The organism is Megalodesulfovibrio paquesii, assembly GCF_054653055.1.
The window spans coordinates 1126367-1351448 of the sequence record NZ_BAAIGQ010000005.1; the positions used below are offsets into that span (position 1 = coordinate 1126367).

Sequence of the window (225082 nt, forward strand, 5' to 3'; positions counted from 1 at the left end):
TTCGGCAATCCCTGGGCGCCGTACCAGTCACCCCTGAGCAGACTGGAATTTCCCATGGATTCGATCTGGACCGGCCTGGCTGTGCGCGGCGAGCTCGGCCGGGTGTCCCTGGGCATGGAATTCCTGACCACGCTCGCCGATCAGGAGTCCGGCCTCATGCGGGATTCCGACTGGGATGACGACAGCATCCCCGGCCGTCTGGCCACGTTCAGCTCTTCTGCCTGCCGGATGCGGCCGAGCTATCAGTTTTCGGCCGATATTGATCTGCAGATCGCCGATCTTGTCGGCCTGCCCGAGGGGGTGCAACTCCGCCCCGTGGCTGGCTTCCGCTGGCAGCAGGTCTCCTTTACCACGCACGACGGGGTACAGAACACCTTTGACCCAACTGGCGTAGCCGACAGCTTTGACCCGCTCTTTGGTGATACCATTGATTTTGACCAAACCTGGCGGCAGTTTTTTGTCGGGGTACGCCTTGGCTACGAGTGGACAGACCTGCCGGTGCTGCACCGTCTGGCCGTGCATGCCCAGGGTGACTGGAGCCACGTGCAGGGCAACAACTTGGACCACCACCTCCTGCGCGAGGACAGAGTCACCAGGGAACGCACCTGGGGGTATGCCTGGCACGGCCTGCTGGGCGTGAGCCTGGGCCTTTCCGAACAGCTGGATCTGGATCTTGAGGCTGAGTATCTGCGTATCGAAACCACCGGTAGCCATGAGATGATCATCCGGTCCATGGATACCTATATAAACTGGAGCCATGGCGTGCGGGCCTGGTCAGAGCAGCGCACCGTATCCGCTGCTCTGGAATATCGTTTTTAGAGAATACTATGTTGGATTATTCCTGACTCAATCTGGGTATTTTCCCCCCTCTCTGGACAGGCCCTGGCAATTCCTCTACTGAGGAGCAAGCTGCTCTGTGCATTTTCCTCCAAGTCATCCTGGCTTTTGCCGGCACCTCCACCGTCGAGTTCTGCCATGCCGCTACTTCTCATTGCAGACGATTCCATGTTCCAGCGTTTCAACATCGCCAAGGTTGCCCGGGGGGTGGGGTTTGAGGTGCTGGAAGCCAAGACAGGCGCAGAGTGTCTGGAACTGCTGCAGCAGCACGCCCCGGAGGCCCTGACCCTGGATCTGAACATGCCGGACATGACGGGATTTGAGGTGCTGGAAGTGCTGGCAACCGCACCAAGTCCACCAAAAGTTGCTGTCATTACTGCAGATATCCAGAATACTACCAGGGAGCGTGTGGAAGTGCATCCCTTCGTCACCCTGTACAACAAGCCCCTGGCCGAAGCCACGCTCAAGGACTTTCTGCAACATGCCCTCGCCTGATCCTTCCACCTGTGCCGGCTCCAGCTGCCATGCCTCGGAAATGCAGCTGGATCTGTTGCGCGAACTCATCAATGTGGGCATTGGCCGGGCGGCGGCAGCCATCAACCAGCTGACCAATTCCCACGTCATCCTGAGCATTCCCCGCGTGCAGGTCCTGCGGGTGGCCGAAGTGCTGGCCGAGGCCGAAGGGATGGTCGAAGGCCATGTTTCCGTGGTGGAGTTGGGATTTGACGGACTGTTCACCGGCAGTGCCGTGCTCATTTTTGCCCCCAACGAGGCGACCCGGCTGGTGGAGATTCTGCTGGGTGATACGCCCTCTCCCGAGGAGATTCACCTCATGCACGCCGGCACCTTGCAGGAAGTGGGCAATCTGGTGCTCAACGCCGTCATGGGCAGCATCGCCAACATTCTTGGAGATAGCTTCACCTACCTGCCTCCGGACCATTTCGAAACCCCCTTTGCCGACCTGCTGCTGCACGACGCCACCGAAGCTTCCGTCATTCTCATTGCCAGAACGAGTTTTATCCTGGAAAATCACGTGGTGGAAGGCACGGTGTTGGTTATTTTCAAGCAAGGATCCTTCACCGCGCTCCTGGAGGCTGTGGACGCCACCTTACGGGCTGCCGGCATGTTGGACCACGCATAAAGGCTCTGCCCTCATGGATTTAGAACGTCAGATATTTGTGGAAAGCTGCATGGAGCATCTTGACCATGCGGAACAGGCTGTCCTGGAAGTGGAGGATGGCGGACCGTTTCAGGAGTTGCTGCAACTGGTGTATCGCAGCCTGCACACCATCAAGGGCGATGCAAAAACCTTTGGCAGTGTTCTGGCGGCCACCATGGCCCATACGCTGGAGGACGAGCTGGAAATGATTCTCCACCAAGGCCCCCCCTTGCGCAAGGAACACGCCACCATGCTGCTCACCAATCTGGACGCCCTGCGCGCGGCCATTCACACGGCATGAACACTCCTCTTTGCCACGGCGTCAGCGTCTGCTATCCCATCCTGGACCTCATGCCCCTGGGTGTGGTGGTGTTCGATGCGCAGTACACCATCCTGTTATGGAACAAGTGCATGGAGCAATGGACGGGCCGTTCCGGCAGTGAAATGCGTGGCGCCAATCTGCTGGAGCACTATCCCGCCCTGGATGACATCAAATACCGCTCCCGCATCGATCCCCTTTTTCAGGGTGGGCCGCCAACCATTTTTTCCTACCATGTGCACAAACACCTGATCCCGGCCCAGCTGCCGGACGGGACTTTGCGCCGACAGCATTGCGTGGCCAGCGGCATCCGCCTGGACCCGCACAGTCAGCCCCTGGCCGTGCTGACCCTGCAGGACATGACCGAGGTGCACCACCGCATCAATGAGATTACCGCCCTGCGTGAACATGCAGAGCAGGAGCTGGAAAAGCGCAAACAGGTGGAATGCACCCTGCTGCAAAGCCAGAAGCACCTGAAAGAGCTGGCCTCCACGGACGACCTGACCGGTGTGGCCAACCGGCGCAAGGTCATCAGCACCTTGCGCGCTGAACTAGACCGCAGCAAACGCACCCTGGCGCCCGTGAGTCTTATTGCCTTTGATGCCGACCACTTCAAGCGCATCAACGACACATATGGCCACGATGTGGGTGATATGGCCCTCTGCCTGCTGGCCAGCACCCTGGGGCAGCAGGTGCGGGAGATCGATACCGTGGGCCGGCTTGGTGGAGAGGAATTTGCCGTGGTGCTGCCGGAAACCGCCTTGCAGGACGCGCTCCTGGTGGCGGAACGCATCCGCAAGGCGGTGGAATCCACCCCGCTCTGGCACGGCGAGGAGCGCATCCCCCTCACCGTGAGTGCTGGTGTGGCTTCGATTTCTGCAGCAGAGGACCACGATGGCCCGCGCACCTTGATGAAGCTGGCGGACGACGCGTTGTATCTGGCCAAGCGCGCGGGGCGCAACCGCGTGGAAGGTCCTCCGGATCAGCCTCTGCCGCAGCCTTCGTAAGCACAGCCATCGATGCCCGGATTTCCGCCGGGGCTCTTCTGTTCCGGGGGGCGTTCAGCGCCTATACTGGCGGAGCAATGTGCACGAGCACGCGCATGTCTGTCTCGGCTTCCACCCCATGCAGTTCGGCAATGGGGCAGAGGCAATGATCGCCGGCGACTGCAGGATGTGCGCCTTCGGCAGCCAGAAAACGTCCCGTTCCATCAATCACGGTCAGGGAGACGTAGCCTTCGTCCTCGTGCTTGTGCAAGGGCAGCGCCTGGCCGGCCTTCAGATTGAATTGCAGGATCTTGACGTAGGGAGAATCAAGCAGCAGCGTCCGGGATGGGCCGGTTTCGCGAAACTCGCCCAGGGTGGTCAGTGTGGTGTATTGCATGGGAATCTCCTTTGGTGTTGTCGACTCTTGCACACAACATACGACATGCTGACGATACAGTCCTTGATGTATGTCAGGTCGCACCACAACTTGTTGTTTCGCCCCCCTCCTGCATGGGCAGCACGACATGAAAGACCGCGCCGCCAACGGGGTTTCCTGCCTTGTCAACGTGGGCGCTGGCCCAGATGCGCCCGCCATAGTGTGAGACAATCTGCCGGCAGATGGCAAGCCCCAACCCCGTGCCCCTGACCGGCTCGTCAGAGTTTGGCTCCCGCGGGCTTTGATAGAAGGTCTCGAACACCCGTTCCAGTTCTGTTTCCGGAATGCCACGGCCGGTATCGGCCACGGTGATGTGCAGTGTCCCGTCCTTCTGGGTGGCCGACAGGGCTACCGAGCCCTGGCGCGTGTTTTTGCAGGCATTGTCCAGCAGGTTCACCAGCACCTGCACCAGTCGGTCTTCATCCAGCAGCAGGCAGGGCGCCCTGGGCATGGGCCCGACTGATAACGCCACCTCGCCTTTGGCTTCAAACCTTGGCCGTACCAGCCGTACGGCCCGCGTCACCAGCGTTTCGGGCGACACGCGGGTGTCGTTCCAGGCCATCCTGCCCGACTCAATCTTAGATAAATCTAGAAAATCATTGATTATCCTTCCAAGGCGCCGCCCCTCGGATTCGATGATGTCCAGATTCTCCTTGATGCGTGCGCAGCGCCGGGCCAGATCGGCCGGCTCATGGCATACCCTTTCCACATGTGTGGTAAATTCCTTGCGAATCAGATGGATGAAGCCATACATGGCCGTGAGTGGCGTGCGTAACTCGTGCGAGACGGTATTCATGAGGGTGGACTTCATCTCCCCCAGGTCGCGCAGGGCCTGGTTGGCGGTCTCCAGCTCGCGCGCCTGCTGCGCCAGATCCCTGGTTCGCTCCTCCACCTGGCGCTCCAGATCATCGCGGGCATTGCGCAAGGCTTCTGCGGAAAGGCGTTGTTTGAGCACTTTCCAGGCCGAATCCACCAGCAGGGAGAGCCTGAGGATATCGGCATCGTCGTAGTCACTGGCCTTGCCGCCCAGGGCCACCCGGGCGATCAGCTGCCCATCGCTCTGCACGGGCACCACCAGAATACGCGTGGCTGGCGTGGCGGACTGTTCCGCGATGCACGCCTCCGGGGCGTTGTCCAACACGGGCGCATTCTGGGCCACCGCCTGCTGCCAGGCCGCACTCCGGGCCAATCGCCGCGCCTCTGCCGGCAGGGCCAGCGGCAGGCAGGGCCTGCAGGCATCCGGCTCAGGGAGATCGGTCAGACCAACGCACTCCGCATAGCCCAGGGTACTGCCGGAACAGGCCATGCCCGCATCCAGCGCCAGGGCAAGGATGGTGGCCGGTTCCCGGCCTTCATGCTGCAGCACGCGCACCAGACTGCGAAGATACAGGTCGTTGCCGCGCAGTTGGGCCTCGGCCTGTTTGAGGGCCGTGATGGCCCGGGCCTGCTGGACATTCTGATAGGCGATGTCGGAAAGTTGATTGGCCAGGGTATAGAGCACCTGGGCCACATCCCGGAACCGTTCCAAGGACATGACTGGCACATCCTGATAGGCCCGCAGGAGCTCCTCTTCGTCCACTTCGATTTCGCGGGCGTATTGCCGCAGCTGCGCTTCGGTCAGCGAATCATCCCGGGCCTGGCCGATGAGCCAGTTGCCAATATGCAAGCCACCCACGGTAATGCCTGCGCCGGCATCCCACAATCCTCCGCTCAGGCACCGCTGTATCCTCGGCCCCTCCGTGGAGGCACGGCCAAGCAGCGAGTCGGAAACCTTGCAGTTTTGCCTTCCCTTGGGCGAGTTGCGAACAATTTCGATGCAGAATTTGCAAAAATTGCTGGGGCGGGTGATAGGCGTGCCATCCGGGCGGGTGATGAGGGAAGCCACCCCCGTGGCGCGGGAGAACTCATCCTGCAGACGCTGAAGGTCTTCCAGACGAAAGAGTTCCTCAATCGCAATCTCTCCCACCTCGCCCAGTGGCCGGGTCAGGGCCATCATGCGCCGTTCCAGGGCCTCTTCGGCGCGCTTGCGGGCGGTTACGTCGCGGGCCACCCCAAGCACCCCGATGACCCGGCCTTCCGCGTTGCGCATGGGGGTTTTGACGGTTTCAAAAATGCCCTGCCTGTCAACGCCGGCAAAGGTGAGCATCTCTTCATTATGGGTGGCTTTGTCTGCCTGCAGGGCCAGGCGGTCCCGGACCTGGAAAAAATCGGCCAGGGTGGGATCGAACAAGTCATGATCCGTCCGTCCCAGAATCTGTGCCTCACTCCGGCCGACAAACGTCTCAAAGGCCGCATTGGCATACAGATACACACCGTTCACATCCTTGAGCCAGACGAGATCGGGTATGGTCGCCAGCATGGCCCGCAGCTGGCTTGCCTCGCACAAGGGCAAGCCAGCAGGGAGGGTGGCAGGTGCTGCCTGTTCCGGAGAATCGGCAGGAGCCATTGGCTGGTCATGGATGGGCATGCGCCTTCCTCTGTGATGCACTGAGATAACAGGATAGCACAACACCTCGGCATGATGGAATGGGGAAGAGGCAAATAAATCCTGAAGGGCCGATACCGCCAGGGAGGTTTCCCGCATGGCCGCCTTGCGCTGGACAAGGCCAAACTTGTATGGTTTTTATCCTAGCGAGTTCCAACACTGACAACACCTTGCCAACGGAATGGCTGCTCCATGCCAATCGCCACCCACCGAGCCTGCACTGCTCCAGCCATGGACATGAGGCGTGGCCTCATTCCCATGTTGCGGACAAGGCCCCGGCGTTGTTGGCTGGCCCTGCTGCCGGTCTGGATCTTTTTGCTGTCCACCGTGTTCCCATCCCCCGCCCTGGGGCTTCCCGAGAACCTGCGCTTCGAACGCCTGGGCCTTGAGCAGGGTCTCTCCCAGTCGTCAGTATTGTGTTCCATCAAGGATTCCCAAGGTTTTTTGTGGTTTGGAACCTATGACGGGCTGAACAGATACGATGGGCTCGATTTTCGAATTTATCGTTCCCGGGACGCCTCGGGCCGCGGGTTGTCTGATGATGGCATCCGCAGTCTGGCCATGGCTCAGGACGGCACCATCTGGGTCGCCACCAGCGCCGGCGGCATAAACCGTTACAACAACGCCCTCGACCGGTTCACCTCCTACCTGCATGATCCGGACAATCCGGACAGCTTGTCCAGCAACGAGGCGCTGGTTGTGCTGCCTGTTGCGGACACTGCCCTGCAGAAGGCTGCCTCGCCACGCGCAGACCAGGCCATCCTCTGGGTGGGCACATCTGCCGGGCTTGATTACATGCTTCCCGACGGCCGGTTTGTGCATGTGCACCCCACCCATGCCAATGGCACGCAAATCCGGCTGGAAGCCATTGGCGGGCTGGCCCGGGACAAGCAGGGCAATATCTGGGCCGGCGGGGAAGACAGTGTGATGCAGCTGAATCCGCAGGGAGAATTGCTTGCCGTCTATGGTGCGGAGGCTTCCGGTGATGTTCCCCTGACCATTGGGCCGGTGCAATGCCTGCTGGTGGATGTGGAAGGGTTTGTCTGGATAGGCGATTCCGGCAGCCTGCAACGTCTCGATCCCATCTCGGGAACAGTACGGTCCTATTTTATCGGCGATTCAGTCAAGGCGCTCCTGCAGGACAGCCAGGGCATCCTCTGGGTGTGCACGGATTCAGGCCTGGCCCGGCGCATGCCAGGAATGCACCGGGGCGAGCCGGATCGTTTTATCCGCTACAGCCATAACCCCTTTGATTTGCAAAGTCTGAGTTCCAATGACCTCAACAGCATCCTGGAAGACAACGCCGGCATCCTCTGGATAGGAACTTACACCGAAGGGCTGAACAAGATGAACCCGCGCAATCAGGAATTCCACCTGTTGCGTAGCGAACCCTGGCGCCGGGACGGCCTGCCGGACGGCAACATCAATGCCGTCATTCAGGACAAGGATGGCGTGTTGTGGCTGGGTACCACCTATGGCGGGTTGAATCGCGTGAACCTGGCCACCCGGGAGGTGCGCACGTACTGCGATGGGGATGGCACGTCTTTCCCGGCCCGGGAGGTACGCTCCCTCACCCTGGACACAGAGGGCCAGCTCTGGCTTGGCACTTCTGACGCCGGCGTGTTGCGGATGGACCGGCACACGGGGGAGTTCGTCCAGTACAGTTATGCCAGAAATAATCCGGCCAGCCTTTCCAGCAACAACGTCTATGTCATTTATGATGATCGCAAAGGCTCGCTGTGGGTGGGGCTGAGCAAGGCCGGCCTGGACCGCCTGGACATGGCCACCGGCCGTGTGGAGCATTTTGAGCCCGACCCGGGCAACCCGGACGCGCTCCAGCACAAGCGCGTGCGGGCCATTCTGGAACACGGGGGGCGGCTCTGGTTTGGCACCAGCGGCGGCTTGCATCTGCTGGATCGGGAAACAGGCCGGTTCCGGCACTGGCGCCACAACCCGGTCGATCCGTACAGCCTGCTGGATGACAAGGTCATCTCGCTACTGGGCGGTCCGGGACCGGACACACTCTGGGTTGGCACCAACAGCGGCCTGTGTCTGTTCAATTATCAGACCAACACCTTTGTCCCGTTTACCCCGGCGCATGGCTACAACTTTGCCAACAACTTTATTGCCGCCACGCTGAAAGACGAAACGGGCGATCTTTGGATCAGCACCTTCAAAGGCCTGAGCCGCTTTTCCCCGGCAAGCGGCAAGGTGCACAACTTTACCCCGCTGGAAGGCCTCCAAGGGTACGAATTCATGGAGAACAGTGCCTTCCGCAACGCCACGGGGGACATGTTCTTTGGCGGTCTTAAAGGCTTGACCTGGTTCCATCCCGGCCGGGTATCCCCAAATCCGCACACACCGCCTGTGGTGCTGACTGGCGTCACCGTCATGAACCGCCCCCTGGAGAGCGACGTCAACATCACGCTTTTGAAAGAACTGTCTCTCTCACATCGCGACGCTCTCTTCAGCTTTTCCTTTGCGGCCCTGGATTTTGCCGTCCCGGCCAAAAACGCCGTGGCCTACAAGCTGGAAGGCTTCGATATGGACTGGATCCAGGCCCAGCCCGGCTGGAGTGCTTCGTACACCAGCATCGAGCCCGGCAACTATCTGTTCCGAGTCAAAGCTGCCAACAGTGACGGCCAGTGGAGCCCCCGGGAGCTGCAACTGCCCGTTCACATTGAGCCGCCTTTCTGGCAGACTATCTGGTTTCGCCTTCTGATGGCTTTATCAATCATCTCGGGGCTGTACCTGTTCTACTGGCTGCGGGTTCGTATCATAAAACAACAAAATCAGCGTCTTGAATTACTGGCTGCCGAGCGCACCAAGAGCCTGGCCCTCATCAACGCCCAGCTGCAGGGCATCATGTTGCACGCCCCGTGCGCCATCGCCCTGAAGGATGAGAACCGCCGCTACACCCTGGTCAATCCTCGCTTTGAGCACCTGTTCCTCACCAGTCAGGAGCACCTCCGGCACAAGACCGATGCCGAGGTGTTTGATGTGGAGACGGCCACCCTGCTCCAGGCTGCAGACCAGAGCGCCTGGGAGCATGGCAAAAGCGATGTCTTTGAAATGACTGTTGCCGGACGCATGCTGCTGGTCCAACAGGTGGCTTTTCGCGGCGAAAACGACAAGCCCTATGCCCTGTGCGGCATTGCCCTGGATGTGACGGACAAGAAGCAGTTTGAGGCGGAAACCCTGCGTGCCAGCCAGCTGGCCAGCATCGGGGAGCTGGCCGCGGGTGTGGCGCATGAGATCAACAATCCCATCACCGGCATTATCAACTACACTCAGCTCCTGCACGATGGCTATACCGGCGGCATCCCGGACATCACCGGCAAGATCCTGGCACTTGCGGACCGTGTGGCGGTGATTGCCCGCGGGCTGCTTTCCTACTCCCGGGGGGATCTGGAACGCGAAAGCCCCCTGGATCTGCGCGAAGTGGTCACGGACAGCCTGTCCCTCTCCCGTTACCGCTTTGAAAAAGAGGGGTTTCGGGTGGTGGTGGAAGTGCCGGACGAGCTGCCATTGGTGATGGGACGTTTCAGGGAGCTGCAACAGGTGCTGCTGAACCTGCTCTCCAACGCCTTTCATGCCCTGCAGATGAAAAAACAACGCCTCGGCGATTCTGCAGAGGTCAACAACAATCCGGCCAAGGACATTTGGGGCGAATGCCTTATTCGGGTCTCCCTGCCGGAGGATCGGCCAGGATACGCGCGGATGGAAGTGCGCGATACTGGTATCGGGATCACCCCTGCCAATCTGGGCAAGGTCTGTCAGCCCTTTTTCACCACCAAACCCCGCAACGAGGGCACCGGGCTTGGCCTGTCCATCAGCCTGAATATCATCAACCGGCACCGCGGGGAGATGACGATTACAAGTAAGGAAAACAACTACACTTCCGTGCGTGTGGACCTGCCCCTGGCGGATTAGGACGGCGCCGCCCCCGGGGACGCCGCCACCGTGGCCCGGGAGGCATCATCCGGCACCCCGGCCTGCCCGTTGCCTGCCCTGTGCGGCGCCTGCGGCAGTTCCACCACAAAGGTGGCGCCCTGCGGACCGCCATGCCGCGGTCCTTCCACCCAGATCCGTCCGCCCATGCTCTGGACCATATGCTTGCAGATGGCCAGCCCCAGCCCGGCGCCGCCGGACCGTCTGCCCCCCTGGTCCGCAGCGCGGAAAAATCGCTCGAAGATGCGGCCGCGCAGTTCCGGCGGCACGCCCGGCCCCTCGTCGGACACGGCAAAGCGTCTTCCCTCTCCGGTCACCTCGGCTTCCACCAGAACCTGCCCGCCAGCGGGGCTGTAGCGCACGGCATTTTCCAGCAGATTGCGCAGCACTGTGGCCAGGCCTTCTTCGTCCGCAACAATCTCCATCTCCTCTTCGTCAAGCTGTGCGGCCACATGCACATTGTGTTTGGTAGCTTTGGGTTCCAGATCCTGGAGCAGCTCTTCGAGCAGCGGCTGCACAAGGATTGGCGTGGCAACAGGCACCCAGGCCCCGGCCTCAATGCGGGAAAGGGTCATCATGCTTTGCACAAAGCCGGCCATGCGCCAGGCTGCCTTGTGGATGACCCCCAGAAACCTGCGGGCCATGGCCTCATCCAGGCGGTCCTGCTCCAGGAGGGTTTCGGCATAGCCGGCAATGGTGGTCAGCGGGGTGCGCATTTCATGGGAGGCATTGGCCACAAAGTCCCGGCGTACCCGCTCCAGGCGCCGGGCTTCCGTCACATCGCGGAACACCAGCACCAGCTTGCGCACGGCCTTGGCATCGCGAAATGGCGTCAGGGAGACCTCATACTCCTTGTCTCCACGCTGCAGGGAGATTGTCGTCGGCCCCTGCGCAGGAGGCGCCCCGGCCTGCACAAGCTGCCTGGCTGCCTGGTGCAGGGCCGGCTCCATGGTCACCTCAAGAAGCTGCACGCCGCGGCGCAGCGAGGCCTCCCTGAACACCCGGGCGAAGGCATGGTTCCAGGATTCCACCGCCCCGCCGGCATCCAGGAGCAACACCCCTTCGGCCAGGCCGTTATATAGGGCTTCCCATTGTCCCTGCTGCTCCTCCAGGCCCTGGATTGTGGATTGAATCTGCGCGGCCATGGTGTTGACGGATTCCTGCAAGGGAACGAACTCCCGGCCCGGGGGAGCCTGCAGCCGGCGGGTGTAGTCGCCATTGCCAATGGCCGAGGCCGTGCGGGAAAAATCTGAGATGGAGGCCGCCAGGGAGCGCGACAGCCACAGCCCCAGCAGCAGCATGACTGCCAGACTCAAAGGAATGAGCCAGTTGATGGCCTTGAGCAACCGTTCCTGCTGGGCCTGTACTTGCGCCAGGGGGACTGCCAGGCGCAACACCCCTGGATATTGCAATAATCCTGGTGTGACCGCCTTGCCCACATACAAGAGCTCCTCACCCAGGGTGGTGCTGTGGCGCATGCTGAAGCTTTCTCCTGCAGCCTCGGCCTCACGCACCTCCGGCCGGGTGGAATGATCCTCAAGCAGCGGAATCCGCTCCTGGCTGACCTCGGAATCCGCCAGAACCCTGCCCCGCTCCATGTAGGTAATGCGAAAGCCGAAGTGGCTGCCAGCCCCTTTGAGCCAGGTATCCAGCAGGTCGGCCGTCTCAAACCGCTCCTGCTGCAGCAACCACAGCAGGGTGCCCATGTCGCGCCTGGCCCGGGCCTGCACATCCCGCGCAGCGATGCCACCCATGGAGGAGTGAAAATACAGCAAGGTGGGAGCGACGCAGACCACAGCCAGCACCCCGAAAGAAATAAACATCCGCATTCTGAATGTGAGCGACTGCATGCGCGGCTGTCCCCTGAAGCTTTCTTGTTGTGTTACAGAAATTTTTAACAATAATTCAATATGATTATGTTTCAATGGCGTCTTAATTTCGTATATTTGTCACTATTTCGTCATATTTTCTTCTCCTACGCTCGTTTTGTTACAGGTAAGCGACAAACCCTTTGACACACGACTCAGCCGCAGGTAATGCAGCGCGGTACGCGGGTCAATGCCTTCTTCACACAATGTGCAGCCAGCCCGCACGGCATGCTGCCTTCCGCACCCGGTGCCTCTCCCGGCCCTGGGATGTGTTCCGCCACTCAGCAGCCTGGACCACCAGAATGACCTTTTATGATGCCTTTTTGATCCTGACCATTGTTGCGGGCTTTCTCATGGCCTTCAACCTGGGGGCGAACGATGTTGCCAATGCCATGGCCTCTTCCGTGGGCGCCAAGGCAATCACCGTGCGCCAGGCCCTGTTCATTGCCGGCATTCTGAATTTTGCCGGGGCCGTACTGCTGGGCTCGCACGTGACCGCCACCATCAGCAAAGGGATCATCAATATTGATTTAATCAGTGATCCAAAGCTGCTTGTTGCTGGCATGTTCGCTGCGCTGCTTTCTGCCGCACTGTGGGTGCTGGCCGCCACGCTCACGGGCCTGCCTGTGTCCTCCACGCATTCCATTGTGGGCTCCATCCTGGGCTTTGGTTTGGTCGCCGGAGGTGCGGATGTAGTCAACTGGCTGAAAATGGTGGGGATTGTCATGTCCTGGATCGTGTCGCCCTTTTTTGGCGGGCTGCTGGGATTCATTGTCTTCAGCACAATACGACGAAAGATCTTCCACCAACCGCGCATCATCCCGCAGGCGCGCAAATGGGCGCCCATCTGGATTGCCGTCACGGCATCGCTCGTTGTCTTTTCCCTGATGTACAAGACCCCTGCTGGCAAGGCCCTGCAATGGGGCGCAGTCCCCAAGCTGGCTCTTTCCATCGGGATATCCGCGGTGGCGTGGTATGTGGGCCGGCATTTCGTCATCAAATGGTGCCGGACCATCGAAGCCTGCAGCGCAGGGGTGGAAACCATCTTCAGCCGCATGCAGGTCGGCACGGCCTGCTTTGTGGCCCTGACCCAGGGCGCAAATGACGTGGCCAATGCCATCGGCCCGGCCGCCGCGGTATATTGGGTATGCCGGGAAAGTTCGCTGGGATCTCAGGTGGATATCCCGATCTGGCTGCTGGTGATGGGCGGCGGCGGCATCGCCCTGGGGATTGGCCTGCTGGGGCGGCGGGTGATGGTGACCATGGGTGAAAAAATCACCGAACTGAACAACAGCCGCGGCTTTGCCGTGGAGTTTGGCGCGGCCACCACGGTGTTGACGGCCTCGGTGCTGGGGCTGCCTGTCTCCACCACCCATGCGGCAGTGGGATCTGTGGTGGGTGTGGGGCTGGCCCGGGGCTTTGGGGCCGTGGATTTCCGGATTCTGTTCAAGATTGTGCTATACTGGGTCCTGACGGTTCCCGTCTCTGCGTTTACCTGCATCGTCATTTTTCAGGTGCTTCGCTGGATGCTACTGTAACGCGTGCGACCTGATCTTGTGTAAGGAGAGAACCATGTTTTTCCGCATTCCCTTTTTCGGACTGCTTTCCACGCATTCTCCCCTGCGGCAACTGTTGGACCACTACGACAAGATCGCCGCCGGCGTGAAACTGATGGAAGAATCACTCGAATGCTACATTGGCGGTGAGGGACACTGCAAGGCGTTTGAAGTTTTGACGCATGAAGTGGATGACCTGGAAGATCAGGCAGACAAGATCAAGCGTTCCATCCGCAACCATTTGCCCAAGGGGCTGTTTTTGCCCGTGGACCGGACCGTGTTCTTCGACTACACCCGGCGCCAGGACAATATCCTGGATGAAGGGCAAAAAGCGTTGAACGTGCTCTTCATGCGGCCGCTCTCCATTCCTCTGGAGTTTCACAAGGAAATGCTGACGTTTGTGGGGGAAGTGACGGAAACGGTCAAGCTCTTGCGCCCGGCCCTGGAGTCCACGGTGGATCTGCTGCATTGGAAGCACCACGACCGTACCGCCACCAAGCAGGCCATCCGGGAAGTGCGCTCCAGCCACAAGGCGGTGTTCAAGCGCTATCACAGCATCACGTCGCACATTTACAATGCAGACGTGGGATTCAAGGATTTTCATCAGCTGTTGGAGTTCGTGGAAGAGATGTACTCCGTGAGTCACAATACCGAAGGCTGCGCGGATCTCCTGCGCGCCATGATCGCCAAGTAGGACGTTCCGTCCCCAACACCCAGGCTGCGGATGCTTCTGCAAAGGCAGGGCATCCGCAGCTTTTTTGTGAGCCCGCTTCCGAATGCCCGTACGCGACGCTGCAGCAGGGACAATGGTCGGGAGTGACGGTTTGTTCGCTGAACAGGCCCTGCACTTTTCGGCCCCGGCACCCTGGAAATCCGATGGCTTCCGCGCTATGCTATGTCATGGCGGGTGTCTCTTGGATTTCTCGTCTAGGCAACTGAAATCTAACAATTAAAGAGACACCTCGCCACTTTTTGTGCACTGCGTGGGCTAGAACGGCAACCGGTTTGCGGACATCAGCCAGAACGCCGGAGCCCACAGCCCCACCGGCACCCAGAGGATAAGCGACCAGGCGACAAGCTTGCCGCTCAACTTGCCATGGAAGGCCAGCCAGACTTCCAGCGTCAGCACGGTGTAGCCCAGGCAGGCCATGGCCAGATAGTTGCTCGGCGCGATGAGCCGCGTTCCGTCGGCCAGGATCGGCCCGCCAGTGTAAAACAGCACCATATAGATACCTGAAATCAAAGCCACAGTCAGGCTGACGTTGCCCACGGAGCGCAAGTCCTGCAGGCCGGCCAGCAAGGCGTAAGCCACGCAGCAATACAGCACGCCATGCGCAAACAGCAGCCCGGCCGTGAACGGGTCTTTGAATAACGCGGCCTGAAGCACTGCGCCAATCACAACCAGCAGGCCCACAAATCCCGTGGCAGCCCCGGTGCCCCTGGGCTCTCCCTTGCCCAGGTTCAGCAATGCCACCGGCAGCCACATGACTGAAATCAGGACCAATATTGCCGTTGTCATACAACCCTCCTGTTTGGATGGTGAAATGGCGCCTGCCGAGCCCGATGCAGCGCCAGCCCCATGGCGCCAGTCGGGTGGTCATTTTGATTCTCGTTGTCGTATCAAAATGTTGTCCAAAACCCTCTTTCGAAGTGTCCACAACAGGATAGCTGCAAATCGTCCCGGTCCTCCAGTTTTGCGCATGGGCAAATGGCTACATATTCAGTGAAATTATTCACAACTATCGGGCCGGAATGGCGATTTGTTCCATAATCTGCTCATATTTATCTGGTAATTGCCGGGGTCAATCTGATACAATGATTTGCCCAATTCTCCCCAATATGACACAGCCGCCACTGAAGCGGTTGCCCCCCCTGCATCTCGCGCCATCTTTACAATCATGACAGATCAGGCTATCAAATTTCTCCTTCATCGATTGCCCAAACACCTGCAGGAGATGCGCCATGCATCATTTCGAGTATCGCGAAGGTCAGTTGTATGCGGAAGAGATTCCCGTCGCCAGACTGGCCGAGGAATACGGCACCCCGCTGTACATTTACAGTGCGGCCACCTTTTCCCGGCATTTCACCATCTTTGATTCCGCCTTCAGCGAACTGCCGCACCTGACCTGCTATTCCGTCAAGGCCAACTCGAATCTGAGCGTGCTGAATCTGCTGGCCAGCAATGGCGCCGGCATGGACATCGTTTCCGGGGGCGAGCTCTTCCGCGCCCTGGCCGCCGGCGTGCCTGGCGAGAAGATCGTCTATTCCGGCGTGGGCAAACGTCCTGAGGAAATCAAGGAAGCGCTCGCTGCCGGCATCCTGATGTTCAACGTGGAATCCCAGGAAGAACTGCTGCGCATCAACGAAATCGCCCAGGCCCAGGGACAGACGGCGCGTATCAGCCTGCGCATCAACCCGGATGTGGATCCCCAGACCCACCCGTACATCTCCACCGGGATGAAAAAGAACAAGTTCGGGCTGGACATGGACTCTTCCATGCAGACCTATGCCCTGGCCAAGAACCTGCCGGCCATTGATCCCGTGGGCGTGGACTGCCACATCGGCTCGCAGCTGACCTCCATCGAGCCGTTTAAGGAAGCCCTGGACAAGCTCATGACTTTCCATGACAAGCTCGTGGGCGAGCTGGAATTGTCCATCAAGTACCTCGACCTCGGCGGCGGGCTGGGCATTCAGTACAACGAGGAAGAGCCCCCCCACCCCGTGGCCTTTGCCCAGGCCCTGGCTCCGGCCATCAAGGCCCGGCCGCTCACGCTCATCCTGGAGCCGGGCCGGGTCATTGCCGGCAACAGCGGCATTCTGGTGACCAAGGTGGTCTACACCAAGGAAACGCCGAGCAAGCACTTCGTCATCGTGGACGCTGCCATGAACGACCTGACCCGCCCCGCCCTGTACGGCTCCTACCATCGCATCGCCGAGGTCTGCCCGCAGCATCGCGAATCAAATATCGTGGATGTGGTTGGTCCCATCTGCGAATCCAGCGACTTCCTGGCCCGGGAGCGGACCATGTCCGCGGTGCAGTCCGGTGAACTGCTGGCCGTGTTCTCTGCCGGGGCCTATGGCTTCAGCATGAGTTCGCAATACAATTCGCGCCCCCGCGCCGCGGAACTGCTGGTGGATGGCGACAAGGTCCGCGTGGCCCGCGCCCGCGAGACGTATGAAGATTTGGTGGCGCTGGAACGGTCCGGGCTCAAATAGTCCGTGTATTCTCTTGTTCGAAATGGTACAAACCCGGAGGTCATACTTCGGGTTTGTGTCATTTTTGGGACTGCTCGGCTAAGGGTTCATTTGTGATGGACGAAACAGGATTCAAACGTGCCTTTGGGAAACGCCTTCGCTTTTTGCGGGAATTGCGGCATTTGACCCAGTCCCGCCTTGCCGAGCGCATCGGCGTGACGGAACAGTACATCAGCATGCTGGAGCGCGGGCTCTCCGCACCATCCTTTTCGCTGGTGGCCCAGCTTTCCCAAACCCTGCACACCCATCCGGCCGCCTTGTTTCTATTTCCCAAGCTTGAAGGGGGAGAATCTGCTGCACTGCCTGTGCCGACCCTGCCGGAGAACCTGAGCCAGGTGGCTCATTGCCTTATCCTGCCCGGCCAGAACCGGCAGGTCTTTTCCCCGGAACTGCTCGCCTGGCTGGAGCCTGCGGCTCCCGCACGGCAGGAGCGCCCTGTCTCGCGCAGGCCGGTGCAGCAGTCCCTGTTTGCGCATCTGTCCAGGGAGGATTCCCTGCGGGTGCAGCAGGCCTTGCAGGATGCGGCGGAAGGCCACCCTGCCCCTCTCTTTTCCTTTGCCTTGCGCACGGCCGCAGACCCCAGGCGCATCCTGGCGTACGCCACCCAGCAGCCGGACGGGTGCATCCGGGTCGTCCTCATGGACGTCACGGACCATCTACGCCTGAAGCAGACCCAGCTCGACCTGCAGGCTGCCGTGGAAGCCCTGGCCGAGGAGCGGACCCAGCAACTGCAGGAAACCGTGGCCCGGCTGGAAGAGGAAATCCGCTGCCGCCAGGAAAGCGATGAGGCACGCACCACGGCCGAGGCCCGCTGGCGCGTGCTCTTTGAACACGCGCCGGTAGGCATTTTTCAGTCCCTGCCAGAGGGGCGTTTTCAGGCTGTCAATCGGGAAGCCTTGAGCATGTTTGGGTATGACAACACCGAAGAGCTGCTGGCCCTGGATGACATTGGCAGCCAGATTTACGTTTCCCCGGAGGAACGGGCCCGGCTGCTTGAGGTCCTGGCCAGGGACGGCGCTGTGGAAGATTTTGAGACGGAGATGAAAACCAAGGATGGCCGGGTGTTTCGCGCCGCAGTCACGGCACGCCCCCTTCCGCACACTGTCCAGGCCGAGAGCCAGCCGCCATCCATTATCGGCTTCATCAAAGACCTCTCCCCTTGCCGCAAGGCACGGTCAGCGCCTGACACTGCAGCCTCGACAGATTAGTGTGATGTCCACGAAATAAGGTACCAGAAATATCATCGGATTTCGTGGAGGATCGTCAGCCGAAATGCGCGGATTTTGGCTGACTCATGGCCCCTGCGACTCCGGAGGCTGCCTGCAGCCGCTCCGGTGTTGCGTCCTTCGTGCAGTTGTATTTTGAGGGGGCAGCCCTAGCTTGAGGTTCCCTCAAGCGGCCGTTCAATCCAATCGTCCGTGCGCAGAAAGCCGTACACGCCATTGAGGTCAATCACCACCACCCACAGGTCATCCCAGTTGCTGCGGGTGGCTGGCGCGTCAATCTGAAACCGAAATCCGCAGCGTCGTTCCACCGGGCTGGTGGCATTGAACCGCCGGGCTGCGTCATCGCGCACGGTGTGCACCTGCCCGGTACCCACCAGGCGCCCCTCATAGAATGCCAGCGCATACAGTCTGCGGGCCGGCTGGGCACTGTCCAGCGCCCAGCCTTCCAGACTCACGACTGACTCCGGCCCGCCCTTGTACACGCTGTCCACCAGTCCGCGCATGCTGGGCACTTCATGCAGGCCTGCAGCCTCCAGAGTCGACTTGAGCTGGCTTTTTCTGGAAAAGCTGCCCGTGGAAAGCGCCTCCAGCCAGGAACCTTCCACCTGTTCGGCCCCTTCCAGCATGCCAATGGCCGCTGCCACGGCTTCCGCATGGGAAGACGCGGGCGGGACGACGGCAGCCTGTGTGTTGGATGGTCTTGTGTGATGTATCAGTTCAGGAGCAAGAGACTCTGTCAGCACCTCGGCAGCCAAGGTGTTGCCTGCGACGTTCCAATGGGTGTTCGTACCCAGATACAGCGTTTCGCCGGCCGCTGCCCGGGCCATGAAATGCGGTGTCAGATCCACCACCACGGACGCATCCAGTCCCTCGGCCATTGCCAGCTGACGCACCAGCTCGGCAGGGATGGTGGGATCCAGCCTGGCCTGCGCAAGCCGGGGATCCTGACGAACCACCTCCATCCACTGCGGCGAGACCCAGAAATGCGGCGGACTGATCAACACGCGCACCGCCTTGCCCCGGTTCGCCTCCAAGGCCAGAAACCGGATGGCCTCGCGACACCAGGCAATGCCGTCCAGCTGGTCCGTCAGTTGGTCGGGATCATACATGGCCGCGGCATTGCGCATGATGCGGGTGTATCGCGCAGTGTCCAGACCCGCGCTCAAGAGTGCATCATGCCCGGGGGCATCCCCGGCAGACTGCGCGGCCGGGTGTGAGGATGCGGCCAGCGTATGCGCGTAGGCATAGAGGTAGTCGAAGCTTCTCAGCAAATGCTTGTGTGGAATCCGCGTGCCCGGCCCCACGGCCACGCCGCGAGGCCGCAATGCGGCAGGCGTGACCATGGTGCCCTGCACGTCCAGAAAATCGTTGCCCACATAGATATTGAGGACCACCGCGTCATGTTCCAGCAGTCCGGCCCAGTAGGTTCCCTGGCGGACATACTCGGGAAACGAGGTGCTGGGCACGCCCAGGTTCACCACTTCCACGGTTTTTTCCGCTGCATCGCCGGCGTCCTGCGGAAGCGAGCGGACCTGCTCCTGCAGCAGCTTTTCCGAGGTGGCCGAGTAGGTCAGCGCCGGAGTGGTAACGCCATAGGCAAAGGAATCGCCCAGGCTGAGCACCCGCAGGGCGTGCGGCGCCTTTTTGCGCAACACTGGCCCACCATGATGGTGGTAGCCAAGGGCTACGAGGTCAAAGGGGTCGGGGGTGTCATCCAGTTCTGTCACGAGCCAGCGGGCTTCGTACCACCGAAAGGCCAAATCCGCCACGCCGAGGGTGACACAGAACACCGCGCCACCCAGGAGCCAGGACAACAACAGAGAGCATCGTTTCATAGATCGCCTCAAGCAAGAAGTTCCGAAGCGCCTCCCTGGGGGAGACTACCGGAACCTACTTCGGCCGAGACGCCAACGCCAAGCCCTGCTGGTGTAAATGGCTGTAAGCGAATGTAAATGCAAAAAGCAATATGTTAAGACGCGCCCAAGATGCAACCATCACCAATGCAAAGGGCCGCTTGCAGCATCTGCAAGCGGCCCTTTGGAAGGATGGTGCCGAAGAGGAGACTCGAACTCCTACGGACAGGTGTCCACTACCCCCTCAAGATAGCGTGTCTACCAATTCCACCACTTCGGCACAACCGGCTACTGCGTCTGGTTGGACGCGGCCTCCGGTGAGGTATTGGCAGGTGCAGCCTCGGAGCTTTCCTTGACGGAGAAATCCGGAGTGCCGCCCTTTTCTTCAAGCAAGAGTCCCGCAGGCGGGGTGGCGTTGGCGGTTTCCGCCGGAGCCACCAGAACGGAGTCCATCACGCTTCCGCCATCACCCTTGGGGGACTTGATCAAGTAATTGAAACCAAGGGAGGTTGTCAAGAAAATTGCTGCGGCAAAGGCAGTAATTTTCACCAGCAGCCCGCCGGCGCCCGAGCCGCCAAAGAGCGAGCTGGAGCCGCCGCCGAAAATCACGCCCATGCCTTCCTTGCCGGACTGCAACAGCACCAGCACAATGAGCACCACACAGGCGATGATATGCAAAGTGAGAACCAAGGTTTCCATCAAGAACTTCCGTATCCGTGAGTGGGCATGGAGCCCGGTGTCAGGCCAGCACGATTTTGCTGAAACTTTCCGCCTGCAAAGAGGCACCTCCTACCAAGACGCCATCCACATTGTCAAGAGAAATTATTTCTCCAGCATTGTCCGGCTTCACGCTGCCGCCGTACAGGATGCGTATCTGGGCTCCGTTGGCCAGCAGGCCCTTGAGCTGGGCCCGCACGGTGGCGTGGGCGTCCAGGATTTCCGCAGGGCCGGCCACCTTGCCTGTGCCAATGGCCCAGACAGGCTCATAGGCAATGGCCAGGTCTTCCGGGGAAACGTCCCCGGGCGAGCCGGCCAGGCCGCCTTCCAGTTGCCGGGCCAGCACGGCTTCCAGCTGGCCGGCCTCGCGCTCTTCCAGTTTTTCGCCAATGCACAGGACCACCTTCAGCCCCTGCGCCAGGGCAAAGGCGGTTTTCTGGCCCACAAAAGCATCGCTCTCGCCCAGCACGTGGCGGCGTTCGGAGTGGCCGGTCAGCACCCAGGTGGCGCCGGCATCCTTGAGCATGGCGGGAGCAATCTCGCCGGTAAAGGCACCCTCCACGGCCGGATACAGATCCTGCCCGCCCACGCTGAACCCGGCCGCACCAGCCATGCCGCCGTGTGCAGCGTCTATGGCTGTGAAGGGCGGGAACACCAGCACTTCGCGGTCTGCGGGCAGCGTGCCCACGGCCTGCCGGAGCGCAGCGGCGGTTGCGGCCGCTTCGGCACGGGTCTTGTACATTTTCCAGTTTGCCGCCATCAGCTTTTTCATGGCTTCCTCGATGTTCGTTCAGGTGAGCCGGATGTCATGCCGTTGTTGTCTGCTTCGCCTCATGTCGGGCCCTGGTCCTGTGTTTCGCGCATATCGCGCACGAGCACCAGGGCATCTTCCCCGGTATCGGGATAATAGCATTTGCGCAGGCCCACCCGGGCAAATCCCATGTCCGCATAGAGGGCCCGGGCGGCCTCGTTGGAAACGCGCACCTCAAGCACCACCTGTTCTATGCCCATTTGCCGGCCAATCTGCAAGACGAAGCCCAGCAGCCGCCGGGCCAACCCCATGCGCCGCCAGGCCGGGGCAGTGGCCAGGTTCAGGATTTCCATTTCGTCGCCGGCATGGTAAAAGGAGCAATAGGCCACCAGCTGGCTTGCCGCGCGCACTCCCACCACCCGCATGCGGGATTCGCCCAGCACCTGCGCGTATTGCTGCTCTGTCCACGGGCAGCTGAAGCAGGCGCGTTCCAGGGCGGCCAGTTGTGGGATGTCCGCCTGCCCCAGGCGAACCAGTTCCAGCTCCCCCTCCTGTGCCTGCGCACGGTTCGGATTGAGGGGATTCGATTCAATTTCAGGATCCAACACCATGGTACGCGCTCCCGTTTCCGGCATGCATTCCCCTTCCCTGCGCCCCTTGCGTCAGTCCGGCAAGCTCCCTGTGGAGCTGGTGGAGGCTGTCGATTCCCGTAACAGACCCCTGGCCGTCATGCCCCTGCAGGTGGTGCATGCGCAGCAGTTGTTCCACCGCAGTGTGCGGATCATGGTCTACAATCCCGCCGGCAAGCTGTATCTGCAAAAGCGCAGCCGGAACAAGTCCGTCTACCCTGGCCGGTGGGAGATCTCGGCCAGCGGCCATGCCCAGGCTGGCGAAAGCCAGGAGGACGCTGCCCGTCGCGAGGTGGCCGAGGAGCTGGGCATCCATGTGGAACGGCTCTCCCTGCGACTGGAAATCCCGGCCACGCCCCTGACGGCCTTTGAGTTCATTACCGTGTTCAGCGCCGGCCTGGTGCATGCGGTGCCGCGGCCCAATCCGGAAGAACTCGACGGTGGCATGTTTGTGGATGCCGACGAGATGGACTATCTGGCGCGCGAGTATCTGGACGTGCTCACACCCGGTCTGGTGCATCTGTACGAACACAAGCTGCTGTTTCCGAACACGTCCGATGGTCTGGCCAAGGCCGCGACCGTGCCCTGATCCGCTGGCAGCCAGATCCTTGCAGATGGGTCAGGCGGCAAGCAGGGTCAGCATATCCCGATGCACCCGGCCGTTGGTGGCCAGGATGGACGGGGCATCCAGGGTATATCCCGTCTGTGCAAGAAAGGGCGACACCATCCCGCCGGCTTCTTCCACCAGAAGCCAGCCTGCGGCCACGTCCCAGGGCTTGAGCCCCAGCTCGTAAAAGGCCTCGTAATGCCCGGCCGCCACGTAGGCCAGATCCAGGGAGGCGGCGCCATAGCGGCGCAGGCCGCGCGTGGCGGCCAGCATGCGCTGGATCCAGGCGGCAATGCGCGCTGCCTGCTCGGGGTTCTCGGCCGAGGAATATGGAAAGCCGGTGCAGACCAGCGAGTCCTGCAGACTGCCCGCGGAAGAAACCTGCATGCGCCGGCCATTGCGAAAGGCCCCGCCCCCACGCCCGGCATGGAACAGCTCGTCCAGCACAGGATTGTAGACCGCCGCCAGGGCGACTTCCCTTCCGGTCCACAGGCCCACGGAAATGGCTACAAAGGGCAGGCGGTGGGCAAAATTGGTGGTGCCGTCCAGCGGGTCGATGACCCAGCAGGGGCCGGCCAGCGCCTCCAGCATCTGGGAGCGATCCAGCCCCGTGGCGCTTTCTTCGGCCAGGAACGCCGCCTCCGGATATAGCGTCTTGAGGGAGGCTTTGAGGGAGGCCTCCACGGCCAGATCCGTTTCGGTAACCAGATCCACCTTGCCCTTGTGCCGGATGTGGCTGGGGGCATGCCAGGCGTTCCGGATGAGCGCACCGGCATCGCGGACGCAATCAAGCAGGCCTGGCAGAAGGCGGGAGCAGTGTTCGGCAGTCATGGTTGCGGCGTCAGTTGATGTAGACGCTCTTGTAGCGGGCCATGTCTTCCAGGGAGCGGCCCGTGCCGCGGACCACGGTGGTCAGGGGATCATCATCCACATTGACGCGGATATTGGTGTTACGCTGAATGAGCTGATCAAGCCCCTTGAGCAGCGCCCCGCCCCCGGCCAGGAGAATGCCGTTGCGGGCCACGTCCACCACCAGTTCGGGCGGCGTCTTTTCCAGGGCCTTGCGCACGGCGCGTACGATGGTCTTGACCGGCTCCTGCAGGGCCTGGCGGATTTCCTCGTCCGTGGCCACCACGGACTTGGGCCCGCCGCCGATGATGTCCTTGCCCGGCACGTTCATCTTGAGCGGTTCTGGCAGCGGATACGCCGAGCCGATGCCGATTTTCACGGCTTCGGCCATGTTTTCGCTGATGAAGAGATGGTGCTTTTCCTGAAAGAAGCGCTGCACTGTGGCGTTCATCCAGTCGCCGGCGGCACGCACGCTTTCGGCGTAGGCGATGGCGCCCATGGAGATGACGGCCACTTCCGAGGTGCCGCCGCCGATGTCCACCACCATGGTGCCCGTGGGTTCGTAGATGGGGCAGCCGGCGCCGATGGCCGCAGCCATGGGCTCTTCGATCATCAGCACTTCCCGCGCGCCGGCCTCCATGCCCGACTCGATGACCGCCCGTTTCTCCACGGCCGTGATGCCCGTGGGCACGCAGATGACCATCCGCGGCTTCACGATGCGCATGCCGGTGATGACCTTGCGGATGAAGTAGGCGATCATGGCTTTGGTCACGTCGAAATCAGCGATGACGCCGTCTTTCATGGGGCGGACAGTGACGATGTTTGCCGGGGTGCGGCCCACAAGCTCCTTGGCCTCGGCGCCCACGGCAATGATGCGGTTGTTGGGCGTCTCATAGGCCACCACGGACGGTTCGTTGAGCACCACCCCCTGCTTGGGGGTGTAGAGCAACGTGTTGGCCGTGCCAAGGTCCATGGCCAGGTCCTTGCCCAGAAATCCCAGCAATCTATTCAGAAACATACACGCTCCAGGGCGAGTTCAAATACGGTGCGGGCGGCCTGCTGAGGCGATTGCGCTTCAGGAGAACAGATTCGCCTGGGCAATGGCCCGGGGGGCCTCCTGCAGGCGGTGTCTGAGATACAGGTTTTCCAAGAAAAGCGCCAGCTGATCCGCCACCATCTGCAGAAAGGACTTCATGGAAGCATCAATGGCCAGTGGCTCCGGATGGGCCAGGCCCAGCACCCCCCTGGTAATGCGGTGCACCACCAGAGGCAAACAGACGGCGCTCTTGACTGGCGGCGTCTTGATTTTTTTGCCAAACAGCGGCGAGAGTTCCACCGTGGTTTCATGCTCGCCGGTAAAAAAGCTCACATTGTTCTTGAACACCCAGCCCACCAGCCCCATCCCGAAATCAAAGGGCTCCAGTTCCTTGCCAGGGGGCAGCAAGGGCCGGCAGGAACCTTCCAACGTATAGTGCGCGCCATTGGCATCACGCACGGCAAAAAACACGTGCTCAAACCCCGTGGTGGCCGAAAGCAGTTCCAGCGTCTGCCGCAAAAAATCCGGCCAGCGGCTCAGCTGGCGCCGCAGGGCCTGAATCTGCTGCAGGCACTGATAATATCTGGTGTCGCAGACCGTGGCGTCGCTTTCCTCAAAACGGTGCAGCAAGGACTGCACATATTCCACAAAAAGATGCAGGATTTTCTGATCCTTTTCGCTGAAGCAATGCGAGCGCTTGGAATCCACGCACACCACCCCTTCGCCCTGGCGCAGGGGGCAGCCCATGAAGGCGCGAATGAGCTGGCGCTCGTCATCATCATAGTATTCGATTTTGCCTTTCTTCTTGACCAGATCATTCACCAGCAGCGGCTGGTTGTGGCGCAGCACCCAGCCGGCCAGCCCGCGGCCGGGCGCGATGACTGTGTCCACGTTGATCCGGTCGCCCAGGCTGAAGCGGGAGGCCATCCGATACTCGCCAGACTTGTGGTCCTGCAAAAAAAGCACAGCGGAATATGCGTCGAACACGCTGGAAATGATGCTCATGAGCCGGTCAAAATGCGGGCTCTTGGCATGCGGCGAGGCGGAGGCGGCGAGGCGGGGTGCGTCCATAGGCGTAACGAAGACTCCTCCATCAACAACACTGCACCGAGGCAGCTGGCGATGCTTTGGCTCCTGCCCTGCTCGCCGGCAGCACCAGAAAGGCCCGCAAGCACCGACGCCGGAACAGCCAATTTCCATTGACCCTATGAGAAAACAAAGGGTGCTGTCAATATGGAGAATCCACAAAAAATCAAAGCATCCTGATATGATGCATGCCCAACACAACTATTCTTCAAGAATCCTTGAATTTTTCTCAACTTATTCTAATTCATCCGGTCCATTCCGGTGCTTCAAACACAGCTTTTCCCCGCGTCATCCTGCGGTGGCGCTTGCGCTTTATTGCCTGCTTGTGGCAGAGCATGCCTTGCTTTATGGTGTCGGCTCGCTCAACCACACGGCAGCACCACTTGCTGTGTCCGGCGGCTGAGTGGCCATAGGTAAAGGTGTGCAGTTCCATGCTGGCTTCTTGGGAAAACGCGTTCAGCGAGGCGCCGGATTTTTCCTGGCGCTACACCCTGGATGGACGGACCCCCGTTCAGATCCAGACCATTGCCCATTTGAAGCTCTTCCTTGATTTTGTCCACGCCAAACACTGCCTGCTCCGGCCCTTCTTCGAGTTTGAGGACTACCCGCTGGTGGAAGCCCGCGAGCTGCTGCCCTCCTTTGATGCCGATCCCTTCGAGTACGACCACCTGCCCGGGTTTTCCCTGGTGGCCCTGCAGCGGCCGCTGGATTACTTTCAGGAAATATTCCAGTTTGATATCCTGCATTCCATCCTGGAACACTCCACCACGGCCCAGGGCAGCGCCTGCCCCCTGGAGTCCACGGTGATGCAGCGCAATGTCCAGACGCTGCTGAACCGGCTGCCAAAGCGCATGCAGGAGCCTTTCAAACAGGCCTGGCTGCACACCGATGTCACGGATCTGGAGACCTATCCGAACATCCTGGAGTATCTTCTCAATCTCGACCGCGCCCAGGTCCTGGCCACGGATGACGACGGCAACTTTTCCCTGCACGGGGTGTTTGCGTCCTTTCCTTCGGATCTGGATTCGGAAATCAAGCGCTTTGGCCTGCGCATTGGCAAGTTTCACGCCGGGGACAACGTCCGCTACGAGCTCTACCGGCCCTTTGTGTACCAGTTTCTCATGGAGCTGTACGGCTTTCCCATTGTTTCGGAGCGCCGGACCTCTTCGGCCCTGTTTGCCCGCCGGCTGCACAAGCTGGGGGAAACGTTCATGGTGCGCGTGCTCGGCCAGTCGGACCGGACCATCACCACCCTGTATTCCCACCCCACAGCCAGGTTCTATCCCCGGGTGGAAAAGCTGGCCCTGGTGCGCGTGGAAAAGGAACAGGAAGAGGCCATCGACCTGCTCTCCCGCGGCGGCTACTTTGTGGACGAGGCCCGGCGCGTGGTCCTGCTGCGGGTGCGCTACCGCCAGCACAAGTTCAACCCCGACAACGTCCGCCAGGATCGCGCCCTCTCCGTGGAGCTGCAGGAGGTCATCCACCCCCTGACCGGCCAGTCCTTCAACCAATGCAATATCATCAAGGACACCACCACCATGTTCCTGCGCCTGAACGACATTGTGCGCGGGGAATATGAGGGCCGGATCATCTACAAGCGCCATGAGGTGGTGGAGAACACCGATACCGACGAAAAGCGCCTGAAATTCCTCTATGCCTGGCTTTCCAAGCACCAGCGGCGCATCATCGCCTATTCCGACGAGTTTTTTGGCAAGGTGGTTCAGGTATTGGACAATTACCTGCTCAACCCGGACAACTACGACGTCTTCCAGTCCATGTTCCAGCTCTACCACGAGGTCTGGTCGCGCTACAGCTACATCCAGCAGGCCAGGAAAGTCCGCAATCTCGAAGATCTGGTGGAAGGGCAGGACAAGAAGGGCAAGGCCTTGCCCTACCTGGAGCGCTTCCGCGAGGCCGTGAGCCTGCTGCATGACCTCAAGTTTGAGATCGTCAACTATTTCGATGAGCTGGTCCTCACGGCCATCCGCCTGGGGGAACGGCTGATTGCGGACCGCTACGTCGTCAAGCAATACATCAAACCCAAGGACGAGGACCTTTCCGACTACGGCCGCGACGTCAAGCGCCAGTACGGCCGCCTCGTTTCGCTCATCGACGAATTCAAGGCCATCCGCAATTCTCGCAAGGAAATTCAGCCAGCCCTGGAAGAAGTGGGCTGATGAGGACGCCGCCAATGACCACCGACGCTTCCGCCACCCCGCTCCGGCACACGCCCCTCACCGCCCGCCATCAGGCCCTGGGCGCCAAAATGGCCGACTTTGCCGGCTTCCTCATGCCCATCCAGTATGCCGGCATCATCGCCGAGCACACCCAGACCCGCACCCAGGCCGCCCTCTTCGACATCTGCCACATGGGCGAGTTCCTCATCGCCGGCGAGGCCGCCAAGGCCGAACTTTCCCGCGTGCTGACCCACAACCTGGACACCCTGGCCCCGGGCCGCTGCCGCTACGGGTTCCTCCTCAACGAAAACGGCTGCGCCATTGATGACTGCATCCTCTACTGCCTCAAGGAAGACAGCTACATGCTGGTGGTCAACGGCGCGCGCGTGGAGGTGGACAAGGCCTGGATCGCCGCCCGGCTGGACAAGGCCTACTTTGAGGATGTGAGCGACGAAACCGGCAAGCTCGATCTCCAGGGACCGGCGTCGCTGGAAGTCATGGAAGCCCTGCTGGGCCAGTCCCTGCGGCAGATCCCCTACTTCGGCGTTGCCCAGCTGGAATGGCAGGGCCAGCCCCTGCTGGTCAGCCGCACGGGCTATACCGGCGAGCTGGGCTACGAGCTGTACTGCCACGCCGACATGGCCGGCCCCCTCTGGGACGCGCTCCTGGCCTTCGAGACCGTGAAGCCCGCCGGCCTGGGCGCACGGGATACCCTGCGCCTGGAAATGGGCCTGCCCCTCTACGGCCACGACCTCGACGAAGCCCACACCCCGGCCGAAGCCGGCTACGCCGCCCTGCTGAACTCCCCGGCAGACTACATCGGCAAGGGCAAGGACCGCGAGATCCGCGAAAAGCTCGTGGGCCTGAAGCTGGAAGGCCGCCGCAGCGCCCGCCATGGCGATGTGGTTTTGCTGGATGGTCTGGAGGTCGGGGTGGTCACCTCTGGTTCCTTCTGCCCGACCATCAACTGCGCCGCGGCCCTGGCCTTCATCAAGGCCGAACACGCCGCCGCGCCGGCCTATACCATCCGCGCCGCCCGTGCGGAACTGCCCGCCACGCCCGCGGACCTGCCTTTCCACAAGGATGGCACGGCCCGCAAAAAGCTGACCTAGCCCCCGGACGCCGGCATGCATCGCTTTCATCTCCCCCCTGAATCCTGGCCCGGCGAGCAGTCCGCCGGGCCGTTGCATCTGGATGGCCAGGAGGCCCACCACGCTGCCCGGGTTCTGCGATTGGAACCTGGTGAAGAGATCGAGCTCTTTGACGGGCAAGGCCGCCGCGCCGTCTGTCGCATTGATGCGGTCAAAAAACACCACCTGACCCTGGACCTGCTTCAGCTGACCCAGGATCCGCCGCCGGCCTCGCCCACCATCCTGGCCCTGGGCTTTTCCAAGGCCATCCGCCGCAGCTGGCTTCTGGAGAAAGCCGTGGAGCTCGGCGCCGCAGAGTTATGGTTCTGGCAGGCCGAACGCAGCCAGGGTCGCATCCCCGAGGATGTGAAGGATAGCTGGCAAGGGGCGCTCATCGCCGCGGGCAAGCAATGCGGGGCTGCCTGGCTGCCGGATGTCCGCACCTTCCCTGGCGGTCTGGAAGCCGTGCTGCACGAGGCCGCGGCCATGCAGGTGATTGCCCTGTGGGAAGAACAGGGCTCCCCTGCGCCAGTGCTGGCCGAAGCCGTGCTGCGCGCGCCGGGACCGGCCTGTTTCCTGCTTGGCCCGGAAGGCGGCTTCAGTTCGCGGGAGGTGGAGGTGTTCCGCAGCGCCCGCACCCTGACCGCCAGCCTGGGGCCCTCGGTCCTGCGCTGGGAAACCGCCGCCCTCACCGCCCTGGCCCTGCGCTTCTGGGCCCAGGCTGGAGCGGACGGCTGAAATGGATGCCTGCGGATTAGGGGGGAATGCTGCCTGACCTCAGCGCTCCCCGCCTCCAACATCCATATGGCCAACCCTGATTTGACGTACGATGGCTGAAAACTACCTGCCGCTCATCGACCGCCGGCCCCTGGCCGAGCGGCTGCGGCCGGCCACCCTGGAGGAGGTGGCCGGTCAAAAGCATTTGCGGACCAGACTCAGGACCTATCTGCAGGCCCCGCGGCTGCCGAGCCTGCTGCTCTTCGGCCCGCCGGGCTGCGGCAAGTCCAGTCTGGCCCTGCTGCTGGCGGCGGCGTCCAACGCCTCACAGGGCCGCAGTTATGTGCGGGTCAGCGCGCCGGAGGCCGGGTTGGCCGAGCTGCGCAAGAAGCTCCAGGGCGTGCATGTGCTGGTGCTGGATGAACTGCATCGGTTTTCCAAGGCCCAGCAGGACTTCTTTCTGCCGCTCCTGGAAACGGGCGAGGTGACGCTCATCGCCACTACCACGGAGAACCCGTCCTTCAGCGTCACCCGGCAGCTGCTCTCCCGGCTGCACGTGCTCAAGCTGCAGCCGCTGGACCGTGAGGCCCTGCTGCAGGTGGCCCGGCGGGCCTGCGGGGTGCTGGAGATCACCCTGGAGGAAGACACCCTCGCCTTCCTGGCCACAGCCAGCCATGGCGACGCCCGCAGCCTGCTCAACCTGCTGGAGCACGCCGCCTCCCTGCCCCCGGAGCATCGCACCCTGGAGGCCCTCAAGGAGCGCCTGCCCGAGCTCATGCTCCGGCATGACAAGGCCGGAGACAGCCATTACGAGCTGGCCTCGGCGCTCATCAAGTCCATCCGCGGCAGCGATCCGGACGCTGCCGTCTATTACCTGGCCTGCCTGCTCACGGGCGGGGAGGATCCGCGCTTCGTCTGCCGGCGGTTGATCCTTTCCGCGTCAGAGGATGTGGGGTTGGCCGATCCGCAGGCCCTGCCCCTGGCCGTGGCCTGCCTGCAGGCTGTGGAGTCCATCGGCATGCCCGAAGGCTTTATCCCCATGGCCGAGACGGCCGTCTATCTGGCCCTGGCCCCCAAGAGCAATTCCACCTACCTGGCCTACCACGCCGCCGCGGCACACCTGAAAAAGCACGGCCTCGCCCCCGTGCCCCTGCACCTGCGCAACGCGGCCACGGCCCTGCAGAAGGAATGGGGCTTCGGCAAGGAGTACAAATACCCGCACAATTTCCCGGGGGCCTGGGTGGAGCAACAATACCTGCCCGACGCCGTGGCCGGCACGCGCTTTTACCACGCCAAGGATCAGGGCCTGGAGCCCGTGCTCAACGGCTGGGAGCCCGTCGCGCCCGAACAGATTGCACAGCGGGAGCAGGCGGAAGGGGTGGATCCGTCTGGACAACGGGAGCCTGCAGATTCGCCAGGATCGACCGATGCGGCGGACTCGGCGAGTCCGCCCGATCAATCGGCGCAACCGGTGCAATCCGCCCAATCAGAGAAGCCCGGCACCCCTCCCGAATAGCCCTCTTCTTACACCCCCAAACAAAAGTCTTTGGAAAGGGGGTTCGGGGGAAACCCTTTCTCCAGAAAGGGTTTCCCCCGATGTTCTTTTCTGTCTCTCTTACGCCCAGGCCTTGTGCCGCACCTCGAAGAGGCCCAGGCGGGAGGCCATGTCCTGCTGCGAGCCGAACAGGTAGGCCACATCCCCGCCCTGCAGCCGGAACTCTCCATCCGGGTTGGCAAAGAGTTCGCCACCGCGCTGCACAGCCACCACAGTCAGGCCATGGCGGCGGCGCAGGCCGCTTTCCTCAAGGGTCTGCCCGTCGAGCACAGAGCCGGCTTCCACGGTCAGCCCGCTGACCTCGAAGCCGGAGAAGGCGTTGTCCAGGGTGGCGATGGGGTTGTGCACGGGCTGGCCGCGGCGCAGGAGTTCATACCCCTCCTGGCGAACCTCGCGGGCGTAACGTTCGATGGTTACATGGGCCACGAGATAGGCCCGCAGCACGCGGGCGAAGACCTCAATGGACGTCTCGAACTCCTCGGCCACCACGTCATCCGCGCCCATGTGCCGCAGGGGTTCCACCTCGGCCACGTAGCGCGTGCGCACCACCAGCCGGATATTCGGATTCAGGCTCTTGGCCACCTGCGTCACCCGGCGGGCGGAGATGGGATCCGCCACCACCACAGCCACCACCTTGGCCTGCTCCACGCCCAGGTGCTTGAGTACCTCCGGCAGGCCGGCGTCGCCATGGCTGATGGGTTCGCCCTTGGCCTTTTCCATGCGCACGGTATCCGGGTTCATCTCCACGGCGCAGTACGGGATGTTCGACGATTTGGCCGCCTGGGCCAACTGTCGTCCGCCAAGGCCAAAGCCGACGATGATCACGTGATCCTTGAGGGTGGAATGCGGTTCCTCCTGGATCATGGCCCGCTCCCGCCAGGCACCCAGACCAGGCAGCTCGCTGACCCAGCGCGAGAGCCTGTGGGAGCCGGCAATGCAGAAGGGCGCGGCCAGCATGGTCAGGATGCTCACAGCCAGGAAGAGCTGATAGTGGTCGTCCGTCAGCAGGTCTGCATCCGAGCCCACCTTGGCCAGCACAAAGGAGAATTCCCCCACCTGCGAGAGCCCCAGCCCCACGAGCACGGCGATGCGCAGGGGATACCCCAGCGCCACCGTGGCCCCGCCGGCCACCACGGCCTTGCACAGGAGCACTGCCGCCGCCGCCAACAGCACCAGCACCAGATTGTCCATCATGAACTGGACATCCAGGAGCATGCCGATGGACACGAAAAAGAGGCTGGTGAAGACATCCCGGAACGGATGCACGCCTTCCAGGGCTGAGAGGGCGTAGTCCGTCTGCGCGATGATCAGCCCGGCCAGGAAGGCCCCCAGGGAGATGGACAGCCCCACCCAGGCCGTGAACATGGCGATGGCCAGACACAAGACCAGTACGCTGAGCAGAAAGAGTTCGCGGCTGCGGGTTCTGAGCACGGCCAGCAGCAGCCGCGGCACCACGAACTTGGCCAGGAACCAGACCACGGCCATCACGCCCACGGCCTTGACCGCCAAGAGCATCATGGACCGGCCGAGATCCGGCGAATCGGAGCCCAGAAAGGGCGTCAGCAGCATCATGGGCGCGACGATGATATCCTGGAAAATCAACACGGCCAGCATGATCCGCCCGTGCGGTGCGGCCAGCTCGCTACGCTCCTGCAAAAGCTTGATGACGATGGCCGTGGAGGAAAGGGCCACGAGAAAGCCGGCCAGAATGGCCGGGCCGGTACCGAAGCCCTGGGTCAGCACCAGTTCGAAAATAAGGCCGATGGTCAGCAGCACCTGCAGGCCACCGCCGATGAGCACAGGTTTTTTCAGCGCCTTGAGTTCCCCGAGGGACAGCTCCAGGCCGATGGTGAACATGAGCAGGATGACGCCGAGTTCGGAAATCGACTCAACAGCATGCGGATCATCCACCACCCCGAACCCGCCCGGTCCCACCAGCACGCCGGTCACCAGCACGCCGACGATGGCTGGCAGCTTCACGCGGAAGCACAGAAAAATCGCAATGATACAAAAACCGAACACAATGATGAGTTCGGGCAGCAGCGGGATATGCGGCACGGTTCCTCCGGGAATCTTAAAAAACGCTCATCGTCTGGACACAAGCGTGTATATGTGCTCCAATGGGTTTGTGTCAAAAGAACTTCCGCATCTTATCCGAGAAGTCGTCCTGGCTGTCCTGCCCATCTCATTGATGGTCTGCGTGCTGCAAGTCACCCTGTTGCACATGCCCTGGGATATCTTTGTCCGTTTTGCACTGGGCGCGGTGTGCATCGCCGCAGGGCTGTTTTTGTTCCTGCTCGGCGTCAAGGCGGGGCTTTTGCCCATGGGCGAACAGATCGGCGCGGAGCTGCCCAAATCCGGCAGTCTGAAGTATTTGTTGATCATGGCTTTTTTGCTTGGATTCGTGGTTACCGTGGCCGAGCCGGACGTGCGCGTGCTGGCCCTGCAGGTGGATACGGTCTCCGGCGGCATGGTTTCGCGCGGGCTGCTGATAGGTATTGTGGCCCTGAGTGTGGGCCTGTGCGTGGCCGGTGCGGTGCTGCGCATCCTGCTTGGCGTGCCCATGGCCCGGGTGCTGGTGGCTGGCTACGGCCTGCTCCTGCTTCTTGCTTTCTTCACGCCGGACACCTTCCTCCCCATTGCCTTTGATTCCGGCGGGGTCACCACCGGCCCGGTCACAGTGCCGTTCATCATCGCCCTGGGTATGGGGGCGGTCAGCGTGCTGGGGGGCAAAAGCTCCTTCAGCGACGGCTTTGGTCTGGTTGGTCTGGCCTCCATCGGCCCGGTGCTGGGAGTGATGCTTTTGGGGATGTGGTACGGATGATGCGAATCCTGCTCGATTTTCTGGATGTGCGGCATGTGGCCCTGGAACTGCTGGTGGCCTTTGCGCCGCTGGTGGGCTTTTTTTTGTTTATGCAATACACCTCCCTGCGGCTTTCGGGCGAACGGGTCCGGCGCATGCTTGCCGGCGTGGCGTACTCTTATGTCGGGCTGACCCTTTTTCTGCAAGGCGTGACGCAAGGGTTCCTGCCGGCCGGTACGGAAATCGGCCGGATTATCGGCGGAACTGAGTGGCGTTGGGTGCTGGTGCCAGCGGGGTTCTGTTTTGGCCTGGCGGCCACGGCGGCGGAACCGGCCGTGCGGGTGCTGGCCATCGAGATGGAAAAAGCCTCTTCAGGGACGGTGCGGCAGCAGGCCGTGCTCTGGGCGCTTTCTCTCGGAGTGGGGGCCTTTGTGGCGTTGGCCATGCTCAAGTTATTGCTGGGGCTGCCGATTCTCTGGTTTGTGGTTCCCGGGTACGGCCTTGCCCTGCTGCTGACCCGATTTTCGGAACCGGCCTTTGTCGGCACCGCCTTCGATGCCGGCGGCGTGGCCACGGGGCCCATGACCGTGACCTTTGTCATGGCTGTGGCCCTGGGCGCGGCTGAGGCCATGGGCGGACGTGATCCCCTGGCCGATGGCTTCGGGCTCATTGCCCTGGTGGCCCTGGCCCCGATCCTGGCCGTGATGATCCTGGGCATTCTTATTTCGCGCACAAGGAGCGGCAGCGCATGAACCTGCTGGAGAATTTCGACTGCATCGTGACCATCGTGGACAAGGGCCGCAGCGACGTCATCGTCAAGGCTTCCAAGAAGGCGGGGGCCCATGGCGGCACCGTCGTCTTTGGCCGTGGCACGGGCATGCGGGAGATGAAATCCATCCTCGGCATATCCATTGAGCCGGAAAAGGAGCTGGTCATCACCCTGGTTCCCGGAGACATCAGCCGTGCCGTGCTCGAAGCCATTGTGGAAGCCGGGCAGCTGGAAAAGCCCGGCGCCGGCATCGCCTTCATCCTGCCCGTCAAGGGTGTGGCCGGGATTTGCCATATGAACTGCTAACCCCGGCCCCATTCGTCCGTTTTTTCCAATTCCGTATTAGCACATCCCCTTGCCCTCGGGCAGATGGTAGCCCAGGATCGCTTCCAGCACGTTGCGGTTCTGGGCGTCCTGGCGTGAGCAGCTGGTGAGGAGCTCGTCAAAGTAGGCGATGGTCCGGCGCAGGCCCTCGTCCAGCTGCACCGTGGGCTCCCAGCCCAGTTGTTCGCGAGCCAGGGCGATATCCGGCTGGCGGCGGCGCGGGTCGTCCGATGGCAGGGGCTTGTGGATGATGCTGGACTTGGATCCCGTCAACTCCACCACTTTTTCCGCGATTTCCTTGATGGTGTACTCGCCGGGGTTGCCCAGGTTCACCGGGCCGGTGAAGTCGTCGGGCGAGTGCATCAGGCGGACAAAGCCGTTGATCATGTCGTCCACATAGCAGAAGGATCGGGTCTGGCTGCCATCGCCGTAGACGGTGATATCCCGGCCAAGCAAGGCCTGGATGATGAAGTTGGAGACCACGCGGCCGTCATTGGGATGCATGCGTGGGCCGTAGGTGTTGAAAATTCTGGCCACCTTGATCTGCAGCTTGTGCTGCCGCCAGTAGTCGAAAAAGAGCGTTTCGGCGCAGCGCTTGCCTTCATCGTAACAGGAGCGCACGCCGATGGGGTTCACGTCCCCGCGGTAGGATTCCGGCTGGGGGTGGATGGCCGGGTCGCCATAGACTTCGGAGGTGGAGGCCTGGAGGATCTTGGCCTTCAGGCGCTTGGCCAGGCCGAGCATGTTGATGGAGCCGTGCACGCAGACCTTGGTGGTCTGCACGGGATCGAACTGATAATGGATGGGCGAGGCCGGGCAGGCCAGGTTGTAGATCTCGTCCGCCTCGACATACAACGGGAAGGTGATGTCGTGGCGGATGATTTCAAAATCCGGATGGTCCAGCAAGTGCTCGATGCTGCGCTTGGAGCCGGTGTAGAAGTTGTCCACGCAGAGCACTTCGCAGCCGGCGTTCAAGAGCACATCGCAAAGGTGCGAGCCGAGAAAGCCGGCGCCGCCAGTGACCAACACCCGTTTTTTCAAATGCATGCCTTGCTCCTTGGGCAGTATCATATCGTGCCTGCGTGGTGTATACCAAAGGCAGGGGGATGTCATCCAGCCCTGATGCATGCCCTGGTCCGCAAAAACGCCGCGCCCGATGCGTGGAGGGGCGATGGACAGGACGTTACGCTCTGTTCATTTGCCGGTTCTGCCTCTTGCGTCTGCTGAGAAGTGTTGTATAGTCCAGCCACAACTGAATATCTCACCGCAGGGCCACCCTGCCCCCCTTTATTCTGCAAGGAGCCTGCCCATGCGCATCCTCGTCGTGGAAGACGACATGGAAGCCGCGGCCTATATGGCCAAGGGACTCAAGGAAAGCGGCTATACCGTGGACCATGCCGCCGAAGGCAAGGACGGCCTGTTCAAGGCCGCCAGTGAAACGTACGATGCCATCGTCATGGACCGCATGCTCCCCGGCGTGGACGGCCTGACCATCCTGCGCACCCTGCGCTCGGCCGGCAACCGCACGCCGGTGCTCATCCTCTCCGCCCTGGGCGAGGTGGACGATCGGGTGACCGGCCTGAAGGCTGGCGGGGACGACTACCTGACCAAGCCTTACGCCTTTTCCGAACTCCTGGCCCGTCTGGAGGCCCTCTTGCGGCGCGGGCAGGAAGGCGCGGCCATCACCAGACTGAAGGTGGCTGATCTGGAAATGGATCTCATCGCCCGCAAGGTCACCCGGGCCGGGCGGGTTGTGGAGCTGCAGCCCAAGGAATTTTCCCTGCTGGAATACCTCATGCGCCACGCCGGGCATGTGGTCACCCGGACCATGCTCCTGGAAAATGTCTGGGATTATGCCTTTGATCCGCAAACCAACGTCATAGACGTACACGTTTCCCGGCTCAGGCAGAAGATCGACAAAGGCTTTGACAAGCCCCTGCTGCACACCGTGCGCGGCGTGGGCTACACCGTGCGCGAGCCCGGCGAATAGATCTCGCCACGGCCTCCGGCTTTACGAGACACCCGCACCAGAGTATTGTGGCGTTCTGCGGCCCCTGCGCGGAACGCCTTTTTTCATCACCCCGAGCCACACCACCACACATCGTGATTCCCGCCCCCCTGCTGCGCTCCTCCACCTTCCGGCTCGCCATGCTCTTTTTGTGCGTGTTCGGAGCCTCGGCCATGCTGCTGCTGTATTTCATCTATTGGACCACGGCCGGCTTCATGGAACGCCAGACCGTGGCCACCATCAGCGCGGAAATCCAGGGCCTGCGGGACAGGTATGAACTCCTGGGCCTGGCCGGGCTCATCCAGGTGATCAACGAACGCATGTCGGACAAGGAGAACCGGGACTCCCTCTACCTCCTGGCCAAGCCGGATCTCTCCCCCCTGGCCGGCAACCTGGACAAATGGCCCGAGGTGGAGCTTACGGAATCCGGCTGGCTGACCTTTGCCATGGAGGGCCCGCGGCGCCGGCAGGAAATGGCCATGGCCCGGCATTTTCTCCTGAACGGGAACTTTCACCTGCTGGTGGGCCGCAATATTTCGGAAAAAGTCGGCATTCAGCACCGGATTATCAAGTCGCTTTTCTGGGGCCTGGGGCTGGCTGCGGTCCTGGGCCTGGCCGGCGGTGTGTTCATGAGCCGCAAGATGCTCCGACGGCTGGATGTCATCAATAAAACCAGTCTGGAGATCATGGCCGGCAATTTTTCCCGGCGCATCCCGGTCAAGGGCACGGGGGATGAGTTCGACCAGCTCATCGCCAACCTGAACGAGATGCTCGACCAGAACGAGCGCCTCATGGGCGGGGTGCGTCAGGTGAGCGACAACATCGCCCACGACCTGCGCAGCCCCCTGACTCGCATGCGCAACCGGCTGGAACTGGCCCTGATGGAATCCAGCAATCTTACCGTGTGTGAGGAGGCTCTGGCCCGGACCGTGGAGGAGACGGACGAGATCATCCAGACCTTCAACGCCCTCCTGCAGATTGCCCAGGCCGAAACCGGCGCCAAGCGCGGGGACATGGCCCGCCTGGATCTGGCCGCCCTGGCCCGGGACATCGGCGAGCTCTACGAACCCTCGGCCGAGGAGAACGGCCTGACCATGGACATGGAGCTGGAGGCCGGCGTCTGGGTCATGGGCAATCGGCACCTGCTTTCCCAGGCCATGGCCAACCTGCTGGACAATGCCATCAAATACACCGCCCCCGGCGGGCGCGTGCTGCTGCGCATCCGCAACACCAGCCAGGGACCGGAGTGCACCGTGGCCGACACCGGCTCGGGCATTCCCCCCGAGGCCCGGGACAAGGTGCTGGAGCGCTTCTTCCGCCTGGAATCCTCCCGGTCCGCGCCGGGCAGCGGGCTGGGGCTTTCGCTGGTGGCGGCGGTGGTCCGCATGCATCGGGCCACCCTCTCCCTGGCAGCGCACCAACCCGGTGACCCCGAACGACCCGGCCTGGAAGCCATCATCCACTTCCCCAGGCTGGCGGAATTGAAAAAAGGCAAGGAACCCAAGGAAGCCAAATCCGTTGCCACCAGGGTGGAGGAGGGAGAAACCAGGGGGGATGCTCGGTAAAGGGGAGCCGCTCCCACGCCTGCCGGGAGGAGTAACAGGATGGTAATTTCCCGGCCACACAAGAGAAAGGTTCCTTCTCTACTTCTCTCCCCTGTACTGGAATCGATTCGTCGTTTGCATCGCCCTTTGTGGCACCCTGTTGTTGCGTATCCGATTTTCCTGTTAAGGAGGAACTTCATATGATTCGATTGCTCCAGGCGCGCGCCCTGCGCATGGCCCTTACCCTTTGCTGCGTGTTGTTGCTCGCGGGAGTGGCCCAGGCCCGCAGCTTTCCCGAACTGGCGGATCTGGTGGACACCGCCGGCAAGGCCGTGGTCAACATCAATACCGAAAAACAGGCCAAGCCCATGCCGCAGCAGCGGTTTCGCCGTGGCGAGCCTTTTGACGACTTTTTCCGGGAATTCGAGCGCTTTTTCGGCGGCCCCGGTCGGTCCCGGCCGCAGCGTTCCCTGGGCTCGGGCTTCCTTATCAGTGACGACGGCCTCATTGTGACCAACAACCACGTCATTGCCGAAGCTGACATCATCAAGGTGACCCTGTTCGACGAAAAGACCTACAATGCCAAGGTCATCGGCCGCGACGAGGAAACCGACCTGGCCCTGCTGAAAATTGACGCCAAGAAGAACCTGCCGCACCTTTCTTTTGCCGACTCGGACAAGGCCCGCATCGGCGACTGGGTGGTGGCCATTGGCAACCCCTTCGGCCTGCAGCACAGCGTGACCGCGGGCATCATCAGCGCCAAGGGCCGCAGCCTGGGCTCCGGACCGTATGACAATTACATCCAGACCGACGCCTCCATCAACCCCGGCAACTCCGGCGGCCCGCTGATCAACCTGGAAGGCGATGTCGTGGGCATCAACACGGCCATCCTCGCCTCCGGCCAGGGCCTGGGCTTTGCCGTGCCCAGCAACATGGCCAGGAGCGTCATCGAGCAGCTGCAGTCCGGCAAGGCCGTGCGCCGCGGCTGGCTGGGCGTGACCATTCAGGATGTGGATGAAAACACCGCCAAGGCCCTGGGGCTGGACGACGCGGGCGGGGCGCTGGTGGCCAACGTCATGCCCGGCGAACCGGCAGACAAGGCCGGCCTGAAGGCCGGGGACGTCATCCTCTCCATCAACGGCGAGCAGGTGCTCGACACCGCCGACCTGCTGCGCCGCATTGCCCTGGTGCAGCCCGGAAAATCAGCCACCCTGAACGTCTGGACCGATGGCAAGAGCCGCGAGATCCGCGTTACCGTGGGCGAACGCAGCAAGGACAAGCTGGCCCAGATGGATGAGGATGGCAGCCCGGACGCCACGGGAGATGCCACCAAGAGCGCCCTGGGCCTCTCCCTGCGCCGCTTCAGCCGTGAGGAAGCCCGCCAGCTGGGCCTGCGGGAGCCCAAGGGCTTGCTGGTGGAGGAAGTGGAACCTGACTCTGCTGCCGATCAGGCCGGCATCCAGCCCGGAGACATTCTCGTTGCCGTGAACCAGCGTGCCGTGAACCAGCCCGAGGATCTGAACCAGATCGTGAACAAGGAAGGCAAGGCCCGCGGCGCGGTCATGGCCCAGATCATCCGCAAGGGCCGCCTGTTCTTCCGGCCCATTCCCGTGGAATAGCAGCGCATCACTCCTGCTTCCTTACACCAAAACAGGGCGGCTCCTCTCGCGAGGGGCCGCCCTGTCTAATTGGGTCTGGTACGCTGTTCGAAAAAATGCCAGGCTACTCCTGCGGGGGCCAGGTTTCCGGGGCAAAGGCCATGGCGGCCAGGGGGGGCAGGGTCAGTTCCAGGTAGTAGGGCCAGTCGCCCATGCCGGCCTTTTGCGCCATCACGCCGCCGTTGTTGCCCACGTTGGAGCCGCCATAGTATTCGCTGTCCGAGTTGAAGCGCTCCACCCAGAAACCGGGGTGTGGACAGCCGAGCCCGTAGCCCGTGCGGACCACGGGCGTGAAGTTGAAGACCCACAGAAGCGGCCGCCCCGGGGCGCACTCGATCCCGTTCTGCCAGCCGCACGGGGCCATGCGCAGGAAACTGAGCACCGAGGAGCGATAATCGGACAAATCCACCCACTTGAAGCCGCTCCAGTCGTGGTCGTGTCGGTGCAGGGCCGGCTCGTCCCGATGCAGCCAGTTCAGTTCCTTGACGATGCGCTGCAGGCCCTGGTGGGACGGGTATTGCAGGAGCATCCAGTCCAGCTCCCGGCCGGCATCCCACTCGTTCCACTGCCCCAGCTCCGAACCCATGAACAGCAGTTTTTTGCCTGGATGGGCATACACATACGAGAGCATGGCCCGGACGTTGGCCTGCTGCTGCCAGATGTCCCCGGGCATTTTGGCCAGGAGGGCCTTTTTGCCGTGCACCACCTCGTCGTGCGAAAGCGGCAGGACGAAGTTTTCGGAAAAGGCATAGAGCATGGAGAAGGTCAGGTTGTTCTGATGATACTGCCTGTGCACGGGATCCTTGGAGAAATACAGCAGGGTATCGTGCATCCAGCCCATGTTCCACTTGAAGGTGAAGCCCAGGCCGCCAGTGTACAGCGGGCGGGAAACGCCGGGCCAGGCCGTGCTTTCCTCGGCCACGGTAATGGCGCCGGGGAACTGCTCATGGACAACCCTGTTGAGCTCCTTGAGGAAGTCGATGGCCTCCAGATTCTCGTTGCCGCCGAACATATTGGGGATCCACTCACCTTCCTCGCGCGAGTAATCCAGGTACAGCATGCTGGCCACGGCGTCGATGCGGATGCCGTCGATGTGAAATTCCTTGAGCCAGTACAAGGCATTGGCCAGCAGGAAGTTGCGGACCTCGTGGCGGCCGTAATTGAAGATATAGGTGCCCCAGTCCGGATGCTCGCCCTGGCGGGGGTCGGCGTGTTCGTAACAGGCCTCGCCGTCAAAACGGCCCAGGCACCAGTCGTCCTTGGGAAAATGCCCAGGCACCCAGTCCAGCAGCACGCCGATGCCTTCCTGATGGCACCGATCGATGAGCAGGCGCAGGTCGTCGGGGTCGCCAAAGCGGGAAGTGGGCGCGTAATGGTGGGAGGTCTGATAGCCCCAGCTCTCGTCCAGGGGGTGCTCAGCCAGGGGCATGAACTGGATGTGGGTGAAGCCCATTTCCTTGACGTACGGCACCAGGGTATCGGCCAGGTCGCGATAGGAATAGAAGCCGCGGCCCGGGGCGTTCTCGTGCTTGCGCCAGGAGCCAGCGTGGACCTCATAAATGCTCATGGGTTTGTCGAGCAGGATGCCGTTCTCCTGACGTTGTTGCATCCAGGCGTCGTCCTGCCAGGCGTAGCCGTCCAGGGTCCAGGTCTTGCAGGCCACGCCAGGGCGCAGCTCGGTACAGATGCCATAGGGGTCGGCCTTGTAGACAATGCGGTCCGAAACCTGGCGGATGCCATACTTGTACAGCACCCCCTGCTCCAGGCCGGGCACAAAGCAGGCCCAGATGCCCGAAACCCCCACGGGGAACAGCGGCAGCTCGCCCCAACGCCAATCGTTGGCATCGCAGACCAGATGCACTTCCTTGGCGTTGGGGGCCCACACGGCAAAGCGGTAGCCCGTTTTGCCATCCTGTTCATGCGGGTGCGCGCCAAGGATGCGATAGATGTCCCAGTGCTCGCCGCGGCCAAACAGATACAAGTCAAACGGTTCAATGGGCGTGGGACCGGAGTGCAGTTTCATGAAACCCCTCTTCAAGCAGTGCTGACGCGTGAAAAACGAAACAGTACGGAGACTCGCGGCCCTTAGATAGCCGCTCCAAGCTGGCGATACACATCCACATACTGTTTGGCGGAACGATCCCAGGAAAAATCCTGGCGCATGGCCCGGTCGCGGATGGCCGCCCACTGGGGTTGATCTTCCCAGACCGCCACAGCCTGGCGAATGGCATCCAGAAAGCTGGCCGACTGCGGAATGGGGAAGGTGAAGCCTGTGGCCTCGGGATGCGGCCAGGGGGTGATGGTGTCCCGCAGGCCACCCACGGCTGTGGCCACGGGCGGGGTGCCGTAGCGCAGGGCGTACATCTGGGTCAGGCCACAGGGTTCATAGCGCGAAGGCATGAGGAAGATGTCCGAGGCGGCCTGAATGCGGTGGGCCAAATCTTCCGTATATCCCACCAGGGCGGCCAGCCGGCCCAGATGGTCTTCCATCAGGCTTTGAATGCGTTGCTCGTGCTCCAGATTCCCTTCACCCAGAATGACCACGCCCACGTTCAGCTTCATGAGTTCCGGCAGAATATTGATCAACAGATCAATCCCCTTCTGCCCCCGCAGACGGCCGATGAACCCCAGAATGGGCCGGTGCAGCAACTCGGGTGAGAGACACAGTTCCTCAACAAGTGCCTTTTTGCATTCGAATTTACCTTCGGGCGCATCGGCGCTGTACCGGGCGGGGAGGTATTTGTCCTGCGCCGGGTTCCACACCTGATAGTCCGCACCATTCAGGATCCCCTGCAGGCGATCCTTGCGGCTGGAAAGAATCCCCTCCAGCCCGCACCCGAAGGCCGGGGAAAGAATCTCCTCGGCATAGCTCGGGCTCACGGTGGTGACCATGTCGGCATAGGCAATGCCGGCCTTGAGCAGGTTCAGGTCACCCCAATACTCCACCCCGTTCATGTTCCAGGCTTCCTTGGGCAGGCCGGAGCCCTCGAACAGGCGCGAGGAGAAGCGGCCCTGGAAGGCCAGGTTGTGAATGGTCGTCACGCTGCGGGTATTGCGCCACCACTCCCCGGTCTGCCGCCAGAAGTGCAGGTATGCCGGAATGAGGCCGGATTGCCAGTCGTGCACATGAATGATGGCCGGCGGCTGGGCCAGCAGGCAGGCCATTTCCATGGCCGCCCGACTGAAGAAAATGAACCGCTCGCAGTTGTCGAAGTAGTCACCCTTGTAGGTGTTGTAGTAGAAGCGGCGGTCGAAGTATTCCTCGCGGTGGATGAAGTACACGGGCATGCCGTGAAAATCCGCCAGATAGACGTCACAGGTCACGGGCTGCCAGGGGTAGCCCACCGGACAGTCGGAATACATGAGATGCAGGGGGATGTCCGCTGTCTTGAGTCGGCCATACAGCGGCGTCACCACTGCCACATTCACACCCTGCCGATGCAGGGTCAGCGGCAATGCGCCCAGCACATCTCCAAGTCCGCCCGTTTTGGAAAACGGGTAAATCTCGGACGCCACAAACAAGACCAAGGGCCGGATCGACATGCGTCCCTCCGCTAGAACGCCTGTGGCCGCCGCGCGGGGAGGCCGCACCCGTCGCCGACATGCCAGACACGCGATACGCTTTCCGCCATCATGTGACACGCGCGCGGCGTTCCCGCAAGGGTTTTCTCCATCATCTTCAGATTATGAAGATTGTGACGCCCAGATTCTCAGCCACGCAGGCCGGGGTTGTACCGCCGCAACAGGGTCAGAAAATCGTCCAGGATGCGGCGGTGATCAAAGGCCACGGCTTCCGGCCAGTCTCCAAGCGGAAAAAATCGGGCCGCCCCGGCGTCGTCCCCGGCCTGAAAGGCTGCCGGATCCACGGCCTGACCCACATACACCGTGCTCATGGTGTGCTTGCGCGGGTCGCGGGCCGGATCCGAATAGACGCCAAGCAACCCCGTCAGCACCACCTCCAGCCCGGTTTCTTCCCTGGCTTCACGGATGGCCGCGGCCTCCACAGTCTCGCCCTCGTCCACAAAGCCGCCGGGCAAGGCCCAGCCGGCGGGCGGATTCTTGCGTTCGATAAGCAGCACGCCCCGGGCGGGGTCGAAAATGACCACATCCACCGTGGGCGTGGGATTGCGGAATTGCTGGGACATGTCAGAATCTCCTCCAGGCGCGCTGCGCCTTGGCTTGCCTCGCTGCCACCCCTTGGGTACTGGAGGCCATGGGCAACCGCAAGACCATTCTGACCCAGCATGGAGCATTGGGAGATTTTCTGCTGGCCTGGCCGGGGATGCTGGCCGTGACCGCCCACATGGCCGGCCAGCACGAGCCGGTGTTGTGGGCCGGGCCACTGTCCTGTTTCCCGTTGCTTGAGCCCTTGGGCGTGCGACCGGCGGACAGGCCCATCCGCGAGGCCGTGACCGCCTGCTACAGTGCGCAGAGCTGGCCTGCCCCCCTGGGCGAGGCACGGCTCTTCTGGTTCTGCCTGGAGCGCTGCCCAGTGGCCGAGCCCCTGGCGGGGGACGCCCGCCTGCATTGCATCCCCATTCTGCAAGGGACCGCACCCCCGGCCCTCACGGTGTCCAGTTTTTTGCACCGCCACGGCATCGCCAAGGTGGAGGATCCCCTGGCCGCCTTCCGTCGCTGCTTCGGCCCGCATGCCCCCGCAACGGATGCGCCGGTGCTGCTCTTTCCCGGCTCCGGGCACCCCCGCAAATGCTGGCCGCGGCCGCGGTTCCTGGAACTGGCAGAGCAATTGGGCAGGCGAGGACAAAAATCTGTACTCGTCCTCGGCCCAAACGAGCAGGAGCAGGGCTGGGACCGGACCTCCCTGGACATTGAGACAGCCACGCCGCAGTCGCTTATGGATCTCCTGGCCCTGTTGCGCGGCTGCCGGGCCGTGGTGGGCAACGATTCCGGCCCCATGCACCTGGCCGGCATGCTGGGCGTGCCTGGCGTGGCTCTCTTTGGGCCCACAGACCCTGGACAATGGGGCCCCCAAGGCGAATCCATCAGGATTCTGTGCGACCGCCGCCTGCAGTGCCGGCCCTGCAGCCGCCACACCAGGGATCTGGCCTGCCCGCAAGCCTTGTGTCTGGAGGCCCTCACCGTGCGTCAGGTGCTCGAGGCGATGCCCATCTGAGAGGTGGCCGGCAGCCACCTTCAGACGAGAGGCCTGTCCCGGCCAGCCTCAGGGCACCTCTCCCTCCTCCCAGGCCAGCTGCTGCAGGCCGGGCAGGTGCCTGAGCTCCTGGACCAGCCGGCCGCGGGCCACACTGGCGTTACAGCGCAGGCGCAAGCGGTAGGTTACCAGATCCTGCACCAGATCATGCCGATAGTTCACGGTCAGTATCTTCAGCGAGGGCACGGCCTCCAGCTGTTGCCGAATCTGGCAGAGCCGGACCTGCCCGCCCGGCACGACCACGGTCAGGATGGTGTAAATATCCTGATCAATGAACCGGTTGATGACCTGCACGGAAAAAAGCACCAGCAAGGCCAGGGCCGTGGTGCCCACGGCCGGCAGGACAAATCCAGCTCCCACGGCCAGGCCCAGCCCGGCCACCATCCACAGCCCGGCGGCCGTGGTCAGCCCGCGGACAGATCCACGGCCCTTGATGATGGCCCCGGCGCCCAAAAAACCCATGCTGGCAATGGCATACGAGGCGATGCGGCCCGGATCCAGGCGCACCACAGCCTCGGAGTTCAGCGGCCGGAACATCTCTTCCATATGCAGGGAGAGCTGCATCATCAGGCAGCCGCCAAGCGCCAGGATCATGTTCGTGCGTAACCCCGCGGCCTGCCCGTGACTCTCCCGCTCCCAGCCGATAACGCCACCCAGCACCGCCGCGATGCAGAGTTTTAAAAAAATAGTAATATCTGTATGTTGAAACAGTAAACTGACGTCCATGCGCTGCTCCGTCGCAAAGGGGTGCATGATCCAGCGAGCGGATTTGTCACCAAACCGTAACAAAAGCAAGCCCCCCTGGCGACGTAGGAAATGCCAGCCCAAAAAGGTCGAAGCCGGCACCGCGGGTCGCCATCCCCGGTGCCGGCTTCGGCAAAAGCAATAGTTTGGAAGGTGATCTGGATGTAGCAGGAGTCGTGCCAAGGCCGACAGTTTGCAGCCAAGTTCTTTTATTTCAAGCTATTATCGAAATTGCCATCCCGGCGCAGGCCCTGCCACACCGCCAGGAGGTAAAAATCGTTGAACCCCGCACCCGGCGCAGCGGGCCGGGGTTTCAATTTTTGATACCCGCCCTGCCCGCCGTCACGGGAGGGCATGTCGGCGTGGCCAAAAAGGTCGAAGCCGGCACCGTGGGTCGCCATCCCCGGTGCCGGCTTCGGCAAAAGCAATAGTTTGGAAGGTGATCTGGGTATAGCAGGAGTCGTGCCAAAGGTCGTCCAGATAAAAATCATCTTGTTATTCAACATATTATCCAAATACATCTCTTGCACGCCGGCCTGGTCCCCAGCTATTTGGTATAAAAGCTTGAACACTGCCTCCAGGCCACCCGCCCGGCGAGCTAAAATTTTGAACCCGGTGGGACCACCCGCCAGCCCAGGCCCTGCAGACGCCCGGCGCTGATGGCACCTTCACGCAACAATTCCAGCGTGTTATCAGCAACGTAACGTACGATGCTCGATGGTGCGCCGCCAGCGGGGCGTGCTCCTTCCATCAGCACACCGGCAGAAGGGCTCAGCACTGCGGGCGAAAGGGCTGCCGGCTCGCAGGCTGGCGGTTCCCCGGCCAGATTGGCGCTGGTGGAGACCAGCGGCCCGCCAGCGGCCAGCGCCAGCTGCCGGGCCAGCGCATGGCCGGCCACCCGTACGGCGACCTCCCCTGCGGCGGAGACAACCGCCACCGGCAAGCCCTCGGCCGCAGGCAGGCAGACCGTGAGCGGCCCCGGCCAGAATATATCTAATAATTGTTTCAGGTTGCAAGGAATGTCACGCACAATCTGCCCGGCCTGTTCCAGGCTGCCGGCCAGCAGCGGCAAGGGCTTGCCCGGCTCACGTCCCTTCACAGCCACAAGTCTGGCCACGGCCCTGGGGTTGCGGGCGTCGCAGCCCAGGGCGTAGAAGGTCTCCGTGGGGTAGACGACCAGCTCTCCCCGGCGCAGGGCCTGGACCGCGGTGGCCAGGTTCAAGGATTTTGACACGTCAGGCAATGGCATACTCATAAAGGATGTGGGGATCATGCGGATGATCCGGCTGCTCAGCGTGGGCAGGTTCAAGGCTGACTGGTGGAAGCGCGCCGCCGAGGATTATTCCCGGCGCATTGCCCGCTTTGTACCTTTTGAGGAAAAATATGCCCCTGACGGCGCGGCGTCCCTTCCTCCGGAGAAACGCATGCAGGCCGAAGGCGAACGGCTGCTGACCATGCTGGAGCCGAAGGATTTTGTTATCGTGCTGGATGAACGCGGCCGCGCCCTGCCCTCCGAGACCCTGGCCCGGGAACTGGCCAGACAATTGGACGACCCAGGCTCGCGCCCCTGTTTCGTGGTGGGCGGGGCCTGGGGGTTGGACCCGGCGGTCAAGGCCGCGGCCCGGCAGGTCATCTCCCTGGGACCCATGACCCTGCCCCACGAGCTGGCCCGGGTCGTTCTGCTGGAGCAACTCTACCGCGCCCTCTCCATCCTCAAGGGCCTGCCCTATCATCACGAATGATCAGCGCACCTCAAAGATGCGCACGTCGGGAAAGCCCTCGTACACCAGCTTGAAGTACTCGCCAAAGCGCGGCGCCTGCGGATCCTCCAGCAGCAGCTGTACCAGCATGCTGTTGTAGATTTGATCATCCAGCAGATAGTACTTCTGCGCTGCAAGGTGCACCACCAGATGCGCACCCTTGTTGGCGGGATACGTGCCGGAGCGCCGGCCCTTGGCGTCCAGCACATCCACGGACGCCACCGGCAGCACTCCCCCTTCCTGCCCCTTGCCCGCAACGAATTCGAGTTCGCCTCGGTCATAGTTGATGCGGAAGGCTTCACGAATCTCCATGATCCGGCCGTGCTGTCCCTGTTTGGTGAACATGTCCCAGGTGCCGTAATAGGTAATCCACGGCGCCAGGCGGATATTTTCAAAGGTGGCCACCACATAGCGCGGGGCGGCCGGAGGGAACTCACGGGGCGTGCGGCCGAGTTCCTTCAATAAATTGAGGACCTCGTCGCGTGGCATCTCGTTCCAGACAGTCCAGGGCTCATCGCCGTGCTGGGCGCTGTATTTGATGAGCTGGGAGGCCAGCAGGGGGTTGGGGGTGGTCAGGACCAGCCCCAGGGTGAAGATGTGGTGCCCGTAGTGCCGGCCGCCGTCGGCAAAGGAGATGCGCTCGGCATAATAATGCGTGGGATAGCCCCAGTCCCACCAGGTCCAGACCTTGCTGTCCCTGGGCGAGGCGGTGTTGAGGTACTCCAGGGCCTGGCAATGCTGGCGGCTGAGCACGGGTGTGGCCGGCAGGATGAGGTAGAAGGAAATCAGCGGCCAGCAGAGCACCCCGGCAGCCACCAGCCCCAGGGCCAGTTTTTTGTACGCCGCAAAACGGCTGCCACGGAACAGGACCACCCCGGCCCAGCTCACCCCCATGCCCAGCCCCAGGGCCACGGGCGCGCCGCCGAACATGGCCAGCCGGGATCCCAGTTTGACCGAAGCCAGCCCCATGGCCAGGAACACCACCAAAGGCAGCGCCACCGGGCGCAACACCAGCACCCCCACAAAGCAGAGAATGCCGACTGCAGCCACGGCAGAGGAAGTATGGAACCGTTCCAGCACCTGATTGAGTGGCAGATTCTGGACCTCAATGACGCTTTGGCCAATGCCAGGATAGACCACGCCGGTATTGTTGGAAGAACTGGCCAGATCCGCCGCGGGCTTGAGATAGGCTCCCAAAAATTCCATCACCGACTGCCCTGCCGTACCAGCCACGCCGCCAAACACAGCCAGCAGCACCATGCCCAGCAGGGCGGGCCAGGGTGTTTTCCAAAGCCGCTCCGCCTGTTGCGGTGCTTTCCAGGCCAGACAGATCAGGGCCAGGGAAAGCCCCAGGCCCACCCAGCCCACAAAGGCGCTGGCCATGAACATGGCCATCCCCAGCATCAACCTCCCTCGCGCACCGCTGCGGGCAGTCAGCAGGCACCAGCCCACGCCAAGCAGGCAGAGGCCCTTGGCAAAGGTCAGCACGTGGCCGTGCCAGGTGCCGCCATAGCGGGCGGCCAGGCCGATGCAGGTCATCCAGACCAACAATCTGGCCACGGCATGAGGGGGTTCCTCGGGCATGGATTCGGCTGTGAGCCAGCGTTCCCGCAGCCAGGGGCCGCAAGCCAGGGCCATGCCCAGGGTATAGAGCAGGGGGAACAGCAGGGTGACCATATCCGTATCATAATAGCCCAGCCGGGTGCGGAAATAGAAGCCCGGTGCAAGCACGGTCAGCAGGCCGGCCGCCAGCCCGCCGGCATATGCCCCCTCGCGCCAGCCCAGAAGGCGGCACCACAACACCATGACCGCGCCCACAACTCCGGCGAACAATGCCGGCAGCACAAAACTGCCCATGCCCAGGGGCAGGCCGGTGAGGGTATGGAACCAGGCGGCCAGCACGGCAAGCGGCGTGCCCGTGGCCTCGCCCACGCCCTTGGCGCCAGCCAGCCAGTGGTAGGAATCGTGCGTGCCCTGGATAAATTCGCCATCCACCATCAGGGAGGGATCCATCCAGGCGTTGAATTCCTGCATGTGCGCAGCCAGGCTCAGCAGATACGCCAAGCCCAGGATGAACAGGAACAGCTTTACATCGCGACGGGTTGGCCCTTCGGATGCAGGATCGACATTCCACGGCGCAAGCATTCCGCACTCTCCAAAATAGTATGCCTTGCAAACAACAATCAAACCCGACTGCACACATAGGGCAGCCCCAGGGAAAACACAAGCTGCACGATCATGCCCCACCGGGCCGGATTTCGCTTGCCAGGGCGGCCTGTGGGTCGTAAAGGAACAAAGGTTTCCGGAGGATGCAGGTACGTCCATGACGCCATTTTTCCGCTATCCCCGTCCGCCGCGGCTGGCCGTGCATCTGGTGGCCGCGCATCTGTGCCTCTCCCTGGGAGGGCTGCTGCTGCACTTGCGCATCCATCCCGTGCTGGAGAGTTATTTCTATTGGTGGGCCGCCGCCGCGGGGGTGGTCAGCTGCCTGTTCATGCCGGCCCTGTTCCTGCACCCGCGCACCGTGGGTCTGGGCTGCCTGCTGAACGCCCTGACTGTGCTCCTGGGTACCGTGGGCATGGCCTATTTCTCCTTGCACTCCATGACCTGGCCGGTTGATCTGGCCTCCATCCTCCTGCAGTCCACCCTGCCGGACATCATCATCCTGCTGGCCAAGCTGCCGCTGGGACAGATGATTCTGGAAACCATGCGCCCTGAAGGCCCCCGGCCCGAAGGGGTGCGAGGCTGCTCCTGATGCGCGAGTTCACCCTGCGCCAACGGATGCTGCCCGCCTTTGAACGCGGGGCCCTGCTCTCGCTGTTCTGGGCGGCCGTGGCCACGGTGACGGCCCTGGCCGCGGCGCGGCCCTTCTGGGTCCGCTGGGAGGAACTGCATGCCTATGGCGAAGCCCTGGACTGGACCACGGCCATTGGCAAAGGCTGTGGCGGCGCGGCCGCGACCCTGCTGCTGGTGCAGGCCCTTCTGGGCGCGCGCAGCCGCTGGGTCGACCGGTTCTTCGGGCTGGACGTGGTCTACCGCATCCACCGGACCCTGGCACTGGTCATCCTGCTCCTGGCCACCCTGCATCCCATGTTCGTGCAATTCTACCGTCCCTTCTCCGAATCCCTGCTCGCCGCGGACTGGCCGCTGGTGCTGGGCTCGCTGGTGCTGGGGGGATTCTGGATCGGCGTGTCCCTGGCCCGGTTCCGCCGGTTCATCGAGCTGCCGTATCACTGGTGGCAGCAGGGGCACCGTCTGGTGGCCTGGACCCTGCTTTGCCTGCTGTTTATTCACATCCTGACCGTGTCCGAAGACTACCGGCGTTTTCCCGGGGTGGTCATGGCCCTTGGCGGGTTGGGGATTGTGGTGGTCCTGGCCCTGCGCACGCGGCTGCTCAAGCGTTTTGGCTTCGCGCGGACGCCATATGTGGTCAAGGAGGTGAGCACGCCCGGACCGGACGCTGTGGAGCTGACCCTCACCCCTGCCGCCGGAAGCAGGGGCCTCGAATTTGTTCCCGGGCAGTTCGCCTTTCTGTTACCGGAATCCACCGCCCTGCCGGCCGAAGAGCATCCCTTCACCATCGCCTCGGCCCCGGACGCCCTGCCCGAGCTTTCCTTCACCATCCGCTGTTGTGGGGACTTTACCAATCAAATCGGCAAGCTTGTGCCGGGAGACAGTGTCCTGGTGGATGGCCCTTATGGCCGCTTCAGCTACGCCTCCCTGACTCCGCTGAGCACGCCCCTCTTGCTGGTGGCCGGCGGCGTGGGGGTGACGCCCATGCTCTCCATGCTGCGGACCCTGGCCCATGAGCAGGACCCGCGGGCCCTGTGCCTGATCTGGTCCACCCGGACCAGGGATGATCTGCTCCACGCCGCAGCGCTCAAGGAGCTGGAAGCCGCGCTGGAGAACCTGCGCATCATCCACGTGTTTTCCCGCCAGAGACTGAGCGCCAACCTGGACGAGCGCAGCGGCCGGCTGCGGCCGAGCATCCTGCGCGATGCCCTGGCCATCCTGCCCCACACCCCGCAGGATCCCCCGCCGCACGCCTTTCTCTGCGGCCCGGCCCCCATGATTGCCCTGGCCCGCGGCGCACTCCTGGGGCTGGGTATGCCGGCCCGGCGTATCCACGCCGAGCGGTTTGAACTCTAACTCGCAAGCCAGTCCCCACGGACTGTTCTGGACGGTCGCATCATGACACGAGCAGACGCCCTGGCCCTTCTCAAAGACTACCTCGACTCCGGCGACGCCCGCATGGACTTTGACTACGGTTCCGAAGATACCAAATACATGGTCCTGGACGTGTTGGAGCAGCTCATCGAACTGGGCGAGGCCGCCGATGCCCTGGCCACGTCCCTGATCTTCAAGGGCGGCCTGATGGAGATGCTGGCCGGCGTTGCCGCGCCGGATGCGCAATCGTCCGACGAGGCAGCCGGTCAGGATGCGGCGGACGCCACCACCCAGAGCCAGCGCTCGGATTCCGACCCGGACCCCGAGCCTGGCAAGCCGCTGCAGTAGCTGGCCGCCCTCTCCAGCCGCCAGCCTTCCGGCAGCTGCACTGGCGGGGCCTCATTGGCCATGAACACCACCCGCCGCACCGCCACTCCCTGGCTCTGCACCAGTGTGAGCACCTCGGCCCAGGGTTTGAACGCCCGGCTGACCACCATGGCCACCCCGTGCGGCCGTCCGAAGCGCGTCAGGGCTGCCTCGGCCGTGCCGGGAAAGAGAAACGTCCGCGGCAGCTGCAGTTGCCCCAGGGCATGGGCCAGAAAGGTCTGGCGCTTCTGGCGGATTTCCACCATGCGATAGGTTCCGGCGGTCCAGGCCATGCGCAGGGGAATGCCCGGCAGCCCGGCGCCGGCGCCCAGGTCCAGAATCTGCGCTGTATCCCCTTCTGCACATGCAGGCAGCGCGTGCAGCAGCCGGGCCAGATGAAAGCTGTCCTGAATCAGATCAAGCAGCACCGTGCGCCAGTCCGAGCTGCCCACCAGATTCATGCGCCGGTTCCAGGCCAGGAGCAGTTCCAGATACGCCTGCACGGGCGCGGCGGAAATTTCCGCAAACCCCAGGGAATCAAGCAGGGTGCGGACATCATTCACCGCGATGCCGGCGGTGGTGGGAGCGGACGATTCGGACATATGATGATTCCCCCAGGTCTGGACTTGCATTCCGGAGCGAAAGGCACTAGAAACACCGCTCCCTGTTTGATCGAACAAGACGACGCTGCGCGTCCTTCCCCTTCCTGACGTCCTTCCCGGAGGTCCACGCCATGACCATGCCCCTTTCCACCGCCCTGCTCTTTCCCGGCCAAGGCTCCCAGGAGCCCGGCATGGGCCGTGACCTGGCCGAAGCCGATGCCGCCATCATGGACTTGTGGAAAAAGGCCGAGAAAATCAGCGGCCTGCCCCTGCGGGAAATCTACTGGGATGGCGATGCTGCCGCCCAATCGGACACCCGCTCTTTGCAACCGGCCCTGACGGTTGTCAACCTGAGCGTCTTCCTCTCCCTGGTCAACAGGCTCATGGCCCTCTCCCCCCTGCCCAGCGTGGCCGGGCACAGCCTGGGCGAGTTTTCCGCCCTGGCCGCCTCGCAGGCGCTGTCCGTGGAAGACGTGCTGACCCTCGTCTCTCTGCGTGGCCGGCTCATGGCCGAGGCAGATCCGGATGGCCGGGGCGCCATGGCCGCCGTGGTCAAGCTGCCGCGCGAGGCTGTGGAAGAGATGGTCGAAGAAGTCAAGCATTCCACAGGCAAAGTCCTTCTGGTGGCCAATTACAACTCCCCGGCCCAGTATGTTGTCAGTGGTGAGAAGGCCGCCGTGGAGGCCCTGGCCCCCCTGGCCAAGGAACGCAAGGGCCGGCTCATCCCCCTGGCCGTGTCCGGCGCGTTCCACAGCCCGCTCATGGCCGAGGCCAACAAGGAATTGGCCGGGGTGATGCAATCTTGCTCCTGGAGCACGCCCAGACTGCCCGTCTTTTCCAATGTGACCGGCGGTATGATTGTGGATGCCGACTCCCTGAAAGACGCCATGCTGCGGCAGATGGTCTCCTCCGTGCGCTGGATCGAGCTGGTGCAGGCCATGTGGGACGACGGACGCCGCCGTTTTCTGGAACTCGGCCCCAAAAACGTGCTGACCAAGCTGGTGCAGGGCAACCTCACCGCAGATGCCGCATCCTACGAGGCCCAGAACATCGGCACTGCCGAGGCTGTCGCAGGCTTGAGCCTGTAATGTCGCAGGCGTGTTGCAGACACTGCTGCGCCCTGCGCAGCATCTGTGCGTCACGGCCCTTGCGCTTGGTGAACTCGCGTGATATGTGGCGTGATATTTCTAGATAAAATGTAGAGAAAAACTTCATGCGCGCACGTCTCCTTCTCCATCGCCTCCTCAGCGAGGCTGTGACTGCTCACGGCTGGACCTGGCCTGCCAAGGCCCAGATCGAGCCGCCTCGCGATGCTGCCCATGGCGACCTTGCCGCCAACCTGGCCATGCTGCTGACCAAAGAGGCCGGCATGCCCCCGCGCAAGGTGGCCGAGCTGCTGCGCGAGCACCTCCTCAAGGATGTTTCCGACATCGAGACTGTGGACATCGCCGGCCCCGGATTTTTGAATGTCCGCTTCACGCCCGCCTTTTGGCAGGCCACGGTGCTGGAGATTCTGGAACAGGGCGAGCGCTACGGCGACGTGAACCTGGGCCAGGGCAAAAAGGTGCAGGTGGAATACGTCAGCGCCAATCCCACCGGCCCCCTGCACATCGGCCACGGCCGCGGCGCCGCCCTGGGCGACTCCCTGGCCCGCCTGCTGCGCCGCGCCGGCTACGACGTGACCACGGAATACTACCTCAACGATGCCGGCCGCCAGATGCGCATGCTCGGCCAGTCCGTGTACCGCCGCGCCCAGATGGCTGCCGATCCGGCCCTGCCCTTCCTGGATGAAGGCTACAAGGGTGAATACATCAAGGACATCGCCGCCGATGTCGTCCGGGATCATCCGACCCTGCTTTCCATGCCCGAGGCCGACGCCGTGGCCATCTGTCAGCAGCGGGCCATGAACGACATCCTTGACGGCATCAAGCAGGATCTGGTGGACTTCCGCTGCGAGCATCAGATCTGGTTCTCCGAGCAGTCCCTGCTGGACGGCGGGGCCGTGGACCGCGCCCTGGCCATGCTGCGCGAGGCCGGGCACCTGTTTGAGGAAGAAGGCGCGCTCTGGTTCCGCTCCACCCCCTTTGGCGACGACAAGGACCGCGTGCTGCGCAAATCCGATGGATCGCTGACCTATTTTGCTTCGGACATCGCCTACCACGCCGACAAGTACGCCCGCGGCTTCGAGTTGGTGGTGGACATCTGGGGCGCGGACCATCACGGCTATGTCCCGCGCATGCAGGCCGCCGTGCAGGCCCTGGGCCAGCCCGCGACCGCCCTGCAGGTGCTGCTGGTGCAGCTGGTGGCTCTCCTGCGCGATGGCGAGCCCGTGGCCATGAGCACCCGGGCCGGGGCCTTCGACACCCTGGCCGAGGTGGTGGCCGAGGTGGGCCCGGACGCTGCCCGCTTCATCTTCCTTTCCCGCAAGTCCGACGCCAAGCTGGACTTTGACCTGGAAGTGGTCAAGCGTCAGAGCATGGACAATCCCGTGTTCTACGTGCAATACGCCCATGCCCGGGTCTGCTCCGTGCTGCGCAAGGCCCAGGACGACGGCCGTACCGATTTGCTTGACGGCGCCGTGGATTTGTCGGCCCTGGCCGGCCTGGATACCCCCGAGGACATGCTCCTGCTGCGCAAGCTGGAACAGCTTCCGGACGTGATCTGGACCGCGGCCGAAAGCTTCAGCCCGCATCATCTGGCTGCCTGGTGCCAGGAAACCGCCCAGGCCCTGCATCGCCATTACACCCAGCACACCGTGCTGCACGCGGAAGACCCGGCCGTGGCCAGGGCCCGTCTGGCCCTCCTGCGCGCCACGGCCCAGGCCATTCGCAACGGGCTCGATGTGCTCGGCGTCCACGCGCCGGAGCGCATGCCCTCCGCCACTGCCCAATAATACAGGAGGGCAGCCATGAAGTTTGATTTGAAAAAGAATGCCTCCTCGGCATCTCCTTCCGTCGGCATGCGTCCCGGCCCGCCCCCCGGACCGGGCAAGCGTTACAAACTGGAATTCTCCCGCACGGGGCTGTTCGGTTTTGGCGCGGTGACGCTGCTGGGGCTGGTCTGGGTCTTCATTTTCGGGGTGCTGGTGGGCCGTGGTTATCGACCGGAAACAGCTGTGCCCGAACTGGCCCGGATCATGCCCGCGGATCAGGGTGGCAACAAGACCACAGCGGACCAGGGCGTGCTGCCCCCGGAAGAGCTGGAATTCTACGATGCCCTCAAAAAGGGCGGCAATGTCTCCCCGCAACTGCCCAGCGAACCCAAGAGCGTGAGCAGCGCCGGGGGCGCGGTGGCCGATGCTTCCATGCATCCGCCTGTCGAGGAAGAAGATTTGCCCCCGGCCGAAGTGGTGCAGGATCTGAGCAAGCCCAGGCCCGCCACTGCTGTGGCCTCATCTGCTGCAGCACCTGCCGCGGCCCCCGCAGCATCGGCCAAACACCAGCCGGCACCGGCTGCTCCGCCCGCGGCCAGCGCCGCGGCCCAGACCAAGCCGGCAGCCCCCAAGACTCCCACGCCGCCCCAGGAGAACCTGTCTGATGATGACAATGGTCCTCCCGGTCAGCGCTATGCCTATATATATCAAGCAGCTGCCTTTAACGAAGCCTCCAAGGCTGAAGCCTTCAAAGCCAAAATGCACGCATTAAATTTGAAGGTCAGCGTTCAGAAGGTAGAAGACGGTGGAAAAACATGGCATAGAGTAATGGTGCACTTTGAGGGCAAACCCGAAGACACCAGGCAGCTGAAGGAAAAGCTCAAGCAGGCTGGCATTGAAAAAGCCCTCCTGCGCTCCAAAAAACCCATCTAAACCGGCACGTTCCGGCATGTTTGAGAGGTAGACTCGAACCATGAGCCATCCGTTCGTTCCCACTAAGGCCTTCTTCACCAAGGGCATCGGGCGCCACAAGAACAAACTGCAGTCCTTCGAGCTGGCCTTGCGCGAGGGCGGCATTGAAAAACTGAACCTCGTCTACGTCTCCAGCATTCTGCCGCCCAACGTCAAGATTCTGAGTCCGGAAGAAGGCATCAAGGAACTGCATCCGGGCCAGATCACCTTCTGCGTCATGGCGCGCAACGCCACGGACGAGAAGGGCCGTCTGGTGGGCTCCTCCGTCGGCATTGCCTTCCCCTCCAGCCACGAGCACTACGGCTACATTTCCGAGCACCACGCCTATGGCATGGATACCCAGGAAATCGGGGACTTTGCCGAGGATCTCGCCTCCACCATGCTGGCCTCCACCCTGGGCGTGGATTTTGACCCTGAGACCGGCTATGACGAGCGCCGTCAGGTGTACCTGATGAGCGGCAAGGTCATCGACTCCATCTCCAACCCCTGCGTGACGCAAGGGGTGGCCGGCATGTGGACCACCACCATCTCTGCAGTGGTCTTCCTGCCGTAGTTTGCCTGCATACAGTGCACTGGAAGCCGTCTGTCGTTTGCGGCTTCCAGTGCCTTTTGCCCGCACTCCACCATGCCATCCACTGACCCGCATTCCTCCGTGCCTCCGGTGCCCCCGGCCTCACCGGTATCACCGGTCCCTTTTGTCCCCCTGCTGTCTGCCCTGGGCAGGTCGGGCATTGGTGTCGCCTCCAGCCTGGGCGCGGCCTTTCTCTTTTTTCTGGATGGACTGGCCAGCGGCCTTTCCTCACCGCGGCAGTTCGGCCGTACCGTGCTGCAGGTCTATTTCATCGGCGTCAAATCCATCTTCGTCGTCTGCCTCATCGGGCTGTTCACGGGGATGGTGCTGGGATTGCAGGGGTATTACGCCCTGGCCAAGGTCGGCTCCGAGGGGCTGCTCGGTTCAGCAGTGGCGCTTTCCCTTATTCGGGAGCTGGGTCCCGTGCTCACGGCCATCATGCTCACCGGCCGCGCCGGATCCTCCATGGCCGCGGAAATCGGGGTCATGCGCATTTCGGACCAGATTGACGCCCTGGAAGTCATGGACATCCCGCCCATGGCCTACCTCGTGGGACCGCGCATCTGGGCCAGTTTGCTCAGTTTTCCCCTGCTCACGGCCATGTTCGACGTCATCGGCATCATGGGCGGGTACCTCACGGGCGTGAAGCTCCTCGGCATCAACGCCGGTGTGTACTTCCACCGCATCAATGCCTCCGTGGAGCTTTCGGATGTGATGGGCGGCTTTTACAAGAGTCTGCTGTTTGCCGTCCTCGTTTCCACCATCTGCTGCTTTCAGGGTTTTTACACACATTTGCGCCGCGATGGCGCCGGCCCGGAAAGCGTGGGTAACGCCACTACCTCGGCCGTGGTCATCTCCTGCGTTTGCGTGCTGGTGTTTGACTACGTGGCCACCTCCTTTTTGCTATGAACATCTCCGCCGACGCATCACATGCCACGCAAGCTGCAGCCAACTCCTCCGGCTGGAGCATAGCCCTGGAATCGCTTCGCCTGGGCTATGGCGATACAGTGGTCATCGATTCGCTTTCCGCGGAGATTCCAGCCGGCAGGATCACCTGCATCCTGGGTGGCTCTGGCTGTGGCAAGTCCACGCTGCTCAAACATATTCTCGGTCTTGCCCGCCCCATGGCCGGGCGCATTCTGCTGGATGGCAAAGACGCCACGCGCATGAGCCGGCGGGAGTTCCGGCAACTCCGCCGACGCATGGGTGTGCTGTTTCAGGATGGCGCCCTGCTCGGCTCCCTGACCCTGGCTCAGAACGTGGCCCTGCCGCTGACGGAGCATAGCCGGCTCTCCAAGGCGCGCATTGCTGAAATTGTTCAGGAAAAGCTGGCTCTCGTGGGGTTGGATGAGTTCAAGGACTACCATCCCGGCCAGCTTTCCGGCGGCATGCGCAAACGGGCCGGTCTGGCCCGGGCTTTGGTGGCCGACCCGCCGGTGGTGCTGTGCGACGAACACACTTCCGGTCTGGACCCCATCAACGCCGCGAGCATGGACGCCTTGCTCAAAGCCATGCACACCCGCTTCAACGCCACCATCGTGGCCGTGAGCCATGATCTGGAAAGCGTGCGCATGCTTGCGGATCACGTGATTCTGCTCCATGAAGGCCGGGCATTGTACCAGGGGGATGTGCCCGGACTGGAATCCTGCGAGGATCCCTACGTGCGGACCTTCCTGGCCAGGCGACCGCTAAATCTCTAGACTTTCTATTGTTTTTCATATTTCCATTGCAGTCCGTATCGATTGCATGTACCTTTGACGTTCACTGCACCTGCGTGGTGAGGGACTTTTCGAGGCGCAACACTGATGGAACGATACCGCAAAGAAACCCTCGTGGGCTGTTTTGTGCTCGCCGGCCTCTTGTGTGTGGCGTATCTCACCATTCACCTTGGTCGCATGGAAGTGATGGGGAGTGAAGGCTATACCGTGCGGGCCAGGTTTGCTTCCGTCACCGGCCTGCGGACCGGGGCTGATGTGGAAGTGGCGGGTGTGCCTGTGGGCAAGGTCTCCGGCATTGCGCTGGAGCAAGAGACCGGCGCAGCCGTCATCTCCATGCGCATCAATCCAGGCGTGGCCCTCGCTGAAGACACCATCGCCTCCGTCAAGACCGCCGGGCTCATTGGCGACAAGTACATCAAGCTCTCTCCCGGAGGCGGCGAGGACACCCTCAAGGATGGCGATGCCATTGCCGAAACCGAGTCGGCCATTGACCTGGAAGAACTCATCAGCAAATACATTTTTGGAAAAGTGTAAGCTGCCAAGAAGAAGAGGAATCGAGTCATGCCTTTGTCACGTTGTTGTCGCCGTGCCCTTCTGCCTGCCTTCGCCTTTGTTCTGGCGACCAGCCTGACCCTTGCCGCCACGTCTGCCCAGGCAGCTGACGCCCAGCAGACGCTGCAGACTGCAGTGGACAAAATCCTGGTGGTCCTGCGCAATCCGGATTTCAAGAGCGGCCCCAGCCAGCAGGCGCTCGAAACTCAGCTTCGCGGCCTTGTTCGCGATATTTTTGACTTTTCCGAACTGACCCGCCTGAGCCTTGGCGTGCACTGGAAGCGCTTCTCCCCCGCGGAGCAGGCCCAGGCCGCCGATGCCATGGCCGATTTGCTGGAAGCCACTTACATCGGCTCCCTCAAAAAGTATGACAACCAGCAGGTCCAGTACGGCGATGTGGTTTCCGGTGAACGCGGGGCCGTGGAAATCCGCACCACGGTTGTCTCAGGCTCCAACACCATTCCCATCGCCTACCGCATGCGCGACCTGAATGGCTGGAAGGTTTATGACGTGGTCATTGAAGGCGTGAGCCTGGTGAAGAACTACCGCACCCAGTTCCAGGAACTGATGGTGAACGGCACTCCCCAGGACTTGATCGCCAAAATCAAGGAACGCGCCGCCGCTTCGCGGAGTGCCTCCTAAACCTCTGCAACAGGACAAGAGCACGCCCATGCATACCGCCACCCGCCTTCTTGCGCTGCTGTTGCTGTGTTTGGCCATGAGTTTTGCCTTTGGTTGCAGCGCCAAACAGCCTGCCGCCCCCAAGGATCCTGCCGCCACCGCGCCTGCTCCGGATACGCCTGCCACACAAGCCACCGCACCTGCGGCTCCTGCCGAACCAGCGCCCGCTCCCGGCACCGGCGACGACAATTTCTTTGGCGATGAAAGCGCCGTTGTGGTCGTGTATGACCCGCTTGAGCCGTGGAACCGCTTCTGGTTCTCCTTCAACGATTATTTCTACCAGGGCGTGATGCAGCCCCTGGGCAAGACCTACAATGCGGTCACCCCCAAGGAGTTGCGCACCGGCATCCGGAACATGTACCACAACATCCTGTTCCCCGTGCGCTTCATCAACTCCATCCTGCAGGGCAAGTTCAAGGCCGCCGGGGTGCAGATGGCCCGCTTTGTGGGCAACACCGCCTTTGGTCTGGGCGGCTTCTTCGACTACTTCGACCGCAAAAAGTCCATCGTGCCAGCCTATGACGAAGACTTCGGCCAGACCCTGGCCACCTGGGGCGTGGGCGACGGCTTCTATCTGGTTGTGCCCATTTTTGGCCCGACCACCCTGCGCGACGGCTTCGGCACCGTGGCCGACCTCTTTGCCGATCCGGTGAGCTATCTGAACCCCTGGCCCCTGTACCTGGGCTACGAGCCATGCGAGTACTGGGTTGGCGGGACCATCCGCGGCGTCACGCTCTTCAACGACGCCACCTTCACCCTGGACGAGTATGACCGCTTCAAGCAGGCCGCCGTGGAACCCTACAGCGCCATGCGCGATGCGTACATCCAGAACCGCAAGGTTGAAATCGGCCGGTAAGAACAACACCTTACGACGTAAAGGCGGGGGCGCTGCGGCGCCCCTGCTCTTTTCCGCCGCACACATCACGCCCCCACCCCTCATGGCTACCGCCCCTTTTCACCTCATGTGGAACATGACCCGGCGCTGCAACTTTCAGTGCCGGTACTGCTATTTTCCGCATGAAACCGCCCCGGTGGAGCCGGTGGTCCCGGCGGCAACCCTGCTGGACTTCCTGGACTCCACGAACGAGGAATGGGTGGTGGGCATGACCGGCGGGGAGCCGTTCCTGTACCCGGATTTTGTGGAGCTCTGCCAGGAACTCAGCCGCCGGCACCGCATCTCCATTGATACAAACCTGAGCATCTCCAGGCTGGTGCATCAGTTTGCCGAGGCCGTCCTCCCCGAACGGGTGCATGATCTCTATATTGCCCTGCATATCGAAGAGCGCCGGCGCAAAGGTCTGGTGGACGCATTTGTGGAGGACGTGAACCTCTTGCAGGCCCGCGGCTTTCAGCTGTCGGTCAATTATGTCGTCCACCCCATGCTGGTCCCGGAATTTCAGGCGGACCGAGAATGGTTCGAGACGCGTGGCGTACCCATCACCCCCCGGCCGTTCAAGGGATTTTTCGAGGGGCAGGAATACCCCAACGCCTACAATGCCGAAGCCCGGGCCGTGTTTGCCGACTTTCCGCGAGCCGGGCGCAAAATGGCCTTTAATTTCCAGGGAGTGCCCTGCCGCGGTGGGCGTACGCTTCTGCGCCTGGAACCCGATGGGCAGCTCTATCGTTGCAGTGGGGAAAAACGTGACCTGGGAAATATTCTGAGTAATCCCAGTAGATTGGAAACTGACGAGCCCTGCCGTGCCCGCCGCTGCCCTTGCATGGGCCCGAACTATGTGCTGTTGACCCCGGCCCAGGAGGCGCTGTTGGCCGGTTTGCAGGCCATGGTCACCGGGTGGCCACAGACGGCCCGGGAACAATTTGAGGTCGCCGCGCAGCTGGATCCCCGGCTGCCCGCCGCGCCTAACAATCTGGGGGTGCTCGACTGGGAGGCCGGTGAATACACCGCCGCCCGCACCCGGTTCGAACAGGCGCAGGCGCTGGATCCCGGTGCGGATCTCTTTGTCGGCAACCTGGCCGCATCCCTGGCGCGGACCGGTGACGGTGACCCTGCACAGCTGGCCCGGGCCCGGCAGCTGGTCGAGGCGAAGCTTGATCCCGCCTGGCAAAGCATCCTCACCCCGCTGGCCGCTGAACTCGCTGCAGCCAGTCCCCCTGCCGAAGGCTGGTTGCAAAGCTGGCCCAGACTGTGTGTGGATTTCGTCCCTGAACACGAGCGAGACCGCATGGGCATCCGGTTTCGCCTCCCGGCCCGCAAGCGGTAGCTGTGCCATAGGCCGGGGGCGGGCAAGGTACAGGCCGGACTGAGTACGGCTGACATGCCGGCTCCACCCGACCCACGCTCCCCCATATTTCACGAACCCTCGGCAGGTTTTCTGCAGTACGCCCCCACGTCCCAGGTAGAGGGGCGTGGGGGCGTTCGTGGTGTGGGCGGCAGGGGAAGCCCACCTGCAAAGGGCGTTATTTTCCTTCCAACATACGGGGCAACTCCTGCAGCAGGCTGTTGCGGGCACGGATGCTGGCGGGGTCATCCCGCTTTTCCTCATCCAGCACCAGTCGGACAAAGAGCACGGTGCGGGGGCCGTCTGGCGTGGGACGTTCCGCCCAACCCACAAACCAGCCTTGCTTGAGGTCTCGGTTCTGCAAGGTTTCCCCCTTGATCCAGCCCCCGCCGGTCTTGCCGTGCACGGTCCAGTCACCAGCCTGGAAGGTGGGCACGCTGGCAAAGGCAGAGTCGTAGGCATGAGCGGAAAGCGGGAATTCCCGGCGCAGCATTCGTCCCAAAAAGACCAGCTGCTCCTGCGGGGAAATCTGCAGGGAGGAACTCAGCCAGGACCGGGTGAGCCCGTTGTTCAGGCCGGGATCACCGGAAACGTCCATGTTCCCGTAGTTGAACATTGTTGTATATTTCTGAAACAGCTCTGGGCCCATCTTTGCGGTAAGTTCCTGGGAAAACCAGACAACGCTGTACCGGAGCCAGGAAGTGGCGTTGGTCAATTGTTGATCAAACGGCGTATTGACCACCGCGCCCTCGGGATACGGCCATTCCGGCTCCTCGGGCGTGCGCAGGATGCCGCTGTCGAAGCCCATGAGCGCCAGGGGCACCTTGAAGGTGGAACATGGCGAAAATCGTGCCGCGGTATCGCCCTGGGCGTACAGCTGGGCGCCCGTGTGGAAATCCTGCACCAGAGTGCAGTTGGCTGCCTGGGCTGCGGTGGCGAAGGGCACGGCCAGACAGACGAGCGCGAGAGGAACAACCAGACGAAACAACCGACGTATGGTGTTCATGAGCAAGATATCCTTTGGCAAGAGTGTTGTTGCGAATTATCGCACGCCCTTGCTCTTTAGATACGGGCCGTACTTCTTGTCTACTCCTATGATATGCCCCTGCAGCCAATCCTTCAGAAAACGCATGAGATCCAGCGTTACTGTGGCGCGGCCGCTCTGGAATTCGCGGTAAAAATCCATCACAGCCGCCAGAAACTTCTGGTGTTGGGCAATGTGAGCCTCGGCATCGGGGTAGTTGTGCCTGGCGAAGTGCGCTTCCTCGTGTTGGAAATGCGTGACGGCATAATCCTTGAGCTGATCCAGGATGCCGCCCAGGATGTGCCGGTCCTTGTTGTCACGCATGGCGGCGTGCAGTTCGTTGATCAGCCGTACCAGCACCTTGTGTTCTTCATCAATGCTGTCGATGGTGGTGGAAAGCTTCGGGGTCCAGGAGAGGAGTTCGCGGTTGTCCACCGACACGGCCGATGTGCCCTGAGCGCCACCGGACTTGTTGGCCTGGGCGTGGCGGGAGAGATCCTGCATGGCGCCATTCAGGTCTTCGATGATGGTGATGATGCGGGTCAGCGCCTTGGCGGAGCGCTGCATGTTCTTCGCCGTGTCCGTGGCCACGGCGGTCACTTCTGAGACGGCGCGGTTGATTTCCTCGCTGACGGCGCTTTGCTCCTCCGCGGCCGTGGCAATGCTTTCCACCTGGCCGGCGGTGTCTTCCACGATGCTGACGATGTCGCCCATGGAGGCCCCGGCCTGGGCGGCCTGTTCCGTGGCGGCAATGATGTTGCTGGCCGCGGTATCCACGGCTGCCACATTCATGCGGGCGGTTTCCTGAATGGTGCTGATGGCCGTGCCCACCTCGCGAGTGGCCTGCATGGTTTTTTCCGCCAGCTTGCGGACTTCGTCGGCCACCACGGCAAAGCCGCGGCCGGCATCCCCGGCGCGTGCGGCCTCGATGGCGGCGTTCAGGGCCAGGAGGTTGGTCTGATCGGCAATGTCGGAAATGACGTTCATGATCCGGCCGATGTTTTCGGCATCCACGCCCAGCCGGGCCATGGATTCCTTGAGCCCGAGAATGCGGTGCTGCATCTGGCGGATGCCTTCCACGGCCGAGTTCACGCCTGCCGCGCCTTCGGAGGCGAGTTTCTTGGAGGCGGCCGCATTGGTGGCCGCCCTGCCGGCATTGCGGGCCACTTCCATGACCGTGGCGTTCATCTCTTCCACGGCGGTGGCGGTTTCGGTCATGCGATCACGCTGGAGCTCCACGCCCTGATCCACGGTGTGGATTTCGCGGCTCAGTTCCTCAATGGCCAGGCTGACCTTCTCAGAGTGCGCGGCGGCACTGGCAGAAACCGTGGTAATGGTGGCCAGGAGCTCTTCCAGGGCAGCTTCCTTGGTCCTGGCTTCGCGCAGGGCGGCGTTGGTTTCCGCATGGGCGGTTTTGGCGGCCAGTTCCTGTTCGGTGCAGGAGGTCATGGCTGTATGCAGGGAATCCACCATGCTGGTGACGCTGCGGGCCAGCACCCGCAGTTCGTGGGTGAACTGCCCTGCCAGGGTGACGTCGAGTCTGCCGCTGGCAACGGCGTTGGAATAGTCCACCAGTCTGGCCAGGGGGAGGAGCACCTGCCGCCGCAGCAACAGCGCCAGCACGGCCAGCAGGCCGGCAATCAGGGCCACGCTGATCCACTCAATCCACATCAGCTGGCCCATTTTGGCGTCGTTTTCAGCTTCAAGCTGCGCCACGACCTTGTTCAGAACACCCACCAGGGCTTCCGCCGGTGCCACCAGCCCCGTTGCCTTGGCAGAAATATCAGAAGCCCCGGGCGTGAGCTCCTGGGCGCCACGGCGGAAGTCGAGCCAGGGGCCGCCCAGGGCCTGCAGCAGTGCGGCGGCAGCGCTCGAGGGCGCAGGAAGGTCAACTTTTACGCCATGTGGATCCAGCGTACTCGGGGCTGCGCCCCCTTGGGACAGGGCCTGATGGGTAACGTCGAACAGCCGGATGGAAGTATCCAGGGACGTTTTGATGGGTGCGGCCTGTTCAGCCGGCGTGTGCGCCAGATGCAGGCAGTCTCGGGCGATGCGCTGGACAAGCATGCGCTGCCGCCCGGCAAGGTTGATGATTTGCGAATCCGTCTTCTGGCCGGATTCATTCAGCCATGTGGCAATGAACATCCCGGCCACCACCATGGACAAAAGCACAATGAGGCCAAGAATGCGCTGCGCAAGGGACATGAGACACCTCATCCGGTGACTGCTGAGTGTGATCCCCCACAATACGGGCATCCCCCTCCCCAGAGATCTGCCCCAGATTCAGCAACCTAGCCGGATGCCTCGCCGAACACAAGTAGGGAGGACGTGGGAAAACGTAAAAATTCAGATCGATTTGGAAGGTATTACTGCTTCGATAAAAACAGCCGGACGCCATCCTCCACCATCTGGATGGCCAATAATATGAGGATAAGCCCCATCAGGCGTTCCACTGCCCGGAGACCGCGCGCGCCCAGCTTGCGGGAGAGCCAGGGGGCGAGCAGCAAAATGGCCGTGGTCGGGAGCCAGGCCACGGTAAAGGCCAGGGCCGTGAGCACCGGGCCGGAATCCAGGGTGGCGTACAGCATGACGGCAGCCAGCAGCGAAGGACCAGCCAGCATGGGCACGGCGATGGGCACGATGAAGGGTTCTTCGGCCGTCAGGGCCTCCGGTTCTTCTGGCTCCTCGCTTTCCTTGCGCTCGTCCGGAAAGACCATGCGCATGGAGATGACAAACAGCACCACCCCGCCGGCCAGACGCAGGGTGGAAGGGCCAAGGCCCAGGAATTTCAGGAGCCAATCTCCAAAAAAGCAGAACAGGATGGAAATGGCCAGGGCGAAGCAGAGTTCCCGGAAGATGATGCGCTGCTGCCGTCTGGGCGGGAAGCGGCGCAGCATGCTCATGCAGACCGGCACATTACCCAGGCCGTCCATGATGAGAAACAAGGGCACCGCCAGCTCGAACAGACCGCGCAATTCCATCTTCGCCTCGACTTTAATGCAGGGGAGCATGCAAAAGGGCGCACAGCGGCATGCCGCCTGCGCCCTCAGGATTTCTCAAAAACGTGCCGCCTATTCCGCGGTGCTGCGCCGGCCGATGCAGAAGTAGGCAAAGCCTTCCTCAGCCACCAGACTGGGGGAGTACAGGTTGCGGCCATCAAAGAGCACCGGGGCGGAGAGCATTTTTTTGATGCGCCGGAAGTCCGGGGTGCGGAACTGGTTCCATTCCGTCACCACGGCCAGGGCGTTGGCTCCTTCCAGGGCGGCGTATTGCTCGTCCACCACTTCCAGTCCGGCTTCGGTCCACTGCTTTTTGACGTTTTCGCCAGCCACGGGGTCGAAGGCGCGGATGCGCATACCGCGATCCACCAGGTATTTGGCGATCTTGAGCGCAGCGGCCTCACGGATGTCGTCGGTGTTGGCCTTGAAAGCCAGGCCCCAGAGGGCCAGGGTCTTGCCAGCCACGCCGCCCTGGGCCTCAAAGTACTGCTCCACCTTCTGGGCCAGGACGAGCTTTTGGCGGTCGTTCACGTCATCCACAGAGGCCAGGAGCTGGGGCTCATAGGCATTCTCGCGGGCGGTGTTGATCAACGCCTTGACGTCCTTGGGAAAGCAGGAACCGCCGTAGCCCACGCCAGGGTAGATGAAGGAGTAGCCGATGCGGCTGTCAGAGCCGATGCCCATGCGCACGTCGCGCACATCCGCCCCCACCTTTTCGCAGATGTTGGCCACTTCGTTGATAAAGCTGATCTTGGTGGCCAGCATGCAGTTGGCAGCGTACTTGGTCATTTCCGCGCTGCGCACCCCCATGACGATGCACTTTTCGCGGCTGCGGGCAAAGGGCGCGTACAGGGCCTTCATCAGCTCGGCAGTGCGGACATTGTCCGTGCCCAGGACCACGCGGTCCGGCTTCATGAAGTCGCTGACGGCGTCGCCCTCCTTGAGGAATTCCGGGTTGGAAACCACGTCGAATTCCAGTGAGGCGCCACGTTTGGTCAGTTCTTCCTGCACCAGTTCGCGAACCTTGTCCGCCGTGCCCACGGGCACTGTGGATTTGTCCACAATGATGGTGTAGTCTTCCATGTTCTGGCCAATGTCCCGGGCCACCTGATGCACGAAGGAAAGGTCGCAGGAACCGTCATCACGCGAGGGGGTGCCCACGGTGATGAAAGCGAAGAGCGCGTCCTTCAGGCCTTCCTTGATGTCCGTGGTGAAGGTCAGGCGTCCTTGCGCGGTGTTGCGCTTGACGAGTTCTTCCAGGCCCGGTTCGTAAATGTGGACGTGTCCGGCGCGCAGCATGTTCACCACATCGGGGTTCACATCCACGCAGCACACGGAGTTGCCAGTTTCGGCAAAGCAGGCTGCGGAGACGAGCCCCACATAGCCGGTGCCGACGATGCACAAATTCATAGCGTTTCCGCCTTATACAATGTGAGTAAGGAAAAATGAGGGGTATGACAGGTTGGAAAGGTTCTACTACAAACCTCCTCCCCACTCGTCAAGCGACGATTGGATGAAAAATTGTTCGTCAGCTTGACATCAGCCCCTGCCCCGCTCACAATTGATTGTCCTTATTGCACCATTACAGGAGCTGTCGCATGCCGACCCTGGCTGTGAACATTGATCATGTGGCCACCCTGCGCCAGCAGCGCCGCGGCCTGACCCCGGATCCCGTGCTGGCCGCGAAAATCGCCCTGGAAGCCGGCGCTGCCGGTATTATCGCCCATCTGCGCGAGGATCGCCGCCACATCCAGGATGCCGACGTCCGCGCCATCGCCGGGCTGGCTCCCTGCTTCAACTTCGAGATGGCCGCCACCGAGGAGATGCGCCGCATTGCCCTGGAAGTCCAGCCGCATCTGGTGTGCCTGGTGCCGGAAAAACGCGAGGAACTGACCACCGAGGGCGGTCTGGCCGTGGCCGGCCGCGTGCCCCATCTGCAGGACTATTGCGCGCCCTTTCTCCAGGCCGGCATCGGTGTCAGTCTGTTTATCGAGGCTTCGGCGGACCAGATCCGCGCCGCCAAAGACGTGGGCGCCCAATATATTGAGCTGCACACCGGCCACTATGCCGATGCACCCGACACCGCAACCAGGGACGCCGAACTGGCCCGCATCCTCGAAAGCATCGCCTTTGCCCGCTCCCTGGGGCTCATCGTCAATCTGGGCCATGGCCTGGATCTGGAGAACATGCGCCCCTTTGCCACCGTGCCGGGGGTGAACGAATACTCCATCGGCTTCTCCATCATCGGCCGGGCCGTGTTCATCGGCCTGGAAGCGGCGGTGCGCGAGATGCTGGATCTGCTCAAGACCTTTGTGGATTGAAGAAACCGCAGTCTGGTATTGATGGTGATGTCATGATCGTGGGCCTGGGCCTGGATATCTGCGAGCTGGACCGTGTCCGCACGGCCCTGGACCGCCACGGCGAACGTTTTCTGCGCAAGATCCTCACGCCGGGTGAATACGCCGGCCTGCCAAACGGCTGCGAGGCGGTGCGCGTGGCCTATGTGGCCGCCCGCTTTGCGGCCAAGGAGGCTGCGGCCAAGGCCCTGGGCACCGGCTTTCGGGACGGGCTGACCTTCCAGTGTCTGGAAGTCCGCTCCCTGCCCTCGGGCAAGCCGGAGCTGGCCCTCCTGGACCGTGGCCAGGAACTGGCTGACGCCCTGGGCGCCACCGGCGCGCACCTCTCCCTGACCCATGGACGGGACACGGCCTGCGCCGTGGTAGTGCTGGAACGATGACCGCCCTGCGCGCCCGCACCACCTCCCTGTGCACCCCGGCCGAGATGGCCCGCTGGGACCGGGAGGCCATGGCCTTTGGCCTTCCCGGCGAGCTGCTCATGGAAAACGCCTCCCGCGAGGCCCTTCACGTGCTCCTGGACGAAACCGGAGACCCCGCGGGCAAACACATCCTGCTGCTGGCCGGCCACGGCAACAACGGCGGCGATGCTTTCTGCATGGCCCGCCACCTGCACGACCTCGGCGCCCTGGTCCGCGTGTTCCACACCAAGCCGGCTCATGCCTATGCCGGGGAGACTGGCTTTCACATGCGGCTGGCCCTGCAGGCCGGCGTACCCATGCAGTTCCTGGACATGCCCCGTGAGGACGTGCTCCTGGACCCGGCCTTTGAGCCGGATATCCTGGTGGATGGCCTGCTGGGCACCGGTCTGGCTGGAGAAATGCGCCCGCCCTTCCCGCTGCTTGTCCAGGCCATCAATGCCCTGCGGCATCGGGCCTTCGTGTTTGCCATCGACATCCCTTCCGGCCTGGACGGCCTTGCCGGGCACCCGCGCCCTGACGCCGTGCGCGCCCACGCCACGGCCACCTTTGCCGCAGTCAAGACCGGCCTGGTCATGCCCGCCGCCCGGGAGTACACCGGCCGGCTGCACGTGCGGCACATCGGCATTCCCCGGCAGGTCAAGGAACGTTACCCCGCCGGGCAGCGGCTCCTTGGCCGGCGGACCCTGGGGCTCCTGGCCGCGCCCTCGCCTTCCCTGCACAAGGGCACGGCCGGGCACGTGTGCATTGTGGGCGGCGCCCCGGGCATGAGCGGCGCCCCGGCCCTGGCGGCCATGGGCGCCCTGCGCACCGGGGCCGGGCTGGTCACCATCGCCTGCCCCCGGGGGCTGGTCCAGGAACTCAAGTCCCAGCTGCCGGAAGCCATGTGCCTGGGCTTGGGTGTGGATTTGTTGTCCGGTATCAACGAAGGATGCCGCGGCGGCTGGGATGGGGAGTGCGTGGACGAGGTTGTGGACCATTTGCCGCGGTTCGATGCCCTGGTCATCGGCCCGGGACTGGGCCGGCACACCGAGACAGAAGCCTTTGTGGCCCGGCTGCATCAGCTTTCCGACCGTCCGCCCACGGTGTGGGATGCCGACGCCCTCTTCTGGATCGCCCGCAACCCGGACTGGCTCAACCTGCACACCCCCGGGGACGTGCTGACCCCGCACCCCGGAGAGTTGGCTCGGCTTTTGGACGGCTGCGGCCTGGAGATGCCAGAAGATCGTTTCCTCGCGGCGCGGGCCATGCGTTCCCGGCTGCCCGGCGTGCTGGTGGCCAAGAATGCCGGGACGGTGGTTGTCTCCGGCGATGAACCGGCGTATTACTGCGAAGTGGCCGCCCCGTGCCTGGCCACGGGCGGATCCGGCGACGTGCTGGCCGGCTGCCTGGGCAGCCTGCTGGGGCTGGGGCACCCCCCGCTGGAGGCAGCCTGCCTGGCCGTACAACTGCACGCCGAGGCCGGCCGGCTGCTGGAAACCTGCTACCCTTACCGAGGCAATTTCGCCCGGGAAATAGCGGATGCCATTCCCCGGGTTATGAAGGAGTGTTTGCCATGCTGACCGCCAAGGACATCATGTCCAAAAATCCCGTCACCGTGACCCCCTCCACGGATGTGGCCACCGCAGCCAGGATCATGCTGGAGAATCATTTCAATGGGTTGCCCGTGGTAGACGAAGCCGGCCTGCTCAAGGGCATCGTCACCCAGAGCGATTGCATCAGCCAGCAGGGCTCGCTCAAGCTGCCCTCGTATTTCACCATTCTGGACAGCTTCATTCCCCTGCCCTCCATGGAAGACATGGAGGAGGAAATGGCCAAGATGACCGCCGCCACCGTGGGCGGGCTGATGACCAAGGACGTGGTCAGCGTTTCGCCGGAAACAGGCATTGAGGAAGTGGCCAATCTGATGGTGGACCGCCGCTTCCACACCCTGCCTGTGCTGGAGGGTGGCCGGCTGGTGGGGGTGATTGGCAAGGAAGATCTGCTGCGGGTGATCGCCACTGGAGCAAAACCCGCGGGAGCGTGAGTTTTTTTCCGCCATCCCCGTCCGCACGCTGGACTTTTTTGACAATTCGTGTACTGAGCAGCCACGCGCCCTGGAGTGGCGCTCAAACACTGCGTATGAGCACATCTGAACAAGCAGTGCAGATCTTCTGCCAGGACGAAGCGGCCATGCTTGCCTGCGGGGCAGCCCTGGGCCGGGTGCTGGCAGGGAGCGAGGGCGGCTTGCCCCTTTCGCCCCCCTGGGCACTGCTGCTCTCCGGCGAGCTCGGCGCGGGCAAAACCACGCTTACACGGGGTCTCGTTTCCGGCTTGCCCGGCGGCGAGGCGGTGCGCGTGGCCTATGTGGCCGCCCGCTTTGCGGCCAAGGAGGCTGCGGCCAAGGCCCTGGGCACCGGCTTTCGGGACGGGCTGACCTTCCAGTGTCTGGAAGTCCGCTCCCTGCCCTCGGGCAAGCCGGAGCTGGCCCTCCTGGACCGTGGCCAGGAACTGGCTGACGCCCTGGGCGCCACCGGCGCGCACCTCTCCCTGACCCATGGACGGGACACGGCCTGCGCCGTGGTAGTGCTGGAACGATGACCGCCCTGCGCGCCCGCACCACCTCCCTGTGCACCCCGGCCGAGATGGCCCGCTGGGACCGGGAGGCCATGGCCTTTGGCCTTCCCGGCGAGCTGCTCATGGAAAACGCCTCCCGCGAGGCCCTTCACGTGCTCCTGGACGAAACCGGAGACCCCGCGGGCAAACACATCCTGCTGCTGGCCGGCCACGGCAACAACGGCGGCGATGCTTTCTGCATGGCCCGCCACCTGCACGACCTCGGCGCCCTGGTCCGCGTGTTCCACACCAAGCCGGCTCATGCCTATGCCGGGGAGACTGGCTTTCACATGCGGCTGGCCCTGCAGGCCGGCGTACCCATGCAGTTCCTGGACATGCCCCGTGAGGACGTGCTCCTGGACCCGGCCTTTGAGCCGGATATCCTGGTGGATGGCCTGCTGGGCACCGGTCTGGCTGGAGAAATGCGCCCGCCCTTCCCGCTGCTTGTCCAGGCCATCAATGCCCTGCGGCATCGGGCCTTCGTGTTTGCCATCGACATCCCTTCCGGCCTGGACGGCCTTGCCGGGCACCCGCGCCCTGACGCCGTGCGCGCCCACGCCACGGCCACCTTTGCCGCAGTCAAGACCGGCCTGGTCATGCCCGCCGCCCGGGAGTACACCGGCCGGCTGCACGTGCGGCACATCGGCATTCCCCGGCAGGTCAAGGAACGTTACCCCGCCGGGCAGCGGCTCCTTGGCCGGCGGACCCTGGGGCTCCTGGCCGCGCCCTCGCCTTCCCTGCACAAGGGCACGGCCGGGCACGTGTGCATTGTGGGCGGCGCCCCGGGCATGAGCGGCGCCCCGGCCCTGGCGGCCATGGGCGCCCTGCGCACCGGGGCCGGGCTGGTCACCATCGCCTGCCCCCGGGGGCTGGTCCAGGAACTCAAGTCCCAGCTGCCGGAAGCCATGTGCCTGGGCTTGGGTGTGGATTTGTTGTCCGGTATCAACGAAGGATGCCGCGGCGGCTGGGATGGGGAGTGCGTGGACGAGGTTGTGGACCATTTGCCGCGGTTCGATGCCCTGGTCATCGGCCCGGGACTGGGCCGGCACACCGAGACAGAAGCCTTTGTGGCCCGGCTGCATCAGCTTTCCGACCGTCCGCCCACGGTGTGGGATGCCGACGCCCTCTTCTGGATCGCCCGCAACCCGGACTGGCTCAACCTGCACACCCCCGGGGACGTGCTGACCCCGCACCCCGGAGAGTTGGCTCGGCTTTTGGACGGCTGCGGCCTGGAGATGCCAGAAGATCGTTTCCTCGCGGCGCGGGCCATGCGTTCCCGGCTGCCCGGCGTGCTGGTGGCCAAGAATGCCGGGACGGTGGTTGTCTCCGGCGATGAACCGGCGTATTACTGCGAAGTGGCCGCCCCGTGCCTGGCCACGGGCGGATCCGGCGACGTGCTGGCCGGCTGCCTGGGCAGCCTGCTGGGGCTGGGGCACCCCCCGCTGGAGGCAGCCTGCCTGGCCGTACAACTGCACGCCGAGGCCGGCCGGCTGCTGGAAACCTGCTACCCTTACCGAGGCAATTTCGCCCGGGAAATAGCGGATGCCATTCCCCGGGTTATGAAGGAGTGTTTGCCATGCTGACCGCCAAGGACATCATGTCCAAAAATCCCGTCACCGTGACCCCCTCCACGGATGTGGCCACCGCAGCCAGGATCATGCTGGAGAATCATTTCAATGGGTTGCCCGTGGTAGACGAAGCCGGCCTGCTCAAGGGCATCGTCACCCAGAGCGATTGCATCAGCCAGCAGGGCTCGCTCAAGCTGCCCTCGTATTTCACCATTCTGGACAGCTTCATTCCCCTGCCCTCCATGGAAGACATGGAGGAGGAAATGGCCAAGATGACCGCCGCCACCGTGGGCGGGCTGATGACCAAGGACGTGGTCAGCGTTTCGCCGGAAACAGGCATTGAGGAAGTGGCCAATCTGATGGTGGACCGCCGCTTCCACACCCTGCCTGTGCTGGAGGGTGGCCGGCTGGTGGGGGTGATTGGCAAGGAAGATCTGCTGCGGGTGATCGCCACTGGAGCAAAACCCGCGGGAGCGTGAGTTTTTTTCCGCCATCCCCGTCCGCACGCTGGACTTTTTTGACAATTCGTGTACTGAGCAGCCACGCGCCCTGGAGTGGCGCTCAAACACTGCGTATGAGCACATCTGAACAAGCAGTGCAGATCTTCTGCCAGGACGAAGCGGCCATGCTTGCCTGCGGGGCAGCCCTGGGCCGGGTGCTGGCAGGGAGCGAGGGCGGCTTGCCCCTTTCGCCCCCCTGGGCACTGCTGCTCTCCGGCGAGCTCGGCGCGGGCAAAACCACGCTTACACGGGGTCTCGTTTCCGGCTTGCCCGGCGGCGAGGCGGCGCAAGTGGCCAGCCCGAGCTTCACCCTCATGAACTGCTACCCCACCCGTCCCCCCGTGGCGCATGTGGACTGCTACCGCCTGGAGCCGGAAGCGGCCGCGGCCGTTATCCCGGATCTCCTGGAAGAGGCCGGGCCCGGAACCCTGGCGGTGGTGGAATGGATCGAACGGCTGCCGCGCGCCGCATGGCCGGAACCGGCGCTGCTCATTCGTTGGCTTGAGGTCGCCCGGGGCCGCCGCATGCAGCTGACGAGCCTTGCGGCCGAGTTGCCCCCGGGCCTTGCATCTGCCCTTGCCCCCTGGCGGACCGATGCCTGACAACAACCGACGTTAGACTCTTTTTTCAGGATCGCCCCATGTCCATTCTCGTGCAAAAATTTGGCGGCACTTCCGTGGCTGGGTTGGACCGCATGCGTCAGGTGCAGCAGAAGGTCCAGGCCGCCCTGGCGCAGGGTCACAAGGTGGTGGTGGTGCTCTCGGCCATGTCCGGGGAGACGAACCGCCTGCTGGATCTGGCCCGGCAATTCTCCTCCCGCCCCCCGGCCTGCGAGCAGGACGTGCTCCTCGCCACCGGGGAGCAGGTTTCCGTGGCGCTCTTTGCCATGCTGCTCAAGGACGCCGGCATCAAGGCCCGCTCGCTCCTCGGCTTTCAGATGACCATGCACACGGATTCCGACCATGGCTCCGCGCGCATCACCAACATTGACTGCGCCCGCCTGCGCGCACTGTTCAACGACTATGACGTGCTCGTGGCTGCCGGTTTTCAGGGGCTGGACCCCAACGGCCGCATTACCACCCTGGGCCGTGGCGGCTCGGACACCTCGGCTGTTGCCCTGGCTGCCGCCCTGAATGCGGATGGCTGCGAGATCTATACGGATGTGGAAGGCGTGTTTACCACGGATCCCAACATCTGCGACAAAGCCCGCAAGATGAACCGCATCGCCTATGACGAAATGCTGGAAATGGCCAGCATGGGTGCCAAGGTGCTGCAGATCCGTTCCGTCGAATTCGCCAAAAAATACAATGTGCCGGTGCATGTGCGCTCCACTTTCTCCGATGCGCCGGGCACCTGGGTGACCAAGGAGGTCCCGGAAATGGAAGCTGTGCTCGTTGCAGGCATCGCCTATGACAGGAATCAGGCTCGTTGCACCCTGCGCGACGTGCAGGACCGCCCCGGCGTGGCTGCCGCCATCTTCGGCCCCCTGGCCGAGGCCGGCGTGCTGGTGGACATGATTGTCCAGAACACCAGCGAAGACGGCCGCACGGACATGACCTTCACCATCTCCCGCGGCGACCTGGAGCGCACCCAGGAGCTCATCGCCGAGCTGAACCAGGACCTCCAGGCCCGCGAAGTCACCTTCAATACCCAGGTGAGCAAGGTCTCCGTCATCGGTGTGGGCATGCGCAACCACTCCGGCGTGGCCTCCAAGATGTTCAAGTCCCTGGCGGCGGAGAACATCAACATTCACCTGATTTCCACCTCCGAGATCAAGATTACCTGCCTCATCGATGACAAATACACTGAACTTGCCGTGCGTACCCTGCACGACGCCTTTGGACTGGAGAAAAACGGGACCGTGTGTTCATGAGACGTATTGAACTGTATGATACCACCCTGCGTGACGGCACCCAGGCCGAAGACATCCAGCTGAATACCGAGGACAAACTCAAAATTGCCCTCAAGCTGGATGAACTCGGCCTGGATTACATCGAAGGCGGCTGGCCGGCCTCCAATGAAGTGGACCAGGCCTTCTTCAAGGAAATCCAGCGCTATCAGCTCAGGCACGCGCGAATTTCCGCCTTCGGCTCCACGCACCATCCGGCCACCGCGCCGGAGAAGGATGCCCAGCTCCAGGCCCTGATCGACGCCCGCGTCCACACGGCGACCATCTTCGGCAAAACCTGGGATCTCCATGTTTCCGAAGCCTTGCGCGTCCCGTTGGAACGCAATCTGGAGCTCATTGCCGGCTCCGTGGCCCACCTGCGCCAGCACCTGCCCGAAGTGCTCTTTGACGCCGAGCACTTCTTTGACGGCGTCAAGGCCAATCCCGACTACGCCATTGCCTGCCTCAAGGCTGCCTGCGAGGCCGGCGCCCGCGTGCTGGTGCTCTGCGACACCAATGGCGGCACCATGCCGCATGAAATCGGCGCGCTGGTGGACCGGGTCCGTCAGGCCCTGCCCGAGGCCACCCTCGGCATCCATTGCCACAATGACTGCGAACTGGCCGTGGCCAACAGTCTGGAGGCCGTGCGCCATGGCGCCAGCCACGTGCAGGGCACCATCAACGGCTATGGCGAGCGCTGCGGCAACGCCAACCTCTGCTCCATCGTGCCGTCCCTGCTTCTCAAGCATGAGGGCGGGTTCGACTGTCTGGTCCCCGGTGGCCTGGAGCGGCTGACCCACCTGGCCAGCTATGTGGCCGAGGTGGTCAATGTGCCCCTCTTCACCCGCACGCCCTTTGTGGGCAAGTCTGCCTTTGCGCACAAGGGCGGGGTACACGTCTCGGCCGTGAACCGCATGTCCCGGCTCTACGAGCACATCGACCCCGAACAGGTGGGCAACCGTCAGCGCATCCTGCTCACGGAACTGGCCGGCCGCAGCAATATCGTCAATCTGGCCCGCCGCTATGGCTTCCACCTGGACAAGGACGAGCCAGTGGTCAAGGGCCTGCTTAACGAGCTCAAGGCCAAGTCCGCCCTGGGCTACGACTTTGCCGCGGCCGAGGCCTCGGTGGAGTTGCTGCTGCTCAAGAAGCTGGCCCGGCGCGGAGTGCGGGACTTCTTCACCCTCATCAAGTTCCATGTGCTGGACCACAAGGACGGTGCGGACCAGAATCCCGTGAGCACGGCCATGGTCATGCTGGAAGTGGAAGGCGTGCGCGAGCACACCGCCTCCGATGGCGAAGGCCCGGTGAACGCCCTGGACCGTGCCCTGCGCAAGGCCCTGAAGCCCTTCTACCCGCGTCTGGACGAAATGCGGCTGATCGACTTCAAGGTCCGCGTGCTTTCCGGCGGGGATTTGGGGGTGGAGGGCGACAAGCCCAATGCCGGCTCGGCCTGCGGGGTCCGGGTGCTCATCGAATCCGCAGACGCGCATTCCCGCTGGGTGACCGTGGGTGTGTCCGACGACATCATCGAGGCCAGCTGGCAGGCCCTGATGGATTCGGTGACCTACAAACTCTACAAGGACGAATTCCAGCGCCGCAGCAGTGGAGACTGATCGTCCTGCCCGCACACAGCACGTCAGCCGCTCCAATAGCCGCGGGGGTTTTTCAGGAAATCCTCGCGGTTTTTATGTTCGCCACTGGTATCTCACGGAAAATATTTATCATATTTTTCCGCGCTTCTGCAACACCGCAGCAATAATGTCGATGACGGTTTCCCAGGCCATGGGCTTGGAGATGTAGTCGTCCATGCCGGCTTCGAGGAATCGTTCGCGGTCGCCGCGTTGGCTGTGGGCGGTCATGGCAATGATGGGCACGTCAGGGTCCAGGATACCGTTGTCGCGGGAACGGATGCGGCGGGTGGTCTCCACGCCGTCCAGTTCGGGCATGCGAACGTCCATGAGCACGAGGTCGAAGGCCTCGCTGGAAAGCAGGGCCATGGCCTCGCGGCCGTTGGAGGCGGTGGTCACCGTGTGGCCTTCGCGCCGGAGGATGAGCTGGGCAAAGGCCTGATTGACCAGGTTATCTTCGGCCAGAAGTATCCGCAGGGGGGGCAGGCGAAGCGGCGGAGCCGCGGGGGCGTCCTGCGTGGGGGCCGGCTCCTGCACGCAGTCGGCTGGTGGCAGGTTGAGCCAGACGGAAAAGGTGAACGCGCTGCCTTGCCCCGGGGCGCTGCGGACCCAGATATCCCCACCCATCATTTTCACCAGATGCCTGGAAATGGCCAGCCCCAGCCCGGCGCCTTCGAAGCAGCGGCTCAGGGAGCCATCCACCTGATAAAAGCTCTCGAACAGCCGCGGCAACTGCGCTTCCGGAATGCCTACTCCGGTATCCGTCACCGTGCACACCAGCTGCGCCCGGCCACGACGCTCCGAAGAACAGGCCCAGCGATTGCGGCGCACGCCCCGGATGCGGACATTGATGCTGCCCATCCTGGTGAACTTGATGGCATTGTTGATGATGTTGCAAAAGACCTGACGCAGGCGGGCGGAGTCGCCATGCAGCTCGGGGGGCAGGTCGGGGTCAAGGTCCATGGTGAAGGAGAGGCCCTTGTCGCGGGCTTCCTTGACCAGGGGCGCCATGGTTTCGCGGACCAGGGCAGTCACATCGAAGGGGTGTTCTTCCAGCACCAGAGAGCCGGACTCCACCTTGGAAATGTCCAGCAAGTCATTCAGAACATTCAGCATGGAGATGGCGGACTGCCGGACCATATGCAGCAGGGGCGCCACCTCGGCCTGGCCTGCAGTTGAGAGAGGAGCCAGCGGAGAGGCGACAGGGCGCGGATCGTGCAGCGCGCGAATGGCCGCATCGGTCATGCCCAGAATGCCATGCAGGGGGGTGCGCAGTTCGTGGCTGAGTCTGGCCAGATATTCTGCGGCCTCTGGGGGCAGCCGTTGCGTCAATTCCGGTTGTGCAGTGCCGCTGGTAGTCTGGCCGGCCGGCGCTTCATTGTCCGCACTGCCGTCATGCACTGCAGTGGAACGGGAATCTTGCTGATTGCTGGACGAATAGCCAAGGCGCTGTAACTCTCCCATGCGTGTGGGCGTCTCCTGGGGATAATACCATGAGGGCAGGCAACGCCTCACCCGTAAGGGAACTCCAGAGGAGCGTCAACCACAAGGGAGGGGGGAACCCTTAGAAACCACTGGAGGCGCCATGGCTCGTGTGCATGGAGGGAGAGGATGCCTCATGCGGGAGGATTTTATCCCTGCCATCGTGTTTGGCACGGTACAGGGCGCGATCGGCAGCGTCCACGAGGTGCGCCGCAATGGCATCCTGCCAGTCCGGCAGCAGTGTGGCCACGCCGCCGCTTACCGTGATGCGCATGTTGCGTTCCAGCACTTGGCCTTGGGGGTCGCGAATGACAAAGGCGCATTTGCGCACGGCGGTGCGCAGGGTGTCTGCGTGAGCCAGGGCGGCAGGCAGTGCCGTGTTCTGAAAGAGCACGGCGAATTCCTCGCCTCCATAGCGGAAGGCATGGCAGGGGCCGTCCAGCATGTGCCCGGCCTGGTCCACGTAGCTTTGCAGGATGCGGCCCACCATGGTCAGGGCCTGGTCGCCGATGCGATGGCCGTGGGCGTCATTGAACTGCTTGAAGTGGTCGATATCCAGGAAAAGCAGGCACCCAGGCTCGCCCTGCTCCATCCAGCGCCGGATCATCAGGTCGAGCTGTTCGTCGAAGGCCCGGCGGTTGCCGATGCCGGTCAGGGCATCGGTATAGCTCATGGTGCGCAGCTGGCTGGCATCTTCTTCCATGGCATGCACCACGGTTTTGAAGGAATGCCTGATGCGGGCGACCATTTCCAGGGGATCCTCGCCGCTTTCCAGGGCGGCCACGGTATCCCGCCCCAGCATGGCCACGTCGTTGCTGCGTTTTCCCAGCAGACTGCCAAACTCCTCCACCAGGGCCACGGTTTCGGCCAGGGCGGATTTGAGGCGGGAGTTGCACGGTTCCCCGAGGATTTCCTGCTTGCATTTGATGATGCGCTGGAACTCGGCGTCAGAAAAGTTCCTGCGTTTGAGGGCACTGACCACCAGATTCTGGATGGCGTTCTTTTGCGAGTCCGTCAGGGTGTGATACTCCCCCAGGCTGCGCATGTACAAAATGAGGGTGCGCCATTTTGGATCGGTGGGAACACCAGCCTTGTCCAGCGTCAGGCATAAGCGGTCTGTGCAGGAAAAGTCACAGTGTGTGCGGTGGAATGCTTCAGTGGCCATGGTAGTGCACCAGTATACGCTAGGGGGATTCTCCCGGGAATCTTAACAAAGCAGCACGCATCTGCGTTGCATCGATAGTATATATTTTACACCATCAACAACAGAAAGACCAGCAAAGAGTGAAGGCGGCCGAAGCCGCCTTACACCTCTGTACCAATACATCTGGCGCCAGCAGAAGCGCTAGTTTTCGTAATAGGAGCGGAGCACCTGGCTGCGCACGGGGTGACGGAGCTTACGCAGGGCCTTGGCTTCGATCTGCCGGATACGCTCACGGGTGACATTGAAGAGCTTGCCCACTTCTTCCAGGGTGTGGTCGCTCTTTTCGCCAATGCCAAAACGCTTGCGCAGCACCTGCTCCTCGCGCGGGGTGAGGTCGGCCAGCACGCTGGCGATCTGCTCGCCCAGCTTGGTGTTGACCACTTCTTCCGCCGGAGCCACGGCCTTTTTGTCCTCGATAAAATCGCCCAGGCTGGAGTCTTCCTCGTCGCCAATGGGAGTTTCCAGGGAGATGGGTTCCTTGGCGATTTTGAGGACTTTCTTGACCTTTTCCAGCGGATAGTCCATCCGCTCGGCAATTTCCTCGGGGGTGGGGTCGCGGCCCAGCTCCTGGACGAGGTAGCGCGAGGTGCGGATGAGCTTGTTGATGGTTTCGATCATGTGCACCGGAATGCGGATGGTGCGGGCCTGATCGGCAATGGCCCGGGTGATGGCCTGGCGAATCCACCACGTGGCGTATGTGGAGAACTTGTAGCCACGCTGGTATTCGAACTTGTCCACAGCCTTCATCAGGCCGATGTTGCCTTCCTGGATCAGATCCAGGAACTGCAGCCCGCGGTTGGTGTACTTCTTGGCAATGGAAACCACCAGCCGCAGGTTGGCCCGGATCAGCTCCTGCTTGGCCCGCTGGGCGATGAGGCTGCCCTTGCGGATGCGCCAGAGCACTTCTTCCAGATCCTGCACGTTGTGGCAGCACTTGGACTGCAGGCGATGCAGGATTTCGATCTTGCCGGAGATCATTTCCTTGAAGGAGAACAGCTCCTCCACAGTCATACCCAGGTCATCCGCCGCGGCCACGGGATTGATGTCCCGGGCGTCCAGTCTGGAGAAGAGTTCCTGAATTTCCACCTGGGTCTTGCCAACAGAAAGGATATAGGCCGACAGGTCGCGCTGGCAGTTGTGCATCTGCCGCACATAGTCGCCCACAGTCTCGATGATGCGGTCGATGAGGGTCTTTTCCAGCTTGATGTCCCGCAGGCGGGTGACCACTTCTTCCTTGTAGCCGACGATTTCCTTTTGCACGGCAGTCACGCGGCGGTCCGTGCGGGCGCACTCGTCCAGTTTGGAGTAGATTTTCCGCTTTTTCTTGAAGCAGGTCTTGATCTCCTCCAGCAGCATGATGACGCGGGTGCGCTGGTTCATCTCGTCTTCGCTGGGGTCGTCTTCCTCGATGGTCTTGACCACGTCCTTGAGCTTCATCCGGTTGAGCTTCAGATCTTCGCCCACGGTGATGATCTCTTCGATGGCCACCGGCACTTCCACCAGGGCAAAGAGCACTTCCAGCTCGCCATTTTCAATCTTTTTGGCGATATGGACTTCCCCTTCCCGGTCCAGCAGCGGCACGGCGCCCATCTCGCGCAGGTACATGCGCACGGGGTCCGTGGAGCGGGAGGAATAATCCGCACCGTCCTCATCGTCCGTAAGGGAGAGTTGTCCGGCGTCGTCGTCGGACTCCTGGGGGGCAAGATCCATCTTCTTGCCGTCTTTCTCGGAATCGACGATCGCGATGTCCAGCTGATCAAAAATGCCAATGATCTCTTCGATCTGCTCGGGATTGTTGATCTCCGATGGCAGGGCCTTGCTGACTTCCTCGAAAGTGAGGAAGCCATTGACCTTGCCCTTGGCGATGAGGGTTTTGATCTGCTGGATATCCTTGAGATTGTTAGCCATCATTCCTCCCGGAGAGCTCCCGTTCTCTGATTTCCTGGATCTTGCGCAATGCGGCGAAGGAGTCTTCACAGACATCGCCCTGCAACTGCGACTTGAGCTGCTCGACGGATGCGTTGTTCTTGTGCAAAGCGATTTGCCGTTTCAGATCTTCTAAAATGGTTTCCTTGTTGGAGCAATAGCCGTCGTACAGCAGCATGGCTTCTGCAAACCAGGCCCGTTGCTGTGGCGTCAACTTGTCCAACAATGCCTCCGACTGCGGAGGGCTGTTTTCAGGGCCCTGCGCACAGGTGCAGAGCGTTTCCCACAATGCGGCAGCCCAGGGAGAGGTCAGCATCGCGTCTGCGCCTTCCTCCTGCAGCTCGGGCGTCATCTCCGGAAAGCACAGCACAAAACGCAGGAGCTCCACTTCCTTGGAAGCGGAAACAGCCGGCGTTTCCTCTGGCGGCGTAAACACGGACGCCTCGCGCCTTTCGCCTTTTTTGTTCCAGCCTTTGCTCCAGTCTTTGCTCCAGGGCTTGCGCCGGGGAGCGGCCTCGTGTTCCTTCTCCACGGAAAACTCGCCCAGCGCCTTGCGGAACGCCCGCTCCTCAAGCCCGAGGCCTTCGAGAATCCTGGGCAGGTAATAGGCATGCTGAGCCGGGTCGTCCAGTGCTTCCAGAAACTCTTTGGCCCACGCGACAATTTCTTTGGGCGATTCTGTCTCCCGCACGGCGGCCAGACAATAATCTAACCCGTTTTTCGCCTGCTGGCGCACAGCCTCCAGGGCCGCTGTGCCGCCGGCCTTGAGCAGACTATCGGCATCTTCCCCCTGGGGCATAAGGGTCACACTGCAGCCAAGTCCCTTTTCCAGCAGCATGCGGGCCGAACGCAGGGCCGCCTTGCGGCCGGGGGCATCGCCATCAAAGAGCAGTTCCACATGCGAGCCATAGCTGCCCAGCCGGGCCACCTGCTCTGGGGTGAGCGCCGTGCCCAGCACGCCCACGGCATTGGCATAGCCGTGCTGGTGCAGGGTGATGACGTCGAGGTAGCCTTCGGTGAGCATGGCCTTCTTGGTCTGGTGGATCACCCGCCGGGCCTGGGCCAGACCGAAGAGGTGCTCGCCTTTTTTGTAGATGGGCGTGTCCGTGGAGTTGATGTACTTGGGGCCATCCGAGCCGTCGATGAGCCGGGCGCCAAAGGCCACGACCTTGCCGCCGGCATCCTGGATGGGAAACATCAGCCGCCCGCGAAAATGATCATACACCCTGCCCTGCTCGTTGCGCTTGAGCAGCCCGGCCTCCACTCCCTCGGCCTCGCCAATGCCCAGCCCGGCCAGGGCCGTGCGCAGCCCGTGCCAGCCGGGCAGGCTGTAGCCCAGCCCAAAGGCGGCCACCGTCTCGGCGGAAAGTCCCCTGCCCTGTAAATACTCCCGGCACGGGCCGCCCTGCTCGCCATGCAGATTGGCCACAAAATGTTCCGCAGCCATGCGGTGCATGGTGGCCACGCGGCGTTTGCGGTCACGCTCGTTTTTGGCGGCCTGCTCGGCGACGGGGTCGCGGCGCTGCTCATCCAGCTCCACACCGGCCTCCCGGGCCAGCTGGGCCAGGGCTTCGCGAAACTCCAGGCCATTGATTTTGGAGTAAAAGGTGATCAGGTCGCCCTTTTCCTGGCAGCCGAAGCAGTAAAAGAAGCCTTCCTCCTCATTCACGGAAAAGGAGGGTTTGGTTTCATGGTGGAACGGGCACGGCGCGACCCAGCGGTGGCCCATGCGCTTGAGAGGAACATAGCGCTGGACCACGTCCACAATGTTCAGCCGGGCCTTGATCTTGGCCACCGTGTCGTTGCTGCTGGAAAAGCCCATACGCTATTTGAGCACCGCCATGGTGACGCCATCGCCACCTTGATCCTCGTTGGCCATGGCGAACTCCGCCACGGCCGGAGACTGGCGCAGCCAGGCATGCACCTCGCGACGCAACGCGCCGGTGCCGCGGCCATGAACAATCTCCAATTGGCTGTAATTTCTCAGCATGGCTTGGTCCACACCCTCTTCCAGCTCGCGCAGGGCCTCCTCGGCCCGGCGGCCGCGCAAGTCCAGCCGCAGGCTGCCGATGGCCTCGGCTTTGGGCGTGGCGGAAGCGGGCTGCCGTGCCGCGGGAGCCGTGGCCGCTGGTTTTGCACCTGCCACAACAGGCGCTTTCGATGCCGTGGCGGGTGCGCCCTCGGCCAGACGCAATTCCGCCGGGGCCACCCAGAGGGAGACGCCGGAAATCTCCAGCTTGACCGCGCCACGCTTGGGATCCACGTCCTCGACCACCCCCACCTTGTTCCAGGGCAGGTAGCGCACCCGCTGGCCCTTTTCGAGATCCGCCGCAGTCAGGGATTGCTGGGACTCGTCAGTTGTACGGACGGCGGCAGGAGCCGCCTCGGCGCGTACGATCTGCTTTCGTGTCTCGGCCAGCTCGCGCATGGCCTGCTTGTGGGCGATCTTGCCTTCCTGCCACTGGCGCATGATGGCCTGGCTCTGCTTTTTGAGCTCGGCGAACAGGGCTTCCTGTTCGCGGACCAGCTTTTCGCGCTGCTGGCGTTCCTTGTCCCGCAGTTCTTTGCGGTCGCGACGCAGGGTGTCCAGCTCCCGGGCGCGTTCCACGGCCAGCTCGTTCAGGCGTTCAATGAGTGATTGGGCATCCTCGCCGTCCAGGAGCAGGTGCTGTTCCGCGCGCTTGAGGATGGCCTCGGGCAGGCCGTGCTCCCGGGCCACGTCCAGGGCCTGCGAGGCGCCAACCTGATCCAACCCAAGACGGTACAAGGGTTTTTTGGTCTCGGGATCAAAGAGCACCGAGGCCGCGCGCACCCCCTCGGCCGCCAGGGCAAAGGCCTTGAGGGCCGGAAAGTGCGTGGCTGCCGCGCCCCAGGCGCCGCGGGCCACCAGCTCCTCCAGCACGCCCTGGGCCAGGGCGCTGCCCTGGGCCGGGTCTGTGCCGGCGCCGAATTCATCAAGCAGGACCAGCGACTCGGCATCGATTTCGTCCCAGATGTCCCGCAGCCGGGTGATCTGGGCCGTGAAGGTGGAAACGTGATCCTCCAGGCTCTGTTCATCGCCCAGAAAGACGAAGATTTCCTCGAACCAGGGCATGGTCGAGCCGGCCGCCGCAGGCACGGGCAGGCCGCAGCGGGCCATGAGCGCGGCCAGGCCCAGAGTCTTGAGGCAGACGGTTTTGCCGCCGGCATTGCCCCCGCTGATGACCAGAATACGCTGTTCCTTTTCCAGAACAATGTCCAGAGGCACCACGGACGAACGCGGGGCGCGGGCCTTGCCGCCCTTGCCCAGTGCGGGCGCAGGCTTGGCGACCGGGGCCGCCTCGTCGAGGACGAGCAGCGGATGGCGGACCTGTCTGAGGGCCAGGGGCAGTCCCGGGCCGGTCTCCATGGTGGCGGCTTCCAGCCGGGAGGCCAGCTCCAGCACGGCATGGCGGACATCCATCTGTATGAGAAAGGCCGTGGTCGCCTTGCAGGCCTCCAGCTCATCCCGCACGAGCCCGGTCAGAAAGCGCATCACCTGTCGCTCAGCCTCGCGTTCCTCGCGCTTGAGTTCCTGGACGGCGTTGTTGCGCTCCACCAGGAACATGGGCTCGAAATAGCAGGTCTCCCCGGTCTGGGAGTAGTCATGAATGATGCCGGGCAGGCGGTTCTTGAAGCTGGTCTTGAGGGGCAGGACATACCGGTCGGACGAGATGGTGATGTAGTCGTCCTGCAGCCAGGGGGAAAGCTTGTGTTCGAGGATGAATTCCTTGGCCCGCAGGGTGCATTGCTGGTGCAGCTTGCGCAGCTCCACGCGCACGGAAAAGAGCTCGGGCGAGGCTTCGTCCTTGAGCAGGCCCTCGGCGTTCAGGCAGCGCGTGAGGGCGGCAAAGGTCTTGGCCGGCCAGTCCAGGGCAGCGGCGTCTTCGGCCAGGAGGGGCCAGGGGCAACGGGTCCCGCCGGCGTCCACGGCATTGAGCAGCTGACGGGCCTGCTGCAAGACATCGCGCAGGGAGGCCAGGGCGTCCAGGTCGAGGGCCTCTGCGCCGCCACGGCCGCTGTCCAGATAGGCGAACAGGCCATCCAGAGGAGGGAAATCCGCGGGCCGGGCACCGGATTGGGCCGCCTGGGGGGCGAATTCGCGCATCTCATCGTGCAGGGCTGCGGCCCGGGCCACGGCCTGGGCGTCCGGGAGCGGGGCAATGGCCAGGCATGCGGCCTTGCCGGCCTCGGATGCGGCAAAATGGGAAAGCCGCTCAAGCAGCTTGGGCAGCTCGAGCAGCGTGGCGGCGCGGCCGTTCATGTGCATTCCGCCTTGGAATCTAGTGTTGCAGACGTGCCTTGACCAGGGCGGATAGGGCCTTGCCGTCCACCTTGCCTTTGTGCTCGGCCATGACTGTCTGCATGACCTTGCCCATATCCTGGATGGAGGCGGCGCCAAGGCGGGCGATGGTTTCGTCCACCACTGCGGCGAGCGCTTCCTCGGACATGGCTTCGGGCAAAAAAGACTTGAGCACCACCAGTTCCGCAGCCTCCTTGTCGGCCAGATCCTGGCGATTGGCGGCGGTGAACTGGTCGATGGCTTCCTGACGCTGCTTGGCTTCCTTTTGGAGCACGCCGAGGACATCGGCGTCTTCCAGGGGGCGCTTGAGTTCCACCTGCTTGAGTTTGCAGGATGTCTTCACGGCGCGCAGGGTAAGGAGAACGGTTTCCTGCTTGGCCTTGTAGGCGGCCAGATATTCCTGCTCGATGCGTTGGGTAAGGCTCATGGAGAACTGCCTTCTAGACCGACGGAGGCCACAGGGCCGGACCGTGCTGCATCAGGTTGGGAATGAAAGATGAGCAGGCGACGCGACGGAGAATCCAACAGCACGCCGCAGGTCGCGCGTCCTGCACGCATCAGGGCTGCAAGACGCACAGTTGGGCGAGACGCGTCGCATCCCGCCCAACTGGGACCTTTGAACGACGTTAGGAGGCATTCATCTTGCGCATCTTCTTCAGGAGCCGCTTGCGGGCGGCAGCCTTCTTCTTCTTGCGCATGACGCTGGGCTTTTCGTAGTGCTGCCGCTTCTTCAATTCGGAGAGAACGCCAGCCTTTTCCACCTGCTTCTTGAAACGACGCAGGGCGATGTCGAAATGATCAGATTCGTCGAGATACACGCCGGGCAAAAGTCATCACCTCCCTCGCAGGGCGACGATGAAAGCGCCCTCATGTGGTAAGGGGGTTTTGATAGCAACAAGCCCGAAGAATGGCAAGCGAAAAAACTTGCAGTGGGAAGAAAAGCAGCGCCGGCATCCAGATGGATGTTCCGGCGCTGCCAAAAATCTGGGGAATGGCCTAGTGATGGTGGGCTTTTTTGCTGATCCAGGTATCCCAGATGGACTTGAGCACCACGATGCCAACGCCGGTGCCGACAATGCCCAGCACAATGTACAGGACCCCGAAGAAGACGACATGGTCAGGGGCCCACCAAGGAAGATCCCAGGGAAGCATGCTGTGGATGGATTCACCGTGCTGCATCATGATGGCGCTCTCCTACTTGATGGAGTCTTTCAGAAGTTTGCCGGGCTTGAACTTCACCACCTTTGAGGAAGGAATGGTGATTTCTTCGCCGGTGCGGGGATTGCGACCCTTGCGTTCCTGACGGCTTTCCACGAGGAAAGTGCCAAAACCGGTGAGGGTCAACTTGCCATCCTTCACCAGTGTGGCTTCAACAGATTCCAGAAAGGCGTTCAAGGCCCGCTCAGCATTGGCCTTGGTAAGGTTTGCCTTTTCTGCCATTTTTTCCACCAGATCAGCCTTGGTCATGAGACTACTCCTCTCCTGGTTCAACCCTGAGGCTCTCTTGTACTGCACGCCGGGCACCAGCCGCGACCATCGCAGCGCCCCCAGCATGCGTTTGAGCCGCCTGCCCTATGCCACCACCAAGCCCATTCTCCTTTCGCGCAAGTTCCCCCTGCGCAGAGAACAGGTATCAATCAAAATCAAATTCGACAGATATGGAATCCTCAATGGAGGCCTTGCTTGGCGTACGCAATGAAGTTCTAAAACAGGATTTTCAGAGCCAAGTCAAGGAGCAATGCGCGTTCCCAGACATTTTGCCAGGGCCAGAAAGTCCTCCACCCCGAGGGTTTCCGGTCGGGAAGTCAGGGAAATCCCTCGCTCCTTCAGAACTTCTTCCAGGGTGTTGTCTATACAACCCTTCAATATTGTTCCTAATTGCTTCCGCCGTTGCTGGAAGCAGCGGCGGATCACCGCTGCCACCGCCGCTGCAGAAACACCCTGAAGCGGTTGAATTTTTGGTCGAAAAATGATGACGGCCGAATCCACTTTGGGCCGGGGGCTGAACACGCCGGGCCCCACGGTAAAGGCGTACTCCACCGTGGCAAAGGTCTGCAGCCAGACACTGAGGGCACCATACTCCTTGCCGCCCGGTGTGGCCACAATGCGTTTGGCCACTTCCTTCTGGATCATGAATACGGCGCGATCGTATCCCGGGGTCTGGGAAATACAATCCCACATCATAGGCGAGGCTACGTTGTACGGCAGGTTGCCGGCAATTTTCAGGCCGGGAAGCCCGGTACCGAGCTGGGGCCAGGGCGCCTGCATGGCGTCCATGAGGATAAGATCAATGGACGGGTGCTCCACCTTGAGCCGGGGGGCAAGGTCGCGATCCTTTTCCAGGCACAGCAGCCGGTGCGGTCCGGCGGCCAGCAGATGGCGGGTGAGCGCGCCGGTGCCGGGGCCAATCTCCAGCACCGTGTCTTCAGGGGTGATTTCCAACAACCCGGCAATGCGCCGGGCCGTGTTCACATCATGGAGAAAATGCTGCCCCAGGGACTTCTTGGCCCGTGGGGAACGCTGGTGCAGCCGTGGCTCGGTTTCGTGTGCATCATGCATGCGCGGCTACTCCAGCCCGATGGTCTCTTCGGCGTGCAGGCGGCGCAGCAGCCGGGCGGCGCGACGCTTGCGGTAGCCAAGCACCGCATTGAGCACGATCAGATAGGTCACCACGGCGGCGGGCACACCCAGAATCACCCCGCCGGCAACCATGACGATGAAAAACTCCAGGCCTTTCTCCAGCAGCTCCTTCATGGCCAGGTTGTTCGGATCGAAGACCAACCCATCAAAAGGAGTGACGAACTTGCCCACAAAAAACAGCATGGCGTAAAAGGGCACCATGTTTGCCGGATTCGAGATGAAGGTGAAGATCCAGGCCGCGAATTTGTTGGCCCTGAAGATGAATGCCAGGGCGATGGCCGCCACGGACTGGAACGGGATAATTGGCAAAAAGCCGATGAATATCCCGATGGCCGAGCCCAGGGCGATGGAATGTGCCGAGGTTTTGAGCCGCAACAGCTTGAGCCAGGAATGGCGGGCAAACCGCTTGCTGCGGGTGATGTAGGAGGTGCGGCGCTGGGGACCTGCGGTTCCATTGGCCGCAGCCGAGGACGCACGGGGGGGATGCGGTTCGTGCATGAGTGCCATATGTAAAGGTTATTCCAGAATATCGAAACGCAGGAACTGCATGGTCAGCCCGGCGCGTCCCTGAGTGGCTGAGCGCAGGGCCGTGGAAAAACCGAAGAGCCGCCCCATACCGGCCAGTCCCTGCACGACTTTCTGGCCACCGCGGTCCAGGATGACTTCCACGCGACCGCCCTTGGTGGCCAGCAGTCCCACCGCCTCCCCTACATATTCTTCCGGCAGGGCAATTTCCACGCGCATCACCGGCTCCAGCAGGCGTGGTGTGGCTGCACGGAAAGCTTCCCGCAATGCGGCCTGAGCGGCCATGTGAAAGCCCGGCGGGGTGCCGATGCCTTCACGGCGCGCCAGTTCCAGAATGCGGACCTTGACATCGCGCACCGGATACCCCTGCAGTGGCCCGCTTTGCATGGCGTCCTCCACACCCTGGGAGACAGCCTCCACCAGCGGCTGAGGCCAGGTGGTGGTGTCCAGCTCAAAGCGCACCACATTGCCCGCACCGCGCGAGGTGGGTTCCACCGCAATGCGAACCTCGCCAGCGTGACGGACCTCGCCCAATTCCCGGTCAAAGACACCGCGCCCCTCGCCGGGAGCAGCCACGGTTTCCATGTGCAGCACCTGCGGCGTGCCGGCGCGCGGGGCAATGCCGAACTCCCGGCGGATGCGCTCCAGCAGTACATCCAGGTGCAGCTCGCCCATGCCGGAAACCAGGCGCTGGCCGGTCTCCTCGTTGAGCTCCAGGCGCAGGGTCGGGTCTTCGGCAAGAAATTTTTCCAGCGCTTCGTCCAACTTGGAGCTTTCATCGGCATTGCGAGGCTCCAGGGCCATGGAAATGACCGGCTGGTAGTCGGCGATGCGCTCCAGGATGACAGGATGGCCCTTGGCGCAAAGCGTGTCACCGGTTTTGGCGAACTTCAGCCCCAGCACCCCCACGATTTCGCCGGCCACTGCGTCGGGACGTTGCTCGCGATGGTCCGCATGCAGATGAAAGATGCGTTGCGCCCGCTCATCCTTGCGTTGGATGGTGTTGTAGACGGTGTCGCCCTCGTGCAGTGTCCCGGAATAGAGACGCAACAGTGCCAGGCGATGGCCTGATTCGACCTGCAACTTGAACACGAGTCCGGCCAGGGGGGCATCCGGGGAATGGTCACAGCGGATTCTGGTGTTGGTTGCGGGATCTATCCCTTCGGCCGCAGGGGTTTCCGCCGGGCTGGGAAGATAGGCTGCAACGCCGTCCAACAATGGCTGCACCCCGATGTTCTTGAGGGCCGAGCCGGCGAAGACCGGGGTGAAGTGGCGGGCCAGCGTGCCGGCACGGATGAGGGCCTGCAGACGAGGCACATCCAGCACCACGCCGGAAAGGTAGTCGTCCAGGAGGGTTTCATCCGCGTCGGCCAGGGTTTCCACCAGCTTTTCGCGCCAGGGCATGGCCAGGTCCCGCAAGGCAGGATCGGCGTCTTCGAGGGGGGTGGCTTCCACCCGTTCCCCGCGGCTGGCCTCGTCAAAGGTCAGCAGCTGCATGCCCACGATATCAATCACTCCGCGCAGATCCTGCTCGCTGCCCCAGGGAATTTGCAGGGCCAGGGGCCGGGCGCTCAAAATGCGCTCCATCTGACCCAGGACCGCGGCAAAGTCAGCCCCAGGGCGATCCATTTTGTTGATGAAGGCCAGCTTGGGGATGGCGAATTTCTCGCTTTGCCGCCAGACCGTTTCGGACTGCGGCTCCACCCCGCCCACGGCGCAGAAGACGCCCACAGCGCCGTCCAGAACCCGCAGGGAACGTTCGACCTCGATGGTAAAGTCCACATGACCGGGAGTGTCGATGAGGTTGAGGACGTGATCGCGCCACAGGACCCGGGTGCAGGCGGAAACGATGGTGATGCCGCGTTCCTGTTCCTCCGGGAGATAGTCCATGGCGGCAGTGCCTTCATGGACTTCGCCAAGACGGTGGATCTTGTGGGTGTAAAAGAGGATGCGCTCGGACAAGGTGGTCTTGCCGGCGTCGATGTGAGCGATGATGCCGATGTTTCGCAGCCGTTTGATGGCTGAAAGCTGGGCGGCGGACCGTTTGGTCATGGCAGGATGGACTCGACCTTCTCGGGGGACGCCGGGGCAGAGAAAGGACGCCCCCAAGTCCTCTCCCATCATGCGCTCAAAGGAGAAAAGAACAGTTTCTCTGTCAGCCCACAGCATCCCTGACATGGCCGGGCAGAGGCTTGGCCACATCGGCCAATTGTGATGGCCGCTAGCCGATGATCGTGCGCCGGGTGGTAAAGAAGGTGTCTGGCGTCAGGCCGGGCCAGATCCACAACCCAAGGGCATCAGGCGAACAGGCCAAATGCGAGGAGGTGCCCAACTCAGTGAGTTGGCCCTCCGGCGCCAGGGCCAGAAATTTGTCCACGGCCTGGAACTGCTCCGCCGTGCCATCGACCTTTTCCATCCCCAAAGGCAGCAACTTGGGGACAGCGCCCCAGCAGTAGACCGGGACCTGATCGCCATAGAGCCAGCGGAGATCGTCCAGGGAAAGGTCATCCTCGGCATCGAACCAGCAATGAATTTCCTGCTGTTCCGTGCTTTGCTGCAGGAAGTCGGACACAACGCTGCATCCGGATTCCAAAGTGATGAAGGCGCCCCACTGCCCGGCCTCGTCAAGCAGGGGCGGCAGCTCGGCAAATTCGGAAATAGCCAGATCCAGACAGGTTTCCACACCAGCCAGCTCCAGGGCAGCCAGAATGGAGGGGGCGATGGCGGGATGTCTGGGCGCGGCAGCGGGGGGGGCTTCTGCGGAATCGTCTTCAGAGTCGTCGCGCAGATGCACCACCAGGATATCGCGGACGCCGGCCAGCTGCGCCGGGACAACCACTGCCAGCAGCTGGGCCGGGCTGGAGAAACCGGGCGGCAGGGCCAGCACCAGGGTGTCCACTCGCACCTCCCAGGTGATGGCGCGCATGCCGGCGTCCAGGGCCGTGGCGGTGGACCGGCTGGAAGTCCGGCGCTCGCCCATCAGGGCGTGCAGTCTGGCGATGGCGGATTTGATCAACGCCCGACGGTGCGGCACAATTTCGTGGTACGCCGTGGCGAAGTCATCGTCCGAAACCAGGCGTTTCTGCATCCATTCCGGCAGGATGAGGGTGTCTTGCATTCCGGGGCTCCTCGCGCAATGGGCGTTGTGGCAGTCGTGTTGCCGGACCAGCTGCGTCTGGAACGCTCATGGCGTCCCTGGGCACACGCTGGTCCGGCTGCTTTCGTCATGCTGGGCTAGAGCCAGTAGAAATACTCTTCCTTCCAGTATCCCTGATCCTTGCGGCGTTCCTTTTCGGACTGGGCCTGTTGGAACCGCAGGTAGGAAAGCTCGGACTGTTTGCGGGCATAGTCGGCAAGATCCAGCAGTTCCGGATAGTTTTCCGCCACATACTGGTAGCGCTTCCAGGCGCCGCCAAACTGCTCGGTGCGGAAGTAAAAATCCGCCACAAACAGTTCGCGCTTGCACAGGATGCTCCGGCATTCGGCGATGAGCTGGACTGCTTCCTGGGCATACTGGGAATCCGGGTGCTGCTCAACCAGTCGTTCCAGGTACTCCTGCCCTTCGGCAACAGGCTGCTGCGGCCGGTCGATGCTGGTGAAGGTGGCCAGACCGGAACGGCCAATCTGGAACAACACGTATGGAATTTCCTCGTGCCGTGGATGCAGGTTCTCGAATTCGAGATACGCACCCATGGCCTCAAGGTAGTCCTTGTTCAGGTAGTAGGCGTCGGCCAGGGCCAGTTCGGCGCGAACGGTATACGGGCTGAAGGGGAACCGGTCCTTCAGCTTTGTATAAAACACGGCCGCCGAATAGTAGTCCGTGGCGTTCATGGCGTCGTTGCCGGCCTCCCAGAGGTCCTGGGCGGTGTCTTCGGAAACGGGGAGGTACACAGTGTCGATGATCCCGCAGGCGGAAACGCCGGCCAGGGTCGCCAGAAGCAGCGCCGTCGACACGAAGGCGCGCAGACGCAGAACAGAATGACGCATAGTTATCCCAGATAGAGCTGGACAGAATGAGCCGCAGTGGCGCCATCGCCCACTGCGGTGACCACTTGACGGCACAGTTTCACGCGGGCATCACCTGCGGCGAAGATGCCTTCCACCTTGGTGCGCATCTCGACATCCGTGTGAATAAAACCGTCTTTATCCACATCGAGCGCCGGGGGAACGAACTTGGCCTGCGAGACAAAGCCAATGAACACAAACATGGCTGCCACATCGAGAATGGACGTCTCGCCGGTCTTGACGTTGGCAAGCCGCAGACCCTCCACCTTGCCATCTCCCACAATATCTTCCACAACAGAGTTGTAGATGATGTTGATATTGGGGTCGGCCAGGCAGCGATCCTGAAAACACCGTTCGCCACGAAACGCGTCGCGCCGGTGGATGAGGTGCACTTTTTTGACAATGCGGGCAAGGTACAGGCTTTCTTCCAGCGCCGCATTGCCGCCGCCCACCACCGCCACTTCCTCCCCGCGGAAGAAGTTGCCATCGCACAAGGCGCAGAAAGAGACGCCACGGCCGATGAACTCTTCTTCCCGAGGCAGGCCGAGCCGCTTGTACTGTGCGCCGGAAGCGATGATCAGGGCGCGAGTCTGCAGCCACTCATCACCCACCAGAATGCGGTGCCGGCCCGGTTCGGGTTCCAGGGCACGGACCTCTTCGCGGTACAGGTCGTGAGGGTACTTGCCAAGGTGGGCGTGAAAGAGATCTGCGAGTTCATACCCTTTGATCCCATTGGGGAATCCTGGGTAGTTCTCGATCTCGGCAGTCTGGAGGGTCTGCCCGCCATGGGCGAGTTTTTCCACCAGCGCCACCTTGGCGCCGCCGCGCAAAAGATAGAGGGCGGCCGTGATTCCTGCGGGGCCGCCCCCTATGACAACGCAGTCATAGCTTTTCATAAGGCCTGCTGCGGGCAGTGGTTACAGCGCCTTGGACTGGAGCATTTCCTTGATGCTGCTCTTGGAGACAGCACCGGTGATCTGTTCCACCACTTCGCCACCTTTGAACAGAATCAGCGTGGGGATGGCGCGGATACCGTATTTGCTGGGCGTGGCGGGGTTTTCGTCCACGTTCATCTTGGCGATTTTCACCGTGCCGGCATACTCCTGCGCCATTTCATCAATCACAGGACCCATGGCGCGACAGGGGCCGCACCAGGGAGCCCAGAAATCCACCAGGGAAGGCAGATCGCATTTCAACACTTCTTCTTCAAAATTCGCGTCGGTCACCTGAAGGGCCATGATTTTCTCCTTCGACGGCAAAGGTATTTGCGGTTGGTGCGAGTCTCGTAACCCCGCATCAGTAAGGACGATGCATAAAATCTTGCGCAGCTTGTGCGCCTTCTGATCAGACTGCAACCTAGTGTCAGGCGCATTCCGTGTCAAGAAAAACCCCGTCACATGGCATGGATGTCAGCTTTTCCATGTCGGCTGTAATCCCTGGGTACAGCACGGCCGCGAGGGATTGCTTCCAGGTCCAGACCGTGATGGCAGCCGGAAGCCAACAGTAAGGCGCCGGCATAGGCCACCATGGCCGCGTTGTCCGTGCACAGATCCGGTCGTGGCGCCGTAAAGCCCAGCTGCCGTTCCTGCGCCAATGCGGCGAGCCGTTCCCGGACCATGCTGTTGGCGGCCACCCCGCCTGCCAGAATGAGGCTCCGAACTGCGGGCTGGCGTTCCAGCGCCCGGCGGGTCTTGATTTCCAAAGCCTGGGCCACGGCGCGGTTGAACGATTGGCAAAACCTTGCCAATTCCGGCTCCGCACGGCCGTCTTCCAGTGCCTGCTGCATGGTGCGCGGCGCACTGCGTCGCAAGGCCGGACGCTTCTGAATGGCGACTGTGGCAGCAGTCTTCAACCCACTGAAGCTGAAATCCAGATTGTCATTCTCCACATACGGCGGACTGAAGGGGCCTGCTGCCGTGTCGGCATCCGAGGCCAGAGCTGCCAGCCGGTCCAGGCATGCGCCGCCTGGATATGGAAGGTTAAGGGCTTTGGCGCATTTGTCAAAAGCTTCCCCTGCGGCGTCATCCAGAGTCCGGCCCAATTGGGTGAAAATGGGGTAGGCGCCACCCTGCGGATCGGGCTCCAGACGAATCAGTTCCGTATGCCCGCCGGAGACCAGCAGCCCCAGGGCTGGCAATGCCAGCGCCCCATCCAGTCCCGCGGCCAGAAGGTGGGCTTCCAGGTGATTGACGCCGATCAAAGGAGTATCCAGCCCCAAGGCAACCCCCTTGGCAAAGCTGACACCGGAAAGCAGCGCCCCCAGCAGGCCGGGCCCGCGCGCCACAGCGACTCCCTGGATACTGGCCGGGGAAATGCCGGTCTGCTGTAACAGGCGTTCAAAAAGCTGCGGCAGCAGGCGCAGATGCTCGCGGGAGGCAATTTCCGGCACCACGCCGCCAAACAAGGCATGCACCGGTGCCTGGGTGGCCAGGGCCTCCCCGAGCAGCCTGGCCCCGGCCGGGGTGTAGTCCACCAGGGCCAGGGCCGTTTCATCGCAGGAGGTTTCCACTCCCAGCACGCGGAGTGCGGTCGTATTCACTGGGCTCAGATGCTGCGCTGGTTGTCCGCGCCTTCTTTCTGGGCATGCTTTCGATAAATTTCCGAAACCTTGCGCACATCATACTCTGAGCCCACGAACAGGGGCACACGCTGGTGCAGTTCCGTGGGTTCGATTTCGAGGATACGACGCAGGCCATCCGTGGCCAGACCGCCAGCCTGTTCGGCCAGCATGGCCATGGGGCTGGCTTCGCAAAGCAGCCGCAGCTTGCCGCGGGGGCGTTTGGGGTCGCGATAGTCCATGGGGTACATGAAGATGCCGCCATAGAGCAAGGTGCGGTGGAAGTCTGCCACCAGAGAGCCGATGTACCGCAGGCTATGCGGCTGGCTGCGGGGATTGTCCGTACCCTTGAACCAGGAGACGACTTCCCGTGTGGGCTCATCCCAATAATGCCAGTAACTTTCGTTGACGGAGTAAATTTTGCCCTGCTCGGGGATGCGGATATCGGGATGCGAGAGCAGGAACTCGCCCACGCTGGGGTCCAGGGTAAAGCCATAGACACCCTGGCCAGTGGTGTACACCATCATGGTGGAAGTGCCATAGAGGAAGTAGCCCGCACCTACCTGCTCCACGCCGGACTGCAGCATGTCGCCCAGGGTGACCTCCTGCATGGCCGGGGATTTGCGGCGCAGGATCGAGAAGATTGTGCCGATATTGACGTTCACATCAATATTTGAGGAGCCGTCAAGCGGATCAAAAATAAGGATGTATTCGCCTCGCTTGAATTTATCCGGCACCACGATCATCTCCGCATTCTCTTCGGAGGCCATGGCACAGAGCACGCCGGAGCGTTCCATGCGGTGGATGATGATGTCATTGGCGTATTCGTCGAGCTTTTTGACCCGCTCGCCCTGCACATTGATGTCACCGGTGAAGCCGAGCACATCCACCAGACCGGCCTTGTTCACCTCACGGGAGATGATTTTGGCGGCCAGGATAAGATCATTGAAAAGATTGGTGAACCGCCCGGTGGCCTGGGGCGATTGCTGCTGATGGTATAGCAGATGTTCCGTCACCGTGACTTGATTGCTGTGCGCCATGAACGCGCCTCCTTCTGCCGAATCCTTGCCGGAAATATGGTTCAATACGCCCCTGGGCCAACCGTATGCTTGCTGCGGCCTATTCGCCAGCCGTCCCTTGCGCCGGAGCGGAGGCCTCCGGAGCTGGTTCTGGAGCAGGCGCCGCAGTACCCTCCGTCGCGGCAGGCGGGGCGGTTTCTTCCTCGGTGGGCTCGGCCGTGGCGTAAATCAGAGAAAACCGGCCGATATCACGTCCCAACCAGTAAAAATTGCGATCATTCACCCGCAGACTGCCGTACACTTCGTTGGCCAGCACCTCAGACCAGGGCACGGTGGCAAGGGAGGCCGCGGCATCGTGGTATTTACTGGTCCAGATGACCTGCTTCTGGGTCATGATCATAAGTTCGTCAGGTGTCGGGCAGAATTTGAGCAGATTACGCGGATCGAAGTGCACCACCACCAGCCCGTCGAATTCGTTCTTGCGGAACACGGGCTGGGCCAGGAAGATTTCCGGCCCCATGGAGGAGTCGTTGCTCATGGCCCGGACCTTGTGATCCAGCCAGACGGGCGCAGTCTCGGGCTCGGCGGTGGCGTTTTCGTCCCCGCCTTTGCCCCTGGCGCGTTCCTCGCGCACCTTTTCGCTGTATTCTTCCCAGCGCTTGCGTTCCTTTTCGGTCATGTCGCCCAGGGCGATCAACGCCGCAGTGTCCACGGGTTTGGAAAAATCAACCGGATGCTGGAACTGCACGTTGCCGAAACGGTCCAGCACCATCACCCCGCTGATCCAGGAGAACCGCTCGAACAAACGGCGGAACCAGGATTCAGGCGGCAGCTTGTCTTCGCCATCCATGTAGACGGTAAGTTGATAGACCTGTTCATCCACAGGCTTGAGCAGCGAGGCCAGCTTGCGTTCCTGCGCCTCGCCGAATTCACTGGGATCCAAGGATATCTCCGGCCTGGGCTCCATGATGTCCTTCCACATCTGGGTGCCAGACTTCATGGTGCCCTTGACCGAACCGGTGACCGAATCCGGAATGGCAGAGCAGGCGGCAAACGTCAGACAACCGCCAACGAGCAGCATGGGCAGAGCGGCCTTGGCGAGGGCGCGTTTTGTGCAAGAATACCAGACACGTTTTTCTGGGCGGGAATGTGCGAGCAGCAACGAATCACCTCGTTGGACCTGGATGTCATGATTTGAATGCGCCTGCGGCACGCGCCGGCAAGCTGCATCCCTAGCCCGAGACGGCAGCCGCGTAAAGACCTGTGCCGCGGATAGCTGGAACTTGTGTACAGCACAAGCAAAAAAAAGAAAACCGCCCCAGGCCCCGGAACGCGCCAGCCGACGCAGGCGGCACCCTCCCCAGCTGTGCGAGCCGTGGCAGCGGATCGGCCTTTCTCGTGTTGGGTGCTGGACGCAGAGACAGTTCCGCGGAGGCGGCCTTCATCTAGAAAACCAAACTATTTCACGGTGTCAATGAGGAACAACGATGCCGGCCTGCGTTGGCATCATCATTGTCCACACCGTCATCGTCCGCGTCGATCCCGGCTGTCTTGTCACCGTCCGGCACGTCGTTCCAGCCGGAGGGCCAGCCGCTCCAGGGCACTGCGGGAAGAGCGCTTGGTGGGCCGAGGCGCGGCAGCGGATGGCGGCGGGCTGGATACTGGGGCCAGGGGCATGGCCGGAGCAATTGGCACGGAGGCAACGCCCCCTGCTCCTGCAACCAGCATCGGTTCAGCCTGCGGAAGCGCTGGGGCTGTATCGGCAACGAGGTCCGAGTGGTCTGGTGCGGTGGGTTCAGGCACTGCCGGTTCAAGGACTGCCTCTTCCGGCAACGGGGCTGCAGTCTGCGAGGCGTCCATCTCGTCAGGCACCGGCCGCGGCGCGGGCTCGGCATTTGCCGCCACGTCCGGGCCATCCCGCATCATGAGCTGCATGCGTTCGATGATGGCATCCAGCTCTTCACGCTCTGCATCGTCCCGAGCCTTGGCCAGCAGTTCGCGATAAATCTCCAGGGCACCGTCATAGTCGCCCTGCTCTGCCAGCAGGCGGGCCATGGTCCGGGTGCGGATGGAAAACACCTCGTCAGCCGGCCGGGGCTGCGGCGCGGGTTCCGCTGGTTGCAGTTCGGCTGTATCGACAGGCGGTTCGGGCGTCAGATCTTCCTCAACGAGAGGGGGCTCCGGCTGCATCGTCACGGCAACAGCGGGCGGCGCTTCAACGGCCACCGGGGGGTGGACTGGCCTGGTTTCGACCGTCGTCGGCTGTTTGGCCTCGGCTGGCTTGGGACGGTGCAGGAAGGTGTCTGTCTCGCCGCTGAATGGCAGGGTGGTCTGGTGATTGTGGAACAGCCCTTCGAGCCCGCGCTGGATCACCTCGCCCCAGCTCACGGGCGCGCCAGTGAAGTGCACGGAGACGAAATCCAGGGCCAGGGCGGCATCGCGAGTTTCGGGGCGCCGCGCCAGATTCTGGGCCCAGGCCTTCCAGAACAGCGGGTATCGGCCAAGGATTTCTCCGAGATAGCCTGCTTCTTCCGCAACCGTGTCATCATCCCCGACCCTGGCGCACAGTTCAAGAAAAAAGAAACGTGCTTCCAGAAAATCCGGATGCCGCGCCGCGCCTTCCCGCAGCAGCTCCAGCGCCTCGTGAGGCTGCCCTGCTTCCGCCAACAGTTTGGCCAAGGGGAAAAAGACCTTGGAGGACGGGTCCAGTTCCAGAATTTCCTTGAACCACTCAATTTTGGCTTGCATGGCGTACGGCTCCTGCGTCGGTTTCTTCCGGACCGGGGAAGAGGTACAGCACCTCGTTGGGCCTGATGTAGTTGAGCTGCTGACGGATGATTTTTTCGATGTACACGCGATCTTCCTTCAGCAGGCGGATTTCATTGGAGAGCGCCAGGCTTTTTTCGTCGATGGCGGCCTTGCGCTGGGCGAGTTCGGCCTGGCGACCACGCAGCTCCAGATAGGAGAAGAGCCCGTGCTCGCCGGCAAAGAGGCTGTAGCCCAGCACCAGATTCACCGCCACCAAAGCAACGCCCAACAGTCTGTTCCAGGGCATGGCCCGCTCCTTGCCAGCATCAGGATGGAAATGTCACGTGCCATGCCGCACACTGCGGCGCGGCTCTTGCGAACCTTGGGCCCCTGCCATCGACGATGGCTTACTGCATGCGCCCACGCACCCCGGGCGTGCCGGGGGGGCCAAGCGTTTCCTTGCGCAACAAGGACAGCGGGGCCTTGAGCTCGGACAAAAAACTCGCCGTGGCTTCCTCGATGCGCTGCACGTCCTGTTCATCCAGCTCTACGCTGTTGACGTTATTCATGAAAGACTTCAGGACATTGTATTCCTGCAGCAACATTTCCGAAAGCTCCAGGCGCTCCAGCTCGGGTTCCAGGTCGAGGATGGTCTGCAGGCAATTTGTCAATCGCATCTGCAGGGATTTGCGCTGTTCCTCTTCCATCCTCGGCCTTCCCTCGTAATGTCCCTGATTCCTTGCGGCTTGCCGGAAACGGCGCAACATGGACATGCACTTGCCGGGTTCAATTGCCCAGATTGTTGCAGCGCGTCACTCTTCCTTGGACCACAAAGCACGCATGCTATAGCAGTAGTTTACACCGGAAAACACTGTCATGGCAAGCGCAATGTACAATAACGCCTCGCCCCAGGGACGCGGGTCCAGGCCGAATACGGGGTAATGCACCAATAGCGGAACAATGGCCACGCACTGTAACACAGTCTTGATCTTGCCGAACACATCCGCCGCAAGCACCATTCCCTGCTCCATGGCCACGGCTCGCAGCCCGGTCACAGCCAGTTCCCGGGCCATGATCACCACCACGGCCCAGGCTGGAATCCAGTTGCGTCCCTCCGCATCCACAAGGCTGGTCATCATCACCAGCACCGAGAGCGTCAGGAGCTTGTCCGCCAGCGGATCCAGGAACTTGCCCAGATTGCTGACCAGGTTTCTGGCGCGTGCAATGCGGCCATCCAGGGTATCCGTAATGGCTGCTGCCACGAACACGACGGCCGCCAGGACACATGTCCAGCGCGAAGGCCAGTGCAACAGCAGGATAAGGACCGGCACGGCAGCAATGCGGGCCAGGGTGATCTTGTTTGCCAGATTCATACGTCTGTTCCTTGCCGCGGGATTCAGCTGTGAATGGTGGCCGCGGCCTCCAGGCTGTCCGACACCGCGCGCGCCACGGTGGCAGCCAGGGCGGTGAAGGCGCGTTTGGCAGGGGAGTCTTCCTCAAGCAGGGCCACGGGAGCGCCGCGGTCGCCAGCCACCACGGTGGAGGGATCCAGCGGAATGGCGCCCAGGAACGGCAGCCCGTAATGTTCGGCCAGCGTGAACCCGCCGCCCTTCTTGAACAGGCTGATTTCCCCGCCACAGTGCGGACAGCACAGTCCGCTCATGTTCTCCACCACCCCGAGGATGTTGGCCTTGGCGTATTGCAGGAAGTTGATGGCCTTGCGGACGTCGGCCAGGGAGACTTCCTGCGGCGTGGTCACCACCACACAGAGCGCGTCGGGAATGGTCTTGAGCACGGTCATGTGCTCATCGCCCGTGCCTGGAGGCGAATCGATGACCAGAAAATCCAGCTCACCCCAGTTCACGTCGGCAATGAACTGGCGGATGGCCGAATGCTTCATCGGGCCGCGCCAGAGCACCGCCTGATTGCGGTCCTTGAGCAGCGAGTCCATGGAGACCACGCTCAGGCGCTCATTGTACTGCGAGGGCAGAATGCGCTGGTCCGGCCCGGTCTCCAGCCCGCTGCCCAGGCCGAGCATGGCCGGGACCGAGGGGCCGTGGATGTCCACATCCATGATCCCCACCTTGAAGCCCATCTTCGCCAGCACGGCGGCCAGATTCACCGTGACGGAACTCTTGCCCACCCCCCCCTTGCCGCTCATGACAAACAGCTTGTAGCGGATGCGGGAAAGGGTGTCGGCAATGGCCGTATTCTGCTTCAGCATCTTGTCATCGATGCCGCCAACGCTTTGCTTGGAAGAACAGCTGCTGCAGTCGCTCATGGGACCACCTCCATTCTGCGCCTGGTGCCAGGCGCTACATGAACTTCACGGCCACGAATCCGAGCACCACCAGCACCGCGCTGATCAGGAGCACAAGATCGAACCGCTTTTCCAGAAAGAAACGAACCTTTTCACCATACACATAGATCAGCCCGGCCACGGCAAAGAACCGCAAGCCACGCGCCAGTACCGACGCAACAAGAAAAATGGGGAAGCTGATCTTGAACATTCCCGCCGTCAGGGTGCAGACTTTATACGGCACTGGTGTGAGCCCGGCAATGGCCACGGCCCAGGCGCTATAGGTATTGTACCATTGCTCAATTTTGAGAATCTGCTGCTCAAAATGGTAGAATTCAACAATGGGCTGGCCTATCATTTCCATGAAGTAATAGCCAATTATGTAGCCGACCACTCCACCGATGATGGAAGCGCCCAGACAGATGCCTGCATACCGGAAGGCCTTGGTCCGGTTGGCCAGGCACATGGGAATGAGCATCAGATCTGGCGGCACGGGAAAAAAGATGGACTCGATGCAGGAGACGATGGCCAGAGCCCGCTCCGCACCGGCCGAATCCGCAATACGCCAGATGCGTTCCATCCAGGACTGAAACAGTTTCATGCAGTTCTCGGGTTCAGATGAAAGTGAAGTGAGCCGGGGCAGGCGGCAGGTGCGGCTTACCAGCCGTGCGTGCCGACCAGATCGACAAACGCCACCCCTCCGCGCCGCTCCAGGGTGGTTTTGCCGTGTTGCTTGCGGATGACCACCAGCACCTGCTGGCGGCGGTTGCGACCAACGGGAATGACCATGATGCCTGGATCCGCCAGCTGATCGACCAACGGTTCAGGAATTTCCGGCCCGCCAGCGGTGACGAGGATGCGGTCGAAGGGTGCGTATTCTGCCCAGCCCACAGTGCCGTCGTCCAGCTTGAGGCGGACCTTGAAATATTTCAGGTAGTCAAGGATCTTGCGAGCGGAGAAGTGCAGTTCCTTAATCCGCTCCACACTGGAGACCTCCATCCCCATCTCGGCCAGCACGGCAGCCTGATACCCGGAACCGGTGCCAATTTCCAGCACGGAAATGCCCGGAGCCGGCTCGATAATTTCACTCATCAGTCCGACGATGTAAGGCTGTGAGATGGTCTGGCCGTAATTGATGGGCAGGGCATGGTCTTCGTATGCCTGGGAACGCAGGGCCTCCTGCACAAACAGATGCCTGGGCACGGTTCGCATGGCCTGAAGCACCAGGGGGTTCTGCACACCTCTGGCTTCAATCTGCTCGCGCACCATGCGTTCGCGATTGCGTTTGAGATCCGGGGATCGCACCGAAAAGAGCCCTAGGTTGTCACGGTCGGCTGAATTGCTGATGCAGGCAGGAAGCGCATATCCCTTTTGGAAGAGCAGATTTTTTATGGAACGTCAAGAGCATCCGCCCCTGGCCTCATCTGGCGTTGGTGGGCCTGTGTGTTTGAAATGGATAAACATTCAGTCAGAATATCCACCCGCTCTTGCACGGCGGCAGCATCTATGCCATCATGCCGCATATGGCATGTCTCGTTGATATCAATCGAATAACGCCAAGGATGCCAGTGTCATGCTAACTGTCGGCGATCTGATGACCACTGAGCTGTTCACGCTCAAGCGCACGGACTCCCTGCGGACTGCCCGTTCCATGATGACCCTGGCGCGCATCCGGCACATCCCGGTGGTGGACGACAACAATGTCTTCCTCGGACTGGTGACGCATCGCGACATGCTGGCCGCCACTATCTCCAAGTTTGCCGAGGTGGACAAAAGCGTGCAGGAAGAGATTGACGCCGGCATCCCCCTCAACGAGATCATGCGGCGTGACGTGACCACCGTCACCAGCCAGACCTCCCTGCGTGTGGCCGCGGAGTTGCTGCTCAACCACAAGTATGGCTGCCTGCCTGTGGTGGAAGACAAGGCCCTGCGCGGCATCATCACCGAGTCCGATTTTCTGAAACTTGCCATCAAGCTCATGGACACCATGGAGCGGATGCAAACCAAGTCCTTGGACGAGAACTTGTTCGCGGCCAGCCAGCCAGACGAATTTCCCTTCTAAGGCCCTATCCTGCTTGTGAAACTCTCTGCTTTGCTTGTTCTGGTCCTCCTGGCTTCAGCAGCTGTGGGAGGCGGTATCTGGCTATTGTTCCACGACCGTACCAACCCTGAAATCGCCCTTGAACCGCTGACGGCGTTCGTCTCGCCGTCCCTGCCCCTGCGGGTGCGCGCTGCGGACGCCCAATCCGGCATTCGGCGCATGTCCATCGCCGTCACCTCCGGCAATCAGACCTACACCATTCTGGACAAGCGTTACGAAGGCGCACCCCGATCTGTGGAAGAACCCTTCACCCTGGAAGCCTTCAAGCTGCCCGACGGCGACGTGACCATCGACGTGGCTGTGAGCGACGCGTCTTTTGCCGGCTTTGGCCAGGGCAACGTGGAGCGAATTTCCCGCAAGCATTTGATGGATACCATCAAACCCACCGTTTCCGTGCAAAGCACGCAGCACTATGTGCGCCAGGGCGGCCCCGGACTGGTGGTGTATACAGTGAACGAGCCGCCGGCTCGTTCCGGGGTGCAGGTGGGCGACCGGTTCTTCCCCGGCTATGAGCAAGGCAACGGCAAGTTTGCCTGTTTCTTCGCGTTTCCGCATGACATGGACGCCAAGGATTTCCATCCTGTCCTGTTTGCGGAAGACGCCGCCGGCAACCGCGCCGTGGGGGCTTTCTCGCTCAATGCCATTCCGCGGACATTCCGGCGGGATACCATCAATGTCTCCGACAATCTGATCAACAAGATAGACAGCGAGTTCGCCAGCCAGGTGCCGGGCCAGTATTCGGCTTTGGAGCGGTACGTGCGGGCCAACCGCGAAGTGCGGGCGGCCAACGAAAAGGTGTTGCAGGAGATCGGGCTGAAGACCACCGCCCTGCCCCTCTGGTCCGGCGCCTTCCGGCGCATGCCCGGTGCGCCCATGGCCCGCTTTGCCGACCACCGGACTTATATTTACAATGGCCAGGAAGTGGACCAGCAGACGCACATGGGGCAGGATATCGCCTCCACAGCCAACGCCCCCGTGCCGGCAGGCAACCATGGGGTGGTGGTTTTTGCTGGATACCTGGGCATTTACGGGTACATGATCATGCTGGATCACGGTATGGGCCTGCAGAGCATGTATGCCCACCTGAGCGAAATGCACGTCAAGGAAGGCGACCGCGTGACCAAGGGCCAGGTGCTTGGCAAAACCGGCTTTACCGGCATGGCCCTGGGCGATCACCTGCACTTTGGCATGTATGTGTCCGGCGTGCCGGTATCACCCATCGAATGGTGGGATTCGAGCTGGATCAAGAACAACATCACGGACCGCCTGATCCTGCCGGCTGCAGTGGATGCGGCCAAGGAAGAAGCCGAGGACGCCGCGGCCAATGCGGCTGCCGAAAAGGGCGCGCAACCCGCAAAGAAGCCTGCTCCGAAGAACAAGGAGGGGCAGTCGAAAAAGAAGCAATAATCCGTTGGGCGGAGGCGAGGGCCTGACCATCCCCTCGCCATGCCGTGTCTGAGCGGGAGGAGCCGTCCCTAAGGAGGGGACAGTACATGCCGCATACCCGTCTGCTGGCCCTGCTGGGCGTGCTCTTCCTGCTGGTGGTGGTCAAGTTTTTCGTGTTGGATCTTGTGCTGCCCCCTGCCGATCCGGTGTTCGTCTCCTCCCAAGACAGCGCCGTGCCCGGCGGGGGGCATGCTGTTTCCGGCATGCCCACGCTGGTGGATCTCAGCACGGACTGGTGCGGCCCCTGCCGCCAGCTGGAGCCCGTGCTGCTCAAGCTCAGGAAGGAATACGAGGGCCGCGCGGCCATCGTCATCGTCAACCCGGAAAAGGATGCCACCGCTCGCGCCGCCTACCGGCCCCGTGCCTACCCCACCCTGGTGTTTCACAAGGCCGATGGCTCCGTGCACAAGCGCGTGGAGGGTTCTCCCGGCCGGGAGGGCATCATCCGCATCTTCAAGGAAATGGGAGTCCAATGAGCAGCCCCGCCTTGCCCGAACCCAGTCTGAAGGGAGTGCCGGCAGCGCTGGCGGCCATCCCGGCCATCCGGCGTTTCTCTTCCGCGGTGCTTTGCGCCGCCCATCCGGACGAAGCCCAGCTGACCGCCTGCGCCCGAGCAGGCATCCGCACAGTGGTCAACCTCTCCTTGCACGGCCAGTCCTACAGCCTGCCTGACGAAGCCGGGCATCTGGCTGCCCAGGGCGTGCAGTACGTGCATATCCCGGTCATCTGGGACGCACCCACCCAAGCCGATCTGACACGGTTTTACGAGGTCATGGACAGCCTGACCGACCCCGCTGCTCCGCAGGCCACCCTGGTGCACTGTGTGAAGAACATGCGGGCCACGGCCTTTCTGGCCCTGTACGCCGTGGCGCGCGGGGGGGACCGCGACCGCTGGCGCTGGTGGATCCGCGAGACCTGGGAGCCGGACGACTACCCCGCCTGGGCGGCGCTGCTGCACGAGCATGGCGGCATGTAGCCCGGCGCATCCTGCGGCAATTGCGGCTACTGCGGCGAAATCATGACATTTCCAGGACCGCAGATCACCACTTTCGGAGTCAGGGCCGGAATTTCCTCATTGGCCACATAGCCATAGGCAGCAATGATCACCCGCTGGCCGGGCTCGCCCTTGAGGGCGGCCGCGCCGTTCAGGCAGATCTCGCCAGGTTTGCCTTCGATGGCATAGGTGGTCAGGCGTTCGCCATTGTCCACATTATAGACATCCACCTGTTCAAAGGGGGCAATGTCCGCGGCGCGGAGCAGATCGGGGTCGATGGAGATGGAGCCGATGTAGTCTCTGTCCGCGCCTGTGAGCATGGCGCGGTGGATCTTGGCGCGAAGAAAGCAACGCAGCATGGGAGTACGTCCGTGGGATGAAGATGCGAAGATGAGGAATTTTTTGAGAGGAACAGAGCAGCCGGCCAGACAGAGAGTCTGGCCGGCTGTTGCATAACAGGCACTAGAGAATCTGGCTGAGAAAGAGTTTGGTCCGCTCGTGTTGCGGATCGGTAAAGAAGTGCATGGGCGTGCCTTCTTCCAGGATGCGGCCCTGGTCCATGAACAGCACGCGGTGTGCCACTTCGCGGGCAAAGCCCATTTCGTGGGTCACCACAACCATGGTCATGCCGTCCTTGGCCAGTTTCTGCATGACGTCGAGCACCTCGCCGACCATTTCCGGGTCCAGGGCCGAGGTGGGCTCGTCAAAGAGCAGAACCTTGGGATCCATGGCCAGGGAGCGGGCAATGGCCACACGCTGCTGCTGACCGCCGGAAAGCCGGTCCGGGTAGGCCTGGGCCTTGTCCGGAATGCCCACGCGCTCCAACAGGGCCATACCTTTCTTTTCGGCCTCGGCCTTGGAGCGTCCTTTGACCACCATCTGGGCCAGGGTGATGTTCTCCAGCACGGTCTTGTGCGGGAACAGGTTGAAGGACTGAAACACCATGCCTGTTTCCGCGCGCATGGCATTGATGTTGGTCTTGGGCGAGAGAATGTCCACGCCGTCGATCCAGATGTGCCCCTCATCGGCATATTCCAGGCGATTGAGGCAGCGCAGGAAAGTGGACTTGCCAGAGCCCGAGGGGCCGATGACCACCACCACCTCGCCAGCGACGATTTCCGCGCTGACATTGTCCAGCGCCACCACCTTGTGCGGCAGATGGAAGAATTTGGAGATCCCTTCCACGCGGATCATGGGACCAGTGGCCAGGCCAGCCGAAGGGGCGGCAGTTGCGGAAGTCGCGGAAGTCTGTGTCATGAGGAGAGCCATTTCCGTTCGAACCATTGCAGCAGCATGGACAGGGCGAAAGTCATCACCAGATACAGCACCGCGCACATGAACCACATCTCGAAGGGCTGCAGATTGGAGGTGATAAGTTCGCGGGTGGCCTTGGTCAACTCCCGCAGGGCGATGATGCCCAGGAGCGAGGAGTCCTTGACCAGGCTGATGAACTGTCCGGCCAGGGGCGGCAGGATGCGGCGCACGGCCTGGGGCAGCACCACATGGCGCAGGCATTCAAAGGAGGTCATGCCCAGGGAGCGGGCGGCCTCCACCTGGCCGCGATGCACGCTCTGGATCCCGGCGCGGACAATTTCCGCCACGTACGCGCCCGTGAACATGGCCATGGAGGCCACGCCGTACCAGAGGGGCGATGGCTGGGGCAGACCGTACTTGCCAAGCAGCTGGTTGATGAGCGTGCCGAAGACAAAATACCAGATGTAAATCTGCACCAGAAGCGGTGAGCCGCGAATGAGTTCGATGTACGTGATGGCGGACCAGCGCAAGGCGGGGTTGTGCGAGAGCCGGGCCAGACCGGTGAGCAGCCCCAGCCCGATGCCGATGACAATGGAGAGGAAGGAGACCTTGAGGGTCAGCCACGCGGCCTCGATCATGACGCCGACGTGCTGGACTTCATGCAGGCCGAGGACATCCCCGGAATTGATCATGTCCCCCCGGCTCACGCGGATTTCCCCGCCAGCCGGAACGGTATAACGTTCCTCGTCGCCATCCAGGCCCTTGACGGTGACGATGGTGCCGCCCGCGCCAGGCTCCACGGAAGCGACATCGCCATCAATCATGGCCCTGGTTTCAACATCTTCAACATACCAGAAATATTGAGGAATTCTATACCAGCGCCAGACGTAATCCACCTGTTTGGTGGCGTAATACAACCCGAAAATCGATCCTGCGGTGAGCAGGATAAACACGGCGGACCATGCATAATACCATTGCTTGGAGCGTCGCGGAGAAAGGCCGGATGAAAGTTGCATGGGCGGCTCGCAATCCCTGAAGAACAATGAAAAGGAGGGGACCCCGCGTGGGGGCCCCCTCTGCAAAACGATATGGGATTACTGGATGTCCTTGATCCAGTCGGTACCCTTGATCCACTTGTTGTAGATGCGGTCGTACCGGCCATCATTCTTGATTTGAACGAGGAAGTTTTCCAGCCAGTTCAGGAAGTCCGGGTCACCCTTGTTCACAGCCCAGGCCAGGGGCTCATAGGTGAAGGGCTCGTCCAGGAAGATCATGCCGGCGGCAGCGCCCTGCTGGGCCATGAGGACCACCTGGTTGGGCTTGTCGTACACGTAGGCGTCAGCCTTGCCATTCACGACTTCGAGGAAGGCTTCCTGCTCGGATTCAAAGGACTTGTACGTGGCTTTGGGGATGCGGTTCTTGGCGGCTTCCTCGCCGGTGGTGCCCAGCTTGGAGGTAACCGTGAACTTGGGATCGTTCAGATCCTTGTAGCTCTTGATGGTGTCCTTGTGCTTGGGATTCAGGATGATGGTCTGGCCCACGATGATGTAAGGGGAGACGAAGTTGATCTTGAGGTTGCGGTCCTGGGTCACGGTCATGCCGGACATGATGATGTCAAACTTGTCCGTGAGCAGGGCGGGGATGATGCCGTCCCAGGCAGTATTCACCGGCACGAACTTCACGCCCATGGCCTTGGCCATTTCCTTGGCCACGTCGATATCAAAGCCGACGAAGTCGCCCTTTTTGTCGGTCATTTCAAAGGGCATGTACCCGGCCTCAAAGCCCACGCGCAGCTCACCGCGCTGCAGAATGCCTTCCAGGGTGGATTTTTTGGCCAGTTCGATGTCCGCCGCCCAGGCCTGGGATACGAGCCCAAGCACCATCACCAGCATCAACAACGCCTTGCGCATTGAAAGCCTCCACGAATACACGTTAAATTAATAGGATTTTCCTTCCTTCAACAGCTCTTTGACCACCATCCGCACCTTGCATTCGGGGCAGACGGGCATTTCTTCCTTGGGAACGTAGATGATTTCAGTACGTTGACACTTGGGACAAGACACTTCCACAGGTTGATTTTCGCCGCTCATGGGTCCCTCCGTGACAAATGCATGATGATTTTACAAAAGTTGTCACAGAAATACAAGCAAGGTGTGTTGTTCGATTTCCCCAAATTTTCTATTGTATATTTGCTCTCAGCTGTGCCATATTGCTGTCACTCTTGCACCTTATTGTTCAGGGCAGCATCTTGGATTTTCCCCGATACCGCGCTGTCTGCTCAGCACGGGATGCTGCAACCAAGCCGCTTGACGACATTTTTTCAGGAGGGAGAGATGGACCGCTTCGAGCGCTACTTTAGAACGTTGACTGCCGTTGCGAAATGCGTGAATTCCAGCCTGGAACCCAGCCGGGTCATCAAGGATGTCACGCATCAGGCTGCCCTGGCGCTGGCCGCCAAAGGCTGCACCCTGCGCCTCCTGGATCGTACTGGAAAGCGCCTCCTGCCCGGCGGCGGATGGGGCCTCTCTGAAACCTACACCCGCAAGGGTCCGGTTGACCTGGAAAAAAGTCAGGTTGACCGCGAAGCGACCACCGGCAAAACCATTCACCTGGAAGATGCCCAGACCGACCCCCGCTTCCAATACCGCGAGGCCGCCAAGGCAGAAGGCATCGTCTCCGTGCTGGTCATCCCCCTGATGGTGGAAGACAAGGCCATCGGCGCCATGCGCGTGTATTCCGAAACCAAACGCACTTTTGATGAGCAGGAGCTCGAATTCGCCCAGGCCATTGCCGACCTCTGCGCCATGGCCATCGAAAACGCCCGGCTCCACCAGGCCCTCAAGACCGATTACGAAATGCTCGTCAAATTCGAATCCCGCATCTTCGAAGACTAATCAGGAGACTCTCATGACTGCCATGCGTGTGGGCATCAACGGCTTCGGCCGCATCGGCCGCCAGGTCGTCAAGGCCATGTACGAACGCCGCAAGGGCGATCTTGAAATCGTGGCTATCAACGACCTCTACGACATCAACACCTCCGCACACCTGCTGGAGTTCGATACCACCTACGGCCGCGCCTCCGAAGCAGTGCGCGCCGAAGACAATACCATCCATTACGGCGACTGGGCCATCAAATGCTTTGCGGAAAAGGACCCCCGGAACATTCCCTGGGGTGATCTGGGCGTGGATATCGTCATTGAATCCACTGGCCTGTTCACCCAGGGCCCCAAGGCCCGCGCGCACATTGAAGCCGGCGCCAAGAAGGTCATCATCAGCGCCCCCGCCAAGGAAGAAGACATCACCATCGTCATGGGCGTCAACCATGAACTCTATGACCCGGCCAAGCATGTCATCATCTCCAACGCCTCCTGCACCACCAACTGCCTGGCCCCGGCAGCCAAGGTCATCCACGAGACCTTCGGCATCTCCTCCGGCCTGATGTGCACCATCCACTCCTACACCAATGACCAGCGCATCCTGGACCAGGCCCACAAAGACCTGCGCCGCGCCCGCGCTGCCGCCCAGAACATCGTCCCCACCTCCACAGGCGCGGCCAAGGCCGTGGCCCTGGTCATCCCGGACCTCAAGGGCAAGGTGGACGGCTACGCCCTTCGCGTGCCCACGGTGACCGTCTCCGTGGTGGACTTCGCCTTTGTGCCCATGAAACCCATGACCACGGAGGCCCTGCGGCAGGCCCTCAAAGACGCCGCCGAAGGTTCCCTCAAGGGGATTCTGGGCTACAATCCCCGCCCCCTGGTCTCCTCCGACTTCAAGGGCGACAATCGCTCCTCCATCGTCGAGGAAGAATACACCCGCGTCCAGTCCGATGGCCTGGCCAAGCTCGTCACCTGGTATGACAACGAGTGGGGCTACTCCTGCCGCGTGGTCGACCTCGCCGGCATGATCAAGGACAAGGGCCTGTAAGAAGAGAAATATGAAAAAGGAGAGATGCAGGGGGAACTGAGTTCCTCCAAGCCCCCTCCAGTCGGGTTATGTGGCAAAGGCCGGGTTGCTGTTCGTCACGAGCAGCAACCCGGCCTTTATCATGTAGAGCGAGAGCCTGCTGTTTCGCTTCAGCATTCACCAAGGCTCGCGTCACGCCGGCCGCAGTCTGCGCAGCAGCACGCCCAGCTGGCCGGTGGTGATGGCCGCGCCGAAGATGGCGATGATACCCCCGAAGATGGACATGAGCCCCGGCATTTCGCCCAGCCAGACCAGGCCGATGACCATGGCCAGAAAGGGCTGGCTGAACTGGGTGCTGGAAATCCAGCCGACCTGCCCCTTGGAAAGCGCAAAGTTCCAGAGCACATAGCCCAGCGCCGCAGGGCAGACACCCAGGTAGATCACGCTCCAGAACCCACGCGGGGAGGCTGCAGCCACGGCGTCCCCCAGCCCGGGCAGGAAGATGCACATGAACAGTGTGCCGGCCCACATGGTGTAAATGGTGTAGGCCAGACTGCCATAGCGGCGCAGCCGATCCTTGATGGCCACGAAGTACACGGCTTCGGCCACGGCGGCGGTAAGCACCAGCAGCGCGCCGCGGTCAAAGGTCATCCCGCCGCCTTCCCCCAAGGCAATCACAGACACCCCCAGCATGCTGACCACCAGGCCGACGACAGTCTGTTTGCGGAACGGTTCCTTCAAAAAGATGGCCGCCAGGATGGTGGAACTGACCGGGATGGCTCCGATCAGAAACGCTGCCGACGCGCCAGTGACCGTCTTTTCGCCTTCATTGAGCAGGGTATGATAGATGAAAAACCCGATGAACCCGTGCAGCAGAATGCCGGGAATGTCCCGCAGGGCCGGCGGTGGCAAAAAACCGTTGCGCATGCGGTGCACCACCACCATGGGGATAAGGCAGAGCGAGGCCGTGATAAAACGCAGGCAGGCCAGATGCCCTGGCGAAAAATCCGGCAAGGCCGCGCGAATGGCCACAAACGCCGAGGACCAGAACAGGAGCGCCACGCACAGCGCCGCCACGGCCACCGGTGGAAATGGCGCGGAAGAAGAGGTGTTTTGGTTCATGACGCTGGATGTGAGCCGAACTAGCGGAGGTGTCAAGCAAAGAGAAAGGGAAGAAGCAGAAGGACGGGGGAACTGAGTTCCCCCGAGCCCTCTCCGCTTGGGGGAGCTCCTTTCTGAAGAAAGGGGCTCCTCTTCCAACGTTTTTAGCCGTCTTCGTCCATGGGCGTGAAGCCACGGCGCATGGTGTTTTCGGTAGTGTTCACGGGGTCCACGAACTGCAACAGGTAGTCCGGACCGCCGGCCTTGGAACCCACGCCGGAGAGCTTGAAGCCGCCGAAGGGCTGGCGCTTGACCATGGCGCCGGTGGTGCCGCGGTTGATGTAGAGGTTGCCGGCTTCCATCTCATTCTTGAAGCATTCTATGCGCGCCGGGGAGCGGGAAAAGAGCCCGGCCGTGAGGGCAAAGCGGGTGCTGTTGGCCCAGTCCATGGCCTGATCAAAATCCTTGGCCCGCATCACCGAGAGCACCGGGCCGAAGATCTCCTCCTGCGCCAGACGGTGTTCCGGGGTAATGCCTTCCACGATGGTCAGGGGCACGTAGCATCCCTGAGCCCACAGGGGCTGCGGGGCGGTGTGCATGAGCAGCACCCTGCCCTCTGTATGCGCCAACTCAACGTATTGATTGACGTTTGTTTGCTGTTTGGGGTCGATGACCGGGCCCATGTGATTGGCGGGATCTTCGGCCGGCCCGAGTTTCAGGGACTTGGCAGCAGCCACCAGTCGGGGAACAAAGCGGTCGTACACGCCGTCCAGGACGATGACCCGCGAGCAGGCCGAGCACTTCTGCCCCTGGAAGCCGAAAGCCGAATACAGCGTGCCGGCCACGGCTTCGTCCAGTTCCGCATCGTCATCAATGATGATGGCGTTCTTGCCGCCCATCTCGGCGATGACCCGCTTCACGTGCGCCTGCCCGGGCGCCGGTTCCGCCGCCTTCCTGATGATGTGCAGGCCCACTTCCATGGAGCCGGTAAAGGCGATGCCGTGAATGTCCTTGTGGCCCACCAACAGGTCTCCCATGACCGAGCTGCGGCCGGGCAGGTAATTGAACACCCCGCCGGGAATGCCTGCGGCCTGGAACACTTCCTTGAGACCGTAGCCGACCACGGAGGAGAGGCTTGAGGGTTTGTAGAGCACGGCATTGCCCGTGACCAGGGCCGCGGCGCTCATGCCCACGGAGATGGCAAAGGGGAAGTTCCAGGGCGCGATGACGGCCACCAGCCCCTTGGCCCGGTAGCGCAGGGCGTTGGCCTCGCCGGGCAGGGAGGCCGAGGTGCGGGGGGTGGCCAGACGCTCGGCTTCCTCAGCGTAATAGTCCAGAAAATCAATGGCTTCAGCCACATCGGCATAGGCCTGGTCCCACTGTTTGCCCACTTCCAGCACCTGCCAGGCGCTCAGTTCGAAGATGCGCTCGCGACAGATGCCCGCAGCTTTGCGCAGGCAGTCGGCCCGGTGGCTGGCCGGCAGTCTGGCCCAGGCCCTTTGCTGCTTTTTGGCGGCGGCGATGGCGGCTTCCACCTCTTCCACCCCGGCCTGGCAGACGTGGCCGATAATTTCCGTCTGCATCGCGGGGTTGCGGGTGGCGATGGTGTCCTTGGTTTCGACATCGCGGCCGTCAATCCACAGCGGATAGGTCCTGCCCAGGCGGCTGCGGACCAGGGCCAGGGCCGCGGGGAAGGCCTCGCGGCTCTCGGCCACGGTAAAGTCCACCATGGGCTCGTTATCAAAGGTTTTTTTGGTGCAGGCGGACGCGGCGGGAACAGGTTCGGCCGGGGGGATTTTGGTGACAGGATCAGCCAGCAGCACTTCCATGCTCGCGTCGTCCACAAAGCTCTGGCGCAGGAAGCTCTCGTTGGCCGTGTTTTCCAGCAGGCGACGCACCAGATAGGCCATGCCCGGAATCAGGTCGCCGTAGGGGCAATACAGGCGGACGCGGCCGGCCACATTCTTGAGGCCCTTGCGCACGGGTTCGGCCATGCCATAGAGCACCTGAAACTCGTAGCGGGACTCGTCCACGCCCTGGGCCTTGGCCATTTCCATCACCGCGCTGATGGTGCGGATGTTGTGGGAGGCGCAGGCCAGGTGGCAGATGTCCGCGTGCTGGAGGATCTTCCAGGCGCAGCGTTCGTAGCAGGCGTCGGACTCGGGCTTGTGCATCCAGACCGGGGATTCCCAGCCGTTCTGCCGGGCGACGACGGTTTCGTAATCCCAGTACGCACCCTTGACCATGCGGATGGAGATCTGGCGATTCTGCTGCCGGGCCCAGGCCAGGAGGTTGTCCAGGTCCTGTTCGGTATCGCGCAGATAGAATTGCAAGACCACGCCAAGGTGAGGATAATCCTTGAGTTCCGGGTGCATGAGCAGGCGCTTGTAGACCTCGATGGTGATGTCCTTGACGCTCAGCTGTTCCATGTCAATGCACAGGAATCCACCGATTTCCTTTATCTTCAAGGCCATGGGCAAAAGGCGGCTGAGGATGCCCTGCACCGAGCCTTCAAAGTCCCGGGGGCTGCACTTGGAGTAGAAGGCCGTGGGCTTCACGGCCAGGTTCACCTTGGGGGCGTGGCCCCAGTCCAGGGTGTACGCTGGGTGGCCCTTCTCGTCCCTGCTGCTCAGGGGTTTCCATTTTTGTTGTGCGGCATGCAGGGCGTCGAGGAGTTCAAGGTGCTCCTGCAGATGCTCGTCGGCCTCCTCCTCGCTCATGGTCGCTTCGCCCAGGCTGTCGATGACAAAGGCAAAGCCATCCTTGCGCAGCTTTTCGATGGAGGCCACCGCTTCCCTGGCTTCCTGGCCCACGATGAACTGGCGGCCCATTTTCTCAATATTGGAACGGATGCCCTTGGCCATCAGGCCCAGGCCCAGGGAGCCGGCCAGGCTCGCGCCCTTGAGCCCGGCTGACATGACTGGCGGCAGCTCGCCGCAGCCATCCTGGAAGTATTCCTTGATGTGGCGCACGAGGGAATCGGTATCGTGGATGGCCGGGATGACGTCCACAAAGCGGAACATCTTCACCTTGAAGTCTTCGTTCTTCATGGACCAGTCCATGATCTTGCCGGTCCACCAGCCCTTGTCGAAGATGGAGGGCGCTTCGCCGCTGATGCTGGCGAAAAATTCCTTGCCGCGGGAAATGATGGCAGGTTCAAGCGTGCGGGGATCCATGGGAGCGGTTCCTTTAGCGGCCGTCTTCGCCGGCATCAAAGTCGGGAAGCGGGATGGGGTTGGATTCGCAGACGGTGGTCAGCACGATGGTGGTGCGAGTATCCCGCACCGTGGGCACGGCGCCGAAGGCCTTGAGCAGCTGGGCCAGGGCGGTGGTATCGGCCACACGGAGCTTGAGCAGGTAGCAGTCTTGGCCGGCGGTGTGGTGCACCTCCTGCACGCCGGGGAGCCTGGCCAGCTCCTCGCCGGCCTCGGTGGCGCCCACGGCCTCCTCGGTGCGCACATTGGTAAAGGCCGTGAGCCCCCGGCCCAGGGCCACGGGGTTCAACCGGGCCGAGTAGCCGAGGATGACCTGCCGACGCTCCAGCTTGCGGATGCGCTCCAGCACTGCCGAGGGCGCCATGCCCACCTCCCGGGCGATGGCCGCATTGGAGATGCGGGCGTTCTCCTGCAGCAAGCGGAGGATCTCCACGTCGATTCGATCAAGATCATATGCCATGGCCGTCAATACGTCTGGTATTTTCGTTTTGTCAAGACGATCATTCTGATTACTGCTGCACATTCCGCACAATCAACAAAAACCCCTCCCCGGCATGACCGGAGAGGGGTTGCAGATGGCCGCCAGGGACCTGGGCTTGCGGATGCGATCAGCGATGCGGCAACGTCACCACCAGCTCCTTGGGCGTGGGCTTGTCCAGGACCGGGTGGCGGGGGCCGGTGGTGGAGCCGCCGGCCAGCTCCACCACCACGCGGATACGGTCGGGGTGCCGGCCCATGCGCAGCTCGCGGGCGCAGAGGCCGTCTCCGCGGTTGAGCAGCACGCTGTTCACGTCCCAGCTGCCGATGAGGTCGATGGCCACGCGGAAGGGATTTTCCAGCACCAGCCACTTGACCCGCCCCATGGGCGCGGCCGAAACAAGATGCAGCACACAGCTGCCCTGGCGGGTCTTCTCCACCTCGGCCAGACGCAGAGTGTTCTTGTGGCCGCGGTCTTCGGGGGTGATGGGCGGATCATTCTGGATGACCGGCTTGTTCTGCGGGGCGGTCTTGTCGGGAGCCGGTGCGGGGGTGGCAGGCGTTGCCTTTGCGGTCTGCTGCGTGGCGGTCGGAGGGGACTGCTGGGCCGCAGGGGCCGCCATGCTGGCAACATCCTGCAGCGCCTGCCGGACCACAGCGCCACCGGCCGGGGAGGGCTGACTCGGCGGAGAGGCCTGTTCCGCAACCGCCGGTGGGGCAGATTGGGGCACAGCCGATGCTGCAGGACCATTGCCGGCAGGAGCGGCCTGACCGGTGCCTGCGGCTCCCGACTGCTCCTGCTGCAGGGTCGGAGGGGCCGCGGGCTGGATGAGCCTGGAGGGAGACTGCCCAATGGGCGGGAAGGGCACCGCAGGCTCCCGTTCCACCGGAACGGGAGCCGAGGCGTTGGGCGCGGCAGGCCCGGACTTGGGCAGATACGGGAGCAGATAACTCGCGGCAACAATCAACACTGTTGTAACCAGTGCCGTGGCCAGAATAAGCCGCAGCGGATTACTGCCCGCCCCCCCCTGCCCTTTGCCGCCCTTTTCGCCAGGCTGTTTGGAACGCTTGATAACCATCGGGGACATGTCACACCTCCCGGCCAGGGTTGCCCCTGCCGCTACTCCTTGGGCACCACCAGCCGCATGAGATTCTCATACAGATGGTTGATGTGCTGCGTGGTGTTTACCGCATAATCCCGCACCGTGTATAAGAAACTCGTGGAGTACAGATTCAAGGCCAACGAAACGCCCAGAATGATGAGCAGCCTGTTGTACCGTTTCTGATTTTCCTTAATCATCTCGCGGGTTTCATCAAAAAAACTCTGCAGTTGAAAGTCCGTATCTTCCTTCCAGTCTTCCAGTTGCTTGACGAGGGCGTCGTATTGCTCCGGCGTCTTCTCACTCATGATCGTCTCCCGATAAGGGCGCTGGCGGCGACGCACGCCGCAAGGGATGGAGGCAGGGAAGGCATGGCGTGCCGTCCGCCTGTCTTTCTGACTGTCTGGGGGCTAACCCGCCGCAATCACTTCATGACCTGCCCGGGCGGCCACGGGTCTTTCTCGACGGACAACCCGTTTTCAAGAAATTCTATAACTAAGGCTAATTCTTGTCAAAACCAAATCCGGCATCAGGATAATCCCGCGCGGAACATTCCCGTCTTGCCTTGCTCGTGCAAAAGGCTACAGTATGCGGATGCGATTGGATTGCCATGCGCACACCATGCGCCATTCCGCCTGCTCTGCCCTGGCTCCAGACGAGCTGTGCCGGCTGGCCCTGGAACGCGGGCTGGACGGGCTCGTCCTTACCGAGCACCACTACCAGTGGTCACGCGAGGATCTTGATGTTCTCGAGCAGGCGCATCCGCCGCTCAGGCTGTATGCCGGCATTGAGCTGACCCTGGCCGAACGGCACGACGTGGTGCTTGTCGCGCCACCGGCCTTGCTGGCACGGTGCGGAATTGCCCAGCCTTTCCTGCCCCTGGCCGAGTTGGCACGCCGGCTGGCTCCTGTCCGGTCGCAGGTGTTTGCTTTTGTGGCCCACCCCTTCCGCTACACGTGCGAGCTTTCGGCAGAACTGCACGCCATCCTGCAGTGGGTGGATGGTGTGGAAGAAAACTCCGTCAACCTGCTCAGGCACGAACAGTTGCGACAGGGGGACGTGTATTGGCCGGCCAACCGGGCCTGTTACCTTAGTGCCAGAGCCCATGTGCCGCGCATTGCCCTGTACAATACAGATTGCCACCGTCCCTCAGGCGTGGGGGTGCTGTCCAATCAGCTGCCAGGCCCTCCACCAGCAGACGAAGCCGCCCTGGTCCTGGCCTTGAACACCTTGCCCATCACGCAATGGCAGCATCCGCACGCCCTGCCGGCCCTGCTTGCCGCAGAGGCTCCGGCCACGGGGCACATGCCACGCAGTGCTGCGGAACCACGCGGGTTGTTGCGGTTTATTGGAATGCGGCATCGGCCATCATGATTTTTCCCTGCAAAAAGACCCGGAGCATGGTCTCCCCCTCGCCGTGCACGTGCATCAACGAGACTCCGGGGCGTTCCAGACGGCCATGCATCTGCAGGGCGCGGTCCAGGACATCCGCCCGAAACAATTGCACCGGCACCAGCTTGCCCCTGGCCTGGCTCTGCCCGCTGGACCAGAGGAGCCGCAGAGGCAGCACCGTTTTGCGGCCTGAGTTCAGCTTTTTGGAAACAAGCACCCCGGTGCGAAGCAACACATCTGCTGCCACCCCTGGCCGCATGGCTGCCCAGGCTGCCCAATGCGCCAAAAACTGGGGCGCCAGGGCCACATAATACGTGGGGTCCACCTTCCAGGCCAGGGAATATGGGGAAAGGTTAAGGAGTTTGGGATGTTCCAGCGCCTTGCGGGCAAGGGCCAGCTGTAGCCGATTCAACTCATGAACATAGTCACGCATGCACTCGCCCCAGCCACCCTTTGGGGGATTCCAGCAGACTGAAGAAAAAACTCTTCCGTTTCTGCAGCTCCACTGTATGAAAACGCTCAGTGGACGCAGACAAAGCCTTGCCCGTTGACGCGGCGCAGCAAGCGCGTGGCGTCTGAGATGCGGTACCCGGGATCGCCGTCACGGGTACCAACCATGACGTTAGATTGAGAATTTAGGAAATTTTTTGCGGTTTTTGTCAATAAAGTCAAGAAACTTTCTCGACATTTCCAGTCCGGGATTTATTTCCAGACTTTTCTGAAGCATTTCAATGGCTTTGATTACCTCGCCCCGTTCATAATGGATGCGGGCCATGTTGTGATAAATGTGGTCATCGTTCGGGGAAAGCTCCAGCGTGCGGCGATACATCTTCAAGGCCATTTCCGGCAGGTTGCTTTTACGCAGGCCAATGCCGAATTCGTTAAACATATGTTTGTGCCGCGGTGCGAAGGTGCCATCCATGGTGGCTATTTTTTCAAACAGTTGCAGCGCCTTGTTGCGTTCACCGCGGCGCAGGTGCGACACACCAAGCACGAATTCCGCCCGGGCCTTGCGTTCGGTCTGTTCCTCGGCTTCCATGCGTTTTTTCAGTAGTTCGGCATGGCGCTGCTGCATTTTGGCAGCGCGCTCGTCATCGTCTTCCAGCTCTGTCCGGTCTGGCGCGACCTTGCGTGGAGCCCTGGCTGCGTGCGCGGCGCCGGCCCCCGGCTTCAGGGTTTCGTCTTCTGGTCGCCAGACAGGACGGGCGATGGGTTCCACAAAAAACTCCGGCTCATACGTAAAGCCTGCGGCGAGTTCGTCGGGCAGGATGGGCCGCTTTTGTCCGGTGGGGATGAGGTTTTGGTTGAGCGGCAGGATGGTGTAACTGCCGTCATCCTCTTCCTGAACCGCCCAAAAGCGCTTGATCGTGGTGGCACGACGAGTCATGCCGGTCCCGATCCTGGCGGTGTGGGAACTGGAATAGATGCCTTTCTGAATGGGGGCGTCGGCCATGGGAACTCCGGTCAAAATACTCAGAAGTGCGCTGCATCCTGGCGCATCGTCATTCGATGCGCGGATTCACTCATCTTCTGCCATTCTGCCGGCGCATGGTCAAGATGTTGGGGGAAATCCCTGTAATTTCACAGAGGATTTCCACATGTGGAGGAGAACGGCCTGCCTGGTCTAGCCAAGCCAGCGCTTGCGGCGGCGATAATGCTTGACATTTTTGTAGCGCTTTTTCTCCCCGCCGTGGCTCATGCCCAGGTAGAATTCCTGGACGTCAGGGTTTTGCAGCAGGGCCTGGGCCTCTCCCTCCAGCACAATCCGGCCATTTTCCATGATATAGCCGTGGCTGGCGATGTTCAGGGCAGCGCGGGCGTTCTGTTCCACCAGGAGGATGGTCACGCCTTCATCGGCATTCAAGCGCTTGATAATGGTGAAGATATCTTCCACCAGCAGCGGCGCGAGCCCAAGGGAGGGTTCATCAAGCAAGAGTAGCTTGGGCCGCGCCATCATGGCCCGGCCGATGGCCAGCATCTGCTGCTCACCACCGCTCATGAAGCCGGCCAGCTGCTTTTTACGCTCGGCCAAACGAGGGAAATAATCATACACGCGTTCCAGGGAGGGCGCGAGTTCGCCGCGGGGCCGGGTGAAGGCGCCGCAACGAAGGTTTTCCTCCACGGTCAGATCCTCAAAGACCCGCCGCCCTTCCATGACCTGAAAAATTCCCGAGCGGACGATCTTGTCCGGTGGCAGGCTGTGGACGGGGCGATCCTCCAGATAGACCGCCCCTTCCGTAATCTCGCCGTTTTCCCCGGCCAGCAGGCCGGAGATGGCCTTGAGCGTGGTGGATTTGCCCGCGCCATTGGCGCCGAGCAGGGCCGTGATTTTCCCTGCAGCGGCCGTGAGGGACAGTCCTTTGAGCACAAGGACGACCTCGTTGTAGACCACTTCCAGGTTTTCCACACGCAGCAGATTCACGCCCTGCTCCGTGCCCCGGTCCATGACCTGATCCATGATCCGGTCCTTACCCTGCTCCATGCTCGGCCCCACGTTCAGGCTCCTTGTGTAGTCCTGCAGTTCAATTACTTGCCCAGCCATTCGGCCTTGCGTTCGAGCACTTCGGTGCCCACCTTGACCAGCTTGCCGCCTTCGAGCTTGTAGATGAAGGAGGTCATGGTCGGGCGGTGGTCATCCGGGAAGAACGACACCGGCGGGGTCAGGCCCAGGGGATCGAAGTCCCGCAGGCTTTCGGCTTCGTTTTTCACAGCCTCTCCGCTCAGGGGCCCCTTTTCCAGGGCCCGGCGGATGCATTCGGCCATGATGTAGGTGGAGGCGAAGCCGCGGTAATAATGGGTCATGGGGATTTCGCCACCGGTCAGCCCCAGGATGATCTTGTTGCCCGGGGTGTCATCATAGCCTGTGGACGCGCCCTGGACGGTGTAGAGGCCCTCTGCAGCGTCGCCGGCGAGCTTGAAGGTGTCTTCGTCCGCACCCCAGATGTTGGTAAAGAAGACGGTGTTCATCTTCAGCTTCTGGGCGTCCTTGAGGATGACCGCCGTGGAAGGCGCGGTGCCGCCGGTCCAGCAGAAATCCGGAGCCTTGGCCTGGAGGGAAAGCAGCTGGGAGGTGGCGTCCATGGCTTTCAGGTCCACGTTCTCGTCGCCCACCAGCTCAAAGCCCAGCTCCTTGGCGTAGGCCTTGCCGCCTTCGAGGGGGGTGTGGCCGTAGGGATGGTCCGGGTAGATGAAGGCCAGCTTTGGCGCGCGGGCTTCCTTCCAGTTTTCCTTCAGATACTTGAGGATACCGCGCAGGTTGGTGGTGTAGTCCGCCACCACGATGAAGTTGTAGGGCGCGTTTTGGGGGTTGGTCAAATGCGCGGAGTACGAGGCCGAGAAGCAGGGGATCTGATCCTTGGCCACGAACTTGGTCAGGGCTTCGGTGTCTGCCGTGCCCCAGCCCTGCAGGGCCACAATGCCCTCGGTTTTGAATTTCTTGTATGCGGAAAGGGCCTGCTGGACGTTATAGGCGTAATCCACCTGCAGGGGCTCCAGGGTATTGTCCCCCAGGAATTTGGAGTCGTTCAGGTATTTGACGGCGTCCATCACGCCCTTGGAATAGGGCACGCCCACGCTGGCCGTGCCGCCGGTGAGGTCCACCAGCACGCCGAATTTGATGTTCTCTGCGCCGGCCGTTCCGGCGAGGCACAACAACAGGGCCGCGGCCATTGCGAAAATCTGTTTGCGCATCTGTTTTTCTCCCCTGAATCAATACGCGAATGGAAAGAGCTTGCACCAGGCCTTGAACAGTTTCCAGCGTCGTTGCAAGCCTTCGGGTTCAAAGATCAGGAACAGCACCAGCACCAGACCGAAGACGCCTTCCTTGGCCGCTGCCAGATACAGCGATGCGTCCGGAAAGATGCTGCTGCCCACGTCGGAAAGCCAGGTCAGCACTTCGGGCAGCAGCGTCAGGAAGATGGCCCCGAAGACCGCGCCCTGGATGCTCCCCAGCCCGCCGATGATGCACATGGCCAGATAACTGATGGACAGGCCCAGGCCGAAGGGTTCTGGCGTGACGAACTGCAGGTAGTGCCCCCACAGCCCCCCGGCCACCCCGGCCATGAAGCTGCTCACGGCAAAGGCCATCAGCTTGTAGGCAAAGAGATTCACACCCACGATTTCGGCGGAAAGATAAAAGTCCCGGATGGCCACAAAGGCCCGGCCGTGCCGGCTGCGCATCAGGTTCGTGGCCAGCACCAGCATGAGCACGGCCACGCCCAGGGTGAGGTAAAACATCCGGTGATCCGTGTCGAAGCTCAGGCCGGCAATGGACGGCGGATCCACGGCCAGCCCCGTGGAGCCGCCGGTCACGGCGTCCCAGTGCAGAAAAACATACTGCAGGATGAGCTGCGCGGCCAGGGTGGCGATGGCCAGATAGATCCCCTTGAGCCGCAACGAGGGGATGCCAAAAAGCATGCCCGTGACGGCGGTGATCAGCCCGGCTGCCGGCAGGGCCAGCACAAAGGGCACGCCCTGGAGCGTGAGCGCCCCGCAGGCGTAGGCCCCCACCCCGATGAACGCGCCATGACCAAGCGAGATCTGCCCGCACATCCCGGTGAGCAGATTCAGGGACACCGCGCCCACAATGGCGATGTTCACCAGAATCAGGATGGACAGGTGATACGCGTTCAGCGCATAGGGGCAGAGGCAGAGCACGGCCAGCAGCGCCGTGAACCGCAGCTTCTGGAACCCGCCCACCAGCAGGGCGTCTTCTTCCCGATAGGATTGAAAAAACAGTCCGCACTTGCCTTGCATGGCTTACACCCGCTCGATCTGCTTGGTGCCGAAGAAGCCGTACGGCTTGACCATCAGAATGATCACCAGCACGATGAAGGCCGCCACTTCCTTGAAGCCGCCCAGACCCAGAAACTCCTTGGCCGCGCCGTCGCACACATTCTCCAGCACCCCGATGACAATGCCGCCCAGGGCCGCGCCGAGCAGGCTGTCCAACCCGCCCAGGATCACCGCCGGAAACACCTTCAGCCCCAGGTGACCCAGCTGGGCATTGATGCCGTTGATATTACCCAGAATCACCCCGCCCACACTGGAAACCACGGCCGCGATGCACCAGGAGAGCGCAAAAATGCTCTTGATGCCAATGCCCATGCTGGCCGCGGCGCACTGGTCCAGGGCTGTGGCCCGCATGGCCACCCCCAGCCGGGAGTATTTGAAGAAGGCCGAAAACACCGCAAACAGCAGCGCCGAAAGCACAAAGGCTGCGATGTACACCGGCGCCACAGGCACGCCGAGCACGAAGAACGGCTCCTGCGGCAGCACCTGCGGATACACCTGAATCTGCGTGCCCCAGAACATCTGCACCAGACTCTTGAGAATGGACGAAAGGCCGATGGTGACCATGATCACCGAGATGATGGGCTCGCCGATCATCGGCCGGAGCACCAGTCGCTCAATGACCAGCCCCAGAAGCACGGAGAAGCCCAGGGTCATCAGAAAGGACAGCAAAAACGGCAGTTGCATCTCCACGGTCAGGGAAAAGCAGACATAAGCCCCGACCATCACCAGCTCGCCCTGGGCGAAATTGACCACCTTGGTGGCCTTGTAAATGACCACAAAGCCCAGCGCCACCAGGGCGTAAATGGAGCCGACCACCAGGCCGTTGATGACGAGCTGCAGATAGTATTCCATAATGAGTTCCGGTAATTATACGGATTCGATACGCACGTTCCCGCGCATTTCGCGCACGCGGCCGTCCTGGTAGGTGATGCGGGCCGTCAGGTCGATGCTGTCCGCCGTCGCATACAGGGCCTCAATGAGTGCGCCATAGCGTTCGCCCACGGCCTGGCGGCGGACCTTGCGGGTGCGGGTCAGCTCGCCGTCATCGGCGTCCAGTTCCTTGTAGAGCAAGGCAAAGCGTTGCAGGCGCTGGGCTTCGGGCAGCGAGGCGTTGACTTCCCGCACAGCCTCCCTGATGAGGGTGTACACCTCGGCCTTGGCGGCGAGGTCCTGGTACGTGGTGTAGGTGATCATCCTGGATTCGGCCCAGCGACCCACGATGCCCATGTCGATGCAGATGATGGCCGTGGGGTGGGCGCGATCCTGTCCCAGGACCACAGCTTCCTTGATAAACGGCGAGAACTTGAGCTTGTTTTCCAGAAACTGCGGGGAAAAGCGCTCCCCACCGGTCAGCTGCATGACGTCCTTCAGGCGGTCGATCACCACCAGCTGCCCGGCTTGGTTGAAGTATCCGGCATCGCCGGAGCGCAGCCAGCCGTCCGTGAGGGTCTCGGCCGTGGCCGCTTCATTCTTGTAGTAGCCCAGGAAGACCGACGGGCTTTTGGAGAGGATTTCGCCCTCCTCCGAAATGATGATCTCCGTCTCGGCAATGGGCCGGCCCACGGAATCGAAATCGATCTCCCCATCCCGGTGGATGCAGCTGATGCCGGCGATTTCCGTCTGGCCATAGAGCTGCTTGAGGTTCACGCCCAGGGCATGGAAGAAGCGGAAGGTGTCCGGCCCCAGGGCCGCGCCGCCGGTGGAGGCCGAGCGGATATTGGAGAAGCCCAGGCGGTCCTTGAGGGGGTTGAAGAGGAGCAGCCTGGCCACGGCATACTGCAGCCGCAGCCAGAGGGACGGCGCCTGCCTCCGGAAGCGGCAGTCCGCCCAGGCCAGGCCCACGGGCAGCAGGCGGTGGTAGATCCAGCGCTTGAGGGGCGTGGTCTCCATGATCTTCACCTGCACGCCTGCAGCCATGTTTTCCCAGACCCGGGGAGGCGAAAAGATGAGATTCGGGCCGATTTCCCGGATGTCGGCCTGGACTGTGTCCGGCTCCTCGGGGAAATTCACGGTAAAGCCATAGAGCAACGCCGAGGCCAGGGCCATCATCTGCTCGCCGATCCAGGCCAGGGGCAGAAAGCTGACGAATTCGTCCGTGGCGTGCTTGGGATCGGCCTCGTCCAGGTTATGGGCCATGGCCAGCATGTTGGCGTGGGACAGCATGGCCAGCTTGGGCCGGCCGGTGGTGCCGGAGGTGGTGACGATGACGCACGGGTCATCGGGCTGCACGGCGTTGACCCACCCGGCAAATTCCCCGGCGCGTTCCCTGCCCAGCTCGCACACGGCCTCAAAGGGCATCAGCCCCAGGGCTTCATCAGGCCGCAGGCCCTTGGGATCGTGGTAGATGATGTACTGAAGATGCCTGGATTTCTCCTTGATCTCCAGCATCTTGTCCACTTGCTCCTGGTCCTCGGCCACCACCAGGCGGACCTCGGCCAGGTCGAAGATGTAGGCCACTTCATCGGCCGGGGCGTCCTGGTACAGGCCCAGGCTCATGCCGCCCAGGCCCTGGATGGCCAGTTCGGCCCAAAGCCATTCCGGCCGGTTGTCCCCAATGCAGACCAGCACATCGTCCTTGCCCAGGCCCAGCTGTTTGAGTCCGGCGGCAAACTCGGCCACGAGGCGGGCATAGTCGGCCCAACTGGTGGGCTGCCACACGCCCCACTGCTTTTCCCGCAGGGCCGCGCGGCTGCCGTAGCGGGCGGCTTTTTCCAGCAGCAGCGCCGGAAGCGTGGTTCTGTACGATGCCATGCACCCAGTCCGAAAATGTTGAAGGTCCGAAAAAAAGGAGCCAGAGGCCGGTTGCGGCCTCAGCGTCCCAGAAACACGGCGTCTTCGCTGCCCAGGTAGGCGGCGATGACTTCTTTGTTGGACTGCACCTCTTCCGGCGTGCCAGAAGCCAGGATCTGGCCGAAGTCCAGGACCACCACCTGATGGCTGATGTCCATGACCACGCCCATGTCGTGCTCCACCAGCAGCACGGTGGTGCCCCATTCCTCATTGATGTCCAGGATGTAGCGGGCCATGTCCTCGGTTTCCTCAAGGTTCATGCCGGCCATGGGTTCGTCCAGGAGAATCAGTTCCGGTTCCGCGGCCAGGGCCCGGCCCAGCTCCACGCGTTTTTGCACACCATAGGGCAGCATGCCGGCATGCTGGTGTCGCCAGGGCGAGAGGCCGAGAAAGTCGATGATCTCTTCCACCCGCCGGCGGTGGATATCCTCCTGCCGGCGGGCCGGGCCCCAGTACAGCAGGGACTTGAGAATGCCGTACTCCAGGCGTGAGTGCCGGCCGACCATCATGTTGTCCAGGACGGACAAGCCCTTGAACAGCGCGATATTCTGGAAGGTGCGCGAAAGTCCCAGGCGGGTGCGGGCATGGGCCGGCACGCCCAGAAGCTCGCGCCCGCCCAGGGTGATGGAGCCGCTGTCCGGCGTGTAGCGGCCGGAGATGCAGTTGAGCATGCTCGTCTTGCCGGCGCCATTGGGGCCGATGAGGGAGCAGATCTGCCCTTTGGTCACCGTGAAGGCGACATTCATGAGCGCGGCGATGCCACGGAAGGTGAGGGTCACGCCCTGGACGTTGAGCAATGTCATGAATTCAAAGGATACCGAATCGCGTTGCGTCGGCTACAGGTTGCACCAGTCGTGTTCAAAGGTCTGCGGGCCGACCATGGTGTAGCCCGCGGCCTCGATATCCTTGGAGATGGCCGCCGGGTCGTCGGCCTGCACCCGGATAACCACCATTCTCCGGCCGGCGTGAAAGAAGGTGGAGGTGGAAATGATGGAACCGCCATGGCTCTTGATGATGCCGGACACTTCATGAATGACGCCGCTCCGGTCTTCCACCTCAAAGGCGATGCGGCTGCCGCCCTGCTCCAGGCCCATTTCCTCCACCAGCACGCCGAGCATGACGTTGCGGTTGATGTAGCCCAGGAGCTTGTTTTTGCAGCCCACCACGGCCAGGCCGGCCAGGTCGTCGTCGAACATCAGCTTGGCAGCAGTTTCGATTTCGGTTTCCGGCGGCACGGTGGGGGTGTCTGTACGCATGATCTGGGCCACATCCAGCTTGGCCAGCAGATAATTCAGCTCATGGCGGGAAAGGGAGGTGGCGCGCGAGGGCAGCGCCTCCTTCACGTCCTCCTTGCGCACATGGCCCACCAGCTTTTCGCCGTCCACCACCAGAAGCATCCATAACCTGTTTTCCAGCATGAGCTTTTCCGCATCATGTACCAGGGTTTTGGGAGTGATGGTGACAAACTGATCCCGTGTCAGCATTTTCAGGCCAACATACATAAAACGCCTCCTTTCAGGCGCGGTGGGCTCGGCTGGCATGGGGCACGCCGCCGTGGTCAGGTGTTCCCTTGGGGAGCTTTGCCTTGCCACAGTTTTCACACGCTGTCAGCATCGGACGGCGAATCAATACCGTGAATGGCAGAAATCACCCTGTGAGCGGTGCCCTGAATATGGAAGGGGGGTTCTGAATCAAAGCTGCGCACAGGGTCAAGGAAAATATTTCGATATTTTTTTAGCGGGATTTTTTGACGGGATGCTCTTTACCTTGCCGGAGCTTTGGCGTATCCAGTTCGACCTATGCATGAAATGTCCATCGCCCAAAGTCTCTTGGCCCTGGTGGAGCAGGAACTGGAAAAGCGGCCCGGCAGCCGCTGCACGGTAATTCGCGTCACCCACGGTGCCCTGGCCAATCTGGTGCCCGAGGCTTTTGAGCTGGCCGTGGAGGCCCTGACCATAGGCGGCCCCATGCAGGGGGTGCGGCTGGAATTGAAGATGCTGCCCCTGCGCATGAAGTGCCGGGCCTGCGGGCACGAATTCGAACCCGAGCAACGGCGCATGGGCCCGCCCCTGTATCCCTGCCCCCAATGCGATGAAGAGGTGGGTCACGAGCTGACCCAGGGCAAGGAACTGTACCTGGAAAGTCTGGAACTCGAATCGGACTAAGCGAATTTCACGGAGCCCTGGCATGGAAATCCCTGTCATCCGCAACCTGCTGGAAGCCAACGAGCGCGAGGCCGACACCTTGCGCAGCCGTTTTGCCGCGGCCGGCGTGCTTGTGCTCAATCTCATCAGCTCCCCAGGCTCGGGCAAGACCAGCCTGCTGGAGCGCACGCTCACCGATCTGAAGGACCGGTACCGCATGGCCGTGATCGAGGGCGACTGCATGACCGACAATGACGCCCGCCGCGTGGCCGCCACGGGTGCCGCCGCTGTGCAGATCAACACCGACGGCGGCTGCCATCTGAACAGCGCCATGGTCGGTCAGGCACTTGCCCATCTGGATCTGCAGGCCATGGACATCCTCTTTATCGAAAACGTCGGCAACATGGTCTGCCCCGTGGAGTTTGACGTGGGCGAGGATGCCAAGGTGGCCATCCTTTCCGTCACCGAAGGCGACGACAAGCCCGAAAAATACCCCCGCCTGTTCCAGGAGGCCAGGGCCGCGGTCATCAACAAGATCGACCTGCTGCCCTATGTGGACTTCAGTGTGGACAAGGCCTCGGCTCAGGCCCGGGCCCTGAACGCCCAAGCGGCCATTCTGCAGGTCTCCTGCCGCTCCGGCGAAGGCCTGGAATCCTGGTATGCCTGGATCGACGCGGCCCTGGCCGCCAAGCGCAACGGCTAGCACAAGTAAGGATAGCGACCCATGAGCGAGCAATGCAAAGGCTGCCCCTCGCAGTCCCAGGGCTGTACGCCCGACTCCTGCGGCACCACCCCGCAGGAGCCCCGTGAGGACAAGCTCACCAAGACCCTTTCCAAGATCAAGCGCCTCATCGTCGTGCTTTCGGGCAAGGGCGGCGTGGGCAAGTCCACCATGGCCGCCAACCTGGCCGTGGCCCTTTCCCTGGAAGACAGGCAGGTCGGCCTCCTGGATGTGGATATCCACGGCCCCAGCGTGCCCAGGCTCTTTTCCCTGCGCGGCGAACAGCCACATGCCGAGCCCGGCTACATGGAGCCCGTGCCCTGGAGCAAGCGGCTCTCCCTCATGTCCCTGGGCTTTCTGCTGCCAGACGCCTATCAGGCCGTCATCTGGCGCGGGCCGGTCAAGATGGGCGCCATCCGCCAGTTCATCGAGGATGTTACCTGGGGTGAGCTGGATTATCTGGTGGTCGACTGCCCTCCCGGCACCGGCGACGAGCCCCTGAGCGTGATGCAGCTGCTTGGCCCGCGGGCCGAAGCGGTCATCGTCACCACTCCGCAAGCCGTGGCCGTGGACGACGTGCGTCGTTCCGTGAGCTTTGTCCGCGAAATGGGCAACCCCATCCTCGGCGTGGTGGAAAACATGAGCGGCTTTGTCTGCGGGCATTGCCAGCAGGTGACCAACATCTTCTCCGCCGGTGGTGGCGAACACCTGGCCGCGGAAATGGGCGTGCCCTTCCTGGGCCGCATCCCGCTTGATCCCGAGCTGGCCCGCGCCGGAGACGAAGGCTACGCTTTCCTGAAAGTGCATCCCGAGCACCCCACGGCCCAGGCCGTGCGTCAGGTGGCCCAGGCAGTCCTGCGCGGCTGAGCGGATGGTTTTACACGTGGAACGGTCCGAACCTTAACAGGTTCGGACCGTTTTTTTTTCATTTCTTTCCTCGCATCCCCGTATCAAGGGCTTTCGAATGGTTCCGATTTAGGCTAGCATCCTCCTGCATTGGAGCCACAGCACATGCCCTTAACTGATTCCCATTCCGGTCCCGAGCCTTCAGTCCCAGACCCTTCCGGGAACACCTCTTCTGTGCCCGCCACCAGCCTGCCTTCACACCAGGCGGCCGGCACGGGCGTAACCCGGGGAGCGGAACAAGAGGTGCACGTTTTTCGTGCAGATGCCAGCAATCACGTGGCTCTTGTGTGTCCGGCCTGCCATTCCCGGCGCTTGCTGGATGGCGCCAAGCTGGGCAGCGTCAAGCAGCCAGCCACCATGCGCTGCACCTGCGGCAATGTGTTTCGGTGCCGGTTTGAACTGCAGCCGGCCCAGCCCGTTCCCCCATCCTCTCCTGCACCTGCCGTGCCGTCTTCCACCGTCGCGGACGAGCTGCCGGTGTTCAGCGCGGACAGGCACAACCGCTTTACCATCATCTGCCCGGCTTGCAGCGATGCCCGTACCCTGGATGGTGAAAAGCTCCGGCACATCAAGCAACCGGCCACCATGAAATGCCGGTGCGGCAAAATATTCAAGTGCCGCTTGAAGTTTTTTGAGCCTGAATTCCCGCCGGAGGATCCCGAGGCCATCAAACCGCACGAGGCCATCGACCTGCCCGACTTCCAGAATGTGGAAGGCACCCAGAATTTTTCCAAAATGGCTCAAGAAGCCGCCCTGGCAAACCGCAAGGCGCTCATGACCTTCCGGGGAGACATGTTCTCTACCGTGGAACAGCTGTTGGATTCCGCAACAGAACATACCTTGAACGAGGAGGAGACAGAGGCCCTGCTCCGCGGCGCGCCGCACGAAGAGGGTGAAGAGGAGCTGCCGCTCCCACCGGAAGCCACCATGAACATTGGCTTTCCTGCCCGCGAGTTGCCAGGGGAGCTTGCTGATGAAGAACTCCACGATGCCGATGACACGGCCCCGCCCGATGGTGCGGGCAACGTGGGTGGCTCGCAAGACGAGTTAGACGACACCTTTGACGAAGCCGCCCAGGCGCGCGCCATGGCCGTGTTGCGTCAGGCCAGCCTGGAAAAGAAACGCGCCAGGGAGGCCATGGAGCACGCGGCGCCGCAGGGCGTTCCCGGGGCTGCGCAACGAGTTCCAGAGTCCCCTTTGCCCTCCTCCAGGCAGCAACACGAGGCGAACCTGGACGCCCAGTTGCAGGCCGTGGCCCGGGAGCGCGAAGCCCTGGCCGCCCTGCGGCGGGAGCTGGAACAGGAGCGCGAGCACATGCTCCAGCAAAAAGCCAAGCTGGAGGCGTTGTTACGCCGCGCTGCGGCCTTGCCGCAATCCCCCACCGGGCCGGCCCAGCTGGAGCCTGCCGTCTCCCTCTTCAGGGCTGACGCCGCCGGGGTGATCCAGGTGGAGTGCCCAAGCTGCGGTGCAGGCAAGGTGCTCAAGGCTGCGGATGTGGCCACGGTCAGGCAGCCGGCCCGCATGAAATGCAAGGGCTGCGGCACCGTGTTTCCCTGCCGGTTCGAACTGCAGCCTCCAACTGCGGAACAGCTCGATATCCCAACATTTTATGCAGATCTGGCCGGCAACGTGACCCTGGTCTGCCCTTCCTGCCATGCAGGCAACACGGTGGATGGCGAACAGTTGCGCGGCCTGAAGCAGCCGGCCTCCATCCGCTGCAATTCCTGCGATACCGAGTTCCCCTGCCGGGTGGTGCTGGGTGAACCGCGGGGCGCGCGTGCGGGAGATCCGCCGGGGGAGTTGTGGCGGCAGCCGCGGGGCACGACCCCGCTCCCGGCGTCAACCACGCTGGCGTCGCCTTCCCCCATGCCGGCAGCATCTCCAAAGGCCCCGACGGCTCCGCTAGTGGCCTCGCCCCTGGCCAGGCCTGAGCCTGCCCCCCCCGCTGCCGAAACGCCAGAGGAAGCGCCTGCTCCCGAGCAATCGCCCCTGTCGTCCGACCGTATTGCGGAACCCTGGCGGGCGACCGGGCAGCCCGCCGATGCAGCGGGCCAGGAGGAGCTGGAGGAAGATCCAGACGAACTTTCCCTGACCATGGACGCTGCCGCCTTGAGTCGTCTGTTGGCTCCCTACGCCACGCGCCTGGAGGGCCTCCCTGAAACGAATGAGGAGGCGGACGAGGATGAATCGGAATTGTTCCGCACCATGGCTCCCGATCGTCTTCAGGAGCTGTTTGCGGAGGAAGACCCGTCCATGGAGCCTATTCCCCTGGTGGGTGTGCAACCGGACAGCGTGATAGCCGGGCAGGCAGAAACGCTCCTGCCGGCATTCAATGGTGAATTTGCCGCTGAAGACGCGGACTCGCCGTCGCTGGATCCCACCCTCCTGGCGGAAGTGGTCCCGGCAGTACCCTTTGAAACCGTTCACGGGCCGGTACCGCCGGACACGCCGACCTATTATGTGGATGAAAAACGCCAGGTCATGGTGCTCTGCCCCAAGTGCGAACGGGGTCGGAACCTCGATTTTTATGGCCACCCCGAAGTCGGTCCCGTTATTCGGACCTGGTGCAAATGTGGTAATGAATACATGTGCCGTCTGGAGTTCCGGCGGAACTATCGAAAGCGGGTCAATCTTTCCGGCACGTTTTATGTGCCGGCCAATGGTCTGCGCGGCGAGATGACCGTGCAGGACATTTCCCTCGGTGGCGTGGGGTTTGTGACAACATCCAACTATTTTCTCAAGCCCGAAACCATTGTGGAACTCAATTTTCAGCTGGATGATCTGAAAATGACGCCCATCCATCGCCGCGTGCGGGTGCGCTCGGTCAAGGAAACGCTTATTGGTGCGGAATTCCTGGAGCACCGTGAGCGGGACAAGGATCTGGGCTACTATCTCATGCCCTGAGGCACGGCGAGAGGCCCCTCAGGCACTATTCGCCACCCAGCCACATCCAGTAGAAACCCGGCTCCATTTGCCCCTGCAGGGGCTCCACGCCAAGGGAGAACAGGCGGACCTGCAACGGCGAGGCCCCCGGCGCAGCCGCGTCCAGGGCATACGGCGTATCATTGGCCACTTCGTTGCGACGGTACACCACCAACCGGGCCTTTTCGACCCTCGCCAGCTGCCGGGCCAGGGCCACGGCGTCTTCCAGGTAGCCGAGGCCATCCACCAACCCTGCCTCGCGGGCCTGTCCGGCCGTCAGGATACGCGCGTCCGCCACGGCGGCCAGGGCCTCGGGCGAAAGCCTCCGCCCGGTGCGCACGGCTTCCAGAAAGCGGGCGTTGTTCTCGTCAATGATCTGCTGGAGCAGCCCGCGCTCCTCGGCCGTGGCGTTGCGAAAGGGAGAGCCCATGTCCTTGAGGCGGCCGGATTTGGTCACGTCCGTCTGCACGCCCACCAACCCCATGAGCCCGCTGACGTCCGGCCGGATAAAGATGGTTCCGATGGAGCCCGTGGTGGTCGTGGGATGGGCCAGGATGCGGTCACAAGCCACCGCGGCGAAATACCCGCCCGAGGCAGCCACGCCCAGGAGGCTGGCCACAACCGGCTTGCCCGTTTCGGCTCGGAAGCGGGTGATGGCATGGTGCACGATATCGCTGGCGGTCACCCCGCCGCCGGGGCTTTCTATGGCCAGGACCACGGCCTTTACCGCGCGGTCCTTGGCAGCCTTGCGCAGTCTGGCCTCCAGCTCCTGTACCGTGCCCGGCGTGCGGGACAACAAGCCAGAGCTTGGCGAAAGCGTAATGAGGCCGTGTAGATGAATGAGGGCCACCTTGGCCGCCCCCTCGCCATCCAGCGTGGTTTCTTCTAGAGGATCCTCCACCCCGCCGCCGAAAAGCTGCACTTTGGGAGAACAGCCGGCCAGCACCGCCAGGAGGGCCAGCGCGGCCACCCCGGCCCGGAGCAGCCTCCATCGCGGTTGCAGCGCAGAAGAGATCGCCACGTACAGCATATACCGGTTACTCAATTAATTACGCTGCTTTGAGCCAGGGGAATGCACACCCTGCTCTGGGCGCCGCCCTGGTTTTCCAGCTGAATGGTTCCCTTGAGCTGTTGTACCAGGGAGTTCACCAGCTGCAGGCCCAGGGAAGCCACATGGTCGATATCCAAATCCTGAGGATACCCGTTGCCATTGTCCCCCACCATCAACTGCAGCTCCTTGTGGCCGGTGACATCCTGATGCTGCGACAGCCGGATGTGCACCCTGCCGCCGGAGCTTGCGCCGTTTTTGGGCGAAAAGGCATGCTTGAAGGAATTGGAGGCCAGTTCGTTGATGATGAGCCCGCACGGGATGGCCACATCCACATCCACGAATATATCCGGGACGTCCACCTCCACGTCGATCTCCCCCATGCCCCGGAAGGAACTCTTGACGTGGTTGACCAGGCTTTGCACGTAGCCGCCAAAGTCAATCTTGTTCAGGCTTTCGGACTGGTAGAGCCGCTCGTGGATAAGCGCCATGGATTTGACGCGGTTCTGGCTGTCCCGCAGGGCGTCGATGGTCTGCTCGTCCTTGACGTACCCGGACTGCAAATTAAGCAGGCTGGAAACCACCTGGAGGTTGTTTTTAACCCGATGATGAATCTCCTTGAGGAGCACTTCCTTTTCCTTCAAGGAGTTGGTCAGTCTGGCTTCGGCCTCCTTCCAGGCGGAAATATCCCTGGCCACGCCCACAATGGCCATGTTCAACCCCTTCTCATCATGGATGATCGAACGGGTCAGAGAAACGGGGAAGATACGGCCATCCTTGCGACGATGGTAAATTTCCCGGATGGCTCCGCGGGAATCCGTCTCGGCCGTGGCTTCCACTGGCGGGGCCGGCGCCCGCAGCAGTGAGGCGCTCTGGCCCAGGATTTCATCTTCCTTGAACCCGTAAATCTGGCAGAAGGCCTTGTTTACAAAGATGATATGCTGAGCCGTGTTGGTGATGAACACCGCGTCCGTGATGCTCATGAGGGCATGGGTGAGCATGCGGTACCGGCTCTGGGTCTGATGCTGGCGGACGGCGGACTCGGCCACCTGGGGAATGAGCGCCATCCACCGATGGTCGGGATCCTTGATGATATAGTCCGACGCCCCGCCCCGCATGGCCCGCACGGCCGTCAGCTCGTCGCCGCAGTCCGTGGCCAGGATGAGCGGCAAGGTCAGCGGAGGGGCATGAATGCCCTCCACGTCAGAGATCGGCCCGCCTTCCAGCAAATCGAAGACGGTGCCATCCTCCAACGTGCGCTCGCTCAGCACCACATCCACATCCCTCTCCATGATCATCCGACGGGCATCGCCCACGGTGCAGGCAGTATGCACCTCAAAAGGCAGCAGGTTGGCCGCAATGAATTTGCGGAATGCGGAGCGGGTCAGCGCGTCGCATTCCAGATGCAAAATGGAGAGGGTTTGTTTCATGGGCATGGTGCGGGGCGCCTGGGATGAAATTGGAATGGCCAGGGTGTCAGTGTTCTGCGGCATCTGGCGTGTTCATGTCGGCGAACAACGCATTCATGTTCTGCCACAGGGTGCGCGTTTCATCTTTGGAAAGGCCTTTGGCAATCCCCCCGCCATCCGTCTTGTCATCATCAGCAGCGCCGTCATCCGCCGGTTCGATGACGAAATCATCATCCCGGGGCGTTTCAGGCAGCTGATCCTGTGGAGCGTCCATATCCGTGGCCATGGTTCCTCCAACGCGTGCGCACAACCCTTACCGAAGTATGCCCGCCGGTTCCTCGTGGCTCAGGCAGTGTATGGCGCCGTAGCCAAGAATCAAATCCCCGGCATGCACCCCCACCACCTGCCGTCCGGGAAACAGTTCCGCCAGAATGCCCAGGGCCACGCGATCCTTGGGCGAATTGAATGTGGGGACCAATATGGTCCGGTTCAAAATGGCAAAGTTGGCATAAGACGCCGGCAATCGCCGCCCCTTATACACCAACGGATCAGGCATGGGCAGAGGAATAACCCGCAAGGCGCTGCCATCCTGAAGGGTTTCCCCTTGCAGACGGGCAAAGTTTTCCGCAAGAGGCTTATAGTTGATATCAGATACATTGCTTTCCTGCGCCAGGACCACCGTATCGGGAGAGACGAAGCGGCAGAGGTCGTCCACATGGCCATGGGTGTCGTCCCCGGCAATACCATGGCCGAGCCAGATGGTCTTTTCTATGCCCAGGTACTGCCGGAAGAGGCCTTCGTAGTCCTGCCGGGTAAAGCCGGGGTTGCGGATTTGCACGGCAGGGTCGAGGTAGCATTCCTCGGTGGTCAGCAGTGCGCCACGGCCGTTGGAATCGATGCCGCCGCCCTCCAGGGCCACGTGACGGCCATTCCAGATGGCCGGAACGAGATTCCAGCCCCGGGCGGCTGCCAGGGCCGGGGGGATTTCTATGTCCCGCAAATGGTTCGGATACAGCGCCCAGCCGGTGAACCGGAAATGCACCGCATCCAGTCCCCCGTCTGCCCGGCGGCAAAAGGAGGGCAGATAGTCCCTGGCCCAGGCGCGGTCCGTGGGCTGCTGGAAGAACTCCAGCCAGGGCTCGCCGTCTGTGCCTTCCAGCACGGCATCCACCGGAACCTCCACGCTGGCCAGCAGAGCCCGGACCTTCTGCTCCAGCGCGGCATCCTGCACCAGCAGGCGCACCCGCTCGCGTCCCGCAAGGACGCGGAGCATTTCCGCATACACCCAGGGAACACAGGCCGCCTTGGGGGTGTAATCCGCAGCATTATGGGGCCAGGTCATCCACAAGGCGTCCAGGGGGTCGAATTCCGCCGGCATGCAGCAGGCGCGAGACATCTCAGCCACAGTTGTCCTCCGCGGTGGCCGGTCCGAACTTGGTCACCAGATTGTCCTCGTGTTTGATGAAATACCAGACGCCAGTGGTCTTGAGACCGCGCCCGCTGCGCTCGCGCTGGGGCAGCTGATAGCACAGGGTGGTCACCCGGCCATTGGCTTTGGTGGCATCCGGTTCGCCCAATTCCATGAGCACCTGTTGCTTGGTCATCCCCACATGCAGATTGCGGAGGCCGTCCACCCGTTTTGGCCAGGTGTCATCCCGCAGGGCCGCACAACCGGCCGCCAGACAGATCGCTGCCATGAGCGCCGCACAACGAACGAAATAGCTGATCATACTATCTGCTCTCTTCAAAAAAACCAGGCTAGGGGGCCAGCTTGCGTGGCCGGGCAGGCGGCTCCACGCGCACGGCAGGCGCAACAGCCTGTTCCGGCAGGTTGGACCGCGCCTTGTACGAGTCGCCCAGTTTGCAACGATTGATGAGTTCCTGCAACCGTTGCTTGAGCACAAAGGCCTGCATGCCGTCAGTGATGGAGGTGTGGAACACCAGGGCGCTGTCTGTATGTTCGGAGAGCTGCTTGCCGCCCCGTTGTTGTTCCAGAATCACGGCATCCTTATCCGCAGCATGCAGGGTGAAGGAAAAGCCGCTGCCACTCTCGCGAGTGTAGGTCAGATCGTAAGCATCCATGCGGGAAAGGTTGGCCCGGCGGATAAAGCGATAGTCATACATGGGCTTGGTTTCCACCAGCAGGCAGTCCTGCAGCTCAAGTTGCGGCACATGCTCCTTGAGCGTCTGCAACAACAGCGCACGTTCCCTGTGGCGGGCTTCAGCCTGGGCCTGCACCTGACCTTTGGGAGTGCTGCCGTAATCGACATACACATACGGCTTGACGCTGTAGGCCTCCGGCCCGGCTGCCTGAACACTGATGAGGCGGACGGCGTCCAATGCCTGACGGAGCTGGGCTTCGCGGGCTTGCGTATCACGCTGCAATCCCAGGGCTTGCTCAATTCGAGTCAGCGCCGCCGGAGGGGCTGAGGGAGTTGCGGCAGGCGCCTTGGCAGGCTCGGATGCAGCGGCTGGGGGGGAGCCTTCGGACGATTTGGGAGCAGGCGCAGCCGGCCTCGGCGCAACAGGCCGGGTGATGGCCTGGAGTTGTTTCTGCTCAGGTGCGGACGAAGCCCCCTGCTTGCCACCTTGGCCCGGCGCATTGGGCCGGGGAACAATCTGAATGGTGAACTGCGGCTCGGCGGCCTCGCGCGCGGCCCATCCCGGTGCAGGCAGCCAACCGGCGCTCCAGCCCAAGGCTGCCGCCAACAGCACGAGCCATCCAGGTATTTTTCCGACCCTGTGCATACGCACACTCCTTCATCACCATGCCACTTGAGCCGGCGGACAACGCCCGACACCATGTCATATACCGCGAGCGAGCGCCCCTGGCAATGGCTGGAAAAAATTGCCAGACGGCCCGCCATGCAGTACAGCCAGGGAAAAGGACAACACGCATCGCGTCCTGGCGGAACCCCATCGCTCACGGAGGCAACCTCATGCAACGCAAGGGATTCGGGCCGCGTCTCGGCGCCGCCATTCTGGACTTTCTCATTGTGCTGGTCGGTGTTGGCATCATTTCTTTTTTCTTCAGCGCCACCCTGGGCGCCATCCTGGGCGGGACCCTGGCCGGTCCGGCCGGCGGCGTGGCTGGAGGTGCGGCCGGCGCGTATTACCTGACCGCCGTGCTCTTCACCCTGCTCGTCTTCGGGTACGGGCTTATCGAGGCCTTCACCGGCGCCTCTCCGGGCAAGCGCATGATCGGGCTGATTATCCGCAAAGACACCGGCGAAGCAGCCCCGCTTGCCACCCTGCTGCTGCGCTACCTGCTCAAGAATTCCGGCAGCGCCCTGACCTTCCTGGCCACGGTGACCGGCATGAGCCTTTTCGAAACCCTGAGCCAGTTCGCCGCGGCGGCCATAACCCTGGGCTTTCTGCTCACTCTGGGCGAGTCCAGACAGGCGCTGCACGACCGCCTTGCCGGAACAGCCGTGTACGCGAGTTGATGTTTTTTCGCTTGCGATTTCGAATTGATGAGCGCGAGTTCGCAGTGCCGTCTCAGGGCTTGTTTTTTTTTGGACAATCGCTGAAAAACCACTTATACGAGTTGCCACGCCGGGTAGGGCTGGCGTAGTGTGCCCGCGTTTTCCCAGCCAATTCAAGGAGCACGTGCCACCGCCATGTCTTTGCTAGCCATGTTGAGAAATGACCGGGACCAGATCGCCACCGCCTGGCGCGATGCGATTTACAGCACTTATCCATTTGATACGGCAGGTTTTTTGCGCAAGGGGCAGGATGAATTCTGTAATCCGGTAGGCATTCGCACTGCAGCCGCGGTGCAGGCCCTGACCAGCCACCTGTTAGAGGAAAAGATTCTGGATGATGTGTCTCTGGATGCCGAACTGGACGAGCTTGTCCGTGTCCGGGCGGTGCAGGACTTTTCCCCGGCCAAGGCTGTGGGTGCGCTGTTGCTGATCAAGAGTGTAGTACGCCAGCATCTGCCCAAGGTGGGCAAGCTGAAGGACCATGCGGAAGCGCTGTTGCGTTTTGAATCGAAAGTGGATAGCGTGGCGCTCCGCGGATTTGACATATATGTAAAATGTCGAACGCAGCTGTATGAAATGCGCCTGAAAGAGATCAAGAATCGACATGCGATGCTGTTTCGCCATGCCGGCCTGACGGCCGACACGGCGGCTGAAGAGACCCAGGATTCTTAATTACAGTAATCCTCAACAGGAAGCGAGGTGACGCTACATGGCATTCTTCATCTCCCTCATCCTCGTGCTGACGCTGTGCGCCGCGTCCTACTACGGGGCGGAGGCAGGCATGCAGTGGCTCTTCGGGATAACCCTCCCGTATCTGGCCATTGCAGGGTTTGTCTGCGGATTTGCGTACAAGGTGTATTCATGGGCCAAGTCTCCGGTACCGTTCCGCATTCCCACCACCGGGGGGCAGCAGTGGTCGCATGAATGGATCAAGAACGACCCGCTGGACAACCCCCACACCGTCGGCTGGACAGTGGGCCGCATGCTGTTGGAGATCCTGACTTTCCGTTCCCTGTTCCGGAATACGGAAGTGGTGATCCACCGCACCGAGGACGGCCCCCGCGTGGCGTACAACTCTGCGCGCTGGCTGTGGCTTTTTGGTTTGTTGTTTCACTACAGCTTCCTGGTGATTTTCCTCCGCCATTTCCGCCTGTTCCTTGATCCGGTGCCCTTCTTCGTGCGCGGGCTGGAATTCATGGATGGCATCTTCCAGATTGGCGCGCCCCGGCTGTATCAGACGGACATCCTGATTGTTGCCGCCGTGGCCTTTCTGCTGCTTCGCCGCGTCTTTGATCAGAAGCTGCGCTACATCTCGCTCATCAACGATTACTTCCCGCTCCTGCTCATCGGCGGCATTGCCCTTTCCGGCATTTACATGCGCTACCTGGGCAAGACGGACATCAATGCCGTGAAGACGTATGTCATGGGGCTGGTCACGCTGTCTCCGGTTTCTGCGGAAGGCATTGCGCCCATCTTCTTCATGCACCTGTTCCTGGTGTGTGCGCTGCTGCTGTACTTCCCCTGGTCCAAGCTGATGCACCTTGGCGGCGTCTTCCTCTCGCCCACGCGCAACCTGCCCAACGACTCCCGCATGCACATGCATGTGAACCCCTGGAATCCGCCCAAGAAGTACCACACGTACGAAGCGTACGAGGACGACTTCCGCGAATTCATGGTTGAGGCTGGTCTGCCGGTGGACAAACCCTTGGATAAAGCGGACGCCTAGTCGTGGCAAAGTAAGGAGAGGACATGGCCAAGTTCAATATGACTCCAGACGAGCTGCTCAACTTCCAGTTCGGTGCACCCACCGTGGGCTGGATGGAGCAAAAGCCCGTCTTCAAGGATGGCAATTTTGCCTATCCTGCCAAGGCAGACGTCATCCGGGATCTGGGCTTCCCCAACCCGCGCGAATGGTCGCCCCTGGACGAAGACTGGAAACTGCCTGAAAACTGGATGGAAATTGTTCGCGATGGCATGAAGGACCGCCTGGAACGCTACCGTTCCTTCAAGCTCTTCATGGATATCTGTGTGCGTTGCGGCGCCTGCGCCGACAAGTGCCACTTCTACATCGGCGGCGGCGACCCCAAGAACATGCCCGTGCTTCGCGCCGAGCTCCTGCGCTCCATCTACCGCGGCGAGTTCACCACCGCCGGGAAGATCCTGGGCAAGTGGGCCGGCGGCCGCCCCCTGACCATGGACGTGGTCAAGGAGTGGTTCTACTACTTCTACCAGTGTACCGAATGCCGCCGCTGCTCGCTCTTCTGTCCCTACGGCATCGATACTGCCGAAGTGACCATGATTGCCCGCGAGCTGCTGCAGCTGCTTGGCGTCAACATCAACTGGATGATGGAACCCGTGCGCAACTGTAACCGCATGGGCAACCACCTGGGCATCCAGCCCCACGCCTTCAAGGACATCGTTGACTTCCTGTGCGATGACATTGAAGCCGTGACCGGCATCCGCATCAATCCTCCCATGAACGAAAAGGGGCATGAAGTTCTCTTCATCACCCCCTCCGGGGACGTCTTTGCCGACCCTGGCATCTACACCTTCATGGGTTACCTGATGCTGTTCCATGAAATCGGCCTGGACTACACGCTCTCCACCTACGCGTCGGAAGGCGGCAACTTCGGCCTCTTCACCTCGCACGAGATGATGAAGAAGCTGAACGCCAAGATGTATGCCGAAGCCGAACGCCTGGGCAGCAAGTGGATTCTTGGCGGCGAGTGCGGGCACATGTGGCGCGTGATCAACCAGTACATGAGCACGCACAACGGCCCCTGCCCGTCCAACATGGTCACCCCCGTGAGCCCCATCACCGGCACCGTGTTCCGCAACGCCAGCGAAACCAAGATGGTGCACATTGCGGAATTCACTGCCGACCTGATCAAGCACAACAAGATCAAGTTCGACAAGCGCCGCAACTCGCACCTCAAGGTGACCTTCCATGACTCCTGCAACCCTGCCCGCGCCATGGGTATGTTCGAGGAGCCACGCGAAGTCATCAAGGCCTGCTGCGACAACTTCCATGAAATGCCGGCCCAGACCATCCGCGAGCAGACCTTCTGCTGCGCTGGCGGCTCCGGGCTGAACACCGAAGAAATCATGGAAATCCGCATGCGCGGCGGCCTGCCACGCGGCAACGCCCTGCGCCACGTGCAGCAGAAGCACGGCGTGAACATGATGTCCTGCGTCTGCGCCATCGACCGCGCCACCCTGGTGCCTCTGGCCGATTACTGGGCCCCTGGCGTAGAAATCTGCGGCGTGCATGAACTGGTGGGCAACGCCCTGATCATGAAGGGCGAGCAGGAGCGCACCATGGACCTGCGTCAAAACGACCTGCCCTACCTCGACGAAAGCGCTGAGGAGGATGCCTAATCATGTACAACGCGAAATACATCATCCCGGGGCTGGTCATTTTCCTGGGCCTCATCACTTTCCCGCTCTGGTTCAATGTCCTGAGCTTCTCCAAGTATCAGGCGCCCAAGCTGTCTTTGCCGGCGGATCAGCAGGAATGCATCATCGACGTCAAAAAAATGCGCGCCGAACACATGACCCTGCTCAACGACTGGCGGGACAAGTACGTCCGCCACGGTGAAATCACCTTCACCGCTTCCAACGGCAAACTCTACGACATGAGCCTGGTGAACACCTGCATGAGCTGCCACACCAACAAGGAACAGTTCTGCGACCAGTGTCACACGAAGAACAGCGTGTATCCCTACTGCTGGGAATGCCACATCGCGCCGAGGGGGAACCAGTAATGAGCAAGACCAGACGCGACTTCCTCAAGCTGGCTGGCGCCTGTGCCTGCACTGTGGCGGCCTCCCAGCTCGTTGCCGGAGACGCCGCCGCCTCCGATGCCCACGGCCACGCGCCCGCAGTTGCGCAGCCCGGGCATCAGCATGAGCACGCCCTGCACGGCACGCACTGGGCCATGGTGATTGACACCAAGCGCTTTGCTGACCCCTTGCTCGTGCAAAAGTGCGTTGACGCCTGCCACATCACCCACAACGTTCCCAAGATCGACGGCGACCAGGAAATCAAGTGGATTTGGGCCGCCAACTATCTGGAAACATTTACGGAACACAACCACTACCTGCCCCAGAACGTGGAAGACCGCAGCTTCATGCTGCTGTGCAACCATTGCGAAAATCCCCCCTGCGTGCGCGTGTGCCCCACCAAGGCAACCTTCAAGCGCTCCTGGGACGGCATCGTGCAAATGGACATGCACCGCTGCATCGGCTGCCGTTTCTGCATGGCCGCCTGCCCCTACGGCGCGCGCAGCTTCAACTTCAACAACCCGCGCCCCTACCTTGACGAAGCCAAGATGAATCCGAACTACCCCACCCGCATGCGCGGTGTGGTGGAAAAGTGCACCTTCTGCGTGGAGCGTCTGGCCCAGGGCCTGATGCCCGCCTGCGTCGAGGCTTCTGACGGGGCTATCCTCTTTGGCGATCTGGACGACCCGCATTCCGCCGTCCGCAAGGCCTTGGCCTCCAAGTTCACCGTCCGCCGCAAGGTCAGCCTGGGCACCGAACCGAGCGTCTACTACATCATCTAGAGGAACGAACCGATGCTCGAAAAAGCACTCAAAGGCTCTCCGCTGTACTGGTTCTGGCTGTTCTTCCTGGCGTGCGTGGCCGGGGTTGGAAGCATGGCCTATCTCTATCAGCTCAACTTCGGTCTCGGGGTCACCGGCATGAGCCGCGACGTCTCCTGGGGCTTTTACATCGCGCAGTTCACGTACCTCGTCGGTGTGGCGGCCTCGGCCGTGATGCTCGTGCTCCCCACGTACCTGCATCATTACAAGGCCTTCAAAAAGATGATCATCCTGGGCGAGTTCATGGCCATTGCCGCCGTGTCCATGTGCCTGCTGTTCATCATTGTGGACCTTGGCCAGCCGCAGCGCGCCATGAACGTCATCTTCCACCCCACCCCGGGGTCCATCCTGTTCTGGGACATGATCGTCCTGAACGGCTATCTGTTCATCAACCTGCTGGTCGGCTGGGTTACCCTGCAGGCCGAGCGCAATGAAGTGGCCCCGCCCAAGTGGATCAAGTTCTTCATCTACCTCTCCATCTTCTGGGCCTTCTCCATCCACACCGTCACGGCCTTCCTGTACGCCGGCCTGCCCGGCCGCCATTACTGGCTCACGGCCATCATGGCTGCCCGGTTCCTGGCCTCGGCGTTCTGCTCCGGTCCTGCCATCCTGCTGCTCCTGTGCTTCCTGCTCAAGCGGCTGGTGAACTTCGACCCGGGCAAGGAAGCCATCAAGAGCCTGGCCAAGATCATCACCTATGCCATGTCTCTGAACGTCTTCTTCTTCCTCTTGGAAGTCTTCACCGCCTTCTACTCCGATATCCCCGGCCACAAGGCCCCCATTGTCTACCTGTTCTCGGGCATGGACGGCTTTGCCCAGTGGGCGCCCTTTATGTGGTTCGCGGCGATCCTGGCCTTCATGTCCCTGGCCCTGCTTATTCCGGCCAAACTGCGTGACAACCATGACCTGCTGCCCTGGACCCTGCTCTTCCTGGTCATCGCCACCTGGATCGACAAGGGCATCGGCCTGCTGGTCGGCGGTTTCACGCCCAACATGTTCGAGACTGTGACCGAATATGTTCCCACCATCCCCGAGCTGGCCATCGTGCTGGCCATCTACGCCATGGGCGCGATGATCCTCACCGTGCTCTGGAAGGTGGCCCTCGGCATCAAGCAGGAAGTGGGGCACTTGTAGAAACGACGTAAAGAAAAGAGCATCGGGGGAACTGAGTTCCCCCGAGCCCCCTCCATCTGTTCGGCCCGGAGGATGCATCCAAAGGTAATGCATCCTCCGGGCCGAAGCTGTTTGTGGGATCAGGATACAAGTCGTTGACGGGAGAGGCTGCAGCTTCTCCATGGCCATTCACTGAATAGTCAGAGTCCTTCTAATCCGTCACGGCAGCCATCCTTCCTCCATTGCAACGGCGTACCCAGTGGCTTGCGTCTTCCAACCAAATGAAACAGCCCGGCATTGCGCGCAATGCCGGGCCAAAAAACATCCCCTGCTGGAAGGGGCCCGGGGGAACTCAGTTCCCCCGGCTTTTCTTTTCGTTCTTCCTTCTTTCTCTTACCGGGCAGCCTGGCTCTGCTCCATGGCCGCATCCATCTGGATGATGAGGGTATTGTCGAGGCGGAAGTTCTTTTTGAGCTGAGCGCGGAACTGGCGGGCGTCCTGGAGTTCGCCAAACGAGCCGATGACGACGCGATGCCAGGTGCCTTTCTGCTTCAGCTGCACGGTAACCACGCGGGCATCCAGGCCGCTGTTGCGCAGCTTTTGGGTGTGATCCTGCGCGCCATCGCGATCTTTCCAGGAACTCTCCTGGATAGAATAATAAACCCCTTGGGCCACGGCGGCGGGTTGCGGCAGGCCGCGAGGCACGGCCACGGGATCGAGCGCTTCGGGACGCTGAATGCTGCCGCGCATCTCATACGGGCTGGTGGCCACAATATGGTCAGCAAGCACAGCCACATGCGTAGCGGAGAAGGGGCCGTTTTCGTTGAGCACCGTGCGAACAGTCGGCTGAATGGCTGGTTCGGCAAGTGGCTGGGTGTTGGCCCTGGCCGAGCGGGCGCTGACATTTGCCGCCACAAGCCGGGCCGCCGGGGTGGGCCGGCTGGCGGGCACGGCAGGCCGATTGCTTTGGACTTCGAGAGCTTGTGGCGCTTCCGCGGTGGCATCGGCCAGGGCGTGGGCCTCGGCCATGTCTTCGTCATCAGGGATGTCGGAATCCCCCACCACCACATCGTCGGCATCCTCTTCAATGGCTGCAGAGGCATCCGCCAGTTGCACGGCCGGGGCTGGCTGCGCATGCGGCGAAGCGGCTGGCTTGGCAGGTGCGGATTCCAGCTCCGCCAGATCGCTCTTCAGTCCGGTAGCAGGGATGGAGACCTGCGCGGTGATGGCCGTTTTTGGCTGTTTGCCGGCAAAACAGGCATTGAGAATGGTGGTGGCTTCGCGATTGCGGATTGCCCAGCTTTGCCCGCCGAGCACCACGGCGATGAGGCGGCGATTGTTGCGCTTGGCGGTAACGATAATATTGAACCCGCTGGCGCGGACAAACCCGGTTTTCAGTCCGTCCACGCCGGGGCAGGTGCCCAGCAGACGGTTGGAGTTGGTCCGGGTGTATTTGTTGTGGGTGATGGAACGGGTGGAGTGAATGGTCAGTGCGTTGGGGAAGCGCTTGAGGTAGGCGGCGGCAAGCACGAGCTGATCGCGCGCGGTGGTCAGCTGGCCGGCTGCGGGCAAGCCGTTGGGATTTTTGTAGACGGTGTCCTTCATGCCCAGGGATTTGGCCTTGCGGTTCATGCTGGCCACAAACGTGGAAATGCCGCCGTAGTGCTCGGCCACGGCAATGCAGGCATCGTTGCCCGAGGCCACGGCCATGCCGTACATCAAATCCTTGAGGGTCACGACCTCGCCGGCCTTGAGGTTCATGGTGGAACCGCCGGTGTTGGCTGCTGTGACACTGACTTTGATTTTGTCGTTCAGGGAGGCTTTTTTCTGTTCAATCAACTCCCAGACAACAAACATGGTCATCACTTTGGTCAGTGAAGCAGGGGCGATTTTCCTGTGAGGGTCCTGCTCAAAGAGCACCGTGCCTTTGCCCGTGTCCATGACAATGGCGGATTTAACATTCAGATCCCCCGCCACAGCCACTCCGGAGAGGAGCAGAACAGCGAGCGTGCTGCAAACGAATGCTCGGATAACTTGGACCATGACGCTCCCCTGCGTTAATTGCGTTACACCTCACTCTATCATAGCGTAAAATAACATTTCAATACTTTCTCTACACTTTTTCAAACGGTATTGTTTATGCATAGGGATTAGCCCTGAATCCGCACGACGGATGCCCGCGCCTCGCATCACAGCAGAGTTGCTGAGACGATACACCAATCCGGGCCAGCCACCTGGCAGGCAATGCTGAATCGTGCCTGCCAGGTGGCTGGAATCCTGTTATTTTTTGGAGAACTGATCAAAGGCATCCAAGGCGCGGGAGGAGTACACCAGTGCGGCGCCGGCGTTAAGCGCCGTGGCCATGGCCAGGGTTTCGGCCAGTTCATCGCGGCTGGCGCCGAGTTCCACAGCCTTGGCAGCATGCACGGCAATGCAGGTATCACACCGCGTGGTCACGGCCACGGCCAGGGCAATCAGTTCGCGGGTTTTGCCATCCAGGGCGCCCTTGCTTCCGGCTGCGGATTCTATCGTGCCCAGCCCCTTCATGATTTTGGGATTGGCCTGATCCAGCGCGCCAATGGCGCCGGCTGCTTCCTTGAGAAATTCCTGCCAGTTATTCAGCATGATCCACTCCTTTACGGGAATGCGCCGCCCGCCTCCCATGGCGGTATCCTGCGTCATTTTCAACCCAATGACCAGCAGCCAGGACGTATTATTTGCGGTGGGTTATTTTTGATGTGCCTTGAACCAGGCCATGAGCCCGGCGGTAGAGGCGTCATGTCCTGCGGGAGGGGCCGGGGAGTCACTGCGCAATTCCTTCTCGATGGTTTTAGCAAGTTGCTTGCCAAGCTCCACGCCCATCTGATCGTAGGAGTTCACCCCCCAGATGGCCCCCTGCACGAAGATTTTGTGCTCGTAGCAGGCGATGAGCAACCCCAGGGTGCGCGGGGTCAGGATGGGATAAAAGATGGAGGTTGTCGGCTTGTTACCGGGAAAGACCTTGTGCGGCGCCAGGCGTTCGGCATCGGCATCGGGGAGCCCGGAGGCACGCAGTTCCTCCAGCGCCTCCCCGAGCGTGCGACCGCGCATGAGGGCTTCGGTCTGCGCCAGGAAATTGGCGATGAGCAGCAGGTGATGTTCGCCCACGGGATTCAGGCTGCGCGCCGGAGCCAGGAAGTCGCAGGGAATGAGCCGGTCGCTCTGGTGAATCAGCTGATAGAAAGCGTGCTGCCCGTTGGTGCCGGGCTCCCCCCAGATGATCGGGCCGGTGGCGTAATCCACGAATTCGCCGTCCAGGGTGACCCGCTTGCCGTTGGACTCCATATCCCCCTGCTGAAAGTAGGCGGCAAATCGGTCAAGGTACTGATCATACGGGAGAATGGCCTGCGTCTCCGCGCCAAGGAAGTTGATGTACCAGATTCCCAGCAGGGCCATGAGCACCGGGACATTCTGGTCCAGCGGCGCAGTGCGGAAGTGCTCATCCATGGCGAAGGCGCCGTCCAGAAGCTCGTCGAAGCCTTCGGGCCCAATGGCCAGCATGATGGACAGGCCAATGGCCGACCAGAGCGAATACCGGCCGCCCACCCAGTCCCAGAACTCGAACATGTTCGCCGTGTCGATGCCAAAGGCCGAAACTGCGGTGTGGTTGGTGGAAAGGGCCACGAAATGCCGGGCCACCTGCGCAGGATCCTTGGCATGTTCCAGGAACCAGGCCTTGGCCGTGGCGGCATTGGCCATGGTTTCCTGGGTGGTGAAGGTCTTGGAGGCCACGATGAACAGGGTGGTTTCCGGATTCAGACGTTTGACGGTCTCCACCATGTGCGTGCCATCCACATTGGAGACGAAATGGCAGCGCAGCCGCTCGTGCCCATAGTGGGCCAGGGCGCGGGTGACCATCAGCGGGCCGAGATCCGAACCGCCGATACCAATGTTGACCACGTCGGTGATGGGGTTGCCGGTGTAGCCCAGCCACTCGCCGCTGCGGACCTTGCGGGCAAAGCCGCGCATCTTTTCCAGCACGGCGCGGATGGCGGGCATGGCGTCCTCCAGCTCGCCGGAGGCGCTGCGGGGGCCCATGGGCCGATCGGAGCGATTGCGCAGGGCCACGTGGAGCACGGCCCGCCCCTCGGTGATGTTGATGCGTTCTCCGGCAAACATGGCCTCGCGCCGTTCCTCCACGCCGCAGTCAGTGGCCAGGGCCTGGAGCAAGAGCAGGGTTTCATTGGTGATGCGATGTTTGGAAAAGTCGAACAGCACGCCTTCCACAGTCCGGGAGAGCTGTTCGAACCGCGTCGGGTCCTGGGCGAAAAGATCGCGCATGTGCACGCCGGCCATCTGTTTGGCATGGACGGCAAGCGCGTTCCAGCTCTCCAACAAGGTGCGGCTCTGCATGGGAGGGACTCCTTTGACGCAAGAGGAAAAAAGGTTCGGATTGCGGGCATCCTAGCGCACTATCACGGCAAAGAACAAGCGCGGACCAGTCCGAAACCGCTTGCAAGACGCAGCGAATCCCCGTAAGGAGCAAGCTCTCTAGAGGCCTTTCGCCTCGCAACAATTCAGCCGGAGCGTAATGCATGTCTTCCTCCCGTCTGGCGATCCTGTGGACGTCCAGCGACCGTGAAGTGGCTTTGACCATGGCGTTCATGTATGCCCGCAACTCCAAATCCAAAGGCTGGTGGGACACCGTTCGTCTGGTGGTCTGGGGGCCTTCCGCCGAAGTGCTGGCCATGGACCACGACTTGCGCCAGCAAATCCGCGACCTGCGCGAGCTGGGCGTGGAAGTGATGGCCTGCAAGGCCTGTGCGGATCTCTTTGACGTGGCCGACAGGCTGACGACCCTCGGCGTGACCGTGCAGTTCATGGGTCCCGAACTGACCGCCATGCTCAAGGACGACTGGAAAATTCTGACCGTGTAGCCCCCGGCTTCGGCCCCCGGCTCCGGCCATGCACTGCTCCGCCTGCGAGGCGATTCCTATGGACGACCGTCCCCGCCGTCCCTCTCCAGACCTGTCCGCACTGCTTGCAGCCATCAAACGCCGCAACAAGGAGGCATTGGCCGGAGTGGATACCGCCAGGGCCAAGGCGGCCAGTCTGCAGTCCCTCTCGCGCGCCCTGCGGCGGATCATGGCCACTGACGGCACCCCTCCGCACGACTGATCCAGTATTCCAATCTCCCGTCTTGCGTTGATGTTCATCCTGCGATGCAATGCCCGCGAGGTTTCACACCCTGGGCAGCATCGCAGGATGATTATATTATACTGATTCAAAAAGAAAAAACACCCTGGCGGCCGATTCCTCCACCGGAATCGGCATTCCCAGTGCCCGGGGCTATGCGACTGGCCCGAACCGGGGTGGACGGCGAGGGGGGGCCACATCGTCTCGCGTCAGGAATCTTGGCGGAACAAACGAGGGTTCCTTCCATGCAGGAAGGATCCCCCGAAGGCCCTGCCCTACCCTTCGGCCAGACCGGCTTCCAGCGCGGCCAACAGACGGGACACATCTTCAGCCGTATTGTACAGATGGGGGGCGATGCGGATGGACGTGCCCCGGACGCTGACGAAGACCTTGCGCGCGGCCAGGGCCTTGGCCAGCCCCTGCGGCAGGGTCCGGGAGCGCAGGCCGGTCATGTGCGGGCCACGGGCGGCCGGGGCCGGGGCCGAAAAGCCCAGGGCCGTGGCGGCGTCAAGGATGGTCTGCAGCATGGCGGCGTTGTGCGCGGCAATGTTCGGCACGGCCCAGTGGCGTAGCAGCTTCAGGCCCTCCTCCACCATGGGCAGCTGGATGAAGGCCGAGACGCCGCCCATGTCAAACAGGCGCGCCCCGCCACGGTAGGCGTCGGCATAGTCCACCAGCTTGGAAAAGTCGTCGCTGTCCTTGCGGTTGAGCCAGTTTTCTTCCAGGGGCTCGCCGTCGAACCAGCGGGGATGCACGATGCAAAAGCCGATGCCATAGGCCCCGAAGCACCATTTGTGCGAGGCCGAGACCACAAAGTCCGCATCGATGGCCGCCAGATCCAGAGGCATGGCGCCCAGGGCCTGGGTGGCATCCACGGTCAGGGCAATGCCGCGTTCCCGGCAACGCGCACCGATGCGCACCAAATCCACCAGGGTGCCGTCGGTCCAGTGGCAGGGCGGCAGGGCGGCAATGCCCACCCGCTCGCCAGCAGGACCATCCAGGGCGGTCAGCACGGCGGCTGTCCAGTCGTCATCTGCCGGTCGTTTCACGGTCACCAGATTTCCGCCCCCGGCACAGGCCTTTTTCTGCCAGCAGTAGACGTTGGAGGGGAACTGATCCTCCAGTACCAGCACGTCCTGTCCAGCCTTCAGGGGCAGGTTGCGGGCGGCGATGGCCAGGCCATAGGACGAGGCCGGGACAATGGCGATGCGCTCGCCGTCCACGCCAAAAACCTCGCCAGCCAGGGGGCGGATACGCTCCAGGGTGGCGAAGAAATCCGCCGGTCCCATGGTCCAGGGCTGGGCCTTGGCCTGCAGGGCCGCCGTTGCGGCCGCCACGCCGGCCCTGGGCAGGGGCGAAGTGAAGGCACAGTTGAAATAGGCAACATCTGCGGGGAGTTCAAACAGCTGGCGCGGGGTGATGGTCATGATTTCCCTCCAGGAAAGAGAGCGTTGTTGTGCGATATTGACAAGAAAAAGTCCAGCGCCCCCAGCACCCCTGAAGCAGAGCCCGCAAGTGTGGCTGCAGCAGGCGGGAGTTGCCTTCTGGGTCCGGCCTGGATACAGAACACTGTCATGCGGTACAACATAGCCAACACCACCCTCGCGAGCATCCTGGACCTGGGCCTCAAGTTGTTTCGCCACAACGCGCGCACAGCCCTGCTCATCGCCTTGGTGCTCTCCCTGCCTGATTTGCTGATCCTGGGCATCGACGCCATGGATGCGGGCCTTGCCCCTTCCGAAACCATCCAGGATGCAGCGGCCACCCAGACCCTGCCGCTGGCAAGCAACGGTGAGGATTCGCCGCTGCCGTCTTTCCTCGAGAACAACGCGGAATTCGATGCAAAGACGCTACTCGTGATGGCCATCGGGATGGTGCAGGTCTTTCTGCTCTTTCCGGTGACGTCCGGCGCTCTGGCCCTGTGCTATACCGCGGATCTCTTCGGGGAATCCCTCACCTGGAGCGCCGCCATCCGCCGGGCCTGGGGCCAGAAGGGCTCGCTGTGCACGGCCATGGCCCTCTCCACGCTGTACACCATCTGCGGCATGCTGCTGTTCATCCTGCCGGGGATTTACCTTGGCTTGCGCTACACGCTGATCTACCACGCCGCGGCCCTGGAGGGTGCGGATCCCCGGGGGGCCCTGCGCCGCAGCGGCGTGCTGATGCAGTCGCACTATCTGATGGCCCTGACGATCATGTTTCTGATGTGGGGGGTGACCATCGGCACCATCGTGGCCGTCTCCAGCACGGCCAGTCCGCTGGTGGCCGGTCTGGTACAGTGGGCGGCCGAGGCCGGGACCATGTGCCTCGTTTCCGCGTGTTACACGGCCCTGTATTTTGCCGCACGCAGCAAGCATGAACAATTCGACCAGACCATGGCGCTCTCGCGCCGGTCCTGAGTTCCCGCATGCAGGCCTTCGAGATCCGGGAACTGGGCCTTGGCGGGGTGCTGGACCATGCCCTCCGGCTGTACCGCCAGACCTTTTCCGACTGCCTCGTGGCCGTGCTGGCCATCTCCGGCCCATTGTACGTGATCAACGCCCTGCTGGACCGCGCCGCCACACAGGGCTTCCTGAGCCAGTCCGGGGCGGACACCTGGAACATCCTTGTGTTTCTGGTGTATCTTATCCTGCTGGTCCCCCTGCAGTATGCCATCGTCACCGCCACCCAGGCCGGAACCTACCTGGGCGCGCCGGTGTCGCGACAGGCGGCCTTTCAGCTGGCCAGGGGCTGCTATCTGCGCCTGCTCTGGGTCCGGCTGGTGCGCTACCTCCTGCTGCTGGTGGGCCTGTTGTTGGTGGTGTTGCCGGGCTTGTGGGTGTATGTGCGGTACTTTTTTGCGGAAGAAGCGATCATTCTGGAGGATGCCCGCTCCGGCGAGGCCCTGGGACGCAGCGCGAGCCTGAGCCGCGAGGTCTTCGGACTCATCGTGCTGGGCAGCCTGTGCTTTGGCCTGGGATCCGGCCTGCTGTATTTTTCCCTGGATGCCGTGGCCCAGCCCCTGCTGCGGCTCTGCCTGGAAGTGGCCGTGAGCGTGCTCCTGGTGCCGGCGGAACAGGCCCTGAGCTGCGTGCTCTATTTCTCCGCCCGCTGCAGCGGCGAGCAGTTTGATGTGGAACTGGCGACCCTGCGGACAGATCGGCGCCCGGAATCCACCTAACGCATTTTGAGAATTCATAAAGACGTATCGTGGGAACAGCTTTCTGGAGAAAGGTTCTTCCGCGCGCACTGGGCATTCTTACAATCCCGTTGCTCCAACGCCCAGGGCCCGGATCAGCCGCGTGGCCAGTTCCCGCATATCCGCCTCCGTGGTCAGCCGGCCCCAGGAGATGCGGATAGTGCCCAGCCCGTGCCGCGGTTCCACGCCCATGGCCTCCAGCACGGAGGACATCTTCATTTCCCCATTGTGCCCACCGTGGCAGGCCGCGCCGCCGGACACGGCCACGTCTTCCATGACCAGCGCCGAGAGCAGATCCCCGGCCCGCCGGTCGGTGAAGCCGAGGAAAAGCGTCTGCGGCAGGCGTTCCGCGCCATCACCATGAAGCACATAGGCCACGCCCTGCTCCCGGGCCTGATTTAGGGTCTGCAGGAGGATGGCCGCCAGGGCGCGTTGCCGGGCGGCTTCGGCAGGCAGATCCTCGGCAGCCAAGGCGCAGGCCTCACCCAGGGCGACGAGGGACGGGATGTTTTCCGTGCCTGGACGCAGGCCGCCTTCCTGCCCGCCGCCGTACACCAGGGGCGAAAGCCGCTCCCGCCGGCCCGGCGCGAACACCAGGGCCCCCACCCCCTTGGGGGCGTACATCTTGTGCCCGGCCACGGTCAGCCAGTCCACCCCCAGCGCGGGCAGGTTGACGGGAATCTTGCCCACGGCCTGGGCGGCATCGGTATGCAGCAGCACGCCATGGCGACGACACCGCGCGGCGATTTCGGCCATGGGCTGCAGCACCCCGGTTTCGTTGTTGGCCAGCATGACCGAGACCAGCCGCGGGCCGGGGAATTGCGCCGCTGTGGCCAACGCTGCTTCCAGCACATCCAGCCGGACCACCCCACGGCTGTCCACGGGCAGGATCTCCAGCCGCACGCCACACCTGGCCAGAATGCGGGCCGGACCGAGCACGGCCGGGTGCTCCACAGCGCTCACGGCCAGCCAGCCCGGCGCCTGCGGGTCAACCTCCCCCTCGCGCATGAACAATCCCAGCAAAGCCAGATTGTTCGCCTCCGTGGCGCCGCCGGTGAACACCACCTGCCCGGGCTCCACGCCCAGCAGGCCGCCCACCTGGGCCCGGGCGCGATCCATGGCTTCCCTGGCGTCCAGCCCGTCCCCATGGGCACAGCCAGGGTTGCCGGGGCGGTCTGAAAAATAGGGGAGCATGGCCGCAAGTACGCGAGGATGCACGGGAGTGGTGGCGTTACAGTCGAAATAGAGAGGCGAAGGCATGGCGGCTCCTGCGAGGTGGGAATTGAACAGCCAGTCGGGCAATCACGGTTGTGACCCGGCCGGCCGGTGAGGTCAAGATTCCATATTTTCGGCATTGCCTTTTTCCCGCCAGCCACGTAAAAGCATGATTGCCATGGACGAAGACCCTCCCCCCTCTCCCCGAATGCGCCGTCCCCGGTCGCGCGTTGTGCGATCGTTTTCTTCATTTTTTTCTCGCTGTTGCGTCGTGAGCGACCATGCCTGAACTCGTCTTGTGTTCGCTGGCCGCCATTCTCATTTCCGCATGGTGTTCCATGCTGGAAGCGTCCTTCTATTCGGTTCCGGCAAGCTTTATCGAGCACTTGCGCACCGAGGGCAAACGCTCCGGGCAGATTCTGCACAAACTGCGCTCGGACATCGACAAGCCCATCTCAGCCATTCTGATCCTGAACACCGTGGCCAACACCGCCGGGGCTTCCCTGGCCGGGGCCATCGCCAGCCGGGAGCTCGGCTCGGAGATGGCCGGCTACTTCGCCGCGCTGTTCACGCTTCTGGTGCTGTTCTTTTCGGAAATCGTCCCCAAGACCGTGGGCGTGGCCTATGCCCGGACCATCGCCCCGCTGATGGCCCGGCCCCTGCGGGTTATCGTCGTCATCCTTTGGCCTTTCATCTGGGTCACCAGCACCCTGACCCGCGTGCTCAAGCCCCGGAAAACCCGCTCGGAAATGACGGAAGATGACATCCGGGCCATCGTGGCCCTGACCCGACGGTCCGGCGTGCTCAAACCCTATGAGGAGCAGACCATCATGAATCTGCTGCTCATGGACCTCAAAACCGTCAGCGACATCATGACCCCGCGCACGGTGGTTTTCTCCCTGGCTGCGGAATCCACGGTGGCCGAGGCGAAAATATCCCAGGGCTTCTGGATTCACTCCCGCGTCCCCGTCTACAAGGGCGAGGACACGGAAAACGTGGTGGGCATCTGTTACCGACGTGACGTGCTCACCCTGCTGGCCGAGGATCACTTCGACACCACCATTGAGGAGATCATGCGGCCGGCCCGCTTTGTCCTCTCCACCCTGACCCTGGACCGATTGCTGGTGGAATTATTGGAATCCCGGGTACATCTGTTCGTGGTGCTGGACGAGTATGGCGGGATGGAGGGCGTGGTCAGCCTGGAGGACGTGGTGGAGGAAATGCTCGGCAAGGAAATTGTGGACGAGACTGACCGGGTGGAGGATCTCCAGGCCCTGGCCCGGGCCCGCAAAGAGCAGTTGACGAAAGCCAGGGAACGGTTACACAATAAACAACTTCCTGCTGGCCCAACGTCCTGACCAGACGTTCCTGACACCGAACGCCGCACAGAAAACCGGGAGAAGTCGTTCATGACCGGCAAGAAATCCAACACCAAGATCTACATCATTGCCCTGCTGTTGTTCGTGGGCGGTTTGGGCGCGCTGGTGGCCTCGGGCCTTTCGGAAAACAGCGTGTACTTCCTCAACGTTTCCGAAGCCCTGGCCATGCCCTCGGAAAAGCTGGGGGCCATGCGCATGTTCGGTCAGGTGGACGAACGCGACCTGAGCCAGTACCAAGGCATGCCCGGGGTGACCTTCCGGCTCATCGACAAGGATGATCCCTCCAAAACGCTGATGGTCGATTACAAAGGCGCCGTGCCGGACACCTTCAAACCCGGCGTGGAAGTGATTGTGGAAGGTTCCCTGAACAAGGCCGGCGGCCAGTTCACCGCCTCCACCCTCATCACCAAGTGTCCCTCCAAATACGAAAAGCAGAACCGGCAGGAAGGCTGACGCTTCCGCCATCATCCCAGCGACACTACGCCGCCTCTGCCTTCGGGCCGGGGTGGCTTTTTTGTGCACTGCAGGCTTTGTCACCAGATTGTCACATCAACATCCATCCGGCTGTGGTATGCTTCGCCTCCAGAACCAAGTTGTTTCCCGCCTGTGAACCTTAGCGCGGAGCATACCCATGCCTGACGAGTCCGATTTTTCTCGCCAGCCTTCCTCGCCGGAGCAACCCGCCGCCTCCGGGCGGAATCGCATGACTCCCATGCCCCAACTGCCCAGGCTCCCGTCCCTGGGGTTGCGGCGTTTCGGGGGGCTGCTCGTTGCGGGGGCCTGCGCCTTGCTGCTGTTCCTGGCTTTCGACAATATTATCGAGAACGTCAGCGCAGAAAAAATTGTCGTCAACCAGCGGTTCTATGTTGGCACCCTGGACTGGTGGCTGGAACCCGGCGTGCACTGGCAGCTTTTCGGCAAGGTGACCACATACCGGCGCTCCACGCAGTTCTGGTTTAGCAGCAACAATGACCAGGGCAGCCGGACCGAGCTCTCCATGCGCACCCGCTTCAACGACGGCGGGCATGCCAACATTTCCGGATCCGTACGGTTTGACCTGCCTCTGGAGTTGGACAAGCTAACAAATTTACACATAAAATACGGTTCGCAGGAGGCCATTGAGCAGCAGCTTATCCGCACCGTCATGGAACGCGCGGTGTACATGACCGGCCCACTCATGAGCAGCCGCGAATCGTACAGCGAAAAACGTCCCCTGCTGCTCACGTATATTGAGGATCAGGCCAAGCACGGCGTGTACAAGACCACGACCACCACCAAATACGTGGAAGACCCCGTCACCGGTGACAAACGTCAGGTGACCGTCTCCGAACCCGTGCTCGACTCCAAGGCGCCCAATGGTATCGCGCGCATGGAGAGCTCATCCATCGAGGAATATGGCATCAAGCTTTATAACCTCTCCATGAACATGATTGCCTATGATCAAAAAGTGGAGCAGCAGATTACCCAGCAGCAGCAGATCACCATGGACATCCAGACCAAAAAGGCCGAAGCCGCCAAGGCCGAACAGGATGCCATCACCGCCGAACAAAAAGGTCGCGCGGCCGCCGCAGAGTCCCGCTGGAAGCAGGAAGCGGAAAAGGCCATGGCCGTGGTCCGGGCCGAGCAGGACAAGCAGGTGGCTGAACTGGCGGCCCAAAAGGAATACAATGTGGCCAAGCTGGGTGCGGAAAAAGAACTGCAGGTGGCTTCGCTGCAAAAGGAAGCAGCAGAACAGCTGAAAGGGAAACTCATTCTGGAAGGCCAGGGCGAGTCTGAAAAGCGCAGGCTGATCATGCAGGCAGACAATGCCCTGGAAACCCGCCTTGCAGCCTGGAGAGAAGTGAACCGCAACTATGCCGAGGCGATTGCCCGGTACAGTGGCAACTGGGTGCCCCAGGTGCAGCTTGGCAGCGCGGCCGTTGCGCCTGCGGGTGTTGCGGGCAATACGGGCATGCCCGGCGCCCCGGGGGCCTATCAGCTGATCGATCTGCTGACAGCCAAAACCGCGCGGGATTTGGCGCTGGATCTAGGCATGAGCGCTACTTCAGGCCCGGCAGGTGCTTCGGGGAAATAGCGTTTCCGACCTTGAGGGAACCGTTACCATATTTTCACATTGCGCAGGCATGACCGGAAAACACGGGGCTGGCAATCCATCCCTCCGCGGCATGCTTTGTTTCCTGCCATATTTCCCGCCGGTTGCACCTCCCGGGTTGAAACCATATTGCGGCTCTTTGCCGGGTGCGGGGCTCTTCCCCTTCCGGCCGTTTCAGTTTAGGGTGCCGCCTTCCGACGACACGCAAGGTGGTGACACATGCATCTGCTTGGCTACTGGACGCAGCTGGCGTGCCTGCTGCTGACCCTGGGGCTCTCTGCATACGCCCTCATCCTGTGCTGGAACAATGACCTGCGCTGCCCCTCCTGGCTGGAGCGGGGTCATCTGCTGGCATCTGCCCTGCTGACCCTGGGCGGGGGCGTCCTGTTGGCCGCCCTGGTGGAGCGGGACTATTCCTTTGCCCTGGTGGCGGACTACACGGACGACTTCCTGCCACTATTTTACCGCATCACGGCCTTCTGGGCCGGGCAGGCGGGTTCGCTCTACTTCTGGGCCTGGATGACGGCACTCTTCTGCCTGATCTTCCAGATCACCCCGGCGTACGCCCGCCTTTCCCAGAATTCAAAGTTGCATTTCTGGCTCTTCCATCACGGCGTGATGGCTTTCTTTCTGCTGTTGCTCACCAGTTACAGCAATCCCTTTACCGAGGTCATTCCCGCCCCGCACGATGGCAACGGGCTGAACCCGCTGCTGCAGAATCCGGGCATGATTTTCCATCCGCCCCTGCTCTTCCTGGGCTACGCGGGCTTTACCATTCCCGCCTGTCTGGCCCTGGGGCAGACCCTGGCCGGCGAGTTCGGCCGGACCGGGCATTGGACCCTCGTGGGCCGGCCCTATGCCGTGAGCGCCTGGGTCTTCCTGACGGCCGGCATTATTCTCGGCGGTTGGTGGAGCTACATGGAACTCGGCTGGGGTGGATACTGGGCCTGGGATCCGGTGGAAAACGCCTCGCTCATCCCCTGGTTTGCCGGCACGGCCGTGCTGCACACCACGGTGCTGCAAAGCCGCCGCGGCGTGCTGCCCAGGGCCAACGTGTTCCTCATCGGCCTGACCCTGGTGACCTGCTTCTTTGCCACCTATCTCGTCCGTTCCGGGGTGGTGGAGAGCCTGCACGCCTTTGGCAAGGCTCCCATCGGCGTGCCGCTCCTGCTGTTCATGATTGCCACAACCATCTTCATGCCCGTGGTCATCGCCGCGGGCTACGGGAACAATCCCGCCGGCCAGGGACGGGAGCTTGCCGGGCTGGCCAGCCGGGAAGGCATGCTCATCCTGGCTGTCTGGGCGCTGCTGGCCCTGGGGCTGGTGGTGCTCCTGGGCACCATGTGGCCGGTGATCTCCAAGCTGTGGAGCGCCAACACCGTGGGTTTGGATCAGACATTCTACAACAAGGTCTGCATGCCGTTCTTTGTGATCATCGCCCTGCTGCTATCTGTCTGCCCCTGGATTTCCTGGCAGGGCGGCGTGGGCAAGGCCAGGCATCTGGCCCTGGTGGGTGCGACCTTCGCCGGCCTGCTGGTGCTGTTCTATGTGCTGGGCTATACCAAGCCCGTGGCCCTGGTGGGCGCAGCGGCGGGCGGGGCCTGCCTGCTCTCCCTACCTCTGTTGCTGGTCACGGACAAGGCCGCGCGCAAGCTCCCGGCCTCCCTGGCCGCGCATCTGGTGCACATCGGCCTGGCCATGATGGTGGTGGGCGTGGCCTTCTCCGGCCCCTATCAGGAAGAGCGTCAGGTGGTGCTCAAACCAGGAGAAACCACCGAAGTGGCCGGCTTTACCTTCAAATATGAAGGCCTGCGCGAGTTCCGCACCGATGCCATGGCCGCCCTGGAAGCGACCATCATCGTCGAGCAGGATGGCAAACTGGCCGGCTCGCTCCTGCCGCAGCGTCGAATTTATCAAAAGTTCCCCAATGCCTATGCCGAGGCCAGCACCATCTTCTCCCTGGGCACCGAGGTGTACGCCACGCTGCTCGGCGCGCAGGAAGACCACACGGCCTCCTTCACCCTGAGCGCGCATCCGCTGGTGAACTGGTTGTGGATAGGCGGGACGATCATGTGTCTGGCCCCCTTCTGGGGCATCTTCCGCGGCAAAAACCGCGGGGAGCAGGCGTGAGTTCTTCCGCGTCCGGCGAAGCCCGTCAGCTGGCTTCCGCCAGGGGCCTGGGCAAGTTTTACGGCCCGCGTCTGGTCTTCAAGGACGTGCAATTCAGCGTCCGGGGCGGGGAGTGCCTGCTCCTGGCCGGACCCAACGGGGCGGGCAAGTCCACCCTGCTCAAGGTACTGGCCGGCCTGACACCGGCCGACGCCGGAACCTGCGAACTGGCCGTGGGGCATGACAAACTCGGCTTCCTCGGCCACGTGACCTGTATCTATCCGCAGATGAGCGGTCTGGAGAATCTGCGGTTCTGGGCCAAGGTCCACGGCCTTGCCCTGACAGATGACACCCTGCGCCAGCGGCTGGCCGCAGTGAACCTGCAGGATGCCGCAGACGAGCGCGCCGGGACCTACTCCCGCGGCATGGCCCAGCGGCTGAATCTGGCGCGGGTATTCCTCAACACGCCGGAATTGCTTCTGTTGGATGAACCGGGGACGGGATTGGATGTGGCCTCCACGGCGCTCTTGACCAGATCCATCCGCCAGGCCCGGGAGCGCGGGGCCGGGGTGATCTGGATCAGCCATCATCTGGAGCGAGACCTGGCCGAGGCCGACGCCGTGCTGGCCCTTTCCGGCCGCGGCGCCCCGGCGTATTATGGCCCGGCCACGGGGTACACGCCGGAGGTCTGCACGTGCTGAAGCCGGCCCTGATCATCGCGCAGAAGGATCTGCGCCTTCTGGCTGGCCGGTCCAGCGGGCTGGTGCAGGCCGTGCTGCTGGGGCTGGTGCTGCTCTTCCTGTTCAGTCTGGCCCAGGCGCCGGGGCAGAAGCTGCCCCCGCAAAGCGCGGCGGCGGTGTTCTGGATGGCTTCCTTATTCTGCGAGATTCTGGTGGTTAACGCGCTCTTTTTTGTGGAAGAAGCCCAGGGTGCCCGGCTGGCGCTGAGCCTCTCGCCCATGCCGGTCCAGGCCATCTGGCTGGGCAAGGTGCTGGCCAGTCTGGTGTTGCTGCTGCTGGCGCAGTGTCTGTTCCTGCCGGCCAGTGTGGCTTTTCTGGGGCAGTCCTTCAGCGGCGAGGTGCTGCCGGCACTGGGCATGACCCTTTTGGCGGACTGGGGGCTGGTGGTGCTGGGGGCTCTGTTGGGAGCGCTCTCCCAGGGGCAGGCGGCGCGGGAATCCTTGCTCTCCGTGGTGCTTTTTCCGTTGCTGCTGCCACTGCTCCTGGCCGCAGTGCGGGGCCTGACCCTGGCCCTGGGCGGCCCGCCCGAGGAGCTGGACAACTGGTTCATGACCGCCGGCGCCTTTGATCTGATGTTCACGGCCGCAGCGTTGCTGCTGTTTCCCTTTGTGTATGGAGGAGATGCATGACCCTGCCCATTCCCGCACTGGCCTGCATCGCCGGCCTGGCCATGGCCGCCTCGCAGTGGCTCATCTGGGTGTATGCGCCCGTGGAAGCCACCCTTGGGCCGGTGCAGAAGATTTTTTACGTGCACATGCCCCTGGCCGGGTGGTCCATGCTGAGCTTTGCCGTTACCTTTGTGGCCAGCATATTGTATTTGATGAAGAAAAATCTTCGGTACGACCTGCTGGCCGGAGCCTCCGCCGAGCTGGGCGTGCTCTTCAGCGGGCTGGCGCTTATTACCGGCTCCATCTGGGGGCGCATCTCCTGGAACGTCTGGTGGACCTGGGATCCGCGGCTGACCACAACGCTGATCATGTGGTTCATCTATGCCGCCTACCTGCTGGTGCGAGGGCTGGAGATGCCCCGGGCCCGCAAGGCCACCGTGGCCGCGGTGCTGGGGGTGGTGGCCTTTCTGGACGTGCCCCTGGTGTTTCTTTCCGCGCGGTTGTGGCGCTCGGTGCATCCGGCCGTCTTTGCCTCCAAGGAAGGCGGGCTGACCAGCGAGATGACCACCACGGTGCTCGTCTGCGTGGCTGCGTGGTTCTTCGTCTGGCTGTGCCTGCTGGAAATGCGGCGGCAGCTGCTGCGGCAGCAGGAACGCCTCCTGACACTGCAACAAACCATGAGTGCGCAACGCTGACGCCTGCGCGCCCAACGTCGAGGACTGAATCATGGACGCCCAATCCGCCCTCCTGATCGCCAACGCCCTGGTGTGGCTTGGCATTGCCGGGTACATCGCCTTTCTGGCCGGACGGCAGCGCGTGCTGTCGCAACGTATTGCGCGTATGGAGCAACTGCATGGCCCGGAAAAATAATCCCAAGCCCTCCGCATCCCCTCAATCTGCTCCTGTTGCCCCCATGCGGGTGCTGGCCCTGGGCGGAATGGGGTTGTTCATCATTGCCATCTTCCTGGGATCCTTCCTTTCCCGCATGTCTCAGGACACACGCTTCGAGGATCGGCGGCCCCAGAGCGGCATGGGCGGTATGGGCTCCATGGGCCAGACCGGCCAAATGCCTCCAGGCCAAATGCCTTCGGGCGAGGCCATGCCCCCGGCCATGGCCGAAGCGATGAAAAAGGCTCAGGAAAGCGGCCAGGCCATGCCACAGCAAACCCCGCAGGGCATGCCCGGCCAGGCCATGGCTGGCTTGGATCCCCAGGCCATTGGCCGCGTGGGCGCGCTCATGCGACAGATGCAGACCGAGCCCAACAACGCCACCCTGCTGGCCATGCTGGCTGACGAGTTCATGCACGTGAACGACTGGGACGCCTCCATCAGCTTCCTGAACCGCGCCCTGGTCATCGAGCCATCCAACGCCCGGGTGATGGGCCTGCTGGGCATCAGCCATTTCAACAGCAAACAATACGAGACCGCAGCCCAGTATTTTGAAACCCTGCTCACCGTGGAGCCGGACAACGCCGGGGCGCATTACAATCTGGGCATGATCTACACCCGTTTCCTGAACAAACCCGAGGAAGGCAGGCGCAAGCTCGAAGCCCTGCTCAAGCTGCCCACAGCCTCGGACCAGCTGCGCCAGGAGGCACAGCAGCTGTTGCACACCCCGCCGGCCCCCTCTGAAAGCGGCAGTCCGGCGGCTGGAGCCGGCAACGCCAGCAGCTCGTGAAAAATCCCACCTTCGGCATCGTATTGACGAGAGCTTGGGGGCATGGCATGAAAAAATCTTCATGCCAATGGCAGATGTTGCATTTGTGTGATCTTTTCATGCCGTGCATGGTGCACGGGCATGGTACGCTTGATTCACTCACTTTTTCCGAGGAGGACGTATGCGTTCGTTGAAACTGGCACGCTTGGCCGTGCTTGCGTCGTTCCTGGTGCTGGGCGCAGCTGGCGCAGCCACGGCTGAAGACACCATCAAAATCGCCGTGCCCTCCCCCTTCACCGGCGCTGCCGCCGGCTACGGCGACAACGTCAAGGCCGGTGTTGAAATGAAGCTGGCGGAAATCAACGCCGCCGGTGGCATCAATGGCAAGAAGGTCGAAGCCGAATTCCTCGACGAGCAGTGCGATCCCAAGGAAGCCGCCACAGTGGCCACCAAGATCACCCAGAACGACGCCATCCTGGGCATCGTGGGCCATCTTTGCTCCTCCGCCCATCTGGCCGCCCTGCCCAACTATGTGAAGAAGGGCGTGGTCGCCATCTCCCCCACCGCCACCAACGTCACCATTTCGGAAAAGAACAAGGACAAGAGCGGCAAGGCCTGGAGCTATCGCGTGGTGTATCGCGATGACTTCCAGGGCGCCTTCCTGGCCCGGTACGCCTCCAAGGTGCTGGGACTCAAAGCCATTGCCGTGTTCTATGAAAACAACGACTACGGCATCGGTCTGAAGAACGCCTTTGTGGCCGAAGCCAAGAAGATCGGCCTCGCCGTGGTTGGCGAAGAAGGCTACATGAAAGGCGCTTCCGACTTCACGCCCCAGCTGACCGCCCTGAAGAGCAAGAATCCCGACGGCCTCTTCATCTCCGGCTACTACAACGAAGGCGCACTGATCGCCACCCAGGCCAAGAAGCTGGGCATGAACGTGGCCAAGTTCGGCGCCGACGGCCTGGATAACGCCGACTACATCAAGCTGGCCGGCGACGCTGCCGAGAATACCTACCTGACCGTGCCCTTCCTGGCCGAATCCGCCAGCGCCGACGCCCAGGCCTTCCTCAAGCAGTTTGCCGATACCTACAAGCGTGAATCCGACTGGATGAGCGCCAACGCCTTTGACGCTACCGGCCTGCTGCTGCAGGCCATCAAGACCGCCGGCCCTGACCGCGCCAAGATCCGCGACGCCGTGGCCGCCATGAGCAGCCCCGAAAACGGCTACAAGGGCATCACCGGCGTGACCTACTTCGACGCTGAGGGCGACTGCCTGAAGAACGCCTTCGTCAAGGTGGTCAAGGGCGGCAGCTTTGCCCCCGCGGACAAGCAGATGGAATAACAGAGGCCCAGCCGAGAGCATGAGCCTCCAGGAGACAGGCTGGGCCGGCGCAAGAGGTCCAGCCTGTTTCCATTCCTGGCAAGAACCACTTTTCTTCAACAATCCTTTAGCGTTTCCCAGGCGGTCGCCGTGCTAGAGCAACAACTCGTCAACGGGCTGACTCTCGGGGTCATCTACGCCCTCATCGCCGTCGGCTACACCATGGTGTACGGCGTCATCGAACTGATCAACTTCGCCCACGGCGAGGTGTACATGATCGGGGCGTTTCTGTGTGTGACCTTCATCACGGCCTTGGGCCTTCCTTTTTATGTCTCCATGCTCATGGCCATGGTCTGCGCCGCGGGCATTGGGGTGACCATCGATCGCATCGCGTACAAGCCGTTACGAAGTTCGCCGCGGCTGGCGGTACTCATCACCGCCATCGGCATGTCCATTTTCCTGCAGAATTTGGCCATGATCATCTGGGGCAGCCGGCCCGTGCCCTTCCCCCAGGATGCAGTGCCCGGGTACTTGAAGCTCACGGCCATTGAGTTCAGCGGCGTGCACCTCTCCTGGCTGCAGCTGTTCATCTTTGCCGTCACCTTCGGCATGATGCTGCTGCTGTACGTGATCATCAACCACACCCGCATGGGCACGGCCATGCGCGCCCTGGCGCAAAACCGCACCTGCAGCCAGCTCATGGGCGTGAACGTGAACCGGGTCATCGCCTTTACCTTCGCCCTGGGGTCCTCCATGGGCGCGGTGGCCGGGGTGCTGGTTTCGGTGTATTACAACACCCTTTCGCCCACCATGGGGTACGTGGCCGGGGTCAAGGCCTTTGCCGCGGCCGTGCTGGGCGGCATCGGCTCCGTGCCGGGCGCCATGTTCGGGGGGATTGTGTTGGGTATCGCCGAGGCGCTGGGTGCAGGCTACGTCTCCTCGCTGTACCGCGATGGAGTGGCCTACGCCGTGCTCATCGCGGTGATCATTTTCCGCCCCTCCGGCCTGCTGGGCAAGGCCCTGGTGGAAAAGGCCTAAGCCATGAAGAAATTCCTGCTTCCCGTGTTCGTGGCTGCGGCCCTGGTGTTCCCTTTGCTGCCCTTTGCCAACGACTACGTACTGCACGTGGTGACCCTGGTAATGGTGTACATGGTCCTGGCCATGGGCCTGAACGTGCTCCCCGGCTTCTGCGGCCTGCTGGACCTGGGTTTCGTTGGCTTCTACGGTGTGGGTGCATACACGGCAGGCCTCCTGACCGTGCATTACGGCATCAGCCTGTGGATCATGGTCCCGGCAGCCATTCTCAACGGGGCGCTCTGGGGCATCGTCCTTGGCGCGCCAACCCTCCGGCTTTCGGGTGATTACTTCGCCATCGTGACCTTCGGCTTTGCGGAACTGGTGGTGCTGTTCCTGACCAACGAGATCTGGCTGACCCGCGGCCCCCTGGGTTTGCCGGGCATCGATCCGGTAAGCATCGACCTTTCCTTCCTCAACGAGCACTGGTTCTATGAGTTTGAGGGCGAGCGGCCGTATTTCTACCTGGGTCTGGGCATGCTGGCCCTGGTGTATGTGGTCATGCGCCGGCTGGAGGATTCCCGCCTGGGCCGGGCCTGGCTGTCCATCCGCGAGGATCAGCTGGCCGCTTCCAGCTGCGGGGTGAACATTTACGCCTACAAGATCATCGCCTTCGGCATCTCGGCCGGGGTGGGCGCGCTGGCCGGGTGCTTCTTTGCCCGCTGGACGCTTTTCCTTTCGCCGGATATGTTCAAGTTCTGGGAATCATTCCTTATCCTGTGCATGGTGGTCCTTGGCGGGCTGGGGAACATCCACGGCGCCATGGTCGGCGCGGCCATCCTCATTGCCCTGGGCGAAGTGCTGCGCGTGGTGCTGCCCGGGCTGGGGCTGCCAAACGAAGCCCGCTTCCTTGTGTATGGATTGATCATGATCTGCATCATGCGTTTCAAACCCACCGGCTTCTTCCCCAAGATCGCCGCCGCCGGGGAGTCCAACCCGTTGATTAAAAAACTGCGAGCGCAACTTGAACAGCAGGGAGGGGCCGCCCGATGAGCGCCACCGCCGCCAGCACCCCCCTGCTCAAAGTGGATCAGGTGTTCAAGCGCTTCGGCGGGCTGATGGCCCTGACCGACGTCAGCTTCGACATCATGCCCGGCAAGATTCAGGGCCTCATCGGCCCCAACGGCGCGGGCAAGACGACCATCTTCAACTGCATCACCGGCGTGTACAAGCCCACGCAAGGCACAATCACCCTCGCCAGGCCAAACAGTCCGGCACTGTGCATCAATGGCAAAAAGCCGGACAAGGTCGTGGCCCTGGGCATCGCCAGGACCTTCCAGAATATCCGCCTCTTTTCCTCCCTCTCCGTGTTGGACAACGTGCGCATTGGCCGGCATTGCCGCACCTCCTCCAATCTGGTGGGCGCCGTGCTGCGGCTGGGATCCCAAAAACGTGAGGAAGCAAAGATCATTGACGCCAGCATGAAGTGGCTCAAGTTCGTGGGCCTGGAGCGCCACGCCCTTGCCCCGGCCTCCTCCCTCTCCTATGGCGACCAGCGTCGCCTGGAAATTGCCCGCGCCCTGGCCACGGACCCGGCCCTGCTTCTGCTCGACGAGCCCGCCGCCGGCATGAACCCACGCGAAACGGCCGACTTGGATCAGCTGATCCACGCCATTCTTGGCGAGGGCGTCACCGTCCTGCTCATTGAACATGATATGAAACTGGTGATGAAAATCTGCGAACAGCTCATCGTGCTGGACCACGGCGAACGCATCGCCTACGGCCCTCCAGCAGCCATCAAGGACGACCCCAAGGTCATCGAGGCCTATCTGGGCCGGGGGGCTGCCCATGCCTAATCCCACCCCCATGCTGACCCTGGACGGCATCCACACCTACTACGGCAGCATCCATGCCCTGAAAGGCATCTCCCTGGTGGTGAACCAGGGCGAAATCGTCACCCTCATCGGCGCCAACGGCGCCGGCAAATCCACCACCCTGATGACCCTGTGCGGCGTCATCCGGCCCAGGCAGGGCTCGGTGACCTTCAACGGCCAGGACATCACCCGGCTTTCCACCGAAAAAATCGTCCAGCTTGGCGTGACCCAGGTGCCCGAGGGTCGGATGATCTTCCCCCGGCTCACGGTGCTGGAAAACCTGCGCATGGGTGCGTACCTGCGCCGGGACACCGAAGAAATCAAAAATGACGAGGAAAAGGTCTTCGGCCTCTTTCCCCGGCTCAAGGAACGCCGCGCCCAGTACGGCGGCACCCTCTCCGGCGGCGAGCAGCAGATGCTGGCCATCGGCCGGGCCATCATGGCCCGCCCCTCCCTGCTGCTGCTGGACGAACCCTCCCTGGGGCTGGCGCCCATCGTGGTGGAAAACATTTTCGACGTCATCGTCAACATCAATCAAGCCGGCACCACCGTGCTCCTGGTGGAGCAAAACGCCCAGATGGCCCTGCACATCGCCCACCGCGGCTACGTGCTGACCACGGGCGAGGTGCACCTCACGGGCACCTCCCAGGAACTGCTGGCCAACCCCCAGGTCCGAGCCGCGTACCTGGGGCTGGAATAACCTTGCGCATACAGGACTTATGAGTATGGAAAAATCAATCGGACGCGGACTTACGTTCGACGACGTGTTGTTGCTCCCGGCCTATTCCGAGGTCACCCCCGATCTGGTGGACGTCTCCACCCGGCTCACCCCGACGATGACGCTGAACATCCCCCTCATCGCCGCCGCCATGGACACGGTGACTGAGTCGGCCATGGCCATCTCCATGGCCCGCCAGGGAGGCGTGGGGGTGATCCACAAGAACCTGCCCCTGGACCGCCAGCGCATTGAGGTGGAAAAGGTCAAGAAATCCGAGTCCGGCATGATTGTGGACCCGGTGACCATCCACCCCGAGGATACCGTGGGCTCGGCCCTGCGGACCATGAGCGAATACCGCATCTCCGGCCTGCCTGTGGTGGAGAATGACCAGCTCGTGGGCATCCTGACCAACCGCGATGTCCGCTTTGTCACGGACAACGACCTCCGGGTGCGCGAGGTCATGACCAGCCGCAAGCTCGTCACCGTGCCCGTGGGGACCACCCTGGAGCAGGCCAAGGCGCATCTGCACGAAAACCGCATCGAAAAACTCCTGGTGGTGGACGACAAAGGCCGGCTGCGCGGCCTGCTGACCATCAAGGACATCGAAAAAATCAAAAAATATCCCCACTCCTGCAAGGATGATCAGGGCCGCCTGCGTGTGGGCGCGGCCGTGGGCGTGGGCAAGGAGTCCCTGGAACGCGGGGACGTGATGCTCAAGGCCGGCGCAGACTTCCTGGTGGTGGACTCGGCCCACGGCCATTCCAGGAACGTGCTGGAAACCGTGCGCGAACTGCGGGCCACCTTCCCGGACGCCCAGATCATCGCCGGCAACGTCGGCACGTATGAAGGCGCGCGCGCCGTGCTGGAAGCCGGGGCGGACACGGTCAAGGTCGGCATCGGGCCTGGTTCCATCTGCACCACCCGCATCGTGGCCGGCATCGGCGTGCCGCAGGTGACGGCTGTCATGGAAGCCGCCCGCGCCGCCAAGGAGCTTGACCGCTGCGTCATTGCCGACGGCGGCATCAAGTTCTCCGGGGACGTGGTCAAGGCTCTGGCCGTGGGCGCGGATACGGTCATGGTCGGCTCCCTCTTTGCCGGCACTGACGAATCCCCAGGCGAGACCATCCTGTACCAGGGCCGCCGCTACAAGATTTACCGTGGCATGGGCTCCATCGACGCCATGGCCGAAGGCAGCAAGGACCGATACTTCCAGGAAAAGGCCGAGGCTTCCAAACTGGTGCCCGAAGGCATCGTCGGCCGCGTGCCCTACAAGGGCCCGGTCACCGAGGCGCTCTTCCAGCTCGTGGGCGGCCTGCGCTCCGGCATGGGCTACACCGGCTGCGCCACCGTGGCCGAGCTCAAGGAAAAGTCCCGCATGGTGGAAATCTCCCCGGCCGGTCTGCGCGAAAGCCACGTCCACGATGTCATCATCACCAAGGAAGCCCCCAACTACCGGGTGGAGCAATACTAAGGTTTGCGCCGGGGGAGCCTTGCCGGCAAGGCTCCCCCGCCCAGCCTTCCGTCCAGTCGCCAGATTTGAAAGAGGAAGCGCAAGGATGAGCCCCCTCATTCCCCCGGCTTCCTTACCGTCTTCATAGTTTCTACTTCTTCCTCACAGGGGAGCGCCATGCAGCTCGCGGAAAAAGTCATCATCATCGATTACGGGTCTCAGGTCACCCAGCTCATCGCCCGCCGCGTGCGCGAGGCCGGGGTCTATTCGGAAATTCATCCCTGCACCATTCCCCTGGCCGACTTGAAGGCACTGCAGCCCAACGCGCTTATCCTCTCCGGCGGCCCCTGCAGCGTTTCGGAAGAAGGCGCGCCCCAGCTTGATCCCGGTCTGGTGGATCTGGGCCTGCCCATTCTGGGCATCTGCTACGGCATGCAGCTGTTGGCCAAGGAGCTGGGCGGCAAGGTGGAACGCGCCAAGGAGCGTGAATACGGCCGCGCCCATCTGGCCATCGCCACGGCCTGCCCCCTCTGGGATGGCCTGCCGAACACCGCCGAGCAGACGGTCTGGATGAGCCACGGCGACCACGTGCTGGCGCCGCCTCCCGGCTTTGAGGTCATCGGCAGCACGGAGAAGGTCCAGGTGGCAGCCATGGCCGACCTGGGACGGAACATCTACGCCGTGCAGTTCCACCCCGAGGTGGCCCACACCGAACATGGCGAACAGATTCTGCACAACTTCCTGTTCAAGGTGGCCGGGCTCAAGGGCCAGTGGACCATGGGCTCCTTCATCGAAACCTGCATTGCGGACATGCAGGCCAAGATTGGCGAGACGGCCCAGGTGGTCTGCGGACTTTCCGGCGGCATCGACTCCACCGTGGCCGCCCTGTTGCTGCACAAGGCCATTGGCAAGCGGCTGCACTGCATCTTCGTGGATAACGGCCTCCTGCGCGCCGGTGAGCGCGAGGAAGTCATCGGCTTTCTGACCAAGCACTTCGACCTGAACCTGCACGCCGTGGATGCGCGGGATCTCTTTCTGGGCAAGCTGGAAGGCGTGACCGACCCCGAACAAAAGCGCAAAATCATCGGCTACACCTTTATTGAGGTGTTTGAACGCGAGGCCAAGGCCATCGAGAACGTGCAGTTTCTGGCCCAGGGCACGCTGTACCCCGATGTCATCGAGTCGGTCTCCTTCCGCGGCCCCTCGGCGGTGATCAAGAGCCACCACAACGTGGGTGGCCTGCCCGAACGCATGCAGCTCAAGCTGGTGGAGCCCCTGCGCGAACTCTTCAAGGACGAGGTCCGCAAGGTGGCGGTGCAGCTGGGCCTACCGGATTACATCACCTGGCGGCATCCCTTCCCCGGTCCGGGGCTGGCCATCCGGGTGATTGGTGAAATCACCGAGGAACGGCTGGAAATTCTGCGCCAGGCCGATGCCATCGTCCAGCAGGAGCTGCACGCCTCCGGCTGGTACCGGAAAATCTGGCAGGGCTTTGCCGTGCTCTTGCCGGTCAAGAGCGTAGGTGTTATGGGCGACGACCGAACCTATGAACACGTCTGCGCCCTGCGTCTGGTGGAAAGCGTGGACGCCATGACTGCGGACTGGGCCCGGGTGCCGCCCGAGATCCTGGCTCGCATGTCCAACAGAATCATCAATGAGGTCAAAGGGGTGAACCGCGTGGTTCTGGATATCTCCTCCAAGCCGCCGGCAACCATCGAGTGGGAATAACCCCCTTCCTTTTGACTCTCTTGACGGAGGTACCCGCATGTTCGGAATCGGTTCCACGGAACTCGTCGTCATTCTTGTCGTGGCCCTCATGGTGCTTGGGCCGCGCAAGCTCCCGGAAATCGCCAAAACCCTTGGCAAGGCCATGGGTGAATTCCGTCGCATGTCCTCCGATTTCCAGCGCACCATCGACACCGAATTGGATCGTGAAGAAAAACAGCGCCGCCGCGAGGATGAAGCCAAGCGGCAGACCCTGAAGAAGCAGCAGGAGGAAGACGCGCTGGCCAAGGCCGCCTCCAAGCCCACGGCAGCGGATCCGGCCGCCACACCCTCCATTGCCGCCACGCCCACTCCGGCCACGCCTGAAGTGGTGGATGTTGCAACGGCGTCGGCTTCTTCTGCGACGACGATCAAGGACTCCCAGGCATGAGCGAGGACATGAAAAAACCCGAGGACGCCACAGCGGCTTCGGAATCGAACACTTCTTCCGCCTCTGCCGGGGCTGACCCCACGAGCGCGTCGGAAGAAGCGCCCTCCACAGTTGCCGGCGCTGACGACGCGGCGGCTCCGACCGAAGAGGAATCCGTAACGGACGCCTCTTCGACGGCGGAAAACGACGCCTCGGCCACCAGTGATTCCGCAGCACCCGCCGCCTCCGGTACAGGAGGCGGCGACGATGCGCCGCGCCCGACGCCAGCGGCCGAGGCCTCTTCTGACGAGGTCCCCGCAAGGACCGCTGCCACGGATGAAGCTGCTCCGGAAGGAGCTGGCCCGAAAGAAGAGGACGAGGAAGAAGAAGAGGAGGCAGAGGAGGAAGAATCCGGTGCCATGGGCTTCTTTGACCACCTCGGCGAACTGCGCACGCGTCTGGTGCGCTGTTTTCTGGCCGCGCTCATCGGCTTTGGCATTTGCTACAGCTTTGCCGAGGATCTCTTCAAACTGCTCATGGACCCGCTGGTCAAGGTCTTCCCCCCCGGCGCGCACCTGATCTACACCTCACTCACGGAAGCCTTCTTCACATACATGACCGTGGCCGCCGTGGCAGGGGTGTTCATGGCCTCGCCGTACATCTTTTATCAGATCTGGTGCTTTGTGGCGCCCGGGCTGTATGATGAGGAACGCAAGGCGCTGCTGCCCATCGCCTTTTTCTCGGCTTTCTTTTTTGTGGCCGGGGCCCTCTTCGGCTACCACGTGGTCTTTCCCAACGCCTTTGACTTTTTGCTCAGCTACACCACGGACATCATCAAGCCCCTGCCCACCCTGGAGCAATACCTGAGTTTTTCCCTCCGGTTGCTCTTCGCTTTTGGCTTGATCTTCGAGATGCCCCTGTTCATTTACTTCCTGGCCCGCCTGGGTCTGGTCACGGCCAGCTGGATGCGCCGCAACCGTAAGTATGCCATTTTGGCTAACTTTATCATCGCGGCGGTGCTCACGCCCGGTCCGGACGTACTCTCCCAGCTGATGATGGCCGGCCCGCTTCTCGTGCTGTATGAAGTGTCTGTGTATGTGGCACTCATTTTCGGCCGCAAGAAGGAAGCGCCTGCCGAAGAGGAAGCCGAGGCCGACTCTCGTGATGATCTGGCCGATGACATGGCGCAGGACAAGAGCTCGACCGCTGGAGCATAGTCCTGGCACCACCATCGAAACGCCTTGCAAGGGGGAGCGCTGTTCCAGGCAACAGCCTCCCCCTTTTATTGTGGCATCCGGACAGGGCCTGGCTGGAATTTTCCTTTTCGGCCGGAGTTGTCACCGCCATGTCACTGGTTTTTCTCCGCCACCCATGCTAGCGTGCCAGACACTGGATTTCACCCTCAAGCCACCGTGAGCGTCATGCCAAGCAAGAAGAAAAACAAAACCGGTCAGGTCCTTGTCAGCAACGCCCACTTTGACACCACCGTGCAGACCCTTGGGGAAGCGAAGATCCCTTCGCATCTGACCCTGTGTCACTACACGGATGACGACTCCAAAATCATGTTGCAGATCACCAGCGAGCAGGTTGCAAACGTTGGTGACACCCCCACCTACTGCGAATTCGAGCTGGCCGGCCCTCGTCGGAACCTGTACTTTGACCCATCCAAGACCAAGTGCGCCATCGTCACCTGTGGCGGCCTGTGCCCTGGCATCAATGACGTCATCCGCGCCATCGTCATGGAAGCGCACCACCATTACAACATGGCGGCAACATTGGGTATCCGCTACGGACTCGAAGGCTTTATTCCCAAATACGGGCACGATGTTGTCGAACTCACGCCAGACAAGGTCGCCAGCGCCCACCATTTTGGCGGCACCCTCCTCGGCTCCTCCCGCGGGCCGCAAAGCGCCGAGGAGATTGTGGATGCCCTGGAGCGCATGAACATCTCCGCCCTGTTCCTTGTGGGGGGGGACGGTACCATGAAAGCCGCCAAGCGCATCAGCGACGAGGTGACCAGGCGCCGGGTGAAAATCAGCATCATCGGCATCCCCAAAACCATTGATAACGATATCAATTTTATCACCCACTCCTTCGGTTTCGACACGGCCGTGGAAAAGGCCACCGAAGCCATCGCCTGCGCGCACACCGAGGCCGCCTGCGCCATGAACGGCATCGGCATGGTCAAGCTCATGGGCCGCGAGTCCGGCTTCATCGCTGCGCAGGCCACCCTGGCCCTGAAGGAAGTGAACTTTGTGCTCATCCCGGAAACGCCCTTTGAGCTGCATGGCGAGGCCGGCCTGCTCAAGGAACTGGAAGGCCGCCTGCGCCGCCGCAGAAACGCCGTCATCGTCTGCGCGGAAGGGGCGGGGCAGCATCTCTTGCAGAATTCCGGCCAGGTGGACGCCTCCGGCAACCCCGTGCTGGGCGATATCTGCACCCTGCTGATCAAGGAAATCAAACAGTACTTCAAGGAAAAGGACATGCCCATCACCTTGAAGTTTATTGACCCCAGCTACATCATCCGTTCCGTTCCGGCCAATGCCAACGACCGGGTGTACTGCGGCTTTCTGGGGCAACATGCCGTGCATGCGGCCATGGCCGGCAAGACGGGCATGGTTGTTTCCAAGCTCCAGGACCGCTACGTGCACCTGCCCCTGGAATTGGTGACCATTGAACGCCGCCGCCTGAACATCACCTCGGACTACTGGCGCGCCGTGCTCGAATCCACGGGCCAGAACCCCACCCCCGGCGTGTTTGCCCCGGAAAATCAAAGCTGCGAAAAGCGTTAGGCACTTTGCGCACGTCCATCGGCCCAATGCTGCTTGGCAGGGGGGCGATGGACGTGCGGACGTGAAGCAGTTTGAGCGCACCGGGCACCTGCGAATGCGCAGGCGCCGGCCTTCACCGGTCCCGATCTTCCGCCACAGCCAGCCCCGCGGCACGGCCAGAGGCCCAGGCCCAATGCAGGTTGAAGCCGCCGAGCCGGCCGGTCACATCCAGCACCTCGCCGGCAAAGAGCAGGCTCGGCAACTCCTTGCAGCGCATGGTTTTGGAGTCGATGTCGGCCACGTCCACCCCACCCAGGGTCACTTCGGCCTTACCATGCCCGGCCGTGCCCGCAGGGTGAAAAGAAAAAGTGTGTAATTGCGTCGTGATGGCCTGCAAGGTAGCCTTGGAGCACTGCCCGGCCTGCCCGGTCCAGCCATGGCGTGCACACAAGGCTGCTGCAAGCCGAGCAGGCAGCAGGCGAGCCAGCACGTTGCGCACCTCCTGGCGTGGCGCACTGCGGAACAGGGCGGGCAAGGCCTCGGGGGCCGTGTTTGGTGCGAGGTCGATGGTCAGCCCGGCGCCGTCTTTCCAGAAAAGCGAGGCATCCAGCACTGCCGGGCCGGATATCCCGTGATGAGTAAAGAGCATGTCCCCGGAGATGGCCTTTTTGTGGCCCTCCACGCGAAGCCGCACCGGCAGGGACACGCCAGCCAGCTCCTGGCACAAGGGCAGCAGCTCCGGTGCAGCCAGCAGGGGGACGAGCCCTGGCCGCCGCGGCGTGACTGAAAGGCCATACTGCCGGGCAATATCATGCCCCAACCCCGTGGCGCCAAGCTGGGGCCAGGCCAGCCCGCCAGTGGCCACCAGGAGGTTGCGGCCCTGGAACAGGCCGCTCTCTGTCCGGACTTCCCAGCCATCGCGTTGCCGCAGCACCTCGCGCACGGGCTGCTGCAAAGCACCCTGCACCCCTGCCTGTGCTACAGCGTCCCAGAGCGCCCGCACCACCGCCGGGGCTCCCTGGAGCGAAAAGAGCTTGCCGCCGGCCTCTTCCTCCAGCACCACCTGACGTTCCAGCAGCCACTGGCGCATGTCCGCCGGAGTCCAGCGTGCCAGGGCGGATTTGACGAAATGGGGATTCCCGCAGCAGTAGTCTGCCGCCTCCACGGCGACGTTGGTCACATTGCAGCGCCCGCCGCCGGAGATGGCAATTTTGCGGCCGGGCTTGCGGGCCTGATCAATCATCGTCACCTGAAGCCCGCGAGATCCGGCGGCGATGGCCGCAAAAAGCCCGGCAGCTCCGGCGCCAAGGATGATGAGATCCGCCATGCTCGAACCCATTGTCATTGTCGTCACGTCTGTTCCTGCATGCCTGCTGACGCGAGAACAGTCCCTCGACATCCAGCTGTTGGCCTGCGCCAGACCTGCCGGGCGTATCATCGAGGAACGTCACCGAGGCAGTCATCTTCTATGGAACATTGGAGAATAATAAACAGAATCTCCGGAAGCATCAGCAGGCCAATCTCAGGAGAGTCACCGTTGCGGCAGCAGCGGTTCCACCACGGCCAGGCAGTCTGCAGCCACTTTCTCCAGGGGCTGGCTGGCGTCGATAATGTGAAACCGGTCCTTTTGCAGGGCAGCCCAGGTCAGGTAGCCTTCGCGAATACGCCGGTGGAACTCCAGGCTTTCGGCTTCAAAGCGGCCCTCCCGTGCGGCATTGCCTTGCTCGATATTGCGGGACAAGGCGCGCGTGAGGCCGACCTGGGGGTCCAGATCCAGCAGCAGGGTGCAGTCCGGCCACAGGCCACCCACAGCGAGGTCATTACACTGGATGAGCAGGGAGCGGTCCAGGGCGCGGCCGTAGCCCTGGTAAACCAGGGTGGAGTCGGCGTAACGGTCGCACAGGACCACCACCTCTTCCGCCAATGCCGGACGAATCACCTGCCGCACATGCTGGGCCCGATCCGCCAGATAGAGGAACAGTTCGGCTTCCGGGGCCAGATCCGTGCTGGCCACATCCAGGAGAATCCGGCGCAGCAGGCGGCCCAGGTCACAGCCGCCGGGCTCGCGCGTCAGGTGCACGCCGTGCCCGCGCTGCTGGAGCGCCTCGGCCACCAGACGCAGGGCCGAGCTTTTGCCAGATCCTTCTATTCCTTCAAAAGTAATGAACATTGATCTTCCTTGGCTGGTCCGGTTCGTTTGCATGCTTCAACGCCCTGGCCAGGGGTGGGTTTGGGGCGGCAGAGGTATCGATCCAAGCCCCGCTGGTAGTCGGACCAGACAGGCCATTCCGGCTCCTCATCCGCCTCCTGCCCGGCAGCAGCGCCGATGGCCCGCTCCACCTGATTCATCTTGGCATCCAGGTTATCGGCAAAATGGAGTGCAAAGGCCTCGGCGGTTTTGGGGCGCTTGGGGGAGCCGTATTCGTATTCCCCATGATGGCTCAGGATGATGTGCCGGAAGTGCATGGTGAGTTCCGGATCTATCTTCATTTTTTGGAGGTAGGGCTCCAAAATTTGGAGCCCAAGATGGATATGGCCCAACAGCCTGCCTTCATTCGTGTATTCACAGGCAGGCAAGGCGACCAGCTCCCAGGCCTTGCCCAGGTCGTGAAAGGCTGCAGCAGCCAGCAGCACATCCTTGTCCAATCTGGGGTACTGTTGGCAAAAGTTGACGCAAAGCTGCACCACACCCAGGGTATGTTCCAGCAGTCCGCCCACATAAGCGTGATGCATACTCTTGGCGCCAGTGGCCACCAGCAGACGGGCGCGGATATCCGGATCCCCCAGCACCTTGAAGACAAACCGGCGCCACGGCGGGTACACAATGTGTTCCCGCAGCAAGTCCTCCATCCGGGCCAGCAGGGTTTCCGGCGGCACCGCGCTGGTGGGGACCAGATCGGACAGATCCACCAGGGCGTAGATTGGCTCGGGCCAGCGCTCTTCGGGCGGGGGCTGGTCGTCATCCACAACAGGCGGCGGCAGCACCGGCCGCAGCTGGTCCACGGTCACCTGGACCTTGTCCTGATACAACTGGGCCCGGCCGCTCACGTGGAGGATTTGCCCGGGGCGCAACTCGTGGTAATCCTGGGCCTGTGGGCTCCAGATTTTGGCGTCGAGCTGGCCGGTGGAATCCTGGAGCACCAGACTCCAGAACGGGCCGTTACGGGCCTGCCGGCGGGAGGCCTGGGCCAGGACAAAGATGTCTGCCACCTGCGCGCCACCGGTCAGCTCGGCCACAAACTGCCGCTTGCGAAGGGGCATCGCGCTGGGTGCCGGGGCTTTGGCCGGCGCTTGTTCCTTGATCATTTCCATCCCGCTGTCTATGTATCGCGTGGTGGGATTCGTCAACCACTGGGCCCGTTCAACGCTACAGGCGGCGCCCCGGGCAGACACCCGGACGCTAGCCGCAGGAGTTTCGATCCATGCGCATCCTTCTCACCAACGACGATGGCATCCAGGCCGTGGGCCTGCGCGCGCTGTACCATGCCTTCAGGGAAACCGGTCACGAGGTGCGGGTGGTTGCCCCGGTGACAGAACAATCCGCCGTTGGCCACGCCATCACCATCAGCCTGCCCTTGCGGGTCAAGGAATTCAAGGAAGACGGCTTCGAGGGCCTGGGTGTATACGGCACACCGGCAGACTGCGTCAAACTGGCGCTCACCGCCCTGCTCGATCCGCCGCCGGACGTGGTTGTGTCCGGCATCAACGCCGGGGCCAACGTGGGGGTGGATCTGCTGTATTCCGGTACGGTTTCCGCCGCCACGGAGGGCGCGTTCATGGGCTACCCGGCCCTGGCCATCTCCCATGACTGCTACAACCCTGTGGACCTTGCCGAGCAGGGCCGGTATGCCGCCCAGCTCCTGCCCCGCCTGCCCTGGGGCGATCTTCCGGCCAAATGCGTCCTGAATCTGAACCTGCCGGATTTGCCCATTGCCGATTGCAAGCCCCTCATCCTCTGCCGCCACACGCGTGTGATGTGGGACGACACATACATCCACCGTCTGGACCCCCGCGGCCGGCCATATTATTGGCTCACCGGAGAAATTCCACCGGAAAAACTCTCTCCGGAAACCGACCGCGCCCTACTGACCCAGGGACACATCACCCTGACTCCCTTGAAATTTGACTTTACCGACCGCGAAACCCTGGCTCTTCTGGAACGCCGCCTTGTGGCGCCCGGCTCCGAGACGGACGCCACCCCACGTTGACACAACTGCCCAGTCCTACTATACAATTAGTCCGATTTGACCAACTCGTCTCCATGCTGACCTTTTTTGACTGATTGCACGGGACATTTCATACAGAAAGGGGAACACCGCCATGGCCACCAGAATTGCCCTGAACGGCTTCGGCCGCATCGGCCGCTACCTCGTCCGCCTGCTGGCCGACTCGCCCGACATCGACGTCGTTGCGGTCAACGCCCGCTCGGACAACGCCTCCCTGGCGCATCTCTTCAAATACGACTCCGTCCATGGCATCTTCAGGGGCGAGGTGTCCCACAACGACACCGGCATTGTCGTCAATGGCAAGACCATCCGCATCACCAGGGACAATCTCGATGAATATTCCTGGGCGGATCTGAATATCGACATTGCCATCGAAACCACCGGCAAAATCAAAGACCGCGCCGGCGCCCAGCGGCACCTGGACCGCGGCGCCCGCAAGGTCATCGTCTCCGCTCCCTGCAAAGGCGTGGACCTGACGGTGGTCATGGGCGTGAACGACGGGCTGTACAACCCTGTCGCCCATCACATCCTTTCCAACGCCTCCTGCACCACCAACTGCCTGGCGCCGGTGGCCAAGGTGCTGAATGACAACTTCACCATCAAGCACGGCCTGATGACCACCGTGCACTCCTACACCATGAGCCAGCGCATTCTGGATGGCTCCCACAAGGATCTCCGGCGCGCCCGCGCGGCCTGTATGAGCCTTATCCCCACCACCACCGGCGCGGCCAAGGCCGTGGGCCTGGTGCTGCCCGAGCTGGACGGCAAGCTGGATGGCATGGCCATCCGCGTGCCCACGGCCGACGGTTCCCTGGTGGATCTGGTGGTGGAAGTGGAAAAGCCAACCACCCGCGAAGAGGTGAACGCCCTGCTCAAGGCGGCGGCCGAAGGCCCCATGCTGGGCAACCTGGGATTCTGCACCGAGCCCCTGGTAAGCGTGGACTTCATCGGCTCCATCTACGGTGGCGTGGTGGATGCCGACCTGACCACCGTGAAAGGCGGCACGCAGATCAAGACCATCATCTGGTATGATAATGAAGCCGGCTTCACCAACCAGCTCCTGCGGCTGATCAACAAGGTTGCGGCTTCGTTGTAGTTTTATAGACCTGACACCTGACTTGCTGGCCGGGACGCCTCTGTGTGTCCCGGCTTTTTTGTTTTTTCCAGGTAAGGTTATCAATCCTTCACCTCCCTCCCCTTGCGATTGTCGAAACAATGGCGTAGAAATCAAGAGGATTGACTTTGATTTTTTCAAGTATTTGGGGATATCATGAATCATACCATCCAGCCGGACGAAGTTGAGACGCTCCGGCGGGAGCGCGACGAGCTGGCCCGCCTCCTTCGGGAAGAAGAGACGGCCCGCCGCGCGCTTGAGTGTTCCTGCGCCGAGCAAAAGCAACTCTACCGCAGCATACTGGATAATCTGCAAGGCATGGTGCTTGAGTGCATCGGCAGCGACCACCAATTGCTCTGGGTCAGCAAGAATATTGAGGAAATGGTTGGCCAGCCATGTGATGAACTGGCAGGCAAGGCCTGTTTTCGCATCCTGCAGGGTCTTGGCGCGCCTTGCCCCACCTGCAGTGTGGAACAGGCGCTGACCACCGGGGAAGTGCAGCAATGCGAGCGCCAGGGCCCCAATGGGAAGACCTGGGCCGTGCGTAGCGTGCCCATCAAAAACGCTGCCGGCTGCGTGGAGAAAGTCCTTCATTTCGGCTATGATATTTCGGAACTCAAGGCCCGGGAGGAGGCCCTGGCCCGCTCCGAACAAGCCTACCGCGCGCTGTTTGAACAAGCGCCCATCGGGATTTACTCGGTGGATCTGGCTGGCCGCTACCTGAGCCTCAACCCCCGTCACGCCTTCATGTATGGCTATGACAGCCCCGAAGACATGATGGCCGCCATACGGCACACTGCGACGCAAGTGTTCGCAGAACCAGGCCAGCGAGACGAACTCCTGGAGCAGGTGCGCAGGCATGGCCGGGTGGCCGGCTATGAATGTCTGGTCAGGCGCAAGGACGGCAGCCAGTTCTGGACTTCGCGCACCGTGCGGGCCATCCACGACGAGCATGGCGAACTGAGCGGCTACACGGGGTATGTGGAAGACATCCAGGACCGCAAACGCGCCGAAAGCCTCCGGCAGGATGCGGATCTGATCATGCGGCACGACCTGAAAAGCCCGCTCACCAGCATCATCGCCCTGCCCGAGCTCATGTTGCAATCCCCCACGCTAGACGCCCAGGAACGGGAAATGCTGCAGGCCATCCGGTCAGCCGGGCGGCGCATGATGGAGATGATCAACTCCTCCCTGGTGCTCTTTCAACTGGAACGCGGAGAATTCCGCCTGGACCCGGAACCTGTGGCCCTGGTGGAGCTGGTGCGACAGGTGGAGCGGGATCTGCTTGATCTGCTTGCCTCCAGGAACATCACCCTGCTGCAGCGGTATTCCCCCTCGCCCGGCAGCCTCATTGTTCCCGGAGATCCCTCCCTGCTGTATTCCTGCCTGGCGAACCTGATCAAAAATGCCCTGGAGGCTTCGCCAGAGGGAGAAACGGTCATTGTTTCGGGAGTCTCGGAAAACCAGACCGTGACCCTGAGCATTCACAACCTCGGCCAGGTGCCGGAACGCGTTGCGGATCGCTTTTTTGAAAAGTACGCCACCGCCGGCAAACCGGGCGGCACCGGGCTCGGCACGTATTCCGCCGCCCAGGCCGTGCATGCGCATGGGGGCACCATCACCATGGATACCTCCTCTGCCGGCACCTCGGTCACCCTGCGCCTGCCTGCCACGCCCCGGCCGTAAGCCACTGCAACAGCGCGAGGCCGAGGGTTATTTTGCCAGAATCCGCAGATACAGGTCACCCTTGAGTGGGCCGAACTTCCGGCCCAGGCCCTTGAGGCGGATGGGCCGGCCCGGCACAAAGTCCGAGGGCAGCACCACATCCACGGCCCGCGTGGCATCGGCCACCCCTTGCTGCACGGTGAGCCGGACCGTCACGCCTGGCCGCAGATGCACTGCCGGCAACTGCATCACCTGCTCTTCATCCAGCCAGCTGCGCATCCAGCGCTTGGCCGCGCCGAAGAACCCGTCGGACAGATCCACGTGCAGCTTTTTCTCACCCCACTCCACGCGCATGGTGCGCGGCCGCTTTTTGGGCAGGCTGGTGCCTGGCGTGGCCTTGGAGGCATTGCCAGCCCCGGCCTTGCCGGTCTTGCCGGTTTTATCGGTCTTGCCCGGCTGGCCCGGTGAAGCGGCCGTGAAGGGGGAGGAAGCAGAAGGCGGCGGCTTGCCGGGGCCGGCATGGCCCGCAGCGGCGCCGGCAGCGTAGGCCGAGGCGGCCTGCTTGGCGGATGTGGCGCCGGGCTTGGTCTCTGCAGTAAAGGGATTGGCCGTCTCCCCGGGCCCCTGTCTGGCCTCGCGGTAAATATCCTCAAACACCTGACGCGCAAATGGGTCCTTGAGAATATCCCGCAACACCTCTTCCCGGGAAGGTGTTTCCCGGCGTGCGTCTTCCCGGGAGGCTCCGCGCCCCCCGCCCGACGACGGCCTTCTGGCTCCTTCGTCATCCAACAGCTGCTTGAGCAGGACATAGGCTTCATTGAGCCGCTGAAACTGTCGCGCAGCCTGGGGATCATTGGGATTGAGATCCGGATGCAGGGTAAAAGCCAGCTTGCGATAGGCGGCCTTGACCTGCTCCAGGCCGGCGCCGTCGCTGAGACGGAGGATGCGATAGGCTTCTACCCGCTGCATGGCGTATCAACTGGTGTGAGGGTTCAGCAAGTGGGCCACGCGCAGGGCGTTGGGCGCGTCTTCGGCCGTGGCGGTCAGGGCGTGGGAAGTCAGGTAGTCCAGGCCGGCCTCGCGGAACTGCGCATGCGGCACGTTGGCGATACCGCGGCAGTCCTCGCGAGCCATCTGGAAGCTGCTGGCATCCTCCAGATTGCCCCGGAAAAACGGCCACGCGCGGCACACATCCGGCCTGGCCGGATGGATGGTGCAGCCCTGCCCGGCGGCGAAAAAGACGCAATAGCCGTCTTCCCCGGCGCGCAGGGAAGGCAGACGGCCGCGCAATTCGGTCCAGATTTCCAAAAACGAGCCCCGGTGCATGCCCAGGTAATCGGCAAGTCTGACAATATCTTTATCCGACAGCACGATTCCGCCGACACCCTGGCAGCAGATGCCGCAGCGGGCGCATTCGAAAACCGCTTCCGTGCCGCTCATGCCGCCGCTCCGGCCAGCAGCTGCTGATGATCCACCATCAGACACCGGTCCTCCACCACGGCAACGCCGCTGCCATCCAGAAGCTGGCGCGCCTCGGGGCTGAAGATGCCGCTCTGCATCCAGAAGCAGGCCGGCTTGCTCGGCAGGGCCAGCACTTCCTGGGCATGTTCCGGGCAGTATTGCGGGGCACGAAAAAGATCCACAATATCGACAGGCTGAGGAATCTCAGCCAGAGAAGGATATGTGGGCAGTCCCCAGACATTGCTCCGCTTGGGATGCACGGGAATTACCGTGTAGCCGGCAGCAATGAGATACCGCCCCACGCGATCCACCGGTGCACCGGCCTTGTCCTTGGCGCCGAGCACGGCAATGGTGCGCGCATTGCGCATGAGAGCAGCCAGTTCACGCAAATCAACAAACATGAGAACCTCGCGAAAAAGGGTTGTTGGCAAGCTCCATACACTGCGACCTGCCCGGATGCAACGCAGACAGCTTGCTCCGGGAGTCGATGTCCTGTAGAATTTATCCTTCATCAACCTTCCAGCATTGCACGGACATGACACACTCATCAGCACCATCCGCATCCATCGGCCGTACTGTCCCCCCGTCATCCTGGACCGCCATCGAACAACTTCCTCTTGAAGAACACCAGACCCGCATTGCCCGGGCCCGGATGCTCCTGGCCCGGCATGTGCCCACCGCCGGCGGGCTTTTTGTGTTTTCCCGCGTCAGCATGTACTATTTTACCGGCACACTGGCCGAAGGGCTGCTGTGGATTCCCCTGGAGGGCGATCCGCTGCTGTTGGTGCGCCGGGCTCCCGAGCGCGCCCTGCTGGAAACCCCCCTGCGGCCTGAACAGATCCTCCTGTTCAAGTCGTACAGCCAGCTGCCCGGCCTGTGCTCCGACGCCGGCTGCCCCCTGCCGGCCACAGTGGCCGCCGACAAGGCCGGCCTGCCCTGGAACATTGCCGAAATGTTGACATCCCGGGTGACCAATGTCGAATTTCTGGCCGGGGACGCGGTGATCACCAAGACCCGCGCCGTCAAGACGGCCTGGGAACTGCGCAAGCTCCGGCTGGCGGGCGAACGCCACCACCAGGTGCTGTTCCACGAAATGCCCCAGTTCATCCGCCCCGGCATGACCGAGCGGGAAATCAGCCACATGGCCTGGCAACGTTTTTTTGCCCACGGCCACAGCGGCGCCATGCGCATGAGCGCCCGGGACGAGATCTTCCTGGGTCACGTCTCGGCCGGAGATAGCGGCAACTATCCCAGCTATTTCAACGGGCCAGTGGGCATCCGCGGGGAGCATCCCGCCGTGCCTTTCATGGGGTATGCCGGCAAGGTCTGGCAGCCCGGCGAGCCCCTGGCGTGCGACGTGGGTTTTTGTCTGGAAGGCTACCACACGGATAAAACCCAGGTGTACTGGGCCGGCAGCGAGGCGAGCATTCCTGACCACGTGCGCCGTGGACACGATGCCTGCAAGGAAATCATGCTGCGCACGGCCGAAAAGATGGTGCCCGGCGCCATCCCCTCGCAACTCTATGCAGACTCCCTCCGGATGGCCGAGGAATACGGCATTGCCGACGGCTTTATGGCCCTGGACGGCAATCACGTCGTCTTCCTTGGGCATGGCATCGGCCTTGCGGTGGATGAACAGCCCGTGCTGGCCAAAGGATTCGACGAACCGCTGGAAGAAGGAATGGTTATTGCATTGGAACCTAAACTCGGACTTCGCGGTCTGGGGATGGTTGGTGTGGAAAACACCTTTGAGGTTACCGCCCAGGGTGGCTGCTGCCTCACAGGGAACGACTTCCGCATGATTCCCATCGAGTAGGCCCGGTGGCTTGGGAGGCTGCCTGTGCTCTCCGCGCATTCCGATCGTGTCTGGCAATTATCTGCTTGACATTTTGACACAATGCGGGAATGCATCTGGACCATGGGCAGCCCCTTAACTACTGGATAAGCCGTGTGAAAATTCTCATCATAGACGATTCGGACACCTCCAGATTGCTGTTGGAATCCATCCTGCGCCACGCCGGGCACGCCGATATCGCCCTGGCCGGCTCTGCCCAGGAGGCCTTCCGCATCCTGGAACTGGACAACACCGGCGCAGGCGAATGTCCGGTGGACGCCATCCTCATGGACCTGATGATGCCCGACATGGATGGCATAGAGGCCACGCGGCGGATCAAGGCTGTGGGCCGGCTGCGCGACATCCCCATCGTCATGGTCACCGTGAATGCCGACCAGCAAAGCCTGGAGCAGGCCTTCCAGGCCGGAGCCATTGACTACATCACCAAGCCCGTCAACAGGATTGAGCTGCGGGTCCGCGTGCACTCCGTGCTCAAGCTCAAGGAAGAGATCGACCAGCGCAGAATCAGGGAGCGCGAGCTCATGGATCTGGCCGGCCGTCTGGCTGAGGCCAACAAGCGCCTCAAGGAAATGGCCATTCGCGACGAACTCACCGGCTTGCACAACCGCCGCCACTTCATGGAGCATGCCCGGGCCGAGTTCCAGCGCCACAGGCGCTACGGCAGTTCCCTTTCCCTGCTGATGATTGACGCCGACCACTTCAAGAACATCAACGATACCTTTGGCCACTCCGTGGGCGATCTGGTCCTGGCTGCCCTGGCGGAAACCGGTCGTACCCAGCTGCGCGAGGTGGACATCTTCGCCCGGATTGGCGGCGAGGAATTTGCCATCCTGCTCCCGGAAACCAGCCTGGACGATGCCGCGGTGGTGGCGGAACGCATCCGTGCCAGTGTGGAATCTTCCCGCCTGCGGGTGGATCAGCACCGGCTGGAGGATGCATCCGAAAATGATTTGCAGTTTACGGTGTCCATTGGCGTGGCCTGCACAGACAGCCAGATGCAGGATGTGGACACCCTGCTCAAACTGGCGGATCGGGCGCTGTACGCCGCCAAAAACGCTGGCCGCAACCGCATAGAGCGCAGCCAGGCCTAGTCTTCCACGGTTACCTTTTTTGCACTCCGGCCGTTTTTCAATACACCGGTTCTCTATCCTCGCGTAGCTATTCAGTTTACCCCGCCACTTCTGTCTCTTATTTCCCCGGTCTCGCGGTCCTGCAGAATTTCTACTTGAATCTTATACGGTTCCGTTTTACTGCCTTGCCAGGTACAGGCGCGATGTACCAGGCGAATCGCGTCCTCAACAGCAGTTTTGTCTTGGCTTGGCCATCCCTTGCTGTTGTTGCGGGGGCAGCCAGTCCAGTGCAGGGCGCATTGCCCTGCCTCCCGGGGGGGAGAGATGTTGCAACAGGGGTTACCCGCCACCATGGCGGAAGTGGAGGACTTGCGTCGGCGACTTGCAACCGCCGAGGCAACCCTGCAGGCACTGCGCGAAGAGTCCTGCGAGGGCACTGCGGCCAAAGGCACTCTTTTGCCTTTTGAGTCCGCATTCATGCATGCGCCGTCGGTCATGGCGGTGCTTTCCGCGCAGTCTCTGCAATTCTTGCGTGTCAATCACACCTTCGAAACCACATTTGGTCTTTCCGCGGCGCAGGCAGTTGGCAATTCCCCTGTGGCGCTGGGACTCGTCAATTCCACGCAATGGCAGGCCCTGCGCAAGGCCTATGGCACGCCCCGTCAGGTTCGGGATTTAGATATTGTTGTCAAGGACTTGTACGGGCGCGACCGCGATATGGTCGTCTCCTGCGAGCCTGTGGACTGGCATGGCGAGCCGGCTTTGCTGGTGAGCGGTATGGAGACCACCATCCGCAATCAGGCCGTCAAGCAGCTGGAGATTGCCCGCTACGCGCTGGATCACAGTACGGACGCCGCCTTTTGGATTGACCCTCTGACGGCGCGCTTTATGGACGTCAACGCCGCCGCTGTCGCCTCCTTGGGCTATTCGCGTGAAGAGCTGCTGACCATGCGCGTGCCGGATATTGACCCGGATTACCCCCTGGATCTTCTCCTCCGGTTTTGGAGGAACCGCATCGAAGGCGACACCATGCGCTTTGAAACCTGGCATCATCGCAAGGATGGAAGCAGGTTTCCGGTGGAAATCATCACCCAATATGCGCAGTCGTATGACCCGCCGTTTGTCTTTGCCCTGGTGCGAGACATTTCCGAACGCCAGGAAGCCCGCCGCGTCCTGGAGGAAAGCGAAGCCCGGTACCAGGCCGTGGTGCAGCACATGCAGACGGGAATTCTTGTGTGCGAACCCGTGGGGCCTGATGCCTCGGATTTTCGCATCAAGGAAATGAACGCTGCCGGCCTGGCGTTGCTGGACAAAACGCGTGAAGAAATTACCGGGCAACCGATTTTGGACGTCCTGCCATATCTTCGCGCAGGAGGTGTCTTCGACCGCCTCAGAGATGTGGCCCTGACCGGCGCGCCTCAGCGGAAAATCCTGTGCATGGCCATGCCCGGCCACTCCGCGCGCTGGTTTTCCGACTCGATATACCGCTTGCCAAATGGCGAAGTGGTTTCCATTTTTACCGACATCACCCAGGAGATGGAAAGCCGCCGCAGGCTGGAGAGCAGCGAAACCCGCTACCGCGAACTGGTGGGCCGCATGAACGCCGTGGTGGCCGTGTGCCAGCCGGTGGAAGGCGGACAGGACTTCGTCTGTACCGGCTGGAATCCTGGTGCGGAAGCCTTTACCGGCATTGCCGCCGAACGCGCCCTTGGCCAGCGGGTGACGCAGCTGTTCCCCAGCATCAGGGAATCCAACCTGATGAAGACGATGCAGGCCGTGCATGCGTCCGGGGTGGAAAAACAATTGCCAGAGTTCCGACCCAGGTCGTTGGGACAGGGCCGGTGGTTTGCCGGCAGCGTGTTCCCGCTGCCTTCCGGCGAGGTGGTGTGCATGCTGGAAGACGTGACGGAACGTCGCAACGCCGCCGAGGCCCTGCTTCGGGCCAAGGAACTGGCCGAGGAGGCCAGCCGGGCCAAAAGCGAGTTTCTGGCCAACATGAGCCATGAAATCCGCACACCCCTCAATGGCATCCTGGGCATGCTTCAGGTGCTGCAGCTCTCGGATTTGCCCTCGGATCTGCACCAGCTGACCAGCGTGGCGGCCGATTCCGGCCTGCGGCTGTTGCAAATTCTCAACGATTTGCTGGACCTCTCCCGCATGGAGGCCGGCTGCATGGAGCGCCGGCAGGAGCCCTTCTCCCCCCGCGTGCTGCTCAACTCTCTGGTGGAGATCTTCAGTCACGAGGCCCGGGCCAAGGGGCTGCTGCTGCAGTATGCCATTTCTCCACACATCCCGGATGTCTGCATCGGAGATGAAGCCAGAATACGGCAGGTTCTTTTCAATGTGCTGGGCAATGCCCTCAAATTTTCGGAAAATGGCATTGTCACCCTGACGGCCGAGCTGGTCGGTCAGGTGGCGCCCGGTTCCTCCATTGCCCTGCTGCTCACTGTGGAGGATGCCGGCCCGGGCGTGCCCCTGAACATGCTGGACAGCATCTTTGCCCCGTTCACCCAGGGCGATGGCAGTCTGCACCGCAAGCATGGTGGCGTCGGGCTGGGGCTGGCCATCGTCAAACGCATCGTCACCATGCTGCAAGGCCAGCTGTGCCTTGAAAGCATGCCAGGGGAAGGCACATTCGTGCACTGTTTGCTTCCCCTGCAGTGCACTGAGGATATCAGCGTCCTGGGCGGCGGTCTTTGCAGCGGGCACAGCACAATGGGCAAGCGGGTTCTGCTGGTGGAAGACGACGCCATCAACCGCCTGACCATTTCCCGGCTTGTGGAGGCGCTGGGGCACCGTGTGCACGCCGTGGCCTCTGGCGAGGCAGCGCTGGAGGTGATTCAGGCCATTGGCGAGGAGGAACAGCATGGAACGCCCCACAGCGGCCACGCTGCCGAAGCCATGTATCAGGTGATCCTCATGGACATTCAGATGCCCGGCCTGGATGGCGTGGAAACCATGCTCCGTATGCGGCAGCAACACCCGGAACTGGCAGCCGGCACCACTTTTGTGGCCTTGACCGCCCACGCCATGTCCGGAGACAGGGAGCGCTTTCTGAATTCCGGATTTACCTATTACCTCCCCAAGCCTGTCCAGCTGGAAGAGCTTGACCGCATCTTGAGCAGCTGCGAACTGCCGTAAGCATCAGGCCGGGGCTTGCCCTTCTGGCATCCTGGCCGCGCCGGGCACGCCCCACATGAGCAGGCCCCCCAGCACCAGGAACACCACGATGCAGCTCATGCCAATGCGTTGACTGTCAAAGATGGCTGTCAGCCAGGCCACGGCCAGCGGCCCCATGAAGGACGTGATCTTGCCGGACAGGGCAAAGAGCCCAAAAAACTGCGTGCGCAGGTGTTCCGGGGCGTTGCGGGCCAGCCAGGTCCGGCTGGCAGCCTGCACCGGCCCGAAAAAGACGCTCATCAAGAGCCCGAACACCCAGAACCACAGCGTCTCATGCACCAGCAGGATGGCCGCGCCGGGAATGACCAGCCCCAGCAGGGAGAGCAGAATCGTCTTGCGCGGGCCGATGGCGTCATCCACCCAGGCAAAGGCAAAGGCTCCCAGCCCGGCGCTGATGTTCATGGCAATGCCGAAGGTCAATACCTCGGCCGTGCTCATCCCAAAGGATCCGGCAGCGTAAATGCCCCCGAACACGAACGTGGTGGAAAGCGCTTCGTTATAGATGGTCCGGGCCACGAGAAAGCGCAGGATGTCCCGATGCTTGCGGGCATGGCGCAGGGAATCGGCCAGCTGGCGTACGCCTTCTCTGGCCGCCCGTACCGGCCCCAGCCGGGCCGCGCCCGTGGCCGGGGCATCCGGCGTGAACAAAAACAGCGGCAGGCAGAAAACCAGATACCACCCCGCAGCCAGCAGGTTGGTGGCCCTGACATGATAGGCTCCCTCGCGTGGCAGCGGGATCAACGGATTCTCCCCGACAAACAACACCAGACAGGCTGCCAGGCAGACGATGCCGCCAAAGTAGCCCGTGGCCCAGCCCCAGCCGGACCAGCGCCCCTGGCGTTCCACCGGCGCCAGTTCCGGCAGCATGGCATTGTAGAAAATCTGCGCATATTCCGAAGCCAGCGTCCCCAGCCCCACCAGCAGCAAGGCCAGGGGCACATCGCCAGGAGTCGGCCCCACATTCCACAGCAAGGCCGTGCAGACGATGCACAGGGCCGTGAACACGCCCAGCCAGGGCTTGCGCCGGCCGGTGCGGTCGGCCATGGCTCCCAGCAACGGACCGCCCAGGGCGATGAGCATCCCGGAAATCCCCACCATATTGCCCCATTGCGTGGTGCCCAGGGTCGGGTCCGCAGCCACAGCGTTGGTAAAGTACGCCGCAAAGATGAAAGACTGAATGGGCGTGACAAAAGCCTGATTGGCCAGATCATACAGCGCCCAGGCCCGAAGCTGCCAGACCGTGGCGGATGGAGTGGACGGCTGACAGGACCCGCTCATGCCTTGCCTCCGGCTTCGGCCCGCAGGCGGGCCTGCATCGTGGCCACCCGCTGGCGCACAGCCAGCATCATCCGCTGGGCCGCCGGAGCGGACATGGCGCCGTCAGTCAGCCCGGCGCCTTCTTCCAGCAACACGCGGGGAGGCACAGGCTCGCCGAACTCCACCACCACCCTGGCCCGGCGGATGCTGAATCGTCCCGGCGGCATGGCCTCCCAGGTGCCATGGATGCAGACCGGCACCACGGGCACGGGATAGCGGTCCAACAGCAGCCCCAGCCCTGGCCGGAATTCCCGCAGTTCCCCGCTGGTGGAGCGCACCCCCTCAGGAAACCACAACAGGCTTCGGCCCGACTTGAGCACCGCCGCCCCCAAGGCCAGGGACGCGGCCACCCCGCCATCGGGATCAATGGGCACGGTCTGGGCCAGACGGCTGAAGAAGCGGAACACCGCATTGTGGAACGCAGCGCCGGTCCAGCCCGCCACCTGCATTCTCGTCAGCTCCTTGAAGGATACAGCCGGCAAGACCACAAAGGGATCCAGGTAGCTTAAATGATTGGGGGCCAGTACGAACTGCGGCAGATCCCGCAGCCCTTTCACCCCACGAATTTCAAGAGAGAACAAGGTCTTGGCCAGCAGGCGGAAGAAAAGCCAGACACACCAGGAAACGGCCCGCATCCAGGGCGCAAGCGGCGTCAGCCAGTGCTGTTGCGCCTCGGTGAGCACGGTTTCCGGGTGCTCCATGATTGTTTTGAAATCATTCCTGATATCCGCTCCCGTTGCAGAAGAGGCCGATGCGCCGGCAGACTCCTGCAGCAGCTCCCGGACGGTGACGATCCGGCTGGCCGCCTCTTCGGAAATCTCCACCCCGGCCACGTCCTTGAGGGCCAGGCCAATGACCAGCCATTCCAGTGAATCCACGCCCAGATCCAGCTGCATCTGGGTCGAGGGGGACAGTCTGGCGTTCGGATAGCGTTCACACAGCCAGTTCCAGACAGCGCGGGCCCTGGAATCGGCCAGCAGCGGCCGGTCCGCTTCGGGCCAGCGTTCTTCGGGCAGGGGGCCGCTGTCATCCACGGCAGTCACGGTGCCGGCCTTGGCGCGTTCGAACTGTTCCTTGAGGGTGTGCCTGCGCAGCTTGCCCAGGCGGGTCCGCTCCAGGGGCGCGGGGTGCACGGCCACATCCACAGGCCGCTGGTAGCTGGGCAGGGTCTGGGCCACCTGGCCCACAGCCTCGCGGACCACTTCCTCAATGTTCGAGCGTCGGCTGCGGGCCTCCAGGGCGTCTGGCACAATGAGCGCCGCCAGCCCGCCCTTCCAGGCCAGAATCGCGGCCTCGGCGATGACCGGGTGCGTCTCCAGGGCCTGTTCCACCTTTTCCGGGTCCACATTCTCCCCGCCCTGGGTGACGATCATCACCGAGGCCCGGCCAAAAAGACGCAACCGGCCATCCTCTTCCAGACGACCAAGGTCCCCCGTGCGGAACCAGCCGTCTTCCGTAAAGGCTTCGGCTGTTTTTTCAGGCAGATTGCGGTAGCCCGCAAACACCCCGGCGCCCTGGGCCTGCACTTCGCCCACGCCATCGGGCAGGCTTTCCAGGCCGGGGATGGGTTCGATGCGGATGGTCACGCCGGGCATGGGCTTGCCCACGGTGCCGGCCCGGGCCTCGCCGGGGGCATCCAGGGCCAGGATGGGCGAGGTTTCCGTGAGCCCGTACCCCACGGCCACTTCCCAGCCCAGGGCTTCCAGCTCACGGGCCGTTTCGGCATCCAGGGGCGACCCGCCAGAGGCCAGCACCCGCAGCTTTGGCCCCACGGCTTCGTGCAGGGACCGCAGCAGGAGCTTGCCCACGCGCAGGTTCGTCTTGTCCTTGATCCAGGCGCTGGTGGCGGCGAGTTTCTCAAAGACCAGCTGGGCCGCCAGGCCTTTGGCGGCGGCCTTGGCCCGGATGCCCGAGAGGATGGCCGTGTACAGCCGGGGCACGCCGGCGATGAGGGTCACCTCCCCTTCCTTGATGGCTCCTAGAATGTGCGGCCCGGTCAGAGACTGAGGAAGCACCACCGTGAGCCCCAGGGAAAGGGACGTGAAGATGCCGATAACAAAGGGATAGACATGATGCAGTGGCAGCGGCAGGAGCATGGTGTCTGCCGCGCTGATGAGTCTGGCCGCCACCAGGGCATTTTGCTGAAAGATGATGTTGGCGTGGCTCAGTGGCACGCCCTTGGGCCGGCCGGTGGTGCCGGAGGTGTAAAACAGGGCGGCGGTGTCCGCCGGGGTCACGCGGGGCAGCGCGGAGGAGACGGTCTCGGCGGCGAAGGCCCGCTTCCAGGACCGCGGATCCTCCTCGGCCACGTCGATGAGCAGCAATTGCAGATCCGCGCCGCCAGCCTCGTGCAGCACCGCGGCGTGTTCGGTGGTGGTGCAGACCAGACGCAGGCTGCTGTCGGCCAGAATATGCGCCAGGCCCTCGCCAGCCAGCTGCACATCCAGGGGCAGCACTGCTCCGCCAGCCTCAAGGATGCCCAGGCAGATGATAAAGGCTTCGGGACAGGCCGGGAGCATCAGCCCCACCGGCTCGCCCCTGGCAATCGACAGGCCAGTCTGCTCCGCCAGCCCGGCCGCCAGTCTGCTGGCCTGGGCATGCAACTGGCCATAACTCAGGGTGCGGGAGCCTCCTTCCATGAATGCCCGCACGGCAGGCTTGTCCCCACGGGCGGGCATGGCGGCGATGACATCTTGCAATGTGCTGAACATGCTCGTCTTCCTTGCGCTGAGTTCCAAGGCGGGTGCCAACAAAGCACCTCCGTCCTCAATCCGTACCAGAACAGCCGGGATTGAAGCCTGTGCCTTGGTATCCATTTTTGGTGCCGGCGTATAGCATCGGCTTGGCGTCGAAATGGCGACACGGCACGAATCACAAGGACTACAAAGACAATGGCGGCACGCTCAAAGACAAATCGGACAGGGCATGGCCAGCCCCAGCCGGGCACAGACGGCGGTCATGATCCGCCGCCACAACTCCTGGTAGTCAATGCCGGCCAGCCGGCAGAGGATGGGCAGGTCAGAGTCCACGGGGTGCAGGCCGGGCAAGGGATTGGCCTCCAGAAATTGCGGCGCGCCGGCAGCATCGCAACGCAGATCCACCCGGCCCACGTCCCTGAGCCCCAGCGCCTTCCAGGCCGCCAGGGCCACCTGCCCTGCCTGCAATGCCACGGGATCCGTGGCCAGTGCATAGTGCACCAGGCGGGTGTAGTCGGCTTTGTTGCGATGGGTGTAGCCGGCAGCGTCGGCCTCGGGAGCCAGGAGGATTTCCAGCACGCCCAGCACCTCGGCCTCCCGGCCAGTGCCCAGCACGGCCACGGTGAACTCGCGGCCCGGCAGATACGTCTCCACCAGCGCCGGCTGCCGGAACTGCCGCCACACGTGTTGGCAGGCGGCCATGAGTTCGTCACGGCTCCGGACCCTGGAGGCCGCGGCCACCCCCTTGCCCGTGCCCTCGGCCACGGGCTTGACGAAACACGGCCAGGGCAACAGCGCCTCATGGACATCCAGCGCATCGGCGCACACGGCAAAGTCCGGCGTGGGCACCCCGGCCTCGCGCACCAGACGTTTAGCCACGCCCTTGTGCAGGGTGGCGGCCAGGGCCAGGGGGTCTGAGAAGGCGTAAGGGATCTGCCAGGCATCCAGCAGACAGGGCACGAGGGACTCCCGGCCCAGGCCGTACAGTCCCTCGCACAAGGAAACAACCACGTCCCAGCGCTCTCCTTCCAGAAGCAGGGGCATGAGCTGCCGGGCATTCCCCAGACGATCCACCTCAAAGCCCAGGGTTCGCAGCGCGGTTTCGATGGCCTGGACGGTCTCCTCGGCGTCGAACTCCGCGGCCTCTTCCTCGGACAAGCCCTGGGACATCCAGGCGGATTTCAAATCAAAGGCCAGACCGATGCGCATCAGTGCTCCGTGGCGGTTTCCGGAGTTTCCAGGGTAAAAAAGGGATCCGCTCCGGCCGTACCCGGATTCGGCACCGTGCCGGCCAGGGAGTGATCCGGATACACAAAAGCCCGGCCCTCATAGTTGCGCAGCACCAGACCCTGCGGGGAGGTACCAAGCACTGTGGTAGGCAGCAGGGGAATCTTGCCGCCGCCGCCGGGTGCGTCGATGACGAAGGTCGGCACGGCATAGCCGCTGGTGTGGCCTCGCAGCTGCTCCATCAGGGCCAGGCCGTCGGCCACGGAGGTCCGGAACTGGGCTGAGCCGGGAATCGGATCGCACTGATACAGATAATACGGCCGAACCCGGCGTTGCATCAAGCCATGAAAGAGTTGTTTCATGGTCCCGATGTCGTCGTTGACCCCTTTGAGCAACACGGTCTGGCTGCCCAGGGGGATGCCGGCGTCGGCCAGCCGGCCCAGTGCCCTGGTGGATTCGTCCGTCAGCTCGCTGGGGTGCGTGCAATGGATGCTCATCCATAACGGATGGAACTTCCTGAGCATGCGCGCCAGGGCGCCGGTAATGCGCATGGGCAGAACCATGGGTGTTTTGGTGCCGATGCGCAGCACCTCCAGGTGCGGGATGCGCCGCAGGCGGGTCAGGAGCCAGGCGAGGGCATCGTCCTCCAGGGTCAGCGGATCGCCGCCGGAGAGGAGCACGTCGCGGATTTGCGGGCGGGACTCGATGCAGGCGATGGCTCGCTCCCAACGGGCGCGAATCTTCTCCGGCCGCTCGCCGGCCGCCCCGCGGCCGACCATGCGGGAGCGGGTGCAGTAGCGGCAGTTCGCGGCACAACGGTCCGTGACCAGAAAAAGCGCGCGGTCCGGGTAGCGCTGGATCAGCCCCGGGGCCAGGGCATGGGAGCCCTCGTGCAGGGGATCCGCCGCCTCGCCGCAGGAATGCAGCGCCTCATCCCGCACGGGAACCATGGTCCGCCGCAGGGGCTGACCGGGGTCTAGCGCGTCGAGAAGGTGCAGATAATACGGGGTGATGGCCACGGGCAGGCCACGCTTTTTCAGGGCCAGGCCATCACGCTCGGCCTCGCTCAGGGTCAGGAAACGAGAAAGCTCTGCCGCGGTGCGCACACGATGCGCCATCTGCCAGCGCCAGTCCCGCCACATGCGGGCCGAGACGCCAGGAAAAAAACATTTGCGAAACTGTCGGGCATCGGCCAGGCAGGCGCGCAGGACGGCGGCATGCCCGAGAACCGGGAATGTCTGTTGATTGATTTCAAATGGTTGGGAATTAGAGTCCAGAGGCCGGGGACGGGAACGAAGCTGACCGCCAGAATGTCGAGGAGTGCAGCCCCCCCTACTGGGAGGCTCCTGTTCAAGGGCGGCGTCGAGACGCTTCATGGGATGACATGCTCCGCAAAAGGTGCGGGTGCGGCGAGATGCCGCATCTCTGAAAATCGCCCTTGTCATGTTTCCGGGGAGCCGTCCAGAGGGCAACGTACAAATTGCGGTATCTGTCGATAATTTTATGAAAAGAGTTCCTCTCTGCGCAGAGGATGGCATTGCGGGCACAACCAAAACACGCTACCACCGTGCCATGCACCACCGCGCTGCCGCACCGCTCGAAACTGCCCTTTCGTCAGGCGCGCCAGAACCTGCGCCAGAACTCGCACCAGTTCGTGAGCCAGTCCTCTGTTGCCGTCGTCTGCAGGCACTGCGCTCTCCGCTGTGCGGGCTTCGGGCCACGCTGGGCCAGTTACTGCTGCAGCTTGACGAACCGCAAACCCTCCGGCTCGCGCATGAACTGGAGGCCGCCGCCGCCGCCCTGCATCGGCTGATCGACATACGCACCTCCGGAGCCGCGCCTGTGCCCGAACGCTTCACCCTGCCCGAGCTCCTGAGTCAGGCCGTGGCCGTGTATTCCGCCGAGGCCCGGGCCAAGGGGGTGACGATTGCCTGGGGGGTGGCCCCTGCCGCCCAGGGCCCCCTGCTGGGCGCCCCGGCCGACCTGCTGCATGTGTTGCTGCTGCTGCTGGAACATTCGGTCCGCCACACCCGGGCCGGCGAAATCCGGTTGCAGGCCCACCGTCACCATGACGCATCCCCTGCAGCGCGGGCCAACATGATGGCCATTTGCATCACGGATGCCGCGCCCGCCTTGCCCGAGCAGCTGCAACGCGAACTGGACGCATTGCTCCCTGGCCTGGAGGCCACCGTGCAGCTGCACCCTCCGGTCTCTGCCTTGGAGGTGACGGAGAGCGTCCGCACCCTGCTGTTGCCTCTGGGCATTCCACAGGTAACAGCGCAAGAGCCTGCGCCTGTCGCGCCTGCGGTGCCCACTCCCGCAATCGGCCCGCCCCGCACCACCCAGCCCCGCCGCATTCTGCTGGTGGACGACTATGCTCCCGGCCGGTTCTCCCTGGCCGAGGTGCTGCGTCTGGCCGGCCATGAGGTCACGGCCGTGGCCAGCGGCGAGGAAGCCCTGGCCCAATGCGCCTGCCACTCCTACGATCTGATTCTCATGGATCTGCAGCTGCCCGGCATGGATGGCCTGGAGACCACGCGTTTGCTGCGGCAGCGGGAACGGGCTGCGCCGCGCACTCCCGAGAGCCCTCCCAGGCACACGCCGGTGTACGCCATGACCGCCTATTCGTCCCATATCAGTTCCTTTTCAGAAGCCTCCGACGCCTTGAAACTGGATGGCTTCATCAGCAAGCCCGTGGATCTGGACGCCCTGCTCCGGTTGCTGGAGTCGTCCTCCTCACCCGGCCTCAACCATACGGAACGTACTGAGAACTCTTGATGACCAGCTCTGCTCACGCGGCCAAGCCCTCGGGTGCCTCCCCGGCCAAAGCCCTCTCCTCTTCCCGCATCCGGCTGTATCTGCTGATTTTGCTTGCGCTTGTCCTGCTGTGTATCGAGGGCGGGGCGCGGCTCATGTATGTCCTTCTGCCCAAAACCCTGGGCCTGACCGTGCCTTCGCACATCAGCCGGCTGGATCCTGAACTCGGCTGGGTCCTGCGGCCGGGGAGCAGCGGCTCCAGCAAGCGCACCGGGGACATTATCCGGTACGACGTCAATTCCAAGGGCCTGCGCGACGACGAAACCACCTACGACAAGCCCGCCAACGCCACCCGCATCGTGCTCCTGGGCGATTCGCGGACTTTCGGCTTCGGCGTGCCCATCCGCAAGCATTACAGCATGCTTGTTGAAGGATACTTCAAGCAGGTGGAATGCATCAACCTGGGTGTGGACGGCTACGGCATCGATCAGGAACTGCTCTTTCTGCGCAAGGAAGGCTTCAGATACCATCCGGATATCGTCATGGCCCTGATCTCGCACTTTGGTGACGAGCGCCACCTGCACGATTCCCGCTGGGGCATGGGCAAGCCCATGTTTGTGCTGGAGGACAACGGCACGCTGACCCTGACCAACGCACCGGTGACCAACAACTCCTCCTGGTATGTCGCCCTCAGGGAATTCGACCGGATCGCCTCCTGCAGCATGGCCTACACCATGCTGCGCGATCTGCTCCTGCACTCCGTCCGCAGCCTTGGCAGCACGGTCAAGCCTGCCGTCGCCGCGGAACTGGAAGTCCCCCCGGGCTTCACCGCTGCCCAGTGGGCGCATCAGACGAAACTCTACGGCACAGCCCTGGCCATTCTGCAGGCCATGGACGCCGAGAGCAAAGCCCACGGCGCCACCTTTGTCCTGCTGACGCAAATGCCGGAACTGCATGCCCTGGCCCAGGCGAACGGCCTCCGCTCCCTGGACCTCACCGCCCCCATGCGCAACTCCCGCTTTCCCCTGCCCGACGGGCTGGCCCATTTCAACGAAGCCGGCAATGGCGTCCTGGCCTGGGAAATCGCCCAATACCTGCGCCGCGAAGGACTGGTGCAGGAGGAGTGATTCCCCCCTCTTCTTGCGCCTTCGCCTGGAACATGCCATAAGGGGTGGACTATCCATCACTAAATCTGATTCATCACATCAAGAAATATCCATGTTCCTGCACCTCCGCGGCCTGAGCAAAACATACCCTGCCAGCAGGACAAGCGCAGCCCAAGCGCCGTGCCTTGGGCTGCTGGATATTTCGCTGGATGTTCACCCTGGCGAGCTTCTGTCCTGCATCGGGCCGTCTGGCGCGGGCAAAACCACGCTGCTCAAATGCATTGCCGGCCTGGAACAACCCGATGCCGGCAGTATCCAATTTGCCACGGCACCGTCACGGCAGCATCCTGTCATCCTGGTATTTCAGGATTTTCTGCTCTTCCCGCACTTGACGGTGTTTGAGAACGTCGCCTTCGGCCTGCGGGCCAGGGCACTGCCCCGGCGCGAGATTGAGACCAAGGTGCTGGCCATGCTGGAATGTTTTGGCCTGGCGGACAAACCGTCCGTGTATCCGGCCCATCTTTCCGCCGGTCAGAAGCAGCGCGTGGCTATCGCCCGGGCCATGGTGGTAGAGCCGGCATTGTTGCTGCTGGACGAACCCTTCGCCAATCTGGACCGCAACCTCAAGCTGCAGACGGCCCTCTTCATCCGCGAGACGCAGCGTCGCTTTGGCGTGACCACCATCAGCGTCACCCACGATCTGGAGGAAGCCTTCGCCATGTCCGACCGGCTGGCCCTGCTCCTGGACGGCCGGCTTATCCAGTGCGGCACGGCCCAGGAACTCTACCACTCGCCAGCCACGGCCGAGGCTGCGGCCTTTCTGGGTCCGGTCAACACCATTCCCCCGGCCCTGCAGCAGGCCCTGGAGTGGCCCGTCCGGGCCGAACCGCTCCTGCTGCGTCCCGAAGCGCTTCACCTGGAGCCGGCCCCCGACGGCCCGGCCGTGGTGGAAGCCGCCACCTTTGCCGGACACTTCTGGAAGTATCAGCTCCGCGCCGTGGGGCATTCCCTGCTGGTGTACAGCACCATGAACGGGTGCGCTCCTGGCGATCGGGTCCGCGTTCTGCTTCGTCCCTCATTTCCGCAGCCTTTTGCCCCGGAGGCATCCGCATGTGCCGACTGTTCTGCCTGCTGACATTATTGGGCTGCCTGCTCCTGCCGCATGCGGCCGCGCCTGTTATGGCCACAGACACCACCACAGAGCCTCCACTCGCCACCCCGGCGATGGTCGCAGACTGGTCCGCCGTGGAGGCTGCCGCCCGTGGCGGCACGGTACGCTTTTACATGTACAGTGGCTGGTCCCACACCAACGAGTGGGTGGATGGCTATGTGGCCACCGAGCTCAAGGCCCGGTATGACATCACCCTGGAGCGCGTGCCCATGGATGCCTCGGCCTTCATGAACAAGCTGCTGGCCGAAAAGGCCGCCGGCAAGCAGGAAGGCTCCATCGACCTTCTCTGGATCAATGGCGAGAACTTCAAGAACGCCATGGATGCCGGCCTGCTTTACGGTCCCTTTGCCCAGCAGCTGCCCAACTTCCAGCGCCATGTGGATCCCGCCGGCGTGGCCTTTGACTTTGGCAAGCCCACCAACGGCTATGAAGTGCCCTACGGTCGCGCCCAGTTCGTCTTTGAATACGACAGCGCCCGCATGGCCGAGCCGCCACGGACCTTTGCCGCCCTGGCCGAATGGATCAAGGCCCATCCCGGCCGTTTCACCTATCCCCAGCCACCGGACTTCACCGGCTCGGCCTTTATTCGTCAGGTGTTTTACGCCATCACCGGCGGGCATACCCAGTACATGGCCGGCTATTCGCCCCAGCTCTTCGAAGCCAATGCCCCCAGACTCTGGGCCTGGCTCAATGGCATCAAGCCCGGCCTCTGGCAACAGGGGCGGACCTACCCCAAGGACCCCGCTGCAATGGACACGCTCTTTGCCCGCGGGGAAATTGATTTTTCCATGAGCTATCACCCCTGCCACGCCCAGAGCCAGATCCTCGCCGGCGCCTTCCCGGCCACGGTGCGGACCTTCATCATGGAAGACGGCTCCCTGTACAACACCCACTTCACGGCCATTCCTGCCAATTCTCCCAACAAACCTGCGGCCATGGTGGCGGCCAATTTCCTGCTTTCGCCCGAGGCCCAGCTCTCCAAGTTCGACCCGGCCAACTGGGGTGACTATCCGGCCATCGACCTGAACACCCTGGACCAGGCCACGCGCGCCAGATTCCAGGCCGTGGACCTCGGCCCGGCCACCCTGCCGCCCGACGTCCTGGCGGCCAAGGCTGTGCCCGAAATCCCTTCCGCCTGGCTGGAGGTTTTGGAAAAGGGCTGGGATCAAAAGGTGTTGCGGTAGGATCATCCACAATGCCCGGCCGCCGGATCCGGTTTTTACAGGCCCTGCTGCACCTGTCCCCCCTGGCCCTGCCCGTGGGCGTGTTGTTCCTGGGCGGGCTGGGGCTGACCATGGGGCAGGCCCTGGGCTGGTGGCTGCCCGTGCCGGCCTTGGCCCCGGCGGTGGAGGTGTGGGCCACGCTGCTGGATCCTTGGATGCTCAGGTCCTGGGCGTTGTCCTTGTGGGTGGGGCTGGCTTCGGCGCTTGTTTCGGTGTTCCTGGGCGTGGCTCTGGCCTGGGGCATCTGGCGGCTTCCGATCCGCTGGCAGGCGGCAGCCACGATTTACAAGCTGCCCTTGATCCTGCCCCATGTGGCCGCGGGGTTTATCATTCTGGTGCTCTGCGGACAGTCCGGTCTGCTGGCCGGGCTGGCGCACCACCTGGGGCTGATCGCCAACCCGGCGGAGTTCCCCGCCCTGCTCTACACCCCCTGGGGCACGGGGATGATTCTGGCCTATGTCTTCAAGGAAACCCCTTTTGCCATCCTGCTCTGCCTTGCGGCCCTGCGGCGGCTGGATCCCCAACTGGAAAGCACGGCCATCATGCTTGGCGCGGGGCCGGGGCAACGCTTCCGGCGGATCATCCTGCCCCATTGCGCCCCGACCATGCACACGGTCTTCATCATCCTGTTCCTGTACGGTGTCGGGGCCTTTGACATCCCCTGGCTTCTGGCCGGCAGCAGTCCGGGCATGCTGCCCGTGGAGGTCTATAACATCACCTTCCAGCGCGATCTGGCGGACAGATCCCAGGCCATGGCCCTGTTGACGGCCATGTTCTGTTTTTCCCTGGGCTGCATTGTGCTGTACACCCGGCTGGCCCGCCGGCTCGGCGGCAGGGAGCGCAAACTGTGAGGCCGGCCGCGTTGCTCTGCCTGTTGGGGGTGTTGTTCGTGCTGCCGGTGGTTGTGCTGGGGGTGTACGCCGTCGGACCGGGCTGGCGGTATCCCGACCTGCTGCCCGCAACCCTGAGCGCCCGCAGTCTGCAGTACCTTTGGACGCATCGTCTGGTTCTGGGAGATCTGCTGCTGGCTTCCGCGGGCTATTCCCTGGCCGTGGCCGGGCTGGCATTGGTGCTCTGTCTCATGCCCGCGGCGCTGCTGGCCCGGCGGGAATTTCCAGGCAGGCTACTGGTGGAGGGTCTGCTCCTGGCGCCGGCCCTGGCGCCAGCCATGACCTTTTCCATGGGGGCGCACACGCTCTTCATCCGGGTCGGCCTGGACGACAGCACCCTCGGCGTGATTCTCATGCTGACGACCTTCAGCTACCCCTACATGCTCCGGGCCCTGACTGCCGGCTATGAAGCCATGGGCGAAGGCTACAGGCAATGTGCGGTCAACCTCGGAGCCGGGCCGCTGCAGTGCTTTTGGCGAGTGGAATGGCCACTGCTGCTGCCAGCGGCCATTGCCGGCGGCACGGTGGTCTTTCTGGTGGCGTTTTCAGAGTATTTCCTGGTGCTGCTCATCGGCGGCGGGGTGGTCAAATCCTATACGGCGCATCTGTTCCCATACCTGAGCTCTTCGGATCGCAGTCTGGCCGCGACCTTGACCCTGCTGTTCCTTATCGTGCCCCTGGGGCTGATGCTGCTGGTGGAGGTTCTGGCCGGGCGGGCCGCGCGGCGCAAGGGAATCTGGTGAATGTCGGGCAGCAGCAAGATGCCCCGCTGCATTATGTATTGCCTCGCACCGGATATTTATGTTGTAACCCATTTGGAATTGACCACAACCCCTTGCAGGCGGGACAGTCCATGGGCCTTGGATTCGTTGCGCGGGTCGTGCTGTGCGGCGTGCTGCTTCTGGCGGCGGCGGGATGTTCCGGTGAGCCGGAAGCGCCTGAGTCAGCTAATGCATCCAATGCGAGCGGGGGATTCCCAACGTCTTCCCAGGTACAGGGGCAAACACCGGATCTGACGCAGGATCGTCCGGCCCGTGGCCCCTCCCAGGGGCCGCGCCACAAGGTGTGTCTGGCTCTTTCCTCCGACGGGCTGGGGGACAAAGGCTACAACGACATGCAATATGCCGCCCTGGCGGCCGGGCGTGCCCGGCATGGCTATGCCCTGGACATGCAGGCCATGCCGCCGGTTTCCTCCCACGCCAACAGCAATCTCTCCGCCGAAGCCTGGGCCAAGGCATCTGCAAGCACGCTGGGCACGCTCATCCAGCGCAACTGCACCGTGGTGATTGCCGGGCAGGGCTGGTCCATGCTGAGCGCCGTGCAGGGGCTGGCGCCGCAGCATCCCCAGGTGACATTTTTTGTGGTGGACGCCGCCCCGGCGGTCTATGCGCCCAACGTGGCCGGCTCTCGTTTTCATGTGGAGGAAGCGGCGTTTCTGGCCGGGTATCTTTCCGCGTCAATGTCCCGCACGCATGTGCTGGCCAGCATTGGCGGGGCGGCTGCGCCGGCGGTGCTGGACTTCATCCAGGGTTTTGAAGCCGGCGCCATCCATCACGACCCTCATTGCATTCTGCAGCGCATCTTTCTGGCCGAGGCCGCGCCCAAATCCAACCCCTGGAGCAGCCCGGGCAAGGCGCAGGAGGTGGCGCTCTCCCTGGCGCGGGAGCATCAGGCCGACGTGCTCTTTGCCGTAGCCGGTGGCTCCAATCCCGGCGTGTTTCGGGCCACCGCCGAAGAGGGCCTGCATGCCGTGGGAGTGGATACAGACCAGGATTATCTGGCCAAAGGCGTCATCCTGACCAGCGTGATGAAGCGGCTGGATGTGGCCCTGGAGCAGGTCATCGACGCCATCATGTACGGCGAATTCAAAAACCGCCTCTATGCCTTTTCCCTGGCCAATGGCGGCGTCAGCCTCTCGCCCATGACCTACACCCGAGCGGCCATCCCGCCTGCACTGCTGACCGAGATGGAACAGCTGCGCGCCGGAATCATCGCCGGGGACATTCTCGTCCCCAGTTCCCAATAGCGGCGCTCGCCAGCCGGTGTCCCCCCTACACCCCGAACAGCCGGAGCAGTTCCGCGTGGCTGCCCACATGCCGTGCAGCGGTGAGTCCCGGATTGGCAAAGGCCCAGAACTCCAGCCCTGCGGCACGGGCCGCGCGCTCGTCCACGGGACTGTCGCCCACATAAACCGTCTGGTCACGGCGGGCCTGCAGTTGCTCCAGCAGCAACAAGAGCCCGTCCGGGTTGGGTTTGGGCCTGGGCGCCTCATCGCAGGTGACCACGGCATGCACGGCCTCGGCAATGCCGTAGGTCGAAAAGACGATATCCACTTCCTTGCGGGCCCCGTTGGTGCATACGCCCAGCTTGAGCCCCTTGCGCCGCAGGTGGGCCAGCATGTCCAATGCCTCGGGCATGGGGCGGATTTTGGGCAGGTAGGACCGAATGCTGGTGGAATCGATGTAGGCCCGGCCGGCGCTGCGCAGGGGCGGCGGGATCAGGTGCTCGAAGCCCTGCTCGAAGGTGAAGGAGAAGATGTCCACTTCCTGCGCGGCAGTCATGGCCGGCAGGCCGACATGGGCGAGCACGTCGTTGTAAAATCCGATATAGGCGGACTTGGAATCCACCAGCACGCCGTCCACGTCAAACAAAGCCACGGCAGGAGGCAACGAGGTCATGATGCGTCTTGATCCTTTGTAATGACAAGCAGTCCGATTCCCAAACAACGCACTGCTCCAAAATTTGCAGCTCGGCCTCAGGACCAAGGCCTTGAGCACGAAAAAATGGAGGATGGTGTCGGTGTGCAGACATTAATCAAAATAGACAGGGGCTTCAGGACACTCCAGATGCCGCAGTACCTCGCCAAGATGGCGGGAGTTGGTACGATGCTCAGACAGGGGCGGCAAGGCATCAAAGGGAAAGAAGCCCACCGCGGACGTCTCCTGGCTGGTGCTGGCTTGCCCTCCGGTCAACTCGCACAGAAAGACGATCTTGTAGGCATGAAAAAACTCCAGGGGCCTGCCGCCGCGGTTGGCGTCAAAGACCCCCACCACCCGGAGAGGCCGGGCCTCGTAACCGCTTTCTTCAAGGATTTCACGCTGAATCATGGCCGAGGGCAGCTCGCCCACGTCGGCCCAGCCACCGGGCATGGCCCAACGGCCGTCCTGGGTTTCCCGGACCAGCAGAATGCGGCCCTCATGGACAACCGCGCCGCGGACATCGACCTTGACCGTGGCATAGCCCGGCTGGATGCGGAATCCTTCCAGGACATCGGGCAAAGGCAGACTGGCGGCCAGGGCCGTCATTTCTGCCGCAATCTCCATAAAACGTGTGTACTTCTGAGTATCGTAATCGCTTTTACTATACGCCAGGCCGGTCTGACTCATGGCCTGCATTTCCCTGGCCCAGGCCAGCCATTGGGCGATGTGCGCTTCCGAAGCCATCTTGATGCCGCTCCCGCTGCAGTGGCAGTACCCCGGGGTGAGAACACGAGAGATGCTGACGCGTGTGGCACCGTGCGTGGCCAGGCCCGCACGCGCAACTCATTATGTACTGTTCCGCAGCCCTGTTGAAAAAACACTATAAAACTGTTGCAGATTCTTTGCGTATTTTCTGCAGTTTTTCAAGCACTGCCAAACCGCCACTCCAACACGTTGCGTACCCCTCAGGCGTGGTTTCGCAGGGCCAGTTCCATGGGATGCGGCTGCAGCCACCATTGCCCCTGCAGGTAGGTTTCTGCATATTTGCGGATGTAATGGTTCAGCAAGGTGACTGGCACAATGAGCGGAACCAGGCCCGCGGCGTATTGGTCGATCACTTCCAGCAACTCCTGCTTTTCATCGCTTCCAAGCTGCCTTTTAAAGTAGCCCATGGCGTGCAGCAGGACGTTGCGCTGCTTTTTGGTCGTGGCCTGTTGCGTTGCGGCGTGCATCATCAAGACCGCGTATTGCGGAAGCACTGCCTCCAGATCCGCATCCCCGATGCCTGCCACCAGTTTGCCCATGGCCCGCAGCTTTTCCTGGCTGTGGGACATGAAGAGCAGCTTGTGCCGGGTATGAAACGCCACCAACGCGGCCGGGGTGGGCGCATTCAACACGGTATCACGCCAGCGTTTGTACAAAAAAATCCGTTCAATGAAATTTTCGCGCAGGCGCGCGTCGTGCAGGCGGCCTTCCTCTTCCACCGGCAGCAGGGGGAAGTGCTCCATGAAAACACGGGCAAACAGCCCCACGCCGCTGTTCACGGGATGCCCGTTCTTGCCGTACACCTTGACCCGCTCCATGCCGGAGCTGGGAGATTTGCTCTTGAACACGAACCCGCATAACGGCGCAGCCGGGTCTGCAGCCAGCGCCGCCACCCGCTTGTTGGCCCAGGCCAGCATGCGGTCGGTATGGTCGATGCCAGTTTTGATGGTCACAAGCCGTGGTGCGGACGGCTCGCCCACCAGACGCATGGCCTCGCGCGGCACCCCCAGCCCACACTCCACTTCCGGGCACACGGGCACAAACCGGACAAAACGGCCGAGCATGTCCGTCAGAAAACGATCATGTTTGTGCCCCCCGTCGTAGCGGACGGCCTGGCCCAGCAGACAGGTGCTGACCCCGAGAAAAAGCGGCTTCTCGGGGTGCGGATCCGGCGTGAAATGCCGCTGCGGGGAGGCAAGCGGTGCGGTGGTTGCATTCATCTTGGAAACATCCTTGCCTGCATCGTAGCCTCAACCCAGTTCCTTAGGCAAGCGCGGGAACGCGGCGGGCCTGTCGCAGACAGCCTACTCGCCGTCATCACCAGGGGGGATAACCTGCACAGCCAGCGTGGCGTCCAGGAGGATCAAGCGGCGCATGACCTCAGGGGAAAAGGCCAGGATGGGCGGCGGCGTGTCCGCGTCAAGGAAAAGCTGCAGCCGGACCGTGGACCGCAATGCCAGCAGCCGGGCAGCCTGATGGAGGGCCTGGGCCTGGGAGGAGACGAGGGAAAAGAGATCAAAAAGCACGTCCTCGCAATGCCCCACAGGGCGGGCCGGTGTGGCCACAATCCACTGATCCTGTTCGTACTGGGCGATGGTTCCCTTGACGAAATCCCCGCGCAACCGCACGCCTGTGGGTTTCATGCCGGCCAGTCTGGACAATTCATCGGGGTCGAACCGGCCGGAGAGGATCAGTCGGGCCTGGCAGCGCGCGCTCACGCGTCTTCCTCCCAATAGGTTTCTTCCGGCGTACTGGCCGGTTCCAGCACATGAGACCACTCTGCCGGACCAGCCAGCAGGGTTTCCGTATGCTCGGCGGAAAGCGGTTTGGCAAAGAGAAATCCCTGGGCATATTCGCAGCCCAGCAGCCGCAGGGTGTGCAATTGCTCCACAGTTTCCACGCCTTCGGCAATGACCTGCTTGTCCATGTCATGCGCCAGGGTAATGATGGTCTTGACGATTTTCATGTTCTCGTCACTCTCATGCATCAGGCGGATGAAGGACTGGTCCACCTTGAGGAAGTCGAATGGAAAGCGATGCAGGTAGGAAAGCGAGGAATAGCCTGTGCCGAAATCATCAATGGAAAGACGAATCTGCATGGCCTTGAGGGCGTTGAGCAACCTGAGGGACGATTCGGCATTCTCCATGATGCCGGATTCGGTGATCTCCAGCTTGAGCAGGTGCGGCGGGAATTCCGACCAGGCCAGGATTTGCTGCATGTCGTCCAGCAGCGTGGGCGAGTTGAACTGACGCACCGAGAGGTTCACCGAAAGCAGGAGATCGCGGCGGGTCGGAAAGGCAACCTGCCAGTCGGAAACGGTTCGGCAGGCCTCATACAGCACCGAGGTGCCGATGTGGATGATCATGCCTGTTTCTTCTGCCAGAGGGATGAAATCATTGGGAGAAACCATACCGCGCACCGGATGGAACCACCGGACCAGCGCCTCCAGCCCATGCAGCTGCAAGGTGCGCAAACTGACGATGGGCTGATAAAAGACCCTGAACTCGTCGCGGTCCAGGGTCCGTTTGAGATCCATCTCAATTTCCAGGCGTTTTCGGGCGCTTTTGTGCATGTCCTTGTCAAAGACCATGCAGGAGCCCTTGCCCTGGGCCTTGGCGCGAAACATGGCCGTATCCGCATCGCGCACCAGCTCTTCCGGAGAGGCATAGGAGCCGTTATCCACAACAATGCCAATGCTGGCAGTCACAAAGAGTTCGTGCGTGCGGATGACAAAGGGCTTGTCCAGAGCCATGAGAATACGTTCGGCCGCGTGCATGGCTCCGGCCACATCATCCACGGAATCCAGAAGGATAACGAATTCATCGCCGGACAATCGCGCCAGGGTGTCGATGGAGCGCAGCACGCCGAGAATGCGTTCGGAAACCCCTCGCAGCAGGGCATCCCCCACATCATGGCCGAGGGAGTCGTTGATGAGCTTGAATCGATCCAGATCCAAAAACAGCACCGCAAACTGCTGCTGCGAGGCCCGGGCAGCCCGCTTGAGCGCCTGGCCCAGCAGCAGCATGAACAAGGCGCGGTTGGCCAGGCCTGTGAGCGGATCGTGCATGTGCTCTTCGGCGGCGCGGTCCTCTGGCTTTTCTGCCGGAGGCAGTTCCGTCACACTCACCTGCACGGTGTGCAGGGTCATGAGCGGGGTGTAGGTCCAGGAATAGCCCTTCCCTGCCACCGTGTGGCGCACGCCGGTCTTGCGCTGGCCGGAATGCAGGCACTGCGCCACCCAGGCCGCATGGTCGGGGGGAAGAAAATCCTTCATCGTCAGGCCGGCGGCCGTCAGGAACCGCTCCAGCGTCGCGTCCGTATGGGCCAGCGTGCCATCCTGCTGGGCCATGAGCACCATGGTTTTGTGGCCACAGTCCAGCCACGCGGAGGCGCATTCCTCCGCAGAGGACGATGCCGGTGCAACAAAGGGGTGCGGCACGGACACGAAGGCCAATGAAGCGCCCAACACCTCATTCCGCACGCCAAATACGGGGGAGGCGATCGCCTGGACAGTATGCGGAAGACCACGCAAGGATTCCAACAATAACGAATGATGCTGGTAGACATGCTTGGTTGCAAAACATTCCTGAAGCAACTGAATGGCATCTTCACTGTAACACAACAGCAACGAGATGTCTTGATCAAGGTACTGTTCCGTTTCAGCAGTTCCTCCCTGCAACTCCACCATGTGCTTGTTCAGGTACATTATTCTGAATGAGCAATTCACAACCATGAAAGGAATGGTAAAGCTTTCCAAAATCCCTTGGCTGAAGGCCAGCTGATGCACCAAACTTTTTTTTGAAAGTTGCATCAGCCTTGATTCATATGGCGAAAGCGGCGCAGTGGACATGCAGTGTACCTTGCGTGGTCGATATCACAACCTGACACATACAGATTCACTATACACCGCCCTCAACTCCGTGGCAAGGCGCCATGGAGAAAAGCCCCCAACCTCCGGAAGCCCAATACCAAAGAGGCGACCCAACGAGTGGGCCGCCTCTTTGGTGCGTACATAATTATGCAGGGTTATTCCAAAATCTTTTCGAACAGCAGGCCGGCCTGCACATCTTTGGCCCAAACCACCTGCGCGGGCAGCCCTTCCAGCATACAGCCGTACCGCTCCAGGCTGCATTGCGACAGGGCCAGAATCTCCCCTTCATCAAATGCGGGTGGTGGTTCCAGAAACTGCACCCGGGCGCCGCCGATGGAAATATCCAGCAACGCGGCATGCACCTTCTGCCCGTTTTCCCGAACCAGCACCAGGGAGTTGCGCTGTTCCAGGCGAACATACACCCGGATGAAGCTCCGCCTGTCCCTTGCCTGGGCATCTCCAGAGCAGTCCGCGCCTGAAGCCACGACAGGCACGGCGCCCTTTTGCCGGAAGAGCGCTTCCGACAAGGCCATCATTTGCGGCATCGAACACCTTCTCTTGTATCAGGGGAACAACACCATTGACGGCCTGGAGATTACCCTCTGATTATGGCGAGGGCACGGCCTTTTCTTGTCGATCGCGTGTTCGTCCGGCCGCTTTTTCGCGGCGGCGGGTTCTCCATGTTCCTACGCTTTCTCCTATGGAAAGCAACACCGGGACAAGCACCAGGGTCAGGAAGGTGGCCACCAGCAGCCCGAAGAGCACCGCCACGGCCATGGGCCCCCACCACTGGGCAGATTCCCCGCCAATATCCCACTGCAGATTCAAGAAATCATAGCTCACGCCCGCGGCCATGGGCAGCAGTCCGAGCATGGTGGTCACGGCCGTGAGCAGCACCGGCCGGAAACGGGTCATCCCCGTACGGATCAGGGCTTCGTGCACTTCCAGGCCCTGCTCGCGCAGGACGTTGAAATAATCGATAAGCACGATGGCGTTGTTCACCACCACCCCGGCCAGACTGACCACCCCTACCCCGGTCATGATCACCCCGAAGGCCGTGTTAGTCACCAGCAGGCCCAGAAACACCCCGATCAGGGACAGGGCCACCGAAGTGAGAATGATGAAGGGCACACCCAGGGAATTGAACTGAGCCAGCAACACCAGCAGAATAAGCAGCACCGCCGCACCAAAGGCCTTGGTCAGGAAGGCCTGGGCCTTTTGCTGCTCCTCCTGCTCGCCGGCAAACCGCCAGGTCATGCCACGCGGCCAGCTCATGGTGTTCAACCTGGCTGTGAGTTCGGCAATGGCATCGTTGGCCAGGCGCCCGCTGACGTCGGCTTCCAGGGTGGCCACGCGTTTCTGGTCCTTGCGATGCACGCCGCCCAGGCCGCTGGAAAGCTCCACGCTGGCCACGGAGGTAAGGGGAATGGGTTCGCCATTGGGGCCAGCCACGGTGAGGCGGCGCACAGCCTCCACACTGCTGCGATCCTTTTTGGGCAGCTTGGCGACGATGTCGTACTCCTCATCCTCTTCGCGGTACACGCCAACCTTGGCGCCGTTGAAGGCCGTCTTGACTGTGTAGGCAATGGTGTAGGCGTCCAGCCCCAGCAGGGCGGCCTTTTCCTTGTCCACATGCACGGCCAGCTCCGGCTTGCCGCGCAGGACGTTGTCCTTGACGTTCACCAGCCCCGGCGTGGCCTCCAGAAGCTTGTGCAGGGTCTGGGCCATGGCGTCCAGGTCCTGCAGGTTGTCACTGAGCAGTTCCAGGGTCACGGGTGAGCCGGTGGGCGGGCCCTCCTCCTGCTTTTCCACGCGCACTTCCGCGCCCTTGATCTTCTCTTTCAAAATCTCCCGCAGCTCGGACACAATGGCCGAGGAAGGGCGCGACCGTTCCTTCATCTCCTTGAATTCAAGAGTGATCTGGGAAAGATGCTCCCCCGTGCCCCCGGAACTGAACGGGTCGCCGCCTTCCATGCCGGCCTGGGAGATGACAAAGAGAATATCCGGATACGTCAGAGCCACCTGCTCGGCAATGCGCACAAGCCTGTCCGAAGTGGCAAGGTTCGTGCCCACGGGCGCTTTGATTTCGATGATCGCCCGATTGGGCTCGATGTCCGGAAAAAACTCCACCCCGCGACCGAACGCACCAAAGGCAACGATGGAACCAAAGAGCGAGGCAATGCAGAGCACAACCACCAGCCCGCGGTGCCGCAGGCTCCACTCCAGCAGTCCACGATAACGCCGCTGTATCCAGCCGGGCGGAATCTCGCCATCCGCCGCCACACCCCTGGGCACGGTCTGGAACTTGGCCGAGAGCACCGGGTTCACCACCAGGGCCACAAAAAGCGAGGCCGAAAGGGCAATGATGCAGGTCAGGGGCAGGTAGGACATGAATTCGCCCATGATGCCCGGCCAGTAGAGCATGGGGAAGAACGCAGCCACGGTGGTGAGCGTGGAGGTGATGACCGGCCAGGCCACCTCGCCAGCCCCCAGCCGGGCCGCCTCAAAGCGCGAATGCCCCAGCTGCATGTAGCGATAAATGTTCTCCACCATGACGATGCCATTATCCACCAGCATGCCCAGGGCGAGAATCAGGGAAAAGAGCACCACCATGTTCAGGGTAATGCCCATCATGTCCAGCACAATAAAGGACACCAGCATGGACAGGGGGATGGCAATGGAGACAAAGACCGCGCTGCGCCCGCCAATCCCCACCAGCACCACCCCCAGCACCAGAATGAGGCCGGTGATGATGTTGTTTTCCAGATCAGACACCATCCGCCGGATATCTTTGGACTGATCGGCCATGAGGTCGATGCGCAGGCTTGGCGGCAGCTGCGGGCGCATCTCCTCCACCACGCGTTTGACTTCATCAGTGATGAAGATGATGTTCTCGCCGGCCCGTTTCTTCACCTGCACCGTCACACTGGGTTGCCCCTGAATGCGGCTGACGGTGGCGGGGTCTTTGTTGGAGTCCTTTATTTCAGCCACATCGCGCACGTAGATGGGCTTGCCATCGCGCACGTAGGCCACCAGCGAGTTTATTTCTGCAGGGTTGCTGAACTCCTCCGGCACGCGCACCTGATACTTGCCTTCGCCAATATCCAGGGAACCGCCGGGCATGTTCACATTGCTCTGGGAGACGGAGTTCAGGATGCTGGAGACAGGCAGATGGTAAAAGCCCACGCGGTCCAGATCCAGCTCCACGTGAATCTCGCGCGTCAGCCCGCCGATGATGGGTGCTTCCAGCACGCCGGGGATGGATTCGATGCGGTCCTGCAGATCCTCGGCCATGCGCTTGAGGCGCTTGGCCGAAAACTCACCGGACAGGGCAATCTGCAGAATGGGCTGGTCCGAAAAATTGGCCTCCTCCACCTCCGGATCGTCTTCCAGGTCCGTGGGCAGATCCGGCTTGGCCTGATCCACCTTGTCGCGCACCTTTTGCAAGGCGTCGTCAATATTCTCCGAGGGCAGGAACTTGATGGAGATAAAGGAAAGCCCTTCCTCGGAGGTGGATTTCATCTCCTCCACGCCCTTCAGGGCCTTGAGCTTGCGCTCCAGGGGCATGGTGATCAGGGTTTCCATGTCCTCCGGGGCCACGCCTTCGTACCGCGTGGTGATGAACACATACGGGATGGTGATGTCCGGCGAGCTTTCCCGCGGCAGGGAGACGTAACTCGCCGCCCCGAACAGGATGATGCCCACCACCGAGACCACCACGGCCCAGGGCCGCGACAAGGCGAGATTGGGAATGATCACTGGACGCGTACCCCGGCGTTGGCCCCTGTGGCGGCGTGGCCTTCATGTGCGGCGGCAACGGGAGCGGCGGGCGGATTCAGCACGGCCAAGCTCATGCCATCCTCCACATCCTTCTGCCCGGAGATGATGAGCCAGTCCCCCGGGGTGAGGCCCTCGAGAATCTGCACGCGGTCCCTGGCAATATGGCCGATGGCCACGGTTCTGGCCTTGGCCACGCCGTGCTCCGCCACATACACCAGCCGTTCGCCACCGCGATCCACCACGGCAAAGAGGGGCGCGGTGATGGCATCGGGGATGTCACGCCGCACGAAGGTGACCCGGGAGGCCATGCCGGGCCGGATGCGACCGTCTTTATTGTCCACCACCACACGTACCTCAAAGGTTTTGGTGGCGCTGTCGGCCTTGTAGGCCACAAAGTCCACCACGCCAGGCCATTGCTCGGTGCCGTGGGCGTCGATGGTGACCACCACAGGCTGCCCCACGGCCAGATGCCGCACGTCCATTTCCGGCACAGACACCGTCACCCGGATGGTGGTGACATTGACGAGATCCACCACCGGTGACCCCTTGGTGACATATTCTCCGGGATCCACCGTGACATCATTGACCCGGCCGGCAAAAGGCGCGCGGATGACCGTGCGGGAGAGCGCGGTTTCCACCTCGTCCACGGAGGCCTGGGCCACGGCCATTTCGGTCAGGGCCTGATCCTGTTCTTCCTTGGAAAGCACGGCTTGCGCAAACAGCGCCTTGCGTCGGGAGGCCAGATCCTGCTTCAGGGCCAGATCAGCCTTGGCCTTGTCCAGCTGCGCGCGAACCAGGGCGGCGTCCAGCCGGAGGAGCTCCTGCCCTTTCTGGACGAGGTCGCCCTTTTCCACACCCACCCAATCCACGCGGCCTTCGGCGTCCATGGCCAGCTGCACGTCCTGCAGGGCCTCAGTCTGGCCCGGCAGGACCAGCAAGTCCTTGAACGGCCGGGGGGTCACCTGTTCCACCTGCACTTCCACAGTACGCACGGGGGATGCAGGCACCAGCGCGCTGCCAGAGGCGTTTTCTGTTGCATTGGAGGTCGTGTTGGCCCCCTGCGCATGCAACGGGCTCTCACTACACCCCGAAAGCAACGCAGCCACCACAAGACACCAGGCGGCGATGATGAACAGCCGTTCCACAATACACTCCTTGGCTGCCTAGGCAGCCTGCCTCGTTCCCACGGCACAGACCCCGGCCTGGGAAAAAGCGGTGATATGATCCGCCAGCGTTCCGAGATCCTGCAAGTCCCGGCACCGGCCATCGTCCAGACGGGATTCGAAATTGCGGGCATACACGTAATACACCACCTGGGCGAACAGACTCATGGCGCAGCGGGAAAGCACTCGTTCCTCGGCCGCAAGCTGATGCTCTTCAAGAATGCCCTCAATGATGTTTCGCAAATACTGCTGCGAAGGCCTGACAAACGTGTCCATGAGCACGGCGATGTGCGGAGAATCGCCAAACAAGGCCTCCAGCACAAAGCGGCCATGCTCTTCGGTGTAGTCCCCCTGATCATTGCAGAAGAGGCGGCAGAGGATATTGTAGACCATGGTCCGCAGCCGATCCGAGGCTGAGGGATTCTCGGGGAGGCCACTGTCCAGAGGATAGCGGCGGGCGCCGCGGTCCAGCAGGTTGGCCACCACGGCAATATACAGCCCGTCCTTGTCCTGAAAATGATAATTCACCGCCGCCACATTGGCTTTGGCCACCCCGCAGATATCGCGGATGGTGGCTTTCTGAAAGCCCTTTTCCAGAAAAATGGCCTCAGCGGCCTTGAGGATGCGGTCGCGGGTGGAATCCTGCACCTCGCGCCGGGGCTGCTGAAATTGCTGAAGGCTTCTGGCGTGCATGTTGGCATAGGGTGGCATGGGGCGCTCCAAATATGGCTTGAAACAACGTTCTCTTTAAACAATGGCTCAATCGTTGTTTGAAGGAATTATCAAACACCGTTGGAATCTGTCAACGTATCAAACGCTGTTTTTTTCATAATTCCAGGAAAAAATGGCGTGGAATGTCGAAAAACTTAACACTTGTTAGCCAAACCGACAGCGTTCGCTGCTTCTGATTGCGTAACACACTCAAAATACACATAAAATATCTGGATCGTTTTTTGCTCTATTTCACTAAAAAAACATATAGTTACCAGGAGCTCCCCTATGAATCCCCGCCGGCTTGCATTCCTGCTCTGCGCTGTCCTGGCATTGTGTCCCACCTTGGCACAGGCTGCCGTATTAACCTTCGACTCAAGCGCCGACCTCGTTGGCTGGTACCGGGATCGCTATGAGCCTGCCGTCTTTGAAATCGCGTCCTTCGACGGCGACTCTCGCCTGCACATTGGAATTGATGGCAGCGATCAGCAATCCAGCTCCTTTTACAATTATCAAGGGATGAAACTCGACTTCGGGGTATCGGTCTCCGAAATCATTACTGCCGATTTGTACATCGATTCCAGCTGGAACAGCGCCAATGTCGGCATCTGGGGTACGCTCAAAACCCTCGACGGCCTCGTCAGCGGGTACCCCATCATTTCCTGGCGCGAAGGTGCCGGCATCATCTCCGGCTTCTACAGCTTTGACTATTTTCTTGGCGGATGGAATCTGCTCGGCTCGGGCTATGCCGAAGATGCCTGGCATACCTTGGAAATGCGCTACACCGGCTCCACCATGGACTATTATATTGATGGCGTATTTGCTTACGCCTTCGACGACATCTGGCAGGACGGTGTCATTGCCAACATCATCCTGAATTCGTACAATTTTGGTGAATCTTTCGATGTGTACTGGGATAATGTCGGCACCCGCCAGACGCCCGAACCCTCCACGCTGGTGCTGGCCGGTCTTGGGCTAGCTGGATTGATCCGCATGCGCCGCCGCAACCGGGCCCGCGCAACCACCTAGTGTGATGTCCACGAAATAAGGTGATAAGAATGTCAGCAGATTTCGTGGAAGATCGTCAGCCGAAATGCGGGGATTTCGGCTGAATCACGGAGCATGCTGCTCCGGGGCCGCTGTGCCAGCGGCCCAGTGTTGCGTCTATTCTGTATGGAGCATGTTAGAGGACGCAACACTAGAAACGCCTCCTCGATTCGCCACTGCATGCCGGCCGCCGTGAGTCCACCTCACGGCGGCCGTGCGCGTTCCGGCTCCTGCTTCCGGGAAATATTTCGTGTAACGATGCAAGCTTGCCTGACTTGTGCTCCGCGGTCAGGCTGATGTATGCTCCGGCTTCCTCCCTGCATGGAGCGCCGCCTCCGCAACCCAAGGAGCATGGTTTGAAGACCGTCTTTATCACCGGGGCCACTGCTGGCTTTGGCGCGGCCTGTGTCCGTCTGTTCGCAAAAAACAACTGGAATGTGGTGGCCTCCGGCCGCAATGAAGCACTTTTGAAAGGGCTGGTCGAAGAGCTCGCGCCTGCACCGGTGCATCCCCTGGTGCTGGACGTGCGGGACAAGGACGCCGTGTTCAACGCTGTGGCCGATCTGCCCAAGGCGTTTGCCGCAGTGGACGTGCTGGTGAACAACGCCGGCCTGGCCCTGGGGCTTGAGCCTGCCTTCGGCACCTCTCTGGATGACTGGGAAGTGATGGTGGATACCAACATCAAAGGCCTGCTCTACTGCACCCGCGCCATCCTGCCCGGCATGGTGGAACGCGGCACGGGGCATGTGGTGAACCTTGGCTCCATCGCCGGCAGCCATGCTTACAGGGGCGCCAATGTGTACGGTGCCAGCAAGGCCTTTGTGCAGCAGTTCAGCGCCAATCTGCGGTCCGATCTGCTTGGAACAAACGTCCGCGTGACCAACATCGAACCCGGCATGGCCGAAACAAACTTCTCCAAAACCCGCTTCCATGGTGATGAAACCCGCGCCGCCACCGTCTACAAAGGCGTGACACCTCTGTACGCCGAAGACATTGCCGAGGCCATCTTCTGGGCCGCAACCCGACCGGCCCATGTGAATATTGCCCGTGTGGAAATATGGCCCACCAATCAGGCCGACGGCGGCCCCACGGTCCATCGCAGCCAGGACTAACCCTCCTGCGCCACCAGCGCATGAAGCCCGCAATCCCTGCCCATGGCGTTTTGCAACCCGGTTTGTGAAATGCCATGGGCCGCCGGCCAGGCCACACGTGAGGAACGTGCCTTTTACTGCAAGGACAGCATGAACACTCCCCGACCCGCCAGGGCATCCATCAGCTGCACCAGAGCGCACACTGGTCCTGCAAGCCGGGCAAGCCGGGCCGGCCAAGGAGATCTGGTTGTGCGGGCCTCCTTCGAGAACGGTCTGACCCTGCACTGCGCCGTGCAGCCCCCGGAAGGACCAGTCACCCTGGTCGAGCTCCTTCCGGAGGTCTTCACTCTGGGCAATGCCATTCTGGAGCAGGCTGAATCCGCCACCTCCGCCTCGGGCCTGACCATCACCTGTGCCAAAGGCTGCGCCATGTGTTGCCGGCAGCTGGTTGCCGTTTCCCTGCACGAGGCAGCGCTGTTGGGGCATCTTGTCTGTCAGCTTCAACCCGATGAACAGGCGCGGATCCGGGACGCCAGCGCCGCCATTTGCTCCCGTCTGGAGCAGGAAGGGTTGCTGGCTGCACTTATCCACAGTCATACGGCAGAGTTCACCAATGCCTCCCGCCTGCAGGAACTCCAGCGCCGCTACTGGGCACTGCAGCTCCCCTGCCCCTTTCTGCTGGATGAGGCCTGCAGCATTTATCCCTTGCGCCCGTTGCTGTGCCGGGAATTTCTCATGACCTCGCCTCCGGCATTCTGTGCCGAACACGTTCAGGCCGCAGCCAGCATTCGGCGGGTCCACCTGCCCATGAGCCTGTCTTCCGCAGTGGCGTCCTTTGACGGCTTGCACGCCACTCCCACCCGCGCCGTGCCGTTGCCCCTGGCGCTGACCCTGCAGGGGTTGCTGGAAGCCAGAAACCTGCCGCAGGCGCCGGCCAAGGTCATGCTCCGGGCGCTGCTGGAGCATGCAGCCGAACATTTTGCATATCCGGCACAGCCTTGATCTGATTCACCCCGGGACTTGAAGTGATCAGTCTTGCCATGCGGGCCAGGCATGGCTAGGGTGAATGCATGCCGCCGCGTTCCTCCTCCTCCTTTGAAGAGTTTGCCAACTCCCTGGCCTCGGAAGCGCTTTCCGAAGCGGCGGAGAATTTTTTTGGCCGCCGTGTGGAGCTGGAACGCCAGGAGGAGCTGCTCAGGCGCAAGGCCGAAGAGCTGCAACGCCTGGCCGAGCAGGCCCTGGATGCCGCCGCGCTGCTCGGTGCGCTGCTCCTGGATGAGCAGGAGGCGGTGGCGTTTTTCCGCCTTGTGGGTCTGGAACTGGACGAAGCCGCCTTGTCCGAACTGTTCTGCACCCTGCGCGGGCGGCCCCTGCGGCTCAGAAGTGCCTTCCCCCGAGCACTGACCAAAGCCAGCCGCTATGCAAAACTCCTGGAAGCCGCCTACACGCAGGCCCGCCAGGCCTTTGAAGAATACCGCCATGGCCGTGTCACCCAGGACACTGCCCGCGGCCCCAAACGCATGACCCTGCATTACAAACAGCTGGAAGACTGGTGCGACGAACACAACTGCCGGGTTCGCGATGCGAATGCATCTCAGGCGCCCTCTTGTGTTATCGGCTTTTGCAAACAGCTGGTGGGCGATGGGGAACGCGAACGCATCCTGGGCGGCGGAGCCCATGGTGGCTGCAGCATTGATGATTCCATGGCCATAAAACCAATCGATTTCGCCTCATTACAGCTTCCAGCCTTGCCTTCCCTGCCGGATACCCCGGGCCTTTCCGCCAAAATTCGCGACTTCGGGCAAGCGCTCCACTCCCGGCGTGGAGAGGAACTTGCCGCGGTTTTGCCCAGAATTCGCCATTGATGCCCCACTCATCGTATTGTCACGCGCCGCGCAACCGGCTATAGTGATTGCATGATCGTACATACTGTGTTGCTCACTCTCGTCGCGTGGTGCCTGCTGCTGCAACCTGCCTTCGCCCAGGGCAATCTCGGTAGCGCTGCCACGCTGCCGCCTTTGCCCAGCGAAGTGATTTTCGGGTTCGACCGAGAATTCCCGCCCTTCGCCTATGAGCGTGACGGCCAGCCAGCCGGTTTCGATATCGACCTCTTCAACGCCTGTCTGGAAGGCCGGAATATCAAGGTCGTGTACAAGGCCATGAGCTGGGAACAGATCCAGCTGGCCCTGTCTTCCGGAGCCATTCACGTCACTTCCGGCATGGCCCGTACCCCCAAGCGCGAGCTGCTCTACGACTTTGCCGATCAGCCCACCGCCCGGCTGGAAGTCCGCCTCTTTACCAGAAACGATCATCGCGTGGCCGCCCTGAGCCAGCTGCGCGGCAAGTCTGTCAGCGCAGAACGCGGCACCCTGTACCTGCGCCTGCTGGAGGACCACGGCGGCCTTAACGTCCGCAGCTTCCCCTCCCAGCGCGAGGCACTGCAGGCCCTGGCCAATGGAGAGGTGGATGCCTTCGGTGGCGCAGACAAGACGGCTACCTACCTCATGCGCCGCCTGCCCATTCCAGGCATCTCCCCCGTGGGCGAACCCATTGCCGTCATGCCCATCCACTTCGCCGTGAGCAAGGAAACCCGCGCCCTTACTGCCATGCTCAACCAGGGCTTCCGCCGGACGCTTGAAAACGGCAAGTACGCGGAACTGTATCGTAAATGGTTCATCCCTGACCTGCCGGCCCAGGACGTGGCCCGCATGCTTGAGGCCGCGAAGGCGGCTCTGGTGTACGCTTACACGCCGTATTCCAAGGCCCCGCGGGGAGCCGCCGCGCTGGGAGTTTCCGGCACCTTGTATGTGGCCGGCAATGTGGAACATGCGCAGCCTTCCATGGGCGCCAGCGCCACCCGCGTGGCCTTGCTCAAAGCCATCTCCAATGGAGAAAAGGACATCCGGGCCGTGGTGGAAGTGGATGAGACCGGCCGGGTGGTCACTCCAGCCGGCGAGGTGGTGGATATGCTGCTGGAGTTCGGCGTGGAGGCGTTGGCCGTCACCGAACCGGAAAAAGGCCGTTACGTGCTGCGGGCGTTGATGGAACTGATGCCATACACACGGCCGCGCACACCTGGTCGCGAAATGCCCGACATCCCGTGGCTTGAACGTGGAGACGCGCAACAATGACAGACTCCCTGCGCCGCCGGTCCCGAATCCAGACCGGGCATACAGGCTCGCTCTGCACGCAGGCCATGTGCGTTCCGGTCCTCATGCACAACCTGAGTCTCAAAGGACTGTTGTGCGAAGTCGATGAAGTCGCAGCACCGGATGCCCCCGTCCCCGCCCCGGGAATGACCTGCATCGTCAAACTTCCGCTTGCCACTGGTGTCACCATCACCCTGGAAGGCGAAGTGGTCCGAGTTGAGCTCGATGGTTCCGCACCCGCCCGGGTGGCGGTGGACTTTACCGGCATGGACCCGGACAGTTACGCCCACTTGCGAAATCTGGTCCGCTTCAGTGCCCCAGATGCCGACGCCATTGACGAAGAGGAACTCAAGCAACCATTTTCCGAATAACTTCCTTCTTTTTCTGCCTCTCCCCCTCAACTCTCCGCGTACCCCGCCGATAGGCCATGCACTGCTCACTGCCAAGACAAGGAGCGTGCCATGGGCATTCCCGGCGACCACCCCCGCCACCCCTCTCGCACCGCAGCTGCACGCGATTTTGCCGCTGTGCTCGCTTCGGCCATTCGTCACGAATCAGCCTCCTCGCCCAGCGCCGTGGAATCAGTCGCCTCGCACCAGCCCGCCAGCATACCCACAAGCGCCTTGCTGCAATGGACTTGCGCAACCGACCACATCCCAACAAGGGCGCTCCCCCCGCGCGTGACACCGCCACAGTACCACCCCAGCCCCAACCTGCCCATCCCCTGGTTTCCGGACATGACCACCCAAAAAATTGCCTGAATTGTCACTCTTTGCTTGACCCGACCCGTCACTTCAGCTACACCTCTCTTTCTGCACGGGGCTGTAGCTCAGTTGGGAGAGCGCTTGAATGGCATTCAAGAGGTCGTGGGTTCGATTCCCTCCAGCTCCACCAAGCAAAATCAAGGGGTTGCGATGTTATCGCAACCCCTTTCTCATTGCTCACACTACACTTCACACTACATAAGACCTCTGCTGTACGCCAGCGATTGCTTTTATCACAACCTGCACGTGCTTTTATCACCTCCTGTTGCGGGATGGATTATGCACGGCATGGTGTTTGCTCAGTTTCCCATCCCCTCTTCCGCCTGTCTGATCCGGTCTGCCGCCAGGGCTGCGTACTCTGGTGACAGCTCCACGCCCACGAACTGCCTGCCGGTCTCGATGCAGGCCAGGGCCGTGGTGCCGCCGCCCAGGAACGGGTCCAGGACGGTGCCGCCCTCGGGCGTTACAGCTAGCAGATCCTTGATGAGCGGGATGGGTTTGCTGGTCAGGTGCACCTTGGCGGCGGTGTTGACCGCGTGGCGGAAGATGCCGGGCAGGCAGCGATCGTGCACCCGCTGAAACGGCGGCTTGACCGCATACACCACATATTCGGCGTCCCGTCTGAACTCCCCGAGCATGGGGCGGGCGCTGGGTTTGTGCCAGATAACCAGGCCGCGCCATTCCCAACCCGCGGCCTGGACCACGTCCGAGGCCAGGGGCAGTTGCCGCCAGTCCGTGAACATAAGCAAGGGTGCGCCAGGCCGGGCGATGCGCCAGCACTCTGCCAGCCAGAGCGTGGCCCACAGGGCGTAACTGCGCTGGTCTTTGCTGTCGCCCAGCATGGCTGGGTAGCTCTTGGCAGTCCCGGTGTTTTGATATTTCGTCGCCGGATCACGCCGCCGGGCGCTCGCATGGGTGCCGCCGCTGGAATACGGCGGGTCTGTCACCACGGCATCCACCGAGGCCGCCGGCAGGTCCCGCAACACCGTGACCGCCTCTCCTTGAAACACTTTGCCATTGTCAAAGATCATCCGCACTTGCCTGCTCCCGTTGGAGCCTCTCGGGCCTCTTGCCTGGGGCTCGCGGCCCGCACGTGATTCATGGCCCCGCAGCGGGGGCATTTGATGGCGAGGTTCAGGGCTTCGCCTTTGGCCAAGAGTTTATTGCACTGTCCGCATCGGATTTGGTCCATATCCCTGCTTGATTGTTGGGCCTTGGGCCTGCTACCCATGCGGCGTCCGGGGGTACGCTCTGGACTCCGCATGGCGCAGCGGCCTCGGCCGTGGTCCGGTGTTGTCGCACCGGGCCGGTGGGGTGTGTCACCACCCCGCCTGCGCCTCCGTTTTGGCGGGCGTTAACGCGCTGTTAACGCCCGCAACTCATCTCACCTCATGCCAGCACCTGTGCGGCCCGCTCGCTGGTCAGCACCCCGGCCTGTACGGCCACAGCCAGGCCGGCCTGGGTTTGGGCGTCGTCCAGGTCGATTTCCGCGGCCGCTAGAACCAGGTCCGTGAAGTACATCACTTCCGGGAGGCTGCTGGTTTTGGCCGTGGCCCATTCCTGGGGCGACAGGCGGCGGATGAATTCGACCCGCGTCAGGATGCGCGAGCGGTCCATGGGTTCGGGCTCGGTCGTGTCGGGCTCTGGCTCCGGCTCTGGAATGGCCTCCAGGATCCAGGCCCCGCCGGCCTCCCCATTCTCCCCGGCTTCCCCGGCCTCCCAGCGCGCCCGCTGGCCCTCAGGGATGGCCGGCGGGGGTGTTTCCACACAGCCGGCCGGGATGAGCCATACGCCAGGCTCCAGGGGCGATTCGTCGGCCACCGCCTCGCCGAGGTAGTAGCCGGCGGCGTCTAATTGGTACACGATCACAAGAGGCTCCTTTTTAAGAGTTTCTTGGGGAAACTGAGTTTCCCCAAACCCCTTCCAACTATGGGTTCACGCACAACACTTGCCTTTCCTTCCCCCCCTATCCGGGGGGTTCGGGGGGACGGTGTTCCCCCGAGAGCCGTTTCTTTTGTGCCGTTTCCTCAGTATTTCACGCAGTACAGCAGCGCGATGTTGCGGGGCCTGGCCTCGGACGCGCCGTTGGCCGCAATGGAGATGCCGGTGACGCTGAATTCGCTGACACTGTTGACGCCGAACAAATAGTTGCCGACGCTGGTCATCACCTGGTTGGCGGGGGTGCTGCCGGGGTTGTAGCCGCTGTAGTTGGTGGTGTGCCGGTGTGATGGATCATTCACTCCATGGGAGTGCGAGAGGTTGGCCGAGGCCTGGGCGCTGCCCAGCGTGCGCCCGGCGTCGGCCCCGCGCCCGTCATCCCAGCCGCGCACGAACTCGCCGCGCAGGTCCGGCAGATTGAAGGTGGTGGAGCCGTCGCCCGCGCCGAATACCGTGCCGATGGCCGCGAACAGGGCGGCATAGGTGGTGCGGCTGATGGCCGCGCCGTTGCATTTGAGCCAGCCCGCCGGCGCGGCGGCCATGGCGAAGGCCAGCACCGCGCCGGCGGGCAGGATGGCGGCCAGTGCCGTGGCGGCGGCTTCGGCAGTGGCCACGGCGACGGCCACGTCCTGCCGGGCCTGGTCCACGCAGGCGGCCACATCGGCCTGGGCCTGGGCAATGGCCGCGGCCAGGTCCGCCGTCAGCTGGGCCTGGGCGGCGTCCACCTCGGCCAGCTTGGCGTCCACGGCCGCGCCCCAGGCGGCCAGGGAATCGGTCACGGTGCCGTTCCAGGCCTCCAGGTTGGCGTTGCCCACCTCGATGAGGGCGTCCAGGTCCGCGGCCAGATCGTCCACCAGGGGGATGACGGCGGAGTTGATGCGTTCCAGGCCGGCGTTTTGCAGCTCGGCCACGGCGGCCTCCCAGTCCACCTTGAGCTGCTCCAGCTCATGGAGCCGGCGGACCAGGCTGTAAAAGCGCCGGTTCAGTTCCTCGGCACTGAGGGGCGTCTTGCCGTCGATGAAGACGAATTTTTCCAGGTCCAGCGTCATTGCGGCCTCCTACAGCGCCACGTCCATGCGCTGGGCCACGTGGAAGCAGCTCAGGGGCGTGGTGGTGGTGCCTTCGATCTGGATCTTGTAGGAGGCGATGCCGTCCGGGACTTCCGGAGAGGTGGGGGTGAAGGTCACGGTGCGGCGGATGGTGGTGGCGTCCAGGGCCTGATCCTGCACCGTGCCGGTGTAGGTTTCCGCGCCACTGCGCAGTTTGACCTCGCAGGTGTGCTTGGCCGCGTCCCAACCCTCCAGACGCAGGATGACCTGGATTTCCGCGCTGGGTTGGGTCAGCGCCCGTTCGGTGGAAATGTGCCGGAAGGAGGTCCCGGCGCGCCTGGCCCGCAGCTTGCTGCCGGAGCAGCCCAAGGCCGGCATGACGTCGGAAGAGCCATTGAACACGGCCCGCAGCCGGCACATGGCCGGCAGGCCCAAGAGGCCGTCGGTGGTGCCGTCCACCAGGCGCACCCATTCGGCACTACCGCTGGCCTGGTATTCCAGGGTCAGGTCCGTGGCGTCGGGCACGATGGCCTCGTGCAGCAAGGAAAAGACGGCGATGCCGTCGGACAGGGAGACCGGGGTCAGGTCCAGCACCGTGCGCGGGTTCTTGAACTGGGCATAATACAAGGAGAACATCAGATCCTTGGTGAAGTCGCCCTGGAAGTATTCGCCATCGGTGGAATAAAACAGCGTGCCTTGGCTGTACTGGGTGCCCGAGACCAGGGCCACATAATGGTTGCCGCCGGTGACCAGCACCAGGGCGTAGCGCCGGCCGTTTTGCAGGTACACGGGTTCGGCGAACTCGAAACGCGTCTCGCTGCCGAGCTTGATGGCCTCGGGCTGGACCACGGCCCGGCCGATGGTCCGGTGGTGGTTGGGCAGGCCGTTCAGGGTGTCCATCAGATAGAGATAGACCGGGCCGGTGGAGGCCTTGGCCGTGAAGGTCAGGCCCACGCCGGTCAGCCAGCCGTTGGAGCTGTTCAGGAAGGTCTGGGCGTTGGTCGAGCCGTTGACGCTTTCGGTCACCGAATCGATGACCGTGTACTGCTCCTGCCAGGTGTGCACCCAGACCTGCCGGCCCTGGGTCAGCTCATGGCCCGGCGCGCCGCCCGCGCCCCAGGCCTCCATGTAGGTGGCATCGCCCAGGGTGACGCCCGCGGGCACCGCGCCTTCAAAGACCTCTTCGACCACCCGCGCCTGATCCACCTCGGCCCAGTACTGACCATTGGTACAAGATTGCCACGTGGGCGAGTACTCGATGCGCCGCCGGGTGCGCGTGCACTGGCGGGTGGTCACGGTCTGGAACTGGTACTGGCTGAGCGCCAGGCTGC

At 62.3% G+C, this 225082-nt stretch carries 212 protein-coding genes and 2 tRNA genes (2 of these 214 cut by a window edge); 107 read left to right on the forward strand and 107 right to left on the reverse strand.

All coding sequences use genetic code 11. The features are described 5' to 3' along the window. The 5 genes from ACYQ00_RS11655 to ACYQ00_RS11675 form a co-directional block, all read left to right on the forward strand. Nucleotides 1-819, forward strand: the 3' portion of a protein-coding gene (locus tag ACYQ00_RS11655) for an omptin family outer membrane protease (RefSeq protein WP_460032278.1). The gene continues 63 nt to the left of window position 1, outside the view; 819 of the gene's 882 nt are visible here — the last part of the coding sequence; the start codon falls outside the window, past its left edge; it ends in the stop codon at nt 817-819. 156 nt (nt 820-975) lie between these two features. After that, nucleotides 976-1332, forward strand: coding sequence for a response regulator (locus ACYQ00_RS11660; protein ID WP_460032279.1), 357 nt, complete (start codon nt 976-978; stop codon nt 1330-1332). Next, nucleotides 1319-1978 (forward strand): chemotaxis protein CheC, encoded by a 660-nt coding sequence (locus ACYQ00_RS11665; RefSeq protein ID WP_460032280.1) that lies wholly within the window; start codon nt 1319-1321, stop codon nt 1976-1978. Before ACYQ00_RS11660 ends, ACYQ00_RS11665 begins: the two co-directional genes overlap by 14 nt. 13 nt (nt 1979-1991) lie before the next feature. Then, a complete protein-coding gene (locus tag ACYQ00_RS11670; RefSeq protein ID WP_460032281.1) occupies nt 1992-2297 on the forward strand; it encodes an Hpt domain-containing protein in 306 nt (101 codons plus the stop codon). Then, on the forward strand, nt 2294-3322 hold the full coding sequence (locus ACYQ00_RS11675; RefSeq protein WP_460032282.1) for a GGDEF domain-containing protein: 1029 nt from the start codon (nt 2294-2296) through the stop codon (nt 3320-3322). The genes ACYQ00_RS11670 and ACYQ00_RS11675 overlap by 4 nt, the downstream gene beginning before the upstream one ends. A gap of 61 nt (nt 3323-3383) precedes the next feature. Here ACYQ00_RS11675 and ACYQ00_RS11680 read toward each other — a convergent pair whose 3' ends face one another. Together ACYQ00_RS11680 and ACYQ00_RS11685 are read right to left on the reverse strand one after the other, a co-directional pair. Continuing rightward, nucleotides 3384-3698, reverse strand: a complete 315-nt coding sequence (locus ACYQ00_RS11680) for a cupin domain-containing protein (protein WP_460032283.1) — start codon at nt 3696-3698, stop codon at nt 3384-3386. A gap of 73 nt (nt 3699-3771) precedes the next feature. Then, entirely contained in the window at nt 3772-6204 is a 2433-nt protein-coding gene (locus ACYQ00_RS11685) for a PocR ligand-binding domain-containing protein (protein WP_460032284.1), read from the reverse strand. A 210-nt stretch (nt 6205-6414) separates the two neighbouring features. On the opposite strand from ACYQ00_RS11685, the gene ACYQ00_RS11690 reads away from it, so the two are divergent. Next, nucleotides 6415-10155 carry a sensor histidine kinase gene (locus ACYQ00_RS11690; RefSeq protein WP_460032285.1) on the forward strand — a complete coding sequence of 1247 codons (3741 nt, stop codon included), beginning with the start codon at nt 6415-6417 and terminating at the stop codon, nt 10153-10155. Here the strand turns inward: ACYQ00_RS11690 and ACYQ00_RS11695 are convergent. Continuing rightward, a complete protein-coding gene (locus ACYQ00_RS11695) occupies nt 10152-12023 on the reverse strand; it encodes a sensor histidine kinase (RefSeq protein WP_460032286.1) in 1872 nt (623 codons plus the stop codon). The genes ACYQ00_RS11690 and ACYQ00_RS11695 overlap by 4 nt on opposite strands. Before the next feature lie 320 nt (nt 12024-12343). On the opposite strand from ACYQ00_RS11695, the gene ACYQ00_RS11700 reads away from it, so the two are divergent. Then, on the forward strand, nt 12344-13579 hold the full coding sequence (locus tag ACYQ00_RS11700) for an inorganic phosphate transporter (protein WP_460032287.1): 1236 nt from the start codon (nt 12344-12346) through the stop codon (nt 13577-13579). Between the two features lie 34 nt (nt 13580-13613). After that, on the forward strand, nt 13614-14291 hold the full coding sequence (locus ACYQ00_RS11705; protein ID WP_460032288.1) for a DUF47 domain-containing protein: 678 nt from the start codon (nt 13614-13616) through the stop codon (nt 14289-14291). Nucleotides 14292-14585: 294 nt separating this feature from the next. Here ACYQ00_RS11705 and ACYQ00_RS11710 read toward each other — a convergent pair whose 3' ends face one another. Next, a complete protein-coding gene (locus ACYQ00_RS11710) occupies nt 14586-15116 on the reverse strand; it encodes an AmiS/UreI family transporter (protein ID WP_460032289.1) in 531 nt (176 codons plus the stop codon). A gap of 443 nt (nt 15117-15559) precedes the next feature. On the opposite strand from ACYQ00_RS11710, the gene lysA reads away from it, so the two are divergent. Together lysA and ACYQ00_RS11720 are read left to right on the forward strand one after the other, a co-directional pair. Then, on the forward strand, nt 15560-16813 hold the full coding sequence (gene lysA / locus ACYQ00_RS11715; protein ID WP_460032290.1) for a diaminopimelate decarboxylase: 1254 nt from the start codon (nt 15560-15562) through the stop codon (nt 16811-16813). A gap of 95 nt (nt 16814-16908) precedes the next feature. Continuing rightward, nucleotides 16909-18060: a helix-turn-helix domain-containing protein gene (locus ACYQ00_RS11720; protein ID WP_460032291.1), complete on the forward strand. Its 1152-nt coding sequence runs from the start codon at nt 16909-16911 to the stop codon at nt 18058-18060. A gap of 167 nt (nt 18061-18227) precedes the next feature. Here ACYQ00_RS11720 and ACYQ00_RS11725 read toward each other — a convergent pair whose 3' ends face one another. The 5 genes from ACYQ00_RS11725 to rimI form a co-directional block, all read right to left on the reverse strand. Then, a complete protein-coding gene (locus tag ACYQ00_RS11725; RefSeq protein ID WP_460032292.1) occupies nt 18228-19913 on the reverse strand; it encodes a hypothetical protein in 1686 nt (561 codons plus the stop codon). 211 nt (nt 19914-20124) lie between these two features. Further along, nucleotides 20125-20211 (reverse strand) — tRNA-Leu (locus ACYQ00_RS11730). 8 nt (nt 20212-20219) lie between these two features. After that, nucleotides 20220-20630 (reverse strand): preprotein translocase subunit SecG, encoded by a 411-nt coding sequence (gene secG, locus ACYQ00_RS11735; RefSeq protein ID WP_460032293.1) that lies wholly within the window; start codon nt 20628-20630, stop codon nt 20220-20222. A 40-nt stretch (nt 20631-20670) separates the two neighbouring features. Continuing rightward, nucleotides 20671-21420, reverse strand: coding sequence for a triose-phosphate isomerase (tpiA, locus tag ACYQ00_RS11740; protein WP_460032294.1), 750 nt, complete (start codon nt 21418-21420; stop codon nt 20671-20673). 59 nt (nt 21421-21479) lie between these two features. Further along, on the reverse strand, nt 21480-22010 hold the full coding sequence (gene rimI / locus ACYQ00_RS11745) for a ribosomal protein S18-alanine N-acetyltransferase (RefSeq protein WP_460032295.1): 531 nt from the start codon (nt 22008-22010) through the stop codon (nt 21480-21482). On the opposite strand from rimI, the gene ACYQ00_RS11750 reads away from it, so the two are divergent. Further along, nucleotides 22009-22617, forward strand: a complete 609-nt coding sequence (locus ACYQ00_RS11750) for an NUDIX hydrolase (protein WP_460032296.1) — start codon at nt 22009-22011, stop codon at nt 22615-22617. The two genes, rimI and ACYQ00_RS11750, sit on opposite strands and share 2 nt — an antisense overlap. Before the next feature lie 30 nt (nt 22618-22647). Here ACYQ00_RS11750 and ACYQ00_RS11755 read toward each other — a convergent pair whose 3' ends face one another. From ACYQ00_RS11755 to ACYQ00_RS11770, 4 genes are all read right to left on the reverse strand, one after another. Further along, complete coding sequence (locus tag ACYQ00_RS11755; RefSeq protein ID WP_460032297.1) at nt 22648-23466, reverse strand: inositol monophosphatase family protein; 819 nt, start codon at nt 23464-23466, stop codon at nt 22648-22650. A gap of 10 nt (nt 23467-23476) precedes the next feature. Continuing rightward, entirely contained in the window at nt 23477-24502 is a 1026-nt protein-coding gene (gene mreB, locus ACYQ00_RS11760) for a rod shape-determining protein (protein WP_460032298.1), read from the reverse strand. A 57-nt stretch (nt 24503-24559) separates the two neighbouring features. Next, nucleotides 24560-25591, reverse strand: coding sequence for a GAF domain-containing protein (locus ACYQ00_RS11765; protein ID WP_460032299.1), 1032 nt, complete (start codon nt 25589-25591; stop codon nt 24560-24562). A gap of 259 nt (nt 25592-25850) precedes the next feature. Continuing rightward, nucleotides 25851-26039 carry a hypothetical protein gene (locus ACYQ00_RS11770; RefSeq protein ID WP_460032300.1) on the reverse strand — a complete coding sequence of 63 codons (189 nt, stop codon included), beginning with the start codon at nt 26037-26039 and terminating at the stop codon, nt 25851-25853. Here ACYQ00_RS11770 and ACYQ00_RS11775 point away from each other — a divergent pair. From ACYQ00_RS11775 to ACYQ00_RS11790, 4 genes are all read left to right on the forward strand, one after another. Further along, nucleotides 26038-27783 (forward strand): hypothetical protein, encoded by a 1746-nt coding sequence (locus tag ACYQ00_RS11775; protein WP_460032301.1) that lies wholly within the window; start codon nt 26038-26040, stop codon nt 27781-27783. The two genes, ACYQ00_RS11770 and ACYQ00_RS11775, sit on opposite strands and share 2 nt — an antisense overlap. 14 nt (nt 27784-27797) lie before the next feature. Continuing rightward, nucleotides 27798-28895 (forward strand): glycine cleavage system aminomethyltransferase GcvT, encoded by a 1098-nt coding sequence (gene gcvT, locus ACYQ00_RS11780; RefSeq protein WP_460032302.1) that lies wholly within the window; start codon nt 27798-27800, stop codon nt 28893-28895. A gap of 15 nt (nt 28896-28910) precedes the next feature. Continuing rightward, on the forward strand, nt 28911-29651 hold the full coding sequence (locus tag ACYQ00_RS11785) for an RsmE family RNA methyltransferase (RefSeq protein ID WP_460032303.1): 741 nt from the start codon (nt 28911-28913) through the stop codon (nt 29649-29651). Between the two features lie 91 nt (nt 29652-29742). Next, nucleotides 29743-31146, forward strand: coding sequence for a replication-associated recombination protein A (locus tag ACYQ00_RS11790; protein ID WP_460032304.1), 1404 nt, complete (start codon nt 29743-29745; stop codon nt 31144-31146). Between the two features lie 99 nt (nt 31147-31245). On the opposite strand, the gene ACYQ00_RS11795 is transcribed toward ACYQ00_RS11790, so the two are convergent. Continuing rightward, nucleotides 31246-33243 (reverse strand): monovalent cation:proton antiporter family protein, encoded by a 1998-nt coding sequence (locus ACYQ00_RS11795; RefSeq protein ID WP_460032305.1) that lies wholly within the window; start codon nt 33241-33243, stop codon nt 31246-31248. 52 nt (nt 33244-33295) lie between these two features. Here ACYQ00_RS11795 and ACYQ00_RS11800 point away from each other — a divergent pair, with 52 nt between their 5' ends. From ACYQ00_RS11800 to ACYQ00_RS11810, 3 genes are read left to right on the forward strand one after another with little or no spacing between them, the layout of a single operon-like run. Further along, nucleotides 33296-34009, forward strand: a complete 714-nt coding sequence (locus ACYQ00_RS11800) for a DUF1538 domain-containing protein (protein WP_460032527.1) — start codon at nt 33296-33298, stop codon at nt 34007-34009. Next, nucleotides 34006-34740 carry a DUF1538 domain-containing protein gene (locus tag ACYQ00_RS11805; protein WP_460032306.1) on the forward strand — a complete coding sequence of 245 codons (735 nt, stop codon included), beginning with the start codon at nt 34006-34008 and terminating at the stop codon, nt 34738-34740. Before ACYQ00_RS11800 ends, ACYQ00_RS11805 begins: the two co-directional genes overlap by 4 nt. After that, nucleotides 34737-35063, forward strand: a complete 327-nt coding sequence (locus ACYQ00_RS11810) for a P-II family nitrogen regulator (protein WP_460032307.1) — start codon at nt 34737-34739, stop codon at nt 35061-35063. Before ACYQ00_RS11805 ends, ACYQ00_RS11810 begins: the two co-directional genes overlap by 4 nt. 36 nt (nt 35064-35099) lie before the next feature. Here the strand turns inward: ACYQ00_RS11810 and ACYQ00_RS11815 are convergent, their stop codons facing one another. Next, a complete protein-coding gene (locus ACYQ00_RS11815; RefSeq protein ID WP_460032308.1) occupies nt 35100-36128 on the reverse strand; it encodes a UDP-glucuronic acid decarboxylase family protein in 1029 nt (342 codons plus the stop codon). 262 nt (nt 36129-36390) lie between these two features. Between ACYQ00_RS11815 and ACYQ00_RS11820 the strand changes: the two genes are divergently transcribed. From ACYQ00_RS11820 to ACYQ00_RS11830, 3 genes are all read left to right on the forward strand, one after another. After that, nucleotides 36391-37071 (forward strand): winged helix-turn-helix domain-containing protein, encoded by a 681-nt coding sequence (locus tag ACYQ00_RS11820; protein WP_460032309.1) that lies wholly within the window; start codon nt 36391-36393, stop codon nt 37069-37071. Between the two features lie 113 nt (nt 37072-37184). After that, complete coding sequence (locus tag ACYQ00_RS11825; RefSeq protein WP_460032310.1) at nt 37185-38654, forward strand: sensor histidine kinase; 1470 nt, start codon at nt 37185-37187, stop codon at nt 38652-38654. A gap of 179 nt (nt 38655-38833) precedes the next feature. Further along, the gene (locus tag ACYQ00_RS11830) at nt 38834-40252 is read left to right on the forward strand and encodes a DegQ family serine endoprotease (protein WP_460032311.1); all 1419 of its coding nucleotides are present in this window, start codon (nt 38834-38836) and stop codon (nt 40250-40252) included. 103 nt (nt 40253-40355) lie between these two features. On the opposite strand, the gene glgB is transcribed toward ACYQ00_RS11830, so the two are convergent. The 3 genes from glgB to ACYQ00_RS11845 all read right to left on the reverse strand — a co-directional run bounded on the left by glgB (nt 40356) and on the right by ACYQ00_RS11845 (nt 44436). Beyond that, complete coding sequence (gene glgB, locus ACYQ00_RS11835; RefSeq protein WP_460032312.1) at nt 40356-42314, reverse strand: 1,4-alpha-glucan branching protein GlgB; 1959 nt, start codon at nt 42312-42314, stop codon at nt 40356-40358. A 62-nt stretch (nt 42315-42376) separates the two neighbouring features. Continuing rightward, entirely contained in the window at nt 42377-43828 is a 1452-nt protein-coding gene (gene glgA, locus ACYQ00_RS11840; protein WP_460032528.1) for a glycogen synthase GlgA, read from the reverse strand. A 173-nt stretch (nt 43829-44001) separates the two neighbouring features. After that, nucleotides 44002-44436, reverse strand: a complete 435-nt coding sequence (locus tag ACYQ00_RS11845) for an NUDIX domain-containing protein (RefSeq protein ID WP_460032313.1) — start codon at nt 44434-44436, stop codon at nt 44002-44004. Between the two features lie 29 nt (nt 44437-44465). Between ACYQ00_RS11845 and ACYQ00_RS11850 the strand changes: the two genes are divergently transcribed. Further along, on the forward strand, nt 44466-45425 hold the full coding sequence (locus ACYQ00_RS11850) for a glycosyltransferase family 9 protein (protein ID WP_460032314.1): 960 nt from the start codon (nt 44466-44468) through the stop codon (nt 45423-45425). A gap of 48 nt (nt 45426-45473) precedes the next feature. Here ACYQ00_RS11850 and ACYQ00_RS11855 read toward each other — a convergent pair whose 3' ends face one another. From ACYQ00_RS11855 to ACYQ00_RS11865, 3 genes are all read right to left on the reverse strand, one after another. Beyond that, nucleotides 45474-46190, reverse strand: coding sequence for an MgtC/SapB family protein (locus tag ACYQ00_RS11855; RefSeq protein WP_460032315.1), 717 nt, complete (start codon nt 46188-46190; stop codon nt 45474-45476). A gap of 227 nt (nt 46191-46417) precedes the next feature. Further along, complete coding sequence (locus ACYQ00_RS11860) at nt 46418-46729, reverse strand: hypothetical protein (protein WP_460032316.1); 312 nt, start codon at nt 46727-46729, stop codon at nt 46418-46420. Between the two features lie 77 nt (nt 46730-46806). After that, complete coding sequence (locus tag ACYQ00_RS11865) at nt 46807-47442, reverse strand: L-threonylcarbamoyladenylate synthase (protein WP_460032529.1); 636 nt, start codon at nt 47440-47442, stop codon at nt 46807-46809. 37 nt (nt 47443-47479) lie between these two features. On the opposite strand from ACYQ00_RS11865, the gene ACYQ00_RS11870 reads away from it, so the two are divergent. Continuing rightward, nucleotides 47480-47950 (forward strand): 23S rRNA (pseudouridine(1915)-N(3))-methyltransferase RlmH, encoded by a 471-nt coding sequence (locus ACYQ00_RS11870; protein ID WP_460032317.1) that lies wholly within the window; start codon nt 47480-47482, stop codon nt 47948-47950. Here the strand turns inward: ACYQ00_RS11870 and ACYQ00_RS11875 are convergent, their stop codons facing one another. Further along, nucleotides 47951-50113, reverse strand: a complete 2163-nt coding sequence (locus ACYQ00_RS11875; protein WP_460032318.1) for an STT3 domain-containing protein — start codon at nt 50111-50113, stop codon at nt 47951-47953. A gap of 178 nt (nt 50114-50291) precedes the next feature. On the opposite strand from ACYQ00_RS11875, the gene ACYQ00_RS11880 reads away from it, so the two are divergent. From ACYQ00_RS11880 to ACYQ00_RS11890, 3 genes are read left to right on the forward strand one after another with little or no spacing between them, the layout of a single operon-like run. After that, complete coding sequence (locus ACYQ00_RS11880) at nt 50292-50723, forward strand: hypothetical protein (RefSeq protein ID WP_460032319.1); 432 nt, start codon at nt 50292-50294, stop codon at nt 50721-50723. Next, a complete protein-coding gene (locus ACYQ00_RS11885; protein WP_460032320.1) occupies nt 50723-52117 on the forward strand; it encodes a ferredoxin reductase family protein in 1395 nt (464 codons plus the stop codon). The genes ACYQ00_RS11880 and ACYQ00_RS11885 overlap by 1 nt, the downstream gene beginning before the upstream one ends. Nucleotides 52118-52159: 42 nt before the next feature. Then, complete coding sequence (locus ACYQ00_RS11890; RefSeq protein ID WP_460032321.1) at nt 52160-52483, forward strand: hypothetical protein; 324 nt, start codon at nt 52160-52162, stop codon at nt 52481-52483. Here the strand turns inward: ACYQ00_RS11890 and ACYQ00_RS11895 are convergent. After that, nucleotides 52402-53103, reverse strand: a complete 702-nt coding sequence (locus ACYQ00_RS11895; protein ID WP_460032322.1) for an RsmG family class I SAM-dependent methyltransferase — start codon at nt 53101-53103, stop codon at nt 52402-52404. The genes ACYQ00_RS11890 and ACYQ00_RS11895 overlap by 82 nt on opposite strands. A 131-nt stretch (nt 53104-53234) precedes the next feature. On the opposite strand from ACYQ00_RS11895, the gene ACYQ00_RS11900 reads away from it, so the two are divergent. The 10 genes from ACYQ00_RS11900 to ACYQ00_RS11945 all read left to right on the forward strand — a co-directional run bounded on the left by ACYQ00_RS11900 (nt 53235) and on the right by ACYQ00_RS11945 (nt 62691). After that, on the forward strand, nt 53235-54191 hold the full coding sequence (locus ACYQ00_RS11900; protein WP_460032323.1) for an ACP S-malonyltransferase: 957 nt from the start codon (nt 53235-53237) through the stop codon (nt 54189-54191). A 125-nt stretch (nt 54192-54316) separates the two neighbouring features. Then, on the forward strand, nt 54317-55996 hold the full coding sequence (argS, locus tag ACYQ00_RS11905; protein ID WP_460032324.1) for an arginine--tRNA ligase: 1680 nt from the start codon (nt 54317-54319) through the stop codon (nt 55994-55996). Nucleotides 55997-56011: 15 nt separating this feature from the next. Then, the gene (locus tag ACYQ00_RS11910) at nt 56012-56908 is read left to right on the forward strand and encodes an SPOR domain-containing protein (protein WP_460032325.1); all 897 of its coding nucleotides are present in this window, start codon (nt 56012-56014) and stop codon (nt 56906-56908) included. Nucleotides 56909-56948: 40 nt separating this feature from the next. Next, a complete protein-coding gene (locus ACYQ00_RS11915; protein WP_460032326.1) occupies nt 56949-57500 on the forward strand; it encodes a pyruvoyl-dependent arginine decarboxylase in 552 nt (183 codons plus the stop codon). A 72-nt stretch (nt 57501-57572) separates the two neighbouring features. Further along, nucleotides 57573-58427, forward strand: a complete 855-nt coding sequence (locus tag ACYQ00_RS11920) for an MlaE family ABC transporter permease (protein WP_460032327.1) — start codon at nt 57573-57575, stop codon at nt 58425-58427. Next, entirely contained in the window at nt 58424-59218 is a 795-nt protein-coding gene (locus ACYQ00_RS11925; protein ID WP_460032328.1) for an ABC transporter ATP-binding protein, read from the forward strand. The genes ACYQ00_RS11920 and ACYQ00_RS11925 overlap by 4 nt, the downstream gene beginning before the upstream one ends. 105 nt (nt 59219-59323) lie before the next feature. Then, the gene (mlaD, locus tag ACYQ00_RS11930; protein ID WP_460032329.1) at nt 59324-59770 is read left to right on the forward strand and encodes an outer membrane lipid asymmetry maintenance protein MlaD; all 447 of its coding nucleotides are present in this window, start codon (nt 59324-59326) and stop codon (nt 59768-59770) included. A 27-nt stretch (nt 59771-59797) separates the two neighbouring features. Beyond that, on the forward strand, nt 59798-60430 hold the full coding sequence (locus ACYQ00_RS11935; RefSeq protein ID WP_460032330.1) for a Tgt2/MlaC family protein: 633 nt from the start codon (nt 59798-59800) through the stop codon (nt 60428-60430). Nucleotides 60431-60458: 28 nt separating this feature from the next. Then, nucleotides 60459-61325, forward strand: a complete 867-nt coding sequence (locus ACYQ00_RS11940) for an MlaA family lipoprotein (protein ID WP_460032331.1) — start codon at nt 60459-60461, stop codon at nt 61323-61325. A gap of 82 nt (nt 61326-61407) precedes the next feature. Continuing rightward, a complete protein-coding gene (locus tag ACYQ00_RS11945; protein ID WP_460032332.1) occupies nt 61408-62691 on the forward strand; it encodes a radical SAM protein in 1284 nt (427 codons plus the stop codon). Nucleotides 62692-62887: 196 nt separating this feature from the next. Here the strand turns inward: ACYQ00_RS11945 and blaOXA are convergent, their stop codons facing one another. The 4 genes from blaOXA to ACYQ00_RS11965 all read right to left on the reverse strand — a co-directional run bounded on the left by blaOXA (nt 62888) and on the right by ACYQ00_RS11965 (nt 68142). Then, on the reverse strand, nt 62888-63715 hold the full coding sequence (blaOXA, locus tag ACYQ00_RS11950) for a class D beta-lactamase (protein WP_460032333.1): 828 nt from the start codon (nt 63713-63715) through the stop codon (nt 62888-62890). A gap of 36 nt (nt 63716-63751) precedes the next feature. Beyond that, complete coding sequence (locus ACYQ00_RS11955) at nt 63752-65938, reverse strand: bacteriohemerythrin (protein WP_460032334.1); 2187 nt, start codon at nt 65936-65938, stop codon at nt 63752-63754. Between the two features lie 161 nt (nt 65939-66099). After that, complete coding sequence (locus ACYQ00_RS11960) at nt 66100-66714, reverse strand: MarC family protein (RefSeq protein WP_460032335.1); 615 nt, start codon at nt 66712-66714, stop codon at nt 66100-66102. A gap of 90 nt (nt 66715-66804) precedes the next feature. Further along, entirely contained in the window at nt 66805-68142 is a 1338-nt protein-coding gene (locus ACYQ00_RS11965) for a UDP-glucose dehydrogenase family protein (protein ID WP_460032336.1), read from the reverse strand. Between the two features lie 188 nt (nt 68143-68330). Here ACYQ00_RS11965 and ACYQ00_RS11970 point away from each other — a divergent pair, with 188 nt between their 5' ends. The 10 genes from ACYQ00_RS11970 (at nt 68331) to cimA (ending at nt 77672) form a co-directional block, all read left to right on the forward strand. After that, nucleotides 68331-69053, forward strand: a complete 723-nt coding sequence (locus tag ACYQ00_RS11970; RefSeq protein WP_460032337.1) for a pyridoxine 5'-phosphate synthase — start codon at nt 68331-68333, stop codon at nt 69051-69053. A gap of 32 nt (nt 69054-69085) precedes the next feature. Continuing rightward, a complete protein-coding gene (locus ACYQ00_RS11975) occupies nt 69086-69469 on the forward strand; it encodes a holo-[acyl-carrier-protein] synthase (RefSeq protein ID WP_460032338.1) in 384 nt (127 codons plus the stop codon). Further along, complete coding sequence (locus ACYQ00_RS11980; protein WP_460032339.1) at nt 69466-71067, forward strand: NAD(P)H-hydrate dehydratase; 1602 nt, start codon at nt 69466-69468, stop codon at nt 71065-71067. Before ACYQ00_RS11975 ends, ACYQ00_RS11980 begins: the two co-directional genes overlap by 4 nt. Continuing rightward, nucleotides 71061-71531, forward strand: a complete 471-nt coding sequence (locus tag ACYQ00_RS11985; protein WP_460032340.1) for a CBS domain-containing protein — start codon at nt 71061-71063, stop codon at nt 71529-71531. Before ACYQ00_RS11980 ends, ACYQ00_RS11985 begins: the two co-directional genes overlap by 7 nt. Nucleotides 71532-71626: 95 nt before the next feature. Next, on the forward strand, nt 71627-72085 hold the full coding sequence (gene acpS, locus ACYQ00_RS11990; RefSeq protein WP_460032341.1) for a holo-ACP synthase: 459 nt from the start codon (nt 71627-71629) through the stop codon (nt 72083-72085). After that, on the forward strand, nt 72082-73683 hold the full coding sequence (locus ACYQ00_RS11995; RefSeq protein WP_460032339.1) for an NAD(P)H-hydrate dehydratase: 1602 nt from the start codon (nt 72082-72084) through the stop codon (nt 73681-73683). The genes acpS and ACYQ00_RS11995 overlap by 4 nt, the downstream gene beginning before the upstream one ends. Beyond that, nucleotides 73677-74147: a CBS domain-containing protein gene (locus tag ACYQ00_RS12000; protein WP_460032340.1), complete on the forward strand. Its 471-nt coding sequence runs from the start codon at nt 73677-73679 to the stop codon at nt 74145-74147. Before ACYQ00_RS11995 ends, ACYQ00_RS12000 begins: the two co-directional genes overlap by 7 nt. A 95-nt stretch (nt 74148-74242) precedes the next feature. Beyond that, a complete protein-coding gene (tsaE, locus tag ACYQ00_RS12005; RefSeq protein ID WP_460032342.1) occupies nt 74243-74770 on the forward strand; it encodes a tRNA (adenosine(37)-N6)-threonylcarbamoyltransferase complex ATPase subunit type 1 TsaE in 528 nt (175 codons plus the stop codon). Nucleotides 74771-74808: 38 nt separating this feature from the next. Continuing rightward, on the forward strand, nt 74809-76041 hold the full coding sequence (locus ACYQ00_RS12010; RefSeq protein ID WP_460032343.1) for an aspartate kinase: 1233 nt from the start codon (nt 74809-74811) through the stop codon (nt 76039-76041). Next, a complete protein-coding gene (gene cimA, locus ACYQ00_RS12015) occupies nt 76038-77672 on the forward strand; it encodes a citramalate synthase (RefSeq protein WP_460032344.1) in 1635 nt (544 codons plus the stop codon). The genes ACYQ00_RS12010 and cimA overlap by 4 nt, the downstream gene beginning before the upstream one ends. A gap of 108 nt (nt 77673-77780) precedes the next feature. Here cimA and ACYQ00_RS12020 read toward each other — a convergent pair whose 3' ends face one another. The 26 genes from ACYQ00_RS12020 to ACYQ00_RS12145 all read right to left on the reverse strand — a co-directional run bounded on the left by ACYQ00_RS12020 (nt 77781) and on the right by ACYQ00_RS12145 (nt 103718). Beyond that, nucleotides 77781-79151: an ATP-binding protein gene (locus tag ACYQ00_RS12020; RefSeq protein WP_460032345.1), complete on the reverse strand. Its 1371-nt coding sequence runs from the start codon at nt 79149-79151 to the stop codon at nt 77781-77783. 100 nt (nt 79152-79251) lie between these two features. Beyond that, a complete protein-coding gene (locus ACYQ00_RS12025; RefSeq protein ID WP_460032346.1) occupies nt 79252-80334 on the reverse strand; it encodes a GGDEF domain-containing protein in 1083 nt (360 codons plus the stop codon). 180 nt (nt 80335-80514) lie between these two features. Continuing rightward, on the reverse strand, nt 80515-82281 hold the full coding sequence (gene rpoD / locus ACYQ00_RS12030; RefSeq protein WP_460032530.1) for an RNA polymerase sigma factor RpoD: 1767 nt from the start codon (nt 82279-82281) through the stop codon (nt 80515-80517). After that, nucleotides 82274-84121 (reverse strand): DNA primase, encoded by a 1848-nt coding sequence (dnaG, locus tag ACYQ00_RS12035; protein ID WP_460032347.1) that lies wholly within the window; start codon nt 84119-84121, stop codon nt 82274-82276. Before dnaG ends, rpoD begins: the two co-directional genes overlap by 8 nt. Nucleotides 84122-84124: 3 nt before the next feature. Beyond that, nucleotides 84125-86581 carry an endonuclease MutS2 gene (locus ACYQ00_RS12040; RefSeq protein WP_460032348.1) on the reverse strand — a complete coding sequence of 819 codons (2457 nt, stop codon included), beginning with the start codon at nt 86579-86581 and terminating at the stop codon, nt 84125-84127. A gap of 19 nt (nt 86582-86600) precedes the next feature. Next, on the reverse strand, nt 86601-87047 hold the full coding sequence (locus ACYQ00_RS12045; RefSeq protein ID WP_460032349.1) for a GatB/YqeY domain-containing protein: 447 nt from the start codon (nt 87045-87047) through the stop codon (nt 86601-86603). A 199-nt stretch (nt 87048-87246) separates the two neighbouring features. Next, nucleotides 87247-87447, reverse strand: coding sequence for a 30S ribosomal protein S21 (gene rpsU / locus ACYQ00_RS12050; protein WP_021761249.1), 201 nt, complete (start codon nt 87445-87447; stop codon nt 87247-87249). 169 nt (nt 87448-87616) lie between these two features. Continuing rightward, nucleotides 87617-87799 carry a hypothetical protein gene (locus ACYQ00_RS12055; protein WP_460032531.1) on the reverse strand — a complete coding sequence of 61 codons (183 nt, stop codon included), beginning with the start codon at nt 87797-87799 and terminating at the stop codon, nt 87617-87619. 15 nt (nt 87800-87814) lie between these two features. Further along, complete coding sequence (locus tag ACYQ00_RS12060; protein ID WP_460032532.1) at nt 87815-88087, reverse strand: HU family DNA-binding protein; 273 nt, start codon at nt 88085-88087, stop codon at nt 87815-87817. A gap of 261 nt (nt 88088-88348) precedes the next feature. After that, nucleotides 88349-89179, reverse strand: coding sequence for a 16S rRNA (adenine(1518)-N(6)/adenine(1519)-N(6))-dimethyltransferase RsmA (gene rsmA / locus ACYQ00_RS12065; protein WP_460032350.1), 831 nt, complete (start codon nt 89177-89179; stop codon nt 88349-88351). 6 nt (nt 89180-89185) lie between these two features. Next, a complete protein-coding gene (locus ACYQ00_RS12070; protein ID WP_460032351.1) occupies nt 89186-89767 on the reverse strand; it encodes a DUF2062 domain-containing protein in 582 nt (193 codons plus the stop codon). 9 nt (nt 89768-89776) lie between these two features. Continuing rightward, nucleotides 89777-91837: an elongation factor G gene (fusA, locus tag ACYQ00_RS12075; RefSeq protein WP_460032352.1), complete on the reverse strand. Its 2061-nt coding sequence runs from the start codon at nt 91835-91837 to the stop codon at nt 89777-89779. A 169-nt stretch (nt 91838-92006) separates the two neighbouring features. Continuing rightward, nucleotides 92007-92903 (reverse strand): hypothetical protein, encoded by an 897-nt coding sequence (locus ACYQ00_RS12080; protein ID WP_460032353.1) that lies wholly within the window; start codon nt 92901-92903, stop codon nt 92007-92009. Nucleotides 92904-93019: 116 nt separating this feature from the next. After that, on the reverse strand, nt 93020-93772 hold the full coding sequence (locus tag ACYQ00_RS12085) for an outer membrane protein assembly factor BamD (RefSeq protein WP_460032354.1): 753 nt from the start codon (nt 93770-93772) through the stop codon (nt 93020-93022). Nucleotides 93773-93774: 2 nt separating this feature from the next. Continuing rightward, entirely contained in the window at nt 93775-94686 is a 912-nt protein-coding gene (trxB, locus tag ACYQ00_RS12090; RefSeq protein ID WP_460032355.1) for a thioredoxin-disulfide reductase, read from the reverse strand. A gap of 21 nt (nt 94687-94707) precedes the next feature. After that, nucleotides 94708-95028, reverse strand: a complete 321-nt coding sequence (trxA, locus tag ACYQ00_RS12095) for a thioredoxin (protein ID WP_021761258.1) — start codon at nt 95026-95028, stop codon at nt 94708-94710. Between the two features lie 155 nt (nt 95029-95183). Further along, entirely contained in the window at nt 95184-96329 is a 1146-nt protein-coding gene (gene tsaD / locus ACYQ00_RS12100; protein ID WP_460032356.1) for a tRNA (adenosine(37)-N6)-threonylcarbamoyltransferase complex transferase subunit TsaD, read from the reverse strand. Between the two features lie 5 nt (nt 96330-96334). Next, nucleotides 96335-97387, reverse strand: coding sequence for a class 1 fructose-bisphosphatase (fbp, locus tag ACYQ00_RS12105; RefSeq protein ID WP_460032357.1), 1053 nt, complete (start codon nt 97385-97387; stop codon nt 96335-96337). A 79-nt stretch (nt 97388-97466) separates the two neighbouring features. Next, nucleotides 97467-98447 (reverse strand): hypothetical protein, encoded by a 981-nt coding sequence (locus ACYQ00_RS12110; RefSeq protein WP_460032358.1) that lies wholly within the window; start codon nt 98445-98447, stop codon nt 97467-97469. Between the two features lie 473 nt (nt 98448-98920). Next, a complete protein-coding gene (locus ACYQ00_RS12115) occupies nt 98921-100114 on the reverse strand; it encodes a tetratricopeptide repeat protein (RefSeq protein ID WP_460032359.1) in 1194 nt (397 codons plus the stop codon). Beyond that, entirely contained in the window at nt 100098-100421 is a 324-nt protein-coding gene (locus ACYQ00_RS12120) for an FtsB family cell division protein (RefSeq protein ID WP_460032360.1), read from the reverse strand. The genes ACYQ00_RS12115 and ACYQ00_RS12120 overlap by 17 nt, the downstream gene beginning before the upstream one ends. A gap of 100 nt (nt 100422-100521) precedes the next feature. Beyond that, nucleotides 100522-100821 (reverse strand): hypothetical protein, encoded by a 300-nt coding sequence (locus tag ACYQ00_RS12125; RefSeq protein WP_460032361.1) that lies wholly within the window; start codon nt 100819-100821, stop codon nt 100522-100524. Between the two features lie 105 nt (nt 100822-100926). After that, nucleotides 100927-101487, reverse strand: a complete 561-nt coding sequence (gene pgsA, locus ACYQ00_RS12130; protein WP_460032362.1) for a CDP-diacylglycerol--glycerol-3-phosphate 3-phosphatidyltransferase — start codon at nt 101485-101487, stop codon at nt 100927-100929. A 23-nt stretch (nt 101488-101510) separates the two neighbouring features. Further along, entirely contained in the window at nt 101511-102395 is an 885-nt protein-coding gene (locus ACYQ00_RS12135) for an Mrp/NBP35 family ATP-binding protein (RefSeq protein WP_460032363.1), read from the reverse strand. A gap of 34 nt (nt 102396-102429) precedes the next feature. Continuing rightward, nucleotides 102430-103014, reverse strand: coding sequence for a YqaA family protein (locus ACYQ00_RS12140; RefSeq protein ID WP_460032364.1), 585 nt, complete (start codon nt 103012-103014; stop codon nt 102430-102432). A 56-nt stretch (nt 103015-103070) separates the two neighbouring features. Continuing rightward, nucleotides 103071-103718, reverse strand: a complete 648-nt coding sequence (locus ACYQ00_RS12145) for a protein-L-isoaspartate(D-aspartate) O-methyltransferase (protein WP_460032365.1) — start codon at nt 103716-103718, stop codon at nt 103071-103073. Nucleotides 103719-103986: 268 nt separating this feature from the next. Here ACYQ00_RS12145 and ACYQ00_RS12150 point away from each other — a divergent pair, with 268 nt between their 5' ends. From ACYQ00_RS12150 to ACYQ00_RS12165, 4 genes are all read left to right on the forward strand, one after another. Further along, nucleotides 103987-104475, forward strand: a complete 489-nt coding sequence (locus tag ACYQ00_RS12150) for a CBS domain-containing protein (protein ID WP_460032366.1) — start codon at nt 103987-103989, stop codon at nt 104473-104475. Between the two features lie 84 nt (nt 104476-104559). After that, nucleotides 104560-105921, forward strand: coding sequence for a M23 family metallopeptidase (locus ACYQ00_RS12155; protein WP_460032367.1), 1362 nt, complete (start codon nt 104560-104562; stop codon nt 105919-105921). Nucleotides 105922-106007: 86 nt separating this feature from the next. Then, on the forward strand, nt 106008-106436 hold the full coding sequence (locus ACYQ00_RS12160) for a thioredoxin family protein (protein WP_460032368.1): 429 nt from the start codon (nt 106008-106010) through the stop codon (nt 106434-106436). Continuing rightward, entirely contained in the window at nt 106433-106936 is a 504-nt protein-coding gene (locus tag ACYQ00_RS12165; protein ID WP_460032369.1) for a protein tyrosine phosphatase family protein, read from the forward strand. The genes ACYQ00_RS12160 and ACYQ00_RS12165 overlap by 4 nt, the downstream gene beginning before the upstream one ends. A gap of 26 nt (nt 106937-106962) precedes the next feature. On the opposite strand, the gene panD is transcribed toward ACYQ00_RS12165, so the two are convergent. The 5 genes from panD to ACYQ00_RS12190 all read right to left on the reverse strand — a co-directional run bounded on the left by panD (nt 106963) and on the right by ACYQ00_RS12190 (nt 110298). Then, entirely contained in the window at nt 106963-107313 is a 351-nt protein-coding gene (gene panD, locus ACYQ00_RS12170; RefSeq protein ID WP_460032370.1) for an aspartate 1-decarboxylase, read from the reverse strand. Nucleotides 107314-107416: 103 nt separating this feature from the next. After that, the gene (locus tag ACYQ00_RS12175) at nt 107417-108148 is read right to left on the reverse strand and encodes an amino acid ABC transporter ATP-binding protein (RefSeq protein ID WP_460032533.1); all 732 of its coding nucleotides are present in this window, start codon (nt 108146-108148) and stop codon (nt 107417-107419) included. A gap of 59 nt (nt 108149-108207) precedes the next feature. Next, nucleotides 108208-109224, reverse strand: a complete 1017-nt coding sequence (locus ACYQ00_RS12180) for an amino acid ABC transporter permease (RefSeq protein ID WP_460032371.1) — start codon at nt 109222-109224, stop codon at nt 108208-108210. Nucleotides 109225-109302: 78 nt separating this feature from the next. After that, nucleotides 109303-110118 carry a transporter substrate-binding domain-containing protein gene (locus ACYQ00_RS12185; protein ID WP_460032372.1) on the reverse strand — a complete coding sequence of 272 codons (816 nt, stop codon included), beginning with the start codon at nt 110116-110118 and terminating at the stop codon, nt 109303-109305. Between the two features lie 27 nt (nt 110119-110145). After that, entirely contained in the window at nt 110146-110298 is a 153-nt protein-coding gene (locus tag ACYQ00_RS12190) for a hypothetical protein (RefSeq protein ID WP_460032373.1), read from the reverse strand. Between the two features lie 243 nt (nt 110299-110541). Here ACYQ00_RS12190 and ACYQ00_RS12195 point away from each other — a divergent pair, with 243 nt between their 5' ends. Both ACYQ00_RS12195 and gap (ACYQ00_RS12200) read left to right on the forward strand, forming a co-directional pair. Further along, nucleotides 110542-111102 (forward strand): GAF domain-containing protein, encoded by a 561-nt coding sequence (locus ACYQ00_RS12195; RefSeq protein WP_460032374.1) that lies wholly within the window; start codon nt 110542-110544, stop codon nt 111100-111102. Nucleotides 111103-111115: 13 nt separating this feature from the next. Further along, nucleotides 111116-112132 (forward strand): type I glyceraldehyde-3-phosphate dehydrogenase, encoded by a 1017-nt coding sequence (gap, locus tag ACYQ00_RS12200; RefSeq protein WP_460032375.1) that lies wholly within the window; start codon nt 111116-111118, stop codon nt 112130-112132. Between the two features lie 171 nt (nt 112133-112303). Here gap (ACYQ00_RS12200) and ACYQ00_RS12205 read toward each other — a convergent pair whose 3' ends face one another. The 5 genes from ACYQ00_RS12205 to ACYQ00_RS12225 form a co-directional block, all read right to left on the reverse strand. After that, the gene (locus ACYQ00_RS12205; RefSeq protein ID WP_460032376.1) at nt 112304-113233 is read right to left on the reverse strand and encodes a DMT family transporter; all 930 of its coding nucleotides are present in this window, start codon (nt 113231-113233) and stop codon (nt 112304-112306) included. A 143-nt stretch (nt 113234-113376) separates the two neighbouring features. After that, nucleotides 113377-116388, reverse strand: coding sequence for a proline dehydrogenase family protein (locus tag ACYQ00_RS12210; protein ID WP_460032377.1), 3012 nt, complete (start codon nt 116386-116388; stop codon nt 113377-113379). A 13-nt stretch (nt 116389-116401) separates the two neighbouring features. After that, nucleotides 116402-116887: an Lrp/AsnC family transcriptional regulator gene (locus ACYQ00_RS12215; protein ID WP_460032378.1), complete on the reverse strand. Its 486-nt coding sequence runs from the start codon at nt 116885-116887 to the stop codon at nt 116402-116404. A gap of 148 nt (nt 116888-117035) precedes the next feature. Continuing rightward, nucleotides 117036-117992 carry a hypothetical protein gene (locus tag ACYQ00_RS12220; RefSeq protein ID WP_460032379.1) on the reverse strand — a complete coding sequence of 319 codons (957 nt, stop codon included), beginning with the start codon at nt 117990-117992 and terminating at the stop codon, nt 117036-117038. 32 nt (nt 117993-118024) lie between these two features. Next, on the reverse strand, nt 118025-118312 hold the full coding sequence (locus tag ACYQ00_RS12225; protein WP_460032380.1) for a hypothetical protein: 288 nt from the start codon (nt 118310-118312) through the stop codon (nt 118025-118027). Between the two features lie 280 nt (nt 118313-118592). Between ACYQ00_RS12225 and ACYQ00_RS12230 the strand changes: the two genes are divergently transcribed. Further along, entirely contained in the window at nt 118593-119378 is a 786-nt protein-coding gene (locus ACYQ00_RS12230; protein ID WP_460032381.1) for a PHP domain-containing protein, read from the forward strand. Here ACYQ00_RS12230 and ACYQ00_RS12235 read toward each other — a convergent pair. The 9 genes from ACYQ00_RS12235 to ACYQ00_RS12275 all read right to left on the reverse strand — a co-directional run bounded on the left by ACYQ00_RS12235 (nt 119350) and on the right by ACYQ00_RS12275 (nt 128482). Next, on the reverse strand, nt 119350-119829 hold the full coding sequence (locus ACYQ00_RS12235) for a hypothetical protein (protein WP_460032382.1): 480 nt from the start codon (nt 119827-119829) through the stop codon (nt 119350-119352). The two genes, ACYQ00_RS12230 and ACYQ00_RS12235, sit on opposite strands and share 29 nt — an antisense overlap. A gap of 189 nt (nt 119830-120018) precedes the next feature. Next, the gene (locus ACYQ00_RS12240; RefSeq protein WP_460032383.1) at nt 120019-120849 is read right to left on the reverse strand and encodes a tetratricopeptide repeat protein; all 831 of its coding nucleotides are present in this window, start codon (nt 120847-120849) and stop codon (nt 120019-120021) included. Between the two features lie 171 nt (nt 120850-121020). Then, on the reverse strand, nt 121021-121842 hold the full coding sequence (locus ACYQ00_RS12245) for an ABC transporter ATP-binding protein (RefSeq protein ID WP_460032534.1): 822 nt from the start codon (nt 121840-121842) through the stop codon (nt 121021-121023). Nucleotides 121843-121922: 80 nt separating this feature from the next. Beyond that, complete coding sequence (locus ACYQ00_RS12250) at nt 121923-123086, reverse strand: ABC transporter substrate-binding protein (RefSeq protein ID WP_460032384.1); 1164 nt, start codon at nt 123084-123086, stop codon at nt 121923-121925. Between the two features lie 18 nt (nt 123087-123104). Beyond that, on the reverse strand, nt 123105-124151 hold the full coding sequence (locus tag ACYQ00_RS12255; RefSeq protein WP_460032385.1) for a branched-chain amino acid ABC transporter permease: 1047 nt from the start codon (nt 124149-124151) through the stop codon (nt 123105-123107). Between the two features lie 3 nt (nt 124152-124154). After that, nucleotides 124155-125042: a branched-chain amino acid ABC transporter permease gene (locus tag ACYQ00_RS12260; RefSeq protein ID WP_460032386.1), complete on the reverse strand. Its 888-nt coding sequence runs from the start codon at nt 125040-125042 to the stop codon at nt 124155-124157. 15 nt (nt 125043-125057) lie between these two features. Continuing rightward, nucleotides 125058-126941: an AMP-binding protein gene (locus ACYQ00_RS12265; protein ID WP_460032387.1), complete on the reverse strand. Its 1884-nt coding sequence runs from the start codon at nt 126939-126941 to the stop codon at nt 125058-125060. A gap of 59 nt (nt 126942-127000) precedes the next feature. After that, complete coding sequence (locus ACYQ00_RS12270) at nt 127001-127783, reverse strand: ABC transporter ATP-binding protein (protein WP_460032388.1); 783 nt, start codon at nt 127781-127783, stop codon at nt 127001-127003. A 33-nt stretch (nt 127784-127816) separates the two neighbouring features. Then, nucleotides 127817-128482 (reverse strand): CBS domain-containing protein, encoded by a 666-nt coding sequence (locus tag ACYQ00_RS12275; RefSeq protein ID WP_460032389.1) that lies wholly within the window; start codon nt 128480-128482, stop codon nt 127817-127819. A 306-nt stretch (nt 128483-128788) separates the two neighbouring features. Here ACYQ00_RS12275 and ACYQ00_RS12280 point away from each other — a divergent pair, with 306 nt between their 5' ends. The 4 genes from ACYQ00_RS12280 (at nt 128789) to ACYQ00_RS12295 (ending at nt 133655) form a co-directional block, all read left to right on the forward strand. Beyond that, nucleotides 128789-129145 carry a hydrogenase maturation nickel metallochaperone HypA gene (locus ACYQ00_RS12280; RefSeq protein WP_460032390.1) on the forward strand — a complete coding sequence of 119 codons (357 nt, stop codon included), beginning with the start codon at nt 128789-128791 and terminating at the stop codon, nt 129143-129145. Between the two features lie 22 nt (nt 129146-129167). Beyond that, nucleotides 129168-129827, forward strand: coding sequence for a hydrogenase nickel incorporation protein HypB (hypB, locus tag ACYQ00_RS12285; RefSeq protein WP_460032391.1), 660 nt, complete (start codon nt 129168-129170; stop codon nt 129825-129827). Nucleotides 129828-129848: 21 nt separating this feature from the next. After that, nucleotides 129849-130712 (forward strand): P-loop NTPase, encoded by an 864-nt coding sequence (locus ACYQ00_RS12290; RefSeq protein WP_460032392.1) that lies wholly within the window; start codon nt 129849-129851, stop codon nt 130710-130712. A gap of 282 nt (nt 130713-130994) precedes the next feature. Further along, nucleotides 130995-133655 carry a PilZ domain-containing protein gene (locus ACYQ00_RS12295; protein WP_460032393.1) on the forward strand — a complete coding sequence of 887 codons (2661 nt, stop codon included), beginning with the start codon at nt 130995-130997 and terminating at the stop codon, nt 133653-133655. 25 nt (nt 133656-133680) lie between these two features. On the opposite strand, the gene sppA is transcribed toward ACYQ00_RS12295, so the two are convergent. The 6 genes from sppA to ACYQ00_RS12325 are packed head-to-tail and all read right to left on the reverse strand — an operon-like array spanning nt 133681 to nt 138878. After that, on the reverse strand, nt 133681-134718 hold the full coding sequence (gene sppA / locus ACYQ00_RS12300; protein ID WP_460032394.1) for a signal peptide peptidase SppA: 1038 nt from the start codon (nt 134716-134718) through the stop codon (nt 133681-133683). Next, nucleotides 134715-136157 carry a histidine kinase dimerization/phosphoacceptor domain -containing protein gene (locus tag ACYQ00_RS12305; protein WP_460032395.1) on the reverse strand — a complete coding sequence of 481 codons (1443 nt, stop codon included), beginning with the start codon at nt 136155-136157 and terminating at the stop codon, nt 134715-134717. The genes sppA and ACYQ00_RS12305 overlap by 4 nt, the downstream gene beginning before the upstream one ends. 40 nt (nt 136158-136197) lie before the next feature. Next, a complete protein-coding gene (locus ACYQ00_RS12310; protein WP_460032396.1) occupies nt 136198-136416 on the reverse strand; it encodes a hypothetical protein in 219 nt (72 codons plus the stop codon). A gap of 27 nt (nt 136417-136443) precedes the next feature. Continuing rightward, nucleotides 136444-137526: an agmatine deiminase family protein gene (locus ACYQ00_RS12315; RefSeq protein ID WP_460032535.1), complete on the reverse strand. Its 1083-nt coding sequence runs from the start codon at nt 137524-137526 to the stop codon at nt 136444-136446. Between the two features lies 1 nt (nt 137527). Further along, nucleotides 137528-137860 carry a hypothetical protein gene (locus tag ACYQ00_RS12320; RefSeq protein ID WP_460032397.1) on the reverse strand — a complete coding sequence of 111 codons (333 nt, stop codon included), beginning with the start codon at nt 137858-137860 and terminating at the stop codon, nt 137528-137530. A 28-nt stretch (nt 137861-137888) separates the two neighbouring features. Further along, a complete protein-coding gene (locus ACYQ00_RS12325; RefSeq protein ID WP_460032398.1) occupies nt 137889-138878 on the reverse strand; it encodes a hypothetical protein in 990 nt (329 codons plus the stop codon). Nucleotides 138879-139069: 191 nt separating this feature from the next. Between ACYQ00_RS12325 and ACYQ00_RS12330 the strand changes: the two genes are divergently transcribed. The 7 genes from ACYQ00_RS12330 (at nt 139070) to dsrP (ending at nt 145352) form a co-directional block, all read left to right on the forward strand. Next, a complete protein-coding gene (locus ACYQ00_RS12330; protein WP_460032399.1) occupies nt 139070-139576 on the forward strand; it encodes an RDD family protein in 507 nt (168 codons plus the stop codon). 174 nt (nt 139577-139750) lie between these two features. Then, nucleotides 139751-140287, forward strand: coding sequence for an RsbRD N-terminal domain-containing protein (locus tag ACYQ00_RS12335; protein WP_460032400.1), 537 nt, complete (start codon nt 139751-139753; stop codon nt 140285-140287). A gap of 37 nt (nt 140288-140324) precedes the next feature. Further along, nucleotides 140325-141341: a sulfate reduction electron transfer complex DsrMKJOP subunit DsrM gene (gene dsrM / locus ACYQ00_RS12340; protein WP_460032401.1), complete on the forward strand. Its 1017-nt coding sequence runs from the start codon at nt 140325-140327 to the stop codon at nt 141339-141341. A gap of 23 nt (nt 141342-141364) precedes the next feature. Beyond that, nucleotides 141365-142993: a sulfate reduction electron transfer complex DsrMKJOP subunit DsrK gene (dsrK, locus tag ACYQ00_RS12345; RefSeq protein ID WP_460032402.1), complete on the forward strand. Its 1629-nt coding sequence runs from the start codon at nt 141365-141367 to the stop codon at nt 142991-142993. 2 nt (nt 142994-142995) lie between these two features. Beyond that, the gene (gene dsrJ, locus ACYQ00_RS12350) at nt 142996-143379 is read left to right on the forward strand and encodes a sulfate reduction electron transfer complex DsrMKJOP subunit DsrJ (protein ID WP_460032403.1); all 384 of its coding nucleotides are present in this window, start codon (nt 142996-142998) and stop codon (nt 143377-143379) included. Beyond that, a complete protein-coding gene (gene dsrO / locus ACYQ00_RS12355; RefSeq protein WP_460032404.1) occupies nt 143379-144179 on the forward strand; it encodes a sulfate reduction electron transfer complex DsrMKJOP subunit DsrO in 801 nt (266 codons plus the stop codon). Before dsrJ ends, dsrO begins: the two co-directional genes overlap by 1 nt. A 12-nt stretch (nt 144180-144191) precedes the next feature. Further along, nucleotides 144192-145352 (forward strand): sulfate reduction electron transfer complex DsrMKJOP subunit DsrP, encoded by a 1161-nt coding sequence (gene dsrP / locus ACYQ00_RS12360; RefSeq protein WP_460032405.1) that lies wholly within the window; start codon nt 144192-144194, stop codon nt 145350-145352. Nucleotides 145353-145724: 372 nt separating this feature from the next. Here the strand turns inward: dsrP and ACYQ00_RS12365 are convergent, their stop codons facing one another. The 3 genes from ACYQ00_RS12365 to pgi form a co-directional block, all read right to left on the reverse strand. Further along, nucleotides 145725-147374, reverse strand: a complete 1650-nt coding sequence (locus ACYQ00_RS12365; RefSeq protein WP_460032406.1) for a serine hydrolase — start codon at nt 147372-147374, stop codon at nt 145725-145727. A 237-nt stretch (nt 147375-147611) separates the two neighbouring features. Continuing rightward, the gene (locus ACYQ00_RS12370) at nt 147612-147956 is read right to left on the reverse strand and encodes a carboxymuconolactone decarboxylase family protein (RefSeq protein WP_460032407.1); all 345 of its coding nucleotides are present in this window, start codon (nt 147954-147956) and stop codon (nt 147612-147614) included. A 102-nt stretch (nt 147957-148058) separates the two neighbouring features. Next, nucleotides 148059-149723 carry a glucose-6-phosphate isomerase gene (pgi, locus tag ACYQ00_RS12375; RefSeq protein ID WP_460032408.1) on the reverse strand — a complete coding sequence of 555 codons (1665 nt, stop codon included), beginning with the start codon at nt 149721-149723 and terminating at the stop codon, nt 148059-148061. 182 nt (nt 149724-149905) lie between these two features. On the opposite strand from pgi, the gene ACYQ00_RS12380 reads away from it, so the two are divergent. Then, nucleotides 149906-150247, forward strand: a complete 342-nt coding sequence (locus ACYQ00_RS12380) for a DsrE family protein (protein WP_460032409.1) — start codon at nt 149906-149908, stop codon at nt 150245-150247. A gap of 58 nt (nt 150248-150305) precedes the next feature. Next, nucleotides 150306-150488, forward strand: coding sequence for a hypothetical protein (locus ACYQ00_RS12385; RefSeq protein ID WP_460032410.1), 183 nt, complete (start codon nt 150306-150308; stop codon nt 150486-150488). A gap of 293 nt (nt 150489-150781) precedes the next feature. Here the strand turns inward: ACYQ00_RS12385 and ACYQ00_RS12390 are convergent, their stop codons facing one another. Then, nucleotides 150782-151933, reverse strand: coding sequence for an aminotransferase class V-fold PLP-dependent enzyme (locus ACYQ00_RS12390; RefSeq protein ID WP_460032411.1), 1152 nt, complete (start codon nt 151931-151933; stop codon nt 150782-150784). Between the two features lie 147 nt (nt 151934-152080). Here ACYQ00_RS12390 and ACYQ00_RS12395 point away from each other — a divergent pair, with 147 nt between their 5' ends. Both ACYQ00_RS12395 and ACYQ00_RS12400 read left to right on the forward strand, forming a co-directional pair. Then, nucleotides 152081-152905: a hypothetical protein gene (locus tag ACYQ00_RS12395; protein WP_460032412.1), complete on the forward strand. Its 825-nt coding sequence runs from the start codon at nt 152081-152083 to the stop codon at nt 152903-152905. Nucleotides 152906-152913: 8 nt separating this feature from the next. Next, nucleotides 152914-153666 carry a hypothetical protein gene (locus tag ACYQ00_RS12400; protein ID WP_460032413.1) on the forward strand — a complete coding sequence of 251 codons (753 nt, stop codon included), beginning with the start codon at nt 152914-152916 and terminating at the stop codon, nt 153664-153666. Between the two features lie 78 nt (nt 153667-153744). Here ACYQ00_RS12400 and ACYQ00_RS12405 read toward each other — a convergent pair whose 3' ends face one another. Continuing rightward, nucleotides 153745-154944 carry a cysteine desulfurase family protein gene (locus tag ACYQ00_RS12405; RefSeq protein ID WP_460032414.1) on the reverse strand — a complete coding sequence of 400 codons (1200 nt, stop codon included), beginning with the start codon at nt 154942-154944 and terminating at the stop codon, nt 153745-153747. Between the two features lie 236 nt (nt 154945-155180). On the opposite strand from ACYQ00_RS12405, the gene ACYQ00_RS12410 reads away from it, so the two are divergent. The 19 genes from ACYQ00_RS12410 (at nt 155181) to ACYQ00_RS12500 (ending at nt 174787) form a co-directional block, all read left to right on the forward strand. Further along, nucleotides 155181-156257 (forward strand): hemolysin family protein, encoded by a 1077-nt coding sequence (locus tag ACYQ00_RS12410; RefSeq protein ID WP_460032415.1) that lies wholly within the window; start codon nt 155181-155183, stop codon nt 156255-156257. A gap of 51 nt (nt 156258-156308) precedes the next feature. After that, nucleotides 156309-156731, forward strand: coding sequence for a cytochrome c maturation protein CcmE (locus ACYQ00_RS12415; protein WP_460032416.1), 423 nt, complete (start codon nt 156309-156311; stop codon nt 156729-156731). A gap of 178 nt (nt 156732-156909) precedes the next feature. Next, nucleotides 156910-158352, forward strand: coding sequence for an SPFH domain-containing protein (locus tag ACYQ00_RS12420; RefSeq protein WP_460032417.1), 1443 nt, complete (start codon nt 156910-156912; stop codon nt 158350-158352). 237 nt (nt 158353-158589) lie between these two features. Further along, nucleotides 158590-160500 (forward strand): heme lyase CcmF/NrfE family subunit, encoded by a 1911-nt coding sequence (locus ACYQ00_RS12425; RefSeq protein ID WP_460032418.1) that lies wholly within the window; start codon nt 158590-158592, stop codon nt 160498-160500. Next, nucleotides 160497-161180: a heme ABC exporter ATP-binding protein CcmA gene (gene ccmA, locus ACYQ00_RS12430; RefSeq protein WP_460032419.1), complete on the forward strand. Its 684-nt coding sequence runs from the start codon at nt 160497-160499 to the stop codon at nt 161178-161180. Before ACYQ00_RS12425 ends, ccmA begins: the two co-directional genes overlap by 4 nt. Further along, entirely contained in the window at nt 161174-161848 is a 675-nt protein-coding gene (locus ACYQ00_RS12435; protein ID WP_460032420.1) for a heme exporter protein CcmB, read from the forward strand. The genes ccmA and ACYQ00_RS12435 overlap by 7 nt, the downstream gene beginning before the upstream one ends. After that, a complete protein-coding gene (locus ACYQ00_RS12440) occupies nt 161845-162522 on the forward strand; it encodes a cytochrome c biogenesis protein (protein WP_460032421.1) in 678 nt (225 codons plus the stop codon). Before ACYQ00_RS12435 ends, ACYQ00_RS12440 begins: the two co-directional genes overlap by 4 nt. A 31-nt stretch (nt 162523-162553) precedes the next feature. Then, nucleotides 162554-162697, forward strand: a complete 144-nt coding sequence (locus tag ACYQ00_RS12445; RefSeq protein WP_460032422.1) for a CcmD family protein — start codon at nt 162554-162556, stop codon at nt 162695-162697. Next, a complete protein-coding gene (locus ACYQ00_RS12450) occupies nt 162681-163505 on the forward strand; it encodes a tetratricopeptide repeat protein (RefSeq protein ID WP_460032423.1) in 825 nt (274 codons plus the stop codon). Before ACYQ00_RS12445 ends, ACYQ00_RS12450 begins: the two co-directional genes overlap by 17 nt. 160 nt (nt 163506-163665) lie before the next feature. Then, nucleotides 163666-164826 carry an ABC transporter substrate-binding protein gene (locus ACYQ00_RS12455; RefSeq protein WP_460032424.1) on the forward strand — a complete coding sequence of 387 codons (1161 nt, stop codon included), beginning with the start codon at nt 163666-163668 and terminating at the stop codon, nt 164824-164826. Nucleotides 164827-164955: 129 nt separating this feature from the next. Then, a complete protein-coding gene (locus ACYQ00_RS12460) occupies nt 164956-165843 on the forward strand; it encodes a branched-chain amino acid ABC transporter permease (RefSeq protein WP_460032425.1) in 888 nt (295 codons plus the stop codon). A gap of 3 nt (nt 165844-165846) precedes the next feature. Next, the gene (locus tag ACYQ00_RS12465; RefSeq protein ID WP_460032426.1) at nt 165847-166872 is read left to right on the forward strand and encodes a branched-chain amino acid ABC transporter permease; all 1026 of its coding nucleotides are present in this window, start codon (nt 165847-165849) and stop codon (nt 166870-166872) included. Then, complete coding sequence (locus ACYQ00_RS12470; protein ID WP_460032427.1) at nt 166869-167675, forward strand: ABC transporter ATP-binding protein; 807 nt, start codon at nt 166869-166871, stop codon at nt 167673-167675. The genes ACYQ00_RS12465 and ACYQ00_RS12470 overlap by 4 nt, the downstream gene beginning before the upstream one ends. A 10-nt stretch (nt 167676-167685) precedes the next feature. Continuing rightward, the gene (locus tag ACYQ00_RS12475) at nt 167686-168393 is read left to right on the forward strand and encodes an ABC transporter ATP-binding protein (RefSeq protein WP_460032536.1); all 708 of its coding nucleotides are present in this window, start codon (nt 167686-167688) and stop codon (nt 168391-168393) included. A 25-nt stretch (nt 168394-168418) separates the two neighbouring features. Further along, nucleotides 168419-169882: an IMP dehydrogenase gene (gene guaB / locus ACYQ00_RS12480; RefSeq protein WP_460032428.1), complete on the forward strand. Its 1464-nt coding sequence runs from the start codon at nt 168419-168421 to the stop codon at nt 169880-169882. Between the two features lie 156 nt (nt 169883-170038). After that, nucleotides 170039-171589 (forward strand): glutamine-hydrolyzing GMP synthase, encoded by a 1551-nt coding sequence (gene guaA / locus ACYQ00_RS12485; RefSeq protein WP_460032429.1) that lies wholly within the window; start codon nt 170039-170041, stop codon nt 171587-171589. Nucleotides 171590-171626: 37 nt separating this feature from the next. Then, nucleotides 171627-172016, forward strand: a complete 390-nt coding sequence (locus ACYQ00_RS12490; protein WP_460032430.1) for a TatA/E family twin arginine-targeting protein translocase — start codon at nt 171627-171629, stop codon at nt 172014-172016. A 398-nt stretch (nt 172017-172414) separates the two neighbouring features. Next, nucleotides 172415-173212, forward strand: a complete 798-nt coding sequence (gene tatC, locus ACYQ00_RS12495) for a twin-arginine translocase subunit TatC (protein ID WP_460032537.1) — start codon at nt 172415-172417, stop codon at nt 173210-173212. A 204-nt stretch (nt 173213-173416) separates the two neighbouring features. Next, nucleotides 173417-174787 carry an ATP-dependent 6-phosphofructokinase gene (locus ACYQ00_RS12500; RefSeq protein WP_460032431.1) on the forward strand — a complete coding sequence of 457 codons (1371 nt, stop codon included), beginning with the start codon at nt 173417-173419 and terminating at the stop codon, nt 174785-174787. Nucleotides 174788-174899: 112 nt separating this feature from the next. On the opposite strand, the gene ACYQ00_RS12505 is transcribed toward ACYQ00_RS12500, so the two are convergent. The 3 genes from ACYQ00_RS12505 to ACYQ00_RS12515 all read right to left on the reverse strand — a co-directional run bounded on the left by ACYQ00_RS12505 (nt 174900) and on the right by ACYQ00_RS12515 (nt 178072). After that, complete coding sequence (locus ACYQ00_RS12505) at nt 174900-176111, reverse strand: BaiN/RdsA family NAD(P)/FAD-dependent oxidoreductase (protein ID WP_460032538.1); 1212 nt, start codon at nt 176109-176111, stop codon at nt 174900-174902. A gap of 186 nt (nt 176112-176297) precedes the next feature. Beyond that, entirely contained in the window at nt 176298-176936 is a 639-nt protein-coding gene (tmk, locus tag ACYQ00_RS12510; protein ID WP_460032432.1) for a dTMP kinase, read from the reverse strand. Continuing rightward, nucleotides 176912-178072: a 3'-5' exoribonuclease YhaM family protein gene (locus ACYQ00_RS12515; RefSeq protein ID WP_460032433.1), complete on the reverse strand. Its 1161-nt coding sequence runs from the start codon at nt 178070-178072 to the stop codon at nt 176912-176914. The genes tmk and ACYQ00_RS12515 overlap by 25 nt, the downstream gene beginning before the upstream one ends. A 116-nt stretch (nt 178073-178188) precedes the next feature. On the opposite strand from ACYQ00_RS12515, the gene surE reads away from it, so the two are divergent. From surE to ACYQ00_RS12530, 3 genes are all read left to right on the forward strand, one after another. Then, on the forward strand, nt 178189-178974 hold the full coding sequence (gene surE / locus ACYQ00_RS12520; protein WP_460032434.1) for a 5'/3'-nucleotidase SurE: 786 nt from the start codon (nt 178189-178191) through the stop codon (nt 178972-178974). Nucleotides 178975-179086: 112 nt separating this feature from the next. After that, nucleotides 179087-180088 (forward strand): type I glyceraldehyde-3-phosphate dehydrogenase, encoded by a 1002-nt coding sequence (gene gap / locus ACYQ00_RS12525; protein ID WP_460032435.1) that lies wholly within the window; start codon nt 179087-179089, stop codon nt 180086-180088. Nucleotides 180089-180262: 174 nt separating this feature from the next. After that, nucleotides 180263-181792, forward strand: coding sequence for a sensor histidine kinase (locus ACYQ00_RS12530; RefSeq protein ID WP_460032436.1), 1530 nt, complete (start codon nt 180263-180265; stop codon nt 181790-181792). A gap of 27 nt (nt 181793-181819) precedes the next feature. Here the strand turns inward: ACYQ00_RS12530 and ACYQ00_RS12535 are convergent, their stop codons facing one another. From ACYQ00_RS12535 to ACYQ00_RS12545, 3 genes are read right to left on the reverse strand one after another with little or no spacing between them, the layout of a single operon-like run. Next, nucleotides 181820-182740, reverse strand: coding sequence for a J domain-containing protein (locus ACYQ00_RS12535; protein WP_460032437.1), 921 nt, complete (start codon nt 182738-182740; stop codon nt 181820-181822). 6 nt (nt 182741-182746) lie between these two features. Beyond that, nucleotides 182747-183211, reverse strand: a complete 465-nt coding sequence (locus tag ACYQ00_RS12540) for a YkgJ family cysteine cluster protein (RefSeq protein ID WP_460032438.1) — start codon at nt 183209-183211, stop codon at nt 182747-182749. Continuing rightward, nucleotides 183208-183633 carry a CoA-binding protein gene (locus tag ACYQ00_RS12545; protein WP_460032439.1) on the reverse strand — a complete coding sequence of 142 codons (426 nt, stop codon included), beginning with the start codon at nt 183631-183633 and terminating at the stop codon, nt 183208-183210. Before ACYQ00_RS12545 ends, ACYQ00_RS12540 begins: the two co-directional genes overlap by 4 nt. 134 nt (nt 183634-183767) lie before the next feature. Between ACYQ00_RS12545 and ACYQ00_RS12550 the strand changes: the two genes are divergently transcribed. From ACYQ00_RS12550 to ACYQ00_RS12560, 3 genes are all read left to right on the forward strand, one after another. Then, nucleotides 183768-185048, forward strand: coding sequence for a M24 family metallopeptidase (locus tag ACYQ00_RS12550; protein ID WP_460032440.1), 1281 nt, complete (start codon nt 183768-183770; stop codon nt 185046-185048). 134 nt (nt 185049-185182) lie between these two features. After that, nucleotides 185183-186178, forward strand: coding sequence for a GGDEF domain-containing response regulator (locus tag ACYQ00_RS12555; RefSeq protein ID WP_460032441.1), 996 nt, complete (start codon nt 185183-185185; stop codon nt 186176-186178). A gap of 456 nt (nt 186179-186634) precedes the next feature. Further along, nucleotides 186635-189298 carry a PAS domain S-box protein gene (locus tag ACYQ00_RS12560; protein WP_460032442.1) on the forward strand — a complete coding sequence of 888 codons (2664 nt, stop codon included), beginning with the start codon at nt 186635-186637 and terminating at the stop codon, nt 189296-189298. Between the two features lie 3 nt (nt 189299-189301). On the opposite strand, the gene ACYQ00_RS12565 is transcribed toward ACYQ00_RS12560, so the two are convergent. The 4 genes from ACYQ00_RS12565 to ACYQ00_RS12580 all read right to left on the reverse strand — a co-directional run bounded on the left by ACYQ00_RS12565 (nt 189302) and on the right by ACYQ00_RS12580 (nt 195953). Next, nucleotides 189302-190615, reverse strand: a complete 1314-nt coding sequence (locus ACYQ00_RS12565; RefSeq protein ID WP_460032443.1) for an MFS transporter — start codon at nt 190613-190615, stop codon at nt 189302-189304. After that, complete coding sequence (locus ACYQ00_RS12570) at nt 190612-193365, reverse strand: AMP-binding protein (protein ID WP_460032444.1); 2754 nt, start codon at nt 193363-193365, stop codon at nt 190612-190614. The genes ACYQ00_RS12565 and ACYQ00_RS12570 overlap by 4 nt, the downstream gene beginning before the upstream one ends. A gap of 192 nt (nt 193366-193557) precedes the next feature. Beyond that, complete coding sequence (locus tag ACYQ00_RS12575) at nt 193558-194559, reverse strand: D-alanine--D-alanine ligase family protein (RefSeq protein ID WP_460032445.1); 1002 nt, start codon at nt 194557-194559, stop codon at nt 193558-193560. Next, the gene (locus ACYQ00_RS12580; protein ID WP_460032446.1) at nt 194559-195953 is read right to left on the reverse strand and encodes a KamA family radical SAM protein; all 1395 of its coding nucleotides are present in this window, start codon (nt 195951-195953) and stop codon (nt 194559-194561) included. Before ACYQ00_RS12580 ends, ACYQ00_RS12575 begins: the two co-directional genes overlap by 1 nt. Nucleotides 195954-196080: 127 nt before the next feature. Here ACYQ00_RS12580 and ACYQ00_RS12585 point away from each other — a divergent pair, with 127 nt between their 5' ends. The 7 genes from ACYQ00_RS12585 to ACYQ00_RS12615 all read left to right on the forward strand — a co-directional run bounded on the left by ACYQ00_RS12585 (nt 196081) and on the right by ACYQ00_RS12615 (nt 203750). Next, the gene (locus ACYQ00_RS12585; protein WP_460032447.1) at nt 196081-197355 is read left to right on the forward strand and encodes a response regulator; all 1275 of its coding nucleotides are present in this window, start codon (nt 196081-196083) and stop codon (nt 197353-197355) included. Then, a complete protein-coding gene (locus ACYQ00_RS12590) occupies nt 197355-198461 on the forward strand; it encodes an SGNH/GDSL hydrolase family protein (protein ID WP_460032448.1) in 1107 nt (368 codons plus the stop codon). Before ACYQ00_RS12585 ends, ACYQ00_RS12590 begins: the two co-directional genes overlap by 1 nt. Nucleotides 198462-198552: 91 nt before the next feature. Beyond that, nucleotides 198553-199575: an ABC transporter ATP-binding protein gene (locus ACYQ00_RS12595; protein WP_460032449.1), complete on the forward strand. Its 1023-nt coding sequence runs from the start codon at nt 198553-198555 to the stop codon at nt 199573-199575. Beyond that, nucleotides 199551-200795 (forward strand): ABC transporter substrate-binding protein, encoded by a 1245-nt coding sequence (locus ACYQ00_RS12600; protein ID WP_460032450.1) that lies wholly within the window; start codon nt 199551-199553, stop codon nt 200793-200795. Before ACYQ00_RS12595 ends, ACYQ00_RS12600 begins: the two co-directional genes overlap by 25 nt. A gap of 11 nt (nt 200796-200806) precedes the next feature. Further along, the gene (locus ACYQ00_RS12605; RefSeq protein ID WP_460032451.1) at nt 200807-201685 is read left to right on the forward strand and encodes an ABC transporter permease; all 879 of its coding nucleotides are present in this window, start codon (nt 200807-200809) and stop codon (nt 201683-201685) included. Continuing rightward, nucleotides 201682-202467 carry an ABC transporter permease gene (locus tag ACYQ00_RS12610; protein WP_460032452.1) on the forward strand — a complete coding sequence of 262 codons (786 nt, stop codon included), beginning with the start codon at nt 201682-201684 and terminating at the stop codon, nt 202465-202467. Before ACYQ00_RS12605 ends, ACYQ00_RS12610 begins: the two co-directional genes overlap by 4 nt. Nucleotides 202468-202577: 110 nt before the next feature. After that, nucleotides 202578-203750: a BMP family lipoprotein gene (locus ACYQ00_RS12615; RefSeq protein ID WP_460032453.1), complete on the forward strand. Its 1173-nt coding sequence runs from the start codon at nt 202578-202580 to the stop codon at nt 203748-203750. 25 nt (nt 203751-203775) lie between these two features. Here ACYQ00_RS12615 and ACYQ00_RS12620 read toward each other — a convergent pair whose 3' ends face one another. From ACYQ00_RS12620 to ACYQ00_RS12660, 9 genes are all read right to left on the reverse strand, one after another. Continuing rightward, nucleotides 203776-204402: an HAD family hydrolase gene (locus ACYQ00_RS12620; RefSeq protein WP_460032454.1), complete on the reverse strand. Its 627-nt coding sequence runs from the start codon at nt 204400-204402 to the stop codon at nt 203776-203778. Nucleotides 204403-204534: 132 nt separating this feature from the next. Further along, nucleotides 204535-205167 (reverse strand): NUDIX hydrolase, encoded by a 633-nt coding sequence (locus ACYQ00_RS12625; RefSeq protein WP_460032455.1) that lies wholly within the window; start codon nt 205165-205167, stop codon nt 204535-204537. A gap of 221 nt (nt 205168-205388) precedes the next feature. After that, a complete protein-coding gene (locus ACYQ00_RS12630; protein WP_460032456.1) occupies nt 205389-206408 on the reverse strand; it encodes a YbgA family protein in 1020 nt (339 codons plus the stop codon). An 84-nt stretch (nt 206409-206492) separates the two neighbouring features. Next, a complete protein-coding gene (locus ACYQ00_RS12635) occupies nt 206493-206906 on the reverse strand; it encodes a DUF4279 domain-containing protein (protein WP_460032457.1) in 414 nt (137 codons plus the stop codon). Next, complete coding sequence (locus ACYQ00_RS12640; RefSeq protein WP_460032458.1) at nt 206903-208654, reverse strand: putative bifunctional diguanylate cyclase/phosphodiesterase; 1752 nt, start codon at nt 208652-208654, stop codon at nt 206903-206905. Before ACYQ00_RS12640 ends, ACYQ00_RS12635 begins: the two co-directional genes overlap by 4 nt. Before the next feature lie 560 nt (nt 208655-209214). Continuing rightward, nucleotides 209215-209604, reverse strand: a complete 390-nt coding sequence (locus ACYQ00_RS12645) for a PilZ domain-containing protein (RefSeq protein ID WP_460032459.1) — start codon at nt 209602-209604, stop codon at nt 209215-209217. 61 nt (nt 209605-209665) lie between these two features. Beyond that, complete coding sequence (locus tag ACYQ00_RS12650) at nt 209666-212818, reverse strand: efflux RND transporter permease subunit (protein WP_460032460.1); 3153 nt, start codon at nt 212816-212818, stop codon at nt 209666-209668. After that, on the reverse strand, nt 212815-213984 hold the full coding sequence (locus ACYQ00_RS12655) for an efflux RND transporter periplasmic adaptor subunit (protein ID WP_460032461.1): 1170 nt from the start codon (nt 213982-213984) through the stop codon (nt 212815-212817). The genes ACYQ00_RS12650 and ACYQ00_RS12655 overlap by 4 nt, the downstream gene beginning before the upstream one ends. Before the next feature lie 18 nt (nt 213985-214002). Further along, nucleotides 214003-214713, reverse strand: coding sequence for a TetR/AcrR family transcriptional regulator (locus ACYQ00_RS12660; RefSeq protein WP_460032462.1), 711 nt, complete (start codon nt 214711-214713; stop codon nt 214003-214005). A 288-nt stretch (nt 214714-215001) separates the two neighbouring features. Between ACYQ00_RS12660 and ACYQ00_RS12665 the strand changes: the two genes are divergently transcribed. From ACYQ00_RS12665 to ACYQ00_RS12695, 7 genes are all read left to right on the forward strand, one after another. Next, complete coding sequence (locus ACYQ00_RS12665) at nt 215002-215742, forward strand: PEP-CTERM sorting domain-containing protein (RefSeq protein WP_460032463.1); 741 nt, start codon at nt 215002-215004, stop codon at nt 215740-215742. A 374-nt stretch (nt 215743-216116) separates the two neighbouring features. Next, complete coding sequence (locus ACYQ00_RS12670; RefSeq protein ID WP_460032464.1) at nt 216117-216872, forward strand: SDR family NAD(P)-dependent oxidoreductase; 756 nt, start codon at nt 216117-216119, stop codon at nt 216870-216872. 129 nt (nt 216873-217001) lie between these two features. Beyond that, nucleotides 217002-217853 carry a hypothetical protein gene (locus tag ACYQ00_RS12675; RefSeq protein ID WP_460032465.1) on the forward strand — a complete coding sequence of 284 codons (852 nt, stop codon included), beginning with the start codon at nt 217002-217004 and terminating at the stop codon, nt 217851-217853. Between the two features lie 68 nt (nt 217854-217921). Next, nucleotides 217922-218716 carry a hypothetical protein gene (locus ACYQ00_RS12680; RefSeq protein ID WP_460032466.1) on the forward strand — a complete coding sequence of 265 codons (795 nt, stop codon included), beginning with the start codon at nt 217922-217924 and terminating at the stop codon, nt 218714-218716. Between the two features lie 51 nt (nt 218717-218767). Continuing rightward, nucleotides 218768-219982, forward strand: coding sequence for a transporter substrate-binding domain-containing protein (locus tag ACYQ00_RS12685; protein WP_460032467.1), 1215 nt, complete (start codon nt 218768-218770; stop codon nt 219980-219982). Next, nucleotides 219979-220371 (forward strand): PilZ domain-containing protein, encoded by a 393-nt coding sequence (locus tag ACYQ00_RS12690; RefSeq protein WP_460032468.1) that lies wholly within the window; start codon nt 219979-219981, stop codon nt 220369-220371. Before ACYQ00_RS12685 ends, ACYQ00_RS12690 begins: the two co-directional genes overlap by 4 nt. Before the next feature lie 447 nt (nt 220372-220818). Further along, nucleotides 220819-220894 (forward strand) — tRNA-Ala (locus ACYQ00_RS12695). Between the two features lie 169 nt (nt 220895-221063). Here ACYQ00_RS12695 and ACYQ00_RS12700 read toward each other — a convergent pair. From ACYQ00_RS12700 to ACYQ00_RS12720, 5 genes are all read right to left on the reverse strand, one after another. Next, a complete protein-coding gene (locus ACYQ00_RS12700; protein WP_460032469.1) occupies nt 221064-221795 on the reverse strand; it encodes a DNA-methyltransferase in 732 nt (243 codons plus the stop codon). Next, nucleotides 221792-222028 carry a Com family DNA-binding transcriptional regulator gene (locus ACYQ00_RS12705; protein WP_460032470.1) on the reverse strand — a complete coding sequence of 79 codons (237 nt, stop codon included), beginning with the start codon at nt 222026-222028 and terminating at the stop codon, nt 221792-221794. The genes ACYQ00_RS12700 and ACYQ00_RS12705 overlap by 4 nt, the downstream gene beginning before the upstream one ends. Before the next feature lie 125 nt (nt 222029-222153). Further along, nucleotides 222154-222633 (reverse strand): hypothetical protein, encoded by a 480-nt coding sequence (locus ACYQ00_RS12710; RefSeq protein WP_460032471.1) that lies wholly within the window; start codon nt 222631-222633, stop codon nt 222154-222156. A gap of 158 nt (nt 222634-222791) precedes the next feature. Then, nucleotides 222792-223751 (reverse strand): tail fiber protein, encoded by a 960-nt coding sequence (locus ACYQ00_RS12715; protein WP_460032472.1) that lies wholly within the window; start codon nt 223749-223751, stop codon nt 222792-222794. 9 nt (nt 223752-223760) lie between these two features. Further along, nucleotides 223761-225082, reverse strand: the 3' portion of a protein-coding gene (locus tag ACYQ00_RS12720; RefSeq protein ID WP_460032473.1) for a hypothetical protein. It continues 967 nt past the right edge of the window; the window shows 1322 of its 2289 coding nt (coding positions 968-2289); its start codon lies beyond the right edge, outside the window; the stop codon is at nt 223761-223763.

Coding starts and splice junctions, on each gene's coding strand:
- ACYQ00_RS11660 (WP_460032279.1), top strand. CDS start 976: ATGCCGCTACTTCTCATTGCAGACGATTCCATGTTCCAGCGTTTCAAC.
- ACYQ00_RS11665 (WP_460032280.1), top strand. CDS start 1,319: ATGCCCTCGCCTGATCCTTCCACCTGTGCCGGCTCCAGCTGCCATGCC.
- ACYQ00_RS11670 (WP_460032281.1), top strand. CDS start 1,992: ATGGATTTAGAACGTCAGATATTTGTGGAAAGCTGCATGGAGCATCTT.
- ACYQ00_RS11675 (WP_460032282.1), top strand. CDS start 2,294: ATGAACACTCCTCTTTGCCACGGCGTCAGCGTCTGCTATCCCATCCTG.
- ACYQ00_RS11680 (WP_460032283.1), bottom strand. CDS start 3,698: ATGCAATACACCACACTGACCACCCTGGGCGAGTTTCGCGAAACCGGC.
- ACYQ00_RS11685 (WP_460032284.1), bottom strand. CDS start 6,204: ATGCCCATCCATGACCAGCCAATGGCTCCTGCCGATTCTCCGGAACAG.
- ACYQ00_RS11690 (WP_460032285.1), top strand. CDS start 6,415: ATGCCAATCGCCACCCACCGAGCCTGCACTGCTCCAGCCATGGACATG.
- ACYQ00_RS11695 (WP_460032286.1), bottom strand. CDS start 12,023: ATGCAGTCGCTCACATTCAGAATGCGGATGTTTATTTCTTTCGGGGTG.
- ACYQ00_RS11700 (WP_460032287.1), top strand. CDS start 12,344: ATGACCTTTTATGATGCCTTTTTGATCCTGACCATTGTTGCGGGCTTT.
- ACYQ00_RS11705 (WP_460032288.1), top strand. CDS start 13,614: ATGTTTTTCCGCATTCCCTTTTTCGGACTGCTTTCCACGCATTCTCCC.
- ACYQ00_RS11710 (WP_460032289.1), bottom strand. CDS start 15,116: ATGACAACGGCAATATTGGTCCTGATTTCAGTCATGTGGCTGCCGGTG.
- lysA (WP_460032290.1), top strand. CDS start 15,560: ATGCATCATTTCGAGTATCGCGAAGGTCAGTTGTATGCGGAAGAGATT.
- ACYQ00_RS11720 (WP_460032291.1), top strand. CDS start 16,909: ATGGACGAAACAGGATTCAAACGTGCCTTTGGGAAACGCCTTCGCTTT.
- ACYQ00_RS11725 (WP_460032292.1), bottom strand. CDS start 19,913: ATGAAACGATGCTCTCTGTTGTTGTCCTGGCTCCTGGGTGGCGCGGTG.
- secG (WP_460032293.1), bottom strand. CDS start 20,630: ATGGAAACCTTGGTTCTCACTTTGCATATCATCGCCTGTGTGGTGCTC.
- tpiA (WP_460032294.1), bottom strand. CDS start 21,420: ATGAAAAAGCTGATGGCGGCAAACTGGAAAATGTACAAGACCCGTGCC.
- ACYQ00_RS11750 (WP_460032296.1), top strand. CDS start 22,009: ATGGTACGCGCTCCCGTTTCCGGCATGCATTCCCCTTCCCTGCGCCCC.
- rimI (WP_460032295.1), bottom strand. CDS start 22,010: ATGGTGTTGGATCCTGAAATTGAATCGAATCCCCTCAATCCGAACCGT.
- ACYQ00_RS11755 (WP_460032297.1), bottom strand. CDS start 23,466: ATGACTGCCGAACACTGCTCCCGCCTTCTGCCAGGCCTGCTTGATTGC.
- mreB (WP_460032298.1), bottom strand. CDS start 24,502: ATGTTTCTGAATAGATTGCTGGGATTTCTGGGCAAGGACCTGGCCATG.
- ACYQ00_RS11765 (WP_460032299.1), bottom strand. CDS start 25,591: ATGGACGCACCCCGCCTCGCCGCCTCCGCCTCGCCGCATGCCAAGAGC.
- ACYQ00_RS11775 (WP_460032301.1), top strand. CDS start 26,038: ATGCTGGCTTCTTGGGAAAACGCGTTCAGCGAGGCGCCGGATTTTTCC.
- ACYQ00_RS11770 (WP_460032300.1), bottom strand. CDS start 26,039: ATGGAACTGCACACCTTTACCTATGGCCACTCAGCCGCCGGACACAGC.
- gcvT (WP_460032302.1), top strand. CDS start 27,798: ATGACCACCGACGCTTCCGCCACCCCGCTCCGGCACACGCCCCTCACC.
- ACYQ00_RS11785 (WP_460032303.1), top strand. CDS start 28,911: ATGCATCGCTTTCATCTCCCCCCTGAATCCTGGCCCGGCGAGCAGTCC.
- ACYQ00_RS11790 (WP_460032304.1), top strand. CDS start 29,743: ATGGCTGAAAACTACCTGCCGCTCATCGACCGCCGGCCCCTGGCCGAG.
- ACYQ00_RS11800 (WP_460032527.1), top strand. CDS start 33,296: ATGTGCTCCAATGGGTTTGTGTCAAAAGAACTTCCGCATCTTATCCGA.
- ACYQ00_RS11805 (WP_460032306.1), top strand. CDS start 34,006: ATGATGCGAATCCTGCTCGATTTTCTGGATGTGCGGCATGTGGCCCTG.
- ACYQ00_RS11810 (WP_460032307.1), top strand. CDS start 34,737: ATGAACCTGCTGGAGAATTTCGACTGCATCGTGACCATCGTGGACAAG.
- ACYQ00_RS11815 (WP_460032308.1), bottom strand. CDS start 36,128: ATGCATTTGAAAAAACGGGTGTTGGTCACTGGCGGCGCCGGCTTTCTC.
- ACYQ00_RS11820 (WP_460032309.1), top strand. CDS start 36,391: ATGCGCATCCTCGTCGTGGAAGACGACATGGAAGCCGCGGCCTATATG.
- ACYQ00_RS11830 (WP_460032311.1), top strand. CDS start 38,834: ATGATTCGATTGCTCCAGGCGCGCGCCCTGCGCATGGCCCTTACCCTT.
- glgB (WP_460032312.1), bottom strand. CDS start 42,314: ATGAAACTGCACTCCGGTCCCACGCCCATTGAACCGTTTGACTTGTAT.
- ACYQ00_RS11845 (WP_460032313.1), bottom strand. CDS start 44,436: ATGTCCCAGCAATTCCGCAATCCCACGCCCACGGTGGATGTGGTCATT.
- ACYQ00_RS11855 (WP_460032315.1), bottom strand. CDS start 46,190: ATGGACGTCAGTTTACTGTTTCAACATACAGATATTACTATTTTTTTA.
- ACYQ00_RS11860 (WP_460032316.1), bottom strand. CDS start 46,729: ATGTATTTGGATAATATGTTGAATAACAAGATGATTTTTATCTGGACG.
- ACYQ00_RS11870 (WP_460032317.1), top strand. CDS start 47,480: ATGCGGATGATCCGGCTGCTCAGCGTGGGCAGGTTCAAGGCTGACTGG.
- ACYQ00_RS11875 (WP_460032318.1), bottom strand. CDS start 50,113: ATGCTTGCGCCGTGGAATGTCGATCCTGCATCCGAAGGGCCAACCCGT.
- ACYQ00_RS11880 (WP_460032319.1), top strand. CDS start 50,292: ATGACGCCATTTTTCCGCTATCCCCGTCCGCCGCGGCTGGCCGTGCAT.
- ACYQ00_RS11885 (WP_460032320.1), top strand. CDS start 50,723: ATGCGCGAGTTCACCCTGCGCCAACGGATGCTGCCCGCCTTTGAACGC.
- ACYQ00_RS11890 (WP_460032321.1), top strand. CDS start 52,160: ATGACACGAGCAGACGCCCTGGCCCTTCTCAAAGACTACCTCGACTCC.
- ACYQ00_RS11895 (WP_460032322.1), bottom strand. CDS start 53,103: ATGTCCGAATCGTCCGCTCCCACCACCGCCGGCATCGCGGTGAATGAT.
- ACYQ00_RS11900 (WP_460032323.1), top strand. CDS start 53,235: ATGACCATGCCCCTTTCCACCGCCCTGCTCTTTCCCGGCCAAGGCTCC.
- argS (WP_460032324.1), top strand. CDS start 54,317: ATGCGCGCACGTCTCCTTCTCCATCGCCTCCTCAGCGAGGCTGTGACT.
- ACYQ00_RS11910 (WP_460032325.1), top strand. CDS start 56,012: ATGAAGTTTGATTTGAAAAAGAATGCCTCCTCGGCATCTCCTTCCGTC.
- ACYQ00_RS11915 (WP_460032326.1), top strand. CDS start 56,949: ATGAGCCATCCGTTCGTTCCCACTAAGGCCTTCTTCACCAAGGGCATC.
- ACYQ00_RS11920 (WP_460032327.1), top strand. CDS start 57,573: ATGCCATCCACTGACCCGCATTCCTCCGTGCCTCCGGTGCCCCCGGCC.
- ACYQ00_RS11925 (WP_460032328.1), top strand. CDS start 58,424: ATGAACATCTCCGCCGACGCATCACATGCCACGCAAGCTGCAGCCAAC.
- mlaD (WP_460032329.1), top strand. CDS start 59,324: ATGGAACGATACCGCAAAGAAACCCTCGTGGGCTGTTTTGTGCTCGCC.
- ACYQ00_RS11935 (WP_460032330.1), top strand. CDS start 59,798: ATGCCTTTGTCACGTTGTTGTCGCCGTGCCCTTCTGCCTGCCTTCGCC.
- ACYQ00_RS11940 (WP_460032331.1), top strand. CDS start 60,459: ATGCATACCGCCACCCGCCTTCTTGCGCTGCTGTTGCTGTGTTTGGCC.
- ACYQ00_RS11945 (WP_460032332.1), top strand. CDS start 61,408: ATGGCTACCGCCCCTTTTCACCTCATGTGGAACATGACCCGGCGCTGC.
- blaOXA (WP_460032333.1), bottom strand. CDS start 63,715: ATGAACACCATACGTCGGTTGTTTCGTCTGGTTGTTCCTCTCGCGCTC.
- ACYQ00_RS11955 (WP_460032334.1), bottom strand. CDS start 65,938: ATGTCCCTTGCGCAGCGCATTCTTGGCCTCATTGTGCTTTTGTCCATG.
- ACYQ00_RS11960 (WP_460032335.1), bottom strand. CDS start 66,714: ATGGAATTGCGCGGTCTGTTCGAGCTGGCGGTGCCCTTGTTTCTCATC.
- ACYQ00_RS11965 (WP_460032336.1), bottom strand. CDS start 68,142: ATGAATTTGTGCATCGTCGGCACCGGCTATGTGGGGCTCGTCTCCGCA.
- ACYQ00_RS11970 (WP_460032337.1), top strand. CDS start 68,331: ATGCCGACCCTGGCTGTGAACATTGATCATGTGGCCACCCTGCGCCAG.
- ACYQ00_RS11975 (WP_460032338.1), top strand. CDS start 69,086: ATGATCGTGGGCCTGGGCCTGGATATCTGCGAGCTGGACCGTGTCCGC.
- ACYQ00_RS11980 (WP_460032339.1), top strand. CDS start 69,466: ATGACCGCCCTGCGCGCCCGCACCACCTCCCTGTGCACCCCGGCCGAG.
- ACYQ00_RS11985 (WP_460032340.1), top strand. CDS start 71,061: ATGCTGACCGCCAAGGACATCATGTCCAAAAATCCCGTCACCGTGACC.
- acpS (WP_460032341.1), top strand. CDS start 71,627: ATGAGCACATCTGAACAAGCAGTGCAGATCTTCTGCCAGGACGAAGCG.
- ACYQ00_RS11995 (WP_460032339.1), top strand. CDS start 72,082: ATGACCGCCCTGCGCGCCCGCACCACCTCCCTGTGCACCCCGGCCGAG.
- ACYQ00_RS12000 (WP_460032340.1), top strand. CDS start 73,677: ATGCTGACCGCCAAGGACATCATGTCCAAAAATCCCGTCACCGTGACC.
- tsaE (WP_460032342.1), top strand. CDS start 74,243: ATGAGCACATCTGAACAAGCAGTGCAGATCTTCTGCCAGGACGAAGCG.
- ACYQ00_RS12010 (WP_460032343.1), top strand. CDS start 74,809: ATGTCCATTCTCGTGCAAAAATTTGGCGGCACTTCCGTGGCTGGGTTG.
- cimA (WP_460032344.1), top strand. CDS start 76,038: ATGAGACGTATTGAACTGTATGATACCACCCTGCGTGACGGCACCCAG.
- ACYQ00_RS12020 (WP_460032345.1), bottom strand. CDS start 79,151: ATGGGAGAGTTACAGCGCCTTGGCTATTCGTCCAGCAATCAGCAAGAT.
- ACYQ00_RS12025 (WP_460032346.1), bottom strand. CDS start 80,334: ATGGCCACTGAAGCATTCCACCGCACACACTGTGACTTTTCCTGCACA.
- rpoD (WP_460032530.1), bottom strand. CDS start 82,281: ATGGCTAACAATCTCAAGGATATCCAGCAGATCAAAACCCTCATCGCC.
- dnaG (WP_460032347.1), bottom strand. CDS start 84,121: ATGGGCTTTTCCAGCAGCAACGACACGGTGGCCAAGATCAAGGCCCGG.
- ACYQ00_RS12040 (WP_460032348.1), bottom strand. CDS start 86,581: ATGAACGGCCGCGCCGCCACGCTGCTCGAGCTGCCCAAGCTGCTTGAG.
- ACYQ00_RS12045 (WP_460032349.1), bottom strand. CDS start 87,047: ATGAGCCTTACCCAACGCATCGAGCAGGAATATCTGGCCGCCTACAAG.
- ACYQ00_RS12055 (WP_460032531.1), bottom strand. CDS start 87,799: ATGCAGCACGGTGAATCCATCCACAGCATGCTTCCCTGGGATCTTCCT.
- ACYQ00_RS12060 (WP_460032532.1), bottom strand. CDS start 88,087: ATGACCAAGGCTGATCTGGTGGAAAAAATGGCAGAAAAGGCAAACCTT.
- rsmA (WP_460032350.1), bottom strand. CDS start 89,179: ATGCATGATGCACACGAAACCGAGCCACGGCTGCACCAGCGTTCCCCA.
- ACYQ00_RS12070 (WP_460032351.1), bottom strand. CDS start 89,767: ATGGCACTCATGCACGAACCGCATCCCCCCCGTGCGTCCTCGGCTGCG.
- fusA (WP_460032352.1), bottom strand. CDS start 91,837: ATGACCAAACGGTCCGCCGCCCAGCTTTCAGCCATCAAACGGCTGCGA.
- ACYQ00_RS12080 (WP_460032353.1), bottom strand. CDS start 92,903: ATGCAAGACACCCTCATCCTGCCGGAATGGATGCAGAAACGCCTGGTT.
- ACYQ00_RS12085 (WP_460032354.1), bottom strand. CDS start 93,772: ATGCGTCATTCTGTTCTGCGTCTGCGCGCCTTCGTGTCGACGGCGCTG.
- trxB (WP_460032355.1), bottom strand. CDS start 94,686: ATGAAAAGCTATGACTGCGTTGTCATAGGGGGCGGCCCCGCAGGAATC.
- trxA (WP_021761258.1), bottom strand. CDS start 95,028: ATGGCCCTTCAGGTGACCGACGCGAATTTTGAAGAAGAAGTGTTGAAA.
- fbp (WP_460032357.1), bottom strand. CDS start 97,387: ATGGCGCACAGCAATCAAGTCACGGTGACGGAACATCTGCTATACCAT.
- ACYQ00_RS12110 (WP_460032358.1), bottom strand. CDS start 98,447: ATGCTGCTCGTTGGCGGTTGTCTGACGTTTGCCGCCTGCTCTGCCATT.
- ACYQ00_RS12115 (WP_460032359.1), bottom strand. CDS start 100,114: ATGCAAGCCAAAATTGAGTGGTTCAAGGAAATTCTGGAACTGGACCCG.
- ACYQ00_RS12120 (WP_460032360.1), bottom strand. CDS start 100,421: ATGCCCTGGAACAGACTGTTGGGCGTTGCTTTGGTGGCGGTGAATCTG.
- ACYQ00_RS12125 (WP_460032361.1), bottom strand. CDS start 100,821: ATGGAAGAGGAACAGCGCAAATCCCTGCAGATGCGATTGACAAATTGC.
- pgsA (WP_460032362.1), bottom strand. CDS start 101,487: ATGAATCTGGCAAACAAGATCACCCTGGCCCGCATTGCTGCCGTGCCG.
- ACYQ00_RS12135 (WP_460032363.1), bottom strand. CDS start 102,395: ATGAGCGACTGCAGCAGCTGTTCTTCCAAGCAAAGCGTTGGCGGCATC.
- ACYQ00_RS12140 (WP_460032364.1), bottom strand. CDS start 103,014: ATGAAACTGTTTCAGTCCTGGATGGAACGCATCTGGCGTATTGCGGAT.
- ACYQ00_RS12150 (WP_460032366.1), top strand. CDS start 103,987: ATGCTAACTGTCGGCGATCTGATGACCACTGAGCTGTTCACGCTCAAG.
- ACYQ00_RS12160 (WP_460032368.1), top strand. CDS start 106,008: ATGCCGCATACCCGTCTGCTGGCCCTGCTGGGCGTGCTCTTCCTGCTG.
- ACYQ00_RS12165 (WP_460032369.1), top strand. CDS start 106,433: ATGAGCAGCCCCGCCTTGCCCGAACCCAGTCTGAAGGGAGTGCCGGCA.
- panD (WP_460032370.1), bottom strand. CDS start 107,313: ATGCTGCGTTGCTTTCTTCGCGCCAAGATCCACCGCGCCATGCTCACA.
- ACYQ00_RS12175 (WP_460032533.1), bottom strand. CDS start 108,148: ATGATCCGCGTGGAAGGGATCTCCAAATTCTTCCATCTGCCGCACAAG.
- ACYQ00_RS12180 (WP_460032371.1), bottom strand. CDS start 109,224: ATGCAACTTTCATCCGGCCTTTCTCCGCGACGCTCCAAGCAATGGTAT.
- ACYQ00_RS12185 (WP_460032372.1), bottom strand. CDS start 110,118: ATGCGCAAGGCGTTGTTGATGCTGGTGATGGTGCTTGGGCTCGTATCC.
- ACYQ00_RS12190 (WP_460032373.1), bottom strand. CDS start 110,298: ATGAGCGGCGAAAATCAACCTGTGGAAGTGTCTTGTCCCAAGTGTCAA.
- ACYQ00_RS12195 (WP_460032374.1), top strand. CDS start 110,542: ATGGACCGCTTCGAGCGCTACTTTAGAACGTTGACTGCCGTTGCGAAA.
- gap (WP_460032375.1), top strand. CDS start 111,116: ATGACTGCCATGCGTGTGGGCATCAACGGCTTCGGCCGCATCGGCCGC.
- ACYQ00_RS12205 (WP_460032376.1), bottom strand. CDS start 113,233: ATGAACCAAAACACCTCTTCTTCCGCGCCATTTCCACCGGTGGCCGTG.
- ACYQ00_RS12210 (WP_460032377.1), bottom strand. CDS start 116,388: ATGGATCCCCGCACGCTTGAACCTGCCATCATTTCCCGCGGCAAGGAA.
- ACYQ00_RS12215 (WP_460032378.1), bottom strand. CDS start 116,887: ATGGCATATGATCTTGATCGAATCGACGTGGAGATCCTCCGCTTGCTG.
- ACYQ00_RS12220 (WP_460032379.1), bottom strand. CDS start 117,992: ATGTCCCCGATGGTTATCAAGCGTTCCAAACAGCCTGGCGAAAAGGGC.
- ACYQ00_RS12225 (WP_460032380.1), bottom strand. CDS start 118,312: ATGAGTGAGAAGACGCCGGAGCAATACGACGCCCTCGTCAAGCAACTG.
- ACYQ00_RS12230 (WP_460032381.1), top strand. CDS start 118,593: ATGCGGATGCGATTGGATTGCCATGCGCACACCATGCGCCATTCCGCC.
- ACYQ00_RS12235 (WP_460032382.1), bottom strand. CDS start 119,829: ATGCGTGACTATGTTCATGAGTTGAATCGGCTACAGCTGGCCCTTGCC.
- ACYQ00_RS12240 (WP_460032383.1), bottom strand. CDS start 120,849: ATGGCCGACGCCCCCATTCAGAAAGGCATCTATTCCAGTTCCCACACC.
- ACYQ00_RS12245 (WP_460032534.1), bottom strand. CDS start 121,842: ATGGACCGGGGCACGGAGCAGGGCGTGAATCTGCTGCGTGTGGAAAAC.
- ACYQ00_RS12250 (WP_460032384.1), bottom strand. CDS start 123,086: ATGCGCAAACAGATTTTCGCAATGGCCGCGGCCCTGTTGTTGTGCCTC.
- ACYQ00_RS12255 (WP_460032385.1), bottom strand. CDS start 124,151: ATGCAAGGCAAGTGCGGACTGTTTTTTCAATCCTATCGGGAAGAAGAC.
- ACYQ00_RS12260 (WP_460032386.1), bottom strand. CDS start 125,042: ATGGAATACTATCTGCAGCTCGTCATCAACGGCCTGGTGGTCGGCTCC.
- ACYQ00_RS12265 (WP_460032387.1), bottom strand. CDS start 126,941: ATGGCATCGTACAGAACCACGCTTCCGGCGCTGCTGCTGGAAAAAGCC.
- ACYQ00_RS12270 (WP_460032388.1), bottom strand. CDS start 127,783: ATGACATTGCTCAACGTCCAGGGCGTGACCCTCACCTTCCGTGGCATC.
- ACYQ00_RS12275 (WP_460032389.1), bottom strand. CDS start 128,482: ATGTATGTTGGCCTGAAAATGCTGACACGGGATCAGTTTGTCACCATC.
- ACYQ00_RS12280 (WP_460032390.1), top strand. CDS start 128,789: ATGTCCATCGCCCAAAGTCTCTTGGCCCTGGTGGAGCAGGAACTGGAA.
- hypB (WP_460032391.1), top strand. CDS start 129,168: ATGGAAATCCCTGTCATCCGCAACCTGCTGGAAGCCAACGAGCGCGAG.
- ACYQ00_RS12290 (WP_460032392.1), top strand. CDS start 129,849: ATGAGCGAGCAATGCAAAGGCTGCCCCTCGCAGTCCCAGGGCTGTACG.
- ACYQ00_RS12305 (WP_460032395.1), bottom strand. CDS start 136,157: ATGCCCATGAAACAAACCCTCTCCATTTTGCATCTGGAATGCGACGCG.
- ACYQ00_RS12310 (WP_460032396.1), bottom strand. CDS start 136,416: ATGGCCACGGATATGGACGCTCCACAGGATCAGCTGCCTGAAACGCCC.
- ACYQ00_RS12315 (WP_460032535.1), bottom strand. CDS start 137,526: ATGTCTCGCGCCTGCTGCATGCCGGCGGAATTCGACCCCCTGGACGCC.
- ACYQ00_RS12320 (WP_460032397.1), bottom strand. CDS start 137,860: ATGATCAGCTATTTCGTTCGTTGTGCGGCGCTCATGGCAGCGATCTGT.
- ACYQ00_RS12325 (WP_460032398.1), bottom strand. CDS start 138,878: ATGCACAGGGTCGGAAAAATACCTGGATGGCTCGTGCTGTTGGCGGCA.
- ACYQ00_RS12330 (WP_460032399.1), top strand. CDS start 139,070: ATGCAACGCAAGGGATTCGGGCCGCGTCTCGGCGCCGCCATTCTGGAC.
- ACYQ00_RS12335 (WP_460032400.1), top strand. CDS start 139,751: ATGTCTTTGCTAGCCATGTTGAGAAATGACCGGGACCAGATCGCCACC.
- dsrM (WP_460032401.1), top strand. CDS start 140,325: ATGGCATTCTTCATCTCCCTCATCCTCGTGCTGACGCTGTGCGCCGCG.
- dsrK (WP_460032402.1), top strand. CDS start 141,365: ATGGCCAAGTTCAATATGACTCCAGACGAGCTGCTCAACTTCCAGTTC.
- dsrJ (WP_460032403.1), top strand. CDS start 142,996: ATGTACAACGCGAAATACATCATCCCGGGGCTGGTCATTTTCCTGGGC.
- dsrO (WP_460032404.1), top strand. CDS start 143,379: ATGAGCAAGACCAGACGCGACTTCCTCAAGCTGGCTGGCGCCTGTGCC.
- dsrP (WP_460032405.1), top strand. CDS start 144,192: ATGCTCGAAAAAGCACTCAAAGGCTCTCCGCTGTACTGGTTCTGGCTG.
- ACYQ00_RS12365 (WP_460032406.1), bottom strand. CDS start 147,374: ATGGTCCAAGTTATCCGAGCATTCGTTTGCAGCACGCTCGCTGTTCTG.
- ACYQ00_RS12370 (WP_460032407.1), bottom strand. CDS start 147,956: ATGCTGAATAACTGGCAGGAATTTCTCAAGGAAGCAGCCGGCGCCATT.
- pgi (WP_460032408.1), bottom strand. CDS start 149,723: ATGCAGAGCCGCACCTTGTTGGAGAGCTGGAACGCGCTTGCCGTCCAT.
- ACYQ00_RS12380 (WP_460032409.1), top strand. CDS start 149,906: ATGTCTTCCTCCCGTCTGGCGATCCTGTGGACGTCCAGCGACCGTGAA.
- ACYQ00_RS12385 (WP_460032410.1), top strand. CDS start 150,306: ATGGACGACCGTCCCCGCCGTCCCTCTCCAGACCTGTCCGCACTGCTT.
- ACYQ00_RS12390 (WP_460032411.1), bottom strand. CDS start 151,933: ATGACCATCACCCCGCGCCAGCTGTTTGAACTCCCCGCAGATGTTGCC.
- ACYQ00_RS12395 (WP_460032412.1), top strand. CDS start 152,081: ATGCGGTACAACATAGCCAACACCACCCTCGCGAGCATCCTGGACCTG.
- ACYQ00_RS12400 (WP_460032413.1), top strand. CDS start 152,914: ATGCAGGCCTTCGAGATCCGGGAACTGGGCCTTGGCGGGGTGCTGGAC.
- ACYQ00_RS12405 (WP_460032414.1), bottom strand. CDS start 154,944: ATGCCTTCGCCTCTCTATTTCGACTGTAACGCCACCACTCCCGTGCAT.
- ACYQ00_RS12410 (WP_460032415.1), top strand. CDS start 155,181: ATGCCTGAACTCGTCTTGTGTTCGCTGGCCGCCATTCTCATTTCCGCA.
- ACYQ00_RS12415 (WP_460032416.1), top strand. CDS start 156,309: ATGACCGGCAAGAAATCCAACACCAAGATCTACATCATTGCCCTGCTG.
- ACYQ00_RS12420 (WP_460032417.1), top strand. CDS start 156,910: ATGCCTGACGAGTCCGATTTTTCTCGCCAGCCTTCCTCGCCGGAGCAA.
- ACYQ00_RS12425 (WP_460032418.1), top strand. CDS start 158,590: ATGCATCTGCTTGGCTACTGGACGCAGCTGGCGTGCCTGCTGCTGACC.
- ACYQ00_RS12440 (WP_460032421.1), top strand. CDS start 161,845: ATGACCCTGCCCATTCCCGCACTGGCCTGCATCGCCGGCCTGGCCATG.
- ACYQ00_RS12445 (WP_460032422.1), top strand. CDS start 162,554: ATGGACGCCCAATCCGCCCTCCTGATCGCCAACGCCCTGGTGTGGCTT.
- ACYQ00_RS12450 (WP_460032423.1), top strand. CDS start 162,681: ATGGCCCGGAAAAATAATCCCAAGCCCTCCGCATCCCCTCAATCTGCT.
- ACYQ00_RS12455 (WP_460032424.1), top strand. CDS start 163,666: ATGCGTTCGTTGAAACTGGCACGCTTGGCCGTGCTTGCGTCGTTCCTG.
- ACYQ00_RS12465 (WP_460032426.1), top strand. CDS start 165,847: ATGAAGAAATTCCTGCTTCCCGTGTTCGTGGCTGCGGCCCTGGTGTTC.
- ACYQ00_RS12470 (WP_460032427.1), top strand. CDS start 166,869: ATGAGCGCCACCGCCGCCAGCACCCCCCTGCTCAAAGTGGATCAGGTG.
- ACYQ00_RS12475 (WP_460032536.1), top strand. CDS start 167,686: ATGCTGACCCTGGACGGCATCCACACCTACTACGGCAGCATCCATGCC.
- guaB (WP_460032428.1), top strand. CDS start 168,419: ATGGAAAAATCAATCGGACGCGGACTTACGTTCGACGACGTGTTGTTG.
- guaA (WP_460032429.1), top strand. CDS start 170,039: ATGCAGCTCGCGGAAAAAGTCATCATCATCGATTACGGGTCTCAGGTC.
- ACYQ00_RS12490 (WP_460032430.1), top strand. CDS start 171,627: ATGTTCGGAATCGGTTCCACGGAACTCGTCGTCATTCTTGTCGTGGCC.
- tatC (WP_460032537.1), top strand. CDS start 172,415: ATGGGCTTCTTTGACCACCTCGGCGAACTGCGCACGCGTCTGGTGCGC.
- ACYQ00_RS12500 (WP_460032431.1), top strand. CDS start 173,417: ATGCCAAGCAAGAAGAAAAACAAAACCGGTCAGGTCCTTGTCAGCAAC.
- ACYQ00_RS12505 (WP_460032538.1), bottom strand. CDS start 176,111: ATGACAATGGGTTCGAGCATGGCGGATCTCATCATCCTTGGCGCCGGA.
- tmk (WP_460032432.1), bottom strand. CDS start 176,936: ATGTTCATTACTTTTGAAGGAATAGAAGGATCTGGCAAAAGCTCGGCC.
- ACYQ00_RS12515 (WP_460032433.1), bottom strand. CDS start 178,072: ATGATCAAGGAACAAGCGCCGGCCAAAGCCCCGGCACCCAGCGCGATG.
- surE (WP_460032434.1), top strand. CDS start 178,189: ATGCGCATCCTTCTCACCAACGACGATGGCATCCAGGCCGTGGGCCTG.
- gap (WP_460032435.1), top strand. CDS start 179,087: ATGGCCACCAGAATTGCCCTGAACGGCTTCGGCCGCATCGGCCGCTAC.
- ACYQ00_RS12530 (WP_460032436.1), top strand. CDS start 180,263: ATGAATCATACCATCCAGCCGGACGAAGTTGAGACGCTCCGGCGGGAG.
- ACYQ00_RS12535 (WP_460032437.1), bottom strand. CDS start 182,740: ATGCAGCGGGTAGAAGCCTATCGCATCCTCCGTCTCAGCGACGGCGCC.
- ACYQ00_RS12540 (WP_460032438.1), bottom strand. CDS start 183,211: ATGAGCGGCACGGAAGCGGTTTTCGAATGCGCCCGCTGCGGCATCTGC.
- ACYQ00_RS12545 (WP_460032439.1), bottom strand. CDS start 183,633: ATGTTTGTTGATTTGCGTGAACTGGCTGCTCTCATGCGCAATGCGCGC.
- ACYQ00_RS12550 (WP_460032440.1), top strand. CDS start 183,768: ATGACACACTCATCAGCACCATCCGCATCCATCGGCCGTACTGTCCCC.
- ACYQ00_RS12560 (WP_460032442.1), top strand. CDS start 186,635: ATGCATGCGCCGTCGGTCATGGCGGTGCTTTCCGCGCAGTCTCTGCAA.
- ACYQ00_RS12565 (WP_460032443.1), bottom strand. CDS start 190,615: ATGAGCGGGTCCTGTCAGCCGTCCACTCCATCCGCCACGGTCTGGCAG.
- ACYQ00_RS12570 (WP_460032444.1), bottom strand. CDS start 193,365: ATGTTCAGCACATTGCAAGATGTCATCGCCGCCATGCCCGCCCGTGGG.
- ACYQ00_RS12575 (WP_460032445.1), bottom strand. CDS start 194,559: ATGCGCATCGGTCTGGCCTTTGATTTGAAATCCGCCTGGATGTCCCAG.
- ACYQ00_RS12580 (WP_460032446.1), bottom strand. CDS start 195,953: ATGAAGCGTCTCGACGCCGCCCTTGAACAGGAGCCTCCCAGTAGGGGG.
- ACYQ00_RS12585 (WP_460032447.1), top strand. CDS start 196,081: ATGAAAAGAGTTCCTCTCTGCGCAGAGGATGGCATTGCGGGCACAACC.
- ACYQ00_RS12590 (WP_460032448.1), top strand. CDS start 197,355: ATGACCAGCTCTGCTCACGCGGCCAAGCCCTCGGGTGCCTCCCCGGCC.
- ACYQ00_RS12595 (WP_460032449.1), top strand. CDS start 198,553: ATGTTCCTGCACCTCCGCGGCCTGAGCAAAACATACCCTGCCAGCAGG.
- ACYQ00_RS12600 (WP_460032450.1), top strand. CDS start 199,551: ATGTGCCGACTGTTCTGCCTGCTGACATTATTGGGCTGCCTGCTCCTG.
- ACYQ00_RS12605 (WP_460032451.1), top strand. CDS start 200,807: ATGCCCGGCCGCCGGATCCGGTTTTTACAGGCCCTGCTGCACCTGTCC.
- ACYQ00_RS12615 (WP_460032453.1), top strand. CDS start 202,578: ATGGGCCTTGGATTCGTTGCGCGGGTCGTGCTGTGCGGCGTGCTGCTT.
- ACYQ00_RS12620 (WP_460032454.1), bottom strand. CDS start 204,402: ATGACCTCGTTGCCTCCTGCCGTGGCTTTGTTTGACGTGGACGGCGTG.
- ACYQ00_RS12625 (WP_460032455.1), bottom strand. CDS start 205,167: ATGGCTTCGGAAGCGCACATCGCCCAATGGCTGGCCTGGGCCAGGGAA.
- ACYQ00_RS12630 (WP_460032456.1), bottom strand. CDS start 206,408: ATGAATGCAACCACCGCACCGCTTGCCTCCCCGCAGCGGCATTTCACG.
- ACYQ00_RS12645 (WP_460032459.1), bottom strand. CDS start 209,604: ATGCCGCAAATGATGGCCTTGTCGGAAGCGCTCTTCCGGCAAAAGGGC.
- ACYQ00_RS12660 (WP_460032462.1), bottom strand. CDS start 214,713: ATGCCACCCTATGCCAACATGCACGCCAGAAGCCTTCAGCAATTTCAG.
- ACYQ00_RS12665 (WP_460032463.1), top strand. CDS start 215,002: ATGAATCCCCGCCGGCTTGCATTCCTGCTCTGCGCTGTCCTGGCATTG.
- ACYQ00_RS12675 (WP_460032465.1), top strand. CDS start 217,002: ATGAACACTCCCCGACCCGCCAGGGCATCCATCAGCTGCACCAGAGCG.
- ACYQ00_RS12680 (WP_460032466.1), top strand. CDS start 217,922: ATGCCGCCGCGTTCCTCCTCCTCCTTTGAAGAGTTTGCCAACTCCCTG.
- ACYQ00_RS12685 (WP_460032467.1), top strand. CDS start 218,768: ATGATCGTACATACTGTGTTGCTCACTCTCGTCGCGTGGTGCCTGCTG.
- ACYQ00_RS12690 (WP_460032468.1), top strand. CDS start 219,979: ATGACAGACTCCCTGCGCCGCCGGTCCCGAATCCAGACCGGGCATACA.
- ACYQ00_RS12700 (WP_460032469.1), bottom strand. CDS start 221,795: ATGATCTTTGACAATGGCAAAGTGTTTCAAGGAGAGGCGGTCACGGTG.
- ACYQ00_RS12705 (WP_460032470.1), bottom strand. CDS start 222,028: ATGCGGAGTCCAGAGCGTACCCCCGGACGCCGCATGGGTAGCAGGCCC.
- ACYQ00_RS12715 (WP_460032472.1), bottom strand. CDS start 223,751: ATGACGCTGGACCTGGAAAAATTCGTCTTCATCGACGGCAAGACGCCC.